This is a genomic window from Nocardiopsis dassonvillei (genome assembly GCF_964273065.1).
Lineage (GTDB): Bacteria > Actinomycetota > Actinomycetes > Streptosporangiales > Streptosporangiaceae > Nocardiopsis > Nocardiopsis dassonvillei_B.
In genome coordinates this window covers 1,592,408-1,821,131 of the sequence record NZ_OZ186815.1, presented here as the reverse complement: position 1 = coordinate 1,821,131, position 228,724 = coordinate 1,592,408, and the positions used below count along the sequence as shown (strand labels likewise).

The 228,724-nt window shown below is 73.7% G+C and carries 204 protein-coding genes, 3 tRNA genes, 1 pseudogene and 3 riboswitches (2 of these 211 cut by a window edge); of the genes and pseudogenes, 148 read left to right on the top strand and 60 right to left on the bottom strand.

Annotated features, from left to right (window positions below):
* The 5 genes from frc to ACSUPR_RS08180 all read left to right on the top strand — a co-directional run.
* On the top strand, window positions 1-841 hold the 3' portion of the coding sequence (gene frc, locus ACSUPR_RS08200; RefSeq protein ID WP_436890533.1) for a formyl-CoA transferase. The gene continues 389 nt to the left of window position 1, outside the view; 841 of the gene's 1,230 nt are visible here — the last part of the coding sequence; its start codon lies beyond the left edge, outside the window; its stop codon occupies window positions 839-841.
* Between the two features lie 3 nt (window positions 842-844).
* Entirely contained in the window at window positions 845-2,998 is a 2,154-nt protein-coding gene (locus ACSUPR_RS08195; protein WP_436890532.1) for an acetate--CoA ligase family protein, read from the top strand.
* Window positions 2,999-3,182: 184 nt separating this feature from the next.
* A complete protein-coding gene (locus ACSUPR_RS08190; protein WP_436890531.1) occupies window positions 3,183-4,694 on the top strand; it encodes an Nramp family divalent metal transporter in 1,512 nt (503 codons plus the stop codon).
* A gap of 311 nt (window positions 4,695-5,005) precedes the next feature.
* The gene (locus ACSUPR_RS08185; protein WP_436890530.1) at window positions 5,006-5,377 is read left to right on the top strand and encodes a PadR family transcriptional regulator; all 372 of its coding nucleotides are present in this window, start codon (window positions 5,006-5,008) and stop codon (window positions 5,375-5,377) included.
* The gene (locus ACSUPR_RS08180; RefSeq protein WP_436890529.1) at window positions 5,377-6,741 is read left to right on the top strand and encodes a permease prefix domain 1-containing protein; all 1,365 of its coding nucleotides are present in this window, start codon (window positions 5,377-5,379) and stop codon (window positions 6,739-6,741) included. The genes ACSUPR_RS08185 and ACSUPR_RS08180 overlap by 1 nt, the downstream gene beginning before the upstream one ends.
* A gap of 33 nt (window positions 6,742-6,774) precedes the next feature.
* Here the strand turns inward: ACSUPR_RS08180 and trhA are convergent, their stop codons facing one another.
* A complete protein-coding gene (trhA, locus tag ACSUPR_RS08175; protein WP_436891923.1) occupies window positions 6,775-7,416 on the bottom strand; it encodes a PAQR family membrane homeostasis protein TrhA in 642 nt (213 codons plus the stop codon).
* Window positions 7,417-7,955: 539 nt separating this feature from the next.
* On the opposite strand from trhA, the gene ppdK reads away from it, so the two are divergent.
* The 4 genes from ppdK to ACSUPR_RS08155 all read left to right on the top strand — a co-directional run bounded on the left by ppdK (window position 7,956) and on the right by ACSUPR_RS08155 (window position 14,403).
* Entirely contained in the window at window positions 7,956-10,652 is a 2,697-nt protein-coding gene (gene ppdK, locus ACSUPR_RS08170; protein WP_436890528.1) for a pyruvate, phosphate dikinase, read from the top strand.
* 265 nt (window positions 10,653-10,917) lie between these two features.
* Window positions 10,918-11,958: an ElyC/SanA/YdcF family protein gene (locus ACSUPR_RS08165; RefSeq protein ID WP_436890527.1), complete on the top strand. Its 1,041-nt coding sequence runs from the start codon at window positions 10,918-10,920 to the stop codon at window positions 11,956-11,958.
* A 51-nt stretch (window positions 11,959-12,009) separates the two neighbouring features.
* Complete coding sequence (locus ACSUPR_RS08160; RefSeq protein WP_436890526.1) at window positions 12,010-13,266, top strand: deoxyguanosinetriphosphate triphosphohydrolase; 1,257 nt, start codon at window positions 12,010-12,012, stop codon at window positions 13,264-13,266.
* A 138-nt stretch (window positions 13,267-13,404) separates the two neighbouring features.
* Window positions 13,405-14,403, top strand: coding sequence for a LacI family DNA-binding transcriptional regulator (locus ACSUPR_RS08155; RefSeq protein ID WP_436890524.1), 999 nt, complete (start codon window positions 13,405-13,407; stop codon window positions 14,401-14,403).
* Here ACSUPR_RS08155 and ACSUPR_RS08150 read toward each other — a convergent pair.
* Window positions 14,394-15,965, bottom strand: a complete 1,572-nt coding sequence (locus tag ACSUPR_RS08150) for a substrate-binding domain-containing protein (RefSeq protein ID WP_436890523.1) — start codon at window positions 15,963-15,965, stop codon at window positions 14,394-14,396. The genes ACSUPR_RS08155 and ACSUPR_RS08150 overlap by 10 nt on opposite strands.
* Complete coding sequence (locus tag ACSUPR_RS08145; RefSeq protein ID WP_436890522.1) at window positions 15,962-17,137, bottom strand: hypothetical protein; 1,176 nt, start codon at window positions 17,135-17,137, stop codon at window positions 15,962-15,964. Before ACSUPR_RS08145 ends, ACSUPR_RS08150 begins: the two co-directional genes overlap by 4 nt.
* Before the next feature lie 164 nt (window positions 17,138-17,301).
* On the opposite strand from ACSUPR_RS08145, the gene dnaG reads away from it, so the two are divergent.
* From dnaG to ACSUPR_RS08125, 4 genes are all read left to right on the top strand, one after another.
* Window positions 17,302-20,127, top strand: coding sequence for a DNA primase (gene dnaG / locus ACSUPR_RS08140; RefSeq protein WP_436890521.1), 2,826 nt, complete (start codon window positions 17,302-17,304; stop codon window positions 20,125-20,127).
* A 104-nt stretch (window positions 20,128-20,231) separates the two neighbouring features.
* Complete coding sequence (gene rpoD / locus ACSUPR_RS08135) at window positions 20,232-21,305, top strand: RNA polymerase sigma factor RpoD (protein ID WP_436891922.1); 1,074 nt, start codon at window positions 20,232-20,234, stop codon at window positions 21,303-21,305.
* A gap of 193 nt (window positions 21,306-21,498) precedes the next feature.
* Window positions 21,499-22,824 (top strand): glycoside hydrolase family 18 protein, encoded by a 1,326-nt coding sequence (locus ACSUPR_RS08130; RefSeq protein WP_436890520.1) that lies wholly within the window; start codon window positions 21,499-21,501, stop codon window positions 22,822-22,824.
* A 50-nt stretch (window positions 22,825-22,874) separates the two neighbouring features.
* Entirely contained in the window at window positions 22,875-25,835 is a 2,961-nt protein-coding gene (locus tag ACSUPR_RS08125) for an FAD-binding and (Fe-S)-binding domain-containing protein (protein ID WP_436890519.1), read from the top strand.
* Here ACSUPR_RS08125 and ACSUPR_RS08120 read toward each other — a convergent pair.
* The gene (locus ACSUPR_RS08120) at window positions 25,832-26,329 is read right to left on the bottom strand and encodes a hypothetical protein (protein ID WP_436890518.1); all 498 of its coding nucleotides are present in this window, start codon (window positions 26,327-26,329) and stop codon (window positions 25,832-25,834) included. The genes ACSUPR_RS08125 and ACSUPR_RS08120 overlap by 4 nt on opposite strands.
* The gene (locus tag ACSUPR_RS08115; protein ID WP_436890517.1) at window positions 26,330-26,668 is read right to left on the bottom strand and encodes a hypothetical protein; all 339 of its coding nucleotides are present in this window, start codon (window positions 26,666-26,668) and stop codon (window positions 26,330-26,332) included. It lies immediately after the preceding gene.
* 160 nt (window positions 26,669-26,828) lie between these two features.
* Here ACSUPR_RS08115 and ACSUPR_RS08110 point away from each other — a divergent pair.
* Together ACSUPR_RS08110 and ACSUPR_RS08105 are read left to right on the top strand one after the other, a co-directional pair.
* Window positions 26,829-26,901, top strand: a tRNA-Asn gene (locus tag ACSUPR_RS08110).
* Window positions 26,902-26,959: 58 nt separating this feature from the next.
* A tRNA-Asn gene (locus tag ACSUPR_RS08105) sits at window positions 26,960-27,035 on the top strand.
* Window positions 27,036-27,194: 159 nt separating this feature from the next.
* Here the strand turns inward: ACSUPR_RS08105 and ACSUPR_RS08100 are convergent.
* Entirely contained in the window at window positions 27,195-28,067 is an 873-nt protein-coding gene (locus tag ACSUPR_RS08100; RefSeq protein WP_436890516.1) for an SAM-dependent methyltransferase, read from the bottom strand.
* Between the two features lie 510 nt (window positions 28,068-28,577).
* On the opposite strand from ACSUPR_RS08100, the gene ACSUPR_RS08095 reads away from it, so the two are divergent.
* Both ACSUPR_RS08095 and ACSUPR_RS08090 read left to right on the top strand, forming a co-directional pair.
* Window positions 28,578-29,282 carry a RibD family protein gene (locus tag ACSUPR_RS08095; protein ID WP_436890515.1) on the top strand — a complete coding sequence of 235 codons (705 nt, stop codon included), beginning with the start codon at window positions 28,578-28,580 and terminating at the stop codon, window positions 29,280-29,282.
* Window positions 29,279-29,749 carry a dCMP deaminase gene (locus ACSUPR_RS08090; RefSeq protein ID WP_436890514.1) on the top strand — a complete coding sequence of 157 codons (471 nt, stop codon included), beginning with the start codon at window positions 29,279-29,281 and terminating at the stop codon, window positions 29,747-29,749. The genes ACSUPR_RS08095 and ACSUPR_RS08090 overlap by 4 nt, the downstream gene beginning before the upstream one ends.
* A gap of 23 nt (window positions 29,750-29,772) precedes the next feature.
* On the opposite strand, the gene ACSUPR_RS08085 is transcribed toward ACSUPR_RS08090, so the two are convergent.
* Together ACSUPR_RS08085 and ACSUPR_RS08080 are read right to left on the bottom strand one after the other, a co-directional pair.
* Window positions 29,773-32,277 carry a DEAD/DEAH box helicase gene (locus ACSUPR_RS08085; protein WP_436890513.1) on the bottom strand — a complete coding sequence of 835 codons (2,505 nt, stop codon included), beginning with the start codon at window positions 32,275-32,277 and terminating at the stop codon, window positions 29,773-29,775.
* 103 nt (window positions 32,278-32,380) lie between these two features.
* A complete protein-coding gene (locus tag ACSUPR_RS08080; protein WP_436890512.1) occupies window positions 32,381-33,370 on the bottom strand; it encodes a malate dehydrogenase in 990 nt (329 codons plus the stop codon).
* 261 nt (window positions 33,371-33,631) lie between these two features.
* On the opposite strand from ACSUPR_RS08080, the gene ACSUPR_RS08075 reads away from it, so the two are divergent.
* Window positions 33,632-33,705 (top strand) — tRNA-Ile (locus ACSUPR_RS08075).
* A 333-nt stretch (window positions 33,706-34,038) separates the two neighbouring features.
* A complete protein-coding gene (locus ACSUPR_RS08070; protein ID WP_436890511.1) occupies window positions 34,039-36,015 on the top strand; it encodes a GDSL-type esterase/lipase family protein in 1,977 nt (658 codons plus the stop codon).
* Here ACSUPR_RS08070 and ACSUPR_RS08065 read toward each other — a convergent pair.
* Both ACSUPR_RS08065 and ACSUPR_RS08060 read right to left on the bottom strand, forming a co-directional pair.
* Window positions 35,984-36,604, bottom strand: a complete 621-nt coding sequence (locus ACSUPR_RS08065; RefSeq protein WP_436890510.1) for a TetR/AcrR family transcriptional regulator — start codon at window positions 36,602-36,604, stop codon at window positions 35,984-35,986. The genes ACSUPR_RS08070 and ACSUPR_RS08065 overlap by 32 nt on opposite strands.
* A 246-nt stretch (window positions 36,605-36,850) precedes the next feature.
* Window positions 36,851-37,570 carry a glycerophosphodiester phosphodiesterase gene (locus ACSUPR_RS08060; RefSeq protein WP_436890508.1) on the bottom strand — a complete coding sequence of 240 codons (720 nt, stop codon included), beginning with the start codon at window positions 37,568-37,570 and terminating at the stop codon, window positions 36,851-36,853.
* 239 nt (window positions 37,571-37,809) lie between these two features.
* On the opposite strand from ACSUPR_RS08060, the gene ACSUPR_RS08055 reads away from it, so the two are divergent.
* A complete protein-coding gene (locus ACSUPR_RS08055) occupies window positions 37,810-38,583 on the top strand; it encodes a DeoR/GlpR family DNA-binding transcription regulator (RefSeq protein WP_406971687.1) in 774 nt (257 codons plus the stop codon).
* A gap of 16 nt (window positions 38,584-38,599) precedes the next feature.
* On the opposite strand, the gene ACSUPR_RS08050 is transcribed toward ACSUPR_RS08055, so the two are convergent.
* Both ACSUPR_RS08050 and ACSUPR_RS08045 read right to left on the bottom strand, forming a co-directional pair.
* Complete coding sequence (locus ACSUPR_RS08050) at window positions 38,600-39,052, bottom strand: VOC family protein (RefSeq protein ID WP_436890506.1); 453 nt, start codon at window positions 39,050-39,052, stop codon at window positions 38,600-38,602.
* A gap of 65 nt (window positions 39,053-39,117) precedes the next feature.
* Window positions 39,118-40,407 carry an MFS transporter gene (locus ACSUPR_RS08045; RefSeq protein WP_436890505.1) on the bottom strand — a complete coding sequence of 430 codons (1,290 nt, stop codon included), beginning with the start codon at window positions 40,405-40,407 and terminating at the stop codon, window positions 39,118-39,120.
* Between the two features lie 188 nt (window positions 40,408-40,595).
* On the opposite strand from ACSUPR_RS08045, the gene ACSUPR_RS08040 reads away from it, so the two are divergent.
* The 3 genes from ACSUPR_RS08040 (at window position 40,596) to ACSUPR_RS08030 (ending at window position 43,679) form a co-directional block, all read left to right on the top strand.
* Window positions 40,596-42,227, top strand: a complete 1,632-nt coding sequence (locus ACSUPR_RS08040; RefSeq protein WP_436890504.1) for a sensor histidine kinase — start codon at window positions 40,596-40,598, stop codon at window positions 42,225-42,227.
* A 43-nt stretch (window positions 42,228-42,270) separates the two neighbouring features.
* Window positions 42,271-42,927, top strand: coding sequence for a response regulator (locus ACSUPR_RS08035; RefSeq protein ID WP_436890503.1), 657 nt, complete (start codon window positions 42,271-42,273; stop codon window positions 42,925-42,927).
* Window positions 42,928-43,022: 95 nt separating this feature from the next.
* On the top strand, window positions 43,023-43,679 hold the full coding sequence (locus ACSUPR_RS08030; RefSeq protein WP_436890502.1) for an HD domain-containing protein: 657 nt from the start codon (window positions 43,023-43,025) through the stop codon (window positions 43,677-43,679).
* Between the two features lie 177 nt (window positions 43,680-43,856).
* Here ACSUPR_RS08030 and ACSUPR_RS08025 read toward each other — a convergent pair whose 3' ends face one another.
* The gene (locus ACSUPR_RS08025; protein WP_436890501.1) at window positions 43,857-44,159 is read right to left on the bottom strand and encodes a DUF4031 domain-containing protein; all 303 of its coding nucleotides are present in this window, start codon (window positions 44,157-44,159) and stop codon (window positions 43,857-43,859) included.
* A complete protein-coding gene (locus ACSUPR_RS08020; protein WP_436890500.1) occupies window positions 44,156-44,623 on the bottom strand; it encodes an Lrp/AsnC family transcriptional regulator in 468 nt (155 codons plus the stop codon). The genes ACSUPR_RS08025 and ACSUPR_RS08020 overlap by 4 nt, the downstream gene beginning before the upstream one ends.
* 203 nt (window positions 44,624-44,826) lie before the next feature.
* Here ACSUPR_RS08020 and ACSUPR_RS08015 point away from each other — a divergent pair, with 203 nt between their 5' ends.
* The 11 genes from ACSUPR_RS08015 (at window position 44,827) to ACSUPR_RS07965 (ending at window position 56,110) form a co-directional block, all read left to right on the top strand.
* The gene (locus ACSUPR_RS08015; protein WP_436890498.1) at window positions 44,827-45,735 is read left to right on the top strand and encodes a tryptophan 2,3-dioxygenase; all 909 of its coding nucleotides are present in this window, start codon (window positions 44,827-44,829) and stop codon (window positions 45,733-45,735) included.
* 74 nt (window positions 45,736-45,809) lie between these two features.
* Entirely contained in the window at window positions 45,810-47,048 is a 1,239-nt protein-coding gene (gene kynU / locus ACSUPR_RS08010) for a kynureninase (RefSeq protein WP_436890497.1), read from the top strand.
* Window positions 47,049-47,746: 698 nt separating this feature from the next.
* Window positions 47,747-48,631 carry a hypothetical protein gene (locus ACSUPR_RS08005; protein WP_436890496.1) on the top strand — a complete coding sequence of 295 codons (885 nt, stop codon included), beginning with the start codon at window positions 47,747-47,749 and terminating at the stop codon, window positions 48,629-48,631.
* 403 nt (window positions 48,632-49,034) lie between these two features.
* Complete coding sequence (locus ACSUPR_RS08000; protein ID WP_436890494.1) at window positions 49,035-49,472, top strand: Lrp/AsnC family transcriptional regulator; 438 nt, start codon at window positions 49,035-49,037, stop codon at window positions 49,470-49,472.
* Between the two features lie 75 nt (window positions 49,473-49,547).
* Window positions 49,548-50,339: a PhzF family phenazine biosynthesis protein gene (locus ACSUPR_RS07995; protein WP_436890493.1), complete on the top strand. Its 792-nt coding sequence runs from the start codon at window positions 49,548-49,550 to the stop codon at window positions 50,337-50,339.
* A 75-nt stretch (window positions 50,340-50,414) separates the two neighbouring features.
* Window positions 50,415-50,858 carry a hypothetical protein gene (locus tag ACSUPR_RS07990; protein ID WP_436890492.1) on the top strand — a complete coding sequence of 148 codons (444 nt, stop codon included), beginning with the start codon at window positions 50,415-50,417 and terminating at the stop codon, window positions 50,856-50,858.
* A 19-nt stretch (window positions 50,859-50,877) separates the two neighbouring features.
* Window positions 50,878-51,396: an isochorismatase family protein gene (locus ACSUPR_RS07985; RefSeq protein ID WP_436890491.1), complete on the top strand. Its 519-nt coding sequence runs from the start codon at window positions 50,878-50,880 to the stop codon at window positions 51,394-51,396.
* Between the two features lie 249 nt (window positions 51,397-51,645).
* The gene (locus ACSUPR_RS07980) at window positions 51,646-53,400 is read left to right on the top strand and encodes an ABC-ATPase domain-containing protein (RefSeq protein WP_436890490.1); all 1,755 of its coding nucleotides are present in this window, start codon (window positions 51,646-51,648) and stop codon (window positions 53,398-53,400) included.
* Between the two features lie 129 nt (window positions 53,401-53,529).
* Window positions 53,530-54,456 carry a proteasome assembly chaperone family protein gene (locus ACSUPR_RS07975; RefSeq protein ID WP_436890489.1) on the top strand — a complete coding sequence of 309 codons (927 nt, stop codon included), beginning with the start codon at window positions 53,530-53,532 and terminating at the stop codon, window positions 54,454-54,456.
* An 8-nt stretch (window positions 54,457-54,464) separates the two neighbouring features.
* Window positions 54,465-55,595, top strand: coding sequence for a quinone-dependent dihydroorotate dehydrogenase (locus ACSUPR_RS07970; RefSeq protein ID WP_436890488.1), 1,131 nt, complete (start codon window positions 54,465-54,467; stop codon window positions 55,593-55,595).
* An 86-nt stretch (window positions 55,596-55,681) separates the two neighbouring features.
* Window positions 55,682-56,110 (top strand): DUF6210 family protein, encoded by a 429-nt coding sequence (locus ACSUPR_RS07965; protein ID WP_436890487.1) that lies wholly within the window; start codon window positions 55,682-55,684, stop codon window positions 56,108-56,110.
* 63 nt (window positions 56,111-56,173) lie between these two features.
* Here ACSUPR_RS07965 and ACSUPR_RS07960 read toward each other — a convergent pair whose 3' ends face one another.
* Both ACSUPR_RS07960 and ACSUPR_RS07955 read right to left on the bottom strand, forming a co-directional pair.
* A complete protein-coding gene (locus ACSUPR_RS07960; RefSeq protein ID WP_436890486.1) occupies window positions 56,174-57,712 on the bottom strand; it encodes a polysaccharide deacetylase family protein in 1,539 nt (512 codons plus the stop codon).
* Between the two features lie 145 nt (window positions 57,713-57,857).
* Entirely contained in the window at window positions 57,858-59,426 is a 1,569-nt protein-coding gene (locus ACSUPR_RS07955; RefSeq protein WP_436890485.1) for a polysaccharide deacetylase family protein, read from the bottom strand.
* A gap of 249 nt (window positions 59,427-59,675) precedes the next feature.
* Window positions 59,676-59,835: riboswitch (cobalamin riboswitch) on the top strand.
* A gap of 159 nt (window positions 59,836-59,994) precedes the next feature.
* On the opposite strand from ACSUPR_RS07955, the gene metE reads away from it, so the two are divergent.
* Window positions 59,995-62,265, top strand: coding sequence for a 5-methyltetrahydropteroyltriglutamate--homocysteine S-methyltransferase (gene metE, locus ACSUPR_RS07950; RefSeq protein WP_436890484.1), 2,271 nt, complete (start codon window positions 59,995-59,997; stop codon window positions 62,263-62,265).
* A gap of 78 nt (window positions 62,266-62,343) precedes the next feature.
* Here metE and ACSUPR_RS07945 read toward each other — a convergent pair whose 3' ends face one another.
* Window positions 62,344-63,324, bottom strand: a complete 981-nt coding sequence (locus ACSUPR_RS07945; RefSeq protein ID WP_436890482.1) for a DUF3558 domain-containing protein — start codon at window positions 63,322-63,324, stop codon at window positions 62,344-62,346.
* 399 nt (window positions 63,325-63,723) lie between these two features.
* On the bottom strand, window positions 63,724-64,767 hold the full coding sequence (locus ACSUPR_RS07940) for a coiled-coil domain-containing protein (RefSeq protein ID WP_436890481.1): 1,044 nt from the start codon (window positions 64,765-64,767) through the stop codon (window positions 63,724-63,726).
* A gap of 648 nt (window positions 64,768-65,415) precedes the next feature.
* Between ACSUPR_RS07940 and ACSUPR_RS07935 the strand changes: the two genes are divergently transcribed.
* The 7 genes from ACSUPR_RS07935 (at window position 65,416) to ACSUPR_RS07905 (ending at window position 71,842) form a co-directional block, all read left to right on the top strand.
* Complete coding sequence (locus ACSUPR_RS07935; RefSeq protein ID WP_436891921.1) at window positions 65,416-66,372, top strand: methionine ABC transporter ATP-binding protein; 957 nt, start codon at window positions 65,416-65,418, stop codon at window positions 66,370-66,372.
* Window positions 66,369-67,109: a methionine ABC transporter permease gene (locus tag ACSUPR_RS07930; RefSeq protein WP_436890480.1), complete on the top strand. Its 741-nt coding sequence runs from the start codon at window positions 66,369-66,371 to the stop codon at window positions 67,107-67,109. Before ACSUPR_RS07935 ends, ACSUPR_RS07930 begins: the two co-directional genes overlap by 4 nt.
* Window positions 67,110-67,173: 64 nt before the next feature.
* On the top strand, window positions 67,174-68,076 hold the full coding sequence (locus tag ACSUPR_RS07925) for a MetQ/NlpA family ABC transporter substrate-binding protein (protein WP_436890479.1): 903 nt from the start codon (window positions 67,174-67,176) through the stop codon (window positions 68,074-68,076).
* A gap of 164 nt (window positions 68,077-68,240) precedes the next feature.
* Window positions 68,241-69,638, top strand: a complete 1,398-nt coding sequence (locus tag ACSUPR_RS07920; protein ID WP_436890478.1) for a GH1 family beta-glucosidase — start codon at window positions 68,241-68,243, stop codon at window positions 69,636-69,638.
* A gap of 148 nt (window positions 69,639-69,786) precedes the next feature.
* Window positions 69,787-70,779 (top strand): LacI family DNA-binding transcriptional regulator, encoded by a 993-nt coding sequence (locus tag ACSUPR_RS07915; RefSeq protein WP_436891920.1) that lies wholly within the window; start codon window positions 69,787-69,789, stop codon window positions 70,777-70,779.
* Window positions 70,780-70,904: 125 nt separating this feature from the next.
* On the top strand, window positions 70,905-71,129 hold the full coding sequence (locus ACSUPR_RS07910; RefSeq protein ID WP_436890477.1) for a hypothetical protein: 225 nt from the start codon (window positions 70,905-70,907) through the stop codon (window positions 71,127-71,129).
* Window positions 71,130-71,179: 50 nt separating this feature from the next.
* Window positions 71,180-71,842 carry a hypothetical protein gene (locus tag ACSUPR_RS07905; RefSeq protein WP_436891919.1) on the top strand — a complete coding sequence of 221 codons (663 nt, stop codon included), beginning with the start codon at window positions 71,180-71,182 and terminating at the stop codon, window positions 71,840-71,842.
* Window positions 71,843-71,874: 32 nt separating this feature from the next.
* On the opposite strand, the gene ACSUPR_RS07900 is transcribed toward ACSUPR_RS07905, so the two are convergent.
* Window positions 71,875-72,960, bottom strand: a complete 1,086-nt coding sequence (locus tag ACSUPR_RS07900) for a M15 family metallopeptidase (RefSeq protein WP_436890476.1) — start codon at window positions 72,958-72,960, stop codon at window positions 71,875-71,877.
* A 738-nt stretch (window positions 72,961-73,698) separates the two neighbouring features.
* Between ACSUPR_RS07900 and ACSUPR_RS07895 the strand changes: the two genes are divergently transcribed.
* The 14 genes from ACSUPR_RS07895 (at window position 73,699) to ACSUPR_RS07830 (ending at window position 88,204) form a co-directional block, all read left to right on the top strand.
* On the top strand, window positions 73,699-77,061 hold the full coding sequence (locus ACSUPR_RS07895; RefSeq protein ID WP_436891918.1) for a nitrate- and nitrite sensing domain-containing protein: 3,363 nt from the start codon (window positions 73,699-73,701) through the stop codon (window positions 77,059-77,061).
* A 229-nt stretch (window positions 77,062-77,290) separates the two neighbouring features.
* On the top strand, window positions 77,291-77,692 hold the full coding sequence (locus ACSUPR_RS07890; protein WP_073376201.1) for a roadblock/LC7 domain-containing protein: 402 nt from the start codon (window positions 77,291-77,293) through the stop codon (window positions 77,690-77,692).
* 98 nt (window positions 77,693-77,790) lie between these two features.
* A complete protein-coding gene (locus ACSUPR_RS07885) occupies window positions 77,791-78,207 on the top strand; it encodes a DUF742 domain-containing protein (RefSeq protein ID WP_436891917.1) in 417 nt (138 codons plus the stop codon).
* 34 nt (window positions 78,208-78,241) lie between these two features.
* Window positions 78,242-78,835 (top strand): GTP-binding protein, encoded by a 594-nt coding sequence (locus tag ACSUPR_RS07880; RefSeq protein WP_017572034.1) that lies wholly within the window; start codon window positions 78,242-78,244, stop codon window positions 78,833-78,835.
* A gap of 127 nt (window positions 78,836-78,962) precedes the next feature.
* Window positions 78,963-80,621 carry a DUF885 domain-containing protein gene (locus ACSUPR_RS07875; protein ID WP_436891915.1) on the top strand — a complete coding sequence of 553 codons (1,659 nt, stop codon included), beginning with the start codon at window positions 78,963-78,965 and terminating at the stop codon, window positions 80,619-80,621.
* A gap of 87 nt (window positions 80,622-80,708) precedes the next feature.
* Complete coding sequence (locus ACSUPR_RS07870; protein WP_436890475.1) at window positions 80,709-81,278, top strand: HIT family protein; 570 nt, start codon at window positions 80,709-80,711, stop codon at window positions 81,276-81,278.
* Window positions 81,279-81,592: 314 nt separating this feature from the next.
* On the top strand, window positions 81,593-82,294 hold the full coding sequence (pgsA, locus tag ACSUPR_RS07865; protein WP_436891914.1) for a phosphatidylinositol phosphate synthase: 702 nt from the start codon (window positions 81,593-81,595) through the stop codon (window positions 82,292-82,294).
* Window positions 82,295-82,319: 25 nt separating this feature from the next.
* Window positions 82,320-83,294, top strand: coding sequence for a phosphatidylinositol mannoside acyltransferase (locus ACSUPR_RS07860; RefSeq protein ID WP_436890474.1), 975 nt, complete (start codon window positions 82,320-82,322; stop codon window positions 83,292-83,294).
* Window positions 83,295-83,297: 3 nt separating this feature from the next.
* Entirely contained in the window at window positions 83,298-84,434 is a 1,137-nt protein-coding gene (locus tag ACSUPR_RS07855) for a glycosyltransferase family 4 protein (RefSeq protein ID WP_436890473.1), read from the top strand.
* A gap of 42 nt (window positions 84,435-84,476) precedes the next feature.
* The gene (locus ACSUPR_RS07850) at window positions 84,477-85,043 is read left to right on the top strand and encodes a hypothetical protein (protein ID WP_436890472.1); all 567 of its coding nucleotides are present in this window, start codon (window positions 84,477-84,479) and stop codon (window positions 85,041-85,043) included.
* A gap of 187 nt (window positions 85,044-85,230) precedes the next feature.
* The gene (pdxS, locus tag ACSUPR_RS07845) at window positions 85,231-86,142 is read left to right on the top strand and encodes a pyridoxal 5'-phosphate synthase lyase subunit PdxS (protein ID WP_436890471.1); all 912 of its coding nucleotides are present in this window, start codon (window positions 85,231-85,233) and stop codon (window positions 86,140-86,142) included.
* Between the two features lie 100 nt (window positions 86,143-86,242).
* Window positions 86,243-86,851, top strand: a complete 609-nt coding sequence (gene pdxT / locus ACSUPR_RS07840) for a pyridoxal 5'-phosphate synthase glutaminase subunit PdxT (RefSeq protein WP_436890470.1) — start codon at window positions 86,243-86,245, stop codon at window positions 86,849-86,851.
* Window positions 86,848-87,597, top strand: a complete 750-nt coding sequence (locus tag ACSUPR_RS07835) for a YebC/PmpR family DNA-binding transcriptional regulator (RefSeq protein WP_436890469.1) — start codon at window positions 86,848-86,850, stop codon at window positions 87,595-87,597. The genes pdxT and ACSUPR_RS07835 overlap by 4 nt, the downstream gene beginning before the upstream one ends.
* Before the next feature lie 124 nt (window positions 87,598-87,721).
* A complete protein-coding gene (locus ACSUPR_RS07830; protein ID WP_436890468.1) occupies window positions 87,722-88,204 on the top strand; it encodes a DUF4282 domain-containing protein in 483 nt (160 codons plus the stop codon).
* Between the two features lie 98 nt (window positions 88,205-88,302).
* Here the strand turns inward: ACSUPR_RS07830 and ACSUPR_RS07825 are convergent, their stop codons facing one another.
* From ACSUPR_RS07825 to ACSUPR_RS07800, 6 genes are all read right to left on the bottom strand, one after another.
* Window positions 88,303-89,196 carry an alpha/beta fold hydrolase gene (locus tag ACSUPR_RS07825; protein ID WP_436890467.1) on the bottom strand — a complete coding sequence of 298 codons (894 nt, stop codon included), beginning with the start codon at window positions 89,194-89,196 and terminating at the stop codon, window positions 88,303-88,305.
* Between the two features lie 99 nt (window positions 89,197-89,295).
* Window positions 89,296-90,549, bottom strand: a complete 1,254-nt coding sequence (locus ACSUPR_RS07820; protein ID WP_436890466.1) for an NAD(P)/FAD-dependent oxidoreductase — start codon at window positions 90,547-90,549, stop codon at window positions 89,296-89,298.
* A 112-nt stretch (window positions 90,550-90,661) separates the two neighbouring features.
* The gene (locus ACSUPR_RS07815) at window positions 90,662-92,017 is read right to left on the bottom strand and encodes an adenylosuccinate synthetase (protein ID WP_436890465.1); all 1,356 of its coding nucleotides are present in this window, start codon (window positions 92,015-92,017) and stop codon (window positions 90,662-90,664) included.
* Window positions 92,014-93,003: a hypothetical protein gene (locus ACSUPR_RS07810; RefSeq protein ID WP_436890464.1), complete on the bottom strand. Its 990-nt coding sequence runs from the start codon at window positions 93,001-93,003 to the stop codon at window positions 92,014-92,016. Before ACSUPR_RS07810 ends, ACSUPR_RS07815 begins: the two co-directional genes overlap by 4 nt.
* A 31-nt stretch (window positions 93,004-93,034) precedes the next feature.
* Window positions 93,035-94,093 carry a molecular chaperone DnaJ gene (locus ACSUPR_RS07805; protein ID WP_436890463.1) on the bottom strand — a complete coding sequence of 353 codons (1,059 nt, stop codon included), beginning with the start codon at window positions 94,091-94,093 and terminating at the stop codon, window positions 93,035-93,037.
* A 17-nt stretch (window positions 94,094-94,110) separates the two neighbouring features.
* On the bottom strand, window positions 94,111-94,902 hold the full coding sequence (locus ACSUPR_RS07800) for an NUDIX hydrolase (protein WP_436890462.1): 792 nt from the start codon (window positions 94,900-94,902) through the stop codon (window positions 94,111-94,113).
* Between the two features lie 199 nt (window positions 94,903-95,101).
* Between ACSUPR_RS07800 and ACSUPR_RS07795 the strand changes: the two genes are divergently transcribed.
* The 7 genes from ACSUPR_RS07795 (at window position 95,102) to ACSUPR_RS07765 (ending at window position 102,811) form a co-directional block, all read left to right on the top strand.
* The gene (locus ACSUPR_RS07795; protein WP_436890461.1) at window positions 95,102-96,253 is read left to right on the top strand and encodes an acetyl-CoA hydrolase/transferase C-terminal domain-containing protein; all 1,152 of its coding nucleotides are present in this window, start codon (window positions 95,102-95,104) and stop codon (window positions 96,251-96,253) included.
* 137 nt (window positions 96,254-96,390) lie between these two features.
* Window positions 96,391-96,945 carry a crossover junction endodeoxyribonuclease RuvC gene (ruvC, locus tag ACSUPR_RS07790; protein ID WP_436890460.1) on the top strand — a complete coding sequence of 185 codons (555 nt, stop codon included), beginning with the start codon at window positions 96,391-96,393 and terminating at the stop codon, window positions 96,943-96,945.
* Window positions 96,946-96,978: 33 nt separating this feature from the next.
* Window positions 96,979-97,596: a Holliday junction branch migration protein RuvA gene (gene ruvA / locus ACSUPR_RS07785; RefSeq protein WP_436890459.1), complete on the top strand. Its 618-nt coding sequence runs from the start codon at window positions 96,979-96,981 to the stop codon at window positions 97,594-97,596.
* Window positions 97,597-97,605: 9 nt separating this feature from the next.
* Window positions 97,606-98,751, top strand: coding sequence for a Holliday junction branch migration DNA helicase RuvB (gene ruvB / locus ACSUPR_RS07780; RefSeq protein WP_436890457.1), 1,146 nt, complete (start codon window positions 97,606-97,608; stop codon window positions 98,749-98,751).
* 290 nt (window positions 98,752-99,041) lie between these two features.
* The gene (gene yajC / locus ACSUPR_RS07775) at window positions 99,042-99,413 is read left to right on the top strand and encodes a preprotein translocase subunit YajC (RefSeq protein ID WP_436890456.1); all 372 of its coding nucleotides are present in this window, start codon (window positions 99,042-99,044) and stop codon (window positions 99,411-99,413) included.
* A 169-nt stretch (window positions 99,414-99,582) separates the two neighbouring features.
* Complete coding sequence (locus ACSUPR_RS07770; protein WP_436890455.1) at window positions 99,583-100,137, top strand: adenine phosphoribosyltransferase; 555 nt, start codon at window positions 99,583-99,585, stop codon at window positions 100,135-100,137.
* A gap of 499 nt (window positions 100,138-100,636) precedes the next feature.
* Complete coding sequence (locus ACSUPR_RS07765; RefSeq protein ID WP_436891913.1) at window positions 100,637-102,811, top strand: RelA/SpoT family protein; 2,175 nt, start codon at window positions 100,637-100,639, stop codon at window positions 102,809-102,811.
* 8 nt (window positions 102,812-102,819) lie between these two features.
* Here the strand turns inward: ACSUPR_RS07765 and ACSUPR_RS07760 are convergent, their stop codons facing one another.
* The 7 genes from ACSUPR_RS07760 to ACSUPR_RS07730 all read right to left on the bottom strand — a co-directional run bounded on the left by ACSUPR_RS07760 (window position 102,820) and on the right by ACSUPR_RS07730 (window position 109,049).
* Window positions 102,820-104,184 carry a multicopper oxidase family protein gene (locus ACSUPR_RS07760; protein WP_436890453.1) on the bottom strand — a complete coding sequence of 455 codons (1,365 nt, stop codon included), beginning with the start codon at window positions 104,182-104,184 and terminating at the stop codon, window positions 102,820-102,822.
* Window positions 104,174-104,992, bottom strand: a complete 819-nt coding sequence (locus tag ACSUPR_RS07755; protein WP_436890452.1) for a cupredoxin domain-containing protein — start codon at window positions 104,990-104,992, stop codon at window positions 104,174-104,176. Before ACSUPR_RS07755 ends, ACSUPR_RS07760 begins: the two co-directional genes overlap by 11 nt.
* A gap of 91 nt (window positions 104,993-105,083) precedes the next feature.
* Window positions 105,084-105,662 (bottom strand): TetR/AcrR family transcriptional regulator, encoded by a 579-nt coding sequence (locus ACSUPR_RS07750; protein ID WP_436890451.1) that lies wholly within the window; start codon window positions 105,660-105,662, stop codon window positions 105,084-105,086.
* Between the two features lie 92 nt (window positions 105,663-105,754).
* Window positions 105,755-106,222, bottom strand: a complete 468-nt coding sequence (locus tag ACSUPR_RS07745; RefSeq protein WP_436890450.1) for a nitroreductase/quinone reductase family protein — start codon at window positions 106,220-106,222, stop codon at window positions 105,755-105,757.
* Between the two features lie 67 nt (window positions 106,223-106,289).
* On the bottom strand, window positions 106,290-107,477 hold the full coding sequence (locus ACSUPR_RS07740) for an acyl-CoA dehydrogenase family protein (protein WP_436890448.1): 1,188 nt from the start codon (window positions 107,475-107,477) through the stop codon (window positions 106,290-106,292).
* Window positions 107,474-108,688 carry a CaiB/BaiF CoA transferase family protein gene (locus ACSUPR_RS07735; protein WP_436890447.1) on the bottom strand — a complete coding sequence of 405 codons (1,215 nt, stop codon included), beginning with the start codon at window positions 108,686-108,688 and terminating at the stop codon, window positions 107,474-107,476. The genes ACSUPR_RS07740 and ACSUPR_RS07735 overlap by 4 nt, the downstream gene beginning before the upstream one ends.
* 4 nt (window positions 108,689-108,692) lie before the next feature.
* A complete protein-coding gene (locus ACSUPR_RS07730) occupies window positions 108,693-109,049 on the bottom strand; it encodes a DUF3870 domain-containing protein (protein ID WP_436891912.1) in 357 nt (118 codons plus the stop codon).
* Between the two features lie 237 nt (window positions 109,050-109,286).
* Window positions 109,287-109,402, top strand: a riboswitch (SAM riboswitch).
* Between the two features lie 56 nt (window positions 109,403-109,458).
* Here ACSUPR_RS07730 and ACSUPR_RS07725 point away from each other — a divergent pair.
* From ACSUPR_RS07725 to ACSUPR_RS07715, 3 genes are all read left to right on the top strand, one after another.
* Window positions 109,459-110,793 (top strand): aminotransferase class V-fold PLP-dependent enzyme, encoded by a 1,335-nt coding sequence (locus ACSUPR_RS07725; RefSeq protein ID WP_436890445.1) that lies wholly within the window; start codon window positions 109,459-109,461, stop codon window positions 110,791-110,793.
* Between the two features lie 314 nt (window positions 110,794-111,107).
* Window positions 111,108-111,806: an SAM-dependent methyltransferase gene (locus tag ACSUPR_RS07720; protein WP_436890444.1), complete on the top strand. Its 699-nt coding sequence runs from the start codon at window positions 111,108-111,110 to the stop codon at window positions 111,804-111,806.
* A complete protein-coding gene (locus tag ACSUPR_RS07715; RefSeq protein WP_436890443.1) occupies window positions 111,794-112,324 on the top strand; it encodes a DinB family protein in 531 nt (176 codons plus the stop codon). Before ACSUPR_RS07720 ends, ACSUPR_RS07715 begins: the two co-directional genes overlap by 13 nt.
* Window positions 112,325-112,497: 173 nt before the next feature.
* On the opposite strand, the gene ACSUPR_RS07710 is transcribed toward ACSUPR_RS07715, so the two are convergent.
* Window positions 112,498-114,573, bottom strand: a complete 2,076-nt coding sequence (locus ACSUPR_RS07710; protein ID WP_436890442.1) for a primosomal protein N' — start codon at window positions 114,571-114,573, stop codon at window positions 112,498-112,500.
* Between the two features lie 129 nt (window positions 114,574-114,702).
* Here ACSUPR_RS07710 and ACSUPR_RS07705 point away from each other — a divergent pair.
* The 11 genes and pseudogenes from ACSUPR_RS07705 to ACSUPR_RS07655 form a co-directional block, all read left to right on the top strand.
* Window positions 114,703-115,896 (top strand): annotated as a pseudogene (locus tag ACSUPR_RS07705) (RNA-guided endonuclease InsQ/TnpB family protein); the annotation flags it as partial.
* Window positions 115,897-116,050: 154 nt separating this feature from the next.
* Window positions 116,051-116,986 (top strand): methionyl-tRNA formyltransferase, encoded by a 936-nt coding sequence (fmt, locus tag ACSUPR_RS07700; protein ID WP_436890441.1) that lies wholly within the window; start codon window positions 116,051-116,053, stop codon window positions 116,984-116,986.
* A 73-nt stretch (window positions 116,987-117,059) separates the two neighbouring features.
* Window positions 117,060-118,532 carry an RsmB/NOP family class I SAM-dependent RNA methyltransferase gene (locus tag ACSUPR_RS07695; RefSeq protein ID WP_436890440.1) on the top strand — a complete coding sequence of 491 codons (1,473 nt, stop codon included), beginning with the start codon at window positions 117,060-117,062 and terminating at the stop codon, window positions 118,530-118,532.
* Between the two features lie 162 nt (window positions 118,533-118,694).
* The gene (gene rpe, locus ACSUPR_RS07690; RefSeq protein WP_220562533.1) at window positions 118,695-119,363 is read left to right on the top strand and encodes a ribulose-phosphate 3-epimerase; all 669 of its coding nucleotides are present in this window, start codon (window positions 118,695-118,697) and stop codon (window positions 119,361-119,363) included.
* A gap of 167 nt (window positions 119,364-119,530) precedes the next feature.
* Window positions 119,531-120,577, top strand: coding sequence for a phosphatase PAP2 family protein (locus ACSUPR_RS07685; RefSeq protein WP_436890439.1), 1,047 nt, complete (start codon window positions 119,531-119,533; stop codon window positions 120,575-120,577).
* A 73-nt stretch (window positions 120,578-120,650) separates the two neighbouring features.
* Window positions 120,651-120,781, top strand: a riboswitch (FMN riboswitch).
* 112 nt (window positions 120,782-120,893) lie between these two features.
* On the top strand, window positions 120,894-121,526 hold the full coding sequence (locus ACSUPR_RS07680) for a riboflavin synthase (protein WP_436890438.1): 633 nt from the start codon (window positions 120,894-120,896) through the stop codon (window positions 121,524-121,526).
* A gap of 67 nt (window positions 121,527-121,593) precedes the next feature.
* Window positions 121,594-122,883 (top strand): bifunctional 3,4-dihydroxy-2-butanone-4-phosphate synthase/GTP cyclohydrolase II, encoded by a 1,290-nt coding sequence (locus tag ACSUPR_RS07675; RefSeq protein WP_436890437.1) that lies wholly within the window; start codon window positions 121,594-121,596, stop codon window positions 122,881-122,883.
* 32 nt (window positions 122,884-122,915) lie between these two features.
* Window positions 122,916-123,389, top strand: a complete 474-nt coding sequence (ribH, locus tag ACSUPR_RS07670) for a 6,7-dimethyl-8-ribityllumazine synthase (protein ID WP_436890436.1) — start codon at window positions 122,916-122,918, stop codon at window positions 123,387-123,389.
* Between the two features lie 61 nt (window positions 123,390-123,450).
* On the top strand, window positions 123,451-123,912 hold the full coding sequence (locus ACSUPR_RS07665) for a PH domain-containing protein (RefSeq protein ID WP_436890435.1): 462 nt from the start codon (window positions 123,451-123,453) through the stop codon (window positions 123,910-123,912).
* Window positions 123,913-124,071: 159 nt separating this feature from the next.
* Window positions 124,072-125,232, top strand: coding sequence for an XdhC family protein (locus ACSUPR_RS07660; RefSeq protein ID WP_436890434.1), 1,161 nt, complete (start codon window positions 124,072-124,074; stop codon window positions 125,230-125,232).
* A gap of 155 nt (window positions 125,233-125,387) precedes the next feature.
* Window positions 125,388-125,957 (top strand): nucleotidyltransferase family protein, encoded by a 570-nt coding sequence (locus ACSUPR_RS07655; RefSeq protein ID WP_436891911.1) that lies wholly within the window; start codon window positions 125,388-125,390, stop codon window positions 125,955-125,957.
* 14 nt (window positions 125,958-125,971) lie between these two features.
* Here ACSUPR_RS07655 and ACSUPR_RS07650 read toward each other — a convergent pair whose 3' ends face one another.
* A complete protein-coding gene (locus ACSUPR_RS07650; RefSeq protein ID WP_436890432.1) occupies window positions 125,972-126,892 on the bottom strand; it encodes an aldose 1-epimerase family protein in 921 nt (306 codons plus the stop codon).
* Between the two features lie 126 nt (window positions 126,893-127,018).
* The gene (locus ACSUPR_RS07645) at window positions 127,019-127,690 is read right to left on the bottom strand and encodes a DUF998 domain-containing protein (protein WP_436890430.1); all 672 of its coding nucleotides are present in this window, start codon (window positions 127,688-127,690) and stop codon (window positions 127,019-127,021) included.
* A gap of 151 nt (window positions 127,691-127,841) precedes the next feature.
* Between ACSUPR_RS07645 and ACSUPR_RS07640 the strand changes: the two genes are divergently transcribed.
* Window positions 127,842-128,165, top strand: coding sequence for a YciI family protein (locus tag ACSUPR_RS07640; RefSeq protein ID WP_436890429.1), 324 nt, complete (start codon window positions 127,842-127,844; stop codon window positions 128,163-128,165).
* Window positions 128,166-128,227: 62 nt separating this feature from the next.
* Window positions 128,228-130,225, top strand: coding sequence for a sigma-70 family RNA polymerase sigma factor (locus tag ACSUPR_RS07635; RefSeq protein WP_436890428.1), 1,998 nt, complete (start codon window positions 128,228-128,230; stop codon window positions 130,223-130,225).
* Here the strand turns inward: ACSUPR_RS07635 and ACSUPR_RS07630 are convergent.
* The 3 genes from ACSUPR_RS07630 to ACSUPR_RS07620 form a co-directional block, all read right to left on the bottom strand.
* Window positions 130,197-132,884 carry a protein kinase domain-containing protein gene (locus ACSUPR_RS07630; protein ID WP_436890427.1) on the bottom strand — a complete coding sequence of 896 codons (2,688 nt, stop codon included), beginning with the start codon at window positions 132,882-132,884 and terminating at the stop codon, window positions 130,197-130,199. The two genes, ACSUPR_RS07635 and ACSUPR_RS07630, sit on opposite strands and share 29 nt — an antisense overlap.
* Before the next feature lie 244 nt (window positions 132,885-133,128).
* On the bottom strand, window positions 133,129-133,383 hold the full coding sequence (locus tag ACSUPR_RS07625; protein ID WP_436891909.1) for a DUF2470 domain-containing protein: 255 nt from the start codon (window positions 133,381-133,383) through the stop codon (window positions 133,129-133,131).
* Window positions 133,384-133,646: 263 nt separating this feature from the next.
* Window positions 133,647-134,189, bottom strand: coding sequence for a YceI family protein (locus ACSUPR_RS07620; protein WP_436890426.1), 543 nt, complete (start codon window positions 134,187-134,189; stop codon window positions 133,647-133,649).
* Between the two features lie 147 nt (window positions 134,190-134,336).
* Between ACSUPR_RS07620 and ACSUPR_RS07615 the strand changes: the two genes are divergently transcribed.
* From ACSUPR_RS07615 to ACSUPR_RS07565, 11 genes are all read left to right on the top strand, one after another.
* The gene (locus tag ACSUPR_RS07615) at window positions 134,337-134,846 is read left to right on the top strand and encodes a MarR family winged helix-turn-helix transcriptional regulator (protein WP_436890425.1); all 510 of its coding nucleotides are present in this window, start codon (window positions 134,337-134,339) and stop codon (window positions 134,844-134,846) included.
* Window positions 134,847-134,894: 48 nt separating this feature from the next.
* Window positions 134,895-135,602, top strand: coding sequence for an SseB family protein (locus ACSUPR_RS07610; protein WP_436890424.1), 708 nt, complete (start codon window positions 134,895-134,897; stop codon window positions 135,600-135,602).
* Window positions 135,603-135,673: 71 nt separating this feature from the next.
* Entirely contained in the window at window positions 135,674-136,603 is a 930-nt protein-coding gene (locus ACSUPR_RS07605; protein WP_436890423.1) for a prepilin peptidase, read from the top strand.
* Window positions 136,604-136,648: 45 nt separating this feature from the next.
* A complete protein-coding gene (aroC, locus tag ACSUPR_RS07600) occupies window positions 136,649-137,830 on the top strand; it encodes a chorismate synthase (protein WP_436890422.1) in 1,182 nt (393 codons plus the stop codon).
* Between the two features lie 58 nt (window positions 137,831-137,888).
* Window positions 137,889-138,410: a shikimate kinase gene (locus ACSUPR_RS07595; RefSeq protein ID WP_436890421.1), complete on the top strand. Its 522-nt coding sequence runs from the start codon at window positions 137,889-137,891 to the stop codon at window positions 138,408-138,410.
* Entirely contained in the window at window positions 138,407-139,507 is a 1,101-nt protein-coding gene (aroB, locus tag ACSUPR_RS07590; protein ID WP_436890420.1) for a 3-dehydroquinate synthase, read from the top strand. The genes ACSUPR_RS07595 and aroB overlap by 4 nt, the downstream gene beginning before the upstream one ends.
* A gap of 138 nt (window positions 139,508-139,645) precedes the next feature.
* A complete protein-coding gene (efp, locus tag ACSUPR_RS07585; protein ID WP_436890419.1) occupies window positions 139,646-140,206 on the top strand; it encodes an elongation factor P in 561 nt (186 codons plus the stop codon).
* Window positions 140,206-140,619 (top strand): transcription antitermination factor NusB, encoded by a 414-nt coding sequence (nusB, locus tag ACSUPR_RS07580; protein ID WP_436890418.1) that lies wholly within the window; start codon window positions 140,206-140,208, stop codon window positions 140,617-140,619. The genes efp and nusB overlap by 1 nt, the downstream gene beginning before the upstream one ends.
* A gap of 81 nt (window positions 140,620-140,700) precedes the next feature.
* A complete protein-coding gene (locus ACSUPR_RS07575; protein WP_436890417.1) occupies window positions 140,701-141,495 on the top strand; it encodes a methyltransferase domain-containing protein in 795 nt (264 codons plus the stop codon).
* Window positions 141,496-141,526: 31 nt separating this feature from the next.
* Window positions 141,527-142,813, top strand: a complete 1,287-nt coding sequence (gene dinB / locus ACSUPR_RS07570) for a DNA polymerase IV (protein WP_436890416.1) — start codon at window positions 141,527-141,529, stop codon at window positions 142,811-142,813.
* Window positions 142,814-143,056: 243 nt separating this feature from the next.
* Window positions 143,057-143,461, top strand: a complete 405-nt coding sequence (locus ACSUPR_RS07565) for a DUF3040 domain-containing protein (protein WP_436890415.1) — start codon at window positions 143,057-143,059, stop codon at window positions 143,459-143,461.
* A 220-nt stretch (window positions 143,462-143,681) separates the two neighbouring features.
* On the opposite strand, the gene ACSUPR_RS07560 is transcribed toward ACSUPR_RS07565, so the two are convergent.
* From ACSUPR_RS07560 to ACSUPR_RS07550, 3 genes are read right to left on the bottom strand one after another with little or no spacing between them, the layout of a single operon-like run.
* On the bottom strand, window positions 143,682-145,985 hold the full coding sequence (locus tag ACSUPR_RS07560; RefSeq protein ID WP_436891908.1) for a transglutaminaseTgpA domain-containing protein: 2,304 nt from the start codon (window positions 145,983-145,985) through the stop codon (window positions 143,682-143,684).
* Between the two features lie 8 nt (window positions 145,986-145,993).
* Window positions 145,994-147,187, bottom strand: coding sequence for a DUF58 domain-containing protein (locus ACSUPR_RS07555; protein ID WP_436890413.1), 1,194 nt, complete (start codon window positions 147,185-147,187; stop codon window positions 145,994-145,996).
* A 23-nt stretch (window positions 147,188-147,210) separates the two neighbouring features.
* A complete protein-coding gene (locus ACSUPR_RS07550) occupies window positions 147,211-148,203 on the bottom strand; it encodes an AAA family ATPase (RefSeq protein ID WP_436890412.1) in 993 nt (330 codons plus the stop codon).
* A gap of 432 nt (window positions 148,204-148,635) precedes the next feature.
* Here ACSUPR_RS07550 and mraZ point away from each other — a divergent pair, with 432 nt between their 5' ends.
* The 4 genes from mraZ to ACSUPR_RS07530 all read left to right on the top strand — a co-directional run bounded on the left by mraZ (window position 148,636) and on the right by ACSUPR_RS07530 (window position 152,781).
* Complete coding sequence (mraZ, locus tag ACSUPR_RS07545; RefSeq protein WP_436890411.1) at window positions 148,636-149,067, top strand: division/cell wall cluster transcriptional repressor MraZ; 432 nt, start codon at window positions 148,636-148,638, stop codon at window positions 149,065-149,067.
* 271 nt (window positions 149,068-149,338) lie between these two features.
* Complete coding sequence (gene rsmH, locus ACSUPR_RS07540; protein ID WP_436890410.1) at window positions 149,339-150,361, top strand: 16S rRNA (cytosine(1402)-N(4))-methyltransferase RsmH; 1,023 nt, start codon at window positions 149,339-149,341, stop codon at window positions 150,359-150,361.
* Window positions 150,362-150,370: 9 nt separating this feature from the next.
* Window positions 150,371-150,820, top strand: a complete 450-nt coding sequence (locus ACSUPR_RS07535; protein ID WP_436890409.1) for a hypothetical protein — start codon at window positions 150,371-150,373, stop codon at window positions 150,818-150,820.
* Window positions 150,817-152,781, top strand: a complete 1,965-nt coding sequence (locus tag ACSUPR_RS07530; RefSeq protein WP_436890408.1) for a peptidoglycan D,D-transpeptidase FtsI family protein — start codon at window positions 150,817-150,819, stop codon at window positions 152,779-152,781. Before ACSUPR_RS07535 ends, ACSUPR_RS07530 begins: the two co-directional genes overlap by 4 nt.
* A 388-nt stretch (window positions 152,782-153,169) precedes the next feature.
* Here the strand turns inward: ACSUPR_RS07530 and mmuM are convergent, their stop codons facing one another.
* Window positions 153,170-154,111 carry a homocysteine S-methyltransferase gene (gene mmuM / locus ACSUPR_RS07525; RefSeq protein WP_436890407.1) on the bottom strand — a complete coding sequence of 314 codons (942 nt, stop codon included), beginning with the start codon at window positions 154,109-154,111 and terminating at the stop codon, window positions 153,170-153,172.
* Window positions 154,112-154,226: 115 nt separating this feature from the next.
* On the opposite strand from mmuM, the gene ACSUPR_RS07520 reads away from it, so the two are divergent.
* The 15 genes from ACSUPR_RS07520 (at window position 154,227) to ACSUPR_RS07450 (ending at window position 172,524) form a co-directional block, all read left to right on the top strand.
* Complete coding sequence (locus ACSUPR_RS07520; RefSeq protein WP_436890406.1) at window positions 154,227-155,888, top strand: UDP-N-acetylmuramoyl-L-alanyl-D-glutamate--2,6-diaminopimelate ligase; 1,662 nt, start codon at window positions 154,227-154,229, stop codon at window positions 155,886-155,888.
* A 360-nt stretch (window positions 155,889-156,248) separates the two neighbouring features.
* A complete protein-coding gene (locus ACSUPR_RS07515; protein ID WP_436890405.1) occupies window positions 156,249-157,697 on the top strand; it encodes a UDP-N-acetylmuramoyl-tripeptide--D-alanyl-D-alanine ligase in 1,449 nt (482 codons plus the stop codon).
* On the top strand, window positions 157,694-158,767 hold the full coding sequence (gene mraY, locus ACSUPR_RS07510) for a phospho-N-acetylmuramoyl-pentapeptide-transferase (protein ID WP_436890404.1): 1,074 nt from the start codon (window positions 157,694-157,696) through the stop codon (window positions 158,765-158,767). The genes ACSUPR_RS07515 and mraY overlap by 4 nt, the downstream gene beginning before the upstream one ends.
* 5 nt (window positions 158,768-158,772) lie before the next feature.
* Window positions 158,773-160,209, top strand: a complete 1,437-nt coding sequence (gene murD, locus ACSUPR_RS07505) for a UDP-N-acetylmuramoyl-L-alanine--D-glutamate ligase (protein ID WP_436890403.1) — start codon at window positions 158,773-158,775, stop codon at window positions 160,207-160,209.
* A 166-nt stretch (window positions 160,210-160,375) separates the two neighbouring features.
* Window positions 160,376-161,803 (top strand): putative lipid II flippase FtsW, encoded by a 1,428-nt coding sequence (ftsW, locus tag ACSUPR_RS07500; protein WP_436890402.1) that lies wholly within the window; start codon window positions 160,376-160,378, stop codon window positions 161,801-161,803.
* Window positions 161,800-162,960 (top strand): undecaprenyldiphospho-muramoylpentapeptide beta-N-acetylglucosaminyltransferase, encoded by a 1,161-nt coding sequence (murG, locus tag ACSUPR_RS07495; RefSeq protein WP_436890401.1) that lies wholly within the window; start codon window positions 161,800-161,802, stop codon window positions 162,958-162,960. Before ftsW ends, murG begins: the two co-directional genes overlap by 4 nt.
* A complete protein-coding gene (gene murC, locus ACSUPR_RS07490; protein WP_436890400.1) occupies window positions 162,957-164,453 on the top strand; it encodes a UDP-N-acetylmuramate--L-alanine ligase in 1,497 nt (498 codons plus the stop codon). The genes murG and murC overlap by 4 nt, the downstream gene beginning before the upstream one ends.
* A gap of 15 nt (window positions 164,454-164,468) precedes the next feature.
* Entirely contained in the window at window positions 164,469-165,230 is a 762-nt protein-coding gene (locus ACSUPR_RS07485; RefSeq protein ID WP_436890399.1) for a cell division protein FtsQ/DivIB, read from the top strand.
* Between the two features lie 491 nt (window positions 165,231-165,721).
* Window positions 165,722-167,170: a cell division protein FtsZ gene (gene ftsZ, locus ACSUPR_RS07480; RefSeq protein WP_436890398.1), complete on the top strand. Its 1,449-nt coding sequence runs from the start codon at window positions 165,722-165,724 to the stop codon at window positions 167,168-167,170.
* Window positions 167,171-167,301: 131 nt separating this feature from the next.
* A complete protein-coding gene (pgeF, locus tag ACSUPR_RS07475) occupies window positions 167,302-168,027 on the top strand; it encodes a peptidoglycan editing factor PgeF (protein ID WP_436890397.1) in 726 nt (241 codons plus the stop codon).
* A gap of 75 nt (window positions 168,028-168,102) precedes the next feature.
* The gene (locus tag ACSUPR_RS07470; protein WP_436890396.1) at window positions 168,103-168,828 is read left to right on the top strand and encodes a YggS family pyridoxal phosphate-dependent enzyme; all 726 of its coding nucleotides are present in this window, start codon (window positions 168,103-168,105) and stop codon (window positions 168,826-168,828) included.
* A 135-nt stretch (window positions 168,829-168,963) separates the two neighbouring features.
* The gene (locus ACSUPR_RS07465) at window positions 168,964-169,491 is read left to right on the top strand and encodes a cell division protein SepF (RefSeq protein WP_436890395.1); all 528 of its coding nucleotides are present in this window, start codon (window positions 168,964-168,966) and stop codon (window positions 169,489-169,491) included.
* Window positions 169,492-169,528: 37 nt separating this feature from the next.
* A complete protein-coding gene (locus ACSUPR_RS07460; protein ID WP_436890394.1) occupies window positions 169,529-169,828 on the top strand; it encodes a YggT family protein in 300 nt (99 codons plus the stop codon).
* Window positions 169,829-169,958: 130 nt separating this feature from the next.
* Complete coding sequence (locus ACSUPR_RS07455) at window positions 169,959-170,801, top strand: DivIVA domain-containing protein (RefSeq protein ID WP_436891907.1); 843 nt, start codon at window positions 169,959-169,961, stop codon at window positions 170,799-170,801.
* A 64-nt stretch (window positions 170,802-170,865) separates the two neighbouring features.
* Window positions 170,866-172,524 (top strand): hypothetical protein, encoded by a 1,659-nt coding sequence (locus ACSUPR_RS07450; protein WP_436890393.1) that lies wholly within the window; start codon window positions 170,866-170,868, stop codon window positions 172,522-172,524.
* Between the two features lie 127 nt (window positions 172,525-172,651).
* On the opposite strand, the gene ileS is transcribed toward ACSUPR_RS07450, so the two are convergent.
* On the bottom strand, window positions 172,652-175,855 hold the full coding sequence (gene ileS / locus ACSUPR_RS07445) for an isoleucine--tRNA ligase (RefSeq protein WP_436890392.1): 3,204 nt from the start codon (window positions 175,853-175,855) through the stop codon (window positions 172,652-172,654).
* A 372-nt stretch (window positions 175,856-176,227) separates the two neighbouring features.
* Between ileS and ACSUPR_RS07440 the strand changes: the two genes are divergently transcribed.
* From ACSUPR_RS07440 to ACSUPR_RS07420, 5 genes are all read left to right on the top strand, one after another.
* Window positions 176,228-176,488, top strand: coding sequence for a hypothetical protein (locus ACSUPR_RS07440; RefSeq protein WP_220562492.1), 261 nt, complete (start codon window positions 176,228-176,230; stop codon window positions 176,486-176,488).
* Window positions 176,489-176,493: 5 nt separating this feature from the next.
* Window positions 176,494-177,039: a GNAT family N-acetyltransferase gene (locus tag ACSUPR_RS07435; RefSeq protein WP_436890391.1), complete on the top strand. Its 546-nt coding sequence runs from the start codon at window positions 176,494-176,496 to the stop codon at window positions 177,037-177,039.
* A gap of 257 nt (window positions 177,040-177,296) precedes the next feature.
* Window positions 177,297-177,707: a TraR/DksA family transcriptional regulator gene (locus ACSUPR_RS07430; protein WP_436890390.1), complete on the top strand. Its 411-nt coding sequence runs from the start codon at window positions 177,297-177,299 to the stop codon at window positions 177,705-177,707.
* A 29-nt stretch (window positions 177,708-177,736) separates the two neighbouring features.
* Window positions 177,737-178,336, top strand: a complete 600-nt coding sequence (gene lspA, locus ACSUPR_RS07425) for a signal peptidase II (protein WP_436890389.1) — start codon at window positions 177,737-177,739, stop codon at window positions 178,334-178,336.
* On the top strand, window positions 178,333-179,259 hold the full coding sequence (locus tag ACSUPR_RS07420) for an RluA family pseudouridine synthase (RefSeq protein ID WP_436890388.1): 927 nt from the start codon (window positions 178,333-178,335) through the stop codon (window positions 179,257-179,259). Before lspA ends, ACSUPR_RS07420 begins: the two co-directional genes overlap by 4 nt.
* Before the next feature lie 74 nt (window positions 179,260-179,333).
* Here ACSUPR_RS07420 and ACSUPR_RS07415 read toward each other — a convergent pair whose 3' ends face one another.
* Window positions 179,334-180,302, bottom strand: a complete 969-nt coding sequence (locus ACSUPR_RS07415) for a DMT family transporter (RefSeq protein WP_436890387.1) — start codon at window positions 180,300-180,302, stop codon at window positions 179,334-179,336.
* Between the two features lie 73 nt (window positions 180,303-180,375).
* Between ACSUPR_RS07415 and ACSUPR_RS07410 the strand changes: the two genes are divergently transcribed.
* Window positions 180,376-181,296: a LysR family transcriptional regulator gene (locus ACSUPR_RS07410; RefSeq protein WP_436890386.1), complete on the top strand. Its 921-nt coding sequence runs from the start codon at window positions 180,376-180,378 to the stop codon at window positions 181,294-181,296.
* Window positions 181,297-181,372: 76 nt separating this feature from the next.
* Here the strand turns inward: ACSUPR_RS07410 and ACSUPR_RS07405 are convergent, their stop codons facing one another.
* The 4 genes from ACSUPR_RS07405 to ACSUPR_RS07390 all read right to left on the bottom strand — a co-directional run bounded on the left by ACSUPR_RS07405 (window position 181,373) and on the right by ACSUPR_RS07390 (window position 185,274).
* The gene (locus tag ACSUPR_RS07405) at window positions 181,373-183,055 is read right to left on the bottom strand and encodes a thiamine pyrophosphate-dependent enzyme (protein ID WP_436890385.1); all 1,683 of its coding nucleotides are present in this window, start codon (window positions 183,053-183,055) and stop codon (window positions 181,373-181,375) included.
* Window positions 183,056-183,277: 222 nt separating this feature from the next.
* Complete coding sequence (locus tag ACSUPR_RS07400; protein ID WP_436890384.1) at window positions 183,278-183,592, bottom strand: AzlD domain-containing protein; 315 nt, start codon at window positions 183,590-183,592, stop codon at window positions 183,278-183,280.
* Window positions 183,589-184,320 (bottom strand): AzlC family ABC transporter permease, encoded by a 732-nt coding sequence (locus tag ACSUPR_RS07395; protein ID WP_436890383.1) that lies wholly within the window; start codon window positions 184,318-184,320, stop codon window positions 183,589-183,591. Before ACSUPR_RS07395 ends, ACSUPR_RS07400 begins: the two co-directional genes overlap by 4 nt.
* Window positions 184,321-184,416: 96 nt before the next feature.
* On the bottom strand, window positions 184,417-185,274 hold the full coding sequence (locus tag ACSUPR_RS07390; RefSeq protein ID WP_436890382.1) for a helix-turn-helix domain-containing protein: 858 nt from the start codon (window positions 185,272-185,274) through the stop codon (window positions 184,417-184,419).
* Window positions 185,275-185,330: 56 nt separating this feature from the next.
* Here ACSUPR_RS07390 and ACSUPR_RS07385 point away from each other — a divergent pair, with 56 nt between their 5' ends.
* The 3 genes from ACSUPR_RS07385 (at window position 185,331) to ACSUPR_RS07375 (ending at window position 187,102) form a co-directional block, all read left to right on the top strand.
* On the top strand, window positions 185,331-185,768 hold the full coding sequence (locus ACSUPR_RS07385) for a GNAT family N-acetyltransferase (RefSeq protein ID WP_436890381.1): 438 nt from the start codon (window positions 185,331-185,333) through the stop codon (window positions 185,766-185,768).
* 142 nt (window positions 185,769-185,910) lie between these two features.
* Window positions 185,911-186,573: a PaaI family thioesterase gene (locus tag ACSUPR_RS07380; protein WP_436890380.1), complete on the top strand. Its 663-nt coding sequence runs from the start codon at window positions 185,911-185,913 to the stop codon at window positions 186,571-186,573.
* Window positions 186,574-186,805: 232 nt separating this feature from the next.
* A complete protein-coding gene (locus ACSUPR_RS07375; RefSeq protein ID WP_436890379.1) occupies window positions 186,806-187,102 on the top strand; it encodes a chorismate mutase in 297 nt (98 codons plus the stop codon).
* Window positions 187,103-187,116: 14 nt separating this feature from the next.
* On the opposite strand, the gene ACSUPR_RS07370 is transcribed toward ACSUPR_RS07375, so the two are convergent.
* Window positions 187,117-188,349 (bottom strand): endonuclease/exonuclease/phosphatase family protein, encoded by a 1,233-nt coding sequence (locus tag ACSUPR_RS07370; protein ID WP_436890378.1) that lies wholly within the window; start codon window positions 188,347-188,349, stop codon window positions 187,117-187,119.
* A 68-nt stretch (window positions 188,350-188,417) separates the two neighbouring features.
* Here ACSUPR_RS07370 and ACSUPR_RS07365 point away from each other — a divergent pair, with 68 nt between their 5' ends.
* The gene (locus ACSUPR_RS07365; protein ID WP_436890377.1) at window positions 188,418-189,263 is read left to right on the top strand and encodes a hypothetical protein; all 846 of its coding nucleotides are present in this window, start codon (window positions 188,418-188,420) and stop codon (window positions 189,261-189,263) included.
* A gap of 20 nt (window positions 189,264-189,283) precedes the next feature.
* Here the strand turns inward: ACSUPR_RS07365 and ACSUPR_RS07360 are convergent, their stop codons facing one another.
* Genes ACSUPR_RS07360 through ACSUPR_RS07350 form a run of 3 tightly spaced genes read right to left on the bottom strand, consistent with a single transcriptional unit; the run spans window position 189,284 to window position 191,370 of the window.
* Window positions 189,284-190,429 carry an RNA polymerase sigma factor gene (locus ACSUPR_RS07360; RefSeq protein WP_436890376.1) on the bottom strand — a complete coding sequence of 382 codons (1,146 nt, stop codon included), beginning with the start codon at window positions 190,427-190,429 and terminating at the stop codon, window positions 189,284-189,286.
* The gene (locus ACSUPR_RS07355; protein ID WP_436890375.1) at window positions 190,426-190,833 is read right to left on the bottom strand and encodes a YciI family protein; all 408 of its coding nucleotides are present in this window, start codon (window positions 190,831-190,833) and stop codon (window positions 190,426-190,428) included. The genes ACSUPR_RS07360 and ACSUPR_RS07355 overlap by 4 nt, the downstream gene beginning before the upstream one ends.
* A 39-nt stretch (window positions 190,834-190,872) precedes the next feature.
* Window positions 190,873-191,370, bottom strand: a complete 498-nt coding sequence (locus tag ACSUPR_RS07350; protein WP_436890374.1) for a pyridoxamine 5'-phosphate oxidase family protein — start codon at window positions 191,368-191,370, stop codon at window positions 190,873-190,875.
* A 592-nt stretch (window positions 191,371-191,962) separates the two neighbouring features.
* Here ACSUPR_RS07350 and ACSUPR_RS07345 point away from each other — a divergent pair.
* The 5 genes from ACSUPR_RS07345 (at window position 191,963) to ACSUPR_RS07325 (ending at window position 198,180) form a co-directional block, all read left to right on the top strand.
* The gene (locus ACSUPR_RS07345; protein ID WP_436890373.1) at window positions 191,963-192,844 is read left to right on the top strand and encodes a helix-turn-helix domain-containing protein; all 882 of its coding nucleotides are present in this window, start codon (window positions 191,963-191,965) and stop codon (window positions 192,842-192,844) included.
* A 5-nt stretch (window positions 192,845-192,849) separates the two neighbouring features.
* Window positions 192,850-193,038 carry a DUF397 domain-containing protein gene (locus ACSUPR_RS07340; RefSeq protein WP_436890372.1) on the top strand — a complete coding sequence of 63 codons (189 nt, stop codon included), beginning with the start codon at window positions 192,850-192,852 and terminating at the stop codon, window positions 193,036-193,038.
* A 222-nt stretch (window positions 193,039-193,260) separates the two neighbouring features.
* Complete coding sequence (locus ACSUPR_RS07335; protein ID WP_436890371.1) at window positions 193,261-193,494, top strand: DUF397 domain-containing protein; 234 nt, start codon at window positions 193,261-193,263, stop codon at window positions 193,492-193,494.
* A gap of 152 nt (window positions 193,495-193,646) precedes the next feature.
* Window positions 193,647-197,210: a DNA polymerase III subunit alpha gene (gene dnaE / locus ACSUPR_RS07330; RefSeq protein WP_436890370.1), complete on the top strand. Its 3,564-nt coding sequence runs from the start codon at window positions 193,647-193,649 to the stop codon at window positions 197,208-197,210.
* 148 nt (window positions 197,211-197,358) lie between these two features.
* On the top strand, window positions 197,359-198,180 hold the full coding sequence (locus ACSUPR_RS07325; protein WP_436890369.1) for a PadR family transcriptional regulator: 822 nt from the start codon (window positions 197,359-197,361) through the stop codon (window positions 198,178-198,180).
* Between the two features lie 86 nt (window positions 198,181-198,266).
* On the opposite strand, the gene ACSUPR_RS07320 is transcribed toward ACSUPR_RS07325, so the two are convergent.
* Together ACSUPR_RS07320 and ACSUPR_RS07315 are read right to left on the bottom strand one after the other, a co-directional pair.
* Window positions 198,267-198,797 (bottom strand): DinB family protein, encoded by a 531-nt coding sequence (locus tag ACSUPR_RS07320; protein ID WP_436890368.1) that lies wholly within the window; start codon window positions 198,795-198,797, stop codon window positions 198,267-198,269.
* A 65-nt stretch (window positions 198,798-198,862) separates the two neighbouring features.
* The gene (locus ACSUPR_RS07315) at window positions 198,863-199,402 is read right to left on the bottom strand and encodes a DinB family protein (RefSeq protein ID WP_436890367.1); all 540 of its coding nucleotides are present in this window, start codon (window positions 199,400-199,402) and stop codon (window positions 198,863-198,865) included.
* 82 nt (window positions 199,403-199,484) lie between these two features.
* On the opposite strand from ACSUPR_RS07315, the gene ACSUPR_RS07310 reads away from it, so the two are divergent.
* A complete protein-coding gene (locus tag ACSUPR_RS07310; protein ID WP_436890366.1) occupies window positions 199,485-200,135 on the top strand; it encodes a hypothetical protein in 651 nt (216 codons plus the stop codon).
* A gap of 6 nt (window positions 200,136-200,141) precedes the next feature.
* Here ACSUPR_RS07310 and ACSUPR_RS07305 read toward each other — a convergent pair whose 3' ends face one another.
* From ACSUPR_RS07305 to ACSUPR_RS07290, 4 genes are all read right to left on the bottom strand, one after another.
* Window positions 200,142-202,007, bottom strand: a complete 1,866-nt coding sequence (locus tag ACSUPR_RS07305) for an AMP-dependent synthetase/ligase (protein ID WP_436890365.1) — start codon at window positions 202,005-202,007, stop codon at window positions 200,142-200,144.
* Window positions 202,008-202,167: 160 nt separating this feature from the next.
* Window positions 202,168-202,623, bottom strand: a complete 456-nt coding sequence (gene ybaK / locus ACSUPR_RS07300) for a Cys-tRNA(Pro) deacylase (protein ID WP_436891906.1) — start codon at window positions 202,621-202,623, stop codon at window positions 202,168-202,170.
* Between the two features lie 168 nt (window positions 202,624-202,791).
* Window positions 202,792-203,565 carry an LON peptidase substrate-binding domain-containing protein gene (locus ACSUPR_RS07295; RefSeq protein WP_436890364.1) on the bottom strand — a complete coding sequence of 258 codons (774 nt, stop codon included), beginning with the start codon at window positions 203,563-203,565 and terminating at the stop codon, window positions 202,792-202,794.
* Window positions 203,566-203,798: 233 nt separating this feature from the next.
* Window positions 203,799-204,359, bottom strand: coding sequence for a ferritin (locus ACSUPR_RS07290; protein ID WP_436890363.1), 561 nt, complete (start codon window positions 204,357-204,359; stop codon window positions 203,799-203,801).
* A 248-nt stretch (window positions 204,360-204,607) separates the two neighbouring features.
* Between ACSUPR_RS07290 and hisD the strand changes: the two genes are divergently transcribed.
* The 9 genes from hisD to ACSUPR_RS07245 all read left to right on the top strand — a co-directional run bounded on the left by hisD (window position 204,608) and on the right by ACSUPR_RS07245 (window position 214,238).
* Entirely contained in the window at window positions 204,608-205,903 is a 1,296-nt protein-coding gene (gene hisD / locus ACSUPR_RS07285; RefSeq protein ID WP_436890362.1) for a histidinol dehydrogenase, read from the top strand.
* A gap of 98 nt (window positions 205,904-206,001) precedes the next feature.
* Window positions 206,002-207,099, top strand: coding sequence for a histidinol-phosphate transaminase (locus ACSUPR_RS07280; protein WP_436890361.1), 1,098 nt, complete (start codon window positions 206,002-206,004; stop codon window positions 207,097-207,099).
* Between the two features lie 30 nt (window positions 207,100-207,129).
* A complete protein-coding gene (gene hisB / locus ACSUPR_RS07275; RefSeq protein ID WP_436890360.1) occupies window positions 207,130-207,723 on the top strand; it encodes an imidazoleglycerol-phosphate dehydratase HisB in 594 nt (197 codons plus the stop codon).
* Entirely contained in the window at window positions 207,724-207,885 is a 162-nt protein-coding gene (locus ACSUPR_RS07270) for a hypothetical protein (RefSeq protein WP_436890359.1), read from the top strand.
* A gap of 13 nt (window positions 207,886-207,898) precedes the next feature.
* A complete protein-coding gene (gene hisH, locus ACSUPR_RS07265; RefSeq protein WP_436890358.1) occupies window positions 207,899-208,561 on the top strand; it encodes an imidazole glycerol phosphate synthase subunit HisH in 663 nt (220 codons plus the stop codon).
* A gap of 30 nt (window positions 208,562-208,591) precedes the next feature.
* A complete protein-coding gene (gene priA / locus ACSUPR_RS07260) occupies window positions 208,592-209,341 on the top strand; it encodes a bifunctional 1-(5-phosphoribosyl)-5-((5-phosphoribosylamino)methylideneamino)imidazole-4-carboxamide isomerase/phosphoribosylanthranilate isomerase PriA (protein ID WP_436890357.1) in 750 nt (249 codons plus the stop codon).
* Window positions 209,338-210,111 (top strand): imidazole glycerol phosphate synthase subunit HisF, encoded by a 774-nt coding sequence (gene hisF, locus ACSUPR_RS07255; RefSeq protein WP_436890356.1) that lies wholly within the window; start codon window positions 209,338-209,340, stop codon window positions 210,109-210,111. The genes priA and hisF overlap by 4 nt, the downstream gene beginning before the upstream one ends.
* 303 nt (window positions 210,112-210,414) lie before the next feature.
* Window positions 210,415-212,391 carry an ABC transporter ATP-binding protein gene (locus tag ACSUPR_RS07250; RefSeq protein ID WP_436890355.1) on the top strand — a complete coding sequence of 659 codons (1,977 nt, stop codon included), beginning with the start codon at window positions 210,415-210,417 and terminating at the stop codon, window positions 212,389-212,391.
* The gene (locus ACSUPR_RS07245; RefSeq protein ID WP_436890354.1) at window positions 212,388-214,238 is read left to right on the top strand and encodes an ABC transporter ATP-binding protein; all 1,851 of its coding nucleotides are present in this window, start codon (window positions 212,388-212,390) and stop codon (window positions 214,236-214,238) included. Before ACSUPR_RS07250 ends, ACSUPR_RS07245 begins: the two co-directional genes overlap by 4 nt.
* 19 nt (window positions 214,239-214,257) lie before the next feature.
* Here ACSUPR_RS07245 and ACSUPR_RS07240 read toward each other — a convergent pair whose 3' ends face one another.
* On the bottom strand, window positions 214,258-215,259 hold the full coding sequence (locus ACSUPR_RS07240) for a sugar isomerase (protein WP_436890353.1): 1,002 nt from the start codon (window positions 215,257-215,259) through the stop codon (window positions 214,258-214,260).
* Between the two features lie 135 nt (window positions 215,260-215,394).
* On the opposite strand from ACSUPR_RS07240, the gene hisI reads away from it, so the two are divergent.
* The 14 genes from hisI to ACSUPR_RS07170 all read left to right on the top strand — a co-directional run bounded on the left by hisI (window position 215,395) and on the right by ACSUPR_RS07170 (window position 227,480).
* Window positions 215,395-215,739 (top strand): phosphoribosyl-AMP cyclohydrolase, encoded by a 345-nt coding sequence (gene hisI, locus ACSUPR_RS07235; RefSeq protein WP_436890352.1) that lies wholly within the window; start codon window positions 215,395-215,397, stop codon window positions 215,737-215,739.
* Window positions 215,740-215,852: 113 nt separating this feature from the next.
* Window positions 215,853-216,503 (top strand): Trp biosynthesis-associated membrane protein, encoded by a 651-nt coding sequence (locus tag ACSUPR_RS07230; protein ID WP_436891905.1) that lies wholly within the window; start codon window positions 215,853-215,855, stop codon window positions 216,501-216,503.
* Window positions 216,503-216,775 carry an HGxxPAAW family protein gene (locus ACSUPR_RS07225; protein ID WP_436890351.1) on the top strand — a complete coding sequence of 91 codons (273 nt, stop codon included), beginning with the start codon at window positions 216,503-216,505 and terminating at the stop codon, window positions 216,773-216,775. The genes ACSUPR_RS07230 and ACSUPR_RS07225 overlap by 1 nt, the downstream gene beginning before the upstream one ends.
* 477 nt (window positions 216,776-217,252) lie before the next feature.
* Window positions 217,253-217,612 (top strand): CD225/dispanin family protein, encoded by a 360-nt coding sequence (locus tag ACSUPR_RS07220; protein WP_436890350.1) that lies wholly within the window; start codon window positions 217,253-217,255, stop codon window positions 217,610-217,612.
* 98 nt (window positions 217,613-217,710) lie between these two features.
* Complete coding sequence (locus ACSUPR_RS07215) at window positions 217,711-218,226, top strand: DUF2752 domain-containing protein (RefSeq protein WP_436890349.1); 516 nt, start codon at window positions 217,711-217,713, stop codon at window positions 218,224-218,226.
* A gap of 165 nt (window positions 218,227-218,391) precedes the next feature.
* Window positions 218,392-218,646 (top strand): CD225/dispanin family protein, encoded by a 255-nt coding sequence (locus ACSUPR_RS07210; protein ID WP_436890348.1) that lies wholly within the window; start codon window positions 218,392-218,394, stop codon window positions 218,644-218,646.
* A gap of 242 nt (window positions 218,647-218,888) precedes the next feature.
* Window positions 218,889-219,695, top strand: coding sequence for an indole-3-glycerol phosphate synthase TrpC (gene trpC, locus ACSUPR_RS07205; protein WP_436890347.1), 807 nt, complete (start codon window positions 218,889-218,891; stop codon window positions 219,693-219,695).
* A 259-nt stretch (window positions 219,696-219,954) separates the two neighbouring features.
* Complete coding sequence (gene trpB / locus ACSUPR_RS07200; RefSeq protein WP_436890346.1) at window positions 219,955-221,172, top strand: tryptophan synthase subunit beta; 1,218 nt, start codon at window positions 219,955-219,957, stop codon at window positions 221,170-221,172.
* Entirely contained in the window at window positions 221,172-221,978 is an 807-nt protein-coding gene (gene trpA, locus ACSUPR_RS07195; protein ID WP_436890345.1) for a tryptophan synthase subunit alpha, read from the top strand. Before trpB ends, trpA begins: the two co-directional genes overlap by 1 nt.
* 351 nt (window positions 221,979-222,329) lie before the next feature.
* The gene (locus ACSUPR_RS07190; protein ID WP_436890344.1) at window positions 222,330-222,848 is read left to right on the top strand and encodes a MauE/DoxX family redox-associated membrane protein; all 519 of its coding nucleotides are present in this window, start codon (window positions 222,330-222,332) and stop codon (window positions 222,846-222,848) included.
* 46 nt (window positions 222,849-222,894) lie between these two features.
* On the top strand, window positions 222,895-223,872 hold the full coding sequence (locus ACSUPR_RS07185; protein ID WP_436890343.1) for a DsbA family protein: 978 nt from the start codon (window positions 222,895-222,897) through the stop codon (window positions 223,870-223,872).
* 55 nt (window positions 223,873-223,927) lie between these two features.
* Window positions 223,928-225,022 carry a prolipoprotein diacylglyceryl transferase gene (gene lgt, locus ACSUPR_RS07180; RefSeq protein WP_436891904.1) on the top strand — a complete coding sequence of 365 codons (1,095 nt, stop codon included), beginning with the start codon at window positions 223,928-223,930 and terminating at the stop codon, window positions 225,020-225,022.
* A 146-nt stretch (window positions 225,023-225,168) separates the two neighbouring features.
* Window positions 225,169-226,302 (top strand): hypothetical protein, encoded by a 1,134-nt coding sequence (locus tag ACSUPR_RS07175; RefSeq protein ID WP_436890342.1) that lies wholly within the window; start codon window positions 225,169-225,171, stop codon window positions 226,300-226,302.
* A 242-nt stretch (window positions 226,303-226,544) separates the two neighbouring features.
* Window positions 226,545-227,480, top strand: coding sequence for a hypothetical protein (locus ACSUPR_RS07170; protein WP_436890341.1), 936 nt, complete (start codon window positions 226,545-226,547; stop codon window positions 227,478-227,480).
* Between the two features lie 41 nt (window positions 227,481-227,521).
* On the opposite strand, the gene ACSUPR_RS07165 is transcribed toward ACSUPR_RS07170, so the two are convergent.
* Window positions 227,522-228,724, bottom strand: the 3' portion of a protein-coding gene (locus tag ACSUPR_RS07165; RefSeq protein ID WP_436890340.1) for a bis-aminopropyl spermidine synthase family protein. It continues 501 nt past the right edge of the window; only the last 1,203 of its 1,704 coding nucleotides appear in the window; its start codon lies off the right edge, out of view — the gene reads right to left on this strand; it ends in the stop codon at window positions 227,522-227,524.

Here is a 228,724-nt window from a genome sequence, read left to right as displayed (position 1 = left end):
CTACGCCGACTTCAAGGCCTACGAGGTGATCGCCCAGGCGATGGGCGGCTCCATGAGCACCACCGGGTTCGAGGACGGGCCGCCCCTGGCCACCGGAGCGCAGATCGGCGACTCCGGCACGGGGGTGCACACCGTGGCGGGCGTGCTCGCCGCGCTCTACCAGCGCACCCGGACCGGCCTCGGGCAGCGGGTCGAGGTCGCCATGCAGGACGCCGTGCTCAACCTCTGCCGGGTCAAGCTGCGCGACCAGCAGCGGCTCGCGCACGGTCCGCTCGCCGAGTACCCCAACGAGGACTTCGGGGACGAGGTGCCGCGCTCGGGCAACGCCTCCGGCGGGGGACAGCCCGGGTGGGCGGTGCGGACCGCGCCCGGCGGACCCAACGACTACGTCTACGTCATCATCCAGCCCGTGGGCTGGGCGCCCATCGCCCGGCTCATCGGCCGCCCCGAACTGGCCGAGGACCCCGGGTGGTCCACCCCCGAGGCCCGGCTGGACAAGCTCGACAAGGCGTTCGCCCTCATCGAGGAGTGGGCCTCGACCAAGCCCAAGTGGGAGGTCCTGGCCGAGCTGAACTCCCACAACATCCCGTGCGGGCCCATCCTGTCCACCCGGGAGATCATCGAGGACCCCGCCCTGCGCGAGCACGGGATCGTCACCGGCGTCCCCCACCCCGAGCGGGGCGAGTACACCACGGTGGGGTCCCCGATCCGCCTCTCCGCGTCCCCGGTGGACGTGGTCCGCTCACCGCTGCTGGGCGAGCACAACACCGAGGTCTACCGCGAGGAACTGGGCCTGTCCGCCGAGGACCTGGCGGAACTCGAAGCGAACGGAGTGATCTGAGAGATGCCCTCCTACACCCCCTGGCGCTCCGACGTCGACCGCGACGCGGTCCGCGCGGTGCTCGACCGGGCCCGGGCCGAGAACCGGTCCGCGCTCACCGCCCCCGAGGGCCGCGTCCTCGCCGAGGCCTACGGCATCCCCGTCCCCGCCGAGGCGCTGGCCGCCTCCCCGGAGGAGGCGGTCGCCCTGGCGAAGGAGATCGGCTTCCCCGTGGTCGCCAAGATCGTCTCCCCCGACATCCTCCACAAGACCGACGCCGGAGGCGTCGAGGTCGGCCTGGCCGACGGGGCACAGGTCGAGGAGGCCTACCGGCGGATCGTCTCCAACGCCCGCTCCTACGACCCCGACGCCCGTATCGACGGGGTCCAGATCCAGCAGCAGGTCGCCGGGGGACTGGAGGTCCTGATCGGCGCCACGACCGACCCCACGTTCGGGAAGGTGGTGGTGTTCGGCCTGGGCGGCGTCCTGGTGGAGGTCCTCAAGGACGTGGCCTTCCGGCTGGCGCCCGTGGACCGGCAGGAGGCGCTCTCCCAGATCCGCGGCATCCGCGCGGCGGAGATCCTGGACGGGGTCCGCGGGGCCGAGCCCGTCGACGCGCAGGCGCTGGCCGAGACCCTGGTCCGCCTGTCCGAACTGGTCACCGACTTCCCCGAGATCGCCGAGGCCGACCTCAACCCGGTCTTCGCCTCGCCGACCGGCGCGGTCGCCGCCGACCTGCGGTTCGTCCTGGACTTCGCCCCCGCGGAGCCGCCCCGGCGGTTCTCCCGGGAGGAGATCCTCACCTCCCTGGAACGCGTCTTCAAGCCCCGGTCGATCGCCGTCATCGGTGCCTCCAACGAGACGGGCAAGATCGGCAACTCCGTCATGCGCAACCTCGTGGACGGCGGCTACCGCGGGGAGATCCACCCGGTCAACCCCAAGGCGGCCGAGGTGTACGGGCGCCCGGCCCGCGCCTCGATCTCCGACATCCCCGGCGGGGTGGACGTCGCCGTCTTCGCCATCCCCGCCGCGCGGGTGGCCGGGGCCCTGGAGGAGGCGGGCCGCAAGGGGGTCGCCGGAGCGATCCTCATCCCCTCGGGCTTCGCCGAGACCGGGGAGCACGAACTCCAGGCCGAGGTGCTGGAGACGGCCCGGCGGCACGGGGTGCGGGTGCTCGGCCCCAACATCTACGGCTACTACTACACCCCGGAGAAGCTGTCCGCGACCTTCTGCACCCCCTACGACGTCCAGGGCGGGACGGCGCTCACCTCCCAGTCCGGCGGGATCGGCATGGCGATCCTGGGGTACAGCCGCAGCACCCGCACGGGTGTCTCCGCCATCGTGGGCGTGGGCAACAAGGCCGACATCGACGAGGACGACCTGCTGACGTTCTTCGGGCAGGACGACAACACCAACGCCATCGCCATGCACCTGGAGGACCTCAAGGACGGCCGGGCGTTCGTCGAGGCCGCCCGCGAGGTGGTGCCCCGCAAGCCCGTGGTCGTCCTCAAGGCGGGCCGCACCTCGGCCGGGGCCGCGGCGGCCGGGTCGCACACCGGAGCCCTGGCCGGCGACGACAAGGTCTACGACGACATCCTGCGGCAGGCCGGCGTGGTGCGGGCCCCCGGCCTCACCGAACTCCTGGAGTACGGCCGCGCCCTGCCCGTCCTGCCCGCGCCCCGCGGCGAGAACATCGTCATCATCACGGGGGCGGGCGGCTCCGGGGTGCTGCTCTCCGACGCCGTCGTCGACAACGGGATGTCCCTCATGGAGATGCCCCCGGACCTGGACAAGGCGTTCCGGGCCTTCATCCCCCCGTTCGGGGCCGCCGGGAACCCGGTGGACATCACCGGGGGCGAGCCGCCCTCCACCTACGAGAAGACGATCCGCCTGGGGCTGGAGGACCCGCGCGTGCACGCGCTGGTGCTCGGCTACTGGCACACGATCGTCACGCCCCCGCTGGTCTTCGCCGACGTGGTGATCGACGTCGTGAGCCGCGCCCGCGAGGCCGGGATCGACAAGCCGATCGTGGCATCCCTCTCGGGCGACACCGAGGTCGAGGCCGCCGCCGACCGGCTCTTCGACCACGGGATCGTCGCCTACCCCTACACCACCGAGATGCCGGTGAAGGTCCTCGGGGCCAAATACCGCTGGGCGAGAGCCGCCGGCCTTCTCTAGAGTGACCTGGCACACACCGGTCCCGGGCGGCGCGCAGGCCGTCGCGCGCCGCCCGGGACCCCGGCCGCAGCACGTCCCACACCGGGGGAGCCGTCCCGGTCGCAGGAGAGAGGAGACCGCACCGCCCAGGGGGGCTGACGGGGGTTGCATCCAGCGCACCGACACAGCCCGTAAGGGAGTCCACATGTCCCCGAACCCCGATCCCTCGGAACACCCCGGCCCGGAGCCCCGGCCCGACACCCTCCCCGAAGCCGCGCGGATCCCCGGCCAGCGCCCGGCACCGCCGGAAGAGCACGCCTCCACGCCCACCCCCACCGACACCGCCGAACAGCCCGCCGCGGGCGGGTCCGGGCGGACCGTCCGCCTGGACGCGCCGGGAACCGGCGTCCGCGACACCTGGCGCGCGATGGGCCCGGGCATCGTCGCGGCGATGACCGGTATCGGCGCCAGCCACATCATCCACGGTCCCACCGCGGGCGCCCAGTTCGGCTACACGCTGCTCTGGGTCATCCCGTTCGCCTACCTGCTCAAGTACTGCGCCTTCGAGTTCGCGCACCGCTACACCCTGGTGCGCGGCGAGAGCATCATGGAGGCCTACCAGCGCACGGGCGCCCGCTACGGCAACTGGCCGCTGTGGTACCTCCTGGTGCAGTGCCTGTCCAACACCTTCGGCATCGCCGGCCGGGCCCTGGGGGCCGGTGCCCTCATCTGGGCGGCGCTGCCCTTCCTGCCGCTGCCGGTCTGGGGCATCCTGGTGCTCCTGTCCAGCCTCACCCTGCTGTGGGCGGGGCGCTACAAGGCGGTGGAGCTCGCCGTCAAGATCTGCCTCGTGGTCTTCGTGCTCGCGGTGCTGATCGCGTTCGTCCTCCAGGCTCCGCCCCCCTCGGAGTACGTGGCCCGGCTGCTGCCCACGCTGCCGCCGATCGCCGGACTGATGCTGTTCAGCGCCATGTGGGGGTACTTCCCCACGACGCTCGAGGTCTCGACGATGCAGTCCAACTGGGCGGTGGACAAGAAGGCCGGCATGGTCCGGGTCCGGGAGCTGCGCCGCCAGGGGTACACGGTCGAGGTGGCCCCGAACTACCTGCGCAACCACATGAAGCTGTTCAAGCGGGACATGAACATCTCCTACGTGCTCTCGCTGCTGACGGGGATGGCGTTCCTCATGGTGGGGGCGGTCGTGCTCCACCCGATCGGGCTCGTCCCGGCCTCGAGCGAGATGGGCCTGACGATCGCGCGGATCTACACCGACACGTTCGGCATGTGGATCTTCCCGGTCATCATCGCGGGCGGCACGGCGGCCCTGTGGTCGACGGTCTTCACCTACTTCGACGGCCAGGCCAGGGTCTTCGAGGAGTGCTGCGTCCGGCTGCGCAACGCCTGGGACTCGGAGCGGACGCGCAAGTACCTGTACCGCGGCTTCCAGGTGCTGTGGCTGGTCGCGGGTTCGGCGGTCATCATCGGCATGCCCGAGCCGGTGTTCATGGTGCAGCTCGCCTCGGTCCTGGCACTGCTGTTCTCGCCGGTGCTGTACTGGCTCAACATCAAGGCGGTCAGGGACAACTTCACCGCCGAGGACGCCGAGTTCATGCCCTCCGCGCTCCGGTTCGCGTGGGCCTGGTGCGGGCTGGCCGGCATCACCCTCATCAGCCTCTACTACGTGTACATGCAGTTCCTGGCGCCGCTGCTGGCGTGAGGACCCCCGGGCGGCGCGACGTCCGGCGGGGCCAGGCCCCGCCGGACGCCACGGCCCCGGACACGGCGAGACGGCCGGACCCGGGGGGACTGGTCTCCGGCCGCCTCTGGGGCCCGCCGGTCGCACACGACCGGCGGATCCGGTCCTCAACCTAGCGGTAGGGCGCAGGTGGTAATCGGCTGTTCGTCCGGGTTCGCCCTACTGCGTAAGCGAATCGTGACGACCGGATCCGCGCGTGCTCGATACCTAGCTCTTCTATGTCTAGGAGTGCTAGGGTTCTATCCCTAGCAGATCTAGGTATGGGAGTGCGCATGCACATCGACAAGGACCTCGTCGCGGCCTCGGCCACGCCGCTCGTCCTGGGCATCCTGGCCGAGGGCGAGTCCTACGGCTACGCCATCGTCAAGCGCGTCAACGAGCTGTCCGGCGGGCGGATGCAGTGGACGGACGGAATGCTCTACCCCCTGCTGCACCGCCTGGAGCGCAACGGCCACGTCCGCTCCTCCTGGGGCCGGTCCGAGGCGGGCCGCCGCCGCAAGCACTACGCCATCACGGAGGCGGGGCTGGAGGTGCTGGCCGAGCGGCGCGAGCAGTGGAGCGTGGTGGCCGACGCCCTGCGCCAGGTCTGGGAGGCCGCGGCGCAGCCGCTGCCGGGCCCCGCGGCGGCCGGGGGGATCGCGTGATGGGCGGCATCGAGGAGCAGATCGACCAGTGGCGCGGTTTCGTGCGCCGCCGCGAGGCCATCTCGGCGTCCGACGCCGAGGAGATGGAGGACCACCTGCGCGAGCAGATCGCCGAGCTGGAGGCGGGCGGCCTGGACGGGGAGGAGGCCTTCCTCGTCGCGGTCAAGCGCATGGGCGACCTGGACGAGGTGTCGCGGGAGTTCGCCCGGGAGCACTCCCAGCGCCTCTGGAAGCAGCTCGTGCTCGTCCCGGGCGCGGAGACCGGCGCGGGCGGACTGGAGCGCTGGCGCGAGCTCGGCCTCCTCCTGGCCTTCGCGCTCGGCGCGGGCCTGGCGGTCAAGGTCCTGTTCTCGTCGGTCGGCGACGAGTTCGCGCAGTTCCGCAACATCGCCTTCGTGGTGCTCCCGTTCCTGGCGGGGTGGTTCGCCTGGAAGCGCCGCGTCCCCTGGCGCGTGTGCGCGGCGGTGGCGGCCCTCGCGGCGGTCCCCGCGCTGGCGGTGAACCTCTACCCCTTCCAGGGGTTCTCCGGCCCCTTCCCCGAACCCGGGATGACCGCCGTGCTCGCGTTCACCCACGCCCCGGTCCTGCTGTGGCTGCTCGTCGGGGTCCTGCACACGGGCGGGGAGTGGCGCTCCCACGAGCGGCGCATGGACTTCGTGAGGTTCATGGGCGAGCTGGCGATGTACCTGGCACTGATCATGCTGGGGTCCATGGTCCTGGTCGGGCTCACCTTCGGTGTGCTCTCCCTGGCCGACGTCGACCTCGAACCGTACCTGGAGGACTGGCTGCTGCCCTTCGGCCTGCCCGGCGCGCTGCTGGTCGCCGCCTGGCTGGTGGAGGCCAAGAAGAGCGTGGTGGAGAACATCGCGCCCGTGCTCACCCGGGTCTTCACCCCGCTGGCGCTGGTGATGCTGCTCGCGGACCTGGCGGTGCTCCTGGCGAACGCGCCGCTGACCACGGTGGACCGCGAACTGCTCATCCTCATGGACGCGGTCCTGGTGCTGGTGCTGTTCCTGCTGCTGTACTCGATCTCGGCCCGGGACCCGCTGGCCCCGCCGGGGGTCTTCGACTGGCTCCAGCTCGCGCTGGTCGGGGCGGCGCTGGCGGTGGACGCGGTGGCGCTGACGGCGATGCTGACCCGCATCGCGGAGTTCGGGTTCACCGCCAACAAGGTCGCCGCGCTCGGCCTCAACCTGGTGCTGCTGGTGCACCTGGCGTGGTCGGCGCGCCTGCTCGCGGGCTTCGTGCGGGGCTCCCGGCCGTTCGCGGCGGTGGAGCGGTGGCAGACGGCCTACCTGCCGGTCTACGCGGTGTGGGCCGCCGTGGTCGTGCTGGTGTTCCCGCCGGTGTTCGGTTTCGCCTGACCGGGCGGCCGGGGCCTGGCCGGCCCCGGCCGCTCAGCCGGCGGTGTAGACCACGAACGAGACCGCGATGTAGTGGCAGACGAACGCGGCGATGGTCAGCGAGTGGAAGATCTCGTGGAACCCGAACCACCGGGGTGCCGGGTCGGGCCGCTTCAGGCCGTAGACCACCGCGCCGACGCTGTAGAGCACCCCGCCGACCAGGATGAGGATCCACGTCGCCGGGTGGGTCCCCTCGACCAGGTCGGGGATGAACAGCACCGCCACCCAGCCGATGGCCAGGTACAGGGCGGTGGAGAGCCAGCGCGGGGAGTTCAGCCACAGCAGCTTGAACCCGACCCCGGCGATCGCCCCGCCCCAGACCAGGGACAGCATCGCGGTGCGCAGCGTCCCCTCCAGGACCAGCATGATGAAGGGCGTGTAGGTGCCCGCGATGATGAGGTAGATGTTGGAGTGGTCCATGCGGCGCAGCACCTTCTGCGCCCGCGGCGACCAGCGCCCCACGTGGTAGATCGCCGAGGTGCTGAAGAGCAGGACCGAGCTGAGCGCGTAGACGGCGCTGGCGGCCATGGCGGGCACGGTGGGGGAGAGGGCCACCAGGACGATCCCCGCCACCAGCGCGAGCGGGGCGGTCCCCAGGTGCAGCCAGCCGCGCAGGCGGGGTTTGACCGCCTCCATCAGCCCCTCGGCCGCGGCCGCCGCCCGCTCGGGGAGGCTTTCCTCCTGCGACCGCGCGTATCCGCTTCCCCGCGCCTCGTCCCTGGACACTTTCCACCCCTCGCTCTCGGCGAAGCCTCCGGAACCGTTCTCACCGGCTCTACCCGAAGCCTAACTTACGGAACCGTAGGTTACTCCGAAGTAGTGGTGTGTCGAGCCGCACAGCCCCCGTCCCGTCCGGGGCTCGGGTCGGAAGTGGTCGATTCCGGCCGATCCCCGGTGTTCTGATCGATCAGGACCCGCTAGGGTGCGTTCCGGATGCCGTGACCAGCGGCGTCCCGGACCCCTGCCCTCCCCGTGCATCGTTCGAGGTCAAGGGGTACGTGCGCCCTTCCTGAACCATTGGTCTAGACCTCTTTGGAGCCCATGAGCTGGGAAAATGTCACAAAAAGGTGGTTCATGAAGGGGTTGGTCTGCAGAGAGTGGATAGAGTCGCGCCCATCCGGGCAGCCAGGGTCGACCCCGCAGGGGTGTCGCCGAGCGAACGAGGGAGAACCCCCGTGGCCAAGTACGTCTACAAGTTCACCGAGGGAAACAAGGACCTCAAGGACCTCCTCGGCGGTAAGGGCGCCAACCTCGCCGAGATGACCAACCTCGGCCTCCCCGTCCCCCCGGGCTTCACCATCACCACCGAGGCCTGCCGCCACTACCTCGGCAACGGCGGCTTCCCCGCGGGCCTGGAGGCCGAGATCGAGGAGAACCTCGAGGAGCTGGAGAAGGCCATGGGCCGCCGCCTCGGCCAGGCCGACGACCCGCTCCTGGTGAGCGTCCGCTCCGGGGCCAGGTTCTCCATGCCCGGCATGATGGAGACCGTCCTCAACATCGGCCTCAACGACGAGTCCGTCGCCGGCCTGGCCCGCCAGGGCGGGGACGAGCGCTTCGCCTGGGACTCCTACCGCCGCCTCATCCAGATGTTCGGCAGGACCGTCCAGGACATCGACGGCGAGCTGTTCGAGGACGCCATCGACGAGGCCAAGGCCGCCAAGGGCGTCACCGACGACCTCGAGCTGGACGCCGACGACTTCCGCTCCCTCGTGGACCGCTTCAAGGCCATCGTCCACGAGCAGACCGGAAGCCCCTTCCCCACCGACCCCCGCGAGCAGATGATCCTCGCCGTCCGGGCGGTCTTCGACTCCTGGAACGCCCCCCGCGCCGTCCTCTACCGCCGCCAGGAGCGCATCCCCGCCGACCTGGGCACCGCGGTCAACGTCTGCTCCATGGTCTTCGGCAACCTCGGCATGGACTCCGGCACCGGGGTGGCCTTCACCCGGGACCCCGCCTCCGGCCAGCAGGGCGTCTACGGCGACTACCTCCAGAACGCCCAGGGCGAGGACGTCGTCGCCGGCATCCGCAACACCGTGCCCCTCGCGGACCTGGAGGCCATCGACCCCCGCAGCTACGGGCAGCTCATGGGGATCATGGAGACCCTGGAGAACCACTACCGCGACCTGTGCGACATCGAGTTCACCATCGAGCGCGGCAAGCTGTGGATGCTCCAGACCCGCGTCGGCAAGCGCACCGCCGCCGCCGCGTTCCGCATCGCCGACCAGCTCGTCGACCAGGGCATGATCACCCTGGACGAGGCGGTCCAGCGGGTCACCGGCGACCAGCTCGCCCAGCTGATGTTCCCCCGCTTCGACGAGGCCGCCGTCGCCGCGGGCGGCGCCCACCTGCTGGGCCGCGGCATGAACGCCTCCCCGGGCGCCGCCGTCGGCAAGGCCGTGTTCGACTCCTACACCGCCGTCAAGTGGTCGCGCAGCGGCGAGAAGGTCATCCTGTGCCGCCGGGAGACCAACCCCGACGACCTCGAGGGCATGATCGCCGCCGAGGGCATCCTCACCAGCCGCGGCGGAAAGACCTCGCACGCCGCCGTGGTCGCCCGCGGCATGGGCAAGACCTGCGTCTGCGGTGCCGAGGAGATCGACATCGACACCAAGAACCGGCGCCTGACCGCCTCCGGCGGCGAGGTGATCGAGGAGGGCGACGTCATCTCCATCGACGGCACCAGCGGCAAGGTGTTCCTCGGCGAGGTGCCGGTCGTGGACTCCCCGGTGGTCCGCTACTTCGAGGGCGAGATCGACCCGGCCTCCGACCAGGCCGACGACCTGGTCCGCGCCGTGGACCGGCTCATGCACTACGTGGACGCCGCCCGCCGCATGCGGGTGCGCGCCAACGCCGACACCGCCGAGGACGCCGCCCGCGCCCGCCGCATGGGAGCCCAGGGCATCGGCCTGTGCCGGACCGAGCACATGTTCCTGGGCGACCGCCGCCAGCTGGTCGAACGCCTCATCCTGGCCGACACCGAGGCCGAGCAGACCGAGGCCCTGGGCTCCCTGCTGCCGCTCCAGCGGGCCGACTTCAACGGCATCCTCGAGGCCATGGACGGCCTGCCCGTGACCGTGCGCCTGCTCGACCCGCCGCTGCACGAGTTCCTGCCGGACATCACCGAGCTGTCGGTGCGCGTGGCGGTGGCCGAGGCCCGCGGCGAGAGCCACGAGAACGACCTGCGCGTGCTGCAGGCGGTCCACCGGCTGCACGAGCAGAACCCGATGCTGGGCCTGCGCGGCGTGCGCCTGGGCCTGGTCGTCCCCGGCCTGTTCACCATGCAGGTCCGGGCCATCGCCCAGGCCGCGGTCGACCGGATCCACGCGGGCGGGCGCCCCCGCCCGGAGATCATGATCCCCCTGGTGGGCACCGTCCAGGAGCTGGAGATCATCCGCGACGACGCGCTGCGCGTGCTGCGCGAGGTCGGCGAGGAGAACGGCCTGGAGCTCGACTTCCCGGTCGGCACCATGATCGAGCTGCCCCGCGCCGCCCTGACCGCCGGGCAGATCGCCGAGCACGCCGAGTTCTTCTCCTTCGGCACCAACGACCTCACCCAGACGGTGTGGGGATTCTCGCGCGACGACGTGGAGGCGTCCTTCTTCTCCGCCTACCTGGAGAAGGGCGTGTTCGGGGTGTCGCCGTTCGAGTCCCTGGACGTGGACGGCGTGGGCCGCCTGGTCCGGATCGCCACCGAGGAGGGGCGGGCCGCCCGGCCCGGCATCAAGCTGGGCGTATGCGGTGAGCACGGCGGCGACCCGGCGTCGGTGCACTTCTTCCACAGGGTCGGCCTGGACTACGTGTCCTGCTCGCCGTTCCGCGTGCCGGTCGCGCGCCTGGAGGCCGGGCGCGCCGCCGGGCACCAGGCGGGCTGATCCTGACGTGCCGCCGCCCGCGGGGGCGGGCGGCGGCACACCCGGCGCGCCTCTAAACTCATCCCCTGGGACGGATGCCGTCACGAAAAGCTTCCGTGACCGTTTCGTGATACATTCTCGATCGCCGGTGACGATCCCCTCACCCCCCTCCACCACTCCTCTCCCGACGGACCGGGACCTCTCCGCCGAGAACCGGCGGTGCCCGGGGACCGTCCCAAGAAGGGTGATCGACCCCGGTCCGAAGAGCGAGTGCGGAGGTGCGCCGGTGCGAACGGCGAACGACGGACGTGGCGACGAGACGTGGGGGGACCCCGCCCCCGGTTCCGCCGCCGCGCCCGATGACGACGCGACCCGGGTCATGTCCCGGGCCGACCTGCCCGCCTTCCCGGGCGTCTCCGCCGCCCCCGCCGACCCGGACGCCCCCGCCGCCGAGGACGGCCCGGCCGCGGGCGGCGCAGACGAGACGGCCGTGTTCTCCCGCGACCCCGGCCCGGGCGAGCCGGCCGGAGCCGCGCAGGCCTCGGCCACCCGCGCGTTCACCCGGCCCCCCGAGGCCTCCGCGACCCGCGGGTCCGTCCGCGGCGCCACGGCCCCGGAGCCGGCGGACCCCGTCCCCGCGCGCCCGCGCCGGGACCGCACCCGGCCCGCGGAGCCGCGCCGCACCCGGCCCGCCCCCCGGCCCCGCAGACGCCGGCTGCGCCTGCGCTGGATCATCACCGCGGTCCTGCTCACCGTCCTGGCCCTGCCGCCCGCCACCTGGGGCTGGGTCTGGTACACCGCGCGCCAGGACGACCGGGCCGCCACCGACGCCATCGTCGTGCTCGGCGCCAGCCAGTACAACGGCGTCCCCTCACCCGTCTTCGAGGCCCGCCTGCGCCACGCCCAGGTCCTCTACCTGGACGGCGTGGCCCCCATGATCGTCACCGTCGGCGGCAAACAGCCCGGCGACAACTACACCGAGGCCGCCGCGGGCCGCAACTGGCTCATCGAGGTCGGCATCCCCTCCGACCGCATCATCGCCGTGGAGGAGGGCAGCGACACCCTCCAGAGCATCCGGGCCGTCTCCCTCGTCTTCACCGACAACGACTGGGACCAGGCCACCCTGGTCTCCGACCCCTGGCACAGCCTGCGCTCCAAGGTGATGGCCTCCGACCACGGAATCGACTCGGGCACCTCGCCCTCCCGCTCGGGCCCCGCCGTCATCGAACGGCGCACCCAGCTCTGGTACATCACCAGGGAGACCGCCTCCCTCTGGTACTACTGGATCTTCAACGACAGCAGCGACATCCGCGTCAACGCGGCCTGAACAGGGCCGATGACGCGTTCCGTCCCTGTCGGGAAGTAGGCTCGCAGACCTATGCACACCACCGCGGGCGCCGAGGGCGCCGTCACCGGCTACACCGGCCACGACATCGAGCGCAGGACCCGTGAGGACCGCAAGAACCGGGCCCGCGGCCCCTTCGAGCGCGACCGGGCCCGGGTCCTGCACAGCTCCGCGCTGCGCCGCCTGGCCGCCAAGACCCAGGTGGTGCGGCCCGGCGTGAGCGACTTCCCGCGCACCCGCCTCACCCACTCCCTGGAGTGCGCCCAGATCGGCCGCGAGCTCGGCAACTCCCTGGGCTGCGACCCCGACCTCGTCGAGGCCGCCTGCCTCTCCCACGACCTGGGCCACCCGCCCTTCGGCCACAACGGCGAGCGCGCCCTGGACGAGGCCGCGGCCGCCTGCGGCGGATTCGAGGGCAACGCCCAGAGCCTGCGCCTGCTCGTGCGCCTGGAGGGCAAGGTCATCGACCCCGGCGGCGACAGCGCCGGGCTCAACCTCACCCGCGCCACCCTCGACGCCACCGTCAAGTACCCCTGGCACCGCGGCGGGGGCGGCGACACCCACAAGTTCAACTGCTACCCCGACGACACCGGGGTCTTCGACTGGCTGCGCGAGGGAGCCCCCGCCGGGCGCACCTGCTTCGAGGCCCAGGTGATGGACTGGTCCGACGACGTCGCCTACTCCGTCCACGACGTCGAGGACGCCCTGCACGCCGGGCTGGTCTCCATGGCCGCCCTGCACAGCCCCGTCGAACGCGCCGAGGTCGTGCGCATCGCCGCCGACCGCTACTGCGACGGCGCCGACCCCGCCGAACTCGACGCGGCCTACACCGACCTGCTCGCCGAGCCCGTCTGGCCCGCCGAGTTCACCGGCGACCTCGCCTCCCTGGCCGGGCTGAAGAACCTCACCAGCGAGCTCATCGGCCGGTTCTGCCGGGCCGCCGAACAGGCCACCCGGCAGGAGCACGGCCCCGGCCGCCTCACCCGCTACGGCGCCACCCTCATCGTGCCCCGCCGCGCCCTCCTGGAATGCGCCCTGCTCAAGGCGGTCGCCGCCCACTTCGTCATGGCCCGCGAGGAGGCCCTGGCCTACCAGGCCCGCGAGCGCCTGCTCATCACCGAACTCGTCGACGCCCTGTGGAAGAACGCGCCCCAGGCCCTGGACCCCCAGTTCCGGGACGCCTTCACCACCGCCCCCGACGAGGCGGCCGCCCTGCGCGCCGTCATCGACCAGGTCGCCTCCCTCACCGACACCTCCGCCATCGCCCTGCACGCCCGCCTGGTCTCCTGACCGGGCGGCCGGGGCGCCCGAAGGGGGGCGCGAACCCCCCTTGACGCGGATGCCGCACGCCGCGCACACTGCTCTGCACGACAGGTCGCGGGCACCCGCACCGGCACGCCCCGGCCGCGACCGGAGAGGGCGCACCCCTTGCCCGTACGGAGCGGCACCCCCGGCATGGTCGACGTCGCGCGCCTGGCCGGGGTCTCCCACCAGACCGTCTCCCGCGTGGTCAACGGGCACCCCGGCGTGCGCCCCGAGACCGCCGAACGCGTCCGTGCCGCCATCACCAGCCTCGGCTACCGGCCCAACGCCACCGCCCGCGCCCTGGTCACCCGCCGCAGCGGCCTCGTCGGCGCCCTCGTCGTCCCCGGACCCGACACCGACCTCCTACTCGCCGGGATCGAGGCGGCCGTACGCGCCGCCGGGCGCACCCTGCTGGTCACCGCAGTCACCCCCGGCGAGCCCTCCGCCGCGGACCGGCTCCTGGAGCGGGTCGTCGACGGGCACCTCGCCCTCGCCCCCACGCCCGCACTGCTCACCGCGCTGGGCGCCCTCGCCGACCCGCCGCCCACCGTCGTCGTCGACGGCCCCGACACCCCCCTGGGGCCCGCGGTCGGCCCCGACCACCGCGGCGCCGCCCGCGCCCTCACCCGCCACCTGCTCGGCCTGGGCCACCGCACCGTGCACCACGTCCGCGGGATCCCCGGCTCCCACGGCGCAGCCGAGCGCGAGGCGGGCTGGCGCGCCGCCCTGGCCGAGGCCGGGGTCCCCGCACCCGCCCCCGTGCCCGGCGGCACCGGGCCCGCCGCGGGCCGCGCCGCCGGACGCCTCCTCACCGCCCGCCGGGCGGCAGGGGAGGAGGTCACCGCCGTCCTGGCCGCCGACGACACCCTCGCCCTCGGGCTGCTCCGGGCCTTCGCCGACAGCGGCCTGCCCGTCCCCGACCGCGTCCACGTCGCCGGGATCGGCGACCGCCCCGAGTCGGCCCACCTCGTCCCCGCCCTCACCACCGCCGACACCGCGCCCCGCGCGGCGGGGGGGCGGGCCGCCCGGCTCCTGCTGGAACGGGTGGAGGGCCGCGGCGGCGCCCCCCAGGACGTTCCCGCCGCGACCCTCCGGCCGCGAGCCAGCACCGGTCACTGGTAGCCGCGGATCTCCCGGAACACCTCCTCCAGGCTCTGCTCGCGGGCGTCGAACAGCCGGCCCCCGGTCAGCTCCGCCATCTCCGCCATCTCGTCCTCGCCGGCCTCTCCGAAGAGCACGGTGAACACCGGCACCCGCGCCGCCTCCGGCGGCAGCGCCTCCAGTTCCCGGGCGAACGGCGTCGGGCCCATGCCCCAGTTCACCTCGCCGTCGGTCATCAGCACGATCGACGTCAGGTGGTCGTCCCCGGGGGCCTGCTCGACGAGCCGGTAGGCCTCCCGCACCGCGTCGTAGGTCGCGGTGTCACCCTGGGCCTCCAGCTCGCCGATCGCCTCCGACACCTCGCCCAGCGACGCGTCGATCCGCCCGGGCTCCACCACGAACGTCCGCGGCTCGTGAGGTTCGGTGGAGAACGGCAGCAGGGTGATCTCCTCGCGCTCCTGGAACGCCTGCACCCGGTCGGACAGCGAACCCTCCGAAGCCCCGGTCAGCGAGCGCAGCGCCTCCTTCAGCTCGGCCATCCGCCCGCCCTTCATCGACCCCGACACGTCCAGCACGTACACGGTGCGCGCCGGTCGGCGCAGCTCGCTGAAGTAGTCCGCGACCAGCCCGTCCACCACCTCGCGGTGGGCGGGGAAGGGCAGCTCCACCAGTGCGGGCAGGTCCGTGCCCGACGCCCCGCCCGCCACCGGGCGGCGCAGGGTCCGCTCCGCGATGTCGGCCTGCACCCCCTCCGACAGCAGGTCCTCCACCAGCAGCCCGTAGCCCCGCTCGGCCTCCTCGTCGGGACCGGCCAGCAGGGTGAGCGGGTAGTCGGCGGTGATCACCCCGTCGGCCGGGTAGACCATCCGCAGCCCCGCGCCGTCCCGGTTCAGCGACAGCAGCACCGACTCGTAGTTGATGAGCGCGTCCACCGGGCGCCCGTCCCCGGCCCGCTCGGTGAACGCCTGCGCCAGCCAGCCCGACGAGCCCGCCGTCAGCTCCTGGCCCCCGAAGAACCCGGCCAGCTCCGGGCCCACCCGCTCCACGTCCTCGCCGGTGAGCGCGCTGCCGCTGTCGGCGAGCGCCGACGCCACCCCGATCAGCGCCGAGAAGCCCGAGTTGGAGGCGCCCGGGTTGGTCATCCCGTAGGTGAACTCCGCGTCGCGCACCGCGTCGCTCACGTCGGACCAGGTGACCTCGGCCCCCTCGGTCCACCCCAGGTCGTCGGCGCGCGACTCGCGCACCCCCAGCACCACGGGGGAGAGCATGACCGGGGTCTCCTCGCGGACCCGGGCGCGGCCGTCCTCGTACAGGTGCAGGTAGCGGTTGGAGGCGAACCAGACCGCGTCGTACTCCTGCGCCTCTCCCGCGGCCACCCGCGCCAGCCCGTCCAGGGTCCCGGTGTACTCCAGCTCCACCGTCACCCCGGTCCGCTCCGCGGCCTCCTCCAGCAGCGGCTCCATGTCGACGAGCTCACTGCCCGCCAGGACCCGCAGCGTCGCCCCGCCCTCCGGCCCGGGAGCGGTGCACCCGGACGCCGCCACCGCCACCGCCAGGGCGGCGGCGCACACCGAGCGCCTCATTCGCCCTCCTCCCGGGCCGGGCCGGCGGCCGGGCGCCGCTCCTCGGGTGCGGGCGGGGCCATCCCGCTGTCTTCGTAGGCGTCCTCGATCCCGCTCAGCAGGGCCTCCAAAGCCTCGTAGGTGGGGGTGTTCACGACGTCGTCGACCCGGGTGCGCACCGGCAGGCCGTGCTCGGCGACCAGCTCCGCGAACGCGTCGCCGCCCTCGGCGCGGAACCCGTGCCGGGTCGCCAGCGCCCGCAGCTCGGCGTCCTCGGCCAGCAGCGCCCCCACCGCGTCGCCCGCCTCGGTCAGCGGGACCAGGGTGTGGGCCGAGTACACGGTCGGCTCGGGGTACATCAGGACGGCGTCGTCGGGCATGGCGGGACCGTTCACCACGGCGTGCACGTACTGCGCCTCGTAGGCCCACAGCAGCGGGGTGTGCCCCGGGCCCAGGTCCCGGAACTGCTCGAAGGGCTGCTGGGAGGACTCCGGGGGCTGGCCCTGGGCCAGGAACAGGCCGGCCAGCCGGTCGGTGATCTCCCGGTCCGGGCCGCCGGGCGGGACCACCTCCTCGCCGTTGAGCAGGTAGGAGAGCACCGCGGCGTACAGGCCCGCCGAGTTCGATGTGCGCGGGTCGGTGGTGCGGACCAGCACCTCGTTGCGGTTGTTCGAGCCCACCGAGTCCCCGGGCAGGTCCCTCCACCGGGTGCGGTCGGCGGTCAGCTCCAGGTAGGCGGCCACGTCGAACGACCAGGTGCCGTCCTCCTCCTCGCGGGCCACCCCGGCCTCGCGCAGCGCCTCCGCGAGCGGTTCGTACGAGAGCACCACCATCGGGGTGCTGAACAGCCGGTACTCGGTCGAGACCCCGTGCTGCCGCTGGACGTGGTCGGTACCGGCGTCCGAGCCGGGGGAGACGAAGTCGGCGCCCTCGGTGTCCTGGGCCAGCAGCCGCGAGCCGCGCGGGCGCACCCGGACCTCGTACCCCAGCTCGGCCAGCCGGGCCGCGACCCGCTCGTCCCGGAAGAACTCGACCTTCTCCGACCCCACGACGCCCTCGACCACGGTGCCGCCGCCGGACCAGCGGTCGACCAGCACCGCCCCGATGGCGACGACCAGGGCCACGGCGACCGCGCTGGCGGCCCCGAGCAGCAGCCGTGCGCTCCGTCCGGGGGGGAGGGGGATGCGACTCACCGTGGGGTTCCTCCAGGCGTGCGGAGAAAAAAGAGGGGGCCCACCACTCTGCCCTCCGTGTGCGTCCCCCGGCCGTCCGCGAGGTGGACGCGGAGTGGCCTCCACAGGAAACCGGCCCGGGGAAGCCGACCGGACCGTCCGCGGAGAGAACTAGGCTGAGAACCGTGGCAGGCCGGATCAAAGACGAAGACATCGCCCTGGTGCGCGAGCGCACCCCCATCGCGGACGTGATCGGCGAGTACCTCCAGCTCCGGAACGCGGGCGGCGGCTCGCTGAAGGGCCTGTGCCCCTTCCACGACGAGAAGTCCCCCTCCTTCAACGTCACCCCCTCCAAGAACCTCTACTACTGCCTGGCGGGGGAGACCCGGGTCCTCACCCGTGACGGGGTGCGTCCCATCCGGGAGCTGGCCGGGGGCAGGCACACCATCCTCACCAGGAACGCCACCTGGGTGGAAGCGCCCTTCCACTCCTTCGGCGAACAGCGGCTCATGCGGATCACCCTGAGCCGTAACGGGCAGACCAAGGTGATCCACGCGACACCCGAGCACCGCTGGTTCGTGCAGGCGGGCGAGGACCGCGGCAGGACCCGCGAGGTGGTCACCTCCGAGCTCGAGCCCGAGCACCGGCTCGCGTACGTGTCCCCGCCCGGGAAGACCACCACCACGACGCCGTCACCCTTCGGGATCGCCCGCGGCATCACTTTCGGCGACGGCACCCGGCACGGGCGGGGCGCGGTGGCGCGGCTCGACGCGGAGAAGGACGCCCGGCTGCTCAAGTGGTTCCCCCACAGCGAGACCACCCGGCACGGTCGCCGGATCCTGGTGCACCACCTGCCGGCGTACTTCAAGGACCTGCCGCCCCTGGACGAGTCGAACCCCTACCTGCACGGCTGGCTGGCCGGCTACCTGGCCGTCTGCGGGCACGTCGCCGAGGACGGCGCGGTGACGTTGCACTGTGCCGACCGCGACGTCCTGGAGCACGTGCGGATGGTCTGCACCCGCCTGGGCATCGGTACGTACGACATCACGGAGCAGGTCCGTGAAGGCTCCCCGGGCCGGGAGCCCTCGTCGGTCCTCCGCGTCCGCCTCGTCAACGAAGACCTCACAGAGGAGGCGTTCCTTCTCGACGAGCACCGCCTTCGCTTCTCCCCGGCGTCCGAGGAGTACGCCCGGCGCGGCTGGACCGTGCGCTCGGTGGAGGAGACCGACCGGTTCGAGGAGGTGTTCTGCGCCGTCGTCGAGGAGGGGCACGCCTTCGTCCTCGAGGACGACATCCTCACCGGGAACTGCTTCGGCTGCGGGGAGGGCGGGGACGCGATCTCGTTCGTGCAGAAGATCGAGGGCCTGGCGTTCGCCGAGGCGGTCGAGTCGCTGGCCCGGCAGATCGGCGTGACGCTGCGCTACGAGGAGAGCGGGGGCCGCTCCACCCGGCGCGACGAGGGCCAGCGCCAGCGCCTGCTGGACGCCCACCGGGCCGCCGCCGAGTTCTTCGCCGAGCAGCTGCTCTCACCCGCGGCGGTGGAGGCCCGGCGCTTCCTGAGCGAGCGCGGTTTCAACCGGGCGCACGCCGAGCACTTCGGGCTGGGCTACGCCCCCGCCGGGTGGGAGAACCTCACCTCCCACCTGCGCCGCAAGGGGTTCACCGACGCCGAGCTGATCTCCGGCGGGCTGGCCGCCCAGGGGCGGCGGGGCGCCTACGACCGCTTCCGGAACCGGCTCCTGTGGCCGGTGCGGGAGGTGACAGGCGAGGTGGTCGGGTTCGGTGCCCGCAAGCTCGACCCCGCCGAGGACGGCCCCAAGTACCTGAACTCGCCGGAGAGCCCGATCTTCCACAAGAGCCGCCTGCTCTACGGGCTGGACCTGGCCAAGCGGGACATCTCCTCGCGCGGCCAGGCGGTCATCGTCGAGGGCTACACCGACGTCATGGCCTGCCACCTGGCCGGGGTGACCACCGCGGTGGCCACCTGCGGCACCGCTTTCGGCGAGGACCACCTCAAGATCCTGCGCCGGATGATCCTGGGCAGGGCCGGCCAGAACAGCAGGGTGATCTTCACCTTCGACGGCGACGCCGCCGGCCAGAAGGCCGCCGTGCGGGCCTTCGCCGAGGAGCACGGGTTCGCCTCCGAGACGTTCGTGGCGGTCCAGCCCGACGGTCTGGACCCGTGCGACCTGCGCATCCGGCACGGAGACCAGGCCGTGGCCGACCTGGTGAACGCCCCCGTCCCGCTGTACGAGTTCATGGTCCGCAAGGTCATCGAGGACTACGACCTGACCACCCCCGAGGGCCGCATCGCGGCACTGGACGCCGCCGCCCCCGTGGTGGCGAGCATCCGCGACCACGGGGTGCGCAAGCTCTACGGCATCAACCTGGACCGCTGGCTCGGCATCCTCGACGAGTCCTTCGTGCTCAACCGGGTCGGCCAGCACATCCGCCGGGCCGCCGCCCGGGGCGGCCGCCCCGGAGCACCCGCAGCGGGCCCCGTCCCCACCCCGGACGCCCGGGAGGCCCCCTACGACCTCGGCGACCCGACCCTGCAGCGCGAGCGCCAGGCCCTCAAGATCGCCGTCCAGCACCCGGCCCTGGCCGTCGGGTTCGACCGGTTCGTCGAGGCCGACTTCACCGTCCCCCAGCACAAGGCGATGCTGGCGCTCATCGCCGGGCAGGGCGGGGTGTCCGCGGCCGGCGACCCCGCCTCCTGGGCGGCGCGGCTGCGCGAGTCCGCGCCCACCGAGGCCCAGCGGGATTTCCTCACGCGTTTGGCGGTGGAACAACTCGAGTTGTACGGAGAACTCGACGAGCGTTCCGTCCAGCATATTCTGGGCACAGTCAGAATTCATTCCATCAACCGGCGCGAGTCAAACCTTAAATCCGAGTTGTCGCGTCTGGGCGGTACCGGCGGGGTCGAGGAGCAGCAGCGCCTGCTCACCGATCTCATGGCCCTTCAACAGCAGAAACGCGCCCTTCAGGAGGAGCTCTCCGGGGGTATGTAGCACGAAGGTGACAATAATGCTCCTCCCGTCGGCGGCGGAGGGGCGTGCACAATGGTGTGGTGGCTCCCACGGTTGTGACCAATGAAATTCCGCCCATTCGTCAGGTGGTGCGGCTGCTCCCCGACGAGGGCCGGGGAACGGTCAGCCGCGGCGAGGTCGCGTCGGCCCTGGAACGCCTGGACGCGCCGCCCGGCTCCCTGGACGAGGCGGTGTCCCTGCTCTCCCGGATCGGAGTGGAGGTGGCCGAGCCCGAGGAGGTCTCCCTCACCCCCGACCCGGGCCGGCGCTCCGGATCGGACCTGGTGCGGCTCTACCTCCGCGAGATCGGCCGGGTCCCGCTGCTCACCGCCGAGGAGGAGGTGGAGCTGGCCAAGGCGATCGAGGCGGGCCTGTACGCGCAGCGGTGCGAACCGGGCGGGGGAGCGTGCGCGGAGGAACTCGACGCGCTCGTGGAAGAGGGCAGAAGGGCCAAACGAGCGCTCATAGAGGCGAATCTCCGGCTGGTGGTGTCGATCGCCAAACGCTATATGGGGCGGGGCCTGCTTTTCCTCGACCTCATCCAGGAGGGCAACCTCGGGCTGATTCGCGCGGTGGAGAAGTTCGATTACACCAAAGGCTTCAAATTCTCCACCTACGCCACCTGGTGGATTCGCCAGGCGATCACCCGGGCGATCGCCGACCAGGCCCGCACGATCCGCATTCCGGTGCACATGGTCGAGACCATCAACAAACTCGTCCGGGTACAGCACCAACTGCACCAGCAGCTGGGCCGCGAGCCCAACGTCGAGGAGATCTCCGACGCCGCCGGATGCGGAGGCGAACGGATCCTGGAGATCCAGCGGATCGCCCGCGAACCCGTCTCCCTCCAGGCGCCCATCGGCGAGGAGGAGTCCGACCTCGGCGACTTCATCGAGGACTCCGACGCCGTCGTCCCGGTGGAGGCCGCCGCGTTCACCCTCCTGCAGCAGCACCTGACCGAGATCCTGGGCGGGCTCTCCGAGCGCGAGCAGCGCATCCTGCGCCTGCGCTTCGGCATGGCCGACGGCCACCCCCGCACGCTGGAGGAGGTCGGCCGCGAGTTCGGGGTGACCCGCGAGCGCATCCGCCAGATCGAGGCCAAGACCCTGGCCAAGCTCCGCCACCCCTCCCGGGCGGGCACCCTGCGCGACTTCCTGTAGGTCCGCGGGCGCCTCCGCGCTGCTCCGGCCCGTGCGACGGCGCCCGGGCGACGGGGCCTTCCGCCGCCCCGGAGACCCTGGTCTACAACGGGCGGCGGAGCGGCCGGGTTCCCGGCGGTGCCCCGACGGCCTGATGTGGCCGATGCGGCGGAACGGGCGCTGTTCGTGACCCGGTGGCCCTACCGTCGGAGGGGTGAACGCCACACCGCCGGGGAGACACCGGGCCGCCCGTCCGCGGCGGCGCATACTCGTCCTGGGCGCGGCCGCCGTCGCCGCGCTCCTGATCACGGGGGTCTTCGCCATCGCCCACGGGAACCGTCCCCAGCGCATCGGCTACTTCGCGGACTGGAACGTGGCCAACCGGGACTTCACCATCAAGGACCTCGCCGACAGCGGCGCCCCCGCGCGCCTGGACCGCCTCATGTGGGCCTTCGGCGACGTCTCCGCCGAAGGCCTGTGCCACATCCCCGGCGGGAACGAGCAGTCCTGGGAGCTCTACCAGCGCCGCTACTCCGCCGCCGAGAGCGTGAACGGCGCGGCCGACGACTACGAGCAGGAGCTGGCCGGGAGCCTGCACCAGCTCCGCCTGCTCCAGGAGGAGCACCCCGAACTGCGGGCCAGCCTGTCCCTGGGCGGCTGGAACTGGTCGCGGTACTTCTCCACCGCGGCCCGCACCGAGGAGTCCCGCCGGGCGTTCGTGTCCTCCTGCGTGGACCTGTGGCTGCGCGGGGACCTGCCCGTGCGCGAGGGCGAGCCCCAGGGCGGCGAGGGCTCGGCCGCCGGGATCTTCGACGGCATCGACCTGGACTGGGAGTGGCCGGGCGGCTCCGGCAACCCGCACAACGTCGAGGACCCCGCCGACGCGGACAACTTCACCCTCCTGGTCGCCGAGTTCCGCCGGCAGCTCGACGACCTGGCCCGGGAGACCGGCCGGGAGTACACCCTGTCGGTGTCGCTGTCGGGCTCCCCCGACCAGGCCGACGCCTACGACCCGGAGATCTTCGACCACCTGGACTTCGCCACCGTGCAGGGATACGACTTCTCCGGTCCCTGGAGCGAGGTCACCGCCTACCACTCCAACCTCTACCCTCCCGCCGCCGACCCCCACGCCAACAGCGCGGACGCGGCGGTGGACCGGTTCCTGGAGCGGGGCGCACCCCCGGAGAAGCTGGTGCTGGGCATCCCCGCCTTCGGCCGCGGCTGGCAGGACGTGGACGGCACCGGCCCCGGGCCGGGCGACACCGCCCGGCCGGCCGACGACGCCGACGACTCCTACGACGGCCCGACCATGGCGTTCTCCGACCTGGAGAGGCTGGAGGGGGAGCGCTTCCTGGACGAGGAGGCGGGCGCCTTCTCGGTGCGCTCCGGCGACCAGTGGTGGGCCTACGACGACCCCGGCGTCATCGCGATCAAGGGCGACTACGTGCTGGACCGGGGGCTGGGCGGCCTCATGGTGTGGAACCTGGACATGGACCCCACCGGCGACCTGGTGCGCGCCATGGACGAGGCCCTGGACTGAGCGCGCGGCGCGGTTGCGCCCCGTGCGGTGCCGGGTCCACCCTGGGCGCCATGGCCGACCCGCAGCAGCATCCGCGACCCGTACCGCCCGCCGACACCGAGACCCTGCGCCGGGCCCTGGAGGACGCCGTCCAGGGGACCGTCGCCTTCGACCCGGGCACCCGCGCCCTGTACACCTCCGACGCCTCCAACTACCGGGTGGTCCCCCTGGGGGTCGTCCTGCCCGCCACCGTCGAGGACTGCGCGGCCGCCGTGCGGGTCTGCGCCGCCCACGGCGTCCCCGTGACCCCGCGCGGCGGAGGCACCTCCATCGCGGGCAACGCCATCGGCCCGGGCGTGGTGGTCGACACCTCCCGCCACCTCACCGCCATCGAGGACATCGACCCGGCCGCCCGCACCGCCACCGTCCAGCCCGGGGTGGTCCTGGACGAGCTGCGGGCGGCTGCCGCCGAGCACGGCCTGACGTTCGCCCCCGACCCCTCCACCCACAGCCGCTGCACCGTCGGCGGGATGGTCGGCAACAACGCCTGCGGCTCCCACTCGGTGGCCTGGGGCACCACCGCCGACAACATCGTCTCCCTGGAGGTACTGCTCCCCGACGGCACCAGGATGACCGTCGGGTCGCACCACACCGCCGAGGAGTTCGAGGAGCTGACCCGCCGCCCGGGCCGGGAGGGCGAGGTCCACCGGGGGCTGGCCCGCATCGCCGAGGAGCACCTGGCCGCGCTGCGCACCGCCATGCCCGACTTCCGCCGCCGGGTCTCGGGCTACTCCCTGGACCGTCTGCTGCCGGAGAAGGGCCGCAACGTCGCCGCCGCCCTGGTCGGCACCGAGGGCACCTGCGTGTTCGTGCTGCGCGCCACGGTGCGCTTGGTGGAGGTGCCCCGCGCCCGGGCGCTGGCCGTCCTGGGCTACCCGGACGCCCCGGCCGCCGCCGACTCCGTCCCCGACCTGCTCGGGCACGCCCCGCTGACCGTGGAGGGCATCAACGACCGCATGGTCGCCGCGCTGGACGGGCGCCCCGGCGGCACCCGGGTGCCCCTGCCCGGCGGCGGCGCCTGGCTGCTGGTGGAGATCGCCGGGGACGATCCCGCCGACGCCGAGCGGGCCGCCCGCCGGATGCTCGGGGCGCTGCCCGCCGCCGCCCGGCCGGTCGACTCCATCGTGGTGTCCGACCCGGCCCACCGCCGTGCCCTGTGGCGGATCCGGGAGGAGGGCGCCGGACTCACCCAGCGCACACCGGCCGGGGAGGACGCCTGGTCGGGCTGGGAGGACGCCGCCGTGCCCCCGGAGAACCTGGGCGCCTACCTGCGCGGCTTCGACGCCCTCATGGAGCGGCACGGCCGGTTCGGGGTGGTCTACGGCCACTTCGGCGACGGCTGCCTGCACGTGCGCATCGACTTCGGGCTCACCACGGAGGCGGGCCGCACCGCCTACCGGGCCTTCCTGGAGGAGGCCGCCGACCTGGTCGTGGCGCACGGCGGCTCCCTGTCGGGGGAGCACGGGGACGGCCGGGCCCGCTCGGGCCTGCTCGCCCGCATGTACCCGCCGGGCCTGCTACGGGCCTTCGGCGACTTCAAGCGGCTCTTCGACCCCGAGGGCCTCATGAACCCGGGTGTCATCGTCGACCCGGCGCCTGTGGACGCCGACGTACGCCTGGCGGCGCGCCCGCTGCCCCTGCTCGACGACGCCGTCCTGGCCTACCGGGACGACCGGGGCGACCCGGCCCGGGCGCTGCGCCGCTGCTCGGGGGTGGGCAAGTGCCGCAGGCACGACGGGCCCGGGGTGATGTGCCCGAGCTACCAGGTCACCCGCGAGGAGCGGCACTCCACCCGGGGCCGGGCCCACCTGCTGTTCGAGATGGCGGTGGGGGAGGTCGTCACCGACGGCTGGGACTCCGAGGAGGTGCGCGAGAGCCTGGACCTGTGCCTGTCGTGCAAGGGCTGCCTGAGCGACTGCCCGGTCAACGTGGACATGGCCTCCTACAAGGCGGAGTTCCTGCACCGCCACTACCGGGGCCGGGTGCGCCCGGCGGCGCACTACTCGATGGGCTGGCTGCCGGTCTGGGCCCGGCTGGCGGGGCTGGCCCCGGCCGAGGTGGACCGGGCGCTGCGGCTGCCGGGCGTCTCCCGGCTGGCCAAGCGGCTGGCGGGGGTGGCCGCCGAGCGCGACCTGCCGGGGTTCGCGCGCACCACGTTCACCCGGGCGTTCCGGCGGCGGGCGGCGCGGGGGGAGGCGCGCACCGGGGGGCCGCGCGTGGTGCTGTGGCCCGACACCTTCGGCGAGCACATGGACCCGCACATCCCTGCGGCGGCGGTCCGGGTCCTGGAGGACGCCGGGTTCACCGTGGTCCTGCCCCGGGGGCCGGTGTGCTGCGGGCTGACCTGGGTGTCCACCGGCCAGCTCGGCACGGCCCGCGCGGTGATGCGCGGCGCCCTGCGCGCCCTGGGGCCGCTGGTGGCGCAGGGGCTGCCGGTGGTGGGCCTCGAACCCAGCTGCACCGCGGCGCTGCGCCACGACCTCGTGGAGCTGGTGCCCGGGCCGGAGAGCGAGCGGGTGGCGGCGTCGGTGCACACCCTGGCCGGGTTCCTGGCCGAGCACGCCCCGGACTGGCACCCGCCCAGGATCCCGGCGGAGGCCCTGGCCCAGGTGCACTGCCACCAGCACGCGGTTCTGGGCTTCGACGCGGACCGGGAGCTGATCGCCCGTGCGGGTGTGGACGGGGAGGTGCTGGACGCGGGGTGCTGCGGGCTGGCGGGGGACTTCGGGTTCACCGAGGGCCACTACGAGGTCTCCGCCGCGATCGGAGAGCGCGAACTGCTGCCCCGGGTGCGGGCGGCCGGCGCCGACACCCTCGTCCTCGCCGACGGCTACAGCTGCCGTACCCAGATCCGCCAGGGCGCGGGCCGCCGCCCGCTGCACCTGGCCGAGCTGCTCGCCCGCGGCCTGGACGCCCGGGAGGGGGCGGCGGAGCGGGCGGAGGGCGCGGAGGCCCGGGGGGATGCGATCTAGACGCCCATCTGGTCGTGGAGGAGGTCCAGGGCGCGGGAGACGGCCCCCGGCAGGCGGGGGTCCTTCTCGTCGAGGCCCTCGCCCAGGTGGATGCGCCAGGAGGCCTCGGTGCCGCCGGGGCTGCGGCGGGCCACCAGGCGAAAGCCCGTGGCGGAGTCCGGGCGGGGGAAGGGGACGAACCGGTTCACCAGGATGGTGGCGGTGACCCGCTCGGAGACCGCCTCGGCCAGCGAGCGGTAGTCCACCGCCTCGCGCAGGGGGACCGTGTGCTCGCCGCCGCCCTCCTCGACGAAGGCGAACTCCTCACGGGACCAGCGGGCCCGGTCGATGCCCTCCCACGGCACGGTGCGGCCGTCGGGCAGGTGCAGGGCGCGGGTGGTGGCCGCCAGCACCGCCTCGCCCCCGGCGGCGACCGGGGCGTGCGCGAGCACGCGCTCGCCCCGGTCCAGCCGGGAGCGCACGGAGGCCGGGACTCCCCGGCCGAGCAGGCCCACCTAGCCCTCCGCGGGGCCGGTGGGCCCGTTCGCGCCGTTGCGCCGCGGGGTGTCCCCGTTGGCGGTCTCCCACTCGATGAGCTCGATCTCCTCGTCGGTGGGCCGGGCGAGGAAGTCGCGCACCGAGGTGATCGGCATCTTGGCGACGGTCTTGTCGTAAACGGTGCGGCCGGCGCTGCTCACCTGGGCTCCGACCAGTCCGGCGACCTCCTGCACGACGGGGCTGTCGGCCGCCCTGCGGGCGGTGCGGACGATCTGCTCGTAGCGGGCCCTGCCCGCCTTGGCGCCCAGGACGTAGCCGATGGCCAGTCCGGCGACGAACGTGATCCGGTAGCGCATGGGTACCCTCTCAGGCCTCGGGGCCGGTCGTGGTGTTCCGTGTCTGGCACGTTACCTTGTCGTGGTGGCGCCCACACGGGCCGACACCGGTCACGAGTGCTCCGGAAGGGCGCTAGTCTATTGGTGTCGCCACGGCCCGCGGGGCCGCGGGCGAACGCGATCCCGCGTAGCTCAATTGGCAGAGCAGCCGGCTGTTAACCGGCAGGTTATTGGTTCGAGTCCAATCGCGGGAGCAGGGGAAAACAGGTCGCGCGCCTCTCGGTGGGCCGCTAAGCTGTTCCCGACACGCGATCCCGCGTAGCTCAATTGGCAGAGCAGCCGGCTGTTAACCGGCAGGTTATTGGTTCGAGTCCAATCGCGGGAGCCATGACACAGGGCCCTTCTCCTCGGAGAGGGGCCTTCTCGTCGTCCGGGGGCGGATGCCGTCGGGGAGGCGGGCGCCGCTCGGGGGAGCGGGGCGTGCGCCGGGGCCGCGCGGCCCCGGGGAGGTGCCGACCGCGCGCGGGCGCGCGCAGCCGGCGGCGGCTCAGGTGCGGGCGGTGGCGCCGAGCAGGAGGCGGCGGTTGCGCTGCGGCATCTGGTAGCTGCCCGGAACGGGCGGGGCCACCGGCAGGGTCCGCCAGCGCTGCACCTCCAGCAGACCCGGGCTGAGGATCTCCCAGCCGTCGAGCAGGCCGAGGATCTCCTCGCGGGTGCGCCAGTAGCCGGAGTTGAGATGGCGGCGGAAGACGTTCTGTAGCTGCTCGGCCCGGTTGGCGTCCTTGGGGAAGACCGCCGGGTCCGGGCGGTGGTAGTGGCTGACCACCAGGTGGCTGCCGGCGGGCAGCAGCGCGCGCAGCGCGGCCATGTGCACGGCCGGGGTGTCGATGTCGGCCACGTGCGAGAGGGCGCCGGGCAGCAGCAGGCCCACGGGCCGGTCCGGGTCGATGACCGTGCGCAGGACGGGGTCGGCGAACAGGTCGGCCGGACGGGTCAGGTGCCCCTCCACGGCGACGGCGCGCTCCTCGCGGACCAGGGCCCGGTGGTGGGCCAGCACCATGAGGTCGTCGGTGGCGTAGACGACCCGGGCCCGCGGGACGATCTCGTGCGGGTCGCCGGGGGCGGGCAGTCCGGCACCGAGCTGCACGAACTGGTCGATCCCCTCCTCCTCGTGGAGGTGGCGCACCGCCCGCTGGAGGAACGCCCGCTCGCCCAGGACCAGGTCCTGGAAGCCGGGGGCGACCTGCTCGGCGGCGACGGCGAGGTCGCGGTCCACCTCGAAGTGGTCCTTGCCCTTGAGGTGGAAGGAGTGCAACCGGGCCAGGCTCGGCCGGGCCAGGTCGACGGCGGGTGGGGGGGTGGTGTGCTCCTGCCGGGTCCCCGCCTGCCTCAGGAAATCGGGGGAGGTGAATCGCGACATCGCCGTCCTCTTGTCTGAGGTGGGGAAGTGTGGCCGACAGGGGGATTCTATTCATCGTCGGCGGGGTTGTTAACCGAGTCCGGGAGACCGGTCCCGAAAAATATCGGCGAACGCGTCCTTGTCGTGGTCTCCGAGGTGGGTTAGGACCGCCTTGGGGTTAGTAGTACTTATATGCCCGATGTCCAATTATGCGAGGAATCAGCTTCCGGGCTCGGGTGCGAGGAAGCCTTGCCACGAAGCATCTTCCGCCCTCCGCCTCTGGCTTGTGGGGCTGGAGTGACGCATGTGGCACCCGCCCCCGGCCCCTCCCAGTCGCGCCACCGAAGTATCACCGAACACGAGAATAGGTCCGCGTCCCATATCCCGGCGGATGCGGAGGGAAATTCGAGAGCACTCCTCCTGCCTGCGGCAATCGGTTACGGTCACCGGAATGGCACAAAGGTGCAGGTGCAGAAAAAGGCCCCGGCGCCGCCGCGCGAACCCCCGCGCGGGCGCCGCTAGCCTGGGTGCATGGACCGTCCGTACACCATCCTCAGCTGCGCCGTCTCGGTCGACGGGCGCATCGACGACACCGGTCCCGAGCGGCTGCGCCTGTCCAACGAGGCCGACTTCGCCGAGGTCGACGAGCTGCGCGCCCGGTGTGACGCCATCCTCGTCGGCGCCGGCACCCTGCGCACCGACGACCCCCGGCTGCTGGTCCGGTCCGAGCGGCTGCGCGCCCGCCGCCGGGAGCAGGGGCGGACCGAGAACCTCCTCAAGGCCGTCGTCACCCGCACGGGGGAACTCGACCCCGGGGCGCGGTTCTTCACCACCGGGGACGCCGGGGCGGTCGTCTACACCGGCGGCGCGGGCGTGGAGACCGCCCGGAAGCGGTTCGCGGACCTGCCCGCCGACCGGCCCCCGGTGGACGTGGCGGACGCCGGGGACCCGCCCGCGGTGCGGGCGATCCAGGCCGACCTGGCGGACCGCGGGGTGCGGCGCCTGCTGGTGGAGGGCGGCGGCCACATCCACACCCTCTTCCTCACCGCCGGGCTGGTCGACGAGCTGCGGCTGGCGATCGCCCCGTTCTTCGTGGGCGAGGCCGGCGCCCCGTCCTTCGTCCACCCCGGCGCCTTCCCGGCCACCCCGGCGGCGCCGATGCGCCTGGTGGAGACCCGGGCGATCGGCGACATGGCGGTCCTGCGCTACCGGCTCGGTGCGGACGGCCCCGCGTGAGCACCGGACCCGCACCCACCGAGGGCGCGGCCGACGCACACTGGCTGCGCCGCACCGTCGACCTGTCCCTGCTGTGCCCGCCCTCCGACACCGCCTTCTCCGTCGGCTGCGCGGTGGTGGCCGCCGACGGCACGGTGCTCGGGGAGGGGTACTCGCGCCGCGACGATCCCCGCGACCACGCCGAGGAGGTCGCGCTGCGCGGGGTCGATCCCGACGACCCCCGCCTGGCCGGGGCCACCCTGTACTCCTCGCTGGAGCCGTGCAGCTCCCGGTCCTCGCGCCCGCTCCCCTGCTCGTCGCTGATCCTCACCACGCCGGTCCCGCGGGTGGTGTTCGCCTGGCGCGAGCCGTCGGTGTTCGTGGACTGCGTGGGCGCCGAGCGGCTGCGCGCCGCCGGGCGCACCGTGGTGGAGCGCCCCGACCTCGCCGCCGGGGTCCGCGAGGCCAACGCCCACCTGCTCGGCTGAACCCCGCCCGCCCCGGCGGGGGATCAGAACCGGCTGACGTCCACCACGCGGACGACGGCGCGCCCCTCGGCGTCGGAGGCCGCCAGGTCCACCTCGGCGGAGATGCCCCAGTCGTGGTCCCCGGCCGGGTCGGCGAGGATCTGCCGCACCCGCCACAGGCCCTCCTCCTCCTCGATGAGGAGCATCTTGGGACTGCGCGCGTCCGGGCCGATACCGATGGAGTCGTGCTCGGCGAAGTACTCCTCCAGGGCGTCCTCCCAGGCCTCGCCGTCCCACTCGCCCGCGTCCTCCAGGGCGCCCAGGTCCCGGTAGCGGTGGCGGGCGGCCAGCTCCACCCTGCGGAACATCTCGTTGCGGACCAGCACCCGGAAGGCGCGCGGGTTGGCGGTGACCGGCCGCACCCGCTCCTCGGTCGCCTGCTCCCGGGGCACGTCCTCCTGCGGGTTGGTCAGCTGCTCCCACTCGTCCAGGAGGCTGGAGTCCACCTGGCGGACCAGCTCGCCCAGCCACGCGATGATGTCGTGCAGCTCCTCGGTCTTGGCGTCGTCGGGCACCGTCTGGTCCAGGGCCTTGTAGGCGCCCGCCAGGTACCGCAGCACCAGGCCCTCCGAGCGCGCCAGCTCGTAGTGGCCCACGTACTCGGTGAAGGTCATCGCCCGCTCGTACATGTCGCGGGCCACGCTCTTGGGCCGCAGCGGGTGGTCGCCCACCCACGGGTGGCCGCGCCGGTAGGTGTCGTAGGCGTGGGAGAGCAGGTCCTCCAGCGGCTTGGGGTAGTCGACGTCCTCCAGGAGCTCCATGCGCTCCTCGTACTCGACGCCGTCCTCCTTCATCCGCTGCACGGCCTCGCCGCGCGCCTTGTTGAGCTGGGCGCCCAGGATCTGCCGCGGGTCGTCCAGGGTGGACTCCACCACGCTCAGCACGTCCAGGGGGTAGGACGGGGACTCGCGGTCCAGCAGCTCCAGCGACGCCAGCGCGAACGTGGACAGCGGCTGGTTGAGCGCGAAGTCGGCCTGCAGGTCCACGGTGAGCCGGGCGGTGCGGCCCTGCCCGTCCGGCTCGGGCAGGGTCTCCACGATGCCGCCGTCCAGGAGCGAACGGTAGATGGCGATGGCCTCGTGGATGTGCCGGCGCTGGGTCCTGCGGTCGTCGTGGTTCTCGGTCAGCAGGTGCTTCATGGCGGTGAAGCAGTTGCCGGGACGGGCGATGACGCTCAGCAGCATCGCGTTGCTCACCCGGAACCGGGAGGTGAGCGGCTCGGGTTCGGCCTCGATGAGCTTCTCGAACGTGGCCTTGTCCCACGACACGAAGCCCTCGGGCGCCTTCTTGCGCACCACTTTGCGCCGCTTCTTGGGGTCCTCGCCCGCCTTGGCCAGCGCCTTCTCGTTCTCGATCACGTGTTCGGGCGCCAGCGCCACCACGTTGCCGACGGTGTCGAACCCGGCGCGGCCCGCCCGCCCGGCGATCTGGTGGAACTCGCGGGCCCGCAGGCGGCGCACCCGGACCCCGTCGTACTTGCTCAGCGCGGTGAACATGACCGTGCGGATGGGCACGTTGACGCCCACCCCCAGGGTGTCGGTGCCGCAGATGACCTTGAGCAGCCCGCGCTGGGCCAGCCGCTCGACCAGCCGCCGGTACTTGGGCAGCATCCCGGCGTGGTGCACGCCGATGCCGTGGCGCACGTAGCGGGACAGGTTGCGGCCGAACCGGGTGGTGAAGCGGAAGTCGCCGATCTCCTCGGCGATCGCCGCCTTCTCCTCCTTGGTGCACATGTTGATGCTGGTGAGGGACTGGGCCCGCTCGATCGCCTGCGCCTGGGTGAAGTGCACGATGTAGACGGGGGCGTCGCCGCCCTGGAGCAGCTCCTCCAGGGTCTCGTGCAGCGGGGTGACCCGGTAGTCGTAGTAGAGGGGGACGGGGCGCTCGGCGGACGTGACCACCGCGGTGGACCGGCCGGTGCGCTTCTCCAGGTCCTCCTCGAACCGGCTGACGTCCCCCAGCGTCGCCGACATGAGCAGGAACTGCGCCTGCGGCATCTCCAGCAGCGGCACCTGCCAGGCCCAGCCGCGGTCGGGCTCGGCGTAGAAGTGGAACTCGTCCATGACGACCGTGTTGATGTCGGCGTCCGCGCCCTCGGCGAGGGCGATCTGGGCGAGCACCTCGGCGGTGCAGCACACGATGGGGGCGTCGGCGTTGACACTGGCGTCGCCGGTCATCATGCCGACGTTCTCGGTGCCGAAGATCCTGCACAGGTCGAAGAACTTCTCCGACACCAGGGCCTTGATGGGCGCGGTGTAGAACGCGCACTCGTCCCGGGCCAGCGCGGCGAAGAGCGCGCCGGTGGCGACCATGCTCTTGCCGGAGCCGGTCGGGGTGTTGAGGATGACGTTCGAGCCGGAGACGACCTCGATGAGCGCCTCCTCCTGGTGGGAGTAGAGGGTGAGGCCCTGCTCCTGGGCCCAGGCGGCGAACGCCTCGTAGAGGGAATCGGGTTCGGGTTCGGCCGGAAGCGCATCAATGAGACTCACGGTCTCTATACTGCCCGGTCCCGTCCACTGCCCGCTCCCGCCCGGACACGGCGACGGCGGGCGCGCCCCGGGGCGCGCCCGCCGTGCCGCGGTTCCGGAGGCCTCAGACCAGGCCGAGCTTGCGGACGGTGTCGCGCTCCTCGACGAGCTCCTGGACGGAGGCGTCGATGCGGCCGCGGGAGAACTCGTCGATCTCCAGGCCCTGCACGATCTCCCACCTGCCGTCGCGGGACACGACGGGGAAGGAGGAGATGAGGCCCTCGGGCACGCCGTAGGAGCCGTCGGACGGGATGGCGGCGGAGGTCCAGTCGCCCTCGGGGGTGCCGTTGACCCAGTCGTGGACGTGGTCGATGGCGGCGTTGGCGGCGGAGGCGGCGGAGGAGGCGCCCCGGGCGTCGATGATCGCGGCGCCGCGCTTGGCGACGGTCGGGATGAAGTCGTCCTCGAGCCACTTCTGGTCGTTGACGGCCTCGGCCGCGTTGGTGCCGTTGACCTCGGCGCGGAACAGGTCCGGGTACTGGGTCGCGGAGTGGTTGCCCCAGATCGTGAGCTTCTTGATGTCGTTGATCGACACACCGAGCTTCTTGGCGAGCTGGGTGAGCGCCCGGTTGTGGTCCAGGCGGGTCATCGCGGTGAAGCGCTCGGCCGGGACGTCGGGGGCGTGGCTCTGCGCGATGAGGGCGTTGGTGTTGGCGGGGTTGCCGACCACCAGGACGCGGATGTCGTCGGCGGCGCCGGCGTTGATGGCCTCGCCCTGGGGCTTGAAGATGCCGCCGTTGGCCTCGAGGAGGTCGCCGCGCTCCATGCCCGGGCCGCGGGGGCGGGCGCCCACGAGCAGGGCGATGTTGGCGCCGTCGAAGGCCTGGTGCGCGTCGTCGAAGATGTCGATGCCCTGCAGCAGCGGGAAGGCGCAGTCGTCGAGCTCCATCGCGGTGCCCTCGGCGGCCTTGACGGCCTGGGGGATCTCCAGCAGACGCAGCTTCACCGGGGTGTCGGCGCCGAGCAGCTGGCCGGAGGCGATCCGGAACAGCAGGGCGTAGCCGATCTGGCCGGCGGCGCCGGTGACGGTGACGTTGACGGGTGCTTTGGACATGGCGTGAACTCTCCTGACGACGATGTGCGCCCCGCGATGTTACCAACGGGTAGGCGACGGCGCCGGTGCCGGGCGCCGGAACCGTCCGGGCGCGCGCCGCACCACAACACACTAGTGCGCCCCCCGTCGTGTGCCGCGACCCAGGTGCGCCCAACGCCTCCGGCCGGTGCCGCCGGAGCCCGCCATCCCTTGCACGGCAGTGCATTCACGACTCGGAAACGTCGGACACACCCTGTTAGGATGACGTGCGTCGACGACGGCGGGCCGGTAGCTCAGCTGGTTAGAGCAGGGGACTCATAATCCCTGGGTCGCGGGTTCGAGTCCTGCCCGGCCTACCCTCCCCGAGAACGAGAAAAGCGCCTCCCACCTGTGCGAACAGGCAGGAGGCGCTTTCGCTGTCCCTGCGGTCGGCCACGGGTTCCCGCGGTCCCGTCCGGGTGGCCACGGGGAATACACGGTGAAGTTCCAGGAGCCCCCGGAGCCGGGCGCGGGGCGGGATCGGCCGAGTCGCCCGGTCCGCGGCCCCTCCTCGTCTAGACTCGGCCTCCGGTCCGGCACCGGCCCCGGTCTCACCCCCGTGGTGTCCCACCTCTCACAACCACCCTGAACCCGGCACCGTCGGACGGATCGTTAGTACGGACGTGCCCGACGGACCGGAGAGGCGTGTGGTGGAGAAGCGGAGAGGGAGGCGCAGGGCGCACCGCGGGACCCGGCGGCGCGGCCCCGGGCCCTGGAGCAGCGGCCTGCTGCGCGCTTTCGCCGCCGTCCTGGTCGGTGCCGCCCTCGTGACCGTCCTGCACGCCACCGTGTCCCGCGAGGTGGGCGCACGACCCGCCGAGCCGGCCCCGCAGGCGCCCGCCGCTCCCCCCGGCCGCCCCTTCTCCAGCCTCCTCGACGGCATCGGCATCTCCCGGGACGGCTCGACGGCGGCCGTCGACCTGGACGGGGCGGGCAACAGCCTCTCCGCGCAGGCGCTGGCCGGGGCCGGATGGACGCCCGGGCGGGAGATCACCCTGCTGGGCACCCCGCTGGAGGTACCCGACTACGCCCCCGGGCGACCGGACCACCTGGTCGCCGACGGGCAGGAGGTGAGCCTGCCCGGCCGCCACGAGTCGCTGGTGTTCCTGCTCACGGCCACCGGCGCGGGCGGCGCCCCGGTCACCGGCAGCGGCCGGATCGTCTACACCGACGGGACCGAGGAGTCCTTCACCCTCGGCTCCCCGGACTGGGTGAACGGCCCGGCGGGCGACGCCGCCCTGGTCCTGCCCTACGCCAACTCACCGGCCGGGGAGGGCCTCGGGGCCGCACTGGGCCCGGTGCGCCTGTACGCGCGCTCGGTCTCGGCCGACCCCGGCCGGGAGGTCTCCCACCTGGTGCTCCCCAGCCCCGGGGCCGGGAGCCTGCACGTCTTCTCCGTGGGCACCCGCCCCGCCGGCCAGGGCTGGACCGGTACCTGGGCCCGGGCCACCTCCGCGTACATGGAGGTCGGCCCCTGGGAGGACCAGACCCTCCGCCTGCCGGTGCGCAGCACCGCGGGCGGCCACCGGGTCCGCATCCGCCTGGACAACACCTTCGCCTCCGGTCCGGTCACCATCGGCGCCGCCTCCCTGGCGCTGCGCGGGACCGGTGCCGCCGCGCACGGCTCGGCCGTCCCGCTCACCTTCGGCGGGCGGTCCGACGTGTCCATCCCGGCCGGCGGACAGGTCCACAGCGACCCCGTCGACCTGCTGCTGCCGCCGCAGACCGACGCGCTGGTCAGCCTGTACCTGCCCGACCCGGTGTTCGCCGCCCCGCTGCACTACGCGGCCGGGGACACCGGCTACCTCGGGGAGCCCGGGGCCGGGGACCTCACCCTGGACACCACCGGAGCCCCGTTCACCGGCCGCCTCTACCAGTGGCCCTTCCTCACCGGCGTCGAGGTCATGGACGCGCCCGGCGCCGTCGTCGCGTTCGGCGACTCCATCACCGACGGGGTCCGCTCCACCCGGGACGGGCACGCACGCTGGCCGGACGTGCTCAGCGCCCGCCTGAACGCCCGGCCGGACCTGCCCCACCCGGGCGTGCTCAACCTCGGCATCGCGGGCAACCACGTGGTCAGCGACGCGTATCCGGGGGAGGGGGTCTCGGTGAACGCCTCCGGGGTCTCCCAGCTCCACCGCGCGCCCCGCGACGTGTTCGGCCAGCACGGGGCGACGACGCTCGTCCTCTTCGCCGGGATCAACGACCTGCGCTGGGGCACCGGTCCCGAACAGGTCATCGCGGGCCTGGAGGAGCTGGCCGTGCAGGCGGGGCGGCGGGGGATGCGGGTGTACGTGGCCACCCTGGGCCCGTGTGCGGGCGAGGCGCGCTGCACCGCGCAGGTGGAGGCCGCCCGCCAGGTGGTCAACACCCACCTGCGGTCGCGGGCCGGGGACCCCTCCTCGCCGTTCGAGGGCGTGTGGGACTTCGACGCGGTGCTGCGCGACCCGCAGGACCCGGCCCGGCTGCTGCCCGCCTACGACTCGGGGGACCACCTCCACCCCGGCGACGCGGGCCTGCGCGCCCTGGCGGAGTCGGTGGACCTGGACGCGCTGACGGGGCGGTCCCGGGCCGGCGGCTCCGCCGAGGGCGGTGTCAGCGGGGGCACCCCAGGTGGTGGTGGATGACCAGGTCCACGTAGACGGCGCCCAGATCGTCCAGGCTGAGCCCGCCCTCGGGCCGGTACCAGTGCAGCAGGGAGTCGAAGGTCTCCAGCACCTCGTCGGTGGCCCTGCCCGGATCGTCCACGTGGAAGGCGCCCGCCAGCACGCCGTCGACGACGATCCCGCGGATGTGCTCGCGGTAGGTGCGGGCGAGCGCCCCGATCTCCCGGTACCGGACCGGGTGGACGGCGCGCAGCGTCGGGAGGATCTCGTGCTCCAGCGCGGTGGCGGCCCGGTGCCGCCAGCCCGTCTCCACATGTCTCAGGACCAGTGCGGACATGCGCTCGACGGCTCCCGCGCCGGGGTCGTCGGCGGCCAGCTGGAGCTCCACCCGCTCGCGGGCCGAGCGCAGCACGACCGCGTAGGCCAGGTCGAAGCGGGTGGGGAAGGCGCGCCGCAGGGAGGCGGGGTCCGTCCCGGTCTTCGCGGAGATGCGCCGGGTCAGGTCGGACATGGGCAGGCCGCGGGAGCCGTGCACGGCGAACAGCCGGGCGGCGCAGTCCAGCACGGGGGCCGTGGCGCGGAGCGCGTGAGGGGAGATGTCGGCCGTCATGTGTCGGTGTCTCATCGCTCGGGTGCGCACCGTCGAGGGGCGGCGGAGCGCGTCGGGGTTCCTTGCGTGAATCGCTTTCGAGGATATCCGCGATCGCACGCCGAAACGGGTGGAACCGCGGAACTCGGCGGTCGATGGCGAGGTTCGGTGACACATGGGAGCCGTGCGGGAAATGTCGTGCGGAATGCCCCCCGTGGCGCCTCCTCCCCAGGGGCGCCACGGTGCGCATGATGCCGCCGAAGCGGCTCAGACCTGCCCTGTCGTCTGCACTCCCCCCTGGGCGCGTCCGGTGGTGAGGGGGACGAGGTCGTCCACCCGCTCGGTGGCGATGGCGTCCACCCCCATTCCGATCAGTCGGGCCATCTCCGTGAAATCGTTCACCGTCCACGCGGCGACCGAATATCCGAATCGGTGCATTTCCCCGATCGAGTCCCGCGTTATCAGAGTGTGGTGCGTTCCCAGGAACGCGGGCCGCAGGCCGCGCAGGGCCGACTCCGCGGGCGGGGTCGGCTGGTCCCAGGCGAGCATGATGCGGGCGTCGGGGTTCTGGGCGCGCAGGGCGGCCAGGGTCTCGGTGGAGCCGGTGTGCAGGACCCGGGCGGTGGCCCGGTCGCGCAGCAGTGAGTCGGCCGCCAGCGCCGCCTCCGGAGAGGCGGAGTCCACCAGCAGGGGCGGCCCCTCGTCGCCGCGGAACTCCGCGACGACCTCCATCAGTGTCGGGATGCGCCGTTCCACGTCGTCGCGGGCTCCGGCGAGTTCGGCGAGGGTCAGTTCGGCCACCGGCCGCGGCGGGGACCCCGGGGGCGCCACGGTGCGTTCGTCGACCAGGACGGGGTACCCGTCCGTGGTCAGGTGGACGTCGATCTTGACCAGGTCGGCCCCGGCGCGCCAGGCTGAGCGCAGGGCCGGGAGCGTGTTCCCGGGGAAACGTGCGGTGTCTCCGCGTAGTGCGATGGACAACGTCATGCTGTCAAGGGTGGCAAAAACCACCGGCGCACGTGGGGCAAACAGGAAAAACGCCGGAACCGGCCGCGGCGGCCGCGGTACCGGGACGCGAACGGCGGTGTGTCCGGGGGGTTCCCGCGCGATTGCGAGCGGACTCACGTCGTGGGACAGCCCCCCGGGTGCCGCGAACTGGGAAACTTTGTTACACGGCGTCGTGACCGCACGGCGCAGCGGCCAGGCCCCCGACTGTGAGGCGAACGATGATTCCGGACCAGCGACGAGAGCACATCCTCAAGCTCCTGCAGGAGCGCCACGTGCTGAGTATCAACGAGCTCACCTCGATGCTGTCCGTGTCCCACATGACCGTCCGTCGCGACATCCAGGCACTGGAGAACGACGGCAAGGTCCTGTCGGTCACCGGAGGGGTGAGGCTCGCCGCGCGGCTCAAGAGCGAGCCGTCCTACCTGGCCAAGGCCCAGCTGGAGGTGCCCGCCAAGCGGGCGATCGCCCGGGCCGCGGCCGATCTGGTGCGTGAGAACTTCACCATCTACCTCGACGCGGGCACGACCACGCTCCAGATGGTCCCGATGCTCACCGACAAGGTCGGGCTCACCGTGATCACCAGCGACTTCAACGTCGTGGGCCACCTGATGGAGTACCCGGGCATCGAGCTCATCCACACCGGCGGCGTGGTGTCGCACTCGGACCACTCCTCGGTGGGCCGCTTCACCGCCGAGTTCCTCAAGCAGGTCAACGTGGACCTGGCGTTCATCGCCAGCAGCTCCTGGGACGCCGAGCGCGGCTCGACCACCCCGTCGGAGGCGAAGGTGATCGCCAAGCAGCAGCTGCTGCGCATCGCCTCCAAGAGCGTCCTGACGGTGGACAGCACCAAGTACGGGAAGTTCGGCACCTTCCGGGTGGCGAGCCTGGAGGAGTTCGACCTCATCATCACCGACGACCGGCTGCCGCGTTCGGCGGTCGACGAACTGGCCGAGCGGGACGTGCGCCTGAAGCTCGTGGAGTGCGAGCGCTGACCCGGGTGCGGCCCTGTCAGTCCTCGTCGTCCTCGGGCTCGGCGCGGGCGAACAGGGCCAGCTCCGTGCCGTCGGGGTCGTAGAAGAGCAGGGTGGACCCGTCCTCGCCGTGCACGATCGGCATGTGGTCCACGTCCTTGTGGCCGAACCGCTCCTCCCACGCCTCCAGCGCGCCGAGGTTGGCGACGCCGAGGGTGAGCCGGTCCAGACCGCAGTGCCTGCGGTCGAACCGGTTCTTGAAGTGGTCCCGGTGCTGGATCAGGGCCAGCAACAGGCCCGAGGCCGGGTGCAGGCATTCGGTGCGCAGGGTTCCGTCGTGGTCGCGGCGGCAGCGGACCTTGAATCCGAGCACGTCACGGTAGAACTCCACGCTCTCGTCGCGGTCACGCACCGAGAGGGTGATGCGGGCCAGGCCGGTGAGCTGTGGCACGTCGTCCTCTTTCGAACGGCGGGAATCGAGGATGGTCATCAGTCCGAGCACGATGCACGAGCCTAAGGGTCGAAAAGTTCTTCGGGTCGTCTTTTAACGCGTGTTTAACGCGGGATGTTCCCGGCATCACCTCCCGGGGGTACGGCGCTCTCACCTGCTCCCTCGCCGGGTCCCTCCCCCGGCTCGGAGGTGCGGCCGTACCAGCGGCTCCGCATGGCCAGCACGGTCACCGCCAGGGAGACCAGCCCGCCCAGTGTGGCCAGGGCGAACGCCCCCGGGTGGCCGTGCGCGTCGGCCAGCGACCCGGCGGCCGCCGAGCCCAGGGCCTGGCCCAGGATGAGACTGCTCAGCACGATCGCCATCGACTGCGACAGGCGGCTGGCCGGAGCGGCCCGCTCCACGAGCGCGAACAGCGTCACCAGGTGCGGCCCGATCGCCGCTCCCACGGCGAAGACCGCCAGGGCCAGGGTGAGGGCGCTGTGCGGCAGGTACAGGAGCAGGGAGAGCAGGAACAGCCCCGCGGCCGCCGCCCGGGCGCGGGAGGTGAGCGCGAACCCGGCCGGCAGGGACGCCATCAGCAGCCCGGCGACGGCGCTGCTGGCCCCCATCACCGCGTACATCAGCCCCGACAGGTCGCCGTGGCCCGACGCGGCGGCGAACGCGGTGACCCCGGTGGACATCCCGCCGAAGAACAGGCCCTGGCAGAACATGGGCACGGCCAGCACCAGCAGGGCGGGCACGGCGATCCGGCCTCCCCGGCCGCGTACCGGCGCGGAACCGGGCGGCGCCGTGGGGTGCAGCGCGAACAGCGTTCCGAACACGCCGATGAGCACGGCGGCGCCGAGCACGCTGGCGGTGGGGGAGACCAGCACGGTGAGGACGCCCACCAGGGCCGGGCCCAGCACGAAGGCGGCCTCGTCGAGCACCCCCTCCACGGACATGGCCGCGGCCAGCGAGCGCTCCCGCTCCGCTCCCCGGTCGCCGCGCTCGCGGATGAGCACCACCCACCGGGTGCGCGCCATGGGCGCGATCTGGGGCAGGCACAGGCCCGCCAGCGCGGCCGTCCCGGCCAGGACGGGCAGGTCGTACCCGGCCAGGACGGCGGCCACGAGCAGGCCGATGAGGACCGCGTCGACCAGGGACATCACCAGCACCGGCAGGCGCTGGCCGTGGCGGTCGGCGAACCGGGCGATCACGGGGCCGCCGACGGCCTCCCCCAGGGCGAAGGCGCCGCTCACCGCCCCGGCGGCGGCCACGCTGCCGGTCGTCCCGGTGACGAGGGTGAGCAGGCCGATGAGGGACATCGAGATCGGCAGGCGGGCCATGAAGGTCGCCGAGAGCAGGGGCCATCCGGCCAGGTCGTGCATCCGGCGCAACGTCTCCAGTGGCGACATGCGTCCGCCCCTTTCGTGGTACCCGTCCCGCGCGCTCGTCCTGGGCGCTTTCCGGGTTCCGGCACGACGCGACGAGGGGAGACCACGGAAGGGGACCGCAATTCATCCCATGATAGGCCGCTCTGGGGTGTCGGATCCTGACTTTCGTGGGTACCGGCGGCGGAGCCCCGCTCGGTAGCGTCGGCGCCATGGAAGAAACCGCCCCGCCGGGGACCCGTGCCCCGCGCGTCCTGCCGGACGCGCTGCGGCCGCTGCCCGGGCCGCCCACCCGGGCCGCCGCGCTGGGCGACGCGGCCCTGGGCGCGGTCGCGGCCCTGGCGTTCCTGGGCGAAGTCCTGCTCCTGGCCCTGGGCGGGCAGCTCACGGCGGGCGGCGCCCTGGTCCGGGGGGCGGCCGGGGTCGCGGCGGCCGCCGCGACCGCCGTGCTCGCCCGCCGCCACCCCCCGGCCGCCCTGGTCGTGGCGGCGTTCTCGGCGTTCTGGTTCTTCTGCGGCGGCCTGCTGCTGGTGTGCGTCTCCTACCTCGCGGGCCGCCGCTCGCCCGACGCGCGCCCCGCCCTGGCCCTGGCCGCCGCGGCCCTGGTGCTCGGAGCGCTGCCCCTGCTGTGGGGCGCCTACCCGCTGGGCGTGTGGGCGGTCGCGGTCGTCACCCTGCTGGTCAACACCGGCCCGGCCTGGCTGCTCGGGGCCCACCGCCGCCAGCACGCGGCGCTGTCCGCCGCGGGCTGGGAGCACGCCCGGCACCTGCGCCGCGAACACCGGCTCATCGCGGAGCAGGCCCGCAGCCGGGAGCGCTCGCGCATCGCCCAGGACATGCACGACTCCCTCGGGCACGAGCTCAGCCTCATCGCCCTGCGCGCCGGCGCCCTGGAGGTGGACCCCGGACTGGACCGCCGGCACCGCGAGGCCGTCACCGAACTGCGGGCCACCGCGGTCACCGCGACCGAGCACCTGCGCGAGATCATCGGGGTGCTGCGAACCGAGGCCGGACCCGACCCAGTGACCCCCGCGGGGGAGGGCGTGGCCGACCTCGTCGAGCGCGCCCGCGACTCGGGCATGCGGATCACCCTGGTCCACGACGTCGACACCGCCGCGCTGCCGCCCATGGTGGGCCGGGCGGTGCACCGGGTCGTCCAGGAGTCGCTGACCAACGCGACCCGGTACGCCCCCGGTGCGGAGGTGGCCGTCTCGATCGTCGGGGACGGGGAGCGGCTGGAGGTGCGCGCGGTCAACCCGGCCCCGGCGGACGCCCAGGCCGGACCGCACGGGGTCGGCGGCGGTCGCGGCCTCATCGGGCTGCGCGAACGGGTCCGCCTGGCCGGCGGGGCCTTCGCGGCGGGCCCCACCGGGGACGGCTCCTGGGAGGTGTGCGCCGTCCTGCCCGTGCGGGGCGGGTCCGCGCCGCCCGACGAGGCGGCGGAGGAGGACGAGGACGCCGCCATCGACCGGCTCCAGCGGGCCGCGCGGCGGCGGTTCCGGGGCTGGTCGGTCGCCCTGGTGGCGGTCCCCCTGGCGACGGTGGCGGCGCTGGCGGGCCTGGTGTTCTGGGTGATGGCCACCGACATGAAGCAGCGCACGCTCACCCCGGAGGAGTTCGAGCGGCTGCGGCCGGGCGCACCGCAGAGCGAGGTCGAGGAGGTGCTGCCGCCCTTCTCGGTGCCCCTCGGCGCCCGGGAGCTGGCCGAGGGCGCGGTGCCCGAGGGCGCGGTGTGCAGCTACTACCGCAGCAGCGCGGACCCGTTCGACGGCGAGGGGGTCTTCTACCAGCTGTGCTTCACGGACGGCCGGTTGTCCGCCAAGGGCGAGGCCCCGATACGGTGAGCGCGCCCGGAAGGCCGACCGCGACCACGAGGAGGGCGCGCACGTGATCAGGGTCCTGATCGCCGACGACGAGGCGATGATCCGCGCCGGAGTACGGGCCATCGTGCAGAGCGACCCGGACATCGAGGTGGTGGCCGAGGCGGCGGACGGCCGGGAGGCGGTGGACCTGGTGGTCTCCCACCGGCCCGACGTCGCCCTGGTCGACATCCGCATGCCCCGCATGGACGGGCTCGCCGCGGTGGCGGAGATGCGGCGGCTGGCCCCGGCCACGGCGGTGGTCGTCCTCACCACCTTCGGTGAGGACGCCTACATCTCCCGGGCCCTGGGCGACGGCGCCTCCGGCTTCCTGCTCAAGGCGGGCGACCCGCGCGAGCTGATCACCGGTGTGCACGCGGTCGCCGACGGCGGGGCCTACCTCTCCCCGCAGGTGGCCCGGCAGGTGATCGACCGCCTCGGGGGCGGCCGCCCGGCCCGCGAGGCCGCGGCCCGGACCCGGATCGAGCAGCTGACCCAGCGCGAGCGCGAGGTGCTGGCCCTGGTCGGGGCGGGCCTGTCCAACGCCGACATCGCCGACCGCCTGTTCCTGGTGGAGGGCACGGTCAAGAGCTACGTCAGCACCATCCTCAACCGGCTGGGGCTGCGCAACCGGGTGCAGGCGGCCATCCTCGCCCACGAGGCGGGGCTCACCGCCGACGGCTGAGCGGACCGGGTGCAGGAGTCGGAACGCGGCGCCCGGGTAGGGGAGAGCGGAGAGGCACCCGGGCGCACCGGGAGACGGAGGAGAGGGAGGCCGGGATGCTCAACGGCGAAGAGGCGGTCCTGCTCGACGCCTCCTGGCGGCGGCTGGCCGGGGACTCCCCCGAGGCCCGGGCCGTGGGGAGCGAGCTCCTCCTGCGCTGGAGCGAGCCCCACCGGCGGTACCACACCCTCACCCACCTCTGGGAGACGCTGCGGGCCGTCGACGTCCTGGCCCACGAGGCGGCCTCGCCCGACCTGGTCCGCTACGCGGTCTGGTTCCACGACGCGGTCTACGAGACCCAGGCCGGCCGCGACGAGGACGAGAGCGCCGAGCTGGCCCGCGTGCTGCTGCCGATGACCGGCATGGCCCCGGAGCGGGTCGGGGAGGTGGTCCGCCTGGTGCTGGTGACCAAGGACCACGCCCCCGCCCCGGACGACACCGACGGGCAGGTGCTCTCCGACGCCGACCTGTCCATCCTGGCGAGCCCCCCGGACGAGTACCTGGCCTACACGGCGGCGGTCCGCGCCGAGTACCGCAGGGTGCCCGACGAGGACTTCCGGGTCGGCCGCTCCCGGGTGCTGAACGCCATGCTGCGCGCCCCGAACATGTTCCACACCGATTTCGGGCGCATCCACTGGGAGCCCAGGGCCCGGTCCAACATGCTCGCCGAGCTGGACCGGCTGACCGCCCGGGCCCCGGCCGACCGCACCTAGGCCGTGTTCTTTCGAACCTCCGCTCCGCTTCGGTCCGCGTTCGGCGCCTTTGGAAGGCGGGAACCCTCGGCCCCACGGGGACGTCCTCGTTCCCCGGACATCCCCTCCGGGCCTGCCGAACCCCGCCGGCGCCTCGCACACCCCCCGCGGAACAGGAGGGCACTCGAAAAACAGACCCTAGCCGCCGGGTCCGGCGCAGGGGACGGGGCGGCGCTTGGGGCGGCGCTTGGGGCGGCGCAGGCCGGCGGCCCGCAGCCGGGCCACCAGCTCCCGGCCGCGCACGTGCTCGGCGCCCAGCTCCAGGGCCCGGGCGTGCAGGTACTCGGGGATGTCGTAGTGGTCGCGCTCGAAGGCCCGCTCCGGCACGCCCAGCTCCCGGGCGAAGGCGTGCAGCTCCGCGTAGGAGGTGTCGCTGACCAGGTGCGCGTACAGCAGGCCGCGGGGGCCGGGCCAGACGGGGGTGTCGATGAGCACGCTCATGCGGTCCTCGGGGCGGTGACGGGGCGCCAGGGCACCGGGCTGGACAGGATCATCGTGCTGGAGGGGCGGCCGTGTGCGGCGAGGGTGTCGATGACCTCCTCGAAGTGCTCCATGGAGCGCACCGCGATGAGCAGGACGCAGCAGTCGTCGCCGGTGACCCGGTGCACCTGGAGGATGGCGGGCAGCTCCAGCGACTCCGGCTCGCGCAGCAGGCAGTGCGCGCCGAAGCACTGCATGCGCACCAGCGCGGTCACCGGCAGCCCGGCGGCGGCCGGGTCGACGTGCGCGTGGTAGCCGGTGATCACCCCGCGGTCGGTGAGACGCCGCACCCGTTCGGCCACGGCGGGCGCCGACAGGTTGACGCGCCGGGACAGCTCGTTGAAGGACAGCCGGCCGTCCTGTTGGAGCTCGGCGAGTATCCGCTGGTCGACGCCGTCCAGGGCGGTCGGTGCTCGCGAAGTCATACTTTTCGATCCCAAAGTGGATTTCCCTGACGGGTTATGGATACCAGGTGGACATCCTGCTTTGGGGTATATCACGCATTCCTTTTCGCCCGGATCTGCTCGATCATGTGTGCTGACGTACACGGTGCCGTGACGGGGGCTTCGCCGACGGCACCGCGCACGCCGCCAGCACGTTCCGCGCAGCACCACGAGGGGTCGTTCCCATGCTCACCACCGCGTCCGCCCAGCAGTGTCCGTACATCCCCGCCGATGTCGAGGGCACCGACGCCGAGGCCCGTGCCCGGCGGGCGCAGGACAACGCGGGGCAGCCCACCCTGGCCTTCGACCGCAACACCCCCTACGTCGACTACGCCGGGATCGACACCCTGCTGCGCCTGCAGAACCCGCGCACCGACGAGCCCGCCGAGACGGCGTTCATCATCGGCACCCAGATCATGGAGCTGCTGTTCGTCCTGATCCAGGAGCGCTGGGAGGCCGCCCGCGACGCCCTGGAGGGCGACGACGTGCCCGGCGCGCTGCTCTGGCTGCGCCGCGCCGCCTCCGCCCAGGACGTCCTCAACGACTCCTGGAAGCTCCTCGCGGACATGAGCCCCACCGAGTTCAACCGCTTCCGCGACTCCTTCGGCGAGGCGTCGGGCTTCCAGTCCTTCGGCTACCGCAGACTCGAGTTCGTGCTCGGGAACAAGTCGGAGTCCATGATCCGCCCCCACAAGGGCATGAGCGGTGTCGCCGCCGACCTGCGCGCGCTCCTGGAGCGGCCGAGCCTGTACGACGCGGCGCTGCGCCTGCTGCACCGGCGCGGACTGCCGGTCCCGGACGAGGCGGTGGAGCGCGACTGGACCCGGGAGTACGAGCCCGACCCGCGTGTGGAGGCCGCATGGGGACGGGTCTACGCCGACGACCGGCCCGGCAACGACCTGTACCTGCTGGCCGAGGCCCTGATGGACGTCGCCGAGCGGGTGACGCGCTGGCGCCACCTGCACCTCATGGCGGTCAAGCGCACCATGGGCGGCAAGCCCGGCAGCGGCGGCTCCAACGGCCTCACCTGGCTGGCCCGCAACGTCGAGAAGGACGTCTTCCCCGAGCTGTGGTCGCTGCGCAGCACCATCTGACGGCGCCCCGGACCGCCGGCGCCCCGCGCGGTCCCCGAACACGGACCACTCCGAACAGGAAGATCAGGACACCGATGACGCCCACCACCCGACAGGAGTGCGCCGCCCTCGACGCGGCCGACCCCCTCGCCGCGCTGCGCGACGAGTTCGTGCTGCCCGCGGGGGTGATCTACCTGGACGGCAACTCGCTGGGCGCGCTGCCGCGCAGTACCCCCGGCCGGGTCGCCGACATGATCGAGCGGGAGTGGGGGCAGGACCTCATCCGCAGCTGGAACGACGCGGGGTGGTGGGACAAGCCCCGGACCCTGGGCGCCAAGGTCGCCCCGCTGGTGGGGGCCGACCCCGACGAGGTGATCGTCGGCGACGGCACCTCCGCCAACCTGTTCAAGTGCCTCATCGCCGCGCTGGGCCTGTCGGACCGCTCGGTCGTGCTCGGCGAGGCGGGCAACTTCCCCACCGACCTGTACGTCGCCGAGGGCGCGGCCGCCCTGGCCGGGGCGGTCCAGCGGCGGGTGGACCCCGACGGGCCGGACCTGGAGCGGGAGCTGGCCGCCGGGGACGCGGCGGTGCTGCTGCTCAGCCACGTGGACTACCGCACCGGCATCCTGCGCGACATGCCCGGCATCACCCGGCTGGCCCACGAGCACGGGACCCTGGTGATCTGGGACCTGTGCCACAGCGTCGGCGCGGTGCCGGTGGAGCTGTCCGCCTCCGGCGCCGACTTCGCGGTCGGCTGCACGTACAAGTACCTCAACGCCGGGCCGGGCGCCCCCGCGTTCCTGTACGCGGCCCGCCGCCACCACGCGGAGGCCTCCCAGCCGCTCAGCGGCTGGCACGGGCACGCCCGCCCCTTCGACTTCACCGGGGACTACGAGCCCGCCCCCGGCGTGTCGCGCTTCCTCAGCGGCTCCCAGCCCCTGGTCGCCGACGCCGCCCTGGAGGCGAGCCTGGACGTGTGGGCCAAGGCCGACCTGGCGCAGGTGCGGGCCAAGAGCCTGGCCATGACGGACCTCTTCCTGGCCCGGGCCGCCGAGGTGGGCATCACCTCGGTCACCCCGGCCGAGCACGCCCGGCGCGGCAGCCAGGTCGCCCTGGTGGAGCCCGAGGAGGGCGCCGGGTACGCGATCGTGCAGGCGCTCATCGCCCGCGGCGTCATCGGCGACTTCCGGGCCCCGGACGTGATGCGGTTCGGGTTCACCCCGCTGTACCTGCGCCACACGGACGTGTGGGACGCGACAGAGGCCCTGCACGAGGTGGTGCGCACGGGGGAGTGGCGTGACGAGCGCTTTGCCCGCCGCGGCCAGGTGACCTGACCCGCCGGACCGCCCCGGGGGCCGCGGCCCCCGGGGCTTCCCCATGCCCGGAGGGGAACAGCCGCCCTGCGGGTGACCCCGTCGGAGGCCGGGGATTACGCGGCCTTGACTCCGAGGGGGCGGCTGCGGCGCCCGCGCCGCCGGGCCGCGCCGACCGTGACCTACCGGTGGGTACACCGGTCCCCGCAAGGATCCTCCGGCCCTTTCCCGGCTTACCCGGAGATTCGTGACGAGGGCCACGGAGAGGGCCCGCCCGCCGTCCCCGGGCGGGCCCGAACCCCTGCCACGGCGGGGGTTCCCGTGTTCTCCGGGGTGGCCGGGAAACGACCCGCACCGTGCACCGGTGAACACGGAACGTCATTTTACCCGGAATCCTTGCGCACTTTGCTTAAACCTGGGTTAGTGTCCTCGTGATCGCTTCGTTATGAGTCTCATGCGAAGTGATGCCGAGCCCTTGACCGGCCTGTGAGCCGCAAGGGAATCGAGACCCTTTCCGGGAATCCGGGCCGCCCGCATCCATGAGACGGCCCCTTGGACCGCCGAAGTCCATCGGCGCTTTCCGATTCCCACCCGCTGATTCCGATGCGGGAGAACCCTGTCGCGAAGCTCCTTCGGGGGTGTGCCCGAGCATGCCCTGTGAGCTGCTGCGACGTGCCCGAAGGTCTTCTCGGCCCCGTTGTCTACCTGGCTGATACTTCATGAGCAACGAAACTCCCATCCAGTACGGCAAAGTCACCGCGACCTACTTCTGGGACGATGGTTCCGGCATCAACGGTGACACGGGTGCGCCCGCAGGCGGCGAGCCCATGCAGAAGGGCCTTTTCTCCAGCCCGAGTTGGCCGCTGGGTACCGAGGGCTATGTCGTTTACGAGGGCAAGAAGGCCGAATTCTTCATCGGCGACCGCGGCCCCGGCGTCCCCTCCCACGACTGCGACGTCCTGCTGGACATGGACGGCAAGACCTTCGCCGAACTGACCGGCGAGACCTGGAACGACACGAACTACACCGTCAGCGGTGGCAACGGCCACCTCTACGACGTCGAGTACTTCATCACCGAGTGGGGCGACGGCAACGGCACCGAGGGCGCCCCGCACCCCTTCCAGCAGCCCGACAACAAGTGCGAGAACGCCGTCGAGCCCATCCCCGAGGAAGTCCTCGCCGAGACCGACGAGGCGAAGAAGGCCGAGGAGGAGAAGAAGGAGGAGCAGGCCGCGAAGAAGGCCGAAGAGGAGAAGAAGGAGCAGGAGAAGGCGGAGAAGGCGGAGAAGCAGGAGGCCGAGGAGCAGGCCGCCGCCGAAGGCTCCGATGACTCCGACGACTCCGGCGTGACCGCCGAGACGGCCGCCAACGACCTCTCCGGCGTCCAGCTCACCGGTGCCGGCGACGGCGTCCTGGGCGGGACCGGCCTGCTGGCCCTGGCCATCATCCCGGCCATCCTCATCGCCCTGTTCTTCGCCTGGACCCGCCGTCCCGCCGGCGCCCACGCCGGTGCCGAGGGCGAGGGCCGCGGCCTGACCGCCCGGAGCGGTGGCCGCCACAGCCTGGTCTCCCTGTTCGACCGCCTGCGCGGCCGCCAGGAGTAGGCCCCTCCCGGGCCCGTGGGGTCCCCGTGATCGCGGGGAGCCCGAGAAGCCAGGTGTCCTCGCGGACAGGGGTTCTCCGGGGCACGCGACCCACCGGGCCGACGAAGGGCCGTGGTCTTCACCGACCACGGCCCTTCGGCATGTCCGGGGGCGTGCCGGTCGCCGTTGACCGGCCGCCCGCCGATCCGGTCCGTGCCCGGGACCGCGGGTTCCGGCGGCGCCCTTGCCGTCGGCGGTCTCGGAGGCGTTCCCGTATCGGTGTACTCCGTGTCTTGAATATGAGGCGAATCACCCCATATTGTCGATCCCCCCACGCCGATACTGGACGAACTGCTCAGTAGTGCCGTCAAGCGATCCCCGCGGTCTCATGGGAGCGTGACCTGAGCGGTATGAGGTAAGACACATGGCCGTGCCGCTGGACGACACCGACCGCCGCATCATCTCCCTGCTCCGCGACGACGGTCGCATGTCCATCCGGGCCGTGGCCGAACAGGCCCACATCTCCCGGGCCAACGCCTACTCCCGCCTGGAGCGCCTGCGCGACGAGGGGGTCATCCGCGGGTTCACCGCCGTCATCGACCCGGAGAAGTACGGCATCGGCCTGTCCGCGTACGTCTCGGTGCGCATCGACCAGCACTCCTGGGAGAGGTTCCGCGAATACCTGCGCGACATCCCCGAGGTCGACCACGCCGCCCTGGTCTCCGGCGACGTCGACCTGCTCCTCCTCGTCCGGGTCGCCGACGCCGCCGCCCTGCGCACCTTCGTGCTGGAGCGGCTCCAGCGCATCCCGGAGGTCAGGAGCACCCAGACCATGTTCATCCTGGACGAGCCGCCGCTGTGACGGGCCCCCGTTCGGGGGCCACTCGCCCGGGGAATGGCCCTTTCCCCCGGGCGGCCGACCGGCCAGCATGAGCGCATGCCCGAATACCGCGTGATCGACGCCTTCACCGACCGGCCCCTGGCCGGGAACCCCGCGGCCGTCCTCATCCTCGGGGAGGCCTACGACGACGCCTGGGCGCAGGGGGTCGCCGCCGAGTTCAACCTCTCGGAGACCGCCTTCGCGCGCCCCGTCGACGACCCGGACGCCGACTACGAGCTGCGCTGGTTCACCCCCGTGGTCGAGGTCGAGCTGTGCGGGCACGCCACCCTGGCCACCGCCCACGCCCTGGCCGAGAGCGGCGTCCCCGGCCCGTACCGGTTCACCACCCGGAGCGGCGTGCTCACCGTGTCCGAACGCGACGGGCGCATGTGGATGGACTTCCCGGCCGGGCCCGCGGTGCCCGCCGAGGCACCCGAGGGGCTGGCCGGGATGCTGGGCACCGAACCCCTGTGGGTCGGCGTGGGCGGCACCGGCGACCTGCTCGTCGAGGTCGCCGACGAGGCGGCGGTGCGGGCGGTGGAACCCGACTTCGCGGCGATCGCCCGGCTGCCGTACCGCACGGTCATGCCCACCGCCCGGGCCCGGCCGGGCGGGCCGGACTTCGTGTCCCGGGTGTTCGGCCCCCGGGTCGGCGTCCCGGAGGACCCCGTCACCGGCAGCGCGCACACCGTGCTCGCCCCGTTCTGGGCGGAGCGGCTGGGCCGGAGGGAACTGTCCGCGCACCAGGCCTCGGCGCGCGGCGGTGACCTGCTGCTGGAGTGCCGCGGTGACCGGGTGCTCATCGGAGGTCACGCGGTCTCGGTGGCCCGGGGAGAGCTGAACCTCTAACGTGGACGCGGCGGGAGGGGTGCGCGGTGGGCGCGCACCCCTCCCGCCGCCTCACCCCCGACACGAGGAGCGCCCATGGAGCAGTGGGTCACCGAAGAGGACATCCACGCCGCGCGGACCCGGCTGGAGGAGGGCCACCCGGGCTGGGAGAGGCCGGTCGCCTTCGCCGTCGGCCGGGAACGCGACGGTGAGCTGCGCTTCCCCTGGGTCAACGTCCCCGGGGCGATGCACGGGCTGCCCGCGATCGTCCTGGCCCGGGCCCTGGGGCACGTCCGCGGCACCGCGGTGTACGACCTGGCGCCCGGGACGCTGCGCGAGGCGGAGCGGGGGCTCTCCCCGGCGCAGGCCTGCACCGCCTTCGACCACCCCAACCTGTTCGCCTGGCGTGACCTGCTGGCCGACCTGCGCGACACCGACCGGCTCGTCGCGGTGTTCGTGCAGGACCGGGCCGACCCGCCGGTGGACGACCGCGACCGGGCCTTCCGCCGCGCCGCCGGGAAGGCGGACAGCGGCGGGTGAGCTGTGCCACCATGGCGGCATGTCGTTCGTACTGGTGTTCGTAGACGTGCAGGACAACTTCCTCGAGGGGCGGGAGGCGGTCCCGGACGCCGGACCACTGCGCGCCGAGCTCGCCGCCCTCCTCGACCGCGCCCGCTCCACGGGGACCCCGGTCGTGCACATCCTCAACGACGGGGCCGCAGGGGAGCCCGACGAGCCGTTCACGGAGGGCTGGCAGCCGACCTTCCCGGCCAGGGAGGACGAACCGGTGTTCCGCAAGACCGGCCCGGACGCCTTCACCTCCCCGGGGGCGGCCGAGGCGCTCGCCCTCACCGGCGCCCGCGGGCTGGTCCTGGCGGGCTTCCAGAGCGAGTACTGCATCTCCGCCACGGGCCGCCGGGCCCTCGGCGAGGGCTACCGGGTGGTCCTCGCCGCGGGTGCCCACGGCACCTTCCCGGGGGAGGGCGCCACCGCCGCCGAACGCGCGCTGGCCGTCGAACGAAAGCTGGAATCCGAGGGAATCGAGGTTTCCCCCGCGCGGGACATCGAGTTCGGGTAGAAAAGAACCCGTGGCACCTCCCCACCCCTCCCGGGGAGGTGCCCGCACGGACCCGGTGCACCCCCTTGGCGCCGGGGACCGTGTCCCACCCCGAAGGGCCGGGCCCGGAAGTCGCACCGGGACCGGCCCTTTCACGTGCCCGGGGCGGGGACGGCGACACCCGGGCGGGGCCCCCACAGGGTGCGCCGGGGACGGGTACGACGGCCTAACCTGGCGGGGAGGACGGAACCGGCAGTGCGAGGGGGAACGATGGCGGGGCGGTACGGCGCGGGGCACGGCGGGCGCGGCGGCCACGGGGGCCGGGGCGGCGGGCGCGGCGGCCGGGCCGGGGGGCGCGAGCCCGAGCCCATCACCGGGGTGCGCGACGAGGAGCGGCTCTCCAAGGAGCTGCTGCGCATGGACGGCGACTCCTACGGGCGGTACAGGTCACTCAGGGGGGACTGGGACTTCGGCGACTTCACCCTGACCGTCCAGCGGGTGCAGGCCGACCCGTTCGCGCCGGCCTCGCGGATCCTGGTCTCCCTCCCCGACGCCGGCATCCCCGAGGACGCCTGGGCCGACCCCGTGCGGCGCCGGGCCACCGCCGACTTCCTCGGCCGGCGCGCCGGGCGGCTGCTGCGCCGCTCGCTGCTGCGCATCGACACCGGCGGCCAGGAGGTGCTGGAGCGCTCCTCCTGCCGGGTCACCGAGGGCGGCGGACTGGAGCTGCGTATCGGCATCGACCTGCCCGGCCGCGGCCGCCGGATCGACGGCCGGGCCGCCGAGCGGGAGCTCTGCGAAACCCTGCCCGGACTGGTGGACGACCTCTACTGGGAGGCGGTCGACCGGGACGCCGCGCGCGCCTTCGCCGACAGCGTGGCCGACACGGTCGCCCTGCGCTCCCGGCTGGAGGAGCTGGGGCTGGTCGCCTTCGTCGCCGACGGGGCGGTCCTGCCGCGGCGCAGCGGGGTCAGCGACGAGCCCATGGCCGAGGGCGCGGTGCCCTTCACCTCGCCGGAGAGCCTGCGCGTGTCGGTGGACCTGCCGCACCGGGGCGCGGTCACCGGCATGGGCGTCCCCGAGGGCGTGGTCCTCATCGTGGGCGGCGGCTTCCACGGCAAGTCCACCCTGCTGCACGCCCTGGAGCGGGGCGTCTACGACCACGTGCCCGGCGACGGGCGCGAACTCGTGGTCACCCGCGCCGACGCGGTCAAGATCCGCGCGGAGGAGGGCCGCCGGGTGGAGCGGGTCGACGTCGGCTCCTTCGTGCGCAACCTGCCCACCGGCGCCGACACCGCGGACTTTCGCACCGACAACGCCTCGGGCTCCACCTCGCAGGCCGCCAACATCTGCGAGGCCCTGGAGGCCGGGTCGCGCACCCTGCTGGTGGACGAGGACTCCACCGCCACCAACCTGATGATCCGCGACGAGCGCATGCAGGCCCTGGTGCACGGCGACCGCGAGCCCCTCATCCCGTTCGTCGACCTGGTGCGGCCGCTGCACCGCGACCACGGGGTCTCCACGGTGCTGGTCATGGGGGGCAGCGGCGACTACTTCGACGTCGCCGACCACGTGGTCATGATGGACGCCTACCACCCCCACGACGTCTCCGGGCGCGCCCGCGAGCTGGCCAGGGAGCGGACGGACGCGGTGTTCACCGCCCCGCGCGCCCGCCTCGTCGACCCGCGGTCGGTCGACCCCTCCGACGCCCGCGGCCGGTCCCGGATCAAGCGCCGGGACATGGACGTCCTGGTGTTCGGCGACGACGACGTCGACGTGCGCTCCATCGAGCAGTTCGTCGACCCGGGGCAGATCATCGGCGCCGGGCTGGCCCTGCGCGCCCTGGGCCTGCGGGACCGCACGGTCGCCGAGGCCCTGGACGCCCTGGAGGCGGAGCTGGCCGAACGCGGGGTCATCGCCCTGGGCGCGGACTTCGGCGGCGACTACGCGCTGCCGCGGCGGCAGGAGGTCGCCGCGGTCCTCAACCGGCTGCGCTCCCTGCGGGTCCTCGAACAGCGGCGGTGAACACGGGTCGGTAAGGTGGAATATCAGGGCGAACGGTCCGGAAGGCGACCGGGAACACGGCGGAGCCGGTCGGCGTTGGACTGCCACGCGGCCCCCTGACACCCCGAGCTACGTGGAGACGAGAACCCGGTGCGCAATCCAGCAGATCTGTACGAAATCCGACCCGGTTTCGACGATGTCGCCGGCCTGGCGATGCTCGTCTGCCTGGACGGCTTCGTCGATGCCGGCAACGTGGGAAAACAGGCGGTCGAGGAGCTGTTCGCCCGCTTCGAGGCGGAGGAGCTGGCCGTCTTCGACGTCGACCGCCTCGTCGACTACCGGGCCCGCCGCCCGCCCATGACGTTCGTCGAGAACACGTGGACGGAGTACCGGGGGCCCGAGCTCGCCCTCTACCGCCTGCGCGACGCCGAGGGCAACCCGTTCCTGGTCCTGCGCGGACCGGAACCGGACCGCGAGTGGGAGACCTTCACCGCCGCGGTCGTCGGCCTGGTGGAGCGCCTGTCGGTGACGCTCTCCCTGAGCGTCCACGGCATCCCCATGGCGGTGCCGCACACCCGGCCGGTCACGGTGACCCCGCACTCCACCCGTCCCGAGCTCGTCGAGGGGCACACCCCCTGGATCGGGCGGGTCGAGGTCCCCGGCAGCGCGGTGTCGCTGCTGGAGTTCCGGCTGGGCGAGGCGGGGCACGACTTCGTCGGCTTCGCCGTCCACGTGCCCAGCTACCTGGCCCAGTCGACCTACCCGCGTGCGGCGCTGGCCGCCCTGCGGTACCTCGCCGACGCCACCGGGCTGTCCCTGCCCACGACGGGCCTGGAGGAGATCGCCCAGGCCACGGACGTGGAGATCGCCGAGCAGGTGGGCGCCTCGGAGGAGGTCCAGCGCATCGTCATCAACCTGGAGCGCCAGTACGACGACATCATGTCCGCGCGGACCGACCCGGAGGACCGCCCGGTGCTCCCGCTCGCCGACGACGAGACGGCCCTGCCCACCGCCGACGAGCTCGGCGCGGAACTCGAACGCTTTCTCGCCGAGCGCGAGAGCGATGGAAACGGTTAAATAAACACGTGTTCTACCAGATCCTCTTCAGCTCGGTGCTGCGCCACCTGGACGCCGAGACGATCCACAAGGTGAGCTTCGGCGCCCTGCGCTGCGCCGCCGCCGTGCCCGGCGTCGCCGCGGCGGCCGAACGGGTGCTGGGCCCGCGCGAGCCCGAGCTGACCGTGCACGCCCTGGGACGCGAGTTCCCCGGCCCGCTGGGGCTGGCGGCCGGCTTCGACAAGAACGCCGAGGGCCCCCGGGCCCTGGCCGCGCTCGGCTTCGGGTTCGTCGAGATCGGCACGGTCACCGCCCAGCCGCAGCCGGGCAACCCCCGGCCGCGACTGACCCGCCTGGTCGGGGACCGCGCGATCGTCAACCGGATGGGCTTCAACAACGAGGGGTCGGCGCTGGTCGCCGAGCGCCTGCACCACCGGCGGGGGAGGCCCGGTCCGATCCTGGGCATCAACATCGGCAAGACCAAGGTCACGCCGGAGGCCGAGGCCGAGGGCGACTACGCGCTCAGCGCCCGGAGGCTGGCCCCCTACGCCGACTACATGGTCGTCAACGTCAGCTCCCCCAACACGCCGGGGCTGCGCGACCTGCAGAGCGTGGAACGGCTGCGGCCGATCCTGTCGGCCGTGCGCGACGCCCTGGCCGAGGCCGGGCGCCCGGAGCTGCCGCTGCTGGTCAAGATCGCCCCGGACCTGGCCGACGAGGACGTCGACGCGGTCGCCGACCTGGCCCTGGAACTGGGGCTGGACGGCGTCATCGCCACCAACACCACCATCTCCCGCGAGGGCCTGGCCTCCTCCGCCGAGGAGGTCGGGGCGGCCGGGGGCGGCGGCCTGTCCGGCGCGCCCCTGAAGGAGCGCTCCCTGGCGGTGCTGCGCCGCCTGCGCGCCCGGGTCGGCGACCGGGTCACCCTGATCGCGGTGGGCGGTATCGACACGCCCGAGGACGCCTGGGCCCGTATCCGCGCCGGGGCGACCCTCGTCCAGGGCTACACCGGATTGATCTACGGCGGACCGCTGTGGCCCCGCCGTATCCACCGCGGCCTGGCCCGCCTGGTCCGCGCCGCCGGATACGCCTCGATCGCCGAGGCCGTCGGCTCCGAGGTCCCGGACACCGCGGACGCCGCCGAGACCGCCACCGCCTGACCCGCACCGCACGCGCCGCCGACGGCCCGGCCCGGGGCACCGCCCCTGGAGCGGGCCGTCGGCGTTCCCGCCGCTACGCTCGGCCCATGACCGCACCGCGCTTCGTCCTCCTCGACCCCGACGGGCTCCTGGGACAGGACTGGCTGTACGTGGTCGTGCGGGCGCCGACCGGGGTCCACTACCAGCAGCAGTACGGCGGCACCGCCTGCCGCCAGGGGAGCGCGGAGGGTTTCCTGGTGCCGGTGCACGGCCCCGACGCGCTCGGCCTGCTCAGGGGGCTCTTCGAACGCGACCTGCGCGGCGCGGGCACGTGGGGCCGCCCCCTGCGGCGGGCGCACCGCGACCGGGTGGACGCCGCCCTCGCGGAGGTCGTCTACTGGGCCTGCGACGGCACCGACGAGCGCCCCCACCCCTTGGCGCTGGACGAGGACTCCCTCGGCGAACTCGACGAGGCGTGGATACCGGTGCGCACCCCGGACGGTCCCGGGGTGCTGGTGTGGTGCAACTCCGACTGACCGCCGCCCGCGTCCCCGCGGACCGGTTCAGGCCGTCCCCGGGGACGCGGGCCGTCCGGTGTGCTACCAGCTGCCGTCCCAGTCCGGGGGGTAGGTGTCGCCGGGCTCGGGGTCGAGGAGCCGGGAGGCGGTCACGAACACGTAGCCCTTCTCGCGCAGCCGCTCGATGATCTCCGGGACCGCCGCGATCGTCGGGGGCAGCGGGTCGTGCAGCAGGACCACCCCGCCCGGCTCCACCAGGTCCACCACCCGGTCCGCGACCGTGTCCCGGTCGGTCCCGGTCCAGTCCTCGCTGTCGACCGTCCACAGCACCTCGGCGAGCTCCTGCCGGGCCAGTTCCGCCTTGAGGTCCCCGTCGGTGGCCCCGAAGGGCGGGCGGAACAGCTCCACGGTGTACCCGGTCTGGCGGCGGACCGCCGCACTCACCATCGCCACCTGGGCGGGCACCTCCTCCGGCGCGAAGTGGTCCGGGATGTGCTCGTGCAGGTCGCCGTGGTTGGCCGGCTCGTGCCCCTCGGCGTACATCCGCCGGACGAGCCAGGGCCGGGTCAGCAGGGGGTCGCCGTTGAGGAAGAACGTCGCCGGCACCTCCTGCTCGGCGAGGACGTCCAGCAGGTGCGCGGTCTGCTCGGTCGGGCCGTCGTCGAAGGTCAGGGCCACGCACTTGACGCCCGGGTCGGCGCAGTCGACGTCGGGGCCGCGCCGGGCGACCACACCGGGGGGCGCCGGTGCGTCCCCCGGACCGGTGTCGGACCCGGGCACCGACAGCACCGGCTCCCGGGTGAGCGAGGCCCGCCGTGCCCGCTCACCCAGGTCCGACAGCAGCGGTTCGGCCTGCTCGGCACCGATGACCGCGGTGATCCGGCCCGGGGACGCGTCCGGCGGGTGGCCCTCGACGACCGGTGACAGGTGGCCGTCGTCGAACTCCACCACCAGGTCGCCGTCGGCGTTGAACCCGATCGAGTCGTAGGTGCGCATGATCGGGAGCAGCCCCCTGCGGTCCACGTCCGGGTGGTCCTCCAGGGCCCTGCCCACCAGGCCGTTCAGCTCGACCAGGGCCGCGTCGTCGGCCAGGAGCTCCGTGGCGTACCCGGTGTGCCCGGTCGCCACGTCGTACCAGTGGGTCGCGTACGCCCGGCGTATCCCGTGCAGGTCCTCCTCGGTGCTCACCAGGCGCACGCCCAGCACGCCCTCGCCGGCGGCCACGACCTGCCAGGCGATGTCCAGGCCGACCGGCTCCCGGCTCGCCCCGCGGAAGTCCATGACCTCCTGGTCGATCCGCGCGTGCAGGGCGTCGGAGAAACCCCCGGCGCCCGGGAACTCCGGGTGGGCGACGGAGATATCCACGTCCTCGGGAAGGTGAGGGTGGCCTGGGAAGTCGTCCCCCTCGCCGCTCCACTCGGTCACCGGGTCCCCGGGGCCGTCGACCAGCACCGTCATGAGCTCCGGGTCGGCTTCGGCCGGGGCGGCCGCCGGAGGGTTCTCGCACCCCGCCAGCGGCAGCGCCACCGCCACGGCGGCCCCCGCCCCCAGCAGCCGGAGTGGGTGTCCCCTCCACCGGGGCGGGGCCTGCTTCGGACGCGTGCGGGTCGACGAGAACACCGGACTCCCTTATCCAGAACGTGTGCACCGGGTCGCTGGGTGCAACATAAGGGACTGCGGCGGGCCCGCCGTGGGGCTGACCACATGTGGTCAGCCCCACGGCGGGCCCGCGGGATCCGTCCTGCTGTCCGGGCCGGCGGGCCCGCTACCCGGTGCCGGCCCCGGCGTCCCCGGAGGGCGTCTCCGCGGGCGGTTCGTCGGGCGCACCGTCGATGTAGCGCTCGCCGGGCTCGGTGTCGCCCAGCAGCTGCGACACGGTCACCATCGTGTAGCCCGCGGCGTCCAGCTCCGCGATGATCCGCCGGGAGGCGGCGATGGTCGTGGGGTGGATGTCGTGCATGAGGATGATCGCCCCGTCCGAGGCGCCCGCGATCGCCCGGTCCGCGACCACCGAGGGGTCGCGGTCCTTCCAGTCGTTGGTGTCGATGCTCCACAGGACCTGGGCCAGGCCCATGTCCCGGGTCACCGCCGCGACGTTGTCGTTGGTCGACCCGTACGGGGGGCGCATGAGGTCCATGGTGTAGCCGGTCTCCCGGTACACCAGGGCCTGCACGGTGTTCAGGTTCGCGTGGACCCCGTCGGGGCCCAGTCCGGCCAGGTCGGGGTGGTCCAGGGTGTGGTTGGCGATCTCGTGGCCCTCGGCGTAGGCGCGCCGCACGGTGTGCAGGTGCTCCATCACCGGCAGCCCGGTGACGAAGAACGTCGCCTTGGCGTCGTGGTCGGCGAGCATGTCCAGCAGCTCCGGAGTGCCTCCGCCGGGGCCGTCGTCGTAGGTCAGGGCCACGCACCTGACCTCGGGGTCGGCGCAGTCCACGGAGTCGTCCACGGGGGGGAGGATGCCCGGCACCGGCTCGTCCGCGCCGCCGCCGGAGCCCTCCCGGGGCGCTGCGCCGATGGAGAACTCCTCCACCCCCGTGGTGGCCGCGCGCAGCGCCCGCCGCCCGAAGTCCGACAGCAGCGGCTCGGCCTCGGCGCGCTCCACGACCGCGGTCAGCGGCCCGGCCTCGGGCGCGGCGACCTGCCCGGCGTCGAACTCCACCACCAGGTCGCCGTCGGGGTTGAACCCGACCGAGTCGTACAGCGCCGCCACCGGCAGCACCGTCCCCGGCACGGCGGAGTCGCCGAGCCGGTCGCGCACCAGGGTGTTGAGGGCGGCCAGCTCGCTCTGCCCGGCCAGCAGCGACTGCGACCCCCGGGTGACGCCGTCGCCGGTGTCGTACCAGTAGGTGGCGTGGGTCTCCTTCTCCCCCTCGGAGTCGGTCTCGGCCGCCGTCATGCGCACGCCGACCAGTCCGTCGGAGGCGGCGGTGACGTTCCACCCCGCCCGGTAGGACTCGGCCCCCGGGTTGGCGGCGTCGAACGCCTCCACCTCGGCGGCGAGCCGCTCGCGCAGGAAACCGGTGAGCGGCTCGGCGTTGGGCAGCACCGGGAAGACCACCTCGGTGGTGACCCCGCCGTACTCCACGGCCTCCTCCTCCACGCCGCTCAGGGCGGCGGCGTCCACCACGGTCAGCGCGTCCGGCTCGCCGGCGGCGGGCAGGCGCTGCTCCACGGCGTCGGCGATGCCGTGCGCGACGCCGCCGACCGGACCCGCGCCCAGCGTTTCCGGTGGTCGCACCGACAACAGCACCATGCCGGCCAGGACCACGAGGGCCACTCCCGCCGTGATCACGGGGTGATCGGGGGCCATGGCGGTTCGGGGCAGCTTGTTCACCAGGGGTTCTCCGCGTCCATCTCGCAGACGAACGTGCACGGGGCCAGCGGGGAACACCGCCGTGCGACGTCTTCATCGGGTGTGACGCCGCCCACGGGCGGAGGGTTCGGGCTCCGGGGCGGCGAAGGGCACAAGGGGGCATGCCAGGGGTCAGGGGCGAAGGGGGCCTCCCTATACTTGCAGCCGTGGAAGGTACGCGCGCCATTTCCGCGTCCGGGGCGATCCCGTGTCGGCGGCGCGCGTCGCAAGAGGGAACCCGGTGCGAATCCGGGACTGCCCCGCAGCGGTGTACGGGAACGACCTCCGCCATGAAGCACTGGTGAAACGACCGGAAGGGTCGGGAGCCGGGAAGCGGCGGACACTAGGAGATCGGTGTCACCACCGGTCGCGCCCGTGAGTCCGAAGACCTGCCTCCGCCCGGCGGCGCACCCGTGCCGCCGGTGGTCCCGCGCCCCGAGGGAGGGCCGAGGGCGGCACCCGAGGGCGCCCGTCGCACGGCGTCCCCCCGGCGTGCCCCTCGTCGATCCCCGCGGCCGGTACCGGGCTTTCGACGAGGGAGAGAAGCTTCATGACCACCGACCCCCGGCCCACCGTGCGCTCCACGGTGCACGGCTACCCGCGCATCGGACCCGACCGCGAGCTCAAGCGCGCCGAAGAGTCCTACTGGAGGGGCGCCACCTCCGCCGCCGACCTGGAGAGGGTCGCCGCCGGCCTGCGCCTGGACACCTACGCCAGGCTGCGCGCCGCGGGGATCGACGAGATCCCCTCCAACACGTTCTCCTACTACGACCAGGTGCTGGACACCGCCGTCCTGTTCGGCCTCGTCCCGCCCCGGTTCGAGGACCCGGCCGCGGCCGCCGACGCCGACGGGCGGCTGAGCCGCTACTTCGCCCTGGCCCGCGGAGTCCAGGGGGCGCCGCCCCTGGAGATGACCAAGTGGTTCGACACCAACTACCACTACCTGGTCCCCGAGCTGTCGCCGGACACGCGGCCCCGCGCCGTCGGCGACAAGCCCGTCGCCGAGTTCCGGGAGGCCCTGGCCGCCGGATACCGCACCCGCCCGGTGCTGGTCGGCCCGCTCACCTTCCTGCTGCTGTCCAAGGCCGCCGACGGTGCGCCGCGGGGCTGGTCGCCGCTCTCGCTGCTCGACGACCTGCTGGACGCCTACGCCTCCGTGCTCGCCGACCTGCGCGCCGCCGGCGCCGAGCAGGTGCAGCTGGACGAGCCCGTGCTGGCCACCGACGAGGGCCGGGCCGCCCTGGCCCACCTGGAGCGCGCCTACACCCGCCTGGGCGGGATCACCGACCGCCCGGAGATCCTGGTCTCCACCTACTTCGGCTCCATCGGGGCCGACGCCCTGCGCGTCCTCAAGGAGTCCCCGGTCGAGGCCGTCGGCCTGGACCTGGTCACCGACGACGAGGGCATCGCCGACCTGACGGCGGTCTCCGGCCTGGGCGCCACCCGCCTGGTCGCGGGCGTGGTGGAGGGCCGCAACGTCTGGCGCACCGACATCCCGTCCGCCGCCGCCACCCTGGGCACCCTCCTGGGGCTGGCCGACGGGATCACCGTGAGCACCTCCTGCTCTCTGCTGCACGTGCCCGTCGACCTGGACGCCGAGACCTCCCTGGCGCCCGGGCTGCGGGCGGCCCTGGCCTTCGCCGAGCAGAAGACCCGCGAGGTCGCCCTGCTGGCCCGGATGCTGTCGCAGGGCACCGGGGACGGCGGCGACGCCGACCCGGCCCCGGTCGGCACGGCGTTCGCGGACGCGCGCGTGCGCGCCCGCCTGGATGCCCTGGGCCCGGACGCCTACGAGCGCCCGCAGGAGCGCGGCGCCCCCACCGACCTGGCGCTCACCACGACCACCATCGGGTCGTTCCCGCAGACCGCCGAGCTGCGCCGGGCCCGCGCCGCGCACCGCCGCGGCGAGCTGGGCGAACAGGAGTACAAGGCGGTCCTGCGCGCCGAGATCGACCGGGTCATCGCACTCCAGGAGGACATCGGCCTGGACGTCCTCGTCCACGGCGAGCCCGAGCGCAACGACATGGTCCAGTACTTCGCCGAGCGGCTCCGGGGCTACGCCGCCACCGAGAACGGCTGGGTGCAGTCCTACGGCTCCCGGTGCGTGCGCCCGCCGATCCTCTTCGGCGACGTCTCGCGCCCCGAGCCGATGACGGTGGAGTGGATCACCTACGCCCAGTCGCGCACGCAGAAGCCGGTCAAGGGCATGCTCACCGGCCCGGTGACCATGCTCGCCTGGTCGTTCGTCCGCACGGACCAGCCGCCGGCCGAGACCGCCCGCCAGGTGGCCCTGGCCCTGCGCGACGAGGTCGCCGACCTGGAGAGGGCCGGGATCCGCCACATCCAGGTCGACGAGGCGGCGCTGCGCGAGCTGCTGCCGCTGCGCGAGGAGAAGCGTGGGGAGTACCTGGACTGGGCCGTGGGCGCGTTCCGCCTGGCGACCTCGGGCGTCTCGCCGTCGACGACCGTGCACACGCACATGTGCTACTCCGAGTTCGGCCTGATCGTCGACGGCATCGAGGCGCTGGACGCCGACGTGACCAGCGTCGAGGCGGCCCGCTCGCGCATGGAGCTGGTGGAGGACCTGGGCCGCCGCGGTCACAGGCGGGGCATCGGTCCGGGCGTGTACGACATCCACTCCCCGCGGGTGCCGTCGGTGGAGGAGATCGAGGCGTCCCTGCGCCTGGCGGTGTCGCACATCGACGCCGGGGCGCTGTGGGTCAATCCGGACTGCGGCCTGAAGACCCGCGGCTACGAGGAGGTCGAGCAGGCCCTGCGCAACATGGTCGAGGCCGCCCGCCGGGTCCGCGCGGACCTGTAGGCGCCCCGGGACGGGGGAGGGGGGCCGCGGCGGTGTCGCCGCGGCCCCCCTGTCCTCCGGGTGTCCGGTGGGTCCGGATCAGGCGGAGCCGAGCAGGGCCAGCGCGTCCTCGCCGGCCATGATCATGGTCTGCTCGATGTCGTCGGGGAGCGTGAACTTCTCGACGTCGGCGTCCGAGGCGTCGAACGACGGGCTCATCGTGTACGTGACCTCGATGTTGACGTTCCCCGAGCGGATCAGCACGGCGGCCTTGGGGACGAGCTGGCCGAGGAAGTCGTACTTCGTGGTGATGAAGACGGCCTCGTCGCCCAGGGAGACCTCCTTGTCCTGGTCCAGGTGGTCGGCGTCGTACAGGGAGTACGAACCCTGGCCGCGGAAGCTGATCAGCGAGTCCTGGAACTCGGACTTGGCGCCCTCGATGGAGTCCGAGCCGGCGTAGGGGGTCTGGTAGGTCAGGTCGTAGGTGCCGAACATGCTGTCCGGGTTGCCCGCGGGCGGAGCGCCGCTGATGTCGGAGCAGGAGGACCGGTTGTCGCTGTTGCTCTTGGAGCCGTCCTGGTCCAGGAGCAGGGCCTCGGCCACACGCTCGGTCAGGGCGTCGCAGGGCTCGGTGGGCAGCGCGTAGGGGGGCTCGCCCGCCGCACCGCCGCCGCCCGCGGGCTCCTCGACCGGCTCCTCCACGGGTTCTTCGACGGGGTCGCCGGTCTCCGCGCTGGTCTCGGGGGAGGCGATGGTGCCGCCGCCCGGCTCCTCACGGTTGGTGGCGAGCATGATGATGAGCGCGACCACCAGGACGACGATCACCGCGCCGCCGCCGATGACCACCCACAGGGCGGCCTTGCCGCCGCTCTTGGGCTGCTGCGGCGGCGGGTAGCCGCCGGGGGGGCCGTAGGCGGGCTGGCCGCCCGTGTACGCGCCATGGGGGGCGTAGCCCGGCTGGCCGCCCGTGTGGGGGTCGCCGTAGGGACCGCCCGGCGGGCCGTAGGGAGGCTGGCCTCCCGAGCCGTCACCGCCGTACGGGTTCTGCGGTGGCTGGTTGTAAGGTCCGTTTTCGCTCATGGCTCCCCTCGCCCGGATGATGTGTTGACGTGTTGTCTGGGACGCGTGTCGGCGCCTGTGGGTTCGTGTGACTTTCCGAAGTCGGGCCGAAAAGGACGCCGAGGGCGTTCACACGGGCAGGGCGCGCCTCCCGTGGCCACCGAACCGCGGGCGAGGACGGGAGAGTGGGGGTGGGGCGGGGCCCTGGTGTCTCCGGGTGGCCCCGGGCTGGTGCGCCGGGGCGGCCGGCGGTTCTGCCGCCGACCGGGACGTGAGCATCCTATTCGCCGCACCCCCGGGCCCGGCAGGCCGGGGTGGGGATGCGTGAGCGAATCGTCACTGTTTCGTGTCGATCGCGTGCACCGTTCGTTTCCGGACGTCCAGGGTGTGGGACGGGGCCGTCCCGGAGCCGGGGGCGGATCAGAACATCGAGATGTGGACGTGGTCGAAGTGGTTCTCGGTGATGCTGCCGCGGTCGGCCATCGCGCGCCAGCCGGTGTCGCCGCGCCGGACGTCCCAGATCTGCTGGCGGTAGATGACGTACATGATCCCGAGGCGGTCGGCGTTCTCGCGGGCCCACTCGGCGATCGCCCAGCCGCGGTCGATCTGGTCCTGCGAGGGCATCTGCCCGTTGCCGTTCACCATGAAGTCGCAGGCCCGGCCCTTGGGGTGCTCGCCGACGACCCAGCCGCCGACCGCCCGGTAGCAGCCCACACCGCCGACCTCGCGGCCCTCGCCGAACTCCTCGATGACCAGTTCGCGCATCTGCTCGGTGCGCGGGGTGATGTTGTACGGGCCGCCCATCGGCTGGTTCGGGTGGTCCGCGATCAGCTCCTGGACCTCGGCGCGCCGGTCCTCCAGGACCTCCAGGTCGGCCTCGGCCTCGGCCAGGGTCGTCTCGGCCGCCTCCTGGGCCTTCTCGTCGCGCTCCAGCGCCTGCTCCAGCTCGGCGATCTTGTCCTGGTTGCTCGTCGCCAGGTAGTCGATCGCCACGGCCCGGTCGATGATCTGGTCGGGATCGGCGTCGACGAACAGGGACATGGCCGGATCGATGCCGTTGCCGGTGTAGGAGGCGTACGCCAGGGTGCGGACCTGCTCCTTGGCGGCCAGGGCCTCCTCGGCGGTCTTCTCGGCCCGCTCGGTGGCGCGCTCGGCCTCCTGGATGACGCCCTCCATGTCGCGGAGCTCGCCGTTGTACTCCTCGCCGAGGTCCTCGGCGCGCTGGCGCAGGGTCTCCATGGGCTCCGGCTCCATGGGCAGCGCCAGGGCTGGGGCCTGGGGCAGGGCGACGAGCGACGCCCCCAGGGCGACGGCGACGGCGATCACGCGCGCCCGGCCCGCGCGGCGGCGCCGGGGGAGGGCGGACACGAGGTCCGACAGCGTCTCGCGCCAGGTCGCGGCCGCGGGGTCGGGAGCCCAGAAGTCGGCGAACTCGTCCACTCGGCTCGGATCATCGGGGTGCACGGTGTGGTCGCTCCTCGGGCCCGCGCGCGCCCGGACACGGGGCGGGACGGGCACTGCTTCTTGTCGGTGGTTCCCGGTCGGGTCCGCCTCCCGCGCACGGGGAGGGGGCGACGGAGTGCCGCCGGGGACCGGGAGGCCCGACCATCGCGCACGGCGCGGGGCGATGGTAACGGGACGGTCATGAGTGTAGGCACTCCCGGGGCCATACGGGAGAGATCGGCTCTTTTCAGATCCGACAAATAGTGTGATGTGGCACAGATAACCCGGCCCGGGGATGTGATTTCGGTGAACCGACCCGCCGTCCCGTGGTTGAGTGGGGAGCGTGAAGGCTTCTGGACGGCTCCCGGAGAAACCCGCCGCCACCTGGACGGACACCCCCGCGCGGTGTCGCGGGTGCTGTTGTCGCGCGTCCGCCTGACCTCCGCCTCCTCGCCGCCCGCGGCCGACCGGAACCGGTCGCGCGGTAATTTCCGAGGATTCCCGCGCCCCGACCGCCGCACCGCCCCTCCCGGCGCGTCGCCTCCACCCGGTCCGGGGCCGCTCCGTACGCTCTGACGTGGGCGTCGTTCCCACGTCGAGTCCCCCGCGCCCGTACGCCGACCACCGGGCGCCCTGACCAACGTCGATGGGAAGACCGTGATTGACGCAGTGGGCCTGCACAAGGTCTACAGGTTGAAGAAACACCGGGTGACCGCGCTGAACGGCGTCGACCTGCACGTCGAGCCCGGCGAGATCTTCGGTGTCGTGGGCCAGAGCGGCGCGGGCAAGAGCACCCTGCTCCGGTCCGTCAACCTCCTGGAGCGCCCCGACACCGGGACCGTCACCGTCGACGGCGAGCGGCTCACCGACCTGGGCGGGCAGCGGCTGCGCACCGCCCGCCGCGGCATCGGCATGGTCCACCAGCACTTCGCCCTGCTCTCCTCGCGCACCGTCGCGGGCAACGTCGGCTTCCCCCTGGAGGTCGCCGGGGTCGGCCGCGCCGAGCGCCGCGCCCGCGTGGGCGAACTCCTGGAGCTGGTCGGCCTGGGCGACAAGGCCCGCGCCTACCCGTCCCAGCTCTCCGGTGGCCAGAAGCAGCGCGTGGGCATCGCCCGTGCCCTGGCCTCCCGCCCCAAGGTGCTGCTGAGCGACGAGGCCACCTCCGCGCTGGACCCGGCCACCACCGACTCGATCCTGTCCCTGCTGCGGCGCCTGCGCGACGAGCTGGGGCTGACGATCCTGCTGATCACCCACGAGATGGACGTGATCAAGAAGATCTGCGACTCCGCCGCGATCATGGAGAACGGCGGCTTCCTCGAGGCCGGCCGGGTCCTCGACCTCATCGGCACCCCGGGGTCGCTGCTGGCCCGCTCGCTCTTCCCGCTGCCCGACCTCGCCGGCCCCGACACGGTCGTCGTGACCTACCCCCGCTCGTTCGACGAGCCCCTCATGTCCGAGCTCACCCGCCGCTTCGACGTGGACGTCAACATCCTCGGCGGCGGCGTCGAGCGGGTCGCGGGCCAGTCCGTGGGCCGCCTGGGCGTGGACGTCCGCGGCGCCCGCCGGGCCGAGGCCCTGGCCTACCTGTCCGAGCACGGCCTACTGGTCGAGGAGGCCGGAAAGTGATCGCCCAGACCGCCGACATCCTGTCCCTGGCCGCGGACACCGGCGCCGCCGGGCCGTGGGAGGCCGTGCTCGCCTTCCTCCGGGACTGGCCGGACATGTGGCCCGCCCTGTGGCTGGCCACGCTGGACACCGTCTACATGGTGCTGTGGGCGACCGTCTTCAGCATCCTGGTGGGCCTGCCCCTGGGCGTGCTGCTGATCACCACCGACCGCGGCGGCCTCACCCCCGCGCCCGCGGTGCGCGCCGTGCTCAGCGCCGTCGTCAACATCGGCCGCTCACTGCCCTTCATCGTCCTGATGGTGGCGGTGCTCTCCCTGACCCGCTTCCTGGTCGGCACCACCCTGGGCCCCACGGCGGCGATCGTCCCCCTGAGCATCGGCGCGATCCCCTTCTTCGCGCGGCTGGTGGAGACCTCCCTGCGCGAGGTCGACCGCGAGGTCGTCGAGGCCGCGCACGCCATGGGCACCCCCAAGCTCACGATCGTCGGCAAGGTGATGCTGCCCGAGGCGCTTCCCGGCCTCATCGCGGGCCTGGTGATGACCGTGGTCGCGCTCATCTCCTACTCGGCGATGGCCGGCGCGATCGGCGGCGGAGGCCTGGGCGACCTGGCCATCCGCGAGGGGTACCAGCGCTTCAACGACCACTACCTGTGGGCCACCGTCATCCTGCTCGTCGTCATCGTGCAGGCGGCGCAGAGCCTGGGCGACCTGCTGGTGCGCAGGCTCACCCGGCGCTGACCCGGAGCCCCCACCCCCGCCCCCACCCCCGGAAGTTGTCCGACCCGTCTGGATTGGAGATGCGATGACCGGAGAGAGGGCAGGGGCGCCGTGGGGGCGCGTACTGCGCGGGGCCGGGGCGGCGGCGCTCGCCGCGGCCGTGCTGGCGGCCTGCGGCAGTCCCAGCGAGCGGGCGGGGGAGGGGACCGGCGACGACGGGCTGACCGCCCTGCGCGTCGGCGCCACCCCCACCCCGCACGCCGAGATCCTGCAGTTCGTCGACGAGAACCTGGCCGCGGACGCGGGGCTGCGCCTGGAGATCGTCGAGTACACCGACTACAACCAGCCCAACGCCGCCCTGGCCGAGGGTGAGCTGGACGCCAACTACTACCAGACGGTGCCGTTCCTGGAGGAGTACCTGGCGGGCAACTCCGGCGCCGACCTGAGCTACGTCTCCGACGTGCACCTGGAGGCGTTCGGCATCTACTCCGAGGAGGTCACCGACCTGGCCGACCTGCCGGAGGGGGCCGAGATCGGGGTGCCCAACGACACCTCGAACATGGGCCGGGCCCTGCACCTGCTGGCCGACGCCGGCGTGATCACCCTGGCCGACGACGTCGAGGGCCCGCCCACGGTGGACGACATCGAGGACGACCCGAAGAACATCACCGTCACCCCGGTGGAGGCGGCCCAGCTGCCGCGCTCGCTCCAGGACCTGGACGCGGCCGTGGTCAACGGCAACTACGCCCTCGAGGCGGACCTGCCCTCCACGGCCAACACGCTGGCCTGGGAGAGCACCGAGAACAACCCGTACGCCAACGGGCTGGTGGTGCGCTCCGAGGACGCCGGCGCCGAGGACATCGTGCGGCTGGACGAGCTGCTGCACAGCCCGCGGGTCCACGAGTTCATGGAGGAGCGCTGGCAGGGGATCGTCATCCCGGTCGGCGGCGGCGCGGACGAGCCCTCCGCCCCCGCGACACCGGAGTAGGGGCCTCCACGTGCGGGGCGCGGGTCCGACCCGCGCCCCGCACGCGTAACGGTTGTGTTTCGGGGCCGCTTTCGTCGATTGACACAAGGTGTCCGGTCTGCTTGTTTTATGGGAGCGCTCCCATACGCGATGTCCCCTCGTCATGGAAGGTGCGTACCGAACAAGTGAGCAATCACAGCGATTTCCCTGAGGGCTTCCTCTGGGGGGCGGCCACCGCCTCGTTCCAGATCGAAGGCGCCACCACCGCCGACGGCCGAGGCCGCAGCATCTGGGACACCTTCGCCGAGACCCCCGGCAAGGTCCTGGGCGGCGACACCGGCGATCCCGCCGACGACCACTACCACCGCTACGCCGAGGACGTCGCGCTCATGAGCCGGCTCAACCTGGGCGCCTACCGGTTCTCCATCGCCTGGCCGCGCATCCTCCCCCAGGGGAGCGGCGAGGTCAACCAGGCCGGGCTCGACTTCTACAACCGGCTGGTCGACACCCTGCTGGAGGCCGGGATCCAGCCCTGGGCCACCCTCTACCACTGGGACCTGCCCCAGACCCTGGAGGACGCCGGCGGCTGGCCCGCACGTGACACCGCGTACCGGTTCCAGGACTACGCCCGGATCGTGGCCGAGTCCCTCGGCGACCGGGTCACCAACTGGATGACCATCAACGAGCCCTGGTGCTCGGCCTTCCTCGGTTACGAGAACGGCCACCACGCGCCCGGCCACCGCGACCCCGCGGCGGCCCTGGCCGCCTCCCACCACCTGCTGCTCGGGCACGGCCTGGCCGCCGAGGCCATCCGCTCCACCGGCCACCCCTCCCGGGTGGGCCTGGCCCACAACCAGGCGGTCATCCGGCCCCACGGGCCCAGCGCCGCCGACGCCCGCTCCGCACGCCGGGCCGACGGAGTGCGCAACCGCATCTTCACCGACCCCCTGCTCAAGGGCCGCTACCCCGCCGACGTGCTGGAGGACCTGGCCTCCGTCAGCGACTTCTCCTTCATCGCCGACGGCGACCTGGAGATCACGTCGGCCCCGCTGGACTTCCTCGGGATCAACTACTACTCGCCCGAGTTCGTCGCCGCCTCCGCCAAGGGCCTGGACCCGGCGCTGGTCAGCGGCGAGGGCGGGGCCTGGCTCGGCGCCGAGCCCGAGGAGGTGCACGTCTCCCAGGGCCTTCCCGTCACCCACATGGGCTGGGAGATCGACCCCACCGGCCTGTACGACGTCCTGCTCCGCCTGAGCGGGGAGGCGGGCGGCATCGACCTGTACGTCACCGAGAACGGCTGCGCCTTCGAGGACACCGTCACCGAGGACGGCAGGGTCCACGACACCGACCGGCTCGACTACTACGAGGGCCACCTCAGGGCCGCCAAGGAGGCCATCCACGCGGGGGTGCCCCTGCGCGGCTACTTCGCCTGGTCGCTTCTGGATAATTTCGAGTGGGCGTGGGGATACTCCCGCCGGTTCGGGATCGTGCACGTCGACTACGACACGCAGGTGCGCACGGTCAAGGACAGCGGCGAGTGGTACTCCCGCCTGGCGGCCACGGGTCGGTTCCCGGAGCGCTAGAAAAGACAGGCCGCCCCTGGACGGGGCGGACGTTCGAGGCCGCCGCGGCCGGTGCCACCGGCCGCGGCGGCGTACGATTTTCCCAGAGGGAGCACGCGAAGTGGCCAAGAGCGGTGACGGTGGCGGTCGGCGGCGTCCGACCCTGGAGATGGTGGCGGAGCGGGCCGGGGTCGGCCGCGGCACCGTCTCCCGGGTGATCAACGGGTCGGCGCAGGTGAGCCCGCGCACGCGGGAGGCGGTCCACAACGCGATCGCGGAACTGGGCTACAGCCCCAACCAGGCCGCGCGCACCCTGGTCACCCGGCGCACCGACACGGTCGCGCTGGTGGTCTCCGAACCGCGCGACCGCCTGTTCTCGGACCCGTTCTTCGCCGACATCATCCGCGGCGTCAGCTCCGTCCTGCACGAGCGCGACCTCCAGCTGGTCCTCACCACCGCCCGCACCGAGGCCGAGCACCAGCGGGTCGGCGACTACCTCAGCGGCTTCCACGTCGACGGCGCCCTCCTGGTCTCCCTGCACCGCGACAACCCCCTGTCCGGGCGGCTGGCGTCGGCGGGCCTGCCGGTCGTGCACGGCGGCCGCCCCCACTCCCCGGAGCAGCCCGCGCCCTTCTGCGTCGACATCGACAACGTCGGCGGCGCCAAGGAGGCCGTCCGCTACCTCCTGGAGAAGGGGTACCGCAGGATCGCCACCGTCACCGGCCCGCTGGACATGAACGCCGGTGTGGAGCGGCTGCGCGGCTTCCAGCAGGTCATGGCCGAGGCCGGGCGCGAGGTCGACGACCGGCTCGTCGTCCAGGGCGACTTCAGCGTCGAGGGCGGGGCCGAGGCCATGGAGCGGCTGCTGGCCGGCGGGGGCGAGCCCGACGCGGTCTTCGTCGCCTCCGACATGATGGCCATCGGCGGCCTGCGGGTCCTGCGCTCGCACGGCCTGCGGGTGCCCGAGGACGTCGCCCTCGTCGGGTACGACGACACTCTGATGGCCCGGCACAGCGACCCCGCCCTCACCACCGTGCACCAGCCCACGGTCGAGATGGGCCGGGAGATGGCGCGCCTGCTGGTGGACGTCGCCATCCCGCGGGCGGCCGAGTCCGAGACCGTCATCCTGGACACCCACCTGGAGGTCCGGGAGTCGGCCTGACCGGCCGGTCCGCCCTCCGGGGTGGTCGGCCCCGGCCGCCCGGGCAACGGATGCCCCCGGCGGGTGGACGTGTGCAGATGCATGTGCAAGGCTGGTTGCGACTTCGCGGGAGACGGTGGGGGCGCATGAAGCAGATGCGGGAACCGACGCACACCCGGTGTGCGATCTCTGCGTGCGGGTGGTGCGACCGGGACGGCCTGGACTGCCGGTTCTGCTCGGGTACCGGATGGTGGCGGCCGGAGCGGCCCCACCGGGACACCAGTGGGATCATCGTGTGGCTCCGGGTCGACGAGCCGTGCCGAGGATGCGCGGGCACCGGCAAGGAGCACAGCCCGACCGTGGCGATCTGAGGGTCCCGCCGCCGCGGCCGGGAAGAGGCGGGGTGACCGAGGAGGATGCGGTGCGCTGGGTGACCTACCTGTCGCCGAGCGGCGGCGGCGAGCGCGTGGGTGCGCTGGACGACGGCGACGTGCTGGGCGTCCCCGACCCGCGCAGCCTGGACGAGCTGCTGGCCGACGGGGTGCCCGCCCTGGCCGGGGTGCTGGACAGTGCGCGCCGGGCCCCGATCGAGATCATCGTCGAGTGGGAGGCGCGGATGTGCGCCCCGCTCGCCCCGAGCCGGCCAGTGGCGGCCCGCTCCGGGCACGACGTCTGGGAGGTCCCCACACGCCTGGTCGGGGCCGTCGACGACCCCGTCCCCCCGAACGCCCACAGCGCCCGTGTGGGCCTGGCGGCCGTCGCGGGCGCCCCGGGGCGGGTCGACGCCCGTACCCCCGCCTGCCTGTGGCTGGACGCCGCGGGCGACCCCGTCCTGCTCGGCCTGGGGCCGGTCCTGGTCACCTCCGACGAGCCGATCGCCGACTGGTCCGCGAGCGTGGAGGTCGACGGCATCGTGCGCGGGCGCGCCCCGCTGGACCCGGGCGACCCCTGGCTGTCCCGGGAGACGGGCCGGGTGAACGCCCTGCTGCCGGTGGCCTCCGGTCCGCTGGCCGAGGGCGACGAGGTCTTCGTGGCCCTGGGCGACCTGGGCTCCTACGAGGTCAGGGTCGGATCCCGGGTCTGAGCGGCGCCCGTGCCCGCTTCGGCCCGTGCGGCTCAGGGGGTGTACTCCCAGTGCCAGGGCTCGAAGCCGCCGCGCGCCCAGGGCGGGTTGTCCCAGCCGTACTCGGGGGCGCGGTCGAGCATCCACCCGTGCTCGGCGCTGCCCGGGACGTTCACGCCCCCGCACAGGTCGACGGCCAGCCCCCTGCCGTGCGCGCTGGTCCCGGGCGCGGCCGCCATGCCGGGCAGCATCTGCTCGAACAGCGCCACCTGCTCGTGGTACGGGCGGTAGGAGTCGGCCACGCACATCGCGCGGCCGAACCTCTCCCGGTAGGCGGCGTCCAGCTCGACGAAGGCCGCGGCGGCGTCGGCGCGCAACCGCTCCCCGGGCTGGGGGAGGGGGCACAGCAGGGAGTCGGGGATGTGTCCGTTGGGATGCGCCGAGGCATCGCCTCCGGTGCAGTCCCGCGCGTCCGCCCCGGACTCCGGCCCGGCCCCCCGCCCGGGGCCGGCGGCCGGGGCGTCCCGGGTCCCGCGCGGTGCGTCGCCGTCCCCGGCGGCGCCGGTCCCGCCGGTCCCGCCGGGCCCGCGCGCCTCCAGCCGGGTCTGCTCGACGATCAGTTCGGCCAGGGCCTCCTCCTGGACCCGGATCGCCTCCTCGGCCTCCTCCCGCGCCTCGCGGGCCCGCTCGGTCGCCGCCCGCTGCGCGCGTTCGGCCTCGCGCGCCGACTCCGAGAGCGTTTCGGCGGCGACCCCGGCCGCCCGGGCCCGGCCCAGCTCCGCGGAGCGGTGGTCGCCCAGCAGGCCCAGGTCGGCGGCCAGGCCGAGCATCCCCGCCGGGCCCCCGGAACCGAACAGGGTGCGGACCGGGGACAGGTCGGCGCCCTTGTAGACGGCGGCCGCCTGGCGGGCGACGGCCAGCCGGGAGGCCCCACCGCGCCCGCGGGCCTCCTCGGCGCGCTCCTCCGCGGCCTCCCGCTCCCCGGCCAGCTCCTCCAGGAGTTCGCGCTCGGCGACGTACTCCTCGATCTTCTCCCCGGCCCCGGCGCGCAGCTCCTCCAGCCCGGCGCGCAGCGCGGCCAGCTCGACCCGGGGGTCGCCGGGTTCCGCGGCGGCGGGGGAGGGGCAGGAGAACGCCATCAGGGCGGCGAGCCCGCAGGGCAGAGCGGATCTGACCGAAAATGCGGCCCGGAGGGACCCGCGGCGCTCTGGAATGCTCCAACGTTCCGCTTTTCGGCCATTACTCACCGTGTCGGATGTCGGGTGCAATGCGGCGCACATGCCCGCCTCCTCCCCCGGACCTGCGTGTACGTATTGTCACGATGTCATGTCGAGGTGGGCTTGATGAGGAAGCGGATGGTGTGTCCAAAAAGTTACCCGGGGTCCTGGCCGGGTTTCGGTCCCCATGTCTGACCAGCGAGATTGGTAATAATGCCGACAATGACGGCATTATGGGGTGCGGTGGACGAAGATGATCTTCCGCTGCAGGGCCCGAACGACCGCAGCGATCCCTTCGCCCCCATTGATACGCTATCCACCGCACGCGCACCCGCTGGAACTCTTTGGTCGGGTGGGCGGCTCCTCTCCTCCCAGGCGAGTCCGGCGGACAGTCTTCACATCTCCCCACATTCCCCACCGCTTACCGGTTCGGTGGCCACCAGTGGTCCATGCCGATGTGCCCGAGACCTCTTCGGGCCGGAGCGGTCGGCCCTGGGTACCGACAGCCGTTCACGACGGTGACACGAAAGGTTGCGAGGGTCCGTGTCGACACGAGCGACGAAGAACGGGGCCAGCGCGCAGAGCGAGGCAGCGCAGGCCGAACGAGCCGATGCCGCGCTCCAGCGCAGACCCGATTGGTGGAGGCCACGTAACTGGCGGGTGCGTTCCCGTCTGGTGGCCCTCATCGTCATCCCCACCGCCGTGGCACTCGCCCTCGGTGGCCTGCGGGTCTACGAGGCCGCGGTCTCCACGGTCACCCACGCGCACATCGAGGACCGCGCCGAGGTCGGCGTCCTGATCGTGGAACTGGCCAACCAGCTGGGCCGCGAGCGCAGCGCCAGCGCGGTCTACATCTCCGACGACCCCGACCCCGCTCGGCGGTCCGACGAGAAGCTCCAGCTCCTGGAGGACGAGCGCGCCGCCACCCGCGACCTCCAGCAGAAGCTCACCGTCCGCCTCGAGGACATCGGCGAGGTCGACGGCAGCCTCGCCAACAACCGCCTCAACAACATGCGGACCCAGCTCACCACGCTGGACTCGCTGCGCGACGAGGTCGACGACACCCGCATCACGGTCCTGCCGGTCGTCACCAAGTACCGCACCATCACCCGGTCGCTCACCGAGTTCAACCAGACGATCGCCGACGAGACCGGCGACACCGACCTGCGCGAGAGCGTCCGCACGCTGACGGCCCTGTCCAACGCCCGCGACCAGCTGTCCTACGAGACCGCGCTGATGAGCCACTCGCTCTACCGCAACTCGATGACCGGCGGTATCGCCGAGGCGATCGACTCCAGCCGCGCGCGCTACGACAACGAGATCTCCAACTTCGTCCAGGCCGCCTCGCCCACCCAGCGCGACATCTTCGACGAGAACTTCACCGGCCTCCAGGTCAGCCAGGTCTCGACGATGCGCATGCGCGTCATGTACCGCGCCGAGCGCGACGCCCCCCTGAGCGGCGTCACCTCCAACGACGGCCCCGACGACTACATCGAGATCTCCGGGGTCGCCCTGAGCAAGCTCCAGACGGTCGAGGAGGAGGTCGCCCGGGGCATCCAGGGCGACGCCGCCGAACTGCGCGGCGACGCGCTCGGCCGCGCCCTGATCGACCTCGTGGTCGTCGCCGGCGTCCTCCTGGCCGTCTTCATCCTCACCTCCCTGGTGGTCCGCTCCCTGGTGCGCCCGCTGCGCACCCTGGAGGACGGCGCCCGCAGGGTCGCCGAGCGCGACCTGCCGGACGCGATCAACCGGATGCAGGAGGCCGGGGCGGTCCCCGACAACGTCAAGGTCACCCCGATCGAGGTCGACACCCACGACGAGATCGGCGAGGTGGCCCGGGCCTTCGACGACGTCCACCGCGTGGCCCTGACCCTGGCCTCCGACGAGGCCGCCCTGCGCAGCAACGTCAACGCGATGTTCGTCAACCTGTCCCGCCGGAGCCAGACCCTGGTGGAACGGCAGCTGCGCCTCATCGACGGTCTGGAGCAGTCCGAGCAGGACTCCGACCGCCTCTCCGACCTGTTCCAGCTCGACCACCTCGCGACGCGCATGCGCCGCAACAACGAGAACCTCCTGGTCCTCTCCGGGCAGGACAACACCCGCAAGTGGGCCCAGCCGGTCCCGCTGGTCGACGTCCTGCGCGGCGCGGTCTCCGAGGTCGAGCAGTACGAGCGCGTCAACGTCCGGGCCCCCTCCCACATCTCGGTGCTGGGCCGCCCGGTCAACGACGTCATCCACCTCGTCGCCGAGCTGGTGGAGAACGCCACCTCGTTCTCCCCGCACGACACCGAGGTCCTGGTCAGCGCCAAGACCCTCGACAACGGCGGAGTCCAGGTCGACGTCACCGACAGCGGTATCGGCATGGCCGCCGAGGACCTGGCGGCGATCAACGCCCGCCTGGCCTCCCCGCCGGTCATCGACGTCGCGGTCTCCCGCCGCATGGGCCTCTTCGTGGTCTCGCGCCTGGCCCACCGCCACGGCATCCGCATGAACCTGAAGGAGGCGCACGGCGGCGGCACCACCGCGGTCGTCGTCCTGCCGCCGGACCTGCTCATCACCCCCGTCGAGGGCCAGCACGCCCTGGGCGGCCCCGACAGCCGTCTGGAGCTCTCCTCCGGCACGCCCAACACCTACGCCGACGCCGAGGCGGCCTTCGCCTCCGGCCCGGCCGCGCCCGAGCCCACCGACGCCTGGCAGGGCCAGGGCGGCGGCGCCGACCTCGGCACCGGACTGCCCAAGCGCCAGCCCGGCACGTCCTCGCGCGCCGACGAGCACCCGCCCAGCGGCCAGGACCTGTGGAACAGCGGCGGCAACGCCCCCGAGACCACCGAGTCCGACTCCGTCTGGGGCACGGGCAGCGGCTCCGGCACGCCGTCCGGCGAGACCGGCACCCACCGCCGGGTCGTCGACCCCTACGACACCCCGGAGGAGGAGGCCGCCCCGGCGCCCGAGAGCACCGGCCACAGCCTCTTCGACCCGGCGCCGCGGGAGGAGGCCACGGGATCCCTCTTCGAGCGCCCCGTGGACCGCTCCACGGACACCGGCTCCTTCAGCCGGCCCGTGGACACCGGGTCCTTCGAACGCGAGTCCGACCGGTACGAGCGGGCCTCCGAGGGCAGCGCCTTCGACCGCCCCGCGGACACCGGCGCCTTCCGGCGGCCGGCCGACACCGGCGCGTTCCGCCGGCCCGAGCCCGAGAGCTACGACGCCTTCGGCGGCGGCCGCACCGAGCGCCCCGCGTCCGACGCGTTCACGGACAACGGGTCGCGCTCCGGCGCCGGGCACCGGCGCGACACCCGCCGCGACGAGCCCGACACCGAGACCTTCCCGGCCGTCTCCGCCTCGTCCGCCCCGGCGGCGCCCGCGGCCCCGTCCACCACGGACTGGACCGCCGGCGGGCAGCGGCCCCCCGCCGCGAACGACACCGGCTCCTGGCGCTCGGGCAACGGCGCCGGGGAGACCCGCGAGGGCTACGGCTCCACGGCCTACCTCTCCCGCCGCTACGGCGCGGCCCAGGGCCCGGCCGGGAACACGGTCGTCCCGCCCACGCCGGGCGGCGAGGAGAACGACTCGCTCCCGATCTTCGACGCCATCGAGTCCAACTGGTTCCGCCGCCGGACCGGCGGGCCCACGGTGGACGCGACCGAGACCGGCCCCATCCGCCAGGTCCCGGCGGCGCCCGCCGCTCCGGCGGCTCCGGCCGCACCGGCCGCCCCGGACCGGCAGCCCGTCCGGGAGGCCGAGCCGGAGACCCGCTCCGAGCAGGAGTGGAACTCCGCCGCCGACCGCGGCTGGAAGGCCGCGAGGTCGGCCGCCGAGCCCATCGCGGGCGGGCTGACCACCTCGGGGTTGCCAAAACGGGTTCCCAAGGCAAACCTTGTCCCTGGGACGGCTCCCAAGCCGGAGAACTTCAAGCAGATGCCGACCCGCAGCGCGGATCGCGTCCGCAACCGGTTCTCGGGCTTCCAGAAGGGCGTCCGCGAGGGACGGAACCGCCTGGGCGACGGGCAGTCGGAGGGGTGAGCGCGGTGCGGGACAGCGGGACGGGGTGCCTCTTATTCAGGGAAGCCGGATGCAATAGCATCTACCGAGCTTCTCGGACGCGCACCCGTCGCCCGAAGAGAATCGAACACCAGGCTCCCGACCACCCCCACGGGAGGGTCCGGGCAGTTGCAGAGGCAGTGCTGTCACATGCCGTGCCGGCGGTAGCAGTGCCGAAGAGACCAGCCGGCGAACTTGGACAGGAGATCAGATGAGTCGACAGGTGAATGAACTCAACTGGTTGATCACTGACTTTGCCGACCGGGTACCCGATGTCGCCCACGCGATCGTCGTCTCTTCCGACGGTCTGCCGCTGGCGTCGTCCGCGGGTTTCCCGGCCGACCGGGCCGACCAGCTGGCGGCGATCGCCTCCGGCCTGTCCAGCCTGACCCAGGGCGCGGCCCGGGTGTTCGAGGGTGGAGCGGTCGCGCAGACCGTCGTGGAGATGGAGCGGGGGCTGATGCTCATCATGGCCATCAGCGACGGCTCCTGCCTGGCGGTACTGGCCTCCGCGGAGAGCGACCTCGGTCTGGTCGCGTACGAGATGACCCTGCTCGTCGAGCGGGCGGGGCGGGCGCTGACACCAGCGGCGCGCACCTCGGGAATCCACTGATCCACCACCGACAGGAGGAAGTGGTGGCACCTCACAGTAGAGATGCCGGGAGCGCCTCGTGGTTCGGACAACAGCCGAGCGGTCCCCCCACAGGGGGGATCCCGGCGGTTCCGGGCGGCGGAGATGTTCCTCGACCTATCCAACAACCGTACGATCAACGATCCGCCGCGGGTAGCGCGCCCAGTTCTCTGGTCCGCCCCTACGCGGTGACCAAGGGCCGGACCAAGCCGAAGTCGCAGCTTCCTCTCGAAGCTCTGATCTCGACGACACCGACGGCCCGAAACGAGTCAGGCACGCTGACGCCCGAATGGCAGGCGATCAGCGACCTGTGCCGGGAGTGGCGTTCCGTGGCGGAGATCTCCGCGCTTCTGCGGATGCCCCTCGGAGTGGCGCGGGTGCTTGTGGCGGACATGTCCGAGCAGGGACTGGTCCAGATCAGGTCTTCGCTCAACAACGACGCCCGCCCGAACACCAACCTGCTTGAAAGGGTGCTCAGTGGACTTCGCAAGCTCTAGCCCGGCCGAGGAAGGCGGTGCTGGGGGGAACGCGATGACGTCGGTCAAGATCGTCGTCGCCGGGGGCTTCGGTGTCGGGAAGACGACATTCGTGGGCTCCGTCTCCGAAATCGTGCCGCTGACCACCGAAGCGGTCATGACCAGCGCCAGCGTCGGGGTCGACGACCTCGCCAAGACGCCGGACAAGCAGACCACGACCGTCGCCATGGACTTCGGCCGTGTCTCGCTCGACTCGGACCTGATCCTGTACCTGTTCGGCACGCCCGGACAGCACCGGTTCTGGTTCATGTGGGACGACCTGGTCAAGGGCGCCATCGGCGCCGTGGTCCTGGTGGACACCCGCCGCCTCGCGGACTGCTTCCCCGCGATCGACTACTTCGAAGAGGCGCGTCTGCCCTTCATCGTGGCGATCAACGGGTTCGACGGGTACTACCCCCACGCCGCGGACGAGGTCCGGGATGCGCTCACGCTCAGCCCGGAGATCCCGATCGTCCAGGTGGACGCCCGTGACCGGGCCTCCACCAAGTCGACGCTCATCACCCTCGTCGAGCACGCCATCACGGTGGGGGACCCCGAGGGCGCCGCAGGACAGCCCACCTCCACCGGCGGCCAGAACTCCTGGCGCTAGCGGAGGCCGATTCGGGCCGGGGTCCCGCACAGTGCACGGCCCGGTTCCCGTTCCACGGGAACCGGGCGTCCGTGCTGCCTGGCATCATGGCCGGATGAGCTCTTCCTCCCACCCCGAGCCGGGGGAGATGACCGGCCGTTTCCGCGGGGTCGCCGAGCGCGTGCTCGACGCCCTCCTCGACGAGGACCCGGAGTGGGCCCTGGACCTGGGCGATCCGCGCGGAGCGGACCGCCTCACCGACCGCTCCGAGGAGGCCGACGCGCGGCGCGCCCGGCTCCTCACCGATGCCCTGGGTTCGCTCGACGACATCGACGACGACCTGCTGCCCCCGGGCGACCGGGTCGACCTGGAGGTCCTGCGCGCCCGGCTGGGCTCCGAGCTGTGGCACACCACCGAGCTGAGCCCCCTCTCCCGCGACCCCCTGGAGTACTCCCCGGGCGGGGCCGTGTACCCGCTGGTGGAGCGCGACCTGCTCCCCGCGGCGGACCGGCTGGCGGCGCTGGCCGCCCGCTGCTCCGCCCTGCCCGGGCACCTGGCCGTGGCGCGCGAGCGCCTGGGGTCGGGCCCCGGCATGTCCCGGGTGCACGTGGAGACCGCCCTGGCCCGGCTGGAGGGCGACCGCGCCCTGCTCACCGACGGCGTGCCCGCCCTGGCCGCCCGGGAGCCCGGAGCCGCCCCGGCCGGCCTGGAGAACGCCCTGGAGGCCGCGCTGGCCGCCGTCGAGGAGTACGGGGAGTGGCTGACCGGACGGCTGGAGCACTCCACCGCGGACCCCCGCCTGGGCGAGCGGGTCTTCGCCGCCCGGCTCTGGTACGCCCTCGACTCGGAGCTGTCGCCCGAGGCACTGCTGGTGCGCGCCGAGAGCGACCTCATCGCCACCGAGGAGGCCCTGGCCGAGGCCTCCGCCGACTACCTGGGCCGCCCGCCCGCCGCCGGGCTCGCCGCCCGGGCCCTGGCCCGGGTGGCCGCGGAGAACGCCACCGGGCCCGACACCGTCCGGCCCCTGTGCGAGGAGGCCCTCGCCGCGCTCGACCGCCGGGTCCGCGAACTGGACCTGGTCACCGTGTACGACGACCCGGTCGAGGTCATCCCCATGCCGGAGTCCCGGCGCGGGGTCGCCGTCGCCTACTGCGACCCGCCCGGGCCGCTCGACCCGCGGGCCGGGCGGAGCTCCACCCTCATCGCGGTGTCGCCGCCCCCGCAGGAGTGGCCCGACGCCCGCAAGGAGTCGTTCTTCCGCGAGTACAACGCCGGGATGCTGCGCGACCTCATGGTCCACGAGGCGATGCCCGGGCACGCCCTCCAGCTCTCCCACGCCGCCCGCCACCGGGGCGGCACGCGCGTGGGCCGGGTGCTGTGGAGCGGTTCCTTCGTCGAGGGCTGGGCGGTCTACGCCGAGGAGCTGATGGCCCGGCACGGATGGTCCGACGATCCCGCCGACAACGCGGTCCTGCGCCTGGTGCAGCTCAAGATGCGGCTGCGCATGATCCTCAACGCCATCCTGGACGTGCGCCTGCACACCGGCGACCTCACCGAGGCCGAGGCGATGGCGCTGCTCGTCGACCGCGGCCACCAGGAGGAGGGCGAGGCCGCCGGGAAGTGGCGCCGGGCCCTGCTCACCAGCGCCCAGCTGTCCACCTACTACGTGGGCCACGCCGAGGTCTCCGACACCGCCCGCGACCTGGCGGCCGCCCGCCCCGGGCTCTCCGAGCGCGAGCGCCACGACGCGATGCTGGCCCACGGCTCCCCGCCGCCCCGGCACCTGCGCGCCCTGCTGGGCCTGTGAGCGGCCCCGGGCGGGCCCGGACGCGCCCGCAGCCGGGCGCTTCTATGCTGGGGCGTTGACAGCACGACGGCGCGGAGAGGTCGGCAGATGACGGACGGCAGCGGCTACGAGGACCCGGGCGGCGCCCCCGGCGCGGGCACCGGCGAGCCCGACGGGTGGGACCGGCTGTGGACCCCGCACCGGATGGCCTACATCAAGGGCGAGGGCAAGCCCACCGGCTCGCGCCCCGAGGACGGCTGCCCCTTCTGCCGCGCACCCGGCCTGAGCGACCCCGAGGGCCTGGTGGTGCACCGCGGCAAGAGCGCCTACGTCGTCCTCAACCTGTACCCCTACAACAGCGGCCACCTGCTGGTGTGCCCCTACCGCCACGTGTCGGACTACACCGCGCTCAACGAGCAGGAGACCGCCGAGGTCGCCGCCCTCACCCAGGACGGGATCCGGGCGCTCACCGCCGCCTCCCGCCCCCAGGCGTTCAACGTGGGCATGAACCTGGGCACCGCGGCCGGGGCGGGCATCGCCGCCCACCTGCACCAGCACATCGTCCCCCGCTGGGGCGGCGACACCAACTTCATGCCGGTCATCGGGCACACCAAGGTGCTCCCCGAACTCCTGGAGCAGACCCGCGCCCGGCTCGCCGACCGCTGGCCGACCGGCTGACCGCCGCCGGCCGCGCGCCCGGAGGGCGGGCCGGGGAGCCTCACGGCCCCCGGACCGCCCGCCCGGTACGGTGACGCGCCGTTCGCCGCGAATCGCCGTGGCCGACTGTTAGGATCATCGCCGTGGCGCGCTTGCTGCGCGCATGCGCGGTACCTCCCACAAGCCCAGAAATCCGGGCCGGTGCCGTCCCGGCTGGCGTCGATCGCGCACGGACCGCAGGCCCGTCGGCCGGCGGAGCGTCGCGTGCGCCAGGAAATCCCCCGGCGTCCGCCGAGGGAGGTGCACTAGACGACATGCTGAGAATCCTTCGCCCCTTGGTCTCCAGGATCACCGCTCCGCTCGGCCGGAGCCTGGCCCGGATCGGCCTGACCCCCAACATCGTCACCCTCATCGGAGCCGCCGGCGTCATGGCCGGCGCCCTCTACTTCTATCCGCGCGGCGAGCTGTACGCGGGCTCGGTGGTCATCACCGTGTTCGTGCTCTTCGACATGCTCGACGGCGCCGTCGCCCGGGCCAAGGACGCCGAGAGCGCGTTCGGCGCCTTCCTCGACTCCACCCTCGACCGCATGGCGGACGCCGCCATCCTCGCGGGCCTGCTGTGGTGGTTCATCGACGGCGGGGACGACCCGCTGCTCGCCGGGCTCACCGTGTTCTGCCTCATCAGCGGGTTCATGGTGTCCTACATCAAGGCCCGCGCCGAGGGGCTGGGCGTCAACTGCGACGTCGGCGTGGCCGAGCGCACCGAGCGCCTCATCGTCATCCTGGTCTCGGTGGCCCTCAGCGAGTTCGGCGTCCCCTACGTCCTGGCCGGCGGCCTGTGGGTGCTGGCGGGGATGAGCCTGCTCACCATCCTCCAGCGCCTGCTGGAGACCCGTGCCCGGCTCAACGAGGCGGACTACGCTCAGCAGCAGGAGCGGGAGGCCGCGGCGGGCGGGGACGCGGACGCCGACCCCGGACCGGACTTCTCCGACGGCACCGGCGAGGGCGCCGAGCCCGCCCCGGGCAACCAGCGCTAGACACCGGAAGGAAGAGGGCACGGACGTGGACGAACGGGTGGCCGCGGCGGCCTACGCGGCGGCATGGGCGGCCGTGGGCCGCGCTCCCGAGAGCGCGGGGCGCGCGGTCTTCCGCCGGATCGCCGACCGCTCCTGGCGGGCCCGGGACGGGGGCACCCGCGGCCTGGAGCGCAACCTGCGCCGCCTGGTCGGCCCCGACGCCACCGACGCCCAGCTGCGCGCCCTGTCCCGTGCCGGGATGCGCTCCTACATGCGGTACTTCTACGAGATGTTCCGGCTGTCGGCCATGACGCCCGAGCGCATCCTGGGCGACACCCGCGCCACCGGCATCGAGACCCTGGAGAAGACCGTCGCCGACGGGCGCGGGGTCATCGCCGCCCTGCCCCACATGGGCAACTGGGACCACGCCGGGGCGTGGATCACCCTGCGCGGCACCCCCCTCACCACCGTCGCCCAGCGGGTGCGCCCGGAGAGCCTGTACCGGCGCTTCACCGCCCACCGCGAGTCCCTGGGCATGGAGGTGCTGCCGCTGACCGGCGGGGGCACCAGCACCGTCGCCACCCTGGCCCGCCGCCTGCGCGGCGGCGGACTGGTGTGCCTGCTCGCCGACCGCGACATCAACGGCACCGGGGTGGAGGTCGAGCTGTTCGGCGAGACCGCCCGCGTCCCCACCGGCCCGGCCGCCCTGGCGCTGAACACCGGCGCCGCCCTCATGCCCGTCTCCCTCTGGTACGACGGACCGTACTGGAACATCCGCGTCCATGACGAGATCCCCGTCGCCGGGGGCGCCACCCGCTCCGAGCGGATCCGGCGCACCACCCAGGACCTGATGCGCGTCTTCGAGGGCGCCATCGCCGAACACCCCGAGGACTGGCACATGCTCCAGCCGTTCTTCGAGCGCGACCTCGAGGAGGACCGCGCCCGCCGGGCCCGGCGGGAGGCCGCGGCCGCCCTGGAGGCACTGCACGCCCCGGACCGCGCGGGCGGGCGGGTCCGGTAGGCCATGGGCATGCGGATCGGCCTGGTCTGCCCCTACTCCTGGGACGTCCCCGGCGGGGTGCAGCAGCATGTCGGCGACCTCGCCGACACCCTCATCGCCCGTGGCCACGAGGTGTCGGTCCTGGCCCCGGTCGGCGGCGACCCCGCCGACCTGCCCGACCACCTCGTCCCCGCCGGGAAGCCCGTGCCGGTGCCCTACAACGGCTCCGTGGCCCGGCTCAGCTTCGGGCCGCGCACCGCGGCCCGGGTCCGCCAGTGGATCTCCCGTGGCGACTTCGACGTCCTGCACATCCACGAGCCGGCCGCCCCCAGCGTCTCCCTGCTGGCCTGCTGGGCCGCCGAGGGGCCGCTGGTGGGGACCTTCCACACCTCCAACCCGCGCTCGCGGGCGATGGCCGCCGGATCGCACGCGCTGCGCTCGGCCCTGGAGAAGGTCCACGCCCGCATCGCCGTCTCCGAGGCGGCCCGCCGCACCCTGGTCGAGCACGTCGGCGGCGACGCCGTCCTCATCCCCAACGGGGTGGCCGTCCGCCGCTTCGCCCAGGCCCCGCCGCTGCCCGGGTTCCCCGGCGAGGGGGGATCCATCGGCTTCCTGGGCCGCCTGGACGAACCCCGCAAGGGGCTGGCCGTGCTGCTGGAGGCGTTCACCCGGCTCGCCCCGCACCGGCCGGGGCTGCGCCTGCTGGTCGCCGGCCCCGGCGACCCCGGGCCCGCCCTGTCCGCCGTCCCCGACCGGCTGCGCGACCGCGTCGTCCTCACCGGCCGCCTCGACGACGCCGACAAGGTCCGCGCCTACCACTCCGCGGACCTGTTCTGCGCCCCCAACCTGGGCGGGGAGAGCTTCGGCATCGTCCTGACCGAGGCGATGGCCGCCGGGGCCGCGATCCTGGCCAGCGACATCCCCGCGTTCTCCGCCGTCCTGGGCGGCGGAGCCGCGGGGGAGCTGTTCGCGGTCGGAGACCCCGGGGACCTGGCCGACCGGGCGGACGCCCTGCTCGACGACCCCGCCCGCCGGGCCGCCCTGTCCCGGGCCGCCCGCGAGGCGGTGCGCGCCTACGACTGGGAGACCGTCGCCGCCGACATCGTGCACGTCTACGAGACCGTCCTGCCGAGGACGGGGGCGCGTGTCCGCACCCGCTGAACCCGGCCCGGTCCGTAACCTGGACGCGAGGGGGTGCTGAGCATGAACGAGCAGATTTTGGCGGTCCTCGTGGCGGTCGGCGCCCTCGCCGCCGTGATCGCCTGCGGCCTCTACCTGTCCTGGCGGGCCACCCGGCTGCACCGGCTCCACCAGCGCGTGGACCTGTCCCGGGCCGGACTGCGCACCGCCCTGGAGCGGCGCAGGGAGACCGCCGCCCGCCTGGCCCGGCTGCTCGGCCCCGAACACGGCGCGGACCTGGCCGCCGCCGCGGCGGCGGCCGGGGACCGGGACGGGGACGGCACGGTCGGCGGCGGCGAGTCCGCCGAGAGCGCCCTGTCCCACGCCCTGCGCCGGACCCTGGCCGACCCCGCCGCGCTGCACACCGCCGACGCCGCCGGGCTGCTGCCCGCCGCGGCCGCCGCCGCCAGGGGCGTCCACCTGGCCCGCGTGTTCTACAACGACGCCGTCGCCGACACCCGCCGGGCCCGCCGCTCCCGGGCCGTCCGCCTGTTCCGCCTGGCCGGTGGGGCACCGCTGCCCGATTTCTTCGAGATCGACGACCGGACGCCGGACCTGCCGGTCCCCGTGCCCGCACCCGACACCATGTAAGACCCTCAGCCGGGAAAACGCCTATCTGGCCAAAGCCTCCCGGAAGGGGAGGAACTAGCATGGTGGTCCGGGAGTCCCGGGGTGCGCGGCGCCGAGGCGTCAGCGCGCCCCCAACGTGCGAGCGCCGGCCGCCGTCCGGGAACGACCAATCCCCTGGAAACACTTGATGGGACGGGAGTCCACCACCGTGGCTGACAACGCATCGACCACCTCCGACAACGCCGTCGGTACCCAACGCGTCAAGCGCGGCATGGCCGAGCAGCTCAAGAACGGCGTCATCATGGACGTCGTCACGCCCGAGCAGGCCAAGATCGCCGAAGACGCCGGTGCCGTCGCCGTCATGGCCCTGGAGCGCGTCCCCGCCGACATCCGCAAGGACGGCGGGGTGGCCCGCATGTCCGACCCGGACATGATCGACGGGATCATCGAGGCCGTCTCGATCCCGGTCATGGCCAAGGTCCGCATCGGCCACTTCGTCGAGGCGCAGGTCCTGCAGAGTCTGGGCGTCGACTTCATCGACGAGTCCGAGGTCCTCACCCCCGCCGACGAGGCGTACCACATCGACAAGTGGGCCTTCACCGTGCCGTTCGTCTGCGGTGCCACCGAGCTGGGCGAGGCCCTGCGCCGCATCGCCGAGGGCGCGGCCATGATCCGCTCCAAGGGCGAGGCCGGGACCGGCAACGTCGTCGAGGCCACCCGCCACATGCGGTCCATCCGCTCGGCGATCAAGCGCCTGGGCACCCTGGACGAGGCCGAGCTGTTCGGCGCCGCCAAGGAGCTCCGCGCGCCCTACGAGATCGTCAAGGAGGTGGCCGAGCTGGGCAAGCTGCCCGTCCCGCTGTTCTCCGCGGGCGGCGTGGCCACCCCCGCCGACGCCGCCCTCATGCGCCAGCTCGGCGCGGAGAGCGTGTTCGTCGGCTCGGGCATCTTCAAGTCCGGCGACCCGGCCAAGCGCGCCGACGCCATCGTGCAGGCCACCCTCCACTACGAGGACCCCGCCGTCATCGCGCGCGTCTCGCGCGGTCTGGGCGAGGCCATGGTCGGCATCAACCTGGAGGAGCTGTCCGACTCCCAGCGCTACGCCGGGCGCGGCTGGTAGCGGAACCCGTCCCGGGCGGCCGCCGCGCCGCCCGGGTCCCGCCCGACCCCTCCGTCCCGGTCCGGTCCGGGCGAACAGGCAGTACAGAGTGAGGCCGTACGTGACCCACAGACCCACCATCGGCGTCCTGGCCCTCCAGGGGGACGTCGCCGAGCACCAGCGCGTCCTCGAGACCCTCGACGTCCACACCGCCAGGGTCCTCTCGCCCGAGCACCTCGACACCGTCGACGGCCTGGTGATCCCCGGCGGCGAGTCCACCACCATGTCCAAGCTGGCCGTCCGCTACGGGCTGCTGGAGCCGCTGCGCAAGCGCGTGCGCGCCGGGATGCCCGCCTACGGCACGTGCGCGGGGATGATCATGCTGGCCGACCGTATCCTGGGGGGCACCGCCGACCAGGAGACGATCGGCGGGATCGACATGACGGTGCGCCGCAACGCCTTCGGCCGCCAGACGGAGTCGTTCGAGACGGGCGTCCGCATCGACGGACTGGACGGGGGGCCGTTCGACGCGGTGTTCATCCGGGCGCCGTGGGTGGAGGCCGTCGGTCCCGACGTCGCCGTGCTCGGCACCGTCCCCGGTCCCGGTGAGGCCGGTAGGATCGTCGCCGTACGACAGGGCGTCCTGATGGCCACGTCCTTCCATCCCGAACTGACCGGCGACGCGCGCATCCACCGCCACTTCGTCGACATCGTGAAAGGACTCGCATGAGCGGCCACTCCAAGTGGGCCACCACCAAGCACAAGAAAGCCGTCATCGATGCCAAGCGCGGCAAGCTCTTCGCCAAGCTGATCAAGAACATCGAGGTGGCCGCGCGGACCGGTGGCGGTGACCCCGACGGGAACCCCACGCTCTACGACGCCATCCAGAAGGCCCGCAAGAACTCGGTCCCGCTCGACAACATCGAGCGCGCCCGCAAGCGCGGCTCCGGCGAGGAGGCCGGCGGCGCCGAGTGGCAGACCATCATGTACGAGGGCTACGCCCCCGGCGGCGTCGCCCTGCTGGTGGAGTGCCTCACCGACAACCGCAACCGCGCGGCCTCCGAGGTGCGCGTGGCGGTCACCCGCAACGGCGGCAACATGGCCGACGCCGGTTCGGTGTCGTACCTGTTCAACCGCAAGGGCGTCGTGATCGTGCCCAAGGAGGGCACCACCGAGGACGAGGTCACCCTCGCGGTCCTGGAGGCCGGTGCCGAGGAGGTCGAGGACATCGGCGAGGCCTTCGAGATCGTCTGCGAGGCCACCGACCTGGTGGCGGTGCGCACCGCGCTCCAGGAGGCGGGCATCGACTACGAGTCGGCCGAGTCCAGCTTCCTGCCGACCATGGAGGTCCCGGTGGACGCCGAGACCGCCAAGAAGGTCCTGCGCGTGGTGGACGTCCTGGAGGACTCCGACGACGTGCAGAACGTCTTCACCAACGCCGACATCCCCGACGAGGTCATGGCCGAGATCGGCTGAGGCGGACCGTCGCAACGCCGGTGGCCGCACCCCCGCCCGGGAGTGCGGCCACCGGCGTTCCGCCGGGTGATCCGCGGCGCAGTAGGGTGGGGGCGACCCTGGAATCCCTTGGTGAGGACCCCCCATGAGCACTCCTCCGGAGAACCCCTACGACCCCTCCCAGTACGGCGGCGACCACCCGCAGTACGGGCAGCCGCAGCAGCCGCAGCAGCCCTACGGCCACCAGCAGCCGTACCAGACGGGGGCCCAGGTCCCGCCGGGGTACCAGGTGCCGGCCGGCGGCCAGGCGCCCCCGGCCGCCCCCGCCGCCCCGGGGATCCTCGGCTCGCTCTTCGACTTCACCTTCAGGGAGTCGGTCGCCCCCCGGATCATCAAGGTCCTGTACATCGTGGGGCTCGTCGTGATCGGGCTCTCGGCACTGTCCGGTGTCGTCGGCTCCATCGGCGCCATGCCGCACAGCCCCGTCGCCGGGGTACTGGGGCTCTTCGAGAGCCTCGTCGGCGGCGCGCTGGCCGTGCTGGTCACCCGGATCGCGCTGGAACTGGTCCTGGTGCTGCTCCGCATCGGCGACGACCTGTCCGCGCTGCGCCGCGCCAAGGGCGTCTGACCCGCGCGGCGGCCGCACTCCCGGGCCCTGTCCCCACCCGTGCCCCGGGCGGCGATCGCGGTCGCGGTGCGCACGGGCCCCGGTGCCCGCCCGCTCCGTCAACGGTGCGGATCGGCCTCGCGGAGCAGGCGCCGGACCGCCTCCGGGGCGTCGTGGAGCGCGAGGTGCCCGGCGCCCCGCAGGACGCGCACCCCCGTGCCGAGCAGGCGGCGCGCCGGTCCGCTCAGCAGGGAGGGCGTGAGCACCCGGTCGTGCTCCCCGGCCGCGACGGTCACCGGCGTACGGGACCAGTCCCGGAACTCCTCCCCGCGCAGCAGCCCGGGCACCGGTTCGGCCCGGCAGTGCCGCCCCACCAGCGCCGTCCACACCGACAGCGGGTGGTGTCCGGACCGATCCGGCGGGGTGCCCAGGGCGTCGAGCAGGCCGGCCGCGGTCCGGGCGTTCGGGGACAGCCGCCACGCCCAGGCGGCACGGGTCCTTCCGAGGTCGGGGACGGGGGCGGCCAGGCCGTCCGGGCCGACCAGGACCAGGGCGGCGACCAGCGGCGAGGGTGTCGCGGTCAGGGCCGCGACCGCGCCGATCCCGTGGCCCAGCACGATCACCGGAGTCTCGGTGACCCGGGGTAACAGGTCGTCGAGCCAGACGCCCAGGGCGCCGGCGCGGTGCAGCGCCGAGCGGGAGGCGTCGCCGGTCCCCGGCAGCCCGGGCAGGTCGGCGGAGACCACGGTCCGGTCCTCGGCCAGGGAGCGCAGGGCGGGGACCAGGTTGGCCGTTCCCAGGAGTTCCCCGGACAGCAGCAGGACCGGTGTCGCCGGACCGCCCGGCAGCACGTGGACCCCGGCGGTGCGGCCCGAGGCGGTCACCAGGGAGGACCTGAGCCCGGGCTCCCGGGCCAGGGCCGCCTCGCACCACGCGCGCACGACGACCTCGCCGACCGCCGAACGGTACACGGACCGGGCCTGACGCACCGGCGTCACGGACAGCGGACTCATCACTCTTCCTCGGATCGCTCGGGTTCGCGCGGGTGCCGCGCACACGGCTCGGGACCGGGACACCGTTCGGCGGTGTCCCGGCCCCGAGCCGGGGATCTCTCAGCGCAGGGGGTCGAACGCGGCCAAGGCCGCCGGGGCCTTTCCCGTGGCGATCCGCTCCGCCAGGAGGCGGCCGGTGACGGGGCCGTGGGTGAGCCCCCACATGCCGTGGCCCCCGGCGGTGTACACGCCGGGGAGGCGGGTGGCGCCGACCAGGGGTCTGCCGTCCGGGGTGACCGGGCGCGGGCCCACCCACACGTCGCTCCGCTCGTCCCAGCGCACACCTTTCAGGAAGGGCCTGGCCGAGCGCACGATGGCCTCGACGCGGCGGGGCCGCAGGGCGTCGTCCGGTCCGCGGAACTCCATGGTCCCCGCCACCCGCAGCCCGCCCCGGTAGGGAGTGCACGCCACACGGGCCTCGGGCAGGTAGACCGGCCCCGTGACGGGGGCGTCGACGGGCACGGTGAAGGAGTAGCCGCGGCCCGCCCGTACCGGGACCCGTACCCCCAGGGGACGCAGGAGCCGGTCGGACCAGGCGCCGGAGCACACCACCGCGGCGTCGGCGCGCAGTGGTTCGCCGGCACCGGAGACCACGGTGACCGTCGAGCCCGAGCGGTGCACGGAGGCCGCCTCGAACCCGCCGCGGACCGTGCCGCCGCGTTCGCGCACCGAGGAGGCCATGTTGCGGACCAGTTCGCCCGGGTCGACGTAGCGCTGCCCGGACAGCCGCACCGCGGCGCGGATCGATGCGGCCGCCTGCGGCGCGGCGGAGCGTGCGTCGTCCCCGGCGAGGGCGGTGTACTCCACTTCCAGGCCGGAGGAGCCGATCCGGTCGAGTTCGCGCACCAGGGCGGCCGCCGCCCGCGTGGAGCGGAACAGCGCCGTGATGGGGGAGGAGACGGCGGTGGTGCCCACGCCCGCCTTCTCCAGTTCGTCGAACGCCTCCAGGCAGTCGGTGTTCAGCGGCAGGTTCGCGCGGACCGCGCGCTCCCACGAGGGCCACCGGCAGTGTGCCGCGAACCGGAGCAGGAACGACCACAGGGCGGGGGACACCGTCGGCGGGATCGACAGCGGGGCATCGGGGTCCACCAGGGACCGCGGCCCCTGGAGCAGCACGCCGGGTTCGTTCAGCGGGATCGCCAGGCCTGGGGAGAGCCATCCGGCGTTGCCCCAGGAGGCGCCGCCGCCGGCCCCCTCCCGGTCCACGACGGTGACCCGTACGCCGTGCTCCTGGAGGAACCACGCGGTGGACAGCCCGACGACTCCGGCCCCCACCACCAGCACGTGCCGGACCGCACGCCCCGTGTCCGTCATCTCCGCCCTCTTCCCCCTCATGACCGTCGGACCCCACCATGGCCTGTGTCCGGACGAGAGGGATTGTCCGTATCGGACAACAGGGAGGGGCGATTCTGTCAGAAACCCACAATCAGGCCGGGGCGAGGATCCGGGCGTCGGCGCGCGTGGGGCCTGAGAACACCGCCTCCAGCGGGGCGCCCAGGGCCTCGGCGAGGGCCTCGGGCGGGGTGGGGCCGTCGGCCAGGACGGGCCGGGCCGTGGCGAGGGCGCCGGCCAGCGCCTCCTGGCGGCGCAGGTGGGCGTCGGCGCGGGCGTCGAGGCGGCCCGGGGCCGGGTGCAGCGGGTGGCTGGGCGCCGGGGCCTCGCCCGGGGTGATCTCCAGCGGCCGTCCCGCCGGGTCGGTGTAGCCGGTGCAGCGGCGCAGCCGGTCGCCCGCCGCGGCGGCGCTGTCGGCGTGCGTCACCACCAGGGAGTCCACCCCGCCGGTGGCGGCCAGCGCGTACCGGTGGGCGGCCAGGTCCAGGTGGCCCACCCGGAACGCCCCCTGCCAGGGGTGCGTTCCGTTGTGCGGCTCGGGCAGCAGGGGGGCCAGCGCCGGGTCCTCGGTGGGGAAGGGCCCGGCCCCGTGCCGGGTGGTGTAGGCGCGCACCACCCCGATCCGGCGGGCGTCGCCGGGGCGGCCGGCCTCCGCCAGCAGCGCCAGCGGGTTCGCGGTGGTCGTCGTGGACCAGGTCGTGTGGGGGTGGAAGCCGTGCCACTCGTCCAGCAGCACCCCCTGGGCGCCCTCGAACACGACCGGGGTGCGGGCCAGCAGGCCCGGCAGGTACGCCTCGTCCACGATGCGGACCCGGTCGGCGAACCCCCCGTACGCCGCGACGCAGTCCTCGACGTCCGGGGCCTCGCGGGCGCCGCCGCCCAGTTCGCGGCGGAGCGCCTCCAGGTGGTCGGCCAGCCGGCGCAGCTTGCGGCGCAGCACCGCGGGCGCGCGGCAGTCGCCGACGGTGGGCGCGTCCCCGGGGCGGGCCAGGGCGTAGGCCATCGCCTCGCCCACGCCCATCCCGCACGATCCGTGGCGGCCTCCGCCCCGGGCGCGTTCGCGGACCCGGTTGGCCTCCTGGTGCCAGGGGGTGGCGATCAGCGCCCGCCCGTCCACCGTGACCAGGGCGAACGGATCGGCCACGCCCAGGGACGCCAGGTGGGCGCCCTCCGCGGCCAGCGCGAAGGGGTCCACCACCATCAGCCGGGACAGGTGCGTGGGCACCGGCCCGCCCGGGGCCAGGGTCCCCGCGCCGAACTGGGAGAACGTGTGGTGGCGCCCGTCGGGGGCCACCACGTTGTGGGCGGCCTGGGCGCCCCCGTTGGCGCGCACGACGGCGCCGTAGCGCCGCCGTGCGCACAGCAGGTCGACCGTCGCCCCCTTGCCCGCGTCGCCGAACCCCAGGTCCACGACGACGGCGGAGGCGTCGGCCCACGGCAGGCCGGTCACAGCCGCTCCGTCCCGGGGGCCGAGAGGTCGGTGCCGGGCAGTGCGTCCGAGCGCACGATCGAGCCGCGCGGCCCGGCCAGCGGCCGCAGCGCCTTGCCGACCACGCCGCCCGCGTCGGACCCGGCGTCGGCGAGGTCGGCCAGCCCCTCCTCCAGGTCGACGGCCTCCTCGGCCAGGCCGACGGTCACCGCGATGGTCTCCGACACCGCGCCCAGGTCGTCCAGGTGGATGACGTTCTGGCCCAGGTGGGTGTCCCAGAAGCCCCGGACCTCGTCGTTGGTGTAGTGGCTGCTGCCGCTCGGCATGATGAAGTACACCTCGAAGCTGCGCCGCAGCTCCTCCAGGATCCGCGGGAACGGGATGTCCTCGGCCAGGTCGTCGCCGATGACCTCGCGCACCTCGCGGGCCTTGACCTTCCCGTAGGCCTTCTCGTCGCCGATGAGGAACAGGTAGCCCTTGCGGCCGCGCTTCTCCAGGCAGTCCATGGCGGTGTGCCGGGCCATGAAGTACATGGCCAGCTCGTAGGACTCGGTGACCTGCCCGCCGCCACCGCCCTCCAGCAGGATGTTGCCGAGGTCCTCCTCCAGCTCGTTGCCGGACTCGAACTGGCCGACCTGGAGCGGGGCCCGGTCGCAGGTGGCGTCGCCGATGCCGCCGAACAGGATCTGCGGGTGCTCGACGTAGCCCTTGCGCAGCAGCAGGCCGAACAGGGCGGGCAGCTTGCTCTGGAGCACGCGGGGGACGCGGCCCATCGAGCCGGTGACGTCGAACAGCACCGAGATGGCCAGGGACTCGGGGTGCTCGTCGGAGTCGCGGCTCTCGCGGACGGCGACGCCCTTGGGGTCGAGCTTCTCGTGGACCTTCCACTTGCTGCGGGGCACCGAGGACAGGACGTCGTCGGTGTAGCCGAAGTCGCTGCGCCCGGCCGCCGCGTTGAAGGCCTTGCGGGCGTGGTAGGCGTCGGTGGACCAGTGGCTGCTTCCCATGGCGGGTTCTCCTTGTTCGGTGGGGCGGGGTTCAGCGGGGGTCGGGCATGGCGAAGGGGCGGAACCGGCGCGGCCCGTAGAGCCGCTCCAGGACCTCGTCGAGTTCGACCAGCAGGGCGAACCCGTCGGCGGGACGCTGCGCGGCCGACGGCAGGGCGCAGCCCCTGGCGAACGAGCGCAGCTCCCGGGGCAGGCGTCCGGCGGTGACGTACTCGATGCACCGGGTCGCCATGTAGATGTCGGTCCGCACCGAGGCCGGGCCCCGTTCGGCCACCTCGGGCGGGTAGAAGTCCTTGCGGTGGGGGACCATCGCGGGGATGTGGGGGGCGGTGCGCGGGGCGTGCCCGGTGACCGAGTAGCACCAGTCGACCAGGACCAGTCCGTGCTCCCCGGGGTGGATCAGCACGTGTTCGGGCACCACCGCCCCGTGCACCACCCCGGCCCGGGAGGCCGCGTCGACCGCCACCAGCAGGCGGCGCCACATCCACGCGGCGTCGCGCGGGTCGACGCCGCCGGGGTGGGCGCGGCGCACGTCGGCCAGGCTGTGGAAGCCGTCCAGCCGGGCCAGCACGTTGGCCCTGCGCTCGACCCCGGTCGCGGCGTCGCGGTGGCGGATCGACTCCAGCAGCCGGGGGAAGAACGCCCGCGCCTCGCGCGGCCCGCGCTCGCGGATCCGCTCCAGGGCGGTGGCCTCGGCCTCCATGAGGTCGTTGTCGCGCGGGGACCGGGGCACCTTGAGCACCGCGCCGTGCCAGTCGCCGTCCCGGTAGCGGACGGGGTACAGGTCGGCGACGTCGCCCGAGGCGAGGGGGGAGGACCCCACGTGGTAGCCGCGGGTGGCGGTGACCACCACGTGGTCGTCGAATCCGACCCGGCCCCGGACGGCCTCCCGGTAACGCGTCCACATCCCGGCCAGCCGGGTGAACAGCGCGGCGTCGCCCGCGGGTGTGTCGGGGTGCAGCAGGCGGGCGAGCCGCCGGTGGGCGGCCGAGGCCGCGGCGGGCACGCCGCCGTCGGCGGGCAGGGGGCCGAACAGGTCGGACGGGTCGCGGGCGGTGAGGACGGCGCGGGCCGCCTCCTCCACGGTCATGGGGGCCTCCACGGGGGTCACTGGGTGCTCCGCAGCAGCGGGGGGTACAGGGCGGCGGTGCCGCCCGCCCGGTACAGGCGGGCGCGGCGGCCGCCGCCGGGGCCGCCGCGCCCGGCGAGCTCGCCGGTGTCCTCGACGAACCCGGGGGCGGCGAGGATCTTGCGGTGGAAGTTGGCGGCGTGCAGGGGCCGGTCCCACACGGCCTCGTACACCTCGCGCAGGTCGGTGATGGTGAACACCGGCGGCAGGAACGCGGTGGCCAGGGAGGTGTACTCCAGCTTGGCGCGGGCCCGCTCGACGGCGTCGGCGACGATGCGGGCGTGGTCGAAGGCGGGTTCGTACCGCGCGGACCCGCCGTGCCCGAGGTCGCGCCAGGGGATCCAGGCGGCCTCCGCGGTGTCGCGGCCCTGCTCGGGATCGGGCAGGTCGGGGGCCAGCAGCATGTACGCAACGGAGAACACCCGCATGCGGGGGTCGCGGTCGCGGGCGCCGTAGGTGCCCAGCTGCTCCAGGTGCAGGGTCGCGGGCAGCGCGGTCTTCTCGGCCAGGACGCGCAGCGCCGCGTCGGGCAGGTCGGGGTCGGCGGGCCCGTCGGGGCCGTCCTGGGCCCGGACGAAGCCGCCGGGCAGCGCCCACCGGCCCTTCTGCGGGCTGGCGCCGCGCCGGACCAGCAGCACCAGCGGCTCCCCGGCGCGGATCGTCATCGCCACGACGTCGACGGTCACCGCCGCGGGGGCGTAGGCGCGCGGATCGTAGGCGGCCAGGAACTCCCTCTCGTCCGCATCCCGCCGCATCCCGTCGTCCACCATGGCCCGTCCAGTTCTTCTCAGAGTGAGTTTTTCTCGATCTGAGGAGAACTTAGCACGCCTCCCGGGAGGAGTCCACCCCATTTCCGCGGCGCGCACCGCCGCCACGGGCCGCCCGGCGGGAGGCGGACTCCGAGGAGGTACCGCGCACCGCCGTCGCGGGGGCGTCCGGTACGGTCGGTCCGGCGAAGGGGGAGGGAACATGGAGAGCCTGACCGACCTGGTGGGACCCGGATCGACCGTGGCCCTGGGCGACGGCTTCGGCGCGCCGCGGAGCGCCACCGCCGAGCTGTGCGCGGCCGCCGCGCGGGCCGGCGGGGTGCGCCTCGTCCTGGGCTGGGTCCCCGAGGCCGACCCGGCGCTCGACCCCGCGGCGTTCGCCGACGCCCGCACCGTCATGCCCGGCTGGGGCCTGCGCGACCACGTCGACGGCGGCCGCGTCGCCCACCCGCCGGTGCGCATGTCCGCCGTGCCCGCCCTGCTGCACGGGCCCTGGCGCCCCGACCTCCTCGTCGCCTCCCTGGTCCCGGTGCCCGGCGGCCACGCGTTCGGCAGCGAGGTGGGCTGGCTGCGCACCGCCGTCGACGCGGGCGCCCTCGTCGCCGGGGTGGTCTCCCCGCGACTGCCCCGCGCCGACGCCGGGCCCCCGCTGCCCGCAGACCGGGTCGTCGTCATCGGGGAGAGCGACCGCACCGCCGGGACCCTGCGCCCCTCGCCCAGCGGCCCCGACCAGACCGCCATCGCCCGCCACCTGGCGCCCCTCATCCCCGAGGGCGCCCGCCTCCAGCTCGGCTTCGGCGCAGTGCCCGCCGCCCTGGCCGCGGAGCTGGACGTCCCCGTGCGCATCGACTCCGGCCCCCTGCCCGAGGCCGTGGTCGACCTCGACGAGCGCGGCCTGCTGCTGGGCGACCCCGTCGGCATGTACCTCGTCGGCGGCCCCCGTCTGCACGCCTGGGCCGACGGCCGCCCCCTGCTGCACCCCGTCGACCACGTCCTGGACCCCGGCCGCCTGTCCGCCGACCCCTTCGTCGCGGTCAACACCGCCGTGGAGATCGACCACGACGGCCAGGTCAACGTCGAGGGCACCGCCCGGGGCGTGCTCGGCGGCATCGGCGGCCACGCCGACTACGCCGCGGCCGCCACCCGCTCCGTCGGCGGCCTCAGCGTCATCGCCGTCCCCACCCGCCACCGCGGCAGGTCCACCCTGGTCGAACGCCTCTCCCGGCCGGTCACCACCCCCTCCCAGGACGTGGAGGTGGTGGTCACCGAACGCGGCGTCGCCGACCTGCGCGGACTGTCCCGCGCCGAGCGCCGTGCCGCCCTGGCCGACCTGTGGGGCGCCGGGCGCCCCTGACCGCCCCCGCCCCGCCCCCGCGCACCGGTACGCTCGACCGGCACGGTCCCGGCGACACGCCGGGCCGCGCGCGGGGCCCCTGTCGTCCCGCAGCGCTAGCATGGTGCGAACGGACGTTCGAGAAAGGTGTGGGGCGCGTGCGCGTGTTGGGGATCGACCCGGGGCTCACCCGGTGCGGCGTCGGCGCCGTGGAAGGCGCCATCGGCCGCCCGCTGAGCCTCATCGGCGCCGACGCCATCCGCACCAGCCCCGACGAGGACCTGCCCCAGCGCCTGCTCGGCGTCGAGCGCGGCATCGAGCGGTGGCTCGACGAGATCCGCCCCGACGCCGTCGCCGTCGAGCGGGTCTTCGCCCAGCACAACCTCAGCACCGTCATGGGCACCGCCCAGGCCAGCGGCATCGCCCTGGTCTGCGCCGCCCGCCGCGGCCTGCCCGTCGCCCTGCACACCCCCAGCGAGGCCAAGGCCGCCATCACCGGCAGCGGACGCGCCGACAAGGCGCAGGTCGGCACCATGGTCGCGCGTATCCTCGGACTCGACGGCCCGCCCCGTCCCGCCGACGCCGCCGACGCGGTGGCGCTGGCCATCTGCCACATCTGGCGCGGCGGGGCCCAGGCCCGGGTGGCCCAGGCGCAACAGGACTTCGCCCGCCGGGTGGAACTGGCCCGACGCGCCCGCGGCACCCGCCCCTAAGGAAGGAGAAGGGCACCCGCTGCCCGCCTTGACATGATCGCGTTCCTCACCGGCCGGGTGGCCGCACGCGGCGCGGGCAGCGCCGTCATCGACGTCGGCGGGGTCGGCATGTTCGTGCAGTGCACCCCGAGCGCCCTGTCCCGCCTGCACGTCGGGGAGACCGGCACCGTCGCCACCAGCCTCGTCGTGCGCGAGGAGTCGCTCACCCTCTTCGGGTTCGCCGACGACGACGAGAAGCACCTGTTCGAGCAGCTCCAGACCGCGTCCGGGGTCGGCCCCCGGCTGGCCCTGGCCATGCTGTCGGTCCACAGCCCCGACTCCCTGCGCCACGCCGTGGCCACCGAGGACACCAACGCCCTGGTCCGGGTCCCGGGCATCGGCAAGAAGGGCGCCCAGCGCATCGTCCTGGAGCTGCGCGGCAAACTCGACCCGCCCGTCTTCACCGACGGCACCCTGCCGCCCGCACAGGGCGGCGCCGGGGGCGGGGCGGGCGGAGCCTGGCGCACCCAGGTGGTCTCCGGCCTGGTCAACCTCGGCTGGTCCGCCAAGGACGCCGAGGCCGCGGCCGCCGCCGTCGCCCCCCAGGCCGAGGAGACCACCGACGTCGCCGTCCTGCTGCGCAGCGCCCTGCGCACCCTCAGCCGCGCCTAGGAGCATCCCGTGTACGACCACGACGACCGCCCGACGGGCCCCGCCGACCCCTACGCCCGCGAGGCGGTCTCACCCGAGGCCGCGGCGGACGAGCGTCAGATCGAGGGCGCCCTGCGGCCGCGCTCGCTCGACGACTTCGTCGGCCAGGAGCGGGTGCGCGAGCAGCTCTCCCTGGTCCTGGACAGCGCCCGCAAGCGCAACCGCGCCCCCGACCACGTCCTCATGTCCGGCGGCCCCGGCCTGGGCAAGACCACCCTGGCCATGATCATCGCCGCCGAGCTGGGCGCGCCCCTGCGGATCACCTCCGGACCCGCCATCGAACGCTCCGGCGACCTGGCCGCGGTGCTGTCCACCCTCCAGGAGGGCGAGGTGCTGTTCCTGGACGAGATCCACCGGATGGCCCGCCCCGCCGAGGAGATGCTCTACGTCGCCATGGAGGACTTCCGGGTCGACGTGGTCGTCGGCAAGGGCCCGGGCGCCACCGCCATCCCGCTCGACATCGCCCCGTTCACCCTGGTCGGCGCCACCACCCGGGCCGGGATGCTGCCCGCACCGCTGCGCGACCGGTTCGGCTTCACCGCCCACATGGACTTCTACACGGCCCAGGAGCTGGAGCTCATCCTGCACCGCTCGGCCGGGCTGCTCGGCGTCCCGCTGGCCGAGGACGCCGCCCGCGAGATCGCCGGGCGCTCGCGCGGCACGCCCCGCATCGCCAACCGGCTGCTGCGCCGGGTCCGCGACTACGCCGAGGTGCGCGGCGACGGCATCATGTCCCTGGAGACCGCCCGCGCCACCCTGGAGCTGTACGAGGTGGACGCCCTGGGCCTGGACCGCCTCGACCGCGCCATCCTCGACGTGCTGCTCAACCGCTTCCGCGGCGGCCCGGTGGGCCTGTCCACCCTGGCGGTGTCGGTGGGGGAGGAGGCCGAGACCGTCGAGGTCGTGGCCGAGCCCTTCCTGGTCCGCTCCGGGTTCCTGGCCCGCACCCCGCGGGGCCGGGTCGCCACCCCGCTCGCCTGGGCGCACCTGGGCATCACGCCCCCGCCCGACGCCGCCTTCGGTGCAGCCGCCCAGACCGCCGCCCAGACCGCCGCCCAGGGCGGCTCCCCGGGCGCCAACGGCGCCAACGGCAACGGGACGCCGGGCGCCCCCTGAGCGCACGGTGCGCCCCGCGGCCGTTCACGGTCCCGGGGCGCAACCGTTAACACTCCGATCTCCGCCGGTGGGGGAACGGTGACCGGCGCCACGTAAGCTGGGTCGAACCGACCGACGGCGGGGTCCCGTACCCCGCCCGGGAGTGCCGTTCGGCACCGAAGGAACGCCTCGGCCCCCCGGAACGTTGTAGTGACCGGGTGCCGAGCGGGCCGAACGGTCCGGACGGCACGAACAAGGTGGTCGTCGACCGATCCGTCGGCCACAGACGAAGACTTCAGGAAGGACGCCCCGTGCAGGGCCTTTACCAACTCGCCGACGGAGCAGCCCCGGCGGGCGGAGGACTCCTCTCCTCGCTCCCCATGATCGCCCTCATCCTCCTGGTGTTCTGGCTGCTGATCTGGCGGCCCAACCAGAAGCGTCGCCAGCAGGAGACGCAGATGCAGAGCGCCCTCGTCCCGGGGGTCGAGGTCATGACCAAGGCGGGTATCTACGGCACCGTCGTGGAGGTCCAGGAGACCGACGTGATCCTCGAGATCTCGCCCGGCACCCGCATCCGCATGCTCAAGCCGGGCATCGGTGAGATCATCACGCCGCAGGCCGACGACACGCCGGTCGAGGACCGCCCCGACTTCGGCGACGACGACCCCAAGCCCAACAACTGACGGACGCCGCCCGCACCCCGTGGTGAACCGCCCCGGGGCGGGCGTCCCGCGCGCCGAAGCACGGATCCGCCGGTACCGGCCCCCGCCCGGGGCCGGTACCGGCGTGTCCGGCCCCCGCCGCCCCGCCGGAACAGACACACCGGAACACCAGTAAGGTCCACACCGCACCATGGCCCACGACAACGCACCCGCGGACACCGCCGCCGACCGGGACGCCCTCCTGGCGCGCATCCGCGACATCCCCGACTTCCCCAAGCCCGGCATCCTGTTCAAGGACATCACGCCGCTGCTCAACGACCCCGCGGCGCTGGCCGCGACCGTCGCCGGGCTGGCCGGCCCCTTCGAGGGCGCGGGGGTGGACCACGTGGTCGGGCTGGAGGCCCGCGGCTTCATCTTCGGCGCCCCGGTGGCCCTGGCGCTGGGGGCCGGGTTCGTCCCCGCGCGCAAAGCCGGGAAACTGCCCGCGTCCGTGATCGAGCAGCCCTATGATCTGGAGTACGGGACCGCGAGCGTGGAGATCCACGCCGACGCGATCACCGAGGGCTCCCGCGTGCTCATCGTCGACGACGTCCTGGCGACCGGGGGCACCGGGCGGGCCGCGGTGGACCTGGTCCGCAAGGCGGGTGGTACGGTCGTGGGATTCTCCGTCCTGATGGAGCTCACCGCTCTCCACGGGCGGGAGAGGCTGTCCGACGTGGAGCCGCACGCCCTCCTCTCGGTCTGAGGGCCCGCACGCACCCCCGCACGGTCCGGTCCTCCGGCGTACCCGGAGCGCCGTCCGCCCGGCCCGGGCGCCGGGGCGCCCGACCGAGCGGCCCGGGCCGCCGGACCGGGTGTCCGTGCCGGTGGGCCGGGGGCCGGGGCCACTAGACTGGTGGCGGGAGCGGCACCGCGGCGGCCGTGACGGGCGACCGGCCCCGACAGATACGCACGTGCACCGGTGGAGCCGGGCGACGCCGACCGCCCGTACGATCCGGGCGGAACCGCGGGAGGTAGGCATGCCAGGCGAAGTGGTCTCGACCGGGACGGTGTCCGGGCACGGGACGCCGGAGGACGCCTCCCGCACCGGGGCCGACGGGCGCGCCCCCGCGGGCCGCGAACGCCCCACGACCGACGACCGCCCGGAGGGCGCCGCCGCGGCGGCGCCCTCCGCCGCATCCACGCCCTCCACCGTGCGAGTCCGCAGAAGACTCGCCCGACTCGGCGCCCAGCGGGGAGTGACGATGAACCCGGTGCTGGAACCACTGATCAAGACCGTGCGCGCCACCCACCCCAAGGTGGACGTGCGGCTCATCGAGCGCGCCTACGAGGTGGCCGCCCACCACCACCGGGACCAGAAGCGCAAGAGCGGCGACCCCTACATCACCCACCCGCTCGCCGTCGCCACCATCCTCGCCGAGCTCGGCATGCAGGAGGCCACCCTGGCCGCCGCCCTGCTGCACGACACGGTCGAGGACACCGAGTACACGCTCGCGGAGCTGCGCACCGACTTCGGCGACGAGATCGCCGAGCTCGTCGACGGCGTCACCAAGCTCGACAAGGTCAAGTACGGCGAGGCCACCCAGGCCGAGACCGTCCGCAAGATGGTCGTGGCCATGGCCCGCGACATCCGCGTCCTGGTCATCAAGCTCTGCGACCGGCTGCACAACATGCGCACCCTGCGCTACCTGCCCTCGGTCGCCAAGCGGGAGAAGAAGGCCCGCGAGACCCTGGAGATCTTCGCGCCGCTCGCCCACCGCCTGGGCATGAACACCATCAAGTGGGAGCTGGAGGACCTGGCCTTCGCCACCCTCTACCCCAAGCGGTTCGACGAGATCGCCCGCCTGGTGTCCGAGCGCGCCCCCCGCCGCGACGTGTACCTCCAGGAGGTCATCGAGGCGGTCTCCGGCGACCTGCGCGAGGCCAAGATCAAGGCCACCGTCAAGGGCCGCCCCAAGCACTACTACTCGATCTACCAGAAGATGATCGCCCGCAACGTCGGCTTCGACGAGATCTACGACCTCATCGCCGTGCGGGTCCTGGTGGACAGCGTCCGCGACTGCTACGCGGCCCTGGGGACCATCCACGCCAGGTGGAACCCCGTGCCCGGGCGGTTCAAGGACTACATCGCGATGCCCAAGTTCAACATGTACCAGTCGCTGCACACGACGGTCATCGGGCCCTCGGGCAACCCGGTCGAGCTCCAGATCCGCACCCGCGCCATGCACCGGCGCGCCGAGTACGGCATCGCGGCCCACTGGAAGTACAAGGAGGACCGCAACAGCGGCGGCGCCCCCGCGCCCAAGGGCGGCGCCGACATGGCCTGGCTGCGCCAGCTCATCGACTGGCAGCAGGAGACCAAGGACCCGGGCGAGTTCCTGGAGTCGCTGCGCTTCGACCTGTCGGTGCAGGAGGTGTTCGTCTTCACCCCGCAGGGCGACGTCATCTCGCTGCCGCAGGGCGCCACCGCCGTCGACTTCGCCTACGCCGTGCACACCGAGGTCGGCCACCGCACCGTCGGTGCCCGGGTCAACGGCCGCCTGGTGTCGCTGGAGACCGAGCTCCACAACGGCGAGACCGTCGAGATCATCACCTCCAAGGACCCCGATGCCGGGCCCAACCGGGACTGGCTCGACTTCGTCAAGAGCGCCCGCGCCCGCAACAAGATCCGGCACTGGTTCACCAAGGAGCGCCGCGAGGCCGCGATCGAGCAGGGCAAGGAGGAGATCGCGAAGGTCATGCGCAAGCAGGAGCTCCCGGTCAAGCGCCTGTTCAGCGGAGAGGCCATCATCGCCCTGGCCGACGAGCTGCGCTACCCCGACGTGGACGCCCTGTACGCGGCGGTGGGGGAGCGGCAGGTCAGCGCCCAGAACGTGGTCACCAAGCTCGTCGACTCCATGGGCGCGGTCGACGGCCACACCGGGGACATCGCCGAGTCGGCACTGCCGGCCAAGGCTCCCCGCCAGCGCCAGCCCGGGAACCCGGGCGTGGTCGTGGAGGGCGACGCCGACGTGTGGGCGCGCCTGTCCAAGTGCTGTACGCCGGTGCCCGGGGACGACATCGTCGGTTTCGTGACCCGCGGCAACGGGGTGTCGGTGCACCGCGCCGACTGCGTGAACGTCGCCACCCTGGACCCCGAGCGCAAGGTGCGGGTGGACTGGTCGCCGACGGAGGACTCGCTGTTCCTGGTGGCGCTGCAGGTGGAGGCGCTGGACCGGTCCCGGCTGCTGTCGGACATCACCCGGGTGCTGTCGGACCAGCACGTCAACATCCTGTCGGCGACGGTGCAGACCAGCCGGGACCGGGTCGCCCAGAGCCGGTTCACGTTCGAGATGGCCGACCCGGCGCACCTGGGCAGCGTGCTGCGGGCGGTCCGCGGCGTGGACGGCGTGTACGACGTCTACCGCGTCCGCAACTGACCCGGAGGTCACCGGACCACCTCCAGGACGCCCATCATGCCCAGGTCCTCGTGGTTGAGGATGTGGCAGTGGTACACGGTCCGGCCCACGCCGTGGCGGAACGGCACCAGCAGTCGCACGGTCGACCCGGCGGGCACGTTCACCGTGTCGCGCCAGGCCCGGAAGGGCTCGGGCACGCCGTCGCGGTCGAGCACCTGGACCGGGTGGCTGTGCAGGTGGAACGGGTGGTCGGCGGAGTGGTCGTTGGCGATCTCCCAGATCTCCAGGGTGTCCGCCCTGGCCCGTGCGTCGACCCGGTCCATGTCGAAGACCCGCCCGTCGATGGTGAAGGCGCCGTCCGGGGCGGCGTCGAAGACCACGCGCCGGGTGCGGACCGCGTCGGCCGGGTCGAGCTCCTCGACCGGGGCCAGGCGCCCGGGCGGCGCCACCGGGGCGTGCCCCTCGGGGACGTCCAGGACGAGCAGGGTCTCCTCGTCGCCGGCCGCGCCCCCGCCGGGGCCGTGGACCGAGTACGGCAGGCGCACCAGGCCGATGGGGCCCGCCTCGGCGGTCTCCACCAGCACCTCGGCGCGCTCTCCCGGGGCCAGCAGGATCTCCTGGACCTCCCGGGGGCGCCCGATGAGCCCGGCGTCGGTGGCGATGAGGTGCAGGGGCGGTCGGCTCCGGTCCCGGCGCACGCACCCCAGCAGCAGGTGGTCGCCCGCGGTGGCGTTGAGCAGCCGCAGCCGGGTGATCCCGGAGCGGACGGTCGTCCCCGGCCGCCGTGCCCCGTTGACCAGGATGTCGCGTCCGGACACGGTGAACATCACCAGCCGGTCGTCGGCCTCGCGCAGCCCCGGCTCCTCGTCGGCGGGGCCCGCCACGACGACCGGCCCGGCCAGCCCGGCCAGCAGCTGGCGCTCCACGTCGCCGTGGGCGTGCGGGTGGTACCAGTAGGTGCCCGCGCAGCCCGGGACCACCGTGAACTCGTGGGAGGAGGACCCGCCCGGCGGCACGTGCTCCAGCGGCCGGTCGGCGTCGGGGGTCAGCGGCAGCCCGTGCAGGTGCAGGCTGCTGGGGGCGTCGGTGTCGTTGGTGAAGTCGACCCGCACCCGGTCGCCCTCGCGCAGGCGCAGCAGCGGTCCGGGGCTGGACCCGTTGTAGACGAGCCCGGGGCCGGAGGAGGCGGCGGCCAGCGCGGCGACCCGCAGGCCGTCGGTGTCGGTGGTCGCCAGCTCGGGAAGGCCGGGCAGCCCGGGGCGGTCGGCGGGCAGGTCCGGGCCGGTGAGGGCGCGGACCGCGGGGACGGCGGCCGCGGCGGCGACCGCCGCACCGGCCGCCGCCAGGAAGGCGCGCCGTCCCAGCGGCGAACGGTACGGGGCCTCAGTGGTCATGGCCGGCGCCCTCCGCCCCGGTACCGGTCTCCTCAGCGTGCCCGGCGGCACGGCCGTCGCCCACCACGGTGAGGCGGCCGACCATGCCGTCCTCCTCGTGGTCGCCCACGGAGCAGACGAAGGGGTAGGTGCCCGGCTCCAGGTCCACGACCACCGTGCGGGTCCGGCCTGCGGGAACGGTGACGTCGATGCCCAGGGACTCGACGGCGAAGCTGTGCGCGCCGTCGGTGTCGTTGGCGAAGCGGAACGCGACCGGCCTCCCCTCGGCGACGGTGAGCTGTCCGGGCTCGAACCTGAAGTCCACCATGGCGACGGTCGGCAGGGCGGCGACCTGCTCCGGTGTCAGTTCGCCGGTGTCGTCGAGCTGCGGGGAGACCAGTACCAGGCCCAGCCCCAGCACCGCGCCCAGGGGGAGGCCGACCACCGGGGCCCGCCCGCGGCCGGGCAGGCCGGGCACCGCGGCGATGAGGACGACGCCCGAGGCCAGGACGGTCGCCGCGGCCACCAGGAACGGCAGGACCTCGCCCGGTCGGACCAGGTCGTGGGACAGGTCGGCGGTGCGCATCGTCAGCAGGGCGACGACGGACAGGACCGCGGGGACCGCGGCCCAGCGGGCCGGACGCAGGTACCCGAAGGCGGCGATCAGCGGCAGGACCGCGACCGAGGCCGTGGCGGGGTTCGGGGCTCCGCCGGTCACGAGGGCGGAGAGCAGGGTGGTGGCCGCCAGGGTCGCCGTGGCGGCGAACGGGGCCACGGCGGGCCGCTGCGGCCGGTCGGTCGGGGTGGGGGCTTCACGGATCTCGGTCATGGTCGTGCCTTCCTGCGGCAGAGGGTTATTAGTGACTGGTCACTCACTTTTCGGGGCAGAAAAAACGCCCACCCTCAGGGTGGGCGCTCTCTCACCGCCCGGCGTGCCGCCCGTGGACGGTCATGCCGTTGACCAGGGTCAGCGCCCAGGGCTCGTCGACCCCGTCCAGGTCCAGGGCGGTGATCAGGTGGCACATCAGGCCCATGGCCATGAAGTACTGGACCTGGTCCCGGGTGCCCCCGGACAGCTCGTGCACCAGGGTCACCGCCGAGGCGTAGCCGCGCCGCATGCAGTCCCGGATCTCGGGGACGTCGGTCGCGCTCTGCGCGTGCACCTGGAGCATGAGCAGGTCGCGGTCGGCGATCAGGGCCGCGTAGGAGTCGCCCATCGCGGCCAGGATCTGGGGCGCGGGGGCGCCGGCCGACTTCTCCGCGCCCTCGCGCAGCGCCTGCTCGATGAGCCCGAAGCAGCGTTCCAGCGTGGCCGTGAACAGGCCGAGCTTGCTCCCGAACAGCCGGAAGACGTAGGCCTGCGAGATCCCGGCCGCGTCGGCGATCTCGGTCACCGGGGTGGCGTGGTACCCGCTCCGGGCGAACACGGGCACCGCCTGGCGCAGGATCGCGGCCCTGCGGGCCTCCGCCGTGGAACGGCTTGCATCGGTCGCACTCATGTAAGTGAGTACACACTCATAAGGCGTTCCTGTCAACCCCGGACGCGAACCGGCCGGCGTGCGGCCCCGGCCCGGGGACCGGGGCCGCACGCTCAGATGCGGATCGTCGTCGACCGCACGATCCCGAACACGGGATGCCGGTGCGCCTCCGCCTCGAAAGCCTCGGCCGGGGCGTCCGGCGGGGCGTCGAAGTACGGGGCCACCACCAGCGCGCGCGGGTGGTCCACGTACTCGCGCAGCACCGGGGCCGCCTCCGCGGCGTCCAGCTCGCGCACGCTGACCAGTTCGATCCAGCCGCCCTTGCGCAGCGTCGCGAACCCGTCCGCGCGGAGGTTGCGCACCCAGCCGACCTCCCCGTAGGGGGCGACCAGGAACCGGCCCTGGTCGTTGTCCACGAGGCTGATCGGGACGGTGCGCAGGAAGCCCGTCCTGCGCCCCCGCGTCGTGAGCAGGTACGTGTCGGGCGGGCACACCCCGTACTTGACGAGGCCGCCGAGCGTCGCGTTGAGCACCCGACGGGCCCGCGTCATCTCGAACCGCTTCGCCGGTTCGTCCACCATCTGACAACTCCCTCGATCGCTTGACCCCCATTGTGGTGGTTGCGGCCCGGGAACGCCGGGCCGGAGGTCACCGGAACGCGGAGATGCCGGTCACCGCCTGCCCGATGCTCAGCGCGTGGATCTCCTCCGTGCCCTCGTAGGTGGCCACCGTCTCCAGGTTCACCATGTGCCGCATCACCGGGTACTCCAGCGTGATCCCGTTGGCCCCGTGCACCGACCGGGCCGCGGCGGCCACCCTCTGGGCTGCCGCGACGTTGGCGAACTTGCCGAAGCTGACGTGGTTGTGGTGGGCCAGCCCCCGGTCCTTGAGCCGCCCGATCCGCAGGGCGGTGAGGTTGGCGTGGTTGACGTCCACGACCATGTCGGCGAGCTTGCGCTGGGTCAGCTGGAACCCGCCGATGGGCCGCCCGAACTGCTCGCGGGTGCCCGCGTACTCCAGCGCCGCCTCATAGCAGGCGCGGGCCGCGCCGGCCACACCCCACACGATCCCGTAGCGGGCCTCGTTCAGGCAGGACAGCGGCGACCCCAGCCCCCGCGAGCCCGGCAGGACCGCGTCGGCGGGCAGCCGGACCCCCTCCAGCACCAGCTCGGAGGTGATGGAGGCGCGCAGCGACAGCTTCCGGTGGATGACGTTGGCGGTGAACCCCGGGGTGCCGGCGGGGACCACGAACCCGCGGATGCCCTCGTCGGTGGCCGCCCACACCACGGCGACGTCGGCCACGGACCCGTTGGTGATCCACATCTTGGTGCCGTCCAGCACCCAGTCGGAGCCGTCCCGGCGGGCGCGGGTGCGCATGGAGCCCGGGTCGGACCCGGAGTCGGGCTCGGTGAGGCCGAAGCAGCCGATGGCCTCGCCCGCGGCCATGCGGGGCAGCCACTGCTCCTTCTGCTCCTCGGAGCCGTACTTGTGGATCGCGGCCATGGCCAGCGAGCCCTGCACGGACACGAAGCTGCGCAGCCCCGAGTCCACCGCCTCCAGCTCGCGGCAGGCCACGCCGTAGGCGACGGCGCTGGAGCCGCCGCAGCCGTACCCCTCCAGGTGCATGCCGAGCACGCCCAGGTCGCCGAACGCCCTGGCCAGCCCGCGCGGGTCGGGCAGGGTGCCGGCCTCGAACCACTCCGCCACGTTGGGCAGCAGTTCACGGGTGGCGAACGCCCGGACCGCGTCGCGCACGTCGCGCTCGGTGTCGTCCAGGTCGGCGTCCACGGCCAGGAAGTCGCGGGGGTCCGGGGCGGGTGCCTTGTGCTCGCTCATCGGTTTCCTTTCAGGTGCTGCTGGACGGCGCCGCGTTCGACCATCGCGTCGATCCGGTCGGCGGCCAGGCCCAGTTCGGTGAGGATCTCCCGGGAGTGCTGCCCCAGCAGGGGCGGCGGGGTCAGCGGGGGAGGCGTGTTCTCCAGCCGGAACCCGGCGCGGACCTGCTCCAGGAGACCGGCGGTGGGGTGTTCGACGGTGCGCAGCACGTCGTCGCCGCGGGCGTCGGCGGTGCGCAGCGCGTCCAGTACCCCGCGCACCCGGCCCACGGGCACGCCCGCCGCCAGGAGCCGCTCGGCCCAGTGGTCGGCGGACCGGGTGCGCAGGGTGGCGGTGATCTCCCCGACCAGCTCCCCGCGGTGCGCCACCCGGTCCGGGTTGGTGGCGTAGCGCGGGTCCCGGGCCAGGTCGGGGCGCTCCAGCGCCTCGCACATCCGCTGGTAGAGCGCGTCGTTCCCGGCGGCGATGACGAGGTCGGCGTCCGCGGTGGGGAACGCCTGGTAGGGCACGATCGTGGTGTGGGCGTTGCCGACCCGGGCGGGCTCGGCGCCGGTGACCAGCGCCTGCTGGGTGAGGTTGACCAGCCCGGACAGGGTGGAGTTGATCAGGGACGCGCTGATCTCCTCGCCCCGGCCGGTGGCGCGGGCCCGCATCAGCGCGCCCAGGATCCCCACGGCGGCGTTGAGCCCGGTGAGCACGTCGGTGAGGGCCACCCCGACCTTGCTGGCCGGGCCCTCGGCGGGGCCGGTGGTGCCCATCAGGCCGCTCTCCGCCTGCACCACGATGTCGAAGCCGGGGCGGCCCGCGGGTTCGTGCTCGGGGCCGAACCCGCTCACCGAGCAGTACACGACGGCCGGGTTGCGGGCGCTGACGGCGGCGTACCCCAGGCCGAGCCTGTCGACGACGCCGGGCCGGAAGTTCTGCACCACCACGTCGGCGCCCGCGCACAGCTCCTGCACGGCGGCCAGCCCGTCGGGGTCCTTCAGGTCCACGGCCAGGCTGCGCTTGTTGCGGTTCACCGACAGGAAGTAGGCGGCCTCGCCGCCGGCCCAGGGCGGGCCCCAGGCGCGGGTGTCGTCGCCCCGGCCGGGCTGCTCCACCTTGACCACCTCCGCTCCCATGTCCGCCAGGAGCATGGTGGCGTAGGGCCCGGCCAGGACCCGGGACAGGTCGGCGACGCGCACCCCGGTCAGGGGCAGGGGTTCGGACACGGCTTCACTCCTCGCCGCTCGGTGTCTGGTGGTCGTCCCTGAGCTGGTAGTAGCTCTCCAGGCAGCGGCGCAGCGCGGTGGTGAGGGCGGCGCCGGACTGGCCGGCGTAGCGGGTCTGCACCCGGTTCACCAGCTCGGCGATGTCCTCGGTGACCGACGAGCCCTCGACCAGGGCGCGGAAGAAGTCCCGTGCCAGGTCGGTGAGCAGTGTGGTGTCGGCGGCCACGATCCGGCCGTCGGCGGTGTCCACGGCCAGGACGACGCCCAGGCGCTGGTACTGGGAGTGGCTGGCCACGGAGTCGGGCAGGCGTGCGTAGCCGGAGATCAGAACGACCCGGGGGTTGCGGAAGACCTGCTGCATACGGTCGTGCACGTACGTCACCTCTTCGATCGCGGGCATGCGAGAACTCCAACGCTCTGGAGTCTCGCGCCTGGTAGGCGGCCGGGGGGAACCGGACACCCGCGACGTGAGGGCAGGCGGGGACAAGTATGGCCTCCCCGCTCCCCGGCTGTCGAGTGGGGGCGGCGAAAAGCGTGTCCCGGGCCACACGGGGCCCGGCCTGCCGTGCCCCGTTCCCCTGTGTTAACCTGCGTGCCAGGTCACGAGTACCAGCGCGAAGCCCCGGCTTGCTGGTCGGCAACCCTCCTTCCGCGGTGGGGTGCCCCGGGTGAGGACCAGGTCCCGACACGACCGTGTCGGAGCAAGCGCGGACCCCTGGCGCTGTCTGACCGGCACCCGTGGGTCCCACGACCCACGTGAGAGGTGTCCCATGACCGTCGTCACTCCCATCGGCTCCGCCCGTTCCGCCCGGCCCGACCTGGACCGGTGCACGATCGTCGCCGCCGAGGAGGGCGTCCCCCTGGTCACCGGCGGGCGCGTCGAGTACGCCAACCTGGACTACGCGGCCAGCGCCCCCTGCCTGACCCCGGTCGCCGAGGCCCTGTCGGCGGCCCTGCCCTACTACGCCAGCGTGCACCGCGGCGCCGGGCACCACTCCCAGGTCAGCACCGACGCCTACGAGCGGGCCCGCCGCTCGGTGGCCCGGTTCCTGGGGGTGCGCACCCGGCCGGCCGACGCGGTGGTCTTCGTGCGCGGCACCACCGACGCCCTCAACCTGCTGGCCCGCGCGGTGCCGCCGGGCTGCACGGTGGTGGTGTTCGAGTCCGAGCACCACGCGAGCCTGCTGCCCTGGGAGCACCCGGCCTCCCGTGCCGGGTCGGTCGTGCGACTGCCGCTGCCGGAGTCCCCGGACGCGGCGGTGGAGGCGGCCCGCGCCGCCCTGGCCGCCGCCCCCCGGGGCCCGCGCCTGCTCTGCGTCACCGCGGCCTCCAACGTCACCGGCGAGATCTGGCCGGTGGAGGAACTGGTGGCGGCCGCGCACGCCGAGGACGCCCGCGTGGTGGTGGACGCCGCCCAGTACGCCCCGCACCTGCCGTTCAGCCTGTCCGCCACCGGGGCCGACTACGTGGCCCTGTCCGCGCACAAGCTTTACGCGCCGTTCGGCTCGGGCGTGCTGGCCGGGCGCGCCGACTGGCTGGCCGAGGCGACGCCCTACCTGTCCGGCGGCGGCGCCACGCGACTGGTCACCGAGCACGACGTGGTGTGGAACGACCTGCCTGCCCGGCACGAGGCGGGCAGCCCCAACGTGCTGGGCGCGGTCGCCCTGGCCGCGGCCTGCGACACCCTCGTCCCGGGGGTGCAGGAGCTGCTGCACATCCGCGAGTCCGCGCTGGTGGAACGGCTGCGCTCGGGACTGGCCGAGGTCGGGGGCGTCCACGAGCTGTCCCTGTGGGGCGAGGACCACCCCCGGGTGGGGATCCTGTCGTTCGTCGTGGACGGCCTCCCCGCCGACCTGCTGGCGGCGGCGCTGTCGGCCGAGTACGGGATCGGGGTCCGCGACGGCCTGTTCTGCGCGCACCCGCTCACCCGCCACCTGCTGCCGCGGGGGCACGGCCAGGCGGTCCGGGCCAGCCTGGGCATCGGCACCACCACGGAGCACGTGGACCGGCTCGTCGGCGCGGTCGCCGACCTGGTCGCGCACGGCCCGCGCTGGGAGTACGCCGAGGCCGACGGGCGCCTGGCCCCGGTCCCCGACCCCCGCTGACCGTCACCCCGCCGGGCCCCCTGCGGCGGGGCGGCCCTCCCGGCCCGTCCCCCGGCCGGGAGACCCCCACGGGGGCGCCGCCCGTCGGCGGCGCCCCCGATGCGCGTTTCGGGACCTACGCCTCGAAAACCTTGAGGGCACAAGGCACGACAAACGACGAAATAGGGCACATAGCACACAGGGATGTGCGGGGAATCACTTTTCCAAGGGGTAGCATCAGGCCCTGATGGCATGGCGCGATGCCGCGGACCCGACCGGTCCTGCCGGCGGCGCACCCTGCCTCCCACGAGCGGACCGGCTGGGGGAGCGTGATCGTGACGGACGTCCGAGGCAACGAGGCGGGACCGCTCACGGGTGCCCACCGGGAACCGGTGCGCCGCCCCGGACGCCGCTCCCGCGTCGTCGGCCTGCCCGGCAGGACCCCGCGGCCGACCCCCGAGCCCGACGAGGCCGCCCGCCGCCACGCCGCCTTCCTCGACCGGGTCACGGCCTACCTGTGCACCGACGCCCGGATCGGCCAGTTCGTCGACTGGGGCTGCCCGGTGCCCGGCCTCGCGGACCTCGTCCGCTCCCACCGGCCCGGCGCCCGCCTGGTCCACGTCTCCCCGCCCGGGGTCGCCGGGACCCTCACCGCCTCCGACGGCTCCGTCGTCTCCGGCGACGGGGGCCCCTCCGCCGCCCTGCACCGCCTCGCCACCTCCGGGCTCGTCGACCTCGACGAGCCCGTCGCCGTTCTCATGACCCGGCCCTTCCCGGCCGACGCCCCGCCCGAGGGCATCGCCGACCTGCACGGCCTGCTGCGCGGCGGCGGCTACCTCGCCCTGTCCTCCACCGCCCCCCACCCCGCCCTGCTACGGGCCCTGGCACCCTTCCACCCCGTCGAACCCGGAGCCGCCGACCTCATGTGGTGGCCCTACCCCGACGAGGACGTGGCCGCGGCCGGAACCGGAGTCCTGGGCGCGCTCGGCCGCGCGCCCGCGCGAGGAGGGGGCGGGGGCCGATGGCGACGCTGAACTGGACCGGCGAGATCCTGGCCCAGCTGCAGTTCTACTGGGATTACTCGCTGTGGCCCCGGCTGGAGGGACTCACCGACGCCGAGTTCCACTGGGAGCCCGCCCCCGGCGCCTGGGGCGTGCGCCCGGGACCCGACGGGCGCTTCCGCCCCGACCGCACCACGCCCGAGCCCGACCCGCCGCCGGTCACCACCATCGCCTGGAGGCTGGGCCACATCGTCGTCGAGGTCCTGGAACTGCGCGACGACCGCCACTTCGGCCACGGCACCCGGCACGGCGTCGAATGGCCCGGCACCGCCGACACCGCCCGCGAACGCCTGCGCCTGGCCTACCTCTCCTGGTCCGACCACGTCCGCTCACTCGACGAGGAGGGCCTGGCCGCCCCCGTCGGCGGCGCCGAGTCCCCCGAATGGGCGGACTTCCCCATGGTCGCCCTGGTCCTGCACGTCCAGCGCGAGGTCATCCACCACAGCGCCGAGGTCTCCCTCCTGCGCGACCTCTACCGCGCCGCGCGCTGAGCCGTGTTCTTCGAACCTCCGCTCCGCTCCGGTCCGCGTTCGGCGCCCCCGGAAGTCGGCAGCCTTCGGCCCCACGGGAACATCCCCGTTCCCCGGACACCCCCTCGGGGCCTGCAGAACCCCGCCGGCGCCTCACACACCCGCGGAGCAGGACGGCATCCAAAAAACAGGCCCTAGATGACCTGGAGGGGGTCGACGCGGATCTGGGCCTGGTGCTCCTCGCGGCGGGCGCTGCGGGCAGCGGCGGCGACCTTGAGGGCGCGGGCCAGCGCGCCCACCCCCTCCCGCGGCACCCGCAGCAGCGCCCGCTCGGTGGTGTTCGTCCCGCCCGGCCCGGTCGGGCCCTCGCGGTCGGGGCCGACGGGCACCGGGCCCAGCAGCTCCACACCGTCGGGCAGCTCCACCTGGTCCAGCAGCTCGCGCACGTGCTCGGGGCCGCCGGTCACCGACGCCATCGACACCGCCGGGGGGAACCCCAGCTCGCGGCGGTCGGCCAGCTCGCGCTCGGCGAACCCCGCCGGGTCCCAGCGCACCAGCGACTGCACCACCGGCGACGACGCCTCGGCGCACACCACCACCGTGCCGCCCGGGCGCACCAGCGCCGCAGCGCCCAGCCAGCGCCGCAGCGCCTCCTCGGCCGCCCGGAGGTCCAGCCGGTTGAGCAGCGCCCAGCCGTCCAGCAGCACCGCCGCCGCGTACCCGCCCTCGGCCACCGGCTCGGCGCCGGGGGTGGCCACCACCAGCGAGGGCGACCCCGGCACCGCGGACAGCACCTCGTCGCGGCCGGAGGTGCGCACCACCACCGAGGGGAACGCCCGGCCCAGCTCCTCGGCGGTGCGCCGGTCGCCCACCACCACGGCGCGCATCCGGTTCGCCCCGCACTCGGGGCACGCCCACGCGCCCGCCACCCGGCCGCACCAGCCGCAGGAGGGCACGGCGTGCGAGCTGCGCACCGCCAGCGGCCCGTGGCAGGCGTCGCAGCGCGCCGGCTCGCGGCAGCCCGCGCAGGCCAGCGTCGCCAGGTAGCCGCGCCGCGGCACCTGGAACAGCACCGCGCCCTCCCGGGAGGCCTGCCGGGCCACGCGGAGCGCCAGCCCGGGCAGCCGCGCCGTGCGCGCCGCCCCGTCCCGCTCCAGCTCGCGGTCGTCACCGGCCACCCGCACCACCGGGGCGCGCCGCCGCAGCACCGCCCGGTCGGCCGTGATCTGCCCCGCCCACCCCGAGTCCACCAGCATCTGGGCGTCGGTGGTCCGGGTGTGCCCCCCGATGAGGGCCCCCGCCTCCGCCCGGTGGGCGCGCATCGACAGCACCGTGCGCGTGTGCGGGTAGGGCGCGTGCGGGTCGGCGTGCACGTCGTCGCCGTCGTCCCACAGCACCACCAGGCCCACGTCGCGCACCGGGGCGAACGCCGCGGCCCGGGTGCCGACCACCACCCGCACCCGGCCGCGCAGCACGGACAGCCACCGCCGGTAGCGCTTCTCCGGCCCCAGCCCGGCGGTCAGAGCCACGTGCCGGTCCGGGCCCAGCACCCCGGTCAGCGCCGCGTCCACCCGTTCGACGTCGCGACCGTCGGGCACCACGATCACGGTGCCCCGCCCGGCGGCCAGCGCCGTACCCGCCGCCACGGCGACCGCCTCGGGCCAGTCCGGGCCCGGCAGTGCGTTCCACACCGCCCGGGGCGCCCGGCCCGCGGCCAGCTCCGCCAGGAACGCCGGGCCGTCCGGGTAGTCCTGCCACGGCCCCGCACCCGGCGCGGAGAAGTCCTCCCCGGCGTCCCCGTCCGGATCCTCCTTCTCGGCCCGGGCGTGCCGGGGCGGCACCGCCAGCCGCAGCACGTCGCTCAGGGTGCCCGCGTACCGGTCCGCGACCGCGCGGGACAGCCCCAGGATCTCGGGGGTGAGCACCGGCTCGGAGGAGACCACCGAGTCCAGGTAGGCCAGCCGTCCGGCGAACTCCGACGCCTCCACCCGCTCGGCCAGGAACCCGGTCAGCTTCCGGTTGTTGAAGCGCACCCGCACCCGGCAGCCCGGCACCGCCGCCTCGTCCATGTCGGCGGGCACCCGGTAGTCGAAGTACCGGTCCAGGTGCGGCAGCGGGGTGTCCACCACCACGCGCGCGACCGGCAGCCGCTCGGCGGGCGTGCGCGGGGCCGGGCGGCCGGAGCGTTTCTTCTCCTGCTTCTTCTCCGCCGGGGGCGCGGCGGGAAGCTCGAAGAGGACCCCCTCGGGTCCGGTGGGCTGGGATGTCATCTGATCAGGGTGCGGAGATCCGTCCCCGGAACGGGGAGGAAGCACCCTTGCTCCTCTCGTTCGTGTTTCGACGAGTTTCTTTCCTGGTCTTCCTCACGAGGGTGTATCGGTCTCACCAACGTACGAACCATGGCCGGGAGAGCTGTGAAGCGGGCCTTCAAGTATCGCTTCCATCCCACGGGTGTGCAGGCGGCGCTGCTGTCGCGCACCTTGGGGTGTTGTGTGCGCCTGGTCCACGACCTCGCATCGGACTCCCGGTCGGAGGCATGGCGCGCCGAGGGGCGCCGGGTGTCCCACAACGACACGTCGGCGATGCTCACCGCCTGGAAGAAGACCGAGGAGTACGCGTTCCTGGCCGAGGTGTCGTCGGTGCCGTTGCAGCAGGCACCGCGTCACCTCCAGCCGGGATTCGCGAACTTCTTCGCCAAGCGTGCGCGGTATCCGCGGTTCGAATCGCGCAAGCGGTCGCGGGCGTCGGCGGAGTACACCGCCAGCGCCTTCCGCTACCGCGACGGGCGGTTGTTCCCGGCCGAGATGGCCGAGCCCTTGGACACCGTGTGGTCGCGGCCGCTGCCCGAGGGAGCGGTGCCCTCGACGGTGACCGTGAGCAGGGATGCGGCGGGAAGGTGGTTCGTGTCCCTGCTGTGCGAGGACACCGTCGAGTCCGTTCCCGCACCCCGCCCCGTGGTGGGGGTGGACGCGGGACCGACCTCCCCGGTGCCCCTGTCCACCGGGGAGAGGATCGACGACCCCCACCACGAGCACCGCGACCGGAAGCGGTCGGCCAAGGCACAGCGGGAGCTCGCCCGTAAGCAGAAGGGGTCGGCGAACCGGGCCGGGGCCCGACGCGAAGCGGGGCGCGTCCATGCGCGGACCGTCGACCGGCGCCGGGACTTCCTGCGCAAGCTCACCACTCGGCTCGCCCGCGGGAACCAAGCGGCCGTGATCGAGGACCTCATCGTCCGCGACATGGCCGAGAACCGATACCCGGCCCGCGCCATTTCCGACGCGGCGTGGCGGGAGCCGCGGTCCATGCTGGAGTACAAGTGCGCCCGGTACGGGCGGGACCTGGTCGTCGTGGACCGGTTCTTCCCCTCCTCGCGCACCTGCGCGGACCGCGACCGGGTCACCGAACCCCTGTCGCTTCACGTCCGCACCTGGACGTGCGTGTGCGGGGCCGTGCACGACCGCGATGTGGACGCGGCCAGGACCTCGGAAGCCGCCGGGCCGGCGGTGCTCGCCTGCGGAGATGACGTAAGACCTCAACGGGAGCTTCTTCCTGCGGGGCGGTCGTCGACGAAACAGGAACCCCGGCGGGCGACCGCCGGACCCCCCTGCCTTCGCAGGCGAGGGAGGAAGTCAACCCCTCTGGTGTACCAGAACCCGGCGACACCGGCCGTGGGACGCCCTGGCGGGCTGGTACAACTGGGAGCCGCGGCGGTGGGCCGCGGACCGCGCACAGCCAGGGGGGACCCGCTTGAAACTCGTCTTCGCCGGAACACCGCAGGTGGCGGTTCCGTCCCTACAGGCACTGATCGGCTCCGACCACGAGGTCGCCGCCGTCGTCACCCGCCCCGACGCCCGCTCCGGGCGCGGGCGCAGGGTGGCCCCCAGCCCGGTCGCCGAACTCGCCGAGGAGGCGGGCATCGAGGTCCTCAAGCCCCTCAAGGCGGGCGACCCGGACTTCCTGGCCCGCCTGGCCGAGATCGCCCCCGACTGCTGCCCGGTGGTGGCCTACGGCGCCCTGCTGCCCCAGTCCGCCCTGGACATCCCCCGCCACGGCTGGGTCAACCTGCACTTCTCCCTGCTGCCCGCCTGGCGGGGCGCCGCCCCCGTCCAGCACGCCGTCCTGCACGGCGACGACGTCACCGGGGCCTCCACCTTCCGGATCGTCAAGGAACTGGACGCCGGTCCCGTCTACGGCACCCTCACCGAGGCCGTCCGCCCCACCGACACCAGCGGCGGGCTGCTGGACCGGCTGTCCGTGGCGGGGGCCGGGCTGCTGGTCCGCACGATCGACGGCATCGCCTCGGGGGAGCTGTCCCCGGTCCCGCAGCCCGACGCCGAGGTCTCCTACGCCTCCAAGCTGGAGCCCGCCGACGCCGAGGTCGACTTCACCGCCCCGGCCCAGCGCGTCGACCGGCTGGTGCGCGCCTGCACGCCCGCCCCCGGCGCCTGGACGACCTTCCGAGGCACCCGCCTGAAGCTCGGCCCGGTCGCCCCCGTCACCGACGCCGACACCCCCGCCCTGGACCCGGGCCGCCTGTACGCCGACAAGAAGCGGGTCCTGGCCGGCACCGCCACCCACCCGGTACTGCTGGGCGAGGTGCAGCCCCAGGGCAAGCGCGCCATGAACGCCGTGGACTGGGCCCGTGGCGTGCGTCCCACCGGAGATGACCGCCTGGGCGACTGAGCTGCCGTAGGCTCGACCGGGTGGGGGCCGGCCCCCACCCGGTCACGTCCTTCAGGTCCAGGAGCAGCACACGTTGAGCGAGCAGTCCCGATCCCCGTACCGCCGTCCCCGCCGCGGGCCCCACTCCGGCGGGGCACGGTCCGGCGGGGCCCAGGGCGGTGCCGCCAAGCCGGGCGCGCCCCGCGACCCGGCCCGCCGGGTCGCCTACGACGTCCTGCGCGCGGTCGACCAGCGCGACGCCTACGCCAACCTGCTGCTCCCCGCCCTGCTCAACGAGCGCGGCATCTCCGGCCGCGACGCGGCCCTGGCCACCGAGCTGACCTACGGCACCCTGCGCCGCCAGGGCACCTACGACGCGATCATGGAGACGTGCGTGGACCGCACGCTGGCCTCCGTGGACGCCGAGGTGCTGCCGCTGCTGCGGCTGGGCGCCCACCAGCTGCTGTCCACCAAGATCCCGCCGCACGCCGCGGTCAGCGCCACCGTGGACCTGGCCCGCCGGGTGGTGGGGCAGCACCGGGCCCGGTTCGCCAACGCGATCCTGCGCAAGGTGTCCGCCCGCGACCTGGACGAGTGGATCGGGGTCATCGCCCCGGACCGCTCCGTCGACCCCAGCGGGTACCTGTCGGTGGTGTACAGCCACCCGCGCTGGATCGTCAAGGAGCTGGCCCGCGCCCTGGGGGAGCGGGCCAGGACCGGCCTGGAGGAGACCGAGCGCCTGCTCATTGCCCACAACGAGCGCCCCAAGGTGACCCTGGTGGCCAAGCCGGGCCGCGCCACCGTCGCCGACCTGGTCGCGGCCGGGGCCGAGCCCACCCCGTACTCGCCGTTCGGCGCGCGGCTGCCCGAGGGCGACCCGGCGGCGATCCGCGAGGTCCGCCAGGGCCGCGCCGCCGTCCAGGACGAGGCCAGCCAGCTGGTGGCGCTCGCCCTGACCCGGGTCGACGTCCCGGGCCGCGACGGACTGTGGCTGGACATGTGCGCGGGCCCCGGCGGCAAGGCGGGGCTGCTCGCCTCCCTGGCCGGGCGGGGCGAGGCGCGCCTGGTGGCCTCGGAGGTCCAGCCCGCCCGGGCCGGACTGGTGGCCGGCGCGGTGCGCCGCGCCCCGCGCGACGCCGGGCGGGCGATCGCCGCCGACGGCACCCGGCCCGCCTGGCGTCCCGGAACGTTCGACCGGGTCCTGGTGGACGTGCCCTGCACCGGGCTGGGAGCGCTGCGCCGCCGCCCCGAGTCGCGCTGGCGGCGCACCGCGGACTCGGCGGCCGAGCTCGCCCCGCTCCAGCACGACCTGCTGCTGAACGCGGTGGAGTCGGTGCGTCCGGGCGGCGTGGTCGCGTACGTGACGTGCTCGCCGCACCTGGACGAGACCGACGGCGTCGTGCGCCGGGTGCTGGCCGAGCGCGACGACCTCTCCCTGCTGCGCGCCGCGGACCTGCTGGACGAGGTGCCCGGCCTGGCCGCGGGGGAGGAGGGCCGGTACGTGCAGTTCTGGCCGCACCGGCACGGCACCGACGCCATGTTCCTGGCCCTGCTGCGCCGCGGCTGACCCGCGGGCGCGGCGCTCCGTTCGGGAGCGCCGCGCGGGCATCTCCGGCAGAACCGGACAAACCATGATCTACACCGTCAAGGTCGTGCCCTTTCGAGGAACCACCAGCTCCGGCGGGGTGCCCGGCACCGCCGCCGCGGCCCCCTGGCTACACTGCCAGGCGTGGCAATCCAGATCTCACCCAGCATCCTCAGCGCCGACTTCGCGCGCCTGGCCGACGAGGCCGCCGCCGTCCCCAACGCCGACTGGCTGCACGTCGACGTGATGGACGGGCACTTCGTCCCCAACCTCACGCTCGGCCTGCCCATCGTCGAGTCCCTGCTCAAGGCGACCGACACCCCCCTGGACTGCCACCTCATGATCGAGGACCCCGACCGCTGGGCGCCCGCCTACGCCGAGGCCGGGGCGGGCAGCGTCACCATCCACGCCAAGGCCGCGAGCGCCCCCGTGCGCACCCTGCGCGAGATCCGCCGCCTGGGCGCCCGCGCCGGGCTGGCCCTCAATCCCGCCGAGCCGGTCGAGCCCTACGCCGACCTCGTGGGCGAGATGGACATGCTCCTGCTCATGACCGTCGAGCCCGGCTTCGGCGGCCAGAAGTTCCTCGACCTGGTCCTGCCCAAGATCCGCCGGGCCCGTGAGATCCTCGACGGCCGCGAGGCCTCCGTCTGGCTCCAGGTCGACGGCGGTGTCAGCGACGAGACCATCGAACGCGCCGCCGAGGCCGGGGCCGACGTCTTCGTCGCCGGGTCCGCCGTCTACGGCGCCCAGGACCCCGCCAAGGCGATCGACTCCCTGCGCGCCCAGGCCGTCGAGGCCGCCGCCCGGGGATAACGATCCCGGTGCGGCCGGGGCCCCGACTGGCCACCGCCCCGCCGCACCCCCTAGGCTGGCGCACCGTAGTCGTCGATTCAGCTTGGTCGCGGCTCCGTCTTCCCCCCGCGCCGGCGGTCTGGGGGAGCGGCGCGGCGTGAGCACGTAGCCAAGCGCGGACACCTGGGGTGCGCGCTGTGATCATGGACGTGCTGTGGGACGCGGAGACCGCGCCCATCGAGTGGCTCCAGGGCCTGGCCGACTGGCCGGTCCTGCCGTTGACCGCCGTCACCGGCCTCGGTGCCCAGGCGGTCGTCATCCCCCTGCTGGCCCTGGTCTTCTGGTGCGTCAGTCCCGGCCTGGGCGGTCGGCTGCTGGTCCTGGCCATCTCCTCGTCGGTGGTCAACCACCTGCTCAAGCTCTTCGTCCACGGGTCGCGCCCCTCCTGGTACAGCGCGCAGATCGCCCAGCACACGAGCGAGTCGAGCTTCGGCATGCCCTCGGGGCACGCCCAGGGCGCCACGGTGGTCCTGGGGTACACGGGGATCAGGTCCGGCCGTCGCGGGCCGCTGTGGGCCGCGCTCGCGCTGGCCGCCCTCATCTGCTTCTCCCGCGTCCACCTGGGCGCGCACTTCATCAGCGACGTCGTCGTCGGCGTCCTGCTGGGGGCGCTGATCCTGTGGGCGTTCCTGCGCTGGGAGGACCGCGTCCTGGCCTGGTGGCGCGGGCTGCCGACGGCGCGCTGGGCGTCCCTCGCGGTCGCGGCGGCGCTGGTGCCCTGCGCCCTGGCCACCCTGTGGCGCTACACCGCCCGCGGTGACTGGACCGTCCCCGACGAGTGGATCGGGGCCGTCCCGCCCGACCCGGCCGGGTACACCCTCTCCGGTGTCTACTCCACGTCGGGCGCGCTGCTGGCCGTCCTCGTCGGGCTCACGCTGCTGGACCGCCGCGGCTGGTACTCGGCCCGGGGGCGGATCGGCGCGCGCGCCGCCCGGTTCGTCCTGGGCCTGTCCGTGGTCCTGTGCATCGAGGCCCTCTCCCGGCTGCTGTCCGGGCCGCTCACCGGGATGGCCGACGCCGTCGCCTCCTTCGCCGCCTCCGGCGCGATCCTGTTCTGGATCACCTTCGGCGCGCCGGAGCTGTTCGTGCGCAGCGGGCTGGCGGAGCGCCCCGGCACGCCCCCCGGCCAGGGAGGACACGCGCGGGAGCGGCTGGACGACCTGCCCGGGGCATGATCCCCATCACACGAACTATGCGCTGTCGCTACTGCGGCGTTAAGATCGTTGGCGTCTCAGACATCAGTTGAGAATGCGTGCTCCGGGGTCGGTGAAAGTCCGAACCGGCGGTGACAGTCCGCGACCCGGCCGAGTCCATCGGCCGGCTGAACCGGTGGAATTCCGGTACCGACGGTTAAAGTCCGGATGGGAGGCAGCACGCGTCGGGACGGTCTGTGCGCCGTGGTGCCCCGTGCCCGCGGCCCTTCGCCGACCCGCCGTGGACGCATGTTCCGCACACGCCCCGGAGCCTTACCCGGCGAAGGAAGGCAAGGGCGTGTTCACAGGAATCGTGGAAGAGCTCGGCGAGGTCGTCTCCCTCACCCCCGCGGGTCCCGCGGGCGAGGCCGTACTGCTCACCGTGCGCGGCCCCCTGGTCTCCTCCGACGCCGGCCACGGCGACTCCATCTCCGTCAACGGCGTGTGCCTGACCGTCGTCGACCGCGGCGAGGGCACCTTCACCGCCGACGTCATGAAGGAGTCCCTGGACCGCTCCTCCCTGGGCTCCCTGGCCCCCGGCTCCCCGGTCAACCTCGAGCGCGCCGCCCGCGTCGACTCGCGCCTGGGCGGGCACATCGTGCAGGGCCACGTGGACGGCACCGCCCGCCTGCTCTCCCGGAATCCGGGCGACAACTGGGACGTTCTACGGTTCGACCTGCCCGCCGGGCTGTCCCGGTACGTGGTCGAGAAGGGTTCGATCACGGTCGACGGCACCAGCCTGACCGTGTCGGCCGTCAGCGACCCGGGCGCCGCCGAGGAGTTCTTCGAGGTCAGCCTCATCCCGGAGACCCTGCGCGCCACCACCCTGGGCTCCCTGGCCGTCGGCGCCACCGTGAACATCGAGGTCGACGTCGTCGCCAAGTACGTCGAGCGCATCACCGCCGTGGCGGCGGTCCGGGACCGCGCCTGATCCCTTCCGGGGCGGACCCGTGCGGCCGCCACCGATCCCACACCACCCACCGACACCTGGAGCGGGAATGACCGTCACCGACACCACCCCGGCCGCGACCGACGCCGAGCGGCCCGTGGTCCTCGACCCGATCGAGGACGCCATCGCCGATTTCGCCGCCGGACGCGCCATCGTGGTGGTGGACGACGAGGACCGTGAGAACGAGGGCGACATCATCTTCGCGGCGGAACTCGCCACCCCCGAGCTGCTGGCGTTCATGATCCGCCACACCTCCGGCGTGGTCTGCGTGCCCATGGAGGGCCCGGACCTGGACCGGCTCGACCTGCCGCTGATGACGGCGCGCAACGAGGAGAGCCTGCGCACCGCCTACACCGTCACGGTGGACGCCCGCGAGGGCGTCAGCACCGGCATCTCCGCCGCCGACCGGGCCCACACGATCCGCCTGCTGGCCGCGGAGGGCAGCCGCCCCACCGACTTCGTGCGCCCCGGCCACATCCTGCCGCTGCGCGCCCGCCCGGGCGGCGTACTGGCCCGGCGCGGCCACACCGAGGCGTCGGTGGACTTCGCCCGGCTGGCCGGGCTGCGCCCCGCCGGGGTGCTGGCCGAGGTGGTCGACGACGACGGCACCATGGCCCGGCTGCCGCGGCTGCGCGAGTTCGCCGACGAGCACCGCCTGAAGCTGGTGTCGGTGGAGCAGCTGGCCGCCCACCGGCTGGCGCTGGGCGAGTCCCTCACCGAGGACGAGGCGCACCCGCCGCTGGTGACCCGCCTGGTGGAGACCCGCATGCCCAACCGGCACGGCGAGTGGCGCGCGATCGGGTTCAAGGGGGCGACCGACGGCGCCGAGCACGTGGCCCTGGTCATGGGCGACCTGGGCGAGGGCACGGACGTGCTGGTGCGGCTGCACTCGGAGTGCCTGACCGGCGACGCGTTCGGGTCGCACCGCTGCGACTGCGGCCCCCAGCTGGACGCGGCCATGGCCGACATCGCCCGCGAGGGCCGCGGGGTGCTCGTCTACCTGGGCGGCCACGAGGGCCGCGGTATCGGGCTGCTGCACAAGCTGCGCGCCTACGCCCTCCAGGACGAGGGTGTCGACACCGTCGACGCCAACCTGCGGCTGGGGCTGCCGGCCGACGCCCGTGAGTTCGGCGCGGGGGCGCAGATCCTCATCGACCTGGGGGTCTCCTCGGTGCGGCTGCTGTCCAACAACCCGGACAAGGCCCGGGGCCTGGAGCGGCACGGGGTGCGGGTCAAGGAGCGGGTGCTCATGCCCGCGTTCCTCACCCCCGACAACGCCGCCTACCTGCGGACCAAGCGAGACCGGATGGGGCACGACCTGTCCGTCGCCACCGACTGATCGAGCACGAGACGACTGGGAGACAAGAAGCGATGAGCGGTGAAGGACGCCCGCAGGGGCAGCGGATCGACGCCTCCGGCATGTCGGTGGGCATCGTGGTGACCCGGTGGAACGCGCCGATCGTGGAGCCGATGCTGGCCAACGCGCTGGCGGTGGTGAAGGAGGCGGGCGCCGCGGAGCCGGTGGTGGTCCGGGTGGCCGGGGCGGTCGAGCTCCCGGTGGTGGCCCAGGAGCTGGCCCGCCGCCATGACGCGGTGATCGCTCTGGGCGCGGTCATCCGCGGCGGTACCCCGCACTTCGAGTACGTGTGCCAGTCGGTGACGCAGGGGCTCACCGACGTGGCGCTGCGCCAGTCCACCCCCGTGGGCAACGGTGTGCTGACCTGTGACACCCTGGAACAGGCGCGGGACCGTGCCGGGCTGCCGGGCAGCATGGAGGACAAGGGCGCCGAGGCGGCCCTGGCCGCCCTGGAGGCGGCGGCGGTCCTGCGCGGACTGCGGAGCTGACGCGGGCCGCCGGGCGGCCGTCGGGGGAATGGGAGTACGGGTGCGGGCGAGGGAACAGACCGTGGACGAGGCGTCGCAGCGGCCGGAGCCGCCCCGGGTCTGGCGGCCCCGGGCGGTGCGCGCGGTCGCGTACGGGCTGGGGCTGCTGATCGTGGCCACGATGGCGGTACTGGCGTTGATCCTGCCGGGCGACTGGCGGGTCATGGACCGGGTCCTGCTCGTGGGCATGGGCCTGGTGATCGCCGCGACCCTGCACCTGCTGGCCCGGCCCCGGCTGGTGGCCGGGCCGGACGGCGTGACGGTGGTCAACAGCATCCGCACGCACGTGCTGTCGTGGGCGGAGATCGTGGACGTGCGGATGCCCGAGGGCGAGCCGTGGCCGTCGGTGGACCTGTCCGACGGGACGACGCTGGCGGTGATGGGGATCCAGAGCGCTGACGGCGACCGGTCCCGGGTCGCGCTGGAGGAGTTCCGGGAGCTGCTGCGCCGTCGCGGCGAGGCCTCCGAGCCGGACCGGGACTGAGGTCCGCGTCCGCTTTCTGCCCTTCGGGTGCTTTTGTGTGAACGTCCAACGGGGGCCCGCGTTTCTTGACGGAACGTGGGCTCCCGTCGTGCTGTGCGGAGCGCGTAGTTTGGTGGTGAGGGCCACACAGGTGGAGGGCGACGGGGGGCGGGGTGCCGCGTGCGTGATATCCGAGAGGCCGTGGCGGAGCTGTACGCCTCGGGGGAGGCGTTCGCCGTCGCGACGGTGATCGACACCTTCAGGAGCGCGCCGCGGCCCGCCGGGGCGGCGATGGCGGTGAGCGCCTCGGGCGAGGTCTTCGGGAGCCTGTCGGGCGGCTGCGTCGAGGGCGCGGTCTACGAGGAGGCGATGGAGGCGATCCGCACCGGGGTGCCGTTGCGCCGGACCTACGGGGTCGCCGACGAGGAGGCCTTCGGTGTGGGCCTGACCTGCGGCGGTACCCTGCACGTGTTCGTGGAGCCGGTGGACCGCGAGCGGTACCCCTCGCTGGGCTCGGTGCTGGGGGCGATCGAGGAGCACCAGCCGGTGGCGGTGGCCACGGTGGTGTCGGACCCCTCCGGCGGGGGCCGGACGGGGCGGCGCCGCATCGTGTGGCCGGGGCACGCCGAGGGCGACGCGGGCGGAGCCCGGCTGACCGACGCCCTGGACGACGACGTGCGCGGCATGCTGGCGCAGGGCAGCACGGGCCTGCTGCGCTACGGCGCGGACGGACAGCGGCGCGGTGACGAGCTGGAGGTGTTCGTTCAGTCGTTCGCCCCGCCGCCGCGGATGCTGGTGTTCGGCGCCATCGACTTCGCGGCCGCCGTCGCCCGGATGGGCGCGTTCCTGGGCTACCGGGTGACGGTGTGCGACGCCCGCCCGGTGTTCGCCACCGCCAAGCGCTTCCCCGCCGCCGAGGAGGTGGTGGTCAAGTGGCCGCACGTGTACCTGGACGAGGTGGCCGACCTCATCGACGAGCGCACGGCGGTCTGCGTGCTCACCCACGACCCCAAGTTCGACGTGCCGGTGCTGACGGCGGCGCTGCGCACCCGGGCCGGGTACATCGGCGCGATGGGGTCGCGGCGCACCCACGAGGACCGGATGGCGCGGCTGCGCGAGGCGGGCGTCACGGAGGAGCAGCTGGCACGTCTGCACTCGCCGATCGGCCTGGACCTGGGGGCGCGCACCCCGGAGGAGACGGCGGTGTCGATCGCCGCGGAGCTGGTGCGGAGCCGGTGGGGCGGCAGCGGACGGGCGCTGAGCGAGACCTCGGGCCGGATCCATCGGGACGTCCCCGCGGAGCCCTTTGTTCCGGCCGGATTCGGTCACGTCGACAGGTGAACCGAAACCCGGGGGCCGGGAAATCCGCAGGTCATGACGGCGTGGCGCGCCGGTCCCGGGCAGAGCGGGGAACGGGGTTCCCCGGGTGGCCGGTGCGCGGTGCCCGCGCGTGGCATCATCGCCCCATGGGAAGCCGTGACGGGGAACGCGGCCGGGTGGCGGGCATGCTGCTGGCGGCCGGGTCGGGGAGCAGGCTGGGACGGCCCAAGGCGCTGGTCGAGCTCGGCGGTGAGCGCCTGGTCGACCGGGGGGTGCGCACACTGCGCGCCGGCGGCTGCGAACCGGTCGTGGTGGTGCTGGGCGCGGCGGACACGGCGGTCCCGGGCGCGTGGACGGTGCTCAATCCGGACTGGTCCTCGGGGATGGGATCGTCGGTGCGGTCCGGGATCGACGCCCTGCCCGACGGGGTCGACGCGGTCCTGATCTCGCTGGCCGACCAGCCGCTGGTCACCCCCGAGGCGGTGGCCCGCCTGGTCGCGGCGCACGCCGAGGGCGCCCGCGCGGCGGTGGCCACCTACCGGGGCAACCAGCGCAACCCGGTGCTCATCGGCCGCGAGCACTGGTCCACGGTGCACGCCATGGCCGTGGACGACGTGGGGGCGCGCCCGTTCCTGCGCGCCTACTCCCACGTGGTCACCCCCGTGGCCTGTGACGACGTCGCCAGCCCCGAGGACATCGACACCGAAGAGGACCTGCTGCGCCTGCGCGACCTCATCGGCCGCTGAGGCCGCGCGGGGCGTCAGGCGCGGGCCGGGGAGGCGGTGATGCCGAACACGTGCCGGGTGGTCGCCCCGGGTTCCAGGACGAGGAGGCCGGTGCCGGTGTTGAACGCGTCCGCCGGGCAGGTCATCGGCTCGACCGCGAGGTGGGCGCGGCGGTCGGCGCCGGCGAGGGTGTCGGAGCTGAACAGCTGGAGGTACCCGAAGCTCTCGTCGCACCACACCGACACCCGGCGGTGGGGCCCGTCGACGTGGGTCCAGGCGCGGCCGTCGGTGTCGCGCCCGCCGATGGTGAACGCGGTGTCGAGCACGGTGCCGCCCGGCCCCCGGCCGGGCGGGCGGAAGTCCAGGTCGGTGCCGTCCACCGCGACGGGGTCCCCGGCGGGCAGCAGCCGGTCGTCGACCGGCAGGCGGTCCTCCACGGGGGCGCTCAGGGTGAGCGCGCCGCGCGCGGCCAGGTCCCGCAGGGGTTCGCCCAGGTCGAGGTAGGGGTGGAAGCCCAGCCCGAACGGGGCGGGGGCGTCGCCGGTGTTGCGGACAACGGTGGTGACGGTGAGGCCGTCATCGCCGAGCCGGTAGGTGAGGTCCAGCGCCAGCGGGAAGGGGTACCCGGCGGACGCGGGCAGGTCCAGGTGCAGCTCCACGGTGTCCTCGGTGGTCCGCACCGGGATCCAGGCCCTGTCGTGGACCAGGCCGTGGATGGCCGAGCCGGTGGCCGGGTCGTTGGTGTCGAGCCGGTGTTCGGTGCCGCCGAACCGGTAGCGGCCGTCGCCGATCCGGTTGGGCCAGGGGGCGAGCACCTGCCCCTGGAACGCGGTGGGCGCGCCGGTGTAGGGCCACACCAGGTCCTCCCCCCGCCATGTGAGCGCCTGGAGCGCGGCTCCCCCGGCCGCGATGCGCGCCCCGAAGTCCCCCGAGCGCAGTTCGATGCTCTCTCCCACGTGCGGCCCTTCCCTCGTACCCGGTTCCCCACCACGGTCCGGTCCTTTGCCGAACCGGGAGATCTTAGCCCACCGGCCCCGCCCGCACGGTGCGGACGGGGCCGGTGGGAGGGGTTCCCGGACCGTTCAGGCGGTGCGCAGGAGGCGGACGGCGACGGCGGAGACCCACAGCATCGCGGTGATCGCCCCGGCGGCCAGGGTCAGCGAGCCGAGGGCGCCGCCGGTCATCGCCCAGCCGTCGCCCAGGAGCAGAGCGGTGCCGGCGGCCGCGGAGAGCACGGCGCGGGTGCGGTCGCCGGTGCGGGCGAAGCGGCGGGCCAGGACGTAGCAGGCGGCGATCAGGGCGGCGAAGGAGAGCGAACCGGCGGCCATGTGCGCGAAGGACGTCCATCCCAGCGCGGCGGGCACGCCCTCGGGGGTGCCGACGGGGAATCCGTCGGCCGGTTCCATGACGAACACGCCGGCCGCGACCATTCCCGCGCCGTAGGCCGCGACGAGCCGGGGCACCCAGACGCCGCCGGGGGAGCCGGCCATGGCGCGGCGCAGCCCGACCGCCCCCGCGAGGGCCAGCAGGCCGGCGACGGCGAAGTTCGCGATCTGGAGCCAGCCGAGGTCGCCGTTGCCCAGGGCGCTCAGCGGGTGGCGGGTGAGGTCGAACCCCTCCCGGCCGACGGCCTGGGCCAGGGAGACGGCGCTCCACAGCGGTCCGGCGACGGCGGCGCAGAGGAGCAGGGAACGGGTGTCCGGCCGTGCGCCGGTCGGGCGGGTGGTGCCGGTGGGGCTCGGGGCGGCGGTCATGATCGGCGTCCTTCCGGTGCGGTGGCGTTCTCACCCCCACGTCGAACCGCCGATGTGACAGGGAACGGCGGCGTTCCCTGTCACATCGCCCGAACGATGTGGAAGTGTCGACAGCCGACACGCAAGAGATCACGAGATGAGGAGCACCCCCGTGCGATTCCTGATGATGAGCCGTCCCTCGGAGAACGCCCGCACCGACGAGGGCCTGTACGTGGAGATGGCGGCGTTCGTGGAGGAACTGACCGCCGCCGGGGTCCTGGTGGCCACCGGGGGTCTGGAGCCCGGCGGGGTCCGGATGGTCTCCGAGGGGGACGAGATCACCGTCACCGACGGTCCCTTCACCGAGAGCAAGGAGGCCGTGGCCGGGTTCGCGCTGGTCGACGTCGCCACCAGGGAGGAGGCGCTGGAGCTGGCCCGCCGGTTCCGCCGGATCGTCGGCGACGGGGAGAGCGTCATCCAGCAGGTCTTCTCCTGACCGCGCCGCACGGTTCCGCCCCGGGTTGCGCCCGCGCCCGGGGCGGTGCTGTCATCGACGGTGTGAGTGAGGTCCACGACGTCGTCGACGCCGTCTGGAAGGCCGAGTCGGCGCGTGTCGTCGCCGTGCTCACCCGGATCGTGCGCGACATCGGCACCGCCGAGGAGTGCGCCCAGGACGCGCTGGTCGCCGCGCTGCGCCAGTGGCCGCACGAGGGGGTGCCCGACAACCCCGCCGCCTGGATCACCACCGCGGCCAAACGCCGGGCCCTGGACCGGGTCCGCCGTGAACAGCGCCTGGAACGCGAACACGAGCGCATCGCCCGCGACCTCGAACGGACTCCGGACCCTCCCGGGGAACCGGACGGGGAGCCGGGGGACGTGCTGCGGCTGCTCCTGCTCACCTGCCACCCGGCCCTGTCGGTCGGCGAGCGCGTCGCCCTCACCCTGCGCCTGGTCACCGGCCTCACCGACAACGAGATCGCGCGCGCCCTGCTCACCCCCGAACACGAGATCACCCGGCGGGTCGCCGCCGCCAAGCGCACGCTCGCCGAGCAGGGCGCCGCTCTGGAGCCGCCCGGACCGGAGGAGGCCGCCGAACGGCTGCCCGCCGTCCTGGACGTGGTCTACCTCGTCTTCAACGAGGGCTACACCGCCACCGCCGGACCAGGGCTGATGCGGCCGCGCCTGTGCGCGGAGGCGCTGCGCACCGGCCGGATGCTCGCCGAACTGGTCCCCGACCGGGCCGAGGCGCACGCCCTGGTCGCCCTGATGGAACTCCAGCGGTCGCGGTCGGCCGCCCGCACCGGCCCCTCGGGCGAACTCCTGCGCCTGCACGAACAGGACCGGAGCCGGTGGGACACCGGGGCGATCCGGCGCGGGTTCACAGCGATGCTGCGCGCCCGCGACGCGGGCGGCCCGCGCGGCCCCTACACGCTCCAGGCCGCCATCGCGGTCTGCCACGCGCAGGCACCCGACGCCGAGTCCACCGACTGGGCCCGGATCGCGGCCCTGTACGACCGGCTGGCGGACCTGGCCCCGACCCCGGTGGTGCTGCTCAACCGGGCGGTGGCGGTGGGGCGGGCGTACGGCCCGGGCCGGGGCCTGGAACTGGTGGACGCCCTGGCCGCGGAGCCGGCGCTGCGCGACTACCACCTGCTGCCCAGCGTGCGCGGGGACCTGCTGCTCCGGTCGGGCCGCTCCGCCGAGGCCAGGGTCGAGTTCGAGCGGGCCGCCGGCCTCACCGGCAACCGGGCCGAACGCGCCTTCCTGCTGGGCCTGGCCGCCGACCTTCCCGCCGCCCCGGCCGGACCCCTCCTGGGGGAGGCCGTGCGCGCCTTCCTCGCCCGCGACGACCTGGGGGAGCAGGCCGCCCGCTCCTACGGGCGGACCCTGGACCGCCTGTGCCGCTCCCTGGGGGCGGGGCTGCCGGTGGCCGAGCTGACCGCGGAACGGGTGGCCGGGGTGTTCGCCGCGGCCTGGGGCGGGTCCGCCGCCCGCACCTGGAACCGGCACCGGTCGGCGGTGCGCTCGTTCGCCGCCCGAACGGGCCTGGAGGGGATCGACGCGGCGCTGGAACGGCGGCCCGAACCCGCGGTCGCGCCGCCGGAGACGGACCCGGGCGCGGTGCGCGCCCTGTGGGAGGGGGAGGGGGCCCCGCTGCGCGAACGCACCCTGTGGTGCCTGTTGTACGAGTCCGGTGTCCCGGCGCGCACCGCCCTGGCCCTCGACGTCGAGGACCTGGACCTCGACGACCGGTCGGCGGTGGTCGGCACCACCCCGGTGACCTGGCGTTCGGGCACCGCCCGGCTGCTGCCGGAGCTGGTGGGCGACCGCACCCGCGGCCCCGTGTTCCTGTCCGACCGCCGCCCCGGCCCGGCCCGCACCCCCGGGGCGCGGGACCTGTGCCCGGACACGGGGCGGCGGCGGCTGTCCTACGAGCGCGCCGAGCGCCTGCTCGTGCTGGCCTCCCGCGGGGCGGACCCGAGCGGGAGGGGGTGGACCCTGGGCCGCCTGTCGGGGCTGGCGGGGGTCAGCCCAGCAGGCCGTCCAGGGGGATGAGCACACCCGAGCCCAGGGCCAGCAGCCCGGTGGACAGCAGCACCAGCAGCATGAGCACCGATCCGGCCACGGCCATGCGGAACGCGGCCAGGCGGCGGCGGGCCCGGGAGGTGTCCTTCTTGCTCGCGGCGGTGCGGCCCATCGCGACGAGCGCGACCGACAGCAGCACCGGCAGCCACCACGAGGCGCCCGCCTCCCCGGGCAGCAGCCCGGTGACGGCGCCGGTGATGTCGGCCAGCGGGCCCAGCACCGGCCCGTGGGCGGCCTCCAGCAGCCCGCTGTAGGCGTCGGTGACGAACGCGCTCTCCGGGTAGAAGCCCTCCGCCGGGCGCAGCGCCCGGCCCAGCCCGTCGACCAGGCCCAGCAGGGCGGCCGGGTAGGCGAAGCGGCGGCACCTGCCCGCCGCCATCGCCTTCTGGATCTGGTTCATGGTGCGCTGGACCCGCCGGGAGGCGCGCTCCTGCTGCCTTCGGGTCGCCGCGGGGTCCTGCGCGTCGGGCCGCTGCGCGGCACCCCACCGGTTCCAGTGGGGGCGGGCGGTGTCCTGCGGCGCGGTGCCGCCGACCACCGGTGTGTCGCCGGTGGCGGCCTCGGCCCGGCGGCGCCGGGCGTCGGAGACCCGGGTGCGGGTCTCGTCCCAGCGGGCCCGCGCCGACCCGGTCAGGGCCGCCCACCGGTCCTGGCGGCGGGCCCGGCCGTCGGCGCGCTCGCGGGCGGCGATGGAGCCGCCGATGCGGACCGCCTCCGGGAGCAGGAGCACGGCGGTGAGCAGGGCGGCGCGCGGGGCGAGCGGGTCCCCGCCGCCGTCGCGCAGGCCGATGCGGCGCTGCTCGGTCCACCACGGGGCGTGCGGGGCGGGGCTGCGCTGGGCGGGGTGCCAGGACTGGCGGCGCAGCAGGGCGCGGTGCCGGGAGGCGGTGTCGGGCGCCAGGACCAGTTCCACGGCGCGCGCCCAGGTGGTGTCGACCTCGTGGGCGGCGGGCCGGTCGGGCCGCTCCCGTCCGGGTCCGGTGACGCGGTCCAGGGTCTCGTTCACCCGGCCCATGAGCAGGGGGACCTCGTGCTGGACGCGTTCGAGCAGGACGCAGCGGCCCGAGCCGTCGCTGCGGCAGCCCGGGTGGGGGCACCAGTGCTGGGCGGCCAGGCCCACCGCCCCCGACTCCAGGGCCTCGCGCACCACGGCGTGCCTGCTGGCCTCGCCGGTGGCCAGCTCCAGCAGGCCGTCGGCGCTGATCTCGTGGCCGCGGTAGCGCGGAGGCATGCCCGGCACGTAGCGGGCGGCCAGGGCGCTGATGGCGATGTGGGCGCGTTCGGGGTGGCCCTCCAGGCCGGTGAGGTAGGCGCGGTCGAAGGTGTGGTCCTTGACCTCGCGGTCCAGCCACGTGCGCAGCTCCGACCAGTGGGTGCGCAGCCACAGGGCGCCGGTCTCGGAGCGGTCCAGCAGGTCGAAGGCCAGGCTGGGCGGGTCCTCGTGGGAGGCTCCGGCGAACACCAGGGGGCGCAGCCGCCGGGCGGTGCGCAGGGCGGGCCGCTCTCCGGCCAGCCACTGGGCGACCTCGGCGTACCCCCAGCGGGCGGAGGGGGAGGGGGCGAGCAGGCCGCGCACCAGCAGGCGCCAGTGCTCGTCGGCGACGGCGGAGATGTCCACCTCGGTGTTGCGGGCGGTGAGCCAGTTGCCGCCGCGGTCGGGGCGGCGGCCGGTGACCAGTTCGTGCGCCATCACGCCCAGGGACCACCAGGCGGCCGGGGCCTCGCGGCGGCCCTCGACGACCTCGGGGGCGGCGTAGTCCTCGGTGATGGCCAGGCCGCCGTAGACGCGGCTCATGGTGGCGCGGACGGCGCCGCCGAAGTCGGTGAGCGCCAGCACCGGCGGGTCCAGGGAGCGGACCAGCAGGTTCTCGGGCTTGACGTCGGTGTGGTTGTGCTGGAGGTCCTCCTGCCAGTGGCGCAGGCACTCGGCGACGGCGGAGACGACGGCGCGGGCGCGGGCGTCGTCCAGCGGCGCCCGGTCGATGACGGCGCGCAGGGAGCCGTGCCCGAAGTACTCCTGGGCCTCCCAGGCGAGGTCCTCCCCCCAGGAGCTGGTGGCGTGGCCGTAGCCCTGGACCGCCGGGGTGTGCGGGGAGGCGGTGCCGCGGGCGCGCAGCCGGTCCAGGAGCTCGCGGTTGATGTCGTGGCCGGGCCGGTACACCTTCAGGGCCAGGCGGCGGCCGGGGGAGTCGGCGGGCTCGACGAGGTAGACGACGGCCTCGCCGCCCGCCCCGATCCGGTCCAGGACCTGGTAGCGGCGGCGCAGCTCGGCGGGGACGGCGTAGTCGAGGTCGCTGGCGGGGCCGACGACGACCCGGGAGGTGAGGCGGGCCAGCCAGTCCAGGAGGGGGCCGAGCAGGGTGCGCCACCAGGGTGCGGGCCCGCCGCCGGGGGCCGCGGTCCCGGGGGTCCGGGCCGTGCCGGCCGGCCGGTCGACCCGGGTCGGCGGGGCGGCCGCCCTGGGGCCCTGGACCCGGGTGGGCGGGGCCGCGTCGCGGCCGGAGCCCGGTCGCAGGACACGGGTGACCCACCGGGTGGCCCCCCGGGTGGGACCCGCCTGCGCGGTGGGCGCGGTGGGTTCGATCCGTTGCGTCGGCGCGTTGTCGTCACCGGTGTGGGGCGTGACCATGGAGGTCGGTGCCGTCCTTCGGTTGCGTGGGTGTCGTGACCGGGAGGAGCGGACCGCTGCCGATCGGGCGCCCCGCGGCGGCCGGTGCCGGCCGTGCGCCCGTGACCCCCGTCGACGGTGCGGCGCCCCTCCCCGTCCTTCACTGTGTAGGACTCCGGTCGCGGCCTCCGGGTTCCCGCAGGACGGGACCGGTCGTCCGCGGGCGGTCCGGGGCCGTGCCCCGCCCGGCGGGGCGCGGGCCGGTTCAGTGGCCGCGCGGGGTGACGCCGAGTTCGGTGCAGGCCTCCTGGTACATGCGCACGACCTCCCTGCGGATCTGGGCGCGCTCGGTGAGCGGCTCGGACCAGGGGATGCGCACGGCGTGCTCGGTTCCGCCGACGGTGACGGCGTACTCCCCGGCCTCGCCGTCCAGGCCGGTCATACGGGCCGCGGTGGCGTCGGGGCGGCCGCCCAGGGCGCGGCAGATGAGCAGGGTGTCCTCGGGGTGGTCGCCGTTCATGTGGGCGGTGACGGCGGCGACGACCTCGGCGGGGAAGGGGCTGGCCACGGTGTCCTCCTGGCGGGCACGGGTGCGCGGACGGAAAGGGGCGGGGGGAGGGGCGTGCGCCCCTCCCCCCGCCGACGATAGCCGAGCACTCCCGCAGGTGGTGACGGTGTGTCGTCAAAAGGCGGCGCCCCCGGGGCGGACGGTGTCCCGGGGGCGCCGCCGGCCGCCTCCCGCCCCGCCCCCGGGGGGCGGGAGGACGCGCTGGCGCCGGCCGGTCAGGCCTGGTGCGTGAACTCGGCGTCGATGGTGATGGTGATCTTGTCGCCGACGACCACGCCGCCGCCGTCCATCGGCATCTCGATGTCGACGCCGAACTCCTTGCGGCTGATCTGGGTGGTGGCGGAGAAGCCCGCGCGGTCCAGGCCGTAGGGGTCGAGGGTGGAGCCGTTGAACTCGAGCTTCAGCTCGACGGGCCGGGTGTTGCCCTTGACGGTCAGGTCGCCCTTGAGGACGAAGTCCTCGCCGTCGGCGGCCAGGCCGGTCGAGCGGAAGGAGAACTCGGGGTGCTCCTCCACGTGGAAGAAGTCGGCCGAGCGGATGTGGTTGTCACGGTCGGCGTTGTCGGTGTTGATCGAGGACGCGTCGATCGTGGCCTCGACGGAGGCCCCGGTCGGGTCCTCGGGCACCGTCAGGGTGGCGTCGAACTTCTCGAAGCGGCCGCGGACCTTGCTCACCATCATGTGGCGGACCGAGAACCCGACGGTGCTGTGGGCGGCGTCGATCTTCCAGATGCCGGCCTTCAGTTCCTGCGCTGCCATCTCGCTGCATCTCCCTGTCGCGGGCGGGGGACCCGGGATTCGGGCCCGTCTGTTTTCTAGGAACAAAGTACCTGAGAAATATCTTCCCAGGAAGAAGCTTAGGCGGATGTCGCCCCGACCGCAACCCCCGCCACTAGAATCGGCCGCATGGAGAACCCGGCATGGCTCGACGCCGACGAACAGCGGGTCTGGCGGGCCTTCCTGCGCGTCAACGCGGCGATCTACGACGAACTCGAACGCGACCTGCGCGAACGCGGCGGCCTGAGCCTCATCGAGTACGGCATCCTCGTGCACCTGTCCGAGGCCCCCGGCCGGCGCATGCGCATGCGCGCACTGGCCGACGGCGTCATCGTCTCCAAGAGCCGCCTCTCCCACCAGGTCGCCCGCCTGGAACGCGACGGCCTGGTCCGCAAGCAGGAGTGCACCGACGACCGCCGCGGACTGTGGGCCGTCCTCACCGACGCCGGGTCGCGCCTGCTGGACGAGGTCGCCCCCGGCCACGCCGCCCGCGTCCGCGCCTCGGTGTTCGACCGCCTGGGCCCGCGGCGCACCGACGCCCTGGAGGACGTCCTCGCCGCGCTGGAGGCGCACGGTGACGCCCCGGCCGCCGGCGGGCGACCGGCCGGTGACGGCCGGGCCGCCATCGGCGGCCGCTGAGCCCGGCACAGGCCCGCACGGACCCCGTCCCGGGTAGAGTCGGGGGTCGTGAGCAGACCAACGATCATCGGTGCCCAGAACTTCCGCGACGACGACGGGAGCGCCGACCCCGAGGTCGAATCCCGCCTGCGCGCCCACGCCGCGGGCGAGATCGGCGACCGCCAGGTGCTGGCCGCCCTGAGCACCTCCCGGGTCCTCATCCCCGTGGTGGCCGTGGCCACCGAGACCGGGGCGGGCGTCGGCGGGCTCACCAAGGACAAGAACAGCGAGGTCGCCGTCCCCGTCATGACCGGCAAGGACGGCCGCCGCGGCGTGCTCGCCTTCACCTCCGTCGACGCCGTCCGCCGCTGGCGCCCCGACGCCCGCCCCGTCCCCTTCTCCACCAGGGACGCCTGCCAGGCCGCCGTGGAGGAGGGCGCCGACGCCCTGGTCCTCGACGTGTCCGGGCCCGTGCCCTACACCGTCCAGGGCCGCTTCCTCACCATGCTCGCCGAACGGGGCGCCGTCCCCGACCCCAAGGACGACCCCCAGGTCCTCGCCCTCGTCTACCGGGTCACCCACACCGAGTTCGGCATCGAGCGCGTGCGCATCCACCCCTCCCAGCGGGCCGACCTCGGCATCCGCCTCGAACTGGAGGAGCGCGACGACGAGTCCCTGCGCCGCGTCGCCGAGCGCCTGGCCGCCGAACTCCGCCACGTCCTGCCCGGCGGCATCGAGCTCAGCGCGGTCGTACGCGCCCACCGCGACGACGAATGAGGGCGGCGGACTTTTTCCACAGGCCCCTTCCGGGCCTGTCGGCGCGGCCCGCCGCCGGGTAGCTTCGCATCATGCCCACCCCCTCGGCACTCGTGCCGCTCGCCGAACCCTGGGCGGTCGCCCTCGTCGCGGCCACGGCCCTGACCGGGCTGCTCGCCGGACACGTCGGCGGCCGCCTGGTCCCCCTGTTCGGCCCGGCCCGCCCCCGCGTCGAAGCGGCCGTCACCGGCGACGCCGCTCCCGGCGGTGCCGCGGACACGCCGGAACAGGGCGCGCCGGAAGCGGACTCCGCCCCCGGCGAGGAGGGGCCGCCGCCGCCGCGCTGCCCGCACTGCCGGGCCGAACTCCGCTTCTGGCACTGGTTCCCCCTGGTCTCCGACCGCGCCTTCCGCAGCCGCGGCAGCTGCCCGCACTGCGAACAGGTGGTCCGCTCCCACCCCGGTGCCGCCCTGCTGGCCGCACCCGCCGCCGCCCTGGCCGGGGCCGCCGCCGTGCTGAACCCCGACTGGACGCCCCTGTGGCTGCCCGCGGTGCTCTGGCTGGTGGCCGTGGGCGCCCCCCTGTCCGTCGTCGACCTGCGGGTCCAGCGCCTGCCCGACGCCCTGGTCCGGCCCGCCTACCCGGTGGCCGCCGCACTCATCGCCCTGGCCGCACTCACCCCGCCGGGCGGACCGGCGCCCGGGCGGCTCCTGGACGCCCTCCTGGGCATGGTCCTCGTCACGGTCCTGTACTGGCTGCTGTGGCGAATCCATCCCCGGGGCATGGGCCTGGGCGACGTCCGCCTGTCCGGCCTGACCGGCCTGTACTCCGGGTGGGCGGCAGGGCCCCTGGGCGCCCTGACCGCCGTGTTCTGGGCCTTCGCGGCCTTCTCCGCGGTGGGGCTGGTCCTGCTCGCACTGCGCCGCGCCACCCCCGGCTCCGCCTTCCCCCTGGGACCGTTCATGCTCGCCGGCACCCTCGCCGCCGTCCTGGCCGCCCGCCCCCTGCTGCCCGAACTGTGAGACCGGATGCCACCCCTCGGACCGATCCGTGAAAAGATCGGTCCCATGTTGCGTTGGCTGACCGCTGGAGAATCCCACGGGCCGGCACTCGTCGCGATTCTGGAGGGCCTCCCGGCCGGTGTGTCCGTCACCTCTGACGACATCGCCGCCGCGCTGCTCCGCCGCCGCGCCGGGTACGGTCGTGGCGCCCGGATGAAGTTCGAACAGGATCAGGTCTCCGTCATCGGAGGCATCCGGCACGGCCGCACCCTCGGGGGGCCGGTCGCGATCGAGGTCGGGAACACCGAGTGGCCCAAATGGGAGCAGGTGATGTCCCCCGACCCGGTGCCCGCCGAGGTGCTGGACGGCATCGCCCGCAACGCGCCGCTCACCCGGCCCCGGCCCGGCCACGCCGACCTCGTCGGCATGCAGAAGTACGGGCACACCGAGGCGCGGCCCATCCTGGAGCGCGCCAGCGCCCGGGAGACCGCGGCCCGCGTCGCCATCGGCGAGGTCGCCCGGCGCTTCTGCCGCCAGGCGCTGGGGGTGGAGATCCTCAGCCACGTCGTGTCCATGGGCCCGGTCTCGGTGCCCGAGGACGCGCCCGAACCGCGCCCGCAGGACCTGGCCGCGGTCGACGCCGACCCGCTGCGCTGCTTCGACCCGCAGACCAGCGCCCGCATGGTCGAGGAGGTCGACGACACCAAGAAGTCCGGGGACACCCTCGGCGGCGTCGTCGAGGTGCTCGCCTACGGGCTGCCCCCCGGCCTGGGCACCCACGTCCACTGGGACCGCCGCCTGGACGCCCGGCTGGCGGCGGCCCTCATGGGCATCCAGGCCATCAAGGGCGTCGAGGTCGGCGACGGGTTCCGCACCGCCGCCCGCCGCGGCTCGCAGGCCCACGACGAGATCGAGCCCGGACCCGACGGCGTGCGCCGCCGCACCAACCGCGCCGGCGGCGTCGAGGGCGGCATGAGCACCGGCGACCCGCTGCGGGTCCGCGCCGCCATGAAGCCCATCGCCACCGTGCCGCGGGCCCTGGACACCATCGACACCGAGACCGGTGAGCCCGCCCAGGCCCACCACCAGCGCAGCGACGTCACCGCGGTCCCGGCCGCCGGCGTGGTCGCCGAATCCATGGTCGCCCTCGTCATCGCCGAGGCCGCCATCGAGAAGTTCGGCGGCGACTCGGTCACCGAGACCGCCCGCAACCTCCGGGGCTACCTGGACTCCCTGGAGATCCGCTGACCCGTCCGGGCCCGCCGCGCGGCGGGCCCGCGAGGACCGAGACGAAGGTGGGAAGAGCGTGTCACGAGCGATCGCGGTCCTGATCGGGTCGCCCGGCTCGGGCAAGTCCACGGTCGGTGAGGCCCTGGCCCGGCGCCTGGGCACCGACCTGCTGTGCACCGACACCGAGATCGAGAAGCGCGCCGGCAAGTCCGTCGGCGACATCTTCCTGGAGGAGGGCGAGGAGCGCTTCCGGGCGCTGGAGCGCGAGGTCGTCGCCGAGGGCCTGCGCTCCTGGGAGGGCGTCATCGCCGTCGGCGGCGGCGCCGTCCTGCACGAGGACACCCGCCGCGACCTGGCCGGGCACCACGTCGTCTACCTCCAGGTGGAGTTCGCCGAGGCCGCCAAGCGCGTCGGCATGGACGCAGCCCGGCCGCTGCTGGCCGGCAACCCCCGGGCCCGGCTGCGCAGGCTCCTCGACGAGCGGCTGCCGGTCTACGAGTCCCTGGCCACGGTGACGGTCCCCACCACCGGGTACCACCCCGAGGAGATCGTCGACGCCATCGTGCCCACCCTGGACGCCGGGAAGGCCGCCCCGTGACCGCCACCCGCATCCGCGTCGGCGACGACACCGGCCGCTACGACGTCGTCGTGGGCAGCGGTGTCCTCGCCGAGCTGCCCTGCCTGGTCGGAGAGGCCTCCCGCGTCGCCGTCATCCACCCCCGGGGCCTGGACGCCGTCGCCCGCCCGGTCACTTGGGCCCTGGAGGCCGCCGGGTACACGGTCCACCCGATGCCGGTCCCCGACGGCGAGGCCGCCAAGAACTCCACCGTCGCCGCCGACCTGTGGTCGCGGCTGGGACGGCACGGGTTCACCCGCACCGACACCGTCGTGGGCGTGGGCGGGGGCGCCACCACCGACCTGGCCGGGTTCGTCGCCGCCACCTGGCTGCGCGGCGTGCGCGCCGTCCTGGTCCCCACCACCCTGCTCGGCATGGTCGACGCCGCCGTCGGCGGCAAGACCGGCATCAACACGCCCGAGGGCAAGAACCTCGTCGGCGCCTTCCACCCCCCGGCCGGGGTGCTCTGCGACCTGGCGACCCTGCCCACCCTGCCCGGAGCCGACTACATCGGCGGGCTGGCCGAGATCATCAAGGCCGGGTTCATCGCGGACCCCGTCATCTGCGACCTGGTCGAGCAGGACCCCGAGGGCGCGACCCTGCCCGAGGGCCGCCACACCCGCGAGCTCATCGAACGCGCCATCCGGGTCAAGGCCGAGGTGGTGTCCGGCGACCTCAGGGAGAGCGGCCGCCGCGAGATCCTCAACTACGGCCACACCCTGGGACACGCCATCGAACGCGCCGAGAACTACACGTTCCGGCACGGGTACGCCGTCTCCATCGGCATGGTCTTCGCCGCCGAACTCGCCCGGCTCGACGGCCGCATCGACACCGCCCTCGTGGACCGCCACCGGGCGCTGCTCACCTCCGTGGGGCTGCCCGTCTCCTACGGCGCGGCCGCCTGGCCGGGGCTGCGCGACACCATGAGCGTGGACAAGAAGGCCCGCGGCGCCACCCTGCGCTTCGTCGTCCTGGACGGCCTCGCCGAACCCGCCATCCTGGCCGGGCCCGCACCGGAGCTCCTCGACGCGGCCTACACCGCCGTCGCCGGCGACGCCCCGGTTCCGGGAAGCCACTAGACTGGCAGCCAGGCGGCCTGCGGCACAGGCGCGCCCGGGACGGCTCCCGGGGCGCCCGCGGCCGATCCCACCGAACCACCGGACCGGGCCCCGCGGCCCGGCCCCCGACGTGCCAGACCCCTGGGAGAGACGACCGAAGTGGCCACGACGAACGACATCAAGAACGGCACGACCCTGCGGATCGACGGCGTCCTGTGGAACGTCCTCGAGTTCCAGCACGTCAAGCCGGGCAAGGGCGGCGCGTTCGTCCGTACCAAGCTGAAGAACGTCCTCACCGGCAAGATCGTGGACCGGACCTTCAACGCCGGCGCCAAGATCGAGTTCGCCAACGTCGACCGCCGCGACATGGAGTACCTGTACCACGACGGCGAGTCCTTCATCTTCATGGACACCCAGACCTACGACCAGCTCCCGGTCCCCGAGGCCGTCGTGGGCGACGACAGGAACTTCCTGCTGGAGAACACCAAGGTCACGGTGGCCACCAACGAGGGCAACCCGCTCTACATCGAGCTGCCCGCCGCCGTCGAGCTGGAGATCACCCACACCGACCCCGGCGTCCAGGGCGACCGCTCCACCGGCGGCACCAAGCCCGCCACCGTCCAGACCGGCGCCACCATCCAGGTGCCCCTGTTCATCTCCACCGGCGAGCGCGTCAAGGTCGACACCCGTACGGGCGACTACCTCGGGCGAGTCAACTGATGAGCGGAGCACGGCGCAAGGCGCGGCGGCGCGCGGTCGAGGTCCTCTACGAGGCCGAGGTGCGCGGCATCTCGGTCGAAGAGGTCATCAAGCGCCGCCGGGCCCAGCCCGAACCGCCGATCAACGAGTTCACCGAGCAGCTGGCCCGCTCCGTCGACGAGCGCCGCCACCGCATCGACGAACTCCTCGACACCTACGCCATCGGCTGGACCCTGGAGCGGATGCCGGTCGTGGACCGCAACATCCTGCGGATGGGCGCCTACGAGCTGCTGTGGGCCGAGGACATCCCCGACGCGGTGGCGATCGCCGAGGCCGTGGGGGTGGCCAAGGAGCTGTCCACCGACGAGTCTCCCAACTTCGTCAACGGGCTGCTGTCCAGGCTCATGGAGAACAAGTCGACGCTCGCCCTGTAGACGGGGCCGGGGTCCGGGCCGACGGCGGACCGGGCACCGGAACGGGCGCCGGGCGCGAGCACTGCGTATATGGGGGACCAGGTGGGTGACAGGACGACGACCGGCACGGCCGCGGGCGGTGCGGGCGAGGGCGGGGCCGGCGGCCCGGGCCGGGCGGCCAACGCGGCCCGGACCGCGGTCGTGTGGGAGGCCCTGGCCGGGCTGCTGGACCGCCTCGGCGGCGGCTCCCCCCTGGACATCGTCGACGCCGGGGGCGGCACCGGCGGGGCCGCCGTCCCGCTCGCCGAACTCGGCCACCGGGTCACCGTGGTCGAACCCAGCCCCGACTCCCTGGCCGCCCTGGAGCGCCGCGCCGCCGAGCGCGGCGTCCGGGTGCGCGGCGTGCAGGGCGACACCGGGGACCTGGCCTCCCTCTTCCCCGGGGGCGGCACCGACCTGGTCCTGGTCCACAACGTGCTGGAGTACGTCGACGACCCCGTGGCCGCCCTGCGCGAGGTGGTCGGCATCACCCGGCCCGGCGGCGCGGTCAGCCTCCTGGTCACCAACGCCGTCGCCGGGGCGCTGCACCGCGCCCTCGCCGGACACCTCACCGACGCCCGCACCCTGCTGGAGGACGCCGAGGGCCGCTGGGGCCCGGGCGACCCCGTTCCGCGGCGGTTCACCCGCCGGGGCGTCCTGGAGCTGATCGGCGCCGCCGGGCTCACCGGCGAGCGCGTGCGCGGCGTGCGCGTGTTCACCGACCTGGTCCCCGGCCACGCCTGGGAGGGCGACGCCCACGCCGGACGCCACCTCCTGGAGCTGGAGAAGGCCGCCGCCGAGCACCCCGAGCTGCTGGGCATCGCCACCCAGCTGCACATCACCGCCCACCGGCCCTGAGACCGTCCCCGCGGGCGCGTAGCCTGGCCGTATGAGCCGACGTCAACTGGAGCGCGGGGCCGCCCTGCGGGGCATGGTCTCCCCGCACGGCATCGTCCCGCTGGGCGCGGACTTCCCGCCCGACGGGACGGGCCCGGACGCCGACTGCGCCATCCTCCACCTGGACATGGACGCCTTCTTCGCCAGCGTCGAGCGGCTGCGCAACCCCGGGCTGGGGGACCGGCCGGTCATCGTCGGCGGCACCGGTCCGCGCAGCGTCGTCTCCTCCGCGGACTACCGGGCCCGGGCCCGCGGCGTGCACTCCGCGATGCCGATGGCCCGGGCCCTGCGCCTGTGCCCCGGCGCCGCCGTGTTCCCGCCCGACGGGCGCGCCTACCGGGAGGCGTCCCGGGCGGTCATGGAGATCCTGCGCTCGGTCACCCCGCTGGTACAGCCGCTGTCCCTGGACGAGGCGTTCCTCGACGTGTCCGGCGCGCGCCGCCGCCTGGGCGGGCCGGTGCGGATCGCCGCGATGATCCGCGAGCGGGTGCGCCGCGAGCAGGGGCTCACCTGCTCGGTGGGGGTGGCCGCCACCCGGTTCACCGCCAAGCTCGGCTCCACCCACTGCAAACCCGACGGGCTGCTCCTGGTGCCCACCGCCGGAGTCCGATCCTTCCTCGACCCGCTGCCCGTCGGGGCCCTGCCCGGTGTGGGGGACCGGACCGAGCAGACCCTGGCCCGGATGGGCGTGCGCACCGTGGGCGCCCTGGCCCGCTACGACCGCGACCTGCTGCGCATGGAGCTGGGCGACAAACTCGGGACGCGGCTGGCCGACCTCTCCCACGGCATCGACGACAGCCCGGTGGAGCCCGAGAGCGAGGACAAGAGCATCGGGGCCGAGGAGACCTTCGACACCGACGTGGCCGAGCCCGAGGCGGTGCGCAGGGAGCTGCTGCGGCTCTCCGAGAAGGTGGCCAGGCGCCTGCGAGCCTCGGGGCTGATGGGGCGCACGGTGAGCATCAAGCTCCGCCGCGGCGATTTCTCGACCATCACCCGGGCCCGCACGCTGCCCGACGCGACCGACGTCGGCCGGGAGATCAACGCCGTCGCCCGGACTCTCTACACCGAATCCGGTCTGGCGGGAACCCCGCTGCGCCTCGTCGGCGTTCGTATGGAAGGGATCCTTCCCGCCGCGGGGGTGCACCGCCAGCTGGCCCTGGACGAGCAGGAAACGGGGTGGCGGGACGTCGAACGGGTCATGGACCGGGTGGCGGAACGATTCGGGCCCGGCGCGATACAGTCGGCGGTATTGGCCAAGCGTGACGAAAACGACGTATGATGCCGCAACTTCCGGACTGCTTTCGGCGTTGTAAGAGTAGGACCGGAGTCAGGGTAGACAGAGAGGCATGGAAGCCGGTGTTTCCGAGACAGCGCGGGGGTATCGTGGCCTTGGTCGGTCAGGTACGCACGCAGCTTTTCCTTCCACGGTGCGCTAGCGCATCGTATTCTGGGCATACCACTGACCAAGAGACTGTTGATCAGTACCCGTCACCCCAACCGGGGACTGTCGTAGGGAGGCGCCGTGCCGCTCTCTGAACACGAGCAGCGCATGCTCGACCAGATCGAGCAGGCGCTGTATGCCGAGGACCCGAAGTTCGCGAACACCGTTCGGCAGACGAACCCCGTGGTCCATCACAAGCGCCGGATCATCAAGGCCGGGCTCGGGTTCGTCCTCGGCCTCGTGCTGATGCTGACGGGTCTGCTGCTCGGCAGCAGCATCGGTATGGCGGTGGGTGTCACCGTCAGCGTAGGCGGCTTCCTCGTGATGCTGGCCTGCCTGCTGTGGGGGCTCAACGCCTGGCGCCGGGCCGGGATCGGCGGCGCGGAGGCCGCGCCCGCCGAGCCCAAACGCCGCAAGGGCGACCGCCCCGGCATGATGAACCGCTTCGAGGAGCGCTGGCGCCGCCGCCAGCAGGGCGACGAGTGACCTCGTCACCCTGACCCGGCGACGCCTCGGGCCCCGCACCTGTGTGCGGGGCCCTCGTCGTTCCTCCGGGGCCGGTCCCGGTCGGCGCCGTGCCGGCCCCGGGGGCACGGACGCCACCGGGACACCCCGAACGCACCGGCACGCCCGCAGGGCACCGGCCCCGGGGCCGCCCCGGTCCGGTGAGGACCGGGGGCCGAGGGCCGGGACCCCGGGGCCGCGGTCAGGCGTTCTGCGGCGTGGGGTCCGAGGCCGGGCGGCGGGGACGGTCCCACAGGGAGCGCGGCAGCAGCACCGCACGCAGGCGCACCCGCCGGGGCAGCACCGTCGGCAGGCCGCGCACGAGGGTGAGCAGGTCCGCGCCGGCCTCCTCGCTCCAGGAGGCGGCCGGGGCGTACCGGTCGCGCTCCTCGGCCAGGGCCAGCCGGTCCAGGGCCGCGCGCACCCCCTCGGGCAGCGGGACCTGCGCCGCGTCGCGCAGGGCGCCCAGGCGGGCGGCCGTCCCGCGGGGGCTCTCCGCCAGGTCCCAGTCCAGGCCCAGGTCCACGCAGGTGTCGCGCAGCTCCCGCCAGGCCGCCCCCGGGCGGCCCAGCCGGGAGCGGCGCACCGCCAGGCGCAGTGCGGCGGGCAGGAAGGGCAGCAGCAGGGCGCCCGCCACGGCCGCCGCGACGGGCAGCCACGACAGGTCCGGGGCCCCGCGTCCGGCGTCGACGGGGGTCGCCGCGACCTCCTCGGCGGACTCCTCTTCGGACGGGGACGCGGACGGCGACGGCGACGCCTCCGGCTCCTCCTCCACGGGGGTCGGCTCGGCCTCCGTGGTGCCGGGCGTGGGCTCGGGCTCGGGCCGCTCCGGGTCGGCCCCGCCCCCCGAGGTGTACTCGGGCTCGGTCGCGGACCCCTGGCCGCCCACCCCGGCCGGGGTCGGCTCGAACCGCACCCATCCGGCGCCCTCGAAGTACAGTTCCGGCCAGGCGTGGGCGTCGCCGGTGCTCACCGACCAGCGGCCGTCCCCCAGGCGCTCGCCCGCGGTGTAGCCGACCGCCACCCGGGCGGGGATGCCCGCCTGCCGGGCCATCACCGCCATCGCCCCGGCGAACTGCTGGCAGTAGCCGGTCCGGTCCGCGGTCAGGAAGTGCACCAGCGGGTCGGCGTCGGCGGGCACCTCCGGCGGGCGCAGGCTGTAGGTGAAGTCGCCCGAGGTGAAGAACTCCTGGAGCGCCACCGCCTTGAGGTAGGGCGCGTCGATGTGGCCGGTGACCTCCTCGGTCAGGTCCCGCACCTGCGGGCCCAGGTCCGAGGGCACGGTCCGGAAGTCGCCCGGCAGCGACCGCGGCGCCCGGGGCGCCCCGGCCAGCGCCTCGGCGGTCACCTCCCGCTCGGTGGTCTCAACGGTGAAGTTCAGGCCCGTGGGCGGCTGCTCGGTCGTGAACACCATGAGGCTGTCGGGGTGCACGTACCAGTCGCCGGAGACGTCGACCGACCGCGCCCAGTACGGCAGCGGCAGGAAGTCCATGCCCGCCACGTCCGAGTCCAGCGACACCCGGGTCACCACGGTGTCCTCGCGCGAGAGGGACGGCCATCCCGTGGGCAGCGGCAGCTCGCCCTCGAGGCGGGTGTCGCCGGAGGCGTCCACCGGGCTCATCGTCCAGTTGACGCCGTCGAACTCGTCGAGCACGTAACGGCGCAGGTACCCGGGCTCCTCGGCGTCGGTGCGGTAGGTCAGCACGGTGCGGTCGGAGTCCGACAGCAGCTCCCGGCGCAGGGACACCAGCGGGTGCGTGGTGGTGATGACGTCGTTCTGGCGGCCGACGTAGGTGCCCTCGGCCATGGAGTGGAAGGCGTCGGTGCGCAGGCCCGGCACCGCCGCGGGCAGGGCCAGGGCCAGCACGACGGCCGCGGCGGCGGCCAGGGCCGCGGTGAGCCCGTGCTGGACGACGCCCAGCGGCGGGGTGGGCACCGCCACCCCCCACTCGCGGCCGCGCACCCACATGTCCACGGCCAGCAGCTGGAGGAACCCGAAGACGCACGCGATGAGCGCCCCGGCGCCGATCCCCGTCTCCTCGACCACCAGCGGCACCACGGCCAGGGCCAGCAGCAGTCCGCCGACCATGCCGGGGCAGCGGGCGGTGACGGCCAGGAAGTCGGCCGCGACGAGGAACAGCGTGAAAGCCAGGGCGATGATCAGCATCACCCCGGCGGTCGCCGTCACCGGCGGCCGGTTGGCGTCGATGGTCTCCAGCCCCTGGGAGAACACCGTGGCCACGTGCTCCACCGCGGCCCCGGAGGGCACCACGCCCAGGGGGGCCAGGTGCCCGGCGAACAGCGGCACGACGAGCAGCGCGACGACGGCGAGCTGCAGGACGGGGACGAGCAGGCCGATCCACCCGGTCAGCAGCCGGTACAGGACGGACACGGCGGTGGCCGTGCCCATGAGCAGGACCGCGGGCAGCCACCACTCCTCGCCGCGTACCAGGGGGGCCACGAGGGGGAGGGCGCACAGCAGGCAGATCAGCGTGGCCAGGGGCATCAGGGCTTTCAACGCGGGACCTTCCCGAAGGTTGCTGCGTCGCGCCACAGCGGGGGCAGTTCGGAGAGGGAGGACAGGTGCAGGACCCGCCACCCTGCGGAGGCCAGGATCTCGCCCGCCCCGGCGCGTGCCCGCTCCGAGGGCCAGGCGGCCAGGGCGCACAGCACGGCCACCCGGTTCCCGCCGCGGCCGCGGGCCAGTGCGGCGGCCTCCTCGGCGGTGAGCGCACCCAGCACCGCCACCGTCAGAGAGGACCCGGAGGTGGAGGGGACGGGCAGGGCGGCGGAGTCGGAGGCCTCCAGGACGGCCAGTCCGTCCAGCACGGCGGCGGGTACGGCCGAGGGCATCCGGCCCCGGTCGGTGTGCAGGCGCACCTCGTGGTTCTGGTCGAGCAGGTGCAGGGCGACGGACGCGGCGGCGGCCACGGCGGTCTCCAGGGAGTCGCCGCGTCCGTGGCCGGTGTGCGCGGCCCTGCGGGTGTCGAGCAGCACGGTGCCGTACTCGCGCCGGTGCTGCTCGTCGCGGCGCACCATCAGCTCGCCGTACTTGGCGGTGGACCGCCAGTGGACCCGGCGCAGCTCGTCGCCGTACCGGTACCCGCGGGGGACCGGGTCCTGCTCGCCGATCCCGCTCAGGGAGCGGCGGGGGGAGTCGTCCCCCTGGGAGCCGTCGGCGGAGCCGGCCCGACCCAGCGGCACGGTGGCGGGGGTGACGAGCAGGTGCTCGGGGGCGCCGGGGCGCTGCTCGATCCGGACCAGCCCCAGGGGGTCGGTGACCGCGACCCACAGCGGGCCCAGCGGGTAGTTGCCGCGCACGGCGGGACGGACCAGGTACGCCAGGTCGCGGACGGCGCGCGGGCCCAGGAAGCCGATGGAGTAGCGGGGCTCGTGGCCCAGCGGGGTGGGCAGGGTGTCGCTGACCGACACCGCCGTCACCGGCCAGGTGTGCGAGGAGTTGCCGACCCGGATCATGACGCGGGCGTCGTGCCCGGCCCGGACCCGGGAGGGCGTGACGCTGCGGCTGTGCACCACCCGCCCGGCCGCTCCCAGCAGGACCAGGGCGGCCAGCGGCGGCAGCGCCGCGGCCAGCACCCCCAGGACCACCAGTTCGCGCTGGCCGACGACGAACCCGGCGACGAGCGCCGCCAGGCCCAGGATCAGCATGCACACGCCGCGGGCGGTGAGGGTTCGTCGCGGGCGCATGGGCCCTCTCTCGTGAGGCGGGGTCAACGGGGGGCGGGGACCGGCAACCGGGCGACCAGCTTGGCGACGATCTGCTCGGCGGTCAGCCGTTCCATCTGCGCCTGGGGTCCGGGCAGCAGGCGGTGGGCCAGGACGGGCACGGCCAGGTTCTGCACGTCGTCGGGGACGACGTAGTGGCGGCCCTCCAGGGCGGCGTGGGCGCGGGAGGCCCGCACCAGGTGCAGGGTGGCCCGGGGGGAGGCGCCCAGGTCCAGCTCGGGGCTGGTCCGGGTGGAACCGACCAGGTCCACGATGTAGCGGCGCATGCCGGGGGCCACGTGCACGCCGCGGACCAGGTCGGCCAGGCGGCGCACGGTCCCGGCGTCGGTGACGGCGGCCAGGGCCTCCAGGGGCGAGTGGGAGCCGTGCGAGTCGATCATGTCGAGTTCGGCCTGGGGGGAGGGGTAGCCCACGGAGACGCGGGCCATGAAGCGGTCCCGCTGGGCCTCGGGCAGGGCGTAGGTGCCCTCCATGTCCGCCGGGTTCTGGGTGGCCACGACCATGAACGGCCGCTCCAGGGGGCGGGTGCGGCCGTCCACGCTGACCTGCCGCTCCTCCATGCACTCCAGCAGGGCGGCCTGGGTCTTGGGGGAGGCCCGGTTGATCTCGTCGCCCAGCACGATGTTGGCGAAGACCGGACCGGGGTTGAACTCGAACTCGCGCCGCTCCTGGTGGTAGACGCTGACCCCGGTGATGTCGCCGGGCAGCAGGTCCGGGGTGAACTGGATGCGCTGCACGGAGCAGTCCACCGCCCGCCCCAGCGCCTTGGCCAGCATGGTCTTTCCGACACCGGGGACGTCCTCGACGAGCAGGTGGCCTTCGGCGAGCAGGACGGTCAGCGCGATGCGCAGGACCTCCGGCTTGCCCTCGATGACCGTTTCGATGGCGCCGCGGATGCGGTCGGCCACGGCGACGACCTCTCCGACGTCCGCCTGGACGCCGCCCCCGTGGCCGCCGTGGTGTGTGCCGAGTGACACGAGACCCCTCCCGCTGCATGTGCCGGTGTTCGGAACCGAGGCTAGGCCCAATCAGACCGATTGCAAACCAAAGTGCCGGAATCGGTCGTCGAATGCGGCCGCGGGCTACGAAAGTGCACGGAAGAGGGGGAATGGCTCTTCTGATCATTCTTGGAACCCCCGGGAAGACGAACGGGGCGGATGTGAATAAGGAGGGCAAAGTGCCCACCGCGGCTTTCCCGGACGGCCTCCCGCGGGCCGATGCGGCCCGTCCGTGCGGCACGCCCGGGGCCCCCTCCCGCCCCCACTCGCACACCACCGCTGTGACCTGCGGATTCCCCGCACGATCAGCCGTTGTGCCCGCATCGGAGCTGTTGACGGTGGGGAAGAGTGGAGTAAGGTGGAGCATCGTGGAGAGGGCGAATTCTCCACTTCGGGGAGGAGGTCGGGAGTGTGTTCCTCGGCACCCACACGCCCCGCCTCGACCAGAAGGGGCGCCTGTTCCTTCCCGCGAAGTACCGCGACGAGCTGTCGGGGGGTGTGGTGATCACGAAGGGCCAGGAGCGCTGCCTCTACGTCTTTCCGGTCAAGGAGTTCGTGCGCATCACCGACTCCCTCGCCCAGGCCCCCGTCACCGACCGCACCGTCCGCGACTACAGCCGCGTCCTCTTCGCCGGCGCCTCCGACCAGACCTGCGACAACCAGGGGCGGGTCACCGTCCCGGCCCCCCTGCGCGCCTACGCCGGGCTCACCCGCGACTGCGCCGTCATCGGGGCCAACACCCGGTTGGAGATCTGGGAGGCCCGGGCCTGGGCGGAGTACGAGGCGGAACGCGAACGCGAGTTCGCGAACCTGTCCGAGGAGGTGCTGCCCGGAGTGCTGTGAGTCCGGACACCCCCGGAACCCACGGCACCAGCGAGTCCACACCCTCGCAGCCGGGGTCCGGCGACGGTCTCCGGGCGCGGCGACACGAGCTGGCGCGACTTCCCCGGTGCCAGACCGTCAACGCGGGTCCTCCGGAAGGAGGACAATAGCGGCCGTGTCCGGAGGCCCGCCGGAACCCGGTGCGGCCACGCCACACCGCGGAGCGCACCACATCCGGGCGCGACCGCGGCGAAACGAGGGGGAGCGCGACAGCGTGGAGGAACGGCAGCGCATGGGGCAGACCCGCGGGGACGGGGACGGGGGCACCGGCGGCGACCGCGTCGCGGCCGCCCGCACGGGGGCCGACCCCCTGCATGTCCCGGTCATGCTCGACCGCATCGTGGAGATACTCGCACCGGCACTCCAGAGGCCCGGCGCCGTTCTCGTCGACGGCACACTGGGCCTGGGCGGCCACTCCGAGGCGCTCCTGCGCGCCTGCCCCGGCGCCCGCCTGGTCGGGGTCGACCGCGACACCACCGCACTGGAGCGCAGCGCCGCCCGCCTGGCCCCCCACGCCGACCGCGTCCACCTCGTCCACGCGGTCTACTCCGAGATCCCCCGCGCCCTCGACGAGGCCGGAGCGGCCCACGCCGACGCCGTCCTGCTCGACCTGGGCGTCTCCTCTCCCCAGCTCGACGAGACCGACCGCGGCTTCGCCTACGCCCACGACGCGCCGCTGGACATGCGCATGGACCGCACCCAGCGGCTCACCGCCGCCGAGGTCGTCAACACCTACCCGGTCTCGGAGCTCACCCGAGTCCTGCGCACCTACGGCGAGGAGCGGTTCGCCTCCCGGGTCGCCCGCGCCATCGAGCGCCGCCGCGCCCAGGGCCCCATCGACTCCACCCGCGAGCTCGCCGAACTGGTCCGCGACGCCATCCCCGCCGCCACCCGCCGCACCGGCGGGCACCCGGCCAAACGCACCTTCCAGGGGCTGCGCATCGAGGTCAACGCCGAACTGTCCATCCTCGAACGCACCCTGCCGGCGGCCCTGTCCCGGCTGGCCGTCGGCGGCCGCATCGCCGTGCTGTCCTACCACTCCCTGGAGGACCGCCTCACCAAGAAGGCGTTCGCCGCCCTGGCCACCGACACCACACCCGCCGACCTGCCCGTCCCCCTCCCGGACCGGCAGCCCGAACTCAGGCTCCTCACCCGTGGGGCGGAACTCCCCACGGACGAAGAGAACGAACGCAACCCCCGCGCCCAGTCGGCCCGCCTCCGCGCGGCCGAACGGGTGCGGCCCGCGCGGCAGTAGGGAGAACACATGAGCACGACCAGGACGGACACCCGCCGCGCCGGTGAGCGCAGGCCGCCCGCGCCCCGGCGCTCCGCCGCACGGTCGGCGGCCGGGGCCGAACGCGCACCCGCCCGGCGCCCCGCCGCCGCGACACGCTCGCGCGCACCCCGGATCCCGTTCGTCCTGCTCGTCCTGTGCCTGCTCGGCGGGGCCCTGGTCAGCCTCCTGCTGCTGCGCGGCGTCATCGCCCAGGAGGCGTTCGCCATCTCCAGCCTGCAGAGCCAGAACCGCGAGCTGTCCTACGAGGAGCAGCGCCTGCGCGGGTCCGTCGCCCACCTGGAGACATCCGAGCGCATCGCCGAGGAGGCCGAGGGGATGGGCATGGAACAGGGCGACGCACCCCTGTTCCTGGACCCCGGCCGCGGCGAGGTCAGCGGGGGGACCGGGGACACCGCCGAGGGCGGGAGCGACGGTTGAGCACTCCCCGACGCCCCCGCGACCCCCGCAGGCCCGGCGGCACCGGGAAATCCGGGTCCCGCCCGGCCCGCGCCGCCGCCCAGGACGGCACCCCGCGCGGCGGGGCCCGGTCCGGCGGCGAACGCCGGTCGCCGCGCGAGGCCCGTACCGCGCCCGCCGAACGCCGGCGCCGCCGCCCCGCGCCGCCGCCTCCGCCCCCACCGCTGCTGCGCCGCACCTTCCGGCGCGGAGACCCGGGCAAGCGCATCCGGTTCGGCGGAGCCCTGATCCTGGCCGTACTCGTGCTGTTCGCCGGACGCCTGGTGCAGATCCAGGGCGTGGAGGCCGAACGGTACGCCGAGGCGGCCTCCGACCTGCGCCTGCAGACCATCGACATCCCCACCCTGCGCGGAGCGATCACCGACGCCTCCGGCGAACCCTTCGCCCTGTCCATGGAGATGCGCACCGTCTTCGTCGACCCAGAGGAGGTCCGCGAGGACCAGCGCCAGGAGATCATCGACGAACTCGTCGCCCGCTTCGGCCTCGAGGAGGAGGAGGTCGCCGCCAAGGTCGACGCCAAGCCGAGCCGCTACCAGGTGGTCGCCCGCAAGGTCCCGCCCGGCGAGTGGCGGGAACTGCGCGACATGGAACTGCGCGGGCTGGGCGCCGAGGTCGACTACCAGCGCGTCTACCCCGAGGAGACCGGCGCCGCCGACCTGGTCGGCTTCGTCGGCAGCGAGGGCCACGGCCTGGAGGGGCTGGAGGCCTACATGGACGGGGTCCTGGCCGGCGAGGCCGGCAAGCGCCAGGTCGAGGTCGGCGTCGACGGCACCCAGATCCCCATGGCGGGCGGCCTGGTCAAGGACCCCGTCCCGGGACAGGACGTGCGCCTGACCCTGGACCGGGACGTGCAGTGGTACGTCGCCCAGACCCTGGCCGCCCGGGTCGAGGAGCTCAAGGCCGACGGCGGCAGCGCCATCGTCATGATCCCCGACACCGGCGAGATCATCGCGATGGCCGACTACCCCACCTACTCGCCCTCGGACATCTCCTCCAGCGGCCCCGAGCAGTGGTCCAACGGCGCGGTCGCCGAGACCTTCGAACCCGGCAGCACCAACAAGGTCATCACCGTGGGCTCCGCCCTGGAGGAGGGACTGACCACCCCGGAGACGGTCTACACCGTCCCCTACGCCCTCCAGTACTACGACCAGACCTTCCGCAACTCCAGCAACAACGGCACCCAGCGCCTCACGGTCAACGGCATCATGGCCCAGTCCAGCAACGTCGGCACCATCAAGATCGCCGACCAGGTGGGAGCCGGGGTCCTGCACCGCTACATGACCGAGTTCGGGCTCGGCCAGCCCACCGGACTGGCCCTGCCCGGCGAGGAGACCGGTGTCCTCAGCGACCCCGAGGACTGGTGGGGCACCCAGCTGCCGTCGGTGTCCATCGGCCACAGCGTCACCGTCAACGCCGTCCAGATGGCGTCGGTCTACGCCACCGTCGCCAACGGCGGCGTCCGGGTGGAACCGCGCGTGGTCGCCGGGACCGTCGACACCGAGGGCGACTTCACCCCCGCCGACGAGGCCGGGCGCGCCCGCGTGATCAGCGAGGAGACGGCCGCCGACCTGGCACTCATGCTGGAGGCGGTCACCAGCGACGAGGGCACCGCGCCCCAGGCCCGCATCGACGGCTACCGGGTGGCGGGCAAGACCGGCACGGCCAACCGGGTCAACCCCGAGACGGGCACCTACGAGGGCGGCGGCTACACCGCGACCTTCGCCGGGTTCGCGCCCGCCGACGCGCCCGAGGTGGTCGTCCAGGTGGTCCTGCACAACCCCCAGGGCACCTACTACGGCGGCGAGGCGGCCGGGCCCGTCTTCAACGACATCATGTCGTTCGCGCTCAAGACACTGAAGGTCCCACCGACCGACACCGACCCGCCCGCCATCCGGCTCTTCGAGGAGGAGGACGGCGAATGACCGGGGGCACGGGGCGGCGGCCGAACCCCTTCGGGCCTCCGCTCCTCCCGCCCGTCACCCGCCACCGCCCTCAACGGACGGCCCGGTGGCCGACTCCTTTCCTGCCCGTCACCCGCCACCGCCCTCAACGGACGGCCCGACGGCCGACTCCTTTCCCGCCCGTCACCCGCCACCGCCCTCAACGGACGGCCCGGTGGCCGACTCCTTTCCTGCCCGTCACCCGCCACCGCCCTCAACGGACGGCCCGGTGGCCGACTCCTTTCCTGCCCGTCACCCGCCACCGCCCTCAACGGACGGCCCGGTGGCCGACTCCTTTCCTGCCCGTCACCCGCCACCGCCCTCAACGGACGGCCCGGCGGCCGGCGGTCCATTCCCCGGGGACGTCTCCTCAGGGACCTCCGGAGCCCGGCCGGGCGCCCCCGCCGTGCAGGTGCCGCCGCACCGACCGGATGTGCTCCGGGCCGGTGCGGCAGCACCCGCCCACCAGCACCGCCCCGGCCCGGTGCCAGGCCACCGCCGCCGCACCGAACTCCTCCGGGTCCGACACCCCCGTCCACCGCTGCGAGCGGGCGTCCCACACCTCACCGGAGTTGGGGTAGGCCACCGCCGCGAACCCGGCCGCCACCACCGCCCCCACCAGCTCCGGCACGAACCGCGGCGCCGTGCAGTTCACCCCCACCGCCACCAGCCCCGCGGCCGCCGGGGACGCCGCCAGCTCGGCGGCCAGCGCCCGCAGCGGCGTGCCGTCCCCCAGCCGCTCCCCGTCACGGCAGGACAGGCTCAGCCACGCACGCACCCCCGGTGTCTCGGCGACCAGCCGCGCCAGCGCCCGCGCCTCCGCCGCCGACGGCACCGTCTCGCAGGCCACCAGGTCCGCCCCCGAGTCGACCAGCACCCGCCAGCGCTCCCGGTGCCAGGCGTACAGCCCGTCCTCGTCCAGGTCGTAGGCGCCGGTGTACTCCGAGCCGTCCGCCAGCGCCGCACCGTAGGGGCCCACCCCCGCGGCCACCAGCCCCGACCCGAACGCGTCCCGCTCGGCCCGCGCCAGCTCCACCGACCGGCGCACCAGCCCCAGCGCCTCCGACCGCGACCGGCCCCGCGCCACCAGCACCGGAACCGCCGCCTGGTAGCCCACCGCCGTGGCCACCTCCGCGCCCGCCGCGAAGTAGTCGCGGTGCACCCGCCGGATCGCGTCGGGGTCCTCGGCCAGCAGCCGCGCCGACCACAGCCCGCCCGACAGGTCGTACCCGTACTCCTCCAACCGGGTCGCCGACCCGCCGTCGAGCACCACCGGCCGCCCTCCCGCGACCGCCTCCGCCACCCGGTCCATCGGCCCCACCCCCGCCCACCACGGTATTCGGACACGGGCCGGATCGGCTCCGCCCCAGCGTGGAAATTACCGGCCGATCCGTTCCAACGGTTACCCTCCACAGGTGCCACCGGTAATGCGACCTGAACACACGCCACTGCGACCCCTGTCCGACCTCGTGCCGCTGCTCGGCCCGGACGCCGTCCTGCTGCGCCCGGACCTGGCCCCGGACCACCCGGTCCCGGCCCGTGAGGTCCAGGTGCGCGGCATCACACACGACTCCCGGCAGGCGGGCCCCGGAGACCTGTACGCGGCCCTGCCCGGTACCCGCGTCCACGGCGCCGAGTTCGCCGACCAGGTCGCCCTGGCCGGCGCCGCCGCGATCCTCACCGACCCCGAGGGCGCCGACCGGGCCACCACCACCGGCCTGCCCACGCTCGTCGTCCCCGACGTGCGCGCCGCCCTGGGCACCGTCGCCTCCTGGGTCTTCAAGGACCCCTCCGGCGACCTGCTGCTCATCGGCACCACCGGCACCAGCGGCAAGACCACCGTCTCCTACCTGGTGGAGTCGGGGCTGCGCCGGGCCGGCATGGGCACCGGCCTCATCGGCACGGTCGAGATGCGGGTCGGCGACGAGCGCGTCGACTCCTCCCTCACCACCCCCGAGGCGACCGACCTGCACGGCCTGTTCGCCCTCATGCGCGAGCGGGGCGCCACCGCCGCCGCCATGGAGGTCTCCAGCCACGCCCTCGCCCTGGGCCGGGTCGGCGGCGCGCGCTTCGACGTCGCGGTCTTCACCAACCTGTCCCAGGACCACCTGGACTTCCACAGCGACCTGCGCGACTACTTCGAGACCAAGGCGCGCCTGTTCACCCCCGAGTACTGCGACATCGCCGTCGTCAACGCCGACGACCGCTTCGGCCGCGCGCTCGTGGACATGGTGCAGGCCGGGGGCAAGGTGCCCGTCACCACCTTCGGCGTGGAGGGCTTCTCCGACGCCGACCCCGAAACCGCCCTGGCCGCCGACTGGAACGCCGTCGACGTGCGCCTGGGCGCGGCGGGCAGCACCTTCCGCATCGTCGGCCCCGGCGGCATGGAGGCGCAGGCCTCCGTCGGCCTGCCCGGTCCCTTCAACGTCTCCAACGCCATGGCCGCCATCGTCGGCCTGGTCGAGGCCGGACTGCCACTGGAGACCGCCATCGAGGGCGTGGCCGCCGCCCCCGGCGTCCCCGGGCGCATGGAGAAGGTCCTCGCCCGCGAGGCGCCCCCCTCCTTCCAGGACTTCACCGCCCTGGTCGACTACTCCCACAAACCCGGCGCCGTCGAGGCCGTCCTGTCCTCGGTCCGCTCCATCGCCGAGGGCGACGTCACCATCGTCCTGGGGTGCGGCGGGGACCGCGACCGCGCCAAGCGCCCCCTCATGGGCGAGGCCGCCGCCCGGCTCGCCGACCAGGTCGTCATCACCAACGACAACCCGCGCACGGAGGACCCCGTCGCCATCGCCGCCGCGATGCTGGAGGGCGTCACCCGCGTCCCCGAGGACGAGCGCGCCCGGATCACCGTCGAGCTCGACCGGGCCGACGCCATCCGCCTGGCCGTCGCCCGCGCCCGGACCGGCGACGTCATCGTGGTCGCCGGCAAGGGCCACGAGACCGGCCAGTACGTCAAGGGCGAGGTCCTGCCCTTCGACGACCGCGAGGTGCTCCGCGCCGCCATCGAGGAGCACCTGTCCGTGGACGTGCGCGAGCGCCTGGGCGTCGCCCTGCTGGACGTCCACAAGCCCGCCGACGGAACCTGAGGGCCCTCCGGCGCGGACCGCCACCGCGGTCCGCGCCGGTGCCGGCCCCGCCCCGTGCGCTGTGCGAACGGGGCGCCGCCGACGGTCACGAAGTGGCGGATATTGCCGACCACGGGCCCTGCCGGGACCCCGGACACCCCAACATGTTCTAAGGTGGGTGCGGCAATCGCAGCCCGAACACCCGCCGCCCACCGGTGGCGCCATGGATGTGGCCGCCCCCCGTCACCACCGCGATGGGACACGGCGCGGCACCTCGTGCGCGCTCGCCCGCGGTGCCATCCCCCGACCCGAGTCCTTTGACCGGGTGGCCTCCCGTCATCCCGTGGTCGCCGCGGGTCGGGCCTGACCTGAGGAGTGGATTTGATCGCGCTCACGCTCGATCGGATCGCCGAGATCACCGGAACCGCCCTGGGCGGATCCGCACGCCCGGACGCCGCGGTCGACGGCCCCGTCGTCGTCGACTCGCGGCTGGTGGGACCCGGATCCCTGTTCGTCGCCCTGGGCGGCGAGCGGGTCGACGGCCACGACTACGCGCGGGCCGCGGTCGAGGCGGGGGCGGTCGCCGTCCTGGCCTCCCGCCCCGTCGACGCGCCCCACCTGCTGGTCGAGGGCGGTGACACCGCCGTCGTGGCGGCCCTGGCCCGGCTCGCCCGGTACACCGCCGACACCCTCACCGACCCCGCCCGCGGGGCCGAGGCCGCCCAGATCGTCGGGATCACCGGCTCCTCCGGCAAGACCACCACCAAGGACCTCATCGCCCAGGTCCTCACGCGTCTGGGCCCCACCGTCGCCCCGGCCGGCTCGTTCAACAACGAGATCGGCCACCCCCTCACCGTGCTGCGCGCCGACACCGGCACCCGCCACCTGGTGCTGGAGGTCGCCGCCCGCGGCATCGGCCACATCGCCCACCTGTGCCGGGTCGCCCCGCCCCGCATCGGCGTGGTCCTCAACGTCGGCAGCGCCCACATGGGCGAGTTCGGCGACCGCGACGCCATCGCCAAGGCCAAGGGCGAACTCGTCGAGGCGCTGCCCCCGGGCGCGGACGCGCCCGGCCGCGGCGGCGTCGCCGTCCTCAACGCGGACGACCCCCGGGTCAAGGCCATGGCCGCCCGCACCGCCGCGCGCACCGTGTTCTACGGGACCGGCGAGGACACCGACGTGCGCGCCGCCGACGTCGTCATCGGCGACGACGGCGCCGCCTCCTTCACCCTGCACCTGGACGGCACGACGGCCCCGGTGAAGCTCGCCCTCGTCGGCGCCCACCAGGTCCACAACGCGCTCGCCGCCGCCGCCGTCGCCCGCGAACTCGGCATGGACGCCCCCGGCATCGCCGCCGCCCTGGGCGCGGCCTCCCCGGTCAGCCGCTGGCGGATGGAGGTCACCGAGCACGACGGTGTCACCCTCGTCAACGACGCCTACAACGCCAACCCCGAGTCCATGCGGGCCGCACTGACCACCCTGGGCGCCCTCGCCCGGGGCCGCCGCCCCATCGCCGTCCTGGGCCACATGGCCGAACTGGGCGGCGAGGGGCGCATCGAACACGAGAAGATCGGCGAACTCGCCGCACTGACCGGAGTGTCCCACCTGATCGTGGTCGGCGACCAGGCCGAGGGCATCGCCGCCGGAGCCGAACGCACCGGCCGAGAGGGACAGTGGGCGGGCGAGACCGTCCGGGTCGCGGACGCCGCGGCGGCCGCCGCGGCCCTGCGCGCACGGATGCGCGCAGGAGACGTCGTCATTGTGAAGGGATCACGGGTGGCAGCACTCGAAAAGGTTATCGACCTCATCACCGAAGGTGATGTCCGGTGATCGGCATCTCCATCGCGGCGGCGCTGTCGCTGATCGTCTCCATGGCGCTGATGCCGCCGCTGATCAAACTGCTGTACCGCTTCAAGTTCGGCCAGGAGGTCCGCGACGACGGCCCCGAGGGCCACAAGACCAAGCAGGGCACGCCCACCATGGGCGGCATCGTCATCATCCTCGGCGCGGTGATCGGCTACTTCGGCTCCCACCTGGTGCTGTCGCTGGTGCAGCCCTCCGCCACCGGCCCCACCGCCTCCGGCCTGCTGGTGATGTTCCTGTTCGTCGGCATGGGCTGCGTCGGCTTCCTGGACGACTTCATCAAGATCTACAAGCGCCGCAGCCTGGGCCTGCGCAGCGGTGCCAAGATGGTCGGACAGGCCGTCGTCGGCGTCGGCTTCGCCTACGGCGTCACCATGTTCCCCAACGGCTACGGCTACACCCCCGCCGCCCCCAGCCTGTCCTTCCTCCGCGACTTCGGCCCCCCGCTGATGATCGTCGTGTTCGTCATCTGGGCGCTGTTCCTCATCGTCGGGTTCTCCAACGCCGTCAACCTCACCGACGGCCTCGACGGCCTGGCCACCGGGGCCACCATCCTGTCGCTGGTCGCCTACGTGATCATCGGGAACTGGCAGCTGCGCCAGTCCTGCGTGTCCTACCTGTCGACCAACTGCTACACGGTCCGCGACCCCCTGGACCTGGCCGTCGTCGCCTCGGCGGTGCTCGGCTCCTGCATCGCCTTCCTCTGGTTCAACGCCCCGCCCGCCAAGGTCTTCATGGGCGACACCGGCTCCCTGGCCCTGGGCGGCCTCATCGTGGGCCTGGCCATCACCACCCGCACCCAGCTCCTGCTGCTGCTCATCGGCGGCCTGTTCGTCATCATCACCATGTCCGTGATGATCCAGATCACCTCGTTCCGCCTCACCGGCAAACGCGTGTTCCGGATGGCACCGCTCCAGCACCACTTCGAGCTCAAGGGATGGGCCGAACCGACCATCGTCATCCGCTTCTGGATCATCCAGGGCCTGTTCGTGGCCGTCGCCATCGGACTGTTCTACCTCGAATGGATGCCGAGGTAACCCCGATGCCCCACCACCCCGCCACCTCCACCCCCTTCACCGGCCTGCGGGTCTGCGTCGCCGGCCTGGGCGTCTCCGGCCCCCCCGTGGTCCGGCTCCTGCTGGAGCACGGGGCCCGCGTCACCGTGGTCGACGGCCGCGACGACGACACCGTCCGCCCGGTGGCCGCCGAGCTCACCGAGGCCGGGGCCGAGGTCGTCCTGGGCGCCACCCCGCTGCCCGGGGAGTGCGACCTCGTCGTCACCTCGCCCGGCTGGCGCCCCGACGCTCCGCTGCTCGTCGCCGCCGTCGAGGCGGGCATCGAGGTCATCGGAGACGTCGAACTGGCCTGGCGGATCAAACCCGCCGACCAGCTGTGGCTGGCCGTCACCGGCACCAACGGCAAGACCACCACCGTGCGCATGCTGGAGGCGATGCTGCGCGCCGACGGGCGCGACGCGCTCGCCGTCGGCAACGTCGGCACCCCCGTGGTCGACGCGGTCCGCCCCGACGCCGACGGCCGCCACCCCCGGGTGCTGGCCGTGGAGCTGTCCAGCTTCCAGCTGCACTGGTCCTCCAGCCTGCGCCCGCACGCCGCCACCATCCTCAACGTCGCCCCCGACCACCTGGACTGGCACGGCGGCCTGGAACCCTACGCCCGCGCCAAGGGCGCGGTGTTCGCCCCCGGCACCATCCGGGTCGTCAACCTCGCCGACCCCTGGTCGGTGCGCCTGGCGGAGGAGGACGGCGACCCGCACGCCCCGCTGGTCGGCTTCGGCCTGAGCACCCCGCGCCCGGGCGAGCTCGGCGTCGTCGAGGACCTGCTGGTGGACCGGGCGTTCGTCGACGACCCGGTGTCCAGCGCCGAGGAGCTGGCGGGCCTGGCCGACGTGCGCCCGCCCGCCCCGCACAACGTCGCCAACGCCCTGGCCGCGGCCGCCCTGGCCCGGTCGGTCGGCGTCGCACCCGCAGCCGTCCGGGCCGGGCTGGCGGCGTTCGCCCCCGAGCCGCACCGCATCGCGTACGTGGCCTCGGTGGCCGGGGTCGACTACGTCGACGACTCCAAGGCCACCAACCCGCACGCCGCCGCGGCCTCCCTGAGCGCCTACGAAACGGTGGTGTGGATCGCCGGGGGCCTGCTCAAGGGCGCCGAGGTCGGCGAACTGGTGGCAGCGGCCGCCGGACGGCTGCGCGGGGCGGTGCTCATCGGCGCCGACCGGGCCCGCCTCCGCGAGGCCCTGGCCGAGCAAGCCCCCGACGTCCCGGTGGTGGAGGTCGACGGCCCCGCCCCCGGCGCGCCCGAGGGGCACACCGTCATGGACGCGGTCGTCGCCGCCGCCGCCGGCCTGGCCCGGGAGGGCGACACCGTGCTGCTGGCCCCGGCCGCGGCGTCCATGGACATGTTCGCCAACTACCCCGAACGCGGACGCCTGTTCGCCGAAGCGGTCCGCCGACTGAGCTGAACCACCCGGTCACCGCCCTGCGTGATCACATGCGCGCGGGCGGTGATCGGTGTGCGCAGCACCACGCCTTTCCGCGTCGAAGATGGCCAACACGCGGGAAATGTCCACGGTTCCCGCCCCGCGGTTCGCCACTATTGAGGCGCGCAGGTGCGGAGGGTGGGTGCGGATGGCGACGACGACGATTCCCGGGGTGGCCCGAACACGGGGCACGACGGCGGCCAAGGGGCGCGAGCGCGCCCTGTGGAGGGAATGGGTCGGGGCCCTGGACCGGCCCCTGACCTCCTACTACCTGATCCTGGGCACGGCGGTGCTGCTCATCGCCCTGGGCCTGGTCATGGTGCTCTCCTCCACCATGGTCAAGTCCATCAGCGAGACCGGGTCCTCCTTCTCCCTCTTCCAGAAGCAGCTGGTGTCGGCCGCCGTCGGCCTGCCCCTGATGATCCTCGCCTCCCACCTGCCCCAGCAGATCTTCCGGCTGATCGGCTACCCCGCCATGATCGTGTCGGCCGCGCTCCTGCTCCTCACCGTCTTCCAGGGGGTGGAGGTCAACGGCGCCACCCGCTGGCTCGACATCGGCGGCCTGGTCGTGCAGCCCTCCGAGCCCGCCAAGCTCGCCTTCGTCCTGTGGGGCGCCGGCATCCTGGCCCGCAAGGACGAACTCGGCGAACTCACCGAGTGGCGGCACCTCCTCTTCCCGCTGCTGCCCGGCTGCGGGCTGCTCGTCCTGCTCGTCCTGCTCGGCTCCAACCTGTCCACCGCCCTGGTGTTCCTCGTCACCTTCCTGGGCCTGCTGTGGATGATCGGGGCGCCCGGCAAGCTCTTCGTCGCCATGTTCGGCCTCGTCCTGGGCCTGGCGGTCATCGCCATCGCCATCGAGCCCTACCGCATGGCCCGCGTCACAGCCCTGTTCGACCCCACCGCCGACCCGCTCGGCGACAACATGCAGTCGCTGCACGGGCTCTACGCCCTGGGCACCGGCGGCATCCTCGGCGTCGGCATCGGCGCCAGCCGCGAGAAGTGGGGCTTCCTGCCCTTCGCCGAGTCCGACTTCGTGTTCGCCATCATCGGGGAGGAGTTCGGCCTCATCGGCACCCTGCTCGTCCTGGCGCTCTTCGGCGTCCTGGGCTGCGCCGGGCTGCGCGTCGCCTCCCGGGTCAAGGAGCCCTTCCCCCGCCTGGCCGCCTTCGCCATCGTGACCTGGGTCATGGGCCAGACCATGATCAACATCGGCGCCGTCATCGGGCTGCTCCCCGTCACCGGCGTCCCGCTGCCCCTGGTCTCGTACGGGGGTTCGTCTCTGATCACCACCATGGTGGCCCTGGGCGTGCTGCTGTCCCTGGCCAAGGCCGAGCCCCAGGCGCAGCGGGCCCTGGCGGCCCGGGGTCCCGGCCGGGTGCAAAGGGCTCTAAGCTGGCTGGGCCTGGAGAACGCCACCGCCCCGGCCCCCGGCCGCGGCGGCACCCCGTCTCCCGGGCGCGCCGCCACCGGGCGGGGCCCGCGCAGCGCGGCCCCCCGGAGCGGCAGGACGAAGGCCACTTACGACAGCGGACCGGCCCCCACCGGGGACCGGTCGAGGAGGAATCGGCGACGATGAGGGTAGCCCTCGCCGGAGGCGGCACGGCCGGGCACATCGAGCCCGCGCTCTCCCTTGCGGACGCGCTGCGGCGCATCGACCCCACCACGGAGATCCTCTGCCTGGGCACCGAGCGGGGACTGGAGACCCGCCTCGTGCCCATGCGCGGATACGAGCTGGGGCTGATCCCCGCGGTCCCCCTGCCCCGCAGGATCACCCCGCAACTGCTCAGCGTCCCCGGCAAACTCGCCGGGGCCCTCAGCGCCGCGGGCGACCACCTGGACCGGCTCCAGGCCGACGTCATCGTCGGCTTCGGCGGCTACGTCGCCACCCCCGGCTACCTGGCGGCCCGGCGGCGGCGGGTCCCCATCGTCGTCCACGAGGCCAACCCCCTGCCCGGGCTGGCCAACCGCCTGGGCGCCCGGCTGACCCCCCACGTCTTCACCGGGCACCCCCACACCCAGATCCGCAACGGCCGGTTCGTCGGCATCCCCCTGCGCCAGCAGATCACCACCCTGGACCGGCTGGCCATGGGCGACAAGGCCCGCACCTACTTCGGCCTGCGCCCCGACCTGCCCACCCTGCTGATCTTCGGCGGCTCCCAGGGCGCCCAGCGCATCAACGAGACCGCCTTCGCCTCCCGCGACGCCTTCCGCGACCGCGGTGTCCAGGTCCTGCACGTCGTCGGCCCCAAGAACGCGGACGAGCCCCAGGACCTCACCCAGGACGGGATCCCCTACGTCGCCGTCCCCTACGTCGACCGCATGGACATGGCCTACGCCGCGGCCGACGTGGCCATGTGCCGCTCCGGCGCGATGACCTGCGCCGAACTCACCGCCGTCGGCCTGCCCGGCGCGTTCGTGCCGCTGGCCATCGGCAACGGGGAGCAGGCCCTCAACGCCGAGCCCATCGTCCAGGCCGGCGGCGGCCTCATGGTGAACAACGCCGACATCTCCGTCGAGTGGATCACCGGCACGCTCATCCCGCTGCTCACCGACACCGACCGGGTCGTCGCCATGTCCGAGGCCGCCGCCCGCATGGGCCGGCGCGACGCCGACATGGAACTGGCCCGCGAGGTCATGGCCATCGCCCGCGGCGACCGGCCCACGCCGGAGCTGCCCGTGCCCGACGACGACGGCGACGACGCCTACTACGACGACGGGAAGGACGCCCGATGAGCCTGGTGCGACCGACCGACCCGGTCCCCGTCGACGAACTGGGGCGCACCCACTTCATCGGCCTGGGCGGCGCCGGCATGTCCGGCATCGCCCGCGTGCTGCTCCAGTCGGGCGTCGAGGTCTCCGGCAGCGACGCCCGCGACAGCGACACCCTGCGCGAGCTGGAGGAGATGGGCGCCCGCGTCCACGTCGGCCACGCCGCCGAACACCTCGGCGACGCCGAGACCGTCGTCGTCTCCTCCGCCGTCCGGGAGGACAACCCCGAACTCGCCGAGGCCCGCCGCCGCTCCCTGCGCGTCCTGCCGCGGGCCGCCGCCCTGGGCGCCCTGCTGCTGGGCCGCGAGGGCGTCGCCATCGCCGGGACCCACGGCAAGACCACCACCACCTCGATGGTCACCGTCGTCCTCCAGCACCTGGGGGTGGACCCCGGCTACGTCATCGGCGGCAAGCTGGTCACCACCGGCCTGGGCGCCGACGCCGGCATCGGCGGCCCCATCGCCGTCGAGGCGGACGAGAGCGACGGCTCCTTCCTCATGCTCTCCCCGAAGATCGCCGTGGTCACCAACGTCGAGGCCGACCACCTCGACAACTACAGCGGCATCGAGGAGATCCACGCCAACTTCGACGCGTTCGTCGACCGGGTCGAGCGCACCCTCATCGTCGGCATCGACGACGAGGGCGCCCGCCGGGTCGCCGAGACCGCCCGTGAACGCGGCAGGAAGGTCCTCACCTACGGCGAGGCGCCCGAGGCCGACTACCGGATCACCCGCATCCGTCCCCGCGGCTTCACCACCGAGTTCACCCTCGCCACCACCGAAGGCGAGATCGAGGGGACCGTCGCCGTCCCCGGCCGCCACAACGTGCTCAACGCCGCTGCCGCGGTCGCCGTCGCCGACGAGCTCGGCCACGACCTGGAGGTCGCGGTCGAGGGCATCGCCGACTTCGGAGGCGCCGCCCGCCGCTTCGAACCCAAGGGCGCCGCCGGGGGAGTGGGCGTCTACGACAGCTACGCCCACCACCCCACCGAGCTCGAAGCCGACCTGCACGCCACCCGCGGCGCCCTGGCATCGTTCGCCGAGGAGGCGCGCGAGGCCGGGGAGGAGCAGGCGCCGGGCCGCATCATCGCCGTGTTCCAGCCCCACCTGTTCAGCCGCACCCGGATCTTCGCCAAGGAGTTCGGGGCCGCCCTCACCCTGGCCGACGAGGTCGTGGTGCTGGAGATCTACGCCGCCCGAGAGGACCCCGAGCCCGGGGTCACCGCCGAACTGATCACCTCCCAGGTGGGCCACGACCGGGTCCACCACGTGCCCGACCGCGGCGACGCCGTCCGCCTGGCCGCCGAGCTGGCGCGCCCGGGCGACATCGTCCTGACGATGGGCGCGGGCGACGTCACCGAGCTGGGCCCGCTCATCGTGGACCGGCTCGCCGAGGTCGCCGAGGTGGAGGAGGTGGCCGGGTCCCTCGGCCACCGCGGCGGACGGGACCAGGACTGACGCCGGAGGACACGGGTGAGGGCAGACCACGACGGAGCGGACCGCGACACCGGCGCCGCGACCGGGGAGCGACCCGCCGCCGGAGCGGTGGGTGGGCGCTCCGACCCCTGGAAGGTCGCCTTCGTGGCGCTCCTGGTGGTCGCCCTCGTCTGCGTCGTCACCTGGATCCTCCTGGGCTCACGCCTGCTCGTCGTGCGCGACGTCGCGGTGACCGGCCTGGACCGGGTCGGCCGTGAAGAGGTCGTCGCCGCCGTCGACGTCCCCACCGGGACCCCCCTCGTCCGGGTGGACCTGGAGGCGGGGGCCGACCGCGTCGGCGACCTCCCCCTGGTCGAGTCGGCCACGGTCAGCCGCGGCTGGCCCGCCACCCTGAAGGTGGAGGTCGTCGAGCGCCGGCCCCTGCTCGCGGTGCGGGTGGGGGAGGAGTACCGGCTCGTGGACCGCGACGGCGTCCGCATCGAGGACTCCCCGACCCGGCCCGGCACGCACCCGCTGGTCCGGGTCACCGGGGAGGTCGAGGGCAACGAAGCGGTCCGGGCCGCCGCCGCGATCATCGAGGCGGCCCCGGCCTCCCTGCTGGCCCGCATCAGCCTCATCGACGCCACCGACACCGACGCCATCCGCATCGAGATCACGGAGGGCGCCGTCATCGAGTGGGGGAAGGCCGAGGCCACGGGTGACAAAAGCGATATTCTGCGCGTGCTGATGCGCGAGCACCCGCCCGCGGACGGGACCGTGTACGACCTGTCCACCCCCGACCTGGCCATCGTCCGGTGAAACGGGGGCCAGGCGCGAGCAAAGGCAGGCAAAGACGGACGAAGCCGGACCGGAACCCCCCTCCAGGGGCTCCGCGGGCCCCGCGGGAGGGGTCACGGACACGACGCGGGGACATTCCAGACGCGACGCGCCGAGTCAGCACATCGCTTCCTCGTGTTATACGACGTTAGGCTGAGGCCGTCATCGGTTGCCGGTGGTGGGCGGTCGGCTTACTGTCGAGAGTCACGACCACCGTCAACAAAGTACAGAACACGCTTTTCGGGGTACGCGGGAACCGTATTTCTCCCGCCGAGCCAGGGGGAGGCGTCGGTCCCCCCGGACCGGCATCCCGCGGTTCACGCGGCCCCGGGTCCCCCGCCCCGGCGTCCGTGAACGCCTTGTCGGAGAACCCGAAACGCACACTGTAGAACCGGATGCCGGACCCACCGGCCCGGCGGCGACCGCCGCCGGACGGACGGGAACGGCGTATGCGAGCGGAAAGGCCCCTCGTCGTGGCAGCACCGCAGAACTACCTCGCGGTCATCAAAGTCGTCGGTATCGGCGGCGGCGGTGTCAACGCCGTCAACCGAATGATCGAAGAGGGGCTCAAGGGCGTCGAGTTCATCGCGATCAATACCGATGCCCAGGCGCTGCTGATGAGTGACGCCGACGTCAAACTGGACGTCGGCCGTGAACTCACCCGCGGCCTGGGAGCCGGAGCCAACCCGGACGTCGGCCGCAAGGCCGCCGAGGACCACCGGGAGGAGATCGAGGAGGTCCTCAAGGGGGCCGACATGGTCTTCGTCACCGCCGGGGAGGGCGGTGGCACCGGCACCGGCGGCGCGCCCGTGGTCGCCAACATCGCCCGTTCCCTGGGCGCCCTCACCATCGGTGTGGTCACCCGCCCCTTCGGCTTCGAGGGCAAGCGGCGCGCGACCCAGGCCGAGTCGGGGATAGCGATGCTCCGCGAGGAGGTCGACACGCTCATCGTCATCCCCAACGACCGCCTGCTCTCCATCTCCGACCGCCAGGTCAGCGTCCTGGACGCCTTCAAGGCGGCCGACCAGGTCCTGCTCTCCGGTGTCCAGGGCATCACCGACCTCATCACCACGCCCGGCCTCATCAACCTGGACTTCGCCGACGTCAAGTCGGTCATGTCCGGTGCCGGGTCGGCCCTCATGGGCATCGGCTCCGCACGCGGCGACGACCGGGCGGTGGCGGCCGCGGAGATGGCCATCTCCTCCCCGCTGCTGGAGGCCAGCATCGACGGCGCCCACGGCGTCCTGCTGTCCATCCAGGGCGGATCCGACCTGGGCCTGTTCGAGATCAACGAGGCGGCCCAGCTGGTCTCCAACTCGGCGGCCCCCGAGGCCAACATCATCTTCGGCGCCGTCATCGACGACGCCCTGGGCGACGAGGTCCGGGTGACCGTCATCGCCGCGGGCTTCGACGAACCCGAGGTCACCGGGCCCACGCTGCACAGGCGCGAGCCGGTGGACCCTCCTAAGGCCGTCGCCCCCACGGCGGGCGCCGCGTCCGGTGGACAGGGGTCGTCCGCGACCCCCGCCGCCGCCGCGGACGGGGCGTCGGCCGAGAAACTGCCGTGGCTCGGCGGCCGTCACAGCGCCGAGCCGGCCCGTGCGCAGCAGACCCCGCCCGCCCCGCAGCCGGTCCACCCGGACCCGGCCCCGCGGACCGAGCCCGAACCGGTGGCCGCGGCCGAGCCCGAGCCGCAGCCCGAGCCCGAAGCGCAGGCCCCGGCCCCGGAGCGGTTCGCCGAGGCCGCCCCGGCCGAGCCCGAGCCGGCCCCGGTCCGCGAGGAGCCCGTCGCCGAGGAGCCCCGGCCCGTCCACGTGGTCTCGGAGTCGGTCGCCGAACGGCGCGCGGACGTCCCCACGCCCCGGCGCCGGGTCGTCTTCGAGGAACCCGACGACCTGGACATCCCCGACTTCCTGAAGTAGCGCGCACCGACACCCCGGTACCATCGACGTGTCAGCGGCCCCGACCCGAGCGGGCGGGGCCGTCGCCGCTCCGGGCCCGGCGCCGAACGCGCCGCCGCGCCCGGGCCCACGGAAGGACAGCGGGCGCAGGGATGGGCAACATCGTCGACCTCGGGCACGGGGTCCGTGCCGCCGTCACCGAACGCCGCGGCGGGACCAGCGCCCCGCCCTACGACTCGCTCAACCTGGGCCTGGGAACGGGTGACGACCGGGAGACGGTCCTGGCCAACCGGCGCACCGCCGCCGAGAGCCTCGGGTTCGACGCCGACCGCACCGTCTGGATGGACCAGGTGCACAGCGCCGACATCCTGGTCGCCGACGCCCCCGGCGGGGTCGGCACCTGCGACGGCGTCGTCACCACCCGCCCCGACCTGGTCCTGGCCTCCCTGTCCGCGGACTGCCTGCCCGTCCTGGCCGCCGACGGCGAACGGGGCGTCCTGGGCGCCGCCCACTCCGGCCGCCTGGGCACCGCCCACGGCGTGGCCGTCAACCTCATCGCCGCCATGGCCGACCGCGGAGCCCGCCCGGAGCACACCACCGTCCTGCTGGGCCCCGCCATCTGCGGCAAGTGCTACGAGGTCCCGCCCGGACTCCAGGCCGAGACCGCCCGCGACACCCCCGAGGCCGCCTCCACCACCCGGCGGGGCACCACCGGCGTGGACATGGTCGCCGCCGTCACCGCCCAGCTGCGCCGTGCCGGGGTCACCGACATCCGCGCCGACGGCCGCTGCACCCTGGAGAGCCCGGAACTGTTCTCGCACCGCGGCGGCGCCCCCACCGGCAGGTTCGCGTCGTTCATCTGGCGCGCACGGGAATGAACCGCCGCGCACACCCGCGGAACACACGGACACCACAGGCAGCACAGGTCCCACAGATCCACAGATAAGGAAGACGTGTCACACGACCCGGCCCGCGTCGAGCGGATCAAGGAGAACCTCGCGGCGACCCGCGCCCGTATCGAGGCGGCCTGCCACAAGGCCGACCGGGACCCCGCCGGGGTGTCCCTGATCGCGGTCACCAAGACCCGCCCCGCCGAGGACGTGCGCATCCTCGCCTCCCTCGGTGTCACCGACGTCGGGGAGAACCGCGACCAGGAGGCCGCACCCAAGGCCGCCGCCACCGCCGACCTCGACCTGACCTGGCACTTCATCGGCCAGTTGCAGACCAACAAGGCCAGGTCGGTGGCCTCCTACGCCGACGTCGTCCACTCCGTGGACCGGGCCCGGCTCGCCCGTGCGCTGGGAGAGCGGGCCGCGGCGGCCGAACGCCGCCTCACCTGCCTGGTCCAGGTCAACCTCGACGACGACTCGCAGGCCGGAGTGCTGGGCCCCCGCGGCGGCGTCGACCCCGCCGACGCGCTGGAGCTGGCCGACCGGATCGGGGAGCAGGAGGCGCTCGAGCTCGGCGGTGTCATGGCGGTGGCGCCCCGCGACGGCGACCCCCATGAGGCTTTCGGGCGCCTTTATGAGGTCGCGTGTCGCATCCGTGATCGTTATCCTCGGGCGACGGCGATCTCCGCGGGTATGAGCGGGGACCTGGAGGCGGCGGTCGAACGTGGTGCGACACACCTTCGGCTCGGTGCGGCGTTGCTCGGCGATCGCGGACCGATCGTGGGGTAATGTCCCCACATAGACCTTGGAACCCGTCTGTGGAGTTCGCCCGAAAGGGCGTCCCACCCCGTTGGACTAGGGAAGACGGGACGGTACGGAGGAGTCGGCTGCGGTGCAGGCCGCGGGGACGACGGAGGACATGAGATGGCCGGCGCGATGCGCAAGATGGCGGTCTACCTCGGCCTCGTGGAGGACGACCGTTACGATCACCGCTATGCGGACGAATATGATGAGTTCGACGATTTCGACGAGGGCGTGGAGGAGCACCGCGAACGCGGTGCCGAACCCGCGCACGGCGAGGGAACGCGGGGCGAGGACGTGAGCGACACCGGCGACCACTCGGGTACGGGTGAGCGACGCGGCGGCACGACCACGACCTCTTCCACCGCCGACCTCGCGAGGATCACCACGCTCCATCCGCGCACCTACAACGAGGCGCGTACGATCGGAGAACACTTCCGGGAGGGCACACCGGTGATCATGAACCTGACCGAGATGGTCGACAGCGACGCCAAGCGTCTCGTCGACTTCGCGGCTGGTCTGATCTTCGGTCTGCATGGCAGTATCGAGCGCGTGACCAACAAGGTGTTCCTACTGTCCCCGGCCAACGTCGAGGTGACCGCGGAGGACAAGGCGCGGATCGCTGAGCGAGGGTTCTTCAATCAGAGCTAGACCATCAGATTCGTCCAGAGATTGGGTCGATTAGACCGTGAGTACCGTCCTGTCCCTACTGGCCTTCGCGCTCCAGGTGTACGTGATCGTGCTGCTGGTGCGTGTGGTGCTGGAGATGGTGCAGTCCTTCTCCAGGGACTGGCGCCCATCGGGGTTCCTGCTCGTGATCGCCGAGATCGTGTACACGATCACCGACCCGCCGCTGCGCTTCCTGCGAAGGTTCATCAAGCCCGTCCGGCTCGGCAGCATCGCGCTCGACCTGAGCGTCCTGGTGCTGTTCCTGGGCCTGTCGGTCGCTTCGAGCCTCCTGCGGGGCCTGGCGTTCTCGGTCGCATAGCGACGGGATCAGGGCGAAAAAAATCGCCCCGGGTTCCGTTATGTGGTCTTGGTCATGATCCGGATTGCCGTAAGGTCACGATCAGGTAGCGTCCCTACGGATGGACTCCAAGCGCGCCAAGGAGACGAACATGCCGCTGACACCCGCTGATGTGCGGAACAAGCAGTTCAGCACGACCCGGCTCCGGCCGGGGTACGACGAAGAAGAGGTCGATGCCTTTCTCGACGAGGTCGAGTCCGAGCTGGACCGACTGATCCAGGAGAACGAGGAACTGCGCGGCAAGCTCGCCGAGTGCCTGCGCGGCAAGGTGCCCAACGCCGGGATGCAGGACTTCCAGCAGCCCCAGGAGCAGCCCGAGCCGCCCCGCCCCGAGCCCGTCCAGCCGCCTCAGGCCGTCGCCGAGCCCCAGCCTCCGGCCCCGATGCACATGGGCATGGGCGGCGAGGAGAACATGGACACGGCGGCCCGCGTCCTGGCCCTCGCCCAGCAGACCGCCGACCAGGCCATCTCCGACGCGCGCCGCGAGGCCGACGAGACCCTGGGCCGCGCCCGCCACGAGTCCGAGGACATCCTCGGCAAGGCCCGCCGCCAGGCGGACCAGATCATCGGCGAGGCCCGTGTCCGCTCGGAGAACCTCGACCGCGACGCCCAGGAGCGCCACCGCCAGGTCATGGGCAGCCTCGTCCAGCAGCGCGAGGAGCTGGAGCACAAGGTCAACGTGCTCAAGGACTTCGAGCGCGAGTACCGCAGCCGCCTGAAGGACTACTTCGAGCGCCAGCTGCGCGAGCTGGAGGAGGGCGCCGGCATCGAGCAGCCCAACCCGAACACCACGGGCGGCTTCCAGACGATGGCCCCGCCGAGCGGCCCGACTCCGGCGCTGCAGCACGGCCCCGGCGGCAACCCGTTCGGCCAGCCCGAGCCCGTCCAGCACGGTGGTTTCCACCCGGGCGAGGCCCCGCACGAGCGCCGCTGACCCCGGTCGGCGGTAGGCTCCACAACTGAAGACTCCGGCAACGTGTAAAGGTCCTGGTCGACCCGTGATCCTCAGCGTCCTCGCATCCGTCGCGGTGCTGGCGGCCATCGCCGTCATCGCGGCAGCCCTGGTGTTCGCCGAGACCACCCTGGTGTTCATCGCCCTGGGACTGGCCGGCGTGAGCGTGCTGCTCCTGGTGGGAGCGCTCATCCAGGGGAGGACCGGAGCGGGGCGAACGGACGGTTTGGGGAAGTCGTCCGTTCCCGCGGTCGCGCACACGGCGCCGGAGCACTCCGGGCGCGTACCCGCACCGGCTTCCGAGCCGGTGCGGGAAGCCCGCGCCTGGGGAGAGGAATCCGGCTCGGGGGAGCCGGAGTACGACCTGCCCCGCTGGCAGACACCCACGGCCGGAGAATGGCCGGAACCGGACACGGTGGCGCCTGCCCCCGCCCCGTCCCCATCAGCGGTCGAGCCCGGCTCCCGCGACGGGGAACCCGTCCCCGAGTACTCCTGGTCCACCCACCGGACCGCCGAACCGGCCGAGGACCGGACCCCCGCGGCACCCGAGGCCGCACAGACCCTCCGGACGCACGAGGCGGAGGGACCCGCCTCGGGCGAGACCGACGACACCGCGCTCCCGTGGTCCGCCGGGCGCGAGGCCCGGCCCGCCGAGCCCGTCCGGGGATCCGCCGCTCCCGGTGCCGCCTCCGCGGCAGGGGAGGCGGAGTCCGCACCGTCCGCCGTGGACGAGCACTCCGCCACCGGCTCCGGATCCGAGGGCGACGCCGAGCTCTCGTGGTTCGCCGAGCGCGGCGACGGGGAGGCGGAGTCCGCACTGTCCGCCGTGGACGAGCACTCCGCCACCGGCTCCGGGGCCGGGGAGGGCGCCGAGCTCTCGTGGTTCGCCAGGCGCGAGGCCGAGCGCGCCGCCGAGGACGAGGGCACCGACTCCGCGGCCGGCACCGGCCTCTCCTGGTTCGACCGGAGCGACGCCGACGACGCTGCCGACGACGACGCGCAGGCCCCCGCGGCCGGTCCCGAGCCGGCCGCCGAGGACGACCTCCCCGACACCGACGAGGCCGACGAGAACGGCTCCGAGCCCCCGCGGTCCGACAGGGGCGAGGCCTTTGACGATGCGGTGGAGGCACGGGAAGCGCCGGAGACGGAGGAGGCCGACGACGCCGCCTCCCCGTCCGAGGACGGGGAGCCCGCACCGCAGCGGGACGGCGAAGACGCGGACGTCCGGGGAGAGGACGAGGAAGGGGCGCCCACGCGGGCCCCTGAGGCCTCCGCGCGCTCCGACGCCCCTGCCGGGGACGAGCCCGCGGCGACCGATGACACCGCCGCGGCCCCCGAGGGCGACGACTCCCGGGACCAGGGCGACGCCGGGGACGACGGGGACGGCTCCCGTGCCACCCGGTCCACCGGGAACGACGCCGACACCGACACCGACGAGCGGGGCGAGCCCGTCGGCACCGGGCAGGCGGGGGACCCCGGATCCGCCGAGGAGGCCGGGCCGGTGCGGGCGCACGAGGACGAGGGCGCCGCCCCCTCCGAGGAGGACGCCCCGCAGGAGGCCGCCGACGGCGACGCCCGGCCCTTCTCCTACAGCATCCCCCGGCGCAACAAGGACGAGGACCCCGACGCGACGGCCGCGTTCTCCTACCGCAGGCCCCAGGGCGACGAGGACCCCGACTCCACCGCCGTCTTCACCCGCGACTGACCCCCGGCCCCGGGGGTGCCACCGCCTTCCGGCGGGCACGGCGGTCCCCGAGGTGACCGCGTGCGGCCGGGACCGGAGACGACGGCGGGCGCCGCCCCCGAGGGGGACGGCGCCCGCCGCGGCCGGGTCAGGCCCGGCGGAACCCGAAGGCCACCCCGAACTCCTCCGACTCGGCGCGGTGCAGGTCCGCACCGATCTCACCCGCGGTGAACGCGTCGGCCAGCACCTCGCCGGCGATCGCCGCACCGTGCTCGGCCAGCGTCTGCGCGGCGGCCTCGTCGGAGGCCGCCCACCACACCCGGATCCGGTCCGACACGTCCAGGCCGCTCTGCTTGCGGGCCTCCTGGAGCATGCGCACCATCTCGCGGGCCAGACCCGCCCGGCGCAGCTCCGGCGTCAGCTCCAGGTCCAGCGCCACCGTCTCGCCCGACTCCGAGGCGACCGCCCAGCCCTCGCGGGGCTGCTCGGTGACCAGCACCTCGTCGGCGCTGACCTCCACCGGCTCGCCCTCCACCCGGACCTGCGCCCACCCGGTGCCGCGCACCTGGCGCACCAGCTCCGCCGGGTCCGCCTCCTGGACGGCCCGGGCCACCAGCGGAGTCCGCTTGGCGAACCGCTTGCCCAGCGCCCGGAAGTTCGGCTTGACCAGGTAGTCGACCAGGTCGCCGCCCACCGTCGACAAGGACTCCAGCGACGCCACGTTCAGCTCGTCGGAGATCTGGTCGCGCAGCTGCGCGGGCAGGCCCGCGAAACCGGGGGCGCCCACCAGGGCCCGCGCCAGCGGCTGGCGGGTGCGCACCGCCGAGTCCACCCGGGCCGAGCGGCCCAGCTCCACCAGGCGGCGGGTCAGCGCCATGTGCGCCGACAGCTCCGGGTCGACCAGGTCCTCGCGCACCTGCGGCCACGAGGCCAGGTGCACCGACTCCGGGGCGTCCGGCCGCCGCAGCGCCGACCACACGTGGTCGGTCAGGAACGGCACGATCGGCGCCATCAGCAGGGTCACCGTCTCCAGCACCTCGAACAGCGTCGCGAACGCCGCCGCGCCTTCGGGGGTGTCGGCGCCCCCCCAGAACCTGCGCCGCGACCGGCGCACGTACCAGTTCGAGACGTCGTCGACGAACGCCGTCAGGCGGCGGCCCGCCGTCGTCGTGTCGAAGGCGTCCAGCGCCTCGGTGACGTCGCGGACCACCTCGTTGAGCTCCGACAGCAGCCACCGGTCCAGCAGCGGCCGGTCCTGCGGCGCCGGGGCGTCGGCCAGCCGGGAGTGGTCCCAGCCCCCGCCCGCGTTCGCGTACAGGGTGAAGAACGACACGGTGCTGTAGTACGTCAGGAGCACCTTGCGGACGATCTCCTCCAGCGCCGCGTGCCCCACGCGGCGGGCCGTCCACGGCGAACCGCTGGCCAGCATGAACCACCGCAGCGCGTCGGCGCCGTGCCGGTCCATCACCGGGATGGGCTCCATGACGTTGCCCAGGTGCTTGCTCATCTTGCGGCCGTCCTCGGCGAGGATGTGGCCGAGCACGACCACGTTCTCGAACGAGTTGCGCCCGTGCACCAGCGTGTTGACCGCCAGCAGCGAGTAGAACCAGCCGCGGGTCTGGTCGATCGCCTCGGAGATGTACTGCGCCGGGAAGTTCTCCCGGAACACCTCCTCGTCGACGTGCGGAGCACCCCACTGGGCGAACGGCATCGACCCCGAGTCGAACCAGGCGTCGATCACCTCGGGCACGCGCCGCGCCACCCGCTCCTCCTCGGGCAGCGACGGGTCGGCGTCCGGGTCGGGGATGACGATGTCGTCCACGAAGGGCCGGTGCGGGTCCAGGTTCGACAGGTCCTGCCCGCTGAGCTCGCCCAGCTCCTCCAGGGAGCCCACGCAGATCCGGCGCCCGTCGGGGAACTCCCAGATCGGCAGCGGGGTGCCCCAGTAGCGGTTGCGCGACAGCGCCCAGTCGACGTTGTTGCGCAGCCACTCGCCGAAGCGGCCCTCCTTGACGTTCTCCGGAACCCAGTTGGTGGCCTGGTTCTGCGCCAGCAGCTCGTCCTTGACCGCGGTCGTGCGGATGTACCAGGACGGCACCGCGTAGTACAGCAGGGCGGTGTGGCAGCGCCAGCAGTGCGGGTAGGAGTGCTCGTAGTCCAGGTGCCGGAACAGCAGGCCCCGGTCCTTGAGGTCGCGGGTCAGGGTCTTGTCGGCCTCCTTGAAGAACACCCCGCCGACCAGGTCCAGGTCGGCCTCGAAGGTGCCGTCGGGGCGCACCGGGTTCACCAGGGGCAGCCCGTAGGCGCGGCACACCGCCATGTCGTCGGCACCGAACGCGGGCGACTGGTGCACCAGGCCGGTGCCGTCCTCGACGGTGACGTAGTCGGCGAGCACCACGTAGTGGGCGGGCTCGTCGAAGGCCACCAGCTCGAACGGGCGCTGGTAGGTCCAGCGCTCCATCTCGTCGCCCTCGAAGGACTCCCCGGTCAGCTCCCAGCCCTCGCCCAGGACCTTCTCGAACAGGGGCCGGGCCACCAGCAGGCGCTCGTCGCCGTCCGTGGCCACCACGTACTCCACGTCGGGGTGGACCGCCACCGCGGTGTTGGACACCAGGGTCCACGGGGTGGTCGTCCACACCAGCAGCGAGGTGGGGTGCTCGGGCGAGGCCAGCGGATCGGACGTCACCGGGAACCGCACGTACACCGACGGGTCGGTGACGGTCTCGTAGCCCTGGGCCAGCTCGTGGTCGGACAGGGTGGTGCCGCAGCGCGGGCAGTAGGGGCTGATCCGGAAGTCGCGGACCAGCAGGCCCTTCTCCCAGATCTGCTTGAGCGCCCACCACACCGACTCCACGTACCGGGGGTCCATGGTGCGGTAGGCGTCGTCCATGTTCACCCAGTAGCCCATGCGCTCGGTCATCGCGGTGAACGCGTCGACGTTGCGCAGCACCGACTCGCGGCAGCGGGCGTTGAACTCGGCGATGCCGAAGGCCTCGATGTCCTTCTTCCCGGACAGGCCGAGCTCCTTCTCCACGGCCACCTCGACGGGCAGGCCGTGGCAGTCCCACCCGGCCTTGCGGTCGACGTGGTAGCCGCGCATGGTGCGAAAGCGCGGGAAGACGTCCTTGAACGCGCGGGCCTCGACGTGGTGCACGCCGGGCTGGCCGTTGGCGGTGGGGGGACCCTCGTAGAACACCCAGTTGGGCCCACCGCGGGTCTGGTCCAGGGAACGCTGGAACACGTTCTCCTTCGACCAGCGGTCGAGGATCTCGCGCTCCATCGCGGGCAGGTCGATCTGCGCGGGCAGCTGGGGGAGGGCGCGGGACGCGCTCGGCCGGGACTCGTTGGCCACCGTCGTACCTTTCCATCAGGGTCGTTCCTGACGGAGGGACGAGGCCGGGGCCCCGCGGTACCACCCTCCTTGGACACCGCGGTCCGGCCCGCACGACGGCGGCCGGGGCGGCTCCCACTTCGTTCACGTCTGCCGGTTCTACTGGGGGCGCGGGCCACGCGCACCGTTCTTCCGGCGGCTCCGGGGTGATCTTCGTGCCGGTCGTGCCCCCGGGCTCCCACCACCCCCGGGTCGCTCGGACGCATCGAACGCTTCTAAGCTGTGTCCGTCCGGTCGGGGCCGGCACTACTCGTCCCCATCGACACCTTGGCACAGGATAACGCAGCGCGGGGCGGCGCCTCGCGCTTTTTCGACGGGGGAGGGCGGTCGCGGGTGGCGGAGAACGTGCGCGGCACCGTCCTGGTCACGCTCGCGGACCGGGACGACGCCGAGGAGCTGGCCGAACAGCTCCTGGAGCAGGGCTACGAACCGTGCCTGGTGCACCGGGACATGCTCGCCGGGGAGGACGACGCCGAGGACGCCGACTGGGTGATCGAGGTGCGCACCGGCCCGCACGGCGGCCCGGCGGTGTTCGACGAGCCCCACCTGGCGGCCCTGGCCGAGGACTACGGCGGCTTCGCCGCAGCCGAATGACCGCCGTGGTGGAACCCGTCCGGATCCGCCGCGCGGCTCCCGCCGACGCCGCCGCCATCGCGGCCGTCAACGTCGCCTCCTGGCGCGCCGCCTACCGCGGCCTCATCGCCCGGGAGCACCTGGAGAGCCTGGACACCGAACGCCTGACCGGGATCCGGGCAGGCCGGCTGCGCGGCCACCTGGTCCGTCCGGGCGCGGGCTTCCTGGTGGCCGAGCGGCCCGGGGGCCGGGCGGCATCGTCGCCTACGCCGGGTTCGCCCCGGCCGCCGACCCCGACGACGCCGACCGGCACCGTCACCGACCTGGAGACCCTCTACTCGCTTCCCGAGGTGTGGGGCACCGGCGTCAACCGCCTCCTGTGGGAGGGGAGCCGGGCCGCCATGGCCGCGGCCGGTACCGGCCACGGCGTGCTGTGGGCGCTGGAGGGCAACGCCCGCGCCCGCGGCTTCTACGCCGCCACCGGGTGGCGGGACACCGGCGCGGCCACCCCCGCCCCGCTCCTGGGCGGGGCCCTGGTGGTGCCCACGGTGCTGTACCGGCGCGACCTGTGAGCGCAGGCCTGGTGAACGCGCGAGCTGCGAACGCCCCCGGCCGACGGAGGCCCGCGCCGCGAGCGCACGCGGCCGGTGGACGCGCGACCTGTGAGCACAGGGGACCGGTGAGGCCGGGGGCCCGGCGGCGTCCGGGTCGTTGCCAAGGCGGCGGAGCTCGCCTAGGCTTCCCGGCACCACTCGCGGCACCGCCCACGGGGGGTGATCCCGCAGGTCGGCGGGGTACGGGCGGACCGCACGGTCGGGAGGTCGGTGCGATGAAGGCCACCAAGGCGGCGGATCTGCCGGTGCTGCCCGGCGAGGAGTCGTGGACCCCGCAGGAGCTCGCCCGGGTCCGGGAGCGCCTGGACAACGACATCGCCGTCGCGCGCGGGGAGCTGAGCCGGCTCCGGGAGCAGATCGACCGGCGCCTGGAGGACCCCGTCGAGGGGGCCGGGGACGATCCCGCCGACACCGGGGCCAAGGCCTTCGAACGCGAACACGAGCTGGCGTTGGCCTACAATACTCGTGACCTGCTCGCCGCCGGTGAGCGGGCGATCGAACGGATCGACGCGGGGACCTACGGGGTCTGCGACGTGTGCGGACGGCCCATCGGCAAGGCGCGCCTCCAGGCGTTCCCCCGGGCCACCCTGTGCGTCACCTGCAAACAGCGCGAGGAGCGCCGCTGACTGAGGTAGAGCCCTCCGGGGACAGCAACATGACCACCGCCCGTACGACGCCGGGGGCGCGCCCGCGCAGGTACCTGCTGCTGGTACTCGTCGCCCTCGCCGCCATCGGTGTCGACCTCCTCACCAAGGAAGCGGTCCTGGCGGCCTTCCGGGAGGGCGAACGCCTCGACGTCATCGGCGAGATCGTCCAGTTCACCCTCGTGTACAACACCGGTGCCGCGTTCTCCATGGGCACCGACCACACCTGGGTCTTCACGACCATCGCCAGCATCGTCGTCCTCGTCATCGCCTACATCGGGCTGCGGGTGCGCAGCGTCTGGTGGGCCGTGACCCTGGGCCTGATGATGGGCGGGGCCGCCGGGAACCTCGTGGACCGGATCTTCCGCGAACCCGAGCCGTTCCACGGCGCCGTCGTGGACTTCATCAAGGTGATGGACTTCCCGGTGTTCAACGTCGCCGACTCCTGCGTGGTGGTCGGCGCCTGCCTGGTCGTGGCGCTGACCTTCAAGGGCCTCGAGCTGGACGGCAGCCTGGTCTCCCGGGACGAGGACACCGGAACCGACGGCGACCGGTCCGGGGACGACACCGCCCCCGACGACGACACCACCACCGAAGGGAAGGGCCAGTGAGCGACACCCGCAGCCTGCCCGTGCCCGACGGCCTGGAGGGCGACCGGCTCGACGCGGCGATCGCCCGCCTCTTCGGGCTGTCCCGCACCCGCGCCGCCGAACTCATCGTCGACGGCAGCGTCCTGGTCGACGGCGCCGAAGCCGGCAAGTCCGACCGCGTCCGCGCCGGCGCCTGGCTGGAGATCACCCTCCCGCCGCCGCCCACCGCCCCGGTGCCCCGCCCCGAGCCGGTCCCGGGCATGCGGATCGTGCACGAGGACGCCGACATCATCGTGGTCGACAAGCCCGTCGGGGTCGTCGCCCACCCCACCGTCGGCTGGACCGGCCCCAGCGTCCTGGAGGGCCTGCTGGCCGCCGGGGTGCAGGTGGCCACCAGCGGTGCCGCCGAACGCCAGGGCATCGTGCACCGCCTGGACGCCAACACCACCGGGCTCATGGTGGTCGCCAAGAGCGAGATCGCCTACAGCGTCCTCAAGCGCGCCTTCAAGGAGCGCACGGTCGACAAGCGCTACCACACCCTCGTCCAGGGGCACCCCGACCCGCTGCGCGGCACCGTCGACGCCCCCATCGACCGCCACCCGGCGGGCGACGGCCGCTGGGCCGTGGTCGCGGGCGGGCGCCCCTCGGTCACCCACTACGACACCCAGGAGGCGTTCCGGGCCGCCAGCCTGCTGGAGATCAAGCTGGAGACCGGGCGCACCCACCAGATCCGGGTGCACATGGCGGCGCTGCGCCACCCCTGCGTGGGCGACATGCTCTACGGGGCCGACCCCACCATCGCCGAGCGCCTGGGGGTGCGCCGCCAGTGGCTGCACGCGGTGCGGCTCGGCTTCGACCACCCCACCGAGCACCGGCCGGTGGAGTTCTCCAGCCCCTACCCCGAGGACCTGGAGCGGGCCATGGAGATCCTGCGCGAGGACTGAGCCCGGACACCCGAGGGGCCCGAACACGCGGGGGCCGCCGGACACCCGTCCGGCGGCCCCCCGCATCCTCCCGGTCAGCCCCGGCGCGCCACCACGGGCCGGGTTCGCACCAGCCCCTGGCACAGGGCCGCGCCGACGATGATGACCAGCGCCCCCAGCGGCTGGTTCCAGGACAGGCTCTCGCCCATGAGGACGATCCCCGCCGCGATCGACACCACCGGCGCCACGTAGGTGACGGTGGTGGCGACGGTCGCCCCCGCCTCCCGCAGCACCGCGTACTGGAGCACGTAGGCGACACCCGTGCCCATCACCCCCAGCACCAGGACCGAGCCCACCACCTGCCAGGTCACGCCGGTGGGGACGTCGGTGGCCACCGGGACCAGCACGGCCAGCGGCACGGCGGCCAGCAGCAGCTGCAGCGCGGAGAGCTCCAGGGCGCCGTGGGAGGTCCCGGCCACGAACCGGCGCAGGTACGGCGTGCCGATCCCGTAGCAGGCGGTCGCCGCCACCACGAACCCCATGCCGACCATCGCGTCCCGGTCGTCGACGCTCACCTCGCCCAGGGAGTTCCACACCCCGAACACCACGAGCACGCCCAGGAAGCCGACGGCCAGTCCCAGCAGCCGGTCGCGGTCGGGCCTGCGCTCGTCGGCCAGCAGCAGCATCGAGAACACCACCCCGAACAGCGGTGTCGCGGCGTTGACGATGCCCATCACCGCCGACGGGATGAGCTGTCCCGCGTACCCGAACAGGGTGAACGGGATCGTGTTGAGCAGCAGCGCGGCGACGAACATGTGCGCCAGCAGCCGCGGCGAGCCCGGCAGGCGGCCGCCGCGCAGCAGCACCACCGCCAGCAGCGGCAGGGCGCCCGCGACGATCCGGCCCAGGGAGAGCTGCATCGGCTCCAGGGACTGGGCCGCGACCCTGATGAAAACGAAGCTCATGCCCCAGATCAGGGCCAGGAGTGCGAACTTGAGCCGCCAGTCGGAGGTGAGGCGGCGGACCCCGGCGGATGCGGCCGGAGACGGGGAGAGCACGGACATGGGACGTTTGTACCGCGCCCCGAGGTGTTAGGTCCACTTCATATTTCTTAACGTCCGGGTTAGTGTTGCTTACATGCTCAGCGTCGACCGCCTCCGCGTCCTCCACGCCATCGCGGCCCACGGCTCCCTCAGCGCCGCCGCAGAGGCCCTGCACGTCACCAACTCCGCCGTCTCCCAGCAACTCGCCAAACTCGAACGCGAGGTCGGCCAGCCCCTCGTCGAACGCAACGGCCGCGGTGTGCGCCTCACCGACGCCGCCGAGCTCCTCGTCGAGCACGCCTCGCGCATCCTCTCCCTGGTCCAGCGCGCCGAGGCCGAACTCGAGGCCCACCGCGACCACGTCACCGGGCACCTGCGCCTGTCCGGGACCCCCACCGCCGTGCGCGGCATCCTGCCCCAGGCCCTCAACGCCCTGCGCGAGGCCCACCCCCGGCTGCGGGTCGAGCTCTTCGAGGAGGAGCCCCACGAGAGCCTGCAGTCCATGGTCCGCGGCGAGGTGGACCTGTGCATGGTCATCGACTGGCTGGGCTCCCCGATCACCCTCCCCGAGGGCATGAGCCGCGCCCCCCTCATGGAGGACATCGGCGACATCGCCCTGCCCGCCGACCACCCCCTCGCCCACCGGGAGATCCTCGCCATCGACGAGATCCTCGACCTGCCCTGGATCAGCTGGTCGCGCGGCTCCATCTGCAACGACTGGCTCCACGACATGATCCGCTCCCGCGGCGGCGAACCCAACGTCATCCACAACGTGGAGGAGCACCAGACCAAGCTGGCCCTCATCGCCGCCGGGATCGGAGCCGCCGTCATGCCCCGGCTGGGCCGCGGGCCCCTCCCCGACGGGGTGCGGGTGGTGCCGGTCCAGCCCGCCCTGGTCCGCCAGGTGTACGCGTTCTGGCGCACCGACGCCTCCCGCCGTCCGGCCATCCGCGCCGGCGTCCGCGCCCTGCGCGAGGCGGCCGCCGCCTACGACACCCGCCCCGTCCCCGCCTGACCCCGGGCCCGCGCGCCGCGCCCGCCCCGGGGCGGCGCCCGCCCCCGGACCCCGGGGGCGGGCGCGACACCGGGGGTCAGCGCGGCGCCCCCAACAGCTCCGACAGCGTCGCCGCCGGGCTGATCACCTCCGGGTCAGTGCGCACGTCCACCAGCGTCGGCAGGTCCGCCGCCACCGCCTCGCCCAGGGCCTTGACCAGCTCGTCCCGGGTGTGCACGGTCGCCCCGCGCGCCCCCAGCGAACGGGCGTACCCGGCCAGGTCCAGCGGGCCGCCGATCCGCGTCCCCGCCAGCCTGCCCATCTCACGGGCCTGGTGCATGGCGATCGTGCCGTACAGCCCGTTCTGGAACACCACCACCGTGACCGCCGCGCCCTCGCGCACCGCCGTCTCCAGCTCCTGCCCGGTCATGAGCGCGCCGCCGTCCCCCGCCACCGCCACCACCGTGCGTTCCGGCTCGGCCAGCTTGGCGGCCACCGCCGCCGGCACCGCGTACCCCATCGCCCCGCTGGTCGGCGCCAACTGCGTGCGCGGATGCCGGAACCACCAGCCCCGGTGCAGGAACGACGCGAAGTTCCCCGCGTCGTTGGTGACGACCGCGTCCTCGGGCAGCGCCTCCCGCATCCCCGCGACCACCTGCCAGGGGTGCATCCCCGGCCCCTCGTGCACCTGCGACTCCGCCGGGACGGTCGCCGACTCCACCCACGCCCGCCGGGCCGCACTCCAGTCCCGGTAGGGGGCCTGGAACGGGGCACCGGCCAGTTCCCGCAGCGCCTCGGAGGCGTCGGCCACCACCGATACCCACAGGTCCGCGTGAGACCCCGGCCGCCCCGGGTCGATGTCGATCCGCGCCACCCTGGCCCGCCCCGTGTCCGGCAGCCGGTACCCCTGGGTGGTGGTCTCGCCCAGCCGGCACCCCACCACCAGCACCGCGTCGGCCTCCGCCAGCGCCGTCAGCGTCGCGGGCGGCGTCCCCAGCCCCAGGTGCCCCAGGTACAGCGGGTGGTCGTTGGGGAACACGTCCTGCCTGCGCCAGGAGGCGTACACCCCGGCGCCGAACCGCTCGGCCACCCGCACCAGGTCCTCCCGGGCGGCCCGGGCGCCGCCGCCCGCCACGACCACCGGCCGCACCGCCCGGGTCAGCCACGCCGCCAGCCGGTCGCGCTCGGCGTCGCCCAGCGGCGGCCGTGGCGGCTCCGGCGGGCGCGGGGTCCGCGCCGCCCCCACCTCCTCCCCGAACAGGTCGCCCGGCACCGCGACGGACACCGGCCCCGGGCGGCCCGAACACGCCACCCGCAGCGCCTCGGCGGTCACCTCGGCCAGCCGGTCGGCCCGGTGCACGGTGGTCGACCACTTGGTGATGGGCGCGTAGAACGCGGTGAGGTCCACCTCCTGGAACGCCTCCCGGCCCAGCCGGTCCGTCTCGGCCTGGCCCAGGAACACGATCATCGGCGTGGAGTCCTGGTGTGCGGTGTGCACCGCGACCGCCAGGTTGGCCGCGCCCGGCCCCCGGGTGGCGGCCGCCACCGCCGGGACACCGGTGAGTTTGGCGTCGGCCTCGGCCATGAACCCGGCGCCGCCCTCGTGCCGGGTGGAGACCAGGCGCATGTCGGGGTGGCGGTCGATCGCGTCGGCGAGCTCCAGAAAGCTCTCACCGGGAACGGTGTAGCAGCGGCGGACGCCCGCGGCGGCCAGGACGTCGACCACCGCCTGCGCGGCGGTGCGGTCGGGGGGCGTGGTGCGCTGGTCGGCTGTGGCCATGGGGGTGGGGTCCCTTCCATCGTCGCAAGGTCCACTCGGTGCGCCCGGGATCGGCCGGGCGCCCGCTGCCGACTTTTCCAGGCCCCGCGAAGCCGGGTCAAGGTTCGCCCCGCGCGCCTGTGGACGACCGCCCGGCACCTCCCGGCTGATCCGGGCCGCGGCGGTCGCGCCGCGGGCCGCCGGTCGGGGCGGAGGCGGCGCCGGGCCGCCCCCGCCCCGCGTTCACAGCCCCAGGGCCCGCAACCCGGCGGTGACGGCCGCCGCGGCCAGGACCACCACCAGGAACGGGGCGCGCAGCACCAGCGCCGCCACCGCCGCGGCCACCCCGCCCATCCGGGCGGTGTCCCAGTCCAGCGCCCGGCCCTCGCCGCGCAGCGCCTCCACCGCGATCAGCGCGGCCAGCAGCGCCAGCGGCACCGCCGTCGCGAACCGGCGCAGCCACACGTTGTCCAGCAGGCGCCGCGGCGCCGCCAGCCCGGCGAACTTGAGCAGGTAGCACCCGACCGCCGTGGCGGCCAGCACGATCCACAGCGTCACGGCCGCACCCCCTCTTCCTTCTCCTCCTGCTCCCTGTCCTCGCGGGCCGCGCCGTCGGCGGCGTCCGCGGGCCCGGCCGCCGGCATCTCCGGGCCGACCAGGGCGATGAGCGCCGCCGCGGCGGCCAGCAGCACCGGCACCCCCGGCGGCAGCAGCGGCGTGGCCGCCAGCGCCAGCCCCGCCCCCAGCCCGGCGATCAGCCAGGTGCGGGCGCCGCCCCCGCGCAGCCGCGGCCACAACAGGGCCAGGAAGATCGACGGACCGACCGCGTCCAGCCCCAGCGCGCCGATGTCGCTCACCCGCTCGGTGGCCAGCGCCCCCACCAGCGTCGTGAGCACCCACGAGGTCCCCAGCACCGCGTAGGTGGTCGTGAACGCCAGCCGGGCCGAGGGGCGGTCCGGCTGGGCCAGGGTGACCGCCGTGGTCTCGTCGATGACCCCGTGCGCGGCCACCATCCGCCGGAGCCCGCCCCGCCACCCCAGGACATCGGCCAGCCGCAGGCCGTACAGGGTGTTGCGGGCGCCCAGCAGCAGGGCGCCCAGCGCCCCGGCGACCAGGTTGCCGCCACCGGCGACCACACCGATCAGCGCGAACTGGGACGCGCCGGTGAACATGAACGCACTGCTGAACACGGCCTGGGCCGGTGACAGCCCGGCGGTCACGGCGGCGGTGCCGAAGGCCAGGCCGGCGGCGCCCACGGCGACGCCGATCCCGAGGCTGTCGCGCACCGCGGGAGAACGGAGAAGGGATATGGCTTTCACGTCCGCCCACGCTAGGGGTCGGGGCCGCCTCCGTCTTGTACGTTCCTGCGCCCCGCCCCGGCCTCAGCGCCCGGCCAACGCCCGCCGGTACGCCCCCGGCGGCACCCCCAGGTGGCGCCGGAAGTGCCTGCTCAGGTGCGCCTGGTCGGTGAACCCCACCTCCACGGCCACCTCCGACGGCGCCCGCCCGGCCGCGAGCAGCCCCCGGGCGCGGTCCACCCGCAACTGGTTGAGGTAGGCGTGCGGGGGCAGGCCGTACGCCGCCGAGAACGCCCTCGTCAGCGCGAACGGGCCCAGCCCCACCTCGGCGGCCAGCTCCTCCAGGGTCGGCGGGTCGGTCAGCCGGGACGCCAGGGCCTCCCGCGCCCGCGCCGCCTGGGGGCGGGCCGCGAGCCCGCGGACCTGCGGCGGCCGCTCGCGGCCGTGGGTGCGCAGCAGCACCGCGATCCCGCGCCGCACCAGCGAGGAGGAGCCCAGCCGGTCGCCGCGTTCGGCCGCCAGGTGCGCCCCGTGCAGGAGCCGGGACGCCTCGGGCGCGTCGATGCCCGACTCGCTGAACGCCGGGGTGCCCCGCAGTCCCAGCTCCCGCGCGATATCCGTCACCACCTGCGGCTCGGGGTAGAACACCCGGTAGGTCCAGCCCTCCGGGACGCCCGCGTGCCCGGTGTGCACCTCGCCCGGGCCGACCACGGCCAGCCCGCCCGGCCCCACCCGGGAGGTCCCGCCGGGGTGGGCGTACTCCTCGATGCCGCCGGTGATGACCCCGAACGTGTACGTGGGGTGCGTGTGCCGGGTGAAGTGGGTGGTCACGAACCGGGCGGTGAGCATCTCGGTGTCCGGCAGACCGGAGAAACGCCAGTAGCGCGCGTGTTCGGCGCGCGGATCGTCGACGGCGGGGTGGACCGTGCTCGGCATGCCCATACGCCCAGGTTAATCTCCGTTCGGCCCCCGGGCCGAGCCGGTACTACCCTGCGGGGATGACCACGACCGAGATCAGGCCGGTGCGCGACGACCGCGACCGCGCCGCAGTGTTCGTCATCCGGGGCGCCGTCTTCGTCGCCGAGCAGAAGGTGCCCATCGCCGAGGAGTGGGACGAGCGCGACCCCGCGGCCCTCCACGTCATCGCCCTCGTCGACGGGGTGCCCGCGGGCACCGTCCGCGTGGTGGAGCAGGAGGGGGGAGCGGGGCTGCTGGGCCGCATGGCCGTGCTGCCCGAACGCCGCGGCACCGGCCTGGGCGCCGCCCTGGTCCGGGCCGCCGAGGACCTGGCGCGCGGGCGCGGGCTCACCTCCATGGAACTGCACGCCCAGACCCACGCCCTGGGCTTCTACGAGCGGCTCGGCTACACCGCGCACGGGGAGGAGTTCCTCGACGCCGGGATCCCGCACCGGCACATGGTCCGCGACCTGGACTGACACCCGCGGGTGCTCCCCGTCCCCCGCCGGTGTGACGGGGAGCGCACACCCGGCGGCGGGGCGGCCGGAATACGACCGAGTAGGATTCGGTTTCGGGTGGTGCCCCCATCACCAGCGCACACGCCGAGCCGACGAGGAACACATGACGGTCAACACGCAGCCGGCCACCGAACGCCCCGACCCGCGACTCTTCGGCCTCCCCGTGGTCGAACAGGCCGAGCTCCCCGCCGAACTGCGCACCCTCGTGTCCCGCGTCCACGGCCTCATCGAGGCCGTCGCCAACACCGGGGCCGACACCGACACCCTCGCCGAGGCCGCCGCCACCGTCGAGGAACTCACCGGCCGCCTCAACGTCGCCCGCCGCCAGATCGGCACCATGGTCCGCCGTGACCTCCCCGGCGGCGAAAGCGAGTACGGCACCATCACCAACATCGTCGCCGGCGACACCAACCCCGCCGCTCCGCCGCTGTCCCTGGTCCCCGCCGCCGACGGCGGCGTGCGCGGCGAGGTCACCCTCGACACCGTCTACCAGGGCCCGCCCGGACTGGTCCACGGCGGCTGGATCGCCGCCCTCCTCGACCAGGCCGTCGGCACCGCCTCCTCCCTGGCCACCTCGCCCGGCCTCACCGCCAGACTCGAGGTGGACTTCCGCCGCCCCACCCCGCTGTTCAACCCGCTGGAGATCACCGCCGAGGTCGAGCGCACCGAGCGGCGCAAGGTCTACGTCAACGGCCGCATCCGCGTCAACGGCGAGGTCACCGCCGAAGCGCGAGCCATCATGGTGCGCGTCGAGATCCCCGAATGAGGGGCGCACACGTGCACTCCCGCCGCGGACACGCTACGATCACGCACATGACCCACCGCTATTCCGTGTTTAGCGAGCCGACGCTCCCGTCGGCCGCCGACACGTAGGCGGAAACGGGAACGTCGGCAACAGAGCACTCGGGCCTTGCGGCCCCGGTGCTCTTTCGCTTTCCAGGCGGCCGACACCCCCGGCGGGACCCGTACGGCCGCACCCACCGCGACCGGAGGCCACCGTGCACGACCAGACGTCCACCACCAGCGAGATCGCCCGCCTGCGCGAACACATCGACGCCATGGACGCCCGCCTCGCCGAACTCCTCGAACAGCGCGCCCTCGTCGCCGCCCGCGTCCAGCGCCTCAAGCCCGTCGGCTACTTCGCCGGGCGCGACATGGACCGCGAGCGCCGCCTCGTCGAGCGGATGGCCGAACACGCGCCCCGCCTGGGCGCCGACCGGCTCGCCGCCATCATGGACAGCGTCATCACCGCCGGCCTGGCCGCCGCCCAGGAGGAGGCCGCCCGCGGCCGCTGACCGCCCGGCCGGGATCAGGGGGACACGTCCACCCACACCAGCCGGTGGTCGGAGGCCGGGAACGGGCGGCCCGTGCCCGCGAGCCGCGCCAGCGGGTCGTCCGGTGCGGGCCAGAACACCCCCCGGGCGCCCGGCGCCAGGTCCCGCGACGGCAGCACGTAGTCCACCCGCAGGTGCCCCCGCGGGGTCTCCTCCGTGAACCCCTCCCCGTGCCCGGGCGCGCCCGCCGCGCTCCCGGCACGGCCGCGGCCGCCCTGGGAGTGGGGGAGCGGGTCCACCACCCGGGGGTGCCCCAGCAGCCTGTCGACCGCCCCGGGCAGCGACGCCCCCTCGCGCGGGTCGGCGTTGAGGTCCCCGGCCACCACGAACGGCGCCTCCGGGTCCGCCCCGCCCCGGGTCCCGGCGTCGTCCCGGATGTAGCCGTCCGCACCGGGGGTCAGGTAGTCCGCCCAGAACCGGATCTCGTCGTGGTTGCGCAGCACGTTGCGGCGTTCGGGGCCGTCGAAGGCGGGCGGAGTGGGGTGCGACGCCAGCAGGTGCACCGGGCGGTCCCACCCGACGTCGACCGGAAGGTCCCAGTGGCTCTTGGACGACAGCCGCGCCACCGCCCACGCCTTCGGGGACAGGAACGGCCTCCCGGTCCGCGGGTCCTCCGGCTCCAGCGCCCCGGGCATCGCCGCCCGGCGCAGCAGCCGGAACGTGCGCGCCCGCTCCCCGTCCAGCGGGTACCGCGACAGCACCGCCATCCCGTACTGGCCCGGGAAGAGCCCGAACCCGAACGCGTCCCCCGCGTAGGCGGCGCTCCCGGGCTCGCTCACCACCCGGCCGTCGCCGTCGAGGTCGGCACCCGACGCCACTCCGGTGTTCACCGGCGCCGTGAAGGCGTACGGGTACACGATGCCCTCGGCGCCGCCCCACCCCCGCTCCAGGTACTCGCGGCAGAACAGCTCCAGGGCCCGCCCCGACGGGTCGTGGTCGAACTCGTTGAGCAGCAGCACGTCGGGGCGCACCCACTGCACCGTCTCGGCGACCGCGCGCGCCCTGCCCCACTCACCGGAGGCCAGTGCGGACAGCATGGCCCCGGGCCGGTTCCGCGACAGCGCCGTGTTGAACGTCGCGAACCGCACCGACCCGGCGGGCACGGGCGGCGGCACCGACGGCGACACGTCGACGGCCGGGGCCCGGACGGGCGCGTCCCCGGCGGCGAGGACCAGCGTGGCGGTGGAGGCGGGCGGGAGAGGGTTCACCCGGACATCCTCCCGCCCCCGGGGAAAAGCCCTTGCGCGGGGTCGGGACGCCCCGCTTCCCTGGGCACATGCCCGAACCCAACCTGCCCTTCCGCTGGGACGTGGAGCGCGACCATGTCGGCTCCCTCGCCGAGCCCGCCCGCCCGGAGCGGCACTACGTGGACGCCCTCACCGAGTGCTCCGCCAAGGTGCTGGCCCGCGGCGGCGACCGCGACCTGTACTTCGTCGGCCGCTCCCCGGACAGCCTGTACGACCTGCTGCGCGGCGTCCTGGCCGACACCCCGCACCGGGACCGGGTCCACCGGCTGCCGCTGTCCCTGTACGGGGCCGACGGCGGGTCCCTCACCCCGGCCGAGCGGGCCCAGCTGCGCGCCAACCTGACCGCCCAGGGCGTCACCCCGGCGAGGCTGGAGGGCGGGGGACGGGCCCTGGTGTTCTGCGACCTCGTCCACGGGGGCACCACGTTCGAGAACCTGCACCGCGAGCTCCGCGCCTGGATCGCGGACGAGCACGCGGACCGGAACCGGATCCGCCGCCGCCTCGGCTACCTGGGCGTCGTCGCGCGCGGGAAGACCGGCCCCAACGCCTGGCGCTGGCAGCAGCACGCGGAGTGGGTGGAGGAGCTGCCCGCCCGCGCCGTGCGCAACGTGTCGGTCCCGGGATGGCTGTGGAGCCTCCTGGGCGACCACCAGCCCAAGACCGGGCCCTCCTTCCGACGCACCCGCTGGGCCGACCCGGAGGTGACCCGGCCGGGGCGCGACGAGAAGACCCGCGCGGCGCTGTCCCTGGCACTGGGGCTCTACGAGAAGGGGCGGACCCCTGAGGTCCGCGCCCGCTTCCGCGAGGTCCTCACCGCCGAGCCCGCCTTCCGCGAGCCCTGGCTGCGCACCCTCGCCCACGACATCCGCCCCTGAGCCGACCGGTCCCGCGGTGCTCACCGGCCCAGCAGCCGCCGCACCCGCGCCGCCTCCCGGGCGAGGTGGTCGCGCTCGGCCAGGCTCGCGGCCGAGTCGGCGGCCTCCGCGTACAGCCCGGCCGCCCGCTCCAGGTCACCGGCCCGCTCCGAAAGGTGGGCCCGGGCCGCCGCGTAGCGCGGCAGCCCCGGATCCACCCCCTCCAGCGCCGCCAGACCGGCCCCCGGCCCGTCGGCCTCCCCGACCGCCACCGCCCGGTTGAGCCCCACCACCGGGCTGTCCGTCAAGCGCAGCAGCTCGTCGTACCACTCCACGATCTGCACCCAGTCGGTCTCCTGGGCGCTCGGGGCGTCCGCGTGCAGGGCGGCGATCGCCGCCTGCGCCTGGTACTCGCCCAGCCGGTCCCGGGCCAGGGCCGCCTGCAGAACCCCCACCCCCTCCGAGATCAGGCCCGTGTCCCACCGGGACCGGTCCTGCTCGGCGAGCGGCACCAGCCGGCCGTCCGGGCCGACCCGGGACGCGCGCCGCGCATGGTGCAGCAGCATGAGCGCCAGCAGGCCCGCCACCTCGGGGTCGTCGCTGGAACCGGCCAGCTGCCGGGTCAGGCGGATCGCTTCGGCCGCCAGGTCCACATCCCCGCCGTAGCCCTCGTTGAAGACGAGGTAGAGGACGCGCAGCACCGTCGCCGGATCACCGGGCCGGTCCAGCGGCGAACCCGCGATACGCCGCTTGGCCCGGCTGATCCGCTGCGCCATGGTCGCCTCGGGCACCAGGTACGCCGCCGCGATCTGCCGTGTCGTCAGGCCGCCGACCGCGCGCAGGGTCAGTGCGACCGCCGAGGACGGGGACAGTGACGGGTGCGCGCACAGGAAGTACAGCCACAGCGAGTCGTCCGCACCCGGCACCGGACCGGACGGCGGCTCCGCCTCCACGGCGAGCTCCCGCCCGCGCCGGGAGGAGTCGGCCCGGGCGGCGTCCAGGAACCTGCGCCAGGCCACCGTGACCAGCCAGGCCTTCGCGTCGCGCGGCGGGTCCTCCGGACGGCCGCCCAGCGCGCGGACCAGGGCCTCCTGCACGGCGTCCTCGGCCGACGCGAAGTCGGCCCCGCGCCGGACGAGGACGCCGATCACCTCCGGCACCAGTTTCCGGAGCAGTTCCTCGTTCACTCGGTCACCGTGGGCGTCGCGGTGAAGAACGGCCGCACCTCCAGCCACTCCTGGACCGGCCGCCCGCCCGCGCCGGGCGCCGCGGACAGCTCGGCGGCCAGTTCGAGCGCGCGCTCGTGGGTGTCGACGTCGATCACCATCCACCCGGCGATCAGGTCCTTGGTCTCCGCGAACGGCCCGTCGGTGACCGGCGGGCGGCCCTCGCCGTCCGAGCGGACGAACGTGCCCTGCGGGGACAGCGCCTGGCTGTCCACGAACTCGCCGGTGTTCTGGAGCCGCTCGGCGAAATCCTCCATGTACCGGACGTGGGCGGTGATCTCCTCCGGTGTCCACCGGTCCATCGGCACGTCGTTGACCGACGCGGGGGCGCCCCGGTAGTGCTTGAGCAGCAGGTACTTGGCCATCGTTCTCTCCTTGGGGGTGGTCGTTCCCGGTGCCGGGTCTCAGGCGTTCCCGCGCTCGGCCCGCCGCCGGACCAGCTCCTCGACCGCGGTGGGCAGGGTCGTCTCGAAGTCGATGAGTTTCGCCCAGGTCGGGGTGACGACGATCCGTACCATGGCGTCGTAGAGCGAGCGGACCCCGGCCTCCCACTCGACGCGCTGCTCCGGCGTCATCCTGTAGCTGCCGTTCATCCGGAGGTACTCGTCCGGGATGCCGTCGACCGTGTCCAGTTCGGCCCTCCCCCGGATGAGCAGGATCTTGGGCGGGTGGACCTCGGTGTCGATGGTCAGGGCGACCATCGGGTTCCTGCGCAGCGAGGTCAGCTTCGGGGCGTTCGTGCTGGTGCACATCACGATCTCCGAGCCGTTCCAGGTGAACCCGATCGGGATGCAGCGCGGTGTGCCGTCCGTGGCGGTGTAGGCCAGCCGGGTCAGGTCGCGGGCCAGGAGCTCCCGGCCGAGGGGCCGGTCCAGGACCTCGGTGATCTCGCTCGGTCGCATGTGATCGCTCCTTCGTCGGTGCCGCCGGGCGGCCCGGCGGCCGCTCCTGCCCCTGGGACGGAGCCGAGGGCCGGTTCTCGACATCCGCCCGCAAGGATTCCCGGAATTTTTTCCGACTCCACCACTGATACCCGGAACGCCCGAAGACCCGAAAGAACGGATGCCCGGCCGGCACCCCGGCGGATCGACACCCTCCGGCCGGTTCGCAGGCCATGGGAAATCCGATCCACCAAGGCCCCCGCCACCGGGTCCCGCCCTTCCGGCCCGCCGTCCTCCAAGGGTGACGTCCGATGTACCGGACTTGGGCGCGGCGTTGTCCTCCGTGCTCCGAGGCCGGGCCGTCGGTTCCGCCTCCCGCCACCGATTCCTGTTCACCGCGCGATCCGTGGATCCACGTCCGAAATGCCGGTCCGACCCGTGGACCGCTGTGAGTGGACGGCGTTCCCTGTGGGCAACGCCGAGAACTCGTGTCCAGGCGACCGGAGCAGGTCTGCGAAAACCCGTACCAGGAGTGAACACGGAACTACGCTGGAAAGGCCGGTCGGCGGTGACCGGCCCCGTGGCCATCCCATCCCCCGCCGGAGCGCTCGCCATGACCGAACTGCGTATCGTCCCGGAAGAGGCACCCGAACCCGAGCCGCGTGCGGCGTCGCTGGCGCTGAGGTACTACGCAACCGAACTCAAGCGCCATCGCGAGGCCGCCGGACTGACCCAGGCCCAGCTCGCGAATCTCATCCCTTACTCGAAGTCCATGATCTCGATGGTGGAGACCGCCAAGCGGTCGCCCCTGGACGCCCGCGAGGAAGGCAAGGTCTCCTCCAGGTTCACCGAATTCTGCGATGACGTGCTGAAAACCGGGGGAGCCCTCGGCCGGATACTGCCTCTACTGGACAGCACCAACGACCCGTACCCGCCATGGTTCCGGCCCTACGCGCAGTTGGAGGCCGAAGCCACGGCCATTTACGAGTATGAGACTCAGACCATCCCGGGCCTTCTTCAGACCGAGGAATACGCACGGGCCGTGTTGAGCTGTGGGACCCCGTCGATCGGGCCCGACAAGGTTGAGAATCAGTTGGCTGCTCGAATACGGAGGCAAGGGGTCTTCGGGCGGGAGCGACCGCCGTTCATGTGGGTCGCCGTGGACGAGATCGTCGTCCGCAGGCCGATCGGTGGCCGGGAGGTGCTCAAACGGCAGCTGGAACACCTGGCCGAAGTCGCACAGCGTTCGTACGTCACGTTCGTCATCGTGCCGAGTGAGGTGGAGGAACACGCGGCGCTGGACGGCTCGTTCAGCATCCTCGCCTTCGCCGAGGATGAGCCGCTGCTCTATGTGGAGGGGCGCCGCACCGCCGCCATGACGAACCTGAGGCAGGACGTCACCCCTGTCTTGCAGAGTTTCATGACCCTGTGCGCACAAGGCCTGTCTCCGCAGGAGTCTTCGGGGCTGCTGGCTGCCATCATGAGGGAACTATGACTGAGATGCGCAACACGAATCACCTCCGGTGGCGGAAGTCCTCCTACAGCGGCAGCCAAGGCGGCAACTGTGTGGAGGTGGCCGGAGACCACCTCCACATGCACCTGAGGGATTCCAGGAACCCCGGGCTGGGTCACCTGTCCTTCCGCCAGGAGGAGTGGGGCACCTTCCTCACCGCGACCGTGCGCGACTGACTCCGTCCCGGCCACAGATGCCCTGTGAGCAGGAGGGCGAGATGATGGGAAGCCCTGTGATCGCCTGTGGTCACAGGGCTTTTGTTGTGAGCGCCCGACCGGTGTCGAGCGCTCCGGGCACGGGCATCGCTGTATCAGTCGCGAGTCCGGACCCCCACGGTGACCTGTTCGGGGCCCGGCGTTGCGGCAGCCCTGGCCCGGAGCACCTCAGGAGGAGTGCGCATGACCGACGACCTGTACCGCATCGACTTGAGCGGGACCCCGTGGGTGAAGCCCTGCGGTGGCAACAGCGACGAGAACGGCGACGAGGAGTCCTGTGTCCTCGTCGCGCAGACGCCCGACCTGGTGGCTCTGCGGGACTCCAAGAGCCCCGGCCTGGAGGCCCTCCGCTTCACGAGGGCGGAGGTCGAGGCCTTCGTTCGCCACTACGTCCGTGAGAACGACATGGTGATCTAGCCCATCGCCGTCATTCCGGGTCCCGTGTCCTCCGAGGCGGGACCCGGTCCTGTTCCCCACCGACCCCGGCGCGGGCGCCGCGAACGTCGTGGGAAAAGCGTAGGCTCGGGAGACACCACCCGTCCGTCCACCCACAGGGGAGCACTCCGCCCATGGCAGACTCCTTCGCCCACCTGCATGTCCACACCGAGTACTCCATGCTCGACGGTGCGGCCAAGCTCAAGCCCCTCTTCAAGGAGGCGGCCAGACTGAACATGCCCGCCGTGGCGATGACCGACCACGGCAACATGTTCGGGGCGTACGAGTTCTACCAGCAGTCCAAGGGCACCGGGGTCAAGCCGATCATCGGCATCGAGGCCTACGTGGCGCCGGAGTCCCGCTTCCACAAGAAACGCGTGTTCTGGGGGCGGGCGAGCGGCTCGGACGACGCCGCAGCGGAAGGCGCAAAGGACATCTCCGGCGGCGGCCGGTTCCTCCACATGACGATGCTGGCGCGCAACGCGACCGGCCTGCGCAACCTGTTCAAGATGTCCTCGCTCGCGTCCTTCGAGGGGTACTACACCAAGCCCCGCATGGACCTGGAGCTGATGTCGGAGAACAGCGAGGGCATCATCGTCTCCACCGGCTGCCCCTCCGGCGGCGTGCAGACCCGCCTGCGGCTGGGCCAGGAGAAGGAGGCCATCGAGTACGCCGCCGGGCTCCAGGACATCTTCGGCAGGGAGAACGTCTTCCTGGAGCTCATGGACCACGGCGTGCCCATCGAGAAGGAGGTCCGCGACGGCCTCCTCAAGGTCGGCCGGGAGCTCGGGATCCCGCCGCTGGTCACCAACGACTCCCACTACGTCTACGAGTCGCAGGCCGACGCCCACGACGCCCTCCTCGCCGTGGGCGTGGGCAAGAACCTGGACGACCCCACCCGGTTCCGGTTCAACGGCTCCGGCTACTACCTCAAGACCGCGGAGGAGATGCGCGGCCTGCTCACCTTCGACGAATGGCAGGAGGGCTGCAGGAACACCCTCCTCATCGCCGAGCGGATCGACCCGGGCGCCTACGACGAGGTCTTCGCCCACCGCGACCTCATGCCCGAGTTCCCCGTCCCCGAGGGCGAGACCCAGGCCTCCTGGCTGGCCAAGGAGGTCGAGCGCCTCCTCAAGACGCGTTACCCGGACGGCGTGACCGACGAGGTGCGCCGCCGCGTCGACTTCGAGCTCGGCATCATCAACGAGATGGGCTTCCCGGCCTACTTCCTGGTGGTCTCCGACATCTGCCAGTACGCCCGCAAGGAGGGCATCGCCCTGGGCCCCGGCCGCGGTTCCGCGGCCGGTTCGATGATCGCCTACGTCCTGGGCATCACCGACCTGGACCCGCTGGAGCACGGCCTGCTGTTCGAGCGGTTCCTCAACCCCGAGCGCGTGTCCATGCCCGATATCGACCTCGACTTCGACGAGCGCCGCCGCGGCGAGATGATCGAGTACGTCACCCGCCTGTACGGCGCCGAACGCGTCGCGCAGATCCTCACCTTCGGCACCATCAAGGCCAAGGCCGCGGTCAAGGACTCCACCCGCATCCTGGGCATGCCCTACTCCGTGGGCGACCAGATCACCAAGGCCTTCCCCGCGGCCGTGGGCGGCAAGGAGATCCCGCTCGACGCGGTGTTCAATCCCGAGCACGAGCGCTACAGCGAGACCACCGAGCTGCGCAACCTGGTCGACAACGACCCGCAGGTCGCCAAGGTCATGGAGACCGCACGCGGTATCGAGGGCCTGACCCGCGGCACCGGTGTGCACGCGGCCGGAGTCATCCTGTCCAAGGAGCCCCTGCTCGACGTCATCCCGCTGCACATGCGCGACGCCGACGGGGCCATCATCACCGGCTTCCCCTATCCCCAGTGCGAGGACATGGGGCTGCTCAAGATGGACTTCCTGGGCCTGCGCAACCTCACGATCATGGACGACGCGGTCAAGTCCATCAAGGAGGCCGAGGGCCTCGACATCGACCTCGCGAAGCTCCCCCTGGACGACAAGAAGACCTACCAGCTGCTCTCCCGCGGCGACACCCTGGGCGTCTTCCAGCTGGACGGCGGCGCCATGCGCAACCTCCTCAAGCGGATGGAGCCGAAGAAGTTCGGCGACATCGCGGCCGTGCTGTCCCTGTACCGGCCCGGTCCGATGGCGGCCAACGCCCACAACGACTACGCCGACCGGTCGAACGGCCGCCAGGAGGTCACCCCCATCCACCCCGAGCTCAAGGACGTCCTGGAGCCGATCCTGGGGGAGACCTTCCACCTGCTCGTGTACCAGGAGCAGATCATGGCCATCGCCCAGCAGCTGGCCGGCTACACGCTGGGCGGCGCCGACCTGATGCGCCGCGCGATGGGCAAGAAGAAGAAGGAGGCCCTGGAGGCGGAGGAGGCCAAGTTCTTCCCCGGAGCCATGGAGCGCGGCTTCTCCCGGGAGGCCGTGCAGGCGCTGTGGGACGTCATGCTGCCGTTCGCCGGCTACGCGTTCAACAAGTCGCACGCCGCGGGCTACGCCCTGGTCTCCTACTGGACCGCCTACCTCAAGGCCAACCACCCCGCCGCGTACATGGCCGCGCTGCTGACCTCGGTCAGCGACGACAAGGACAAGATGGCGGTCTACCTGGCCGAGTGCCGCGCCCAGGGCATCAAGGTGCTGCCGCCCGACGTCAACGAGTCCGGTCTGCGCTTCACCCCGGTGGGCAAGGACATCCGCTTCGGCATGGGCGCGGTGCGCAACGTGGGCGCCAACGTGGTCAACTCGATCATCAAGACCCGTACGGAGAAGGGCGAGTTCACGTCCTTCACGGACTTCCTGTCCAAGATCGAGCTGGCCGCCTGCAACAAGCGCGTCATCGAGTCCCTCATCAAGGCCGGCGCCTTCGACTCCCTGGGGCAGCCCCGCCGCGAGCTGTACCGCCACCACGAGACCGCCGTCGACGGCATGATCAGCTCCAAGAAGCAGGAGGCCCACGGCCAGTTCGACCTGTTCGGCGGCGCGGACCCCGACGGCGACTCCACCCCCATCGGCCTCAACATCCAGTGGGGCGACGAGGAGTGGGACCGCAAGACCAAGCTGGCCTTCGAGCGCGAGATGCTCGGCCTGTACGTGTCCAGCCACCCGCTGGCCGGGGCCGAGCGGGTGCTGGCCCGCTCGCGCGACACCTCCATCGCCCAGATCGTCGCCGGGGAGATGAGCCGCGAACGCAACGAGCTGCGCATCGCCGGGCTGATCTCCAAGGTGGAGAAGCGGGTGAACAAGGCGGGCAACCAGTGGGCGATCGCCACCGTGGAGGACCTGGACGCCTCGATGGAGGTGCTGTTCTTCCCCAAGACGTTCCCGCTGTACGTGGACGCCCTCGTCGAGGACACCGCGGTGACGGTCAAGGGCCGCCTCAACGACCGGGACGGCACCTGGTCGATGTTCGCCTCGGAGATGTCCATCCTGGACATCTCGCACATCACCGAGGGCGAGCCCCCGGTGCTGCTCACCGTGGACGAGAAACGGCTCACCCCCGAGCTGGTGGAGGAGCTGCGCCAGGTGCTGAGCTCCCACAAGGGGGAGACCCCGGTGCGGATCCGGGTGGACAACCCGGTGCGCTCCAAGGTCTTCGCGGTGGACCGCTACTCGGTGCGGATCTCCCCGGAGTTCAACGGTGAGATGAAGAGCCTGCTGGGGGCGTACGCGGTCGACTACTGACCGCGGTGCGACCCCGTCCCCGTGTGCCGTGGCCCGGCACACGGGGATTTTTCGTGCCCGGACTTGTCAGTCCGAAGTTAGAGATATATCTTTGAGCTATCAGAAAAGAGCATGACAGTCGCTCTGTATCCACTCGAAGGAGAACACCATGACCGCCATGGCACTTCCCGGCCCCTGGGACTGGAACGACGACCGCGCCGACCGCCCGCGCCGCTTCGGCGGGGCGCGCTCCGACCGCCGGCGCCACTTCTCCGAGGGGCGCCGCGGGGGCGGACGCCGCCGCGGCGAACACCACGGCGGCGGTCCCCGCGCCGGCTTCGGTCCGGTACCGCCCGAACCCCCCGTGCCGCCCATGCCCCCGGGCGGGCCCGGTGGCTGGGGACCCGGTCATTTCGGCCCCTTCGGGCCCTTCGGCGGGTTCGGCCCGGGACACGGCGCGGGCCCCGGGGGGCACCGGCGCGGCGGCCCCCGGGCCCGGCGCGGCGACGTCCGCACCGGCATCCTGATGCTGCTGGCCGAGGAGCCCCGCAGCGGCTACGAGATCATCCGGGAGGGCCGTGAGCGCAGTGGCGGGGCCTGGCGCCCCAGCCCCGGCTCCATCTACCCGATGCTCCAGCAGCTGGAGGACGAGGGGCTCATCGCCCAGCAGCAGGGCGAGGGGCGCCGCCGCCCCTACAAGCTCACCGAGGAGGGCATCGACCACCTCGAGGAGCACGGCGCCGACCTGACCCCGCCGTGGGAGGCCGCCGCCGACGCCTACTCCGACGACCGCTCCCGCTACGAGGAGATCGGTGCACTGGCGGCCCAGCTCGGTGCCGCCGCCTTCCAGGTGGCCCAGGCCGGGACGCCCGACCAGGTGGAACGCGCCAAGCGGCTGCTGGCCGAGGGCAAGCGCGGCCTGTACCGCATCCTCGCCGAGGACGAGACCGCGCCCGGGGACGGGTCGGCCGCCGACCACGACCGGGACTGACACCCCCGGACCGGCTCCGGGAGGGGACACGACGGGGCCCGCCGCGCGATCGCGCGGCGGGCCCCGTCCGTCGTCCCGCCGGTCCCCTACTCCCCGGTGGTGCCGTCGGCGAGTTCGCGCAGGAGGTCCAGGTGCCCGTTGTGGCGGGCGGTCTCCTCGATCATGTGGACCAGTACCCAGCGCAGCGTCGTGGCCTCCTCGCCCTCGCGCCGGTGCAGGGCCTCGGTGTCCAGCTCCAGCTCCGCGGTGATCTCCCGGGAGCGCTCGCACTGCTGCTCGTACTCCTCCAGCAGCACCCCCAGCGGCACCTCGTTGCCGCGCCGCCACTCGGCGTCCGGGTCCTCCGGGGTGGCGTACCCTTGCTCGGGCAGTCCCAGCAGGATCCATTCGAACCAGGCGTGCTCCACCCAGCGCAGGTGGGACACGATCGCGCCCACGCTCATCAGCGGTGACGTGGGCAGCGGGGTGGCCGTCGCGTGCGCGGCGGTGATACCCGCGCACTTGGCGTGGACCGTGGCGCGGTGCCAGTCCAGCCAGGTGGTGAGCATGGTGCGCTCGTCGGCGTCCATCGGCGGGTCGATGCGGTCGGGTGCGGCCGGGAGGGTGTGTTCCGTCATGTCCCCATCATGTCGGTCCGGACCGACGCTCTCCACGTCGTTTTCCGTTCCTCCGCGTCCCGTGCTCACTCCCCGGTGGTGCCGTCGGCGAGTTCGCGCAGGAGGTCCAGGTGCCCGTTGTGGCGGGCGGTCTCCTCGACCATGTGGAGCAGGACCCAGCGCAGGGTGGTGCGGCCCCGGGACCGCAGGACCCTGCGCGAGGACGACCCGAGTTCGAGTTTGGCGGTGATCTCCCGCGACCGCGCGCACTGGGCCTCGTACTCCTCCAGCAGGGTCCCCAGCGGGACCTCTGAACCCAGGCGCCACTCGGCGTCGGGATCCTCCTCGCTGTAGGGGGCCAGGTCCGGCTGGTCCAGCATCACGCTCTCGAACCAGAACGCCTCCACCCACCGCAGATGACAGACCACACCGCCCACGGTCATCAGCGGTGAGGTCGGCAGCGGCGAGGCCGAGGACAGGGACGGGTCCAGGCCCGCGCACTTGGCGTGGACCGTGGCGCGGTGCCAGTCCAGCCAGGAGGTGAGCATGGTGCGCTCGTCGGCTGCCATCGGCGGGTCGACACGGGCGGTCAGGGGCAGGTGCAGAGTGCTGTTCTTGTCGCTCATGCCGGTATTCTCCGTTCCGGTCATGCCGCCGAGCCACCGGTTTTCCGTGGTGGGGGCACGAGGGGCGAGGAGAAGGCCGCTGATGGACGACCGGAAGGGCGCGGACGCACCGCGCGGGCCGCGACCGGTGGCCGTGGGCGCCCTGGTGTTCGGGGCGCTGGCCCTGGCGGGGGCGCTGCTCGGCCCGCTCTGGTGGCTTCTGGCACCGGACCGGGCACGGGGCACGGCGCTGGGCGACGGGGAGGTCTTCACCGGCACCACCGAGGCCCTGTTCGCGGGGGAGGGGAGTTTCGTCCTCATCACCGCCCTGGCGGGGCTCCTCAGCGGTTACGCCGTGTACATGGTGCAGTTCCCCCTGACCCGCGGGCGCCCGCGCGACCTGCGCCTGTGGTGCCTGCTGGCGGGGTTCCTGGGCTCGGTGGCCGGCACCCTGCTGACCTGGCGGGTGGGGATGCTGCTGGACGCGCCGCTGCACACCGCGCTGGCGCGGGCCCGGCCCGGGGACGAGGTCACCGTGGGGCTGCGCCTGGACGCCACGGCGTTCCTGGTCGCCTGGCCCTTCGTCTTCGTGCTCCAGTACGCCCTGCTGGACCTGATCAGCATGGTCCGCCGGGACCTGCCGGGCGTGCCGCGGAGCGCCCCCGCGGGTGCCGCCCCGCCCGCGGACGCCCCGCCCGCGCCGCGGCCCGGCCCCTTCCCGGTGGGCGAGGGGCCGGACCGGCCGGCGTCCTGACCCGGATCAGAGGCGCTGGACGTCGTCCTCGTACATACCGTCCAGGATGCCCTGGTATTTGGCTTCGACCGCCCGGCGCCGCATCTTCAGGCTCGGGGTGATCTCGCCGCCCTCCACGGTCAGGTCGTTGGGCAGGATCGCGAACTTCTTGACCGTCTCGTGCCGGGGCAGGTCGGCGTTGAGCCGGTCGACGGACTCCTGGACCAGTGCGCGCACCTCCGGCGCCCGGGTGAGCCCGGCGTAGTCGAGGTGCTCCAGGCCGTTCTCGCGGGCCCAGGCCGTGATGGCCTCGGGGTCCAGGGCGACCAGGCCCACGCAGTAGGAGCGGCGGTCGCCGTGCACCACCAGGTTGCTGGCGTAGGGGCACAGCGCCTTGAACCGGCTCTCCAGGTGCTGGGGCGCCACGTACTTGCCGTTGGCGGTCTTGATGAGCTCCTTCTTGCGGTCGGTGATGCGGAGCCTGCCGTCCTCCAGGACGCCGATGTCCCCGGTGGCGAACCAGCCGTCCTGGTCGATGACCTCCTCGGTGGCGCCCGACAGGTTGTGGTAGCCGCGCATGACGCCGCCGCCGCGCAGCAGGATCTCGCCGTCCTCGGCGATCTTCACCTCGGTGCCGGGCATCGGCATGCCCACGGTGCCGAACCGGATGCCTCCGGGCCGGTTGAGGAAGGACCCGGCGCTGGTCTCGGTGAGCCCGTAGCCCTCCAGGATGACGATTCCGGCGCCGTAGAAGAACCGGCCGATCTCGGGGGCCAGCGGTGCGCTGCCGGAGATGAAGAACTTCAGCCGGTCGCCGAAGCGGGCGCGCAGCTTGGAGAAGACGAGCCGGTCGGCCACCTTGTGCTGGACGGCCAGGGCGCCGGTGGGCTCCTTGCCGTCCTCCTTGAGCCGGGCCACCCGCTCGCCCACGCCCACGGCCCACCTGAAGATGCGGTACTTGGCGGCACCGCCCTCCTTGGCCTGCATGACGACCCGGTTGTACACCTTCTCGAAGATGCGGGGGGCGGCCGCCATGAAGGTGGGCCGGACGACCGAGAGGTTGTCGACGATCTTGTCGACCCGCCCGTCCACCGCCGTGGCGAACCCGATCTGCAACTGGTTGACCTGCATGAGCTTGCCGAACACGTGGGACAGCGGCAGCCACAGGTACTGGACGTCGTCGGGGCCGAGCAGTTCCCAGCCCTGACCGCGCAGTTCCCTGTCCAGGTCCTCCAGGGCCTTGGCCTCGTAGAGCCAGTTGGCGTGGTCGAGCCGGACGCCCTTGGGGCGGCCGGTGCTGCCGGAGGTGTAGATCAGGGTGGCGAGGTGGTCGGGTTCGACGGACTTGACGAGGTCGTCGAACAGGTCGGGCTGTTCACCGTGCAGGGCGGCGCCCGTGGCGGCCAGTTCGTCCAGGGTGATGACCCAGCCGTCCTCGCCGCCCTCGCCGTCGAAGACGACGACCTTGGAGACGCCGGGGATCCGGGCCCGCTGGCCGACGAGCTTGGCGACCTGTTCGGCGTTCTCGGCGAAGACCAGCATGCTGCCGGAGTCGGAGATGATGTACGCCGAGTCGGCGGCGGTGGAGGACGGGTAGACGGTGGTGGAGGCGCCGCCCGCGCAGAGGATCGCCAGGTCGGCCAGGATCCACTCGATCCTGGTGGAGGAGGCGATGGCGCAGCGCGCCTGGGGGGTGACCCCCAGGGAGTGCAGGCCCAGGGCGAGGTCGCGGACCCGGTCGCGGGTCTGCGACCAGGTCAGGGTCTCCCAGGTCTCGGGAGCACCGGTGGTGTTGGGGACGGGGTAGGTGAACGCGGTGGTGTCGCCGCTCTCGGCGACACGGGATGCGAACATGTCCGGAACCGACGAGAAGGGGGATGAAGTGTTACCCATGTCACAAAGCTACCCTCGGGTAGTGGGGGCGGCAACAGCCGATGTCCCCTTGTGACCGGCCTTGCGGGCATCCGTTCCCGGGACGGGTGCCCCTCGTCCGGTCCCGCCGTGCCCTCCCCCTCCGCTCCTTCGCCGCCCCCGGCACCGCGCCCCCGCCGGGTCAGGGCGCGCCGATGGGCGCGACGACCGCCTCGGTGAGGGCGATGAGGTCGCCGGGCGCCAGCTCCATCTGCAGTCCGCGCCGCCCCGCCGACACGTACACCGTCCGCTGCTCCCGGACGGACGCGTCGACGACCGTGCGCAGCCGCTTGCGCTGCCCCAGCGGGCTGATCCCGCCGCGCACGTACCCGGTGGCCTTCTCCGCCCTGGCCGGGTCGGCCATCACGGCCCTCTTGCCGCCCACGGCGGCGGCCAGCGCCTTGAGGTCCAGCGTGGTGCTCACCGGCACCACCCCCACCGTCAGGACCCCGTCCACCTCGGCCACCAGTGTCTTGAACACCTGCTCGCGGGGGATCCCGAGCGCGTCGGCGGCGTCCGTGCCGTAGGAGTGGCCGTCCCCGCCGTCCGCCTCGTAGGGGTGCAGGGTGTAGGTGGTCTTGGTCCGTCCGGCCGCCACGGTGGCGGGCGTGGCCTTTCCGCTCATCGGTTCCCCGGTTCCTCATCGAGGGCGCGCCCGGATCCGGACGCCTGGTCGTAGGGGCAGGCTAACGAACCCGGCGCCCCGCAGCGCCCGGACCGGGGCGGCGGAGGCCCCGTGGCGCCGCCGCCCCGCCGGGAACCGCCGTCAGTTGAAGGAGACCCCGTTGTTGAGGAACGGTCCGGCGGGCAGCGTGTTGAGGGTCGGGGTGTGCACGATGCGGTTCTCCCTGCGCAGGAACCGGGCCAGCACCGCCAGCCGGGTCGCGGCGTCCTCGGCCTCCAGCAGCCGCTGCTTCTCGGCCTGGTCGAGCACCACCGCCTCGGACAGGGCGTAGGACAGCGGGATGGGGTCCTTGGGCGGGTCCACGAACGTCCCGGGGCTCAGCCCGGCGGCGGACAGCCGCTCCCGGTAGACCTCGAACAGCGTCCGCACCCGCTCGGCGTGCTCCTCGGCGTCGGGCCCGGCGGCCTCGGGCAGGAACGACACCGACGCGGTGGGGTAGACCTCGGAGGAGGAGGCGTCGACCTCCGACAGGTCCTCGACGGTGAACCGGGTGCCGCCCTCCACCACCAGGTCGTAGCGGCCGTCGTCGTAGGTGCGCACGTTGCGCACCAGCGCGGTGCAGCCGGTGCCGCTCACCCAGGGCAGCCGGACGTCTCCGCCCAGGGTGGGCGCCCCGACGGGGTTCTCGGAGGACTGCGCCGAGGAGGTGGCCGCCACCTCGTGCCCCAGCTCGATCCACACCACCCCGAAGCGCCGGGGGGAGCGGTCGCGCCCGGCGAGTTCGCCGCGGGTGAGGGTGGGGCCGAGCAGTTCGGAGACCAGCCGCCGGTAGCGCGGTTCGAAGACGTGCAGAGGGACGTTCACACCGGGGAACAGAACGGTGTTCAACGGAAAGATCGGCAGAGCCTGGGCCATGGCCCCAGTATGCCTTTCGTCACGGCCGGCCGGGTTCGGCACACCCGGACGGGGAGCGCGGCCCCGGCCGGGTGCCTTCCGGTGCGCCGGGCCGGCGTTGCGGCCCCGCGGAAAAAGACTTCGGGCGGTGCCTTTTCCCGGCACCGCCCGTCCGCCGTCGGCCGCCGCCCCCGAAAAGGACGGCCGACGGCCCGCCGCGGTGCCCTCCGTATTCCCGGGCGCGGCGGCCGCTTCTAGGAGACGGCCGGGCCGGCGGTGTCCGGCGCGTCCTGGCTGCCGGCGCCCTCGCTGGGCATGTCGCGCGCCACGAAGGTCTCCACGTCGAACAGATTCCCGTTGGCGCGGTCCACCACGTTCAGCAGGGTGGACATCTTGGCGACCTCCTCCACCTGCTCCTGGATGAACCACTGGAGGAACTGCTCGCCGGTGTAGTCCTCCTCGTCGCGGGCGACCTTGGCCAGGCGCTGGAACTGGTCGGACACCTCGCGCTCCTGGCGCAGGGCCAGGGCGACCAGGTCGCGCGGGGCGGCGAAGTCGGTCTCGATCTCGTCCACGCCCGGCAGGGAGAAGTCGACGTCGCGGTCGACGAGGTAGCGCACCAGCATCATGGCGTGGTCGCGCTCCTCCAGGGACTGCTCGTAGAACACCCGGGCCAGCTGGGGGAGGTCCTGCGCGTCGAACCAGGTCGCGAGGGCCACGTACTGGTGCGAGGCCGTGAACTCGTGCCGTACCTGGTCGACGAGGAGGCGGTGGAGCTTGGAAAGTCCGCTATCGCTGCTCTTGTTGAAAGTCATGCCTCTACAATAACGCATGCAAAGCAATTATCCGAAATCAACCGAGCCTTCGAGAATTCGTTAGGCAAGCCTTTCTGAACATCGTTTAGGTAAGGTATGCCAAAGTAAGGCGGAGCTTATTCCGCGTTTTCGTTCCCCCTGGTGGCGAATGCCCCGGAGCACACTTCTCGCCCCATCGCCGCCGATGTGGTGTCCACCATCCGGACGTCCGAGCCCACCGCTCGGGCGCCGCCCCCTAGACTGGGGGCGTGATCAGTCGAATCGACCTCCGAGGCAGCCAGGACGACCCCCGCGACGCCCTCCCGCGCGCGGCCATGGACGTGGCGGACGCCGCCGAGCGCGTGCGCCCGCTGTGCGAGGACGTCCGCCATCGCGGTGTCGAGGCGCTGATCGAGCTCACCGAGCGCTTCGACGGGGTCCGGCTCACCGACATCCGCGTCCCCAAGGACGCGATCGACGCCGCCCTGGCCGGCCTCGACCCGGCCGTGCGCGCCGCGCTGGAGGAGTCCATCCGCCGCGCCCGCAGGGTCCACCGCGACCAGCGCCGCACCGACCACACCACGCAGGTCGTCCCCGGCGGGACCGTCACCGAGCGCTGGATCCCCGTCGACCGGGTCGGCCTCTACGTGCCGGGCGGCCGCGCCGTCTACCCCTCCAGCGTCGTCATGAACGTCGTCCCCGCCCAGGAGGCGCAGGTGCGCTCCCTGGCGGTCACCTCGCCGCCGCAGAAGGAGTTCGGAGGCCTGCCGCACCCCACCATCCTCGCCGCCTGCGCCCTGCTCGGGGTCGACGAGGTCTACGCCGTCGGCGGGGCGCAGGCCATCGCCATGTTCGCCTACGGCGCCGGGGAGTGCGCCCGCGCCGACCTGGTCACCGGCCCCGGCAACATCTGGGTCGCCGCCGCCAAGCGCCTCCTCAAGGGGGTCGTCGGCATCGACGCCGAGGCGGGCCCGACCGAGATCGCGATCCTGGCCGACGCCACCGCCGACCCCGACCACGTCGCCGCCGACCTCGTCAGCCAGGCCGAGCACGACGTGGTGGCCGCCTCCGTCCTGGTCACCCCGGACGAGGCCCTGGCCGACGCCGTCGTCGACCGCCTGCGCGTCCGCGCCGCCGCCACCCGGCACGCCGACCGCGTCCGCGAGGCCCTGTCCGGGCCGCAGTCCGGCATCGTCCTGGTCGACGACCTCGACCACGGCCTCGACGTCGTCAACGCCTACGCCGCAGAACACCTGGAGGTCATGACCGCCGACGCCGCCGCCCTCGCGGCCCGCGTGCGCAACGCCGGGGCGATCTTCGTCGGCGCCCACTCCCCGGTCTCCCTGGGCGACTACGCCGCGGGGTCCAACCACGTGCTGCCCACCGGCGGGTGCGCCTGCCACAGCGGGGGCCTGAGCGTGCAGACCTTCCTGCGCGGGGTGCACGTGGTCGAGTACGACCGCGACGCGCTGGCCGACGTGGCCCACCACGTCATCACCCTCGCCGAGGCCGAGGACCTGCCCGCCCACGGCGAGGCCGTCGCCGCGCGGTTCCCCACGGCCTGAGCCGCGACCGACCGGACGGTGCGGCGGCGCCCCGGACCCCGCCCGGGTCCGGCCCGCGTTCGCGCGGGTCCCGTGCGCCGCACCGACCACGACCGACCATGAGCGTGACACCCGTGAGCTTCACTCTGAACGACCTGCCCCTGCGCGACGACCTGCGCGGCCGCTCGCCCTACGGGGCCCCGCAGATCGACGTGCCGGTGGTCCTCAACACCAACGAGAACCCGCACCCGCCGTCGGAGCGGCTGGCCCGCGCCCTGGCCGACGCCGTCGCCGAGACCGCGCTGGGCCTGAACCGCTACCCCGACCGCGACGCCGTGCGCCTGCGCCGGGGCCTGGCCGACTACCTCGGCCACGGCCTGACCACCGCGAACGTGTGGGCGGCCAACGGGTCCAACGAGATCCTCCAGCAGATCCTGCAGGCCTTCGGCGGGCCGGGCCGCACCGCGATGGGCTTCGAGCCGTCCTACTCGATGCACCCCATCATCTCCCGCGGCACCGGCACCGCCTGGACGTCGGTGCCCCGGGGCGCCGACTTCCGCGTCGACGTGGACGCCGCCCTGGCCGCCATCGCCGAGCACGCGCCCAGCGTCGTCTTCCTGACCTCGCCCAACAACCCGACCGGCACGGCGCTTCCCCTCGCCGACATCGAGAGGATCGCAGCCGCCGCACCGGGCGTGGTGGTCGTGGACGAGGCCTACGCCGAGTTCCGCCGCGAGGGCACCCCCAGCGCCCTGGGGCTGCTGGCCGACCACCCGCGCCTGATCGTCACGCGCACCATGTCCAAGGCGTTCGCGCTGGCCGGGGCCCGGCTGGGCTACCTGGCCGCGCACCCCGCCGTGGTGGACGCCCTCCAGCTGGTCCGCCTCCCCTACCACCTGTCGGCCGTCACCCAGACCGTCGCCCTGGTCGCCCTGGACCACGCCGACGAGCTGCTGGGAGCCGTCGCCGACCTGCGCGCCGAACGCGACTCCCTGGTGGGGTGGCTGCGCGCCCACGGGTTCACCGTCGCCGACTCCGACGCCAACTTCGTCCTGTTCGGCGAGTTCGAGGACCGCACCGAGGTGTGGGAGGCCCTGCTCGGCCACCAGGTCCTCATCCGCGAGGTCGGCCCGCCCGGCTGGCTGCGCGTCACCGTCGGCACCCCGCAGGAGATGGCCGTCTTCCGCGACTCCCTGCTGCGCGTCACCGGACGCTGACCCGCCCCTTTCCCAACAGGAGGACCCACCATGAGCCGCATCGGACGCGTGGAGCGCGCCACCAAGGAGACCAAGGTCCTGGTCGAGATCGACCTGGACGGCAGCGGCGTCGCCGACGTCTCCACCGGCGTCGGCTTCTTCGACCACATGCTCGACCAGCTCGCCAAGCACGGCCTGTTCGACCTCACCGTGCGCACCGAGGGCGACCTGCACATCGACTCCCACCACACCATGGAGGACACCGCCCTGGCCCTGGGCGCCGCCTTCCGCGAGGCCCTGGGCGACAAGGCGGGCATCCGCCGCTTCGCGGACGCCAAGGTGCCCCTGGACGAGGCGCTGGCCGAGGTGACGGTCGACGTGTCGGGCCGCCCCTACCTGGTGCACAGCGAGCCCGAGGGCATGGCCCCGCTCATCGGCCGCGACTACGACACCACCATGACCCGGCACATCCTGGAGTCGTTCGTCGCCCAGGCCCGGGTCGCCCTGCACGTCCACGTGCCCTACGGCCGCAACGCCCACCACATCGTCGAGTGCCAGTTCAAGGCGCTGGCGCGGGCACTGCGCTTCGCGACCGAGAAGGACCCCCGCGTCACCGGGATCCCCTCCACCAAGGGCGCCCTGTAGATGGACACCGATCTGTGGGGCCTGGCCCTGATCGTGCTGGGCGGCTTCCTCGGCGGGGGCGCCTACGCCATGTGGAAGGTCAACAAGCCCATCGCCGTCGCCCTGGCCGGGTGCACGGTGCTCGCCGTGGCCTCGGGCGCCCTGCGCCTGGGCTACTTCTAAGGGGAGGAACACCATGCCGCCACGCGTGGTCGTGTTCGACTACGGGTCGGGCAACCTGCGCTCGGCCCAGCGCGCCATGGAGCGCACCGGCGCCGACGTCACCGTCACCTCCGACCCGCACGCCGCGCTGGACGCCGACGGGCTGGTCGTCCCGGGGGTGGGCGCCTTCAGCGCCTGCATGGCCGGGCTCAGGCAGGCGCACGGAGACCGGATCATCGGCCGCCGCCTGGCCGGCGGACGCCCGGTGCTGGGCATCTGCGTGGGCATGCAGGTGCTGTTCGACAAGGGTGTGGAGCGCGCGGGCCCGCAGTCCGAGGACGAGGTCACCGAGGGGTGCGGGGAGTGGCCCGGCACGGTGGAGCGCCTGCACGCGCCGATCCTGCCGCACATGGGCTGGAACACCGTGCGCGCACCGCAGGACTCCCGGCTGTTCGCCGGCATCACACCGCAGGACCGCTTCTACTTCGTGCACTCCTACGCGGTGCGCAGCTGGGAGCTCACCTTCCAGAACCCGCGCCTGGCCCCGCCCAAGGTGACCTGGGCCGAGCACGGCGAGCCGTTCGTGGCGGCGGTCGAGAACGGCCCGCTGTGGGCCACCCAGTTCCACCCGGAGAAGTCCGGCGACACCGGGGCCCGCATCCTGGCCAACTGGGTCGCCACCCTTCCGCAGGCATAGTTTTCGGACCAACGAGCACAAGAGGGCCCCATGACCGGCGAGACCAACCCGCCCGCACTCGAACTCCTGCCCGCCGTGGACGTGGCCGGCGGCCAGGCCGTCCAGCTCGTCCAGGGCAGGGCCGGGTCGGGCGGACAGTACGGCGACCCCTTCGTGGCCGCGCTGGCCTGGCAGGAGGCGGGCGCCGAGTGGATCCACCTGGTGGACCTGGACGCCGCCTTCGGCCGCGGCCACAACCGCGACCTGCTGCGCGGCATCGTGGACCGCCTCGACGTCAAGGTGGAGATGTCCGGCGGCATCCGCGACGACGAGTCGCTGGCGGCCGCCCTGGCCACGGGCTGCACCCGGGTCAACATCGGCACCGCGGCCCTGGAGGACCCGGACTGGTGCGCGAAGATCATCGCCGAGCACGGCGAGAAGATCGCGATCGGCCTGGACGTGCGCGGCACGACCCTGGCGGCCCGCGGCTGGACCCGCGACGGCGGCGACCTCTTCGAGACCCTGGAGCGCCTGGAGGCGCAGGGGTGCGCCCGCTACGTCGTCACCGACGTCAACAAGGACGGCACCCTGAAGGGCCCCAACCTGGACCTGCTGCGCACCGTGTGCGAGCGCACCGACAAGCCGGTGGTGGCCAGCGGCGGCGTGTCCAGCCTGGAGGACCTGCGCGCCATCGCGGGCCTGGTGCCGCTGGGCGTGGAGGGCGCCATCATGGGCACCGCCCTGTACGAGGGCGCGTTCACGCTCCAGGACGCGCTGGCGACCGTGGCGGCCGACCGATGAGCGTCGCGGTCCGTGTCATCCCCTGCCTGGACGTGGACGCCGGGCGGGTGGTCAAGGGCGTCAACTTCGAGAACCTGCGCGACGCGGGCGACCCGGTGGAGCTGGCCGGGACCTACGACGCGGGGGGCGCCGACGAGCTGACCTTCCTGGACGTGACCGCTTCCAGCGGCGCCCGGGAGACCACCTACGACGTGGTGCGCCGCACCGCCGACGAGGTGTTCATCCCGCTGACCGTGGGCGGTGGGGTGCGCACCACCGAGGACGTGGACCGGCTGCTGCGTGCGGGCGCCGACAAGGTCGGTGTGAACACCGCGGCGATCGCCCGGCCGGAGCTGATCGGGGAGATCGCCGAGCGGTTCGGCCGCCAGGTCCTGGTGCTGTCGGCGGACGTGCGACGGGTGCGGGAGGGCGGTGCGCCCACACCGAGCGGGTTCGAGGTGACCACGCACGGGGGGCGCACGGGCACGGGCACCGACGCCCTGGAGTGGTGCGAGCGCGCGGCCGAACTGGGCGCGGGGGAGATCCTGCTGAACTCGATGGACGCCGACGGCACCAAGCGGGGCTTCGACCTGGAGCTGATCCGGGCGGTGCGGGCCCGTGTGGACGTCCCGCTGATCGCCTCGGGCGGCGCGGGCGCGGTGGAGCACTTCGTCCCGGCCGTGGAGGCGGGCGCCGACGCGGTGCTGGCCGCCACGGTGTTCCACTTCGGCGAGTTCACCATCGCCGACGTCAAGGAGAGCCTGCGAGCGGCGGGCCACCCCGTCCGCTAGACGCGGGTACCCGTGAGGGGCCCGGCGCGCCCGCGCCGGGCCCCTCCGTTCTCCGGGCCTCCCGGGACATCCGCGCCCTCTCGGGGCCGGGTCCCTGTCCGCTTCCTCACACGCTGGACGGAATAGCACCGATCGGCGGCGCGCTGAAACAAACCGGTGGAACCTGTCGGTGCCGCTGGATAGGTTGGCACGGCACGCGCCCCGTGCCCTTCGGCATGCCCGGAGGCGGGGCGCTGTGGACGATCCGCGCCGGGAAGCCCTCCCAGGGGGCGCCCTGCGGCGCGCAAGGAGAACGGGGAGCGCATGGCGCAGGGCACGGCAACCGCGGCAACAGGGAACGAGGAGGAGACCGACGCTTCGACCGCCGCCCACCGGGGGGTGTTCGGCCGGGGAATGAAGGTCTTGTGGACCGCGGCCCGCGCCGAACCCTGGATCTTCTCCGTCGCCGTCATCGGCGCCATGCTGCACGCCGCCGTCACCGTCGGCTCGGCCTCCGTCCTCGGATACCTCACCGACCACACCATCATCCCCGCCTTCGACCAGGGCGCCACCACCACCGCGGCCCTGGTCGGCGCCGCCGCCCTGCTCATGGCGGTCGGCCTGGGCAAGGCCGTCGGCATCGCCATGCGCCGCATGCTCGCCGCCCTCATGCAGTTCCGGCTCCAGGCCCGCTACCGCCGCGCGGTCGCCCGCAAGTACCTCGAACTGCCGCTGTCCTGGCACCACCGCCACCCCACCGGACAGCTGCTGTCCAACGCCAACGCCGACGTCGAGGCCGCCTGGCAGCCGCTCGCCCCGCTGCCCATGGCCGTGGGCAGCGTCTTCATGCTCGTCATCGCCGCGGTCGCGATGCTCGTCACCGACCCGCTGCTCGCCATGGTCGCCTTCGTCGTCTTCCCGCTGCTGGTCGTCGTCAACGTGGTCTTCCAGCGCCGGGTCTCGCCCATGGCCTCCCGCGCCCAGGCGCTGCGCGCCGAGGTCAGCGGCGTCGCCCACGAGTCCTTCGACGGCGCCCTGGTCGTCAAGACCCTGGGCCGGGAGGACACCGAGACCGAGCGCTTCACCGAGTCCGCCCACCGCCTGCGCGACGCCCTCATCCAGGTCGGCCGCATGCGCTCCGTGTTCGACCCCGTCATGGAGTCCCTGCCCAACTTCGGCGTCCTGGCCGTCCTGCTGCTGGGCATGTGGCGGCTGTCCACCGGCGACATCGCCCCCGGCGACCTCGTCCAGATCGCCTTCCTGTTCACCCTGCTCTCCCTGCCCATCCGCTCCTTCGGCTGGATCCTCGGCGACCTGCCCCGCAGCGTCGTCGGCTGGGACCGCGTCCAGTCGGTGCTGCGCTCGGAGGGCTCCATGGGGCACGGCGACCGCACCCTGGAGGACCGCGCCGACGGGATCGCCCTGGCCGCCCGCGGCGTCGTCTTCTCCTACGCCGACTCCTACGACAGCGACGGCCGCGACCTCATGTCCGGCGACACCGACTCCCCCCGCACCACCGTCCTCAACGGCGTCGACCTGGACATCGCCCCCGGCCGCACGGTCGCCCTGGTCGGACCCACCGGTTCGGGCAAGTCCACGCTCACCACCGTCCTCATGCGCCTGGTCGACCCCGACCGGGGCACCGTCTCCTACGACGGCGTCGACGTCCGTGACCTGGCCCGCGACCAGATCCCCCGCAACGCCGCCCTCGTCCCGCAGAGCACCTTCGTGTTCGAGGACACCGTCCGCGGCAACATCACCCTGGGCGAGGACATCGGCGACGAACGCGTGTGGGAGGCCCTGCGCCTGGCCCGCGCCGACGGGTTCGTCGCCGAACTCGACGGCGGCCTGGACGCGCCCCTGGGGGAGAAGGGCACCACCCTGTCCGGAGGCCAGCGCCAGCGCCTGGCCCTGGCCCGCGCCGTGGTCCGCGACCCGCGGCTGCTCATCCTGGACGACGCCACCTCCGCCGTCGACCCCCAGATCGAGGCCCAGATCCTCGCCGGGCTGCGCGAACGCGACACCTCCGCCACCGTCCTCGTCGTCGCCTACCGCCGCGCCACCATCGAGCTCGCCGACGAGGTCGTCTACCTCGAACGCGGCCGCGTCCTGGCCCGCGGCACCCACACCGAACTCCTGGAGACCTCGCCCGGCTACAACCGGCTCGTGACCGCCTACGAGCGCGCCTCCGCCGAGAACGACGCCGCGCGCGCACCCGTCCCGGAGGGCCCGGCCCCCGTCGACCCCACCCGCCGAGCCGCGGTCCGCGGCGACGACCTCACCGAGGAGACGAGTCGATGAGCGCACCCGCACCCACCCGAGAGGACGAACGGGAACCGGCGGGCCCCGCCGAGGCATCCGGCCGCGCCGACTCCTCGGTGTCCCTGCACCGGTCCACCGGCTCGGCCATGGACACCCTCAGGCGCGGCCTGAGCCTGTCCCCGGAGTTCGCCAGAGGACTCTGGCTCACCCTGGCCTTCGCGGTGGTCGCCACCGTCGGCAAGGTCGTCGTGCCCATCGCCGTCCAGCAGATCATCGACAACGGCATCACCTCCGCGGGCGGCCCCGACCTGGGCTTCGTCACCCGCATGGTCACCGTCTGCGCGGGCCTGCTGCTCGTCACCATGGTCTGCTCGTACCTGATGAACGTGCGCCTGTACAAGGCCACCGAGTCGGGGCTGGCGACCCTGCGGCGCAAGGCCTTCCGGCACGTCCACGACCTGTCCGTCCTCACCCAGAACAGCGAGCGCAAGGGCGCCCTGGTCTCCCGCGTCACCAGCGACGTCGACCAGATCAGCACGTTCATGCAGTGGGGAGGCATGCTCCTCATCGTCAGCGCCGGGCAGCTGCTCATCGCCACCACCCTCATGGCGGTCTACTCCTGGCAGCTGACCATCGTGGTGTGGGTGTGCTTCCTGCCGCTGCTGTTCGGGGTGCGCTGGCTCCAGAGGCTGCTGTCCAGGGCCTACCTGAAGGTCCGCGAGAACACCGGCGACATGCTCGGCGTGATCGGCGAGACCGTCATGGGCGCCGCCGTCATCCGCGCCCACGGCACCGAGGAGCGCACCGCCCGCCGCATCGACACCAGCGTGACGGCGACCCGCCGCTCCCAGGTGCGCGCCCAGCGGCTGTCGGTGGCGGTGTCCCCCTTCGCGGAGATCGTCTCGGCCGTCGGCAACACCGCCGTGGTCCTGCTCGGCGTGTGGCTGGGCCTGGACGGGGACCTCACCGCCGGCCGCCTCATCGCGTTCCTGTTCCTGATGACCCTGTTCATCCAGCCGATGATGATGGCCACCGAGATCTTCAACGAGGCGCAGAACGCCATCGCGGGCTGGCGCCGCGTCCTGGGCGTGCTCGACACCGTCCCCGACATCTCCGACCCGGGCGAGGCCGGGACGGTGCTGCCGCGCGGGCCGGTGCGCGTCGACTTCGACCGGGTCACCTACTCCTACCCGGACGGGCCCGTCGTCCTGGACGACGTGTCGGTGACGGTCGAGCCGGGCACCCGGATCGCCGTCGTCGGGGAGACCGGGTCCGGCAAGACCACGTTCGTCAAGCTCCTCACCCGGCTGATGGACCCCGACCGGGGCACCGTCCTGCTCGACGGCACGGACCTGCGCGAGATCGCGTTCTCGTCCCTGCGCGGCCGGGTCGTCATGGTCCCCCAGGAGGGGTTCCTCTTCGACAGCTCCCTGGGCGACAACATCCGCTTCGCCCGCCCCGAGAGCACCGACACCGAACTGCGCACCGCCATCGCCGACCTGGGCCTGGACGAGTGGCTGGACAGCCTCGCCCACGGCCTGGACACCCCGGTGGGCCAGCGCGGCGAGTCGCTGTCCGCGGGGGAGCGCCAGCTCGTCGCCCTCATCCGCGCCTACGTCGCCGACCCCGACCTGCTGGTCCTGGACGAGGCCACCTCGGCGGTCGACCCGCACACCGAGATGCGCATCCAGCGCGCCCTGGACCGGCTCACCCGGGGCCGCACCTCCGTGGCGATCGCCCACCGCCTGTCCACGGCCGAGGCCGCCGACCGGGTCCTGGTGTTCGACGACGGACGCATCGTGCAGAGCGGCTCCCACACCGAGCTGGTGTCCCGCCCGGGCGTCTACGCCGACCTGTACGCCTCCTGGGTGCACTCCTCGGCGTGAGCACCGCCGCACCCCGCGGTCACCGGCCGGACTCCCGCCACAGGTGGGCGGCGACCAGGCCGGGGACCGCGGTCTCCGCGAGGAGGGCGACGTCGGGGTCGGTGTCGCCCGGGTAGCGCACGGTCAGCTCCGCCCCCGGCACGCTCTCGCGCCCGGGGGTGGGGCCCACCGCGACGAACCGGCCCCGCAGCTGCCCCAGGTGCTCGGAGAACCGCTCGTCGTAGGCGGACCCGGCGAACAGCAGCGCCCGGTAGTCGGTGACCGCGGCCAGGTACCGGTCGGTGTGCGACCACTCCCCGGTCTCGCAGGTGTGCGCCACCGCCACCGGGCCCTTGCGCAGCAGCTGGGCGCCCTGCACCGCCGACGCCGTGCGTTCGGCGGGCGCCACCAGGTGCACGCCGTGCGGGGACGCCAGCGCCCGCGCCGCCTCGGGCACCCAGGTGTGCGCGGACGACAGCAGCGCCTCCACCGCGTTGGCCGACCGGCGCAGCAGGCTGGGCAGGTTGCGGCTGTCGCCCACCACCGGCGCCCCCAGCCGGTGGCCCAGCAGCAGCGCCAGCCCCAGCGCGTGCTGGTAGGCGCGGCAGCCCAGCCCGGCCTGCTCGGGTCCGGCGTGCAGCGGCACCAGCAGGTCCGCGTAGCGCGCCACCACCGCGTCGGCCCCGGCCGCCAGCACCACCACGGGGGAGCGGCCCACGTACCGGTCCAGGACCGTGCACAGCTCGCGCTGCCCGCCGCCCAGGCTCACGCCCACCACCAGGGTCTCCGGGCCGGCCGGCGGCTCCTGGGCGGACGCCGAGGAGTCCGCGACCGCGCCGATGCCCGCCAGCCGCAGCCGGGCCGCCGCCACCTCGCACACGCCCCGGGCCGCCCCGATCCCCAGGAAGCGCACGGCGGCGGGTTCGTCGTCCAGCAGTACCGGCAGCGCCGCGAAGGGGTCCCACCGGGGGAACCGCTCGGCCAGCGCGTTCAGGGCGGCGGGCATCCCCGCCAGGTCGGCGGACAGGGCCTGGGCCGTCACGGGAACCCCCACATCCGTTCGTGTGCTCGCGCCGCCCGGCCGGGCGGCTCCGGCCACGCACTCTAGGCCACCCGCGGCCCGCACTGGACACGCCCCGGTTACACGGGGCCGACGGGCGGCCATAACCTGGGGGGCATGAGCGTCACCAGCCTCGACCCGGCCATCGCCGCCCGCCTCAAACGAACCGAGGACGGACTCGTCCCCGCCGTCGTGCAGCAGCACGACACGGGCGAGGTCCTCATGCTCGCCTGGATGGACGACGAGGCCCTGCACCGCACCCTCACCACCGGGGCGGCCACCTACTGGTCGCGCAGCCGCGGCGAGTACTGGGTCAAGGGCGCCACCTCAGGCAACACCCAGCGTGTGGTGTCGGTCGCGCTGGACTGTGACGGCGACACCCTGCTGGTCGCGGTGGACCAGACCGGCGCGGCCTGCCACACCGGCGACCGCACCTGTTTCGACGCGGGGCGCCTGCTGTGACCCCGCACACGCCGGACCAGCGGTCCGCCGACGGCCCGCAGGAGGCCACCGCGGCGCCCGCCGCCCCGGCCGCCCGGCGCGCCGGGCGCGAGTTCGCCGCGGCCGCCCTCGGCCTGGCCGCGGGGGCCGGGCTGCTGCTCGCCTCCGCCGGGCGCGTCTGGGCCGCCGGCGACCTCACCGCCGCCGGACCGGTCGCGCCCGCGCCCGTCGAGATCACCGGCGGCGACCTCACGGGCGCCCTCGCCGGGATCGGCTGGGCCGCCCTGGCGGGCATCGCCGGGCTCTACGCCGCCCGCGGGTGGGCGCGCCGCCTCGTCGGCGCCCTGCTCGCGCTGGGCGGCGGCTACGCCCTGGCCGCCGTCGCCGCCGCCGTGCGCCCCGGGGCGCTGACCGGGGCCGCCGACACGGCCGCCGCCGCGGGCACCGCCCGCGCCGCCGGGACGCCCGACCTGCTCGCGGCCGGCCCGGCCATGGCGGCCGCGGGCGCCGCCCTGATCCTGCTGGCCGGAGTACTGGCGCTGGTGCGGTCCCCTGCCTGGCCCGGTATGGGCACCCGGTACGATCGGGACGCCGCACCGCGCGCGAACCCCACCGGCACACCCGCCGACCTGTGGAAATCGCTGGACGCGGGTGACGACCCCACACTCGACGCCCCCGGTGGCGCCACGGCTCCCGCCCGGTCCGCGGGCGGTGCCGCGACCGGGGACGGCACCGAACCCGCACCGCCGACCGAGGGGTCGGCCGACTCGAAGGAGAAGCCCTGATGTCCGCTGACGAACACCACGACGACCACGGCAACACCGTGTCCGCCTGGTTCCTCACCGTCTCCTGGATCGTGGCCTGGACGGTGGCGGCCGCCGCCATCATCTTCGGCGGCGACCTCATCACCTGGACCGCGATCGGCCTGGGCGCCAGCGTGGTCCTGGCCGTGGTGGCCGGTGTGATGAAGAAGGCGGGCCTGGGCCGCAAGGAGCCGCGCCCGGTGCCGCCGACCCGCGAGGAGTGGGAGAGCGCCGCCAAGAAGGTCGACGCCTAGGCGTTCTCTGGATGCCGTCCCGCTCCGCGGGGGTGTGCGAGGCGCCGGCGGGGTTCTGGAGGCCCGGAGGGGATGTCCCCGTAGGGCCGAAGGTTCCCGCCTTCCAGGGGCGCCGAACGCGAACCGACGCGGAGCGGAGGTTCGAAAGAACACGGCCCAGCCCTCCGCATGCCCCCGTGCACGCCCCGCCCCGCGGGGCCTTTCGGCCACATCCGGACAGAACCGGAGAATCCCCAGCTCACAACGACTGAGTAACGGAAAATGGACGAAGGTCCCATGGGGCGGGTAGATTCACTTCACCGGCCGTGACAGCCGTCCAGGCCGACTGGTGGAACGTCCCCCCGGTCTGGCAACATGCGAAGTCGCCCGCGGCGTGACCGCGTCGGTGCTCCGACCCTGCCAATCGTCGGGCCCCGTGTGCCCTGCCGCACGCCGCGAGCCGAAAAACCCTTGTCCTCATTCTGGAAAGTTGTTCCCATGAGCTATGGTCCCCCGCCCCCCGCAGGCCCCGGCGGCTACGGCCCGCCCCCCGGTGGCGGCGGCTACGGCCCGCCCCCCGGCTCCACCCCGCCCGACAACGGCCTCACCTGGGCCATCGTCGCCATCTTCTGCTGCTGGCCGTTCGCCATCCCGGCGATCATCAACGCCAACAAGGTCAACGACCTGTGGAACCGCGGCGACCAGGCCGGCGCTATGGAGGCCCAGGCCCAGGCCAAGAAGTGGACCAAGATCGCCTTCATCCTCGGCGGCATCTGGGTCGCCCTCTGGGTGCTCTACGTGATCGTCGTGATGATCATCGGCATCGGGGCCGCCGCCTCCACGCCGAGCTACTACTAGTAGTCCCGTCACCTCGCATCCCCTTCCGCCCCTGTGCGCCCCGTGCGCCCAGGGGCGGACTCGCCTCCCCACCCCGAGCGACGCCTAAGCTGGTTCACGTGCAGCCCGAACAGACCGACCACAGCCCCGGAGAGCCGGGAGCCGCCGGACACGCGCAGCCCTCCCGCGGGCAGCGGATCCTGGGCCGGCTCCACCGCGTCCCGGCACCCCTCTGGCCCCTGGGTGCGGGAGCCGCCTTCCTCGCCGGGGCCACCCTGCTCCACTTCGTGAGCCCGAACGAGCCGGGCAACTACCCCACCTGCCCCTGGCTGATGCTGACCGGCACGTTCTGCCCCGGCTGCGGGACCATGCGGGCCATCGCGCTCACCACCCACGGGGACATCCTGGGAGCCGTCAGCATGAACCCCCTGCTGGCCCTGCTCGTCCCCTACATCCTGTGGGCGTACGTCCGCTGGATCGCCGCCACGATCCGCCCCCCCAAGGCGCCCCCCAGACCCACACCGCTCTGGTTCCTGTGGGCACTCACGATCACCATCACGGTCTACTGGGTGGCCCGGAACCTGCCCTGGTTCTCCTTCCTCGCCCCGGGGACACCGCTGTTCCCCGGATGGTGACCGGCACCCGTCCGGACTCCTTCCTCACACCAGAGTCGAAAGGCCCACCACATGAGCTACCCACCGTCCGGCGGCTACGGCCCGCCCACCGGAGGTTACGGACCGCCCCCCGGTGGATACGGCGGCCCGGCCCAGCCCCCGCCCTCCGGCCCGCCGAAGAACTACATGGTCCACAATATCCTCGGCATCTTCGGCTGCACGATCATCGGTGTCATCGGCCTCATCTTCTCCCTGCAGGTGAACAGCAAGTGGCAGTCGGGGGACTACGCGGGCGCCGAGGAGTCGGCCAAGGTCGCCAAGATCATGGGCATCATCAGCCTGATCGGCTTCATCCTCATGATCCTGGTGGTCGTGTTCTACGTGATCCTCATGATCATCGGATTCGCGATGATCGGCACCGCCGAGTACTCCACCTACTGACCGCCGGGGTACCGCCCGCGCGTTCCCGTACGTAACCGGACGAGCAGCGCGGCGCCCTCCCCGCCGGACGCATCCTCCGCCCCCGCCACACGCCGTGTGCGCGGGGGCGAGGGCGTTCCCGGCCCGGGGGGTCGATACGATGAGCGCACACGGTGCGACGGCGGCACGGCCGCCCGCACCCCGCGGCCCGCCCTGCGGTGCGAGCGCCGCGACCGGCCACGACGATAGGGAGCGGTAACCACGTGAGCGTGCTCGACGAGATCCTCGACGGAGTACGCGCCGACCTGGCCGAGCGGCAGGAGACCCTGCCCCTGGACGAGCTCAAGGAGCAGGCCGCGTCGGCGCCCACCCCGAAGGACGCCGAAGCCGCCCTGCGCCGTCCCGGCGTCCACGTCATCGCCGAGGTCAAGCGCGCCAGCCCCTCCAAGGGCCCGCTGGCGGCCATCACCGACCCCGCCGCCCTGGCCCGCGACTACGAGGCGGGCGGCGCCGCCCTCATCAGCGTCCTCACCGAGCAGCGCCGCTTCAACGGCAGCCTCGCCGACCTGCGCGCCGTCGCCCGCGCCGTCGACACCCCGCTGCTGCGCAAGGACTTCGTCGTCAGCTCCTACCAGCTGTGGGAGGCCCGCGCCTTCGGCGCCTCCGCGGTCCTGCTCATCGTCGCCGCCCTGCCCCAGGAGGCCCTGGTCTCCCTGGTCGAGCGGGCCCGCTCCCTGGGCCTGATGCCGCTGGTGGAGGTCCACGACGAGGACGAGGTGGACCGCGCCCTGGCCGCCGGCGCCACCGTCATCGGCGTCAACGCCCGCAACCTCAAGACCCTGGAGGTCGACCGGGACACCTTCGCCCGGATCGCCCCCCGCATCCCCTCCGACATCGTCAAGATCGCCGAGTCCGGCATCCGCGGGCCGCACGACCTGCTGGCCTACGCCGGTGCCGGCGCCGGAGCCGTCCTCGTCGGCGAGAGCCTGGTGCGCGGCCGCAACCCGCGCGAAGCCGTCGCCGACCTGGTCACCGCGGGGGCCCACCCCGCCCTGCGGGACCGGAACTAGGGGACGGACGGCTCCATGGGAGGAACGACGGCGCACACCGCCATCACGGCCCGTACCGGCCGCCGATGGCGATGGCTCTAGGGAACCCGCCGCGCACCGTGCGCGCCCGCGGGTTCCCGTCGCCGCGTTGACCCACGTCAGAAACGCGCCGCGGGCCCAGGACACGCCGCGGCGCACGGAACGGTCGACGCGCGCACCCCTCCCGTGCGCCGCACGACGGGGGGTGGGCCGTCGGCCCCGCATCCCGAAGGACAGTCCCATGAGCCACGATCCGCAGCTGCCCGACGAGCGCGGGCACTACGGCCGCTTCGGCGGCCGCTTCGCCCCCGAGGCGCTCATCGCCGCCCTCGACGAGGTCGAGACCGAGTGGGAGAAGGCCCGCCAGGACCCGGCCTTCCAGGCCGAGCTGGCCGCACTCCTCAAGGACTACACCGGCCGCCCCAGCGCCCTCAGCGAGGCGCGCAACTTCTCCGAGCACTGCGGCGGCGCCCGCATCCTGCTCAAGCGCGAGGACCTCAACCACACCGGCTCGCACAAGATCAACAACGTGCTGGGCCAGGCCCTGCTCACCAAGCGCATGGGCAAGACCCGCGTCATCGCCGAGACCGGCGCCGGCCAGCACGGGGTGGCCACCGCCACCGCCTGTGCCCTGATGGGCCTGGAGTGCGTCATCTACATGGGCGAGGAGGACACCCGCCGCCAGGCCCTCAACGTCGCCCGGATGCGGATGCTCGGCGCCGAGGTCGTCCCGGTGACCATCGGCAGCCGCACCCTCAAGGACGCCATCAACGAGGCGTTCCGCGACTGGGTCGCGAACGTGGACCGCACCCACTACCTGTTCGGTACGGTCGCCGGTCCCCACCCGTTCCCGAAGCTGGTCCGCGACCTGCACTTCGTGGTGGGCGCGGAGGCCCGCGAGCAGGTCCTGGAGAGGATCGGCCGGCTGCCCGACGCGGTGGCCGCCTGCGTGGGCGGCGGCTCCAACGCCATGGCGATCTTCGCGGCGTTCATCCCCGACGCCTCGGTGGCCCTGTACGGGTTCGAGGCGGGCGGCGACGGCGCCGACACCCCGCGGACCGCCGCCTCCATCAGCTCCGGCAGCCCGGGCGTGTTCCACGGCGCCCGCACCTTCGTCCTCCAGGACGAGTACGGGCAGACCCTGCCCAGCCACTCCATCTCCGCCGGCCTGGACTACCCGGCGGTGGGCCCCGAGCACGCCCACCTCGCCGACACCGGCCGGGCGAACTACGAGGCGGTCACCGACGCCGAGGCCATGGAGGCCTTCCGGCTGCTGTGCCGCACCGAGGGCATCATCCCGGCCATCGAGAGCGCCCACGCCCTGGCCGGGGCCCGCAGGCTGGGGGAGCGGCTGGGCCCCGACGCGGTGGTCCTGGTGAACCTCTCCGGGCGCGGCGACAAGGACGTGGACACCGCGGCCGCCTACTTCGGCCTGATCGACGGTAAGGACGAGGCGTGATGACGACCCTGCAGAGCAAGCTCGCCCAGGCCCGCGCCCAGGGCCGGGCCGCCCTCATCGGCTACCTCCCGGCCGGGTTCCCCGACGTGGAGTCCTCGATCAGGGTCATCGGGGCCATGGTCGAGGGCGGCTGCGACGTCATCGAGGTGGGCCTGCCCTACTCCGACCCGATGATGGACGGCCCCACCATCCAGCGGGCAGCCGACGCCGCCCTGGCGGCGGGGACCACCACCGACGACGTGTTCCGGGTGGTGGAGGCGACCGCGGCGACGGGGGCGGCGGCCGTGGTCATGTCGTACTGGAACCCGATCGAGCGCTACGGAGTGGAGCGCTTCGCCGGGAACCTCGCCAAGGCGGGCGGGGCGGGGGTCATCACCCCCGACCTGATCCCCGAGGAGGCACAGGAGTGGACGGCGGCCTCCGACACCGCCGGCCTGGACCGGATCTTCCTGGTGGCGCCGTCCTCCACCGACCGGCGGCTGGCGCTGACCACGCGGGCGTGCAGCGGGTTCGTGTACGCGGCGTCGCTGATGGGGGTGACGGGGACGCGCACCCAGGTGGCCGACACCGCGGAGGCGCTGGTGCGGCGCACCCGCGAGGCCACCCGCGAGTCGGGGCTGCCGATCTGTGTGGGCCTGGGCATCTCCACGGGGGCACAGGCCGCGGAGGTGGCCGCCTACGCGGACGGGGTGATCGTCGGCGCCGGGTTCTGCCAGCGGGTGCTGGACGCCCCGGACCTGGAGACGGGGCTCATCGCGGTGACGTCGTTCGCCGAGGAGCTGGCGGCGGGCGTCCGGTCCCGCTGACCGGGCCCTTGGGCACGGCCCGGGGGCCTTCGGGCACCGGCCGCGGGCCGTCCCCTGCACGGGGGCGGCCCGTTCCGCGTTCTCACCGGTCAAGGACCGGGTTAAGAAGGTTAAGCCGGTGAGAATCGGGTGAGAAGGGGCCCCGGATCGCCCGGAAACGCCGCGCGCGCGGGCCTCGCGGTGGTGTGATGGGGAGGTGACGGACGCCGGGGTCCGCGCGCCGCTCACCCCGGTCCCAGCGCCCGGGGTCATCGGGTGATCACAGCCGGTAGGATCTGCGTGGTCACTGAGAGCGATTTCTCAGGCGCGGAGTGCGACAATCCAGCCCCCGAACCCCGAAGGCCCACCCCTATGGACACAACCGACGAAACCCCCGCCCCCGCTTCGGCCTCCGCCCCCCGGGCGCGCTGGGCCGCCGCCCAGCCCTGGATCACCCTCGCCTGCCGCCTCGCCCTCGCGGGGATCCTCATCTACGCGGCCGTCTCCAAGTACCCGCCCGCGCTCTCCGTCCAGGCAGTGGAGGCCTACGACCTCTTCCCCCACGAGATCGCCCGCCTCATCGGCTACACCCTCCCCCTCTTCGAGCTCGCCCTGGCCGTCCTGCTCCTGCTGGGCCTGGCCACCCGCTTCACCGGAGCCGTCACCGCGCTGCTCATGGTCGCCTTCATCGCCGGGATCCTCTCGGCCATGGCCCGCGGCCTGAGCATCGACTGCGGCTGCTTCGGAGGCGGCGGCGCCGTCGACCCCGGCGAGACCACCTACGGCCTCTCCATCGCCCGAGACATCGGCTTCGCCGCCCTGGGGGCCTTCATCGCCCTGTGGCCCCGCTCACCCCTCGCCCTGGACCGCCCGCTCGGCCTCTTCCGCTGAGCCGCGGCCCACGACCACCCCGACCAGGAACAGAAGGAACACCACCATGGGGAGCGAAGCGCGCAAACGCGCCCGTGAACGGCTCAAGGAACAGCGGGCCAAGGAGAAGAAGGCCGCCGCCCGGCGCCGGAACCTCATCGTCGTCGGCGCCGCCGCCGCCGTCATCGTCCTCATCGTCGGAATCGGCTACGCCGTCCTCAACTCCGACCGCGGCGAGGGCTACACCGGCCCCCTGGCGGCCCAGACGGTCCAGGAGGACGGCAGCGTCGTCATGGCCGACGACGGAGTCGAGGCGCCCGTCGTCGAGGTCTACGCCGACTACCAGTGCCCCGCCTGCCGCCAGTTCGAGCTCACCAACGGCGACCTGCTCAAACAGCGCTCCGCCGAGGGCGAGGCCATCGTCCACTTCCGCCCGGTGAGCATCTTCGCCCAGCAGCAGGTCCCCATCAGCAGCAACTCCCTGCGCGGCGGCGCCGCCGCCCGCATCGCCGCCGACCACGGCGTCTTCGTCGAGTACAACGACCTATTGTTCGAGAACCAGCCCACCGAGGGTCGCGAGGGCTTCTCCACCGACGAGCTCCGGCGGTGGTTCGCCGACCTGGACACCACCGCCGGGCAGCAGGAGGAGTTCGGCGCGCGGCTGGAGGAGGAGGACGCCGTCGTCACGGAGTTCACCGAGGAGTTCCTGCCCGCCCTCACCGAGGACGCCGTGGACCAGATCGGCCAGGAGACCCTGGGCACCATGGTCCTCACCGACCTGCTGGCCTGGGGCGCAGACAACGGCCACGACCCGTCGTTCCTCGACGGCACCTACACCGGCGAACTCATCGACGCCACCGGCGACGCCTACACTCGCTACAGCGGAGACAACGCCTTCCGCGGCACCCCCTCCGTCTACCTCAACGGCGTCCTGCTCGACAACAACACCGCCATGACGGTCCGGGGGCTCTCCGAGGCCATCGCCTCGGCCGACCCCGGTAAGGTCGAGACCCAGCCGTTGGGCGACGGGGGTGACGTGCAGTAGCACCCCTGAAGACACCCCCCGCACGCGGGGCGAACCCGAGAGCAGAGCAGTGACACTGTCGTCGACAGCCATCGAGGGCGCGGCCACCACCGGCCGCGCCCTCGCGGCCATCCCCAGCCCGCAGGTGAACTCGATCCCGATCGGGCCCCTGGAGATCCACTTCTACGCACTGTGCATCCTGGCCGGCGTCATCGTCGCCGTCCTGTGGAGCGAACGCCGCTGGAAGGCGATGGGCGGCGAGCCCGGCACCATCCTCGACATGGCGGTGTGGGCGGTCATCCTCGGCCTCGTCGGAGGCCGCCTCTACCACGTCATCAGCGACGCGCAGCTGTACTTCGCCGAGGGCCGCGAACCCATCCGCGCCCTCTACGTGTGGGAGGGCGGCCTGGGCATCTGGGGCGCCATCCCGATGGGCGCCCTCGGCGTGTGGCTGGTCGCCCGCAAGCGCGGCCTGTCGATGTCCAAGCTCTCCTTCGCCATCGCCCCCACCATCCCGCTGGCCCAGGCCATCGGCCGCTGGGGCAACTACTTCAACCAGGAGCTGTTCGGCCGCCCCACCGACCTCCCCTGGGCCGTGGAGATCTCCCCCTACCCCGAGGGCCACCTGCGCCCCGGCATGGAGTTCGGCGTCAGCACCTACCACCCGACCTTCCTCTACGAGTCCCTGTGGTGCCTGGGCCTGGCGGCCCTGCTCGTCTGGGCCGGACGCCGCTTCGAGGCCTCCCTCCAGGGCGGGCGCCTGTTCGCCCTGTACATCATGGGCTACTGCGTCGGCCGGTTCTGGATCGAGTACCTGCGCGTCGACCCCGCCAACGACTTCCTCGGCCTGCGCCTGAACAACTGGACCTCCGTCCTGGTCTTCCTCGGCGCCCTGGCCTACTTCGTCTGGGCGGGCCGCCGCCTGGACTCCTTCTCCACCGCGGTCGTGCCCCACGGCGCCGACGCCGGAACCCAGGTGTTCGGGCCCACCGCCGACGGTGAGATGGGTAACGACAGCACCGTCTACAGCACCGCCGACACGGGGGATTCCGACCTCGGGACCTCGGGAGGCGACGCGGGGACGGAATACCACCCGAGCCCGGAGCGATCTAGTAGCGAGGGCTCGACCTCGAACGATGAGGGAACCGATTCCGGGGCGAAGCCCGAGTAGACACGGGGACAGGACGCATGCCCGCCACCTGGGCGGGTGCGGCGCCCGCGCACGACATCCACATCCACACCCACGAGGGTGACGACGTGCCCGCACGTGCCCCCGTACCTTTCGAGCAGACCACGGGTTGACGATTGAGAAAGACCGTGAGCAGAGCCGAGTCCGGATCCGGCCGTAGAGGCCGACGCGGCGGCACCCGCCGCGCCGACACCGGCCCCATCCGAGACCGCGCCGACGACTACGGCCACGACGAGGAGTACGACTACGACCCGGAGGAGGACTACTCCGCCGAGTACGGTCACACCCCCGTCGAGGACACCGGGCCCGCCGAGGAGACCGGCGAACGGGCCGGCCGCGGCCGGGGACGCCGCCGGGGCGCCCGCCGGGCCGCCGCGGCCGGGGACGCCGGGAAGGGCGGGGTCAAACGCGTGTCCGCGTTCTCCGCCTCCGCGATCAAGAAGGTGTCGGTCCTGGGCGACCGGCCCAACCAGATCGTGTACACCCTCGCCGAACAGAGCAAGCGCAAACGCGGCACCGTGGTGCTGGGCGTCCTCAGCGGCGCCTTCGCCCTCGCCCTGCTGGCGCTGCTGGGACTGCTGTCCTACCAGCTCTTCACCGGCGCGGGCGGCACGGCGTCCGGAGGCGACAGCACCGTCGTCGCCCCGCCCGAGGGCCACAGCACCCTCAGCCCGCAGCTGTACATGTCCAACCCCAACCGGGAGGACGTGTTCGGCCCCATCGACGAGCGCCCCGAGGGCCTGGAGCCGATGACCCAGGAGGCGGTGTTCGGCCCCGTCCAGGAGATCGAACTGGACGACATGAAACTGGAGCTGCGCGACGGCACGGTCACCGACTCCTGCACCTCCCTGGTGTGGGGCGACGACCTGGGCCAGAGCCTCATCGACGGCGGCTGCGTCAACGCCGCCTCGGGCGTCTACACCGACGCCGACGAGGACCACGTCGCCCAGGTCACCCTGTTCGACCTGGCCGACGCCGCCGCCGCCGCCGAGGTCGAGACCGCCCTGGACCCGACCAACGCCGAGACCGGCGCCGGGTTCCTGCTCAGCCGCACCAACGACGAGATCCCCGGCCTCCAGGAGGGCTACAGCGAGGCGACCGCCCAGGTCATGGGCCACTACCTGGCGGTGTTCTGGGTGGCCCGCACCGACGGCAGCCCGCCCGGGGACGACACCGACCTGGCGACGGTCAGCGTGGCGTCCATGAACGCGGTCCCCTACGTCTACAACGAGGTGATCGCCGCCCAGGCGCAGCAGGAGTAGCCGCGGGGGACCACCCCCGCGCGACACCCTCAGGCGAACGGCCGTGCCTCCAGCACGGCCGTTCGCGCTCCCCGGACGTCCCGATAGGATCTCGGACAGATCGACCGGCCCTGCCACGGCCGGGCCGAGCGGGGCGCGCGCACCGCTCCCGGGGCGCTCCCCGGCCCCCGCCGCGCCCCCGCCGAGCGCAATCGGGTCCACCGCGCACACGCGGGACCGTCATCCGAGGAAAGGTCCACTGGGTGTCCCCTTCTGAAGCGTCGGCGTCCGGAACAGCGGGACGCCGGAGGAAGAACAGCGAACCCGACGACACCGGGCGCGCCTCCCGCGCGGGCGCGAGCCGCCGCCGCGCCGGAGGGCGCCGCAAGCAGGAGCCCAAGCGGTCGGGCCGGCTCATCGGCATCGTCGCGGGCGTCCTCGTGGCCGCCCTCGTCGGCCTGGGCGTCGTCCTCTACCTCGACCGGGCGGACGGGGGTGCCGCGGACGGGCCCCCGCCGCAGACCCGGCCGGTCACCTACAGCGTCGAGGACGTCGGGGACAACGACATGAACACGGTCCTGGGCACCCGCGAACTCGACGGCCGCCCCCTCAACGAGGGCGAGCTGTTCGGCGACCGCAGCGCCGAGATCTCCAGCCGGGGCCTGGAGTTCACCCTGCGCGACTCCGAGCTCTCGGAGGACTGCGCCGCCGCCGTGTGGGGCGAGGAGGTCGTCCGGGCCCTCGCCGACGCAGGCTGCACCCAGGTCGGCCGGGCCACCTACGTCGGCGACTCCTACTTCGGGGTGACGGCGATCTTCAACCTCGACGACGTCGAGGGCAGCCGCGCCGTGGCCGCGTCCATGGCCGAGCCCGACACCCCCGCGGGGGAGGAGCCGCCCGCCGACGCCCCCCGGCCCGGTTTCGTGATCCCGCCCTCGGGCGCCGACCCGTTCGACCGCCTGGGCTCGGGCTACAGCTCCGCGGAGGCCACGGTCAGCGGCCACTACCTGGTGGTGGTGTGGGTGCAGCCCACCGACTCGGAGTCCGTGGACCAGCGGGTGAGCCTGGCCAGCCCCATCGTGACGCTGAGCAACTTCCGCGACCCGCTGTACCGGCGCCTGGTCAACCTCCGCGAGGACGAGCCCACCGCCGGCACCGGCACGGACACGGGCACCGAGGAAGCGGTGCCCGGGAGCTGACCCGCGCCCGGGGCCGCGCCGTGCGCGGCCCCGGGCACGCCTCACCCCAGGGCCGCCCACACCGCCGCGGCCGCTTCCCGCAGCTCGGCGAACCGGTGCCCGGGCAGGTCCAGCAGGGTGTGGCCGGCCACCCACGCGGGGGCCTCGGACACCGCCAGCCGGGCCGTCCGCTTGTTCACCGGGAGCCCCTCCTCCCGGCCCACCCGGAGCGCCCCGGCGCGCAGCACCGACGTCAGCGTCCCGTGGGCGTGCTCCTGGACGTGCACCAGCAGCCGCTCCACCGGATCCTGGGCCCGGGGCGCCGCGGACAGCCGCACCGCGGTCAGCGACGGGTCGCCGAAACCGCGCAGGAACCGCACCCGGAACCGCGGCTCCACCAGCGCCCGCAGCTCCGCCTGGCCGCGCTCGTCGCGCACGCACGCCGCCGATGACGGCACCAGCAGGTACCCGCCCCCACCGGGGCAGGCCAGTGCCGCGCGCGCCGCGATCCGCTCCCAGCCGCCGGTCAGGTCCACCACCGGCGGCCCCGACAGCGGTACCGGCGCCTCCAGCCACGTGGCCAGCCGCACCCGCCCCGACCCGGGCAGCACCGCCGGAGGCCAGGCGCCCACCGGTACCGGCGCCGTCCCGGAGTCGTCGGCCGCCCGCTCCAGCGCGGCGCGGGCCCGCTCCTCGTCCAGGACCCCCCTGGCCTCCTTGGCGTTGACGCCCTGGCTGTAGACGCGGGCGCCGCTCTCCGCGGCCGGGGCGGGAGTGCGCGTCAGCGGCCGCAGCACGTACAGGTCCGAGGCGGCCCCGATGGACTCGGCGCCGTCGTAGCGGTGGAAGTCCGGCCACACGGCCTCCAGGGCCAGGTCCATCCGCAGCAGCCGCGCCTGGGTGGCGGCGGCCAGCCGGGGCGTGGTCTCGGCGACCCCGTAGGCGACCAGCACCCGGCCCCTGCGCGGGTCGGCCATCCCCTCCAGGCCGCGGCGGACGAACAGCTCCACCCCGTCGGGGGTGTAGGGCGGGTCGGTGAACACCAGGTCGGCGCCGCCCCGCAGCCCCGGCGGCAGGCCCAGCCGCAGGTCGGCGTGGTGGGTGCGCACGTCCAGCCCCAGCCGTTCGGAGACGGCGTCGATGTGGGCGAGCACCCGCTCGTCGATGTCGACCACGCGGACGTGTGCTCCCGGGCGCACCAGGGCCAGGGCGACCGAGGTGAGGTCGTGGTCGCCCACGCACAGCACGGTCCGGTCGACGAGGTC

Coding starts and splice junctions, on each gene's coding strand:
- ACSUPR_RS08195 (WP_436890532.1), top strand. CDS start 845: ATGCCCTCCTACACCCCCTGGCGCTCCGACGTCGACCGCGACGCGGTC.
- ACSUPR_RS08190 (WP_436890531.1), top strand. CDS start 3,183: ATGTCCCCGAACCCCGATCCCTCGGAACACCCCGGCCCGGAGCCCCGG.
- ACSUPR_RS08185 (WP_436890530.1), top strand. CDS start 5,006: ATGCACATCGACAAGGACCTCGTCGCGGCCTCGGCCACGCCGCTCGTC.
- ACSUPR_RS08180 (WP_436890529.1), top strand. CDS start 5,377: ATGGGCGGCATCGAGGAGCAGATCGACCAGTGGCGCGGTTTCGTGCGC.
- trhA (WP_436891923.1), bottom strand. CDS start 7,416: ATGGAGGCGGTCAAACCCCGCCTGCGCGGCTGGCTGCACCTGGGGACC.
- ACSUPR_RS08160 (WP_436890526.1), top strand. CDS start 12,010: ATGCACACCACCGCGGGCGCCGAGGGCGCCGTCACCGGCTACACCGGC.
- ACSUPR_RS08150 (WP_436890523.1), bottom strand. CDS start 15,965: ATGAGGCGCTCGGTGTGCGCCGCCGCCCTGGCGGTGGCGGTGGCGGCG.
- ACSUPR_RS08125 (WP_436890519.1), top strand. CDS start 22,875: ATGGCCGACCCGCAGCAGCATCCGCGACCCGTACCGCCCGCCGACACC.
- ACSUPR_RS08115 (WP_436890517.1), bottom strand. CDS start 26,668: ATGCGCTACCGGATCACGTTCGTCGCCGGACTGGCCATCGGCTACGTC.
- ACSUPR_RS08100 (WP_436890516.1), bottom strand. CDS start 28,067: ATGTCGCGATTCACCTCCCCCGATTTCCTGAGGCAGGCGGGGACCCGG.
- ACSUPR_RS08095 (WP_436890515.1), top strand. CDS start 28,578: ATGGACCGTCCGTACACCATCCTCAGCTGCGCCGTCTCGGTCGACGGG.
- ACSUPR_RS08080 (WP_436890512.1), bottom strand. CDS start 33,370: ATGTCCAAAGCACCCGTCAACGTCACCGTCACCGGCGCCGCCGGCCAG.
- ACSUPR_RS08065 (WP_436890510.1), bottom strand. CDS start 36,604: ATGACGGCCGACATCTCCCCTCACGCGCTCCGCGCCACGGCCCCCGTG.
- ACSUPR_RS08060 (WP_436890508.1), bottom strand. CDS start 37,570: ATGACGTTGTCCATCGCACTACGCGGAGACACCGCACGTTTCCCCGGG.
- ACSUPR_RS08055 (WP_406971687.1), top strand. CDS start 37,810: ATGATTCCGGACCAGCGACGAGAGCACATCCTCAAGCTCCTGCAGGAG.
- ACSUPR_RS08050 (WP_436890506.1), bottom strand. CDS start 39,052: ATGACCATCCTCGATTCCCGCCGTTCGAAAGAGGACGACGTGCCACAG.
- ACSUPR_RS08045 (WP_436890505.1), bottom strand. CDS start 40,407: ATGTCGCCACTGGAGACGTTGCGCCGGATGCACGACCTGGCCGGATGG.
- ACSUPR_RS08040 (WP_436890504.1), top strand. CDS start 40,596: ATGGAAGAAACCGCCCCGCCGGGGACCCGTGCCCCGCGCGTCCTGCCG.
- ACSUPR_RS08030 (WP_436890502.1), top strand. CDS start 43,023: ATGCTCAACGGCGAAGAGGCGGTCCTGCTCGACGCCTCCTGGCGGCGG.
- ACSUPR_RS08025 (WP_436890501.1), bottom strand. CDS start 44,159: ATGAGCGTGCTCATCGACACCCCCGTCTGGCCCGGCCCCCGCGGCCTG.
- ACSUPR_RS08020 (WP_436890500.1), bottom strand. CDS start 44,623: ATGACTTCGCGAGCACCGACCGCCCTGGACGGCGTCGACCAGCGGATA.
- ACSUPR_RS08015 (WP_436890498.1), top strand. CDS start 44,827: ATGCTCACCACCGCGTCCGCCCAGCAGTGTCCGTACATCCCCGCCGAT.
- kynU (WP_436890497.1), top strand. CDS start 45,810: ATGACGCCCACCACCCGACAGGAGTGCGCCGCCCTCGACGCGGCCGAC.
- ACSUPR_RS08005 (WP_436890496.1), top strand. CDS start 47,747: ATGAGCAACGAAACTCCCATCCAGTACGGCAAAGTCACCGCGACCTAC.
- ACSUPR_RS08000 (WP_436890494.1), top strand. CDS start 49,035: ATGGCCGTGCCGCTGGACGACACCGACCGCCGCATCATCTCCCTGCTC.
- ACSUPR_RS07995 (WP_436890493.1), top strand. CDS start 49,548: ATGCCCGAATACCGCGTGATCGACGCCTTCACCGACCGGCCCCTGGCC.
- ACSUPR_RS07990 (WP_436890492.1), top strand. CDS start 50,415: ATGGAGCAGTGGGTCACCGAAGAGGACATCCACGCCGCGCGGACCCGG.
- ACSUPR_RS07985 (WP_436890491.1), top strand. CDS start 50,878: ATGTCGTTCGTACTGGTGTTCGTAGACGTGCAGGACAACTTCCTCGAG.
- ACSUPR_RS07980 (WP_436890490.1), top strand. CDS start 51,646: ATGGCGGGGCGGTACGGCGCGGGGCACGGCGGGCGCGGCGGCCACGGG.
- ACSUPR_RS07965 (WP_436890487.1), top strand. CDS start 55,682: ATGACCGCACCGCGCTTCGTCCTCCTCGACCCCGACGGGCTCCTGGGA.
- metE (WP_436890484.1), top strand. CDS start 59,995: ATGACCACCGACCCCCGGCCCACCGTGCGCTCCACGGTGCACGGCTAC.
- ACSUPR_RS07945 (WP_436890482.1), bottom strand. CDS start 63,324: ATGAGCGAAAACGGACCTTACAACCAGCCACCGCAGAACCCGTACGGC.
- ACSUPR_RS07925 (WP_436890479.1), top strand. CDS start 67,174: ATGACCGGAGAGAGGGCAGGGGCGCCGTGGGGGCGCGTACTGCGCGGG.
- ACSUPR_RS07915 (WP_436891920.1), top strand. CDS start 69,787: ATGGTGGCGGAGCGGGCCGGGGTCGGCCGCGGCACCGTCTCCCGGGTG.
- ACSUPR_RS07910 (WP_436890477.1), top strand. CDS start 70,905: ATGAAGCAGATGCGGGAACCGACGCACACCCGGTGTGCGATCTCTGCG.
- ACSUPR_RS07900 (WP_436890476.1), bottom strand. CDS start 72,960: ATGGCGTTCTCCTGCCCCTCCCCCGCCGCCGCGGAACCCGGCGACCCC.
- ACSUPR_RS07890 (WP_073376201.1), top strand. CDS start 77,291: ATGAGTCGACAGGTGAATGAACTCAACTGGTTGATCACTGACTTTGCC.
- ACSUPR_RS07880 (WP_017572034.1), top strand. CDS start 78,242: ATGACGTCGGTCAAGATCGTCGTCGCCGGGGGCTTCGGTGTCGGGAAG.
- ACSUPR_RS07875 (WP_436891915.1), top strand. CDS start 78,963: ATGACCGGCCGTTTCCGCGGGGTCGCCGAGCGCGTGCTCGACGCCCTC.
- ACSUPR_RS07870 (WP_436890475.1), top strand. CDS start 80,709: ATGACGGACGGCAGCGGCTACGAGGACCCGGGCGGCGCCCCCGGCGCG.
- ACSUPR_RS07855 (WP_436890473.1), top strand. CDS start 83,298: ATGGGCATGCGGATCGGCCTGGTCTGCCCCTACTCCTGGGACGTCCCC.
- ACSUPR_RS07850 (WP_436890472.1), top strand. CDS start 84,477: ATGAACGAGCAGATTTTGGCGGTCCTCGTGGCGGTCGGCGCCCTCGCC.
- ACSUPR_RS07835 (WP_436890469.1), top strand. CDS start 86,848: ATGAGCGGCCACTCCAAGTGGGCCACCACCAAGCACAAGAAAGCCGTC.
- ACSUPR_RS07830 (WP_436890468.1), top strand. CDS start 87,722: ATGAGCACTCCTCCGGAGAACCCCTACGACCCCTCCCAGTACGGCGGC.
- ACSUPR_RS07825 (WP_436890467.1), bottom strand. CDS start 89,196: ATGAGTCCGCTGTCCGTGACGCCGGTGCGTCAGGCCCGGTCCGTGTAC.
- ACSUPR_RS07820 (WP_436890466.1), bottom strand. CDS start 90,549: ATGACGGACACGGGGCGTGCGGTCCGGCACGTGCTGGTGGTGGGGGCC.
- ACSUPR_RS07810 (WP_436890464.1), bottom strand. CDS start 93,003: ATGGGAAGCAGCCACTGGTCCACCGACGCCTACCACGCCCGCAAGGCC.
- ACSUPR_RS07805 (WP_436890463.1), bottom strand. CDS start 94,093: ATGACCGTGGAGGAGGCGGCCCGCGCCGTCCTCACCGCCCGCGACCCG.
- ACSUPR_RS07800 (WP_436890462.1), bottom strand. CDS start 94,902: ATGGTGGACGACGGGATGCGGCGGGATGCGGACGAGAGGGAGTTCCTG.
- ACSUPR_RS07795 (WP_436890461.1), top strand. CDS start 95,102: ATGGAGAGCCTGACCGACCTGGTGGGACCCGGATCGACCGTGGCCCTG.
- ruvA (WP_436890459.1), top strand. CDS start 96,979: ATGATCGCGTTCCTCACCGGCCGGGTGGCCGCACGCGGCGCGGGCAGC.
- ACSUPR_RS07770 (WP_436890455.1), top strand. CDS start 99,583: ATGGCCCACGACAACGCACCCGCGGACACCGCCGCCGACCGGGACGCC.
- ACSUPR_RS07765 (WP_436891913.1), top strand. CDS start 100,637: ATGAACCCGGTGCTGGAACCACTGATCAAGACCGTGCGCGCCACCCAC.
- ACSUPR_RS07760 (WP_436890453.1), bottom strand. CDS start 104,184: ATGACCACTGAGGCCCCGTACCGTTCGCCGCTGGGACGGCGCGCCTTC.
- ACSUPR_RS07755 (WP_436890452.1), bottom strand. CDS start 104,992: ATGACCGAGATCCGTGAAGCCCCCACCCCGACCGACCGGCCGCAGCGG.
- ACSUPR_RS07750 (WP_436890451.1), bottom strand. CDS start 105,662: ATGAGTGCGACCGATGCAAGCCGTTCCACGGCGGAGGCCCGCAGGGCC.
- ACSUPR_RS07745 (WP_436890450.1), bottom strand. CDS start 106,222: ATGGTGGACGAACCGGCGAAGCGGTTCGAGATGACGCGGGCCCGTCGG.
- ACSUPR_RS07740 (WP_436890448.1), bottom strand. CDS start 107,477: ATGAGCGAGCACAAGGCACCCGCCCCGGACCCCCGCGACTTCCTGGCC.
- ACSUPR_RS07730 (WP_436891912.1), bottom strand. CDS start 109,049: ATGCAGCAGGTCTTCCGCAACCCCCGGGTCGTTCTGATCTCCGGCTAC.
- ACSUPR_RS07725 (WP_436890445.1), top strand. CDS start 109,459: ATGACCGTCGTCACTCCCATCGGCTCCGCCCGTTCCGCCCGGCCCGAC.
- ACSUPR_RS07715 (WP_436890443.1), top strand. CDS start 111,794: ATGGCGACGCTGAACTGGACCGGCGAGATCCTGGCCCAGCTGCAGTTC.
- ACSUPR_RS07710 (WP_436890442.1), bottom strand. CDS start 114,573: ATGACATCCCAGCCCACCGGACCCGAGGGGGTCCTCTTCGAGCTTCCC.
- ACSUPR_RS07675 (WP_436890437.1), top strand. CDS start 121,594: ATGACCGTCACCGACACCACCCCGGCCGCGACCGACGCCGAGCGGCCC.
- ribH (WP_436890436.1), top strand. CDS start 122,916: ATGAGCGGTGAAGGACGCCCGCAGGGGCAGCGGATCGACGCCTCCGGC.
- ACSUPR_RS07645 (WP_436890430.1), bottom strand. CDS start 127,690: ATGACCGCCGCCCCGAGCCCCACCGGCACCACCCGCCCGACCGGCGCA.
- ACSUPR_RS07630 (WP_436890427.1), bottom strand. CDS start 132,884: ATGGTCACGCCCCACACCGGTGACGACAACGCGCCGACGCAACGGATC.
- ACSUPR_RS07625 (WP_436891909.1), bottom strand. CDS start 133,383: ATGAACGGCGACCACCCCGAGGACACCCTGCTCATCTGCCGCGCCCTG.
- ACSUPR_RS07620 (WP_436890426.1), bottom strand. CDS start 134,189: ATGGCAGCGCAGGAACTGAAGGCCGGCATCTGGAAGATCGACGCCGCC.
- ACSUPR_RS07615 (WP_436890425.1), top strand. CDS start 134,337: ATGGAGAACCCGGCATGGCTCGACGCCGACGAACAGCGGGTCTGGCGG.
- ACSUPR_RS07605 (WP_436890423.1), top strand. CDS start 135,674: ATGCCCACCCCCTCGGCACTCGTGCCGCTCGCCGAACCCTGGGCGGTC.
- aroC (WP_436890422.1), top strand. CDS start 136,649: ATGTTGCGTTGGCTGACCGCTGGAGAATCCCACGGGCCGGCACTCGTC.
- nusB (WP_436890418.1), top strand. CDS start 140,206: ATGAGCGGAGCACGGCGCAAGGCGCGGCGGCGCGCGGTCGAGGTCCTC.
- dinB (WP_436890416.1), top strand. CDS start 141,527: ATGAGCCGACGTCAACTGGAGCGCGGGGCCGCCCTGCGGGGCATGGTC.
- ACSUPR_RS07560 (WP_436891908.1), bottom strand. CDS start 145,985: ATGCCCCTGGCCACGCTGATCTGCCTGCTGTGCGCCCTCCCCCTCGTG.
- ACSUPR_RS07555 (WP_436890413.1), bottom strand. CDS start 147,187: ATGCGCCCGCGACGAACCCTCACCGCCCGCGGCGTGTGCATGCTGATC.
- rsmH (WP_436890410.1), top strand. CDS start 149,339: ATGGGGCAGACCCGCGGGGACGGGGACGGGGGCACCGGCGGCGACCGC.
- ACSUPR_RS07535 (WP_436890409.1), top strand. CDS start 150,371: ATGAGCACGACCAGGACGGACACCCGCCGCGCCGGTGAGCGCAGGCCG.
- mmuM (WP_436890407.1), bottom strand. CDS start 154,111: ATGGACCGGGTGGCGGAGGCGGTCGCGGGAGGGCGGCCGGTGGTGCTC.
- ACSUPR_RS07520 (WP_436890406.1), top strand. CDS start 154,227: ATGCGACCTGAACACACGCCACTGCGACCCCTGTCCGACCTCGTGCCG.
- murD (WP_436890403.1), top strand. CDS start 158,773: ATGCCCCACCACCCCGCCACCTCCACCCCCTTCACCGGCCTGCGGGTC.
- ftsW (WP_436890402.1), top strand. CDS start 160,376: ATGGCGACGACGACGATTCCCGGGGTGGCCCGAACACGGGGCACGACG.
- murG (WP_436890401.1), top strand. CDS start 161,800: ATGAGGGTAGCCCTCGCCGGAGGCGGCACGGCCGGGCACATCGAGCCC.
- murC (WP_436890400.1), top strand. CDS start 162,957: ATGAGCCTGGTGCGACCGACCGACCCGGTCCCCGTCGACGAACTGGGG.
- pgeF (WP_436890397.1), top strand. CDS start 167,302: ATGGGCAACATCGTCGACCTCGGGCACGGGGTCCGTGCCGCCGTCACC.
- ACSUPR_RS07465 (WP_436890395.1), top strand. CDS start 168,964: ATGGCCGGCGCGATGCGCAAGATGGCGGTCTACCTCGGCCTCGTGGAG.
- ACSUPR_RS07455 (WP_436891907.1), top strand. CDS start 169,959: ATGCCGCTGACACCCGCTGATGTGCGGAACAAGCAGTTCAGCACGACC.
- ACSUPR_RS07430 (WP_436890390.1), top strand. CDS start 177,297: ATGAAGGCCACCAAGGCGGCGGATCTGCCGGTGCTGCCCGGCGAGGAG.
- lspA (WP_436890389.1), top strand. CDS start 177,737: ATGACCACCGCCCGTACGACGCCGGGGGCGCGCCCGCGCAGGTACCTG.
- ACSUPR_RS07415 (WP_436890387.1), bottom strand. CDS start 180,302: ATGTCCGTGCTCTCCCCGTCTCCGGCCGCATCCGCCGGGGTCCGCCGC.
- ACSUPR_RS07410 (WP_436890386.1), top strand. CDS start 180,376: ATGCTCAGCGTCGACCGCCTCCGCGTCCTCCACGCCATCGCGGCCCAC.
- ACSUPR_RS07405 (WP_436890385.1), bottom strand. CDS start 183,055: ATGGCCACAGCCGACCAGCGCACCACGCCCCCCGACCGCACCGCCGCG.
- ACSUPR_RS07390 (WP_436890382.1), bottom strand. CDS start 185,274: ATGGGCATGCCGAGCACGGTCCACCCCGCCGTCGACGATCCGCGCGCC.
- ACSUPR_RS07385 (WP_436890381.1), top strand. CDS start 185,331: ATGACCACGACCGAGATCAGGCCGGTGCGCGACGACCGCGACCGCGCC.
- ACSUPR_RS07380 (WP_436890380.1), top strand. CDS start 185,911: ATGACGGTCAACACGCAGCCGGCCACCGAACGCCCCGACCCGCGACTC.
- ACSUPR_RS07365 (WP_436890377.1), top strand. CDS start 188,418: ATGCCCGAACCCAACCTGCCCTTCCGCTGGGACGTGGAGCGCGACCAT.
- ACSUPR_RS07355 (WP_436890375.1), bottom strand. CDS start 190,833: ATGGCCAAGTACCTGCTGCTCAAGCACTACCGGGGCGCCCCCGCGTCG.
- ACSUPR_RS07350 (WP_436890374.1), bottom strand. CDS start 191,370: ATGCGACCGAGCGAGATCACCGAGGTCCTGGACCGGCCCCTCGGCCGG.
- ACSUPR_RS07345 (WP_436890373.1), top strand. CDS start 191,963: ATGACCGAACTGCGTATCGTCCCGGAAGAGGCACCCGAACCCGAGCCG.
- ACSUPR_RS07340 (WP_436890372.1), top strand. CDS start 192,850: ATGCGCAACACGAATCACCTCCGGTGGCGGAAGTCCTCCTACAGCGGC.
- ACSUPR_RS07335 (WP_436890371.1), top strand. CDS start 193,261: ATGACCGACGACCTGTACCGCATCGACTTGAGCGGGACCCCGTGGGTG.
- dnaE (WP_436890370.1), top strand. CDS start 193,647: ATGGCAGACTCCTTCGCCCACCTGCATGTCCACACCGAGTACTCCATG.
- ACSUPR_RS07325 (WP_436890369.1), top strand. CDS start 197,359: ATGACCGCCATGGCACTTCCCGGCCCCTGGGACTGGAACGACGACCGC.
- ACSUPR_RS07320 (WP_436890368.1), bottom strand. CDS start 198,797: ATGACGGAACACACCCTCCCGGCCGCACCCGACCGCATCGACCCGCCG.
- ACSUPR_RS07315 (WP_436890367.1), bottom strand. CDS start 199,402: ATGAGCGACAAGAACAGCACTCTGCACCTGCCCCTGACCGCCCGTGTC.
- ACSUPR_RS07310 (WP_436890366.1), top strand. CDS start 199,485: ATGGACGACCGGAAGGGCGCGGACGCACCGCGCGGGCCGCGACCGGTG.
- ACSUPR_RS07305 (WP_436890365.1), bottom strand. CDS start 202,007: ATGGGTAACACTTCATCCCCCTTCTCGTCGGTTCCGGACATGTTCGCA.
- ACSUPR_RS07295 (WP_436890364.1), bottom strand. CDS start 203,565: ATGGCCCAGGCTCTGCCGATCTTTCCGTTGAACACCGTTCTGTTCCCC.
- ACSUPR_RS07290 (WP_436890363.1), bottom strand. CDS start 204,359: ATGACTTTCAACAAGAGCAGCGATAGCGGACTTTCCAAGCTCCACCGC.
- ACSUPR_RS07280 (WP_436890361.1), top strand. CDS start 206,002: ATGAGCGTGACACCCGTGAGCTTCACTCTGAACGACCTGCCCCTGCGC.
- hisB (WP_436890360.1), top strand. CDS start 207,130: ATGAGCCGCATCGGACGCGTGGAGCGCGCCACCAAGGAGACCAAGGTC.
- ACSUPR_RS07270 (WP_436890359.1), top strand. CDS start 207,724: ATGGACACCGATCTGTGGGGCCTGGCCCTGATCGTGCTGGGCGGCTTC.
- hisH (WP_436890358.1), top strand. CDS start 207,899: ATGCCGCCACGCGTGGTCGTGTTCGACTACGGGTCGGGCAACCTGCGC.
- priA (WP_436890357.1), top strand. CDS start 208,592: ATGACCGGCGAGACCAACCCGCCCGCACTCGAACTCCTGCCCGCCGTG.
- hisF (WP_436890356.1), top strand. CDS start 209,338: ATGAGCGTCGCGGTCCGTGTCATCCCCTGCCTGGACGTGGACGCCGGG.
- ACSUPR_RS07250 (WP_436890355.1), top strand. CDS start 210,415: ATGGCGCAGGGCACGGCAACCGCGGCAACAGGGAACGAGGAGGAGACC.
- ACSUPR_RS07245 (WP_436890354.1), top strand. CDS start 212,388: ATGAGCGCACCCGCACCCACCCGAGAGGACGAACGGGAACCGGCGGGC.
- hisI (WP_436890352.1), top strand. CDS start 215,395: ATGAGCGTCACCAGCCTCGACCCGGCCATCGCCGCCCGCCTCAAACGA.
- ACSUPR_RS07225 (WP_436890351.1), top strand. CDS start 216,503: ATGTCCGCTGACGAACACCACGACGACCACGGCAACACCGTGTCCGCC.
- ACSUPR_RS07220 (WP_436890350.1), top strand. CDS start 217,253: ATGAGCTATGGTCCCCCGCCCCCCGCAGGCCCCGGCGGCTACGGCCCG.
- ACSUPR_RS07210 (WP_436890348.1), top strand. CDS start 218,392: ATGGTCCACAATATCCTCGGCATCTTCGGCTGCACGATCATCGGTGTC.
- trpB (WP_436890346.1), top strand. CDS start 219,955: ATGAGCCACGATCCGCAGCTGCCCGACGAGCGCGGGCACTACGGCCGC.
- trpA (WP_436890345.1), top strand. CDS start 221,172: ATGACGACCCTGCAGAGCAAGCTCGCCCAGGCCCGCGCCCAGGGCCGG.
- ACSUPR_RS07190 (WP_436890344.1), top strand. CDS start 222,330: ATGGACACAACCGACGAAACCCCCGCCCCCGCTTCGGCCTCCGCCCCC.
- ACSUPR_RS07185 (WP_436890343.1), top strand. CDS start 222,895: ATGGGGAGCGAAGCGCGCAAACGCGCCCGTGAACGGCTCAAGGAACAG.